165 protein-coding genes, 1 tRNA gene and 2 pseudogenes (2 of these 168 cut by a window edge) are annotated in these 230,686 nt (G+C 69.2%); 102 read left to right on the top strand and 66 right to left on the bottom strand.

Annotation, left to right across the window (positions count from 1 at the left end; translation table 11 throughout):
• Nucleotides 1–534 (bottom strand): annotated as a pseudogene (locus NV348_RS11850) (2Fe-2S iron-sulfur cluster-binding protein) (it extends 523 nt beyond the left edge of the window).
• A 37-nt stretch (nt 535–571) separates the two neighbouring features.
• Nucleotides 572–1,210, bottom strand: coding sequence for a mycofactocin system transcriptional regulator MftR2 (gene mftR2 / locus NV348_RS11845; protein WP_447146968.1), 639 nt, complete (start codon nt 1,208–1,210; stop codon nt 572–574).
• A gap of 175 nt (nt 1,211–1,385) precedes the next feature.
• Here mftR2 and mftA point away from each other — a divergent pair, with 175 nt between their 5' ends.
• The 9 genes from mftA (at nt 1,386) to NV348_RS11800 (ending at nt 30,111) form a co-directional block, all read left to right on the top strand.
• The gene (mftA, locus tag NV348_RS11840; protein ID WP_218719663.1) at nt 1,386–1,490 is read left to right on the top strand and encodes a mycofactocin precursor MftA; all 105 of its coding nucleotides are present in this window, start codon (nt 1,386–1,388) and stop codon (nt 1,488–1,490) included.
• Between the two features lie 2 nt (nt 1,491–1,492).
• The gene (gene mftC, locus NV348_RS11835; RefSeq protein ID WP_447151005.1) at nt 1,493–2,986 is read left to right on the top strand and encodes a mycofactocin radical SAM maturase; all 1,494 of its coding nucleotides are present in this window, start codon (nt 1,493–1,495) and stop codon (nt 2,984–2,986) included.
• Between the two features lie 139 nt (nt 2,987–3,125).
• Entirely contained in the window at nt 3,126–4,523 is a 1,398-nt protein-coding gene (gene mftF / locus NV348_RS11830) for a mycofactocin biosynthesis glycosyltransferase MftF (RefSeq protein WP_447146967.1), read from the top strand.
• Nucleotides 4,524–4,533: 10 nt separating this feature from the next.
• The gene (gene mftG, locus NV348_RS11825) at nt 4,534–5,973 is read left to right on the top strand and encodes a mycofactocin dehydrogenase MftG (protein ID WP_447146966.1); all 1,440 of its coding nucleotides are present in this window, start codon (nt 4,534–4,536) and stop codon (nt 5,971–5,973) included.
• A gap of 105 nt (nt 5,974–6,078) precedes the next feature.
• Nucleotides 6,079–7,455, top strand: coding sequence for a GAF domain-containing protein (locus NV348_RS11820; RefSeq protein WP_447146965.1), 1,377 nt, complete (start codon nt 6,079–6,081; stop codon nt 7,453–7,455).
• Nucleotides 7,456–7,924: 469 nt separating this feature from the next.
• Nucleotides 7,925–25,885: a non-ribosomal peptide synthase/polyketide synthase gene (locus tag NV348_RS11815; protein ID WP_447146964.1), complete on the top strand. Its 17,961-nt coding sequence runs from the start codon at nt 7,925–7,927 to the stop codon at nt 25,883–25,885.
• Nucleotides 25,885–28,983 carry an AMP-binding protein gene (locus NV348_RS11810; RefSeq protein ID WP_447146963.1) on the top strand — a complete coding sequence of 1,033 codons (3,099 nt, stop codon included), beginning with the start codon at nt 25,885–25,887 and terminating at the stop codon, nt 28,981–28,983. Before NV348_RS11815 ends, NV348_RS11810 begins: the two co-directional genes overlap by 1 nt.
• Before the next feature lie 27 nt (nt 28,984–29,010).
• Entirely contained in the window at nt 29,011–29,226 is a 216-nt protein-coding gene (locus NV348_RS11805; RefSeq protein ID WP_218719668.1) for an MbtH family protein, read from the top strand.
• A gap of 24 nt (nt 29,227–29,250) precedes the next feature.
• Nucleotides 29,251–30,111, top strand: coding sequence for a hypothetical protein (locus NV348_RS11800; RefSeq protein WP_447146962.1), 861 nt, complete (start codon nt 29,251–29,253; stop codon nt 30,109–30,111).
• A gap of 9 nt (nt 30,112–30,120) precedes the next feature.
• Here NV348_RS11800 and NV348_RS11795 read toward each other — a convergent pair whose 3' ends face one another.
• From NV348_RS11795 to NV348_RS11755, 9 genes are all read right to left on the bottom strand, one after another.
• A complete protein-coding gene (locus tag NV348_RS11795; protein WP_447146961.1) occupies nt 30,121–31,548 on the bottom strand; it encodes a DUF1254 domain-containing protein in 1,428 nt (475 codons plus the stop codon).
• Nucleotides 31,549–31,708: 160 nt separating this feature from the next.
• Entirely contained in the window at nt 31,709–31,948 is a 240-nt protein-coding gene (locus NV348_RS11790; RefSeq protein WP_447146960.1) for a helix-turn-helix domain-containing protein, read from the bottom strand.
• 15 nt (nt 31,949–31,963) lie between these two features.
• Nucleotides 31,964–33,190, bottom strand: a complete 1,227-nt coding sequence (locus NV348_RS11785; protein WP_447146959.1) for a TetR/AcrR family transcriptional regulator — start codon at nt 33,188–33,190, stop codon at nt 31,964–31,966.
• A 12-nt stretch (nt 33,191–33,202) separates the two neighbouring features.
• Nucleotides 33,203–35,146, bottom strand: a complete 1,944-nt coding sequence (locus NV348_RS11780; protein ID WP_447146958.1) for an acetoacetate--CoA ligase — start codon at nt 35,144–35,146, stop codon at nt 33,203–33,205.
• 99 nt (nt 35,147–35,245) lie between these two features.
• On the bottom strand, nt 35,246–36,085 hold the full coding sequence (locus NV348_RS11775) for an HpcH/HpaI aldolase/citrate lyase family protein (protein ID WP_447146957.1): 840 nt from the start codon (nt 36,083–36,085) through the stop codon (nt 35,246–35,248).
• Between the two features lie 71 nt (nt 36,086–36,156).
• Nucleotides 36,157–36,639, bottom strand: coding sequence for a MaoC family dehydratase (locus NV348_RS11770; protein ID WP_447146956.1), 483 nt, complete (start codon nt 36,637–36,639; stop codon nt 36,157–36,159).
• Nucleotides 36,636–37,796, bottom strand: a complete 1,161-nt coding sequence (locus NV348_RS11765; RefSeq protein WP_447146955.1) for an acyl-CoA dehydrogenase family protein — start codon at nt 37,794–37,796, stop codon at nt 36,636–36,638. The genes NV348_RS11770 and NV348_RS11765 overlap by 4 nt, the downstream gene beginning before the upstream one ends.
• Entirely contained in the window at nt 37,793–39,832 is a 2,040-nt protein-coding gene (locus NV348_RS11760; protein ID WP_447146954.1) for an acetyl/propionyl/methylcrotonyl-CoA carboxylase subunit alpha, read from the bottom strand. The genes NV348_RS11765 and NV348_RS11760 overlap by 4 nt, the downstream gene beginning before the upstream one ends.
• A 5-nt stretch (nt 39,833–39,837) precedes the next feature.
• Entirely contained in the window at nt 39,838–41,445 is a 1,608-nt protein-coding gene (locus NV348_RS11755) for a carboxyl transferase domain-containing protein (RefSeq protein ID WP_447146953.1), read from the bottom strand.
• A 137-nt stretch (nt 41,446–41,582) separates the two neighbouring features.
• Between NV348_RS11755 and NV348_RS11750 the strand changes: the two genes are divergently transcribed.
• On the top strand, nt 41,583–42,146 hold the full coding sequence (locus NV348_RS11750; RefSeq protein ID WP_447151004.1) for an SACE_7040 family transcriptional regulator: 564 nt from the start codon (nt 41,583–41,585) through the stop codon (nt 42,144–42,146).
• A gap of 54 nt (nt 42,147–42,200) precedes the next feature.
• Here the strand turns inward: NV348_RS11750 and NV348_RS11745 are convergent, their stop codons facing one another.
• From NV348_RS11745 to NV348_RS11735, 3 genes are read right to left on the bottom strand one after another with little or no spacing between them, the layout of a single operon-like run.
• Complete coding sequence (locus tag NV348_RS11745) at nt 42,201–42,593, bottom strand: NYN domain-containing protein (protein ID WP_447146952.1); 393 nt, start codon at nt 42,591–42,593, stop codon at nt 42,201–42,203.
• Nucleotides 42,594–42,643: 50 nt separating this feature from the next.
• Nucleotides 42,644–43,360, bottom strand: a complete 717-nt coding sequence (locus NV348_RS11740; RefSeq protein WP_447146951.1) for an ABC transporter ATP-binding protein — start codon at nt 43,358–43,360, stop codon at nt 42,644–42,646.
• A gap of 10 nt (nt 43,361–43,370) precedes the next feature.
• Nucleotides 43,371–44,423, bottom strand: a complete 1,053-nt coding sequence (locus tag NV348_RS11735; protein WP_447146950.1) for an ABC transporter permease — start codon at nt 44,421–44,423, stop codon at nt 43,371–43,373.
• Nucleotides 44,424–44,552: 129 nt separating this feature from the next.
• Between NV348_RS11735 and NV348_RS11730 the strand changes: the two genes are divergently transcribed.
• Both NV348_RS11730 and NV348_RS11725 read left to right on the top strand, forming a co-directional pair.
• Nucleotides 44,553–45,770, top strand: coding sequence for a sensor histidine kinase (locus NV348_RS11730; protein ID WP_447146949.1), 1,218 nt, complete (start codon nt 44,553–44,555; stop codon nt 45,768–45,770).
• Entirely contained in the window at nt 45,767–46,384 is a 618-nt protein-coding gene (locus tag NV348_RS11725) for a LuxR C-terminal-related transcriptional regulator (RefSeq protein WP_447146948.1), read from the top strand. The genes NV348_RS11730 and NV348_RS11725 overlap by 4 nt, the downstream gene beginning before the upstream one ends.
• A gap of 29 nt (nt 46,385–46,413) precedes the next feature.
• On the opposite strand, the gene NV348_RS11720 is transcribed toward NV348_RS11725, so the two are convergent.
• Both NV348_RS11720 and NV348_RS11715 read right to left on the bottom strand, forming a co-directional pair.
• Nucleotides 46,414–46,845: a type II toxin-antitoxin system VapC family toxin gene (locus NV348_RS11720; protein WP_447146947.1), complete on the bottom strand. Its 432-nt coding sequence runs from the start codon at nt 46,843–46,845 to the stop codon at nt 46,414–46,416.
• The gene (locus tag NV348_RS11715) at nt 46,842–47,087 is read right to left on the bottom strand and encodes a type II toxin-antitoxin system prevent-host-death family antitoxin (protein ID WP_447146946.1); all 246 of its coding nucleotides are present in this window, start codon (nt 47,085–47,087) and stop codon (nt 46,842–46,844) included. The genes NV348_RS11720 and NV348_RS11715 overlap by 4 nt, the downstream gene beginning before the upstream one ends.
• A gap of 113 nt (nt 47,088–47,200) precedes the next feature.
• Between NV348_RS11715 and NV348_RS11710 the strand changes: the two genes are divergently transcribed.
• Nucleotides 47,201–47,626, top strand: coding sequence for a PPOX class F420-dependent oxidoreductase (locus NV348_RS11710; RefSeq protein WP_447146945.1), 426 nt, complete (start codon nt 47,201–47,203; stop codon nt 47,624–47,626).
• Here the strand turns inward: NV348_RS11710 and NV348_RS11705 are convergent.
• Nucleotides 47,598–48,335 (bottom strand): thioredoxin-like domain-containing protein, encoded by a 738-nt coding sequence (locus NV348_RS11705; protein WP_447146944.1) that lies wholly within the window; start codon nt 48,333–48,335, stop codon nt 47,598–47,600. The genes NV348_RS11710 and NV348_RS11705 overlap by 29 nt on opposite strands.
• 208 nt (nt 48,336–48,543) lie before the next feature.
• Here NV348_RS11705 and NV348_RS11700 point away from each other — a divergent pair, with 208 nt between their 5' ends.
• The 8 genes from NV348_RS11700 (at nt 48,544) to NV348_RS11665 (ending at nt 100,963) form a co-directional block, all read left to right on the top strand.
• A complete protein-coding gene (locus NV348_RS11700) occupies nt 48,544–52,011 on the top strand; it encodes an Ig-like domain-containing protein (RefSeq protein ID WP_447146943.1) in 3,468 nt (1,155 codons plus the stop codon).
• A gap of 140 nt (nt 52,012–52,151) precedes the next feature.
• Entirely contained in the window at nt 52,152–52,922 is a 771-nt protein-coding gene (gene cobM, locus NV348_RS11695; protein WP_447146942.1) for a precorrin-4 C(11)-methyltransferase, read from the top strand.
• A 389-nt stretch (nt 52,923–53,311) separates the two neighbouring features.
• Entirely contained in the window at nt 53,312–97,129 is a 43,818-nt protein-coding gene (locus NV348_RS11690) for a non-ribosomal peptide synthase/polyketide synthase (protein WP_447146941.1), read from the top strand.
• 196 nt (nt 97,130–97,325) lie between these two features.
• Nucleotides 97,326–98,207, top strand: a complete 882-nt coding sequence (locus tag NV348_RS11685; protein ID WP_447146940.1) for a hypothetical protein — start codon at nt 97,326–97,328, stop codon at nt 98,205–98,207.
• A gap of 45 nt (nt 98,208–98,252) precedes the next feature.
• Nucleotides 98,253–98,564 carry a hypothetical protein gene (locus tag NV348_RS11680; RefSeq protein WP_447146939.1) on the top strand — a complete coding sequence of 104 codons (312 nt, stop codon included), beginning with the start codon at nt 98,253–98,255 and terminating at the stop codon, nt 98,562–98,564.
• A gap of 15 nt (nt 98,565–98,579) precedes the next feature.
• Nucleotides 98,580–99,359, top strand: coding sequence for a hypothetical protein (locus tag NV348_RS11675; RefSeq protein WP_447146938.1), 780 nt, complete (start codon nt 98,580–98,582; stop codon nt 99,357–99,359).
• Between the two features lie 53 nt (nt 99,360–99,412).
• The gene (locus NV348_RS11670) at nt 99,413–99,787 is read left to right on the top strand and encodes a hypothetical protein (protein WP_447146937.1); all 375 of its coding nucleotides are present in this window, start codon (nt 99,413–99,415) and stop codon (nt 99,785–99,787) included.
• A 138-nt stretch (nt 99,788–99,925) separates the two neighbouring features.
• Nucleotides 99,926–100,963, top strand: coding sequence for an ATP-grasp domain-containing protein (locus tag NV348_RS11665; protein ID WP_447146936.1), 1,038 nt, complete (start codon nt 99,926–99,928; stop codon nt 100,961–100,963).
• Nucleotides 100,964–100,967: 4 nt separating this feature from the next.
• On the opposite strand, the gene NV348_RS11660 is transcribed toward NV348_RS11665, so the two are convergent.
• Nucleotides 100,968–101,858 (bottom strand): LysR family transcriptional regulator, encoded by an 891-nt coding sequence (locus tag NV348_RS11660; protein WP_447146935.1) that lies wholly within the window; start codon nt 101,856–101,858, stop codon nt 100,968–100,970.
• A gap of 153 nt (nt 101,859–102,011) precedes the next feature.
• On the opposite strand from NV348_RS11660, the gene NV348_RS11655 reads away from it, so the two are divergent.
• Both NV348_RS11655 and NV348_RS11650 read left to right on the top strand, forming a co-directional pair.
• Complete coding sequence (locus NV348_RS11655) at nt 102,012–103,439, top strand: MFS transporter (protein WP_447146934.1); 1,428 nt, start codon at nt 102,012–102,014, stop codon at nt 103,437–103,439.
• Nucleotides 103,436–103,930: a pyridoxamine 5'-phosphate oxidase family protein gene (locus tag NV348_RS11650; RefSeq protein ID WP_447146933.1), complete on the top strand. Its 495-nt coding sequence runs from the start codon at nt 103,436–103,438 to the stop codon at nt 103,928–103,930. Before NV348_RS11655 ends, NV348_RS11650 begins: the two co-directional genes overlap by 4 nt.
• A gap of 54 nt (nt 103,931–103,984) precedes the next feature.
• Here NV348_RS11650 and NV348_RS11645 read toward each other — a convergent pair whose 3' ends face one another.
• On the bottom strand, nt 103,985–104,620 hold the full coding sequence (locus NV348_RS11645) for a TetR/AcrR family transcriptional regulator C-terminal domain-containing protein (RefSeq protein WP_447146932.1): 636 nt from the start codon (nt 104,618–104,620) through the stop codon (nt 103,985–103,987).
• A 222-nt stretch (nt 104,621–104,842) separates the two neighbouring features.
• Here NV348_RS11645 and NV348_RS11640 point away from each other — a divergent pair, with 222 nt between their 5' ends.
• Nucleotides 104,843–105,424: an NAD(P)-dependent alcohol dehydrogenase gene (locus NV348_RS11640; RefSeq protein WP_447146931.1), complete on the top strand. Its 582-nt coding sequence runs from the start codon at nt 104,843–104,845 to the stop codon at nt 105,422–105,424.
• A 120-nt stretch (nt 105,425–105,544) separates the two neighbouring features.
• Here the strand turns inward: NV348_RS11640 and NV348_RS11635 are convergent, their stop codons facing one another.
• Nucleotides 105,545–106,678 (bottom strand): GDSL-type esterase/lipase family protein, encoded by a 1,134-nt coding sequence (locus NV348_RS11635; protein ID WP_447146930.1) that lies wholly within the window; start codon nt 106,676–106,678, stop codon nt 105,545–105,547.
• A gap of 107 nt (nt 106,679–106,785) precedes the next feature.
• Between NV348_RS11635 and NV348_RS11630 the strand changes: the two genes are divergently transcribed.
• Nucleotides 106,786–107,268: a MarR family winged helix-turn-helix transcriptional regulator gene (locus tag NV348_RS11630; protein ID WP_447146929.1), complete on the top strand. Its 483-nt coding sequence runs from the start codon at nt 106,786–106,788 to the stop codon at nt 107,266–107,268.
• 79 nt (nt 107,269–107,347) lie between these two features.
• Here the strand turns inward: NV348_RS11630 and NV348_RS11625 are convergent, their stop codons facing one another.
• From NV348_RS11625 to NV348_RS11610, 4 genes are all read right to left on the bottom strand, one after another.
• Nucleotides 107,348–109,549: a 5-oxoprolinase/urea amidolyase family protein gene (locus NV348_RS11625; protein ID WP_447146928.1), complete on the bottom strand. Its 2,202-nt coding sequence runs from the start codon at nt 109,547–109,549 to the stop codon at nt 107,348–107,350.
• Entirely contained in the window at nt 109,546–110,166 is a 621-nt protein-coding gene (locus tag NV348_RS11620; RefSeq protein WP_447146927.1) for an urea amidolyase associated protein UAAP2, read from the bottom strand. The genes NV348_RS11625 and NV348_RS11620 overlap by 4 nt, the downstream gene beginning before the upstream one ends.
• Entirely contained in the window at nt 110,163–110,915 is a 753-nt protein-coding gene (locus NV348_RS11615; RefSeq protein WP_447146926.1) for a DUF1989 domain-containing protein, read from the bottom strand. Before NV348_RS11615 ends, NV348_RS11620 begins: the two co-directional genes overlap by 4 nt.
• A gap of 223 nt (nt 110,916–111,138) precedes the next feature.
• The gene (locus NV348_RS11610; protein ID WP_447146925.1) at nt 111,139–112,674 is read right to left on the bottom strand and encodes an amino acid permease; all 1,536 of its coding nucleotides are present in this window, start codon (nt 112,672–112,674) and stop codon (nt 111,139–111,141) included.
• Between the two features lie 218 nt (nt 112,675–112,892).
• Here NV348_RS11610 and NV348_RS11605 point away from each other — a divergent pair, with 218 nt between their 5' ends.
• On the top strand, nt 112,893–113,570 hold the full coding sequence (locus NV348_RS11605; protein ID WP_447146924.1) for a TetR/AcrR family transcriptional regulator: 678 nt from the start codon (nt 112,893–112,895) through the stop codon (nt 113,568–113,570).
• Between the two features lie 6 nt (nt 113,571–113,576).
• Here NV348_RS11605 and NV348_RS11600 read toward each other — a convergent pair whose 3' ends face one another.
• A complete protein-coding gene (locus NV348_RS11600) occupies nt 113,577–114,398 on the bottom strand; it encodes an alpha/beta fold hydrolase (protein ID WP_447146923.1) in 822 nt (273 codons plus the stop codon).
• A 120-nt stretch (nt 114,399–114,518) separates the two neighbouring features.
• Here NV348_RS11600 and NV348_RS11595 point away from each other — a divergent pair, with 120 nt between their 5' ends.
• Entirely contained in the window at nt 114,519–115,514 is a 996-nt protein-coding gene (locus NV348_RS11595) for a GlxA family transcriptional regulator (protein ID WP_447146922.1), read from the top strand.
• Between the two features lie 4 nt (nt 115,515–115,518).
• Here the strand turns inward: NV348_RS11595 and NV348_RS11590 are convergent, their stop codons facing one another.
• The 6 genes from NV348_RS11590 to NV348_RS11565 form a co-directional block, all read right to left on the bottom strand.
• A complete protein-coding gene (locus NV348_RS11590) occupies nt 115,519–116,046 on the bottom strand; it encodes a hypothetical protein (RefSeq protein WP_447146921.1) in 528 nt (175 codons plus the stop codon).
• 57 nt (nt 116,047–116,103) lie between these two features.
• The gene (locus NV348_RS11585) at nt 116,104–116,901 is read right to left on the bottom strand and encodes a family 1 encapsulin nanocompartment shell protein (RefSeq protein ID WP_447146920.1); all 798 of its coding nucleotides are present in this window, start codon (nt 116,899–116,901) and stop codon (nt 116,104–116,106) included.
• The gene (locus tag NV348_RS11580; protein ID WP_447146919.1) at nt 116,898–117,953 is read right to left on the bottom strand and encodes a Dyp-type peroxidase; all 1,056 of its coding nucleotides are present in this window, start codon (nt 117,951–117,953) and stop codon (nt 116,898–116,900) included. The genes NV348_RS11585 and NV348_RS11580 overlap by 4 nt, the downstream gene beginning before the upstream one ends.
• Before the next feature lie 72 nt (nt 117,954–118,025).
• A complete protein-coding gene (locus NV348_RS11575; protein ID WP_355273587.1) occupies nt 118,026–118,352 on the bottom strand; it encodes a cupin domain-containing protein in 327 nt (108 codons plus the stop codon).
• A gap of 103 nt (nt 118,353–118,455) precedes the next feature.
• A complete protein-coding gene (locus NV348_RS11570; protein ID WP_447146918.1) occupies nt 118,456–118,944 on the bottom strand; it encodes a dihydrofolate reductase in 489 nt (162 codons plus the stop codon).
• Nucleotides 118,941–119,744 carry a thymidylate synthase gene (locus NV348_RS11565; protein ID WP_447146917.1) on the bottom strand — a complete coding sequence of 268 codons (804 nt, stop codon included), beginning with the start codon at nt 119,742–119,744 and terminating at the stop codon, nt 118,941–118,943. Before NV348_RS11565 ends, NV348_RS11570 begins: the two co-directional genes overlap by 4 nt.
• A gap of 45 nt (nt 119,745–119,789) precedes the next feature.
• On the opposite strand from NV348_RS11565, the gene cobF reads away from it, so the two are divergent.
• Entirely contained in the window at nt 119,790–120,530 is a 741-nt protein-coding gene (cobF, locus tag NV348_RS11560; RefSeq protein WP_447146916.1) for a precorrin-6A synthase (deacetylating), read from the top strand.
• 232 nt (nt 120,531–120,762) lie between these two features.
• Complete coding sequence (locus NV348_RS11555; protein WP_447146915.1) at nt 120,763–121,632, top strand: Fpg/Nei family DNA glycosylase; 870 nt, start codon at nt 120,763–120,765, stop codon at nt 121,630–121,632.
• A 3-nt stretch (nt 121,633–121,635) separates the two neighbouring features.
• Here the strand turns inward: NV348_RS11555 and NV348_RS11550 are convergent, their stop codons facing one another.
• From NV348_RS11550 to pdxR, 3 genes are all read right to left on the bottom strand, one after another.
• Nucleotides 121,636–123,075 carry a dihydrolipoyl dehydrogenase family protein gene (locus NV348_RS11550; RefSeq protein WP_447146914.1) on the bottom strand — a complete coding sequence of 480 codons (1,440 nt, stop codon included), beginning with the start codon at nt 123,073–123,075 and terminating at the stop codon, nt 121,636–121,638.
• Nucleotides 123,072–123,317, bottom strand: a complete 246-nt coding sequence (locus tag NV348_RS11545; RefSeq protein WP_355273570.1) for a DUF2630 family protein — start codon at nt 123,315–123,317, stop codon at nt 123,072–123,074. Before NV348_RS11545 ends, NV348_RS11550 begins: the two co-directional genes overlap by 4 nt.
• Nucleotides 123,318–123,424: 107 nt before the next feature.
• Nucleotides 123,425–124,810 carry a MocR-like pyridoxine biosynthesis transcription factor PdxR gene (pdxR, locus tag NV348_RS11540; RefSeq protein WP_447146913.1) on the bottom strand — a complete coding sequence of 462 codons (1,386 nt, stop codon included), beginning with the start codon at nt 124,808–124,810 and terminating at the stop codon, nt 123,425–123,427.
• A gap of 79 nt (nt 124,811–124,889) precedes the next feature.
• On the opposite strand from pdxR, the gene NV348_RS11535 reads away from it, so the two are divergent.
• A complete protein-coding gene (locus NV348_RS11535; protein ID WP_447146912.1) occupies nt 124,890–125,582 on the top strand; it encodes a pyridoxamine 5'-phosphate oxidase family protein in 693 nt (230 codons plus the stop codon).
• Nucleotides 125,583–125,664: 82 nt separating this feature from the next.
• On the opposite strand, the gene NV348_RS11530 is transcribed toward NV348_RS11535, so the two are convergent.
• On the bottom strand, nt 125,665–126,996 hold the full coding sequence (locus tag NV348_RS11530) for a hypothetical protein (RefSeq protein ID WP_447146911.1): 1,332 nt from the start codon (nt 126,994–126,996) through the stop codon (nt 125,665–125,667).
• Nucleotides 126,996–127,763 (bottom strand): crotonase/enoyl-CoA hydratase family protein, encoded by a 768-nt coding sequence (locus NV348_RS11525; RefSeq protein WP_447146910.1) that lies wholly within the window; start codon nt 127,761–127,763, stop codon nt 126,996–126,998. The genes NV348_RS11530 and NV348_RS11525 overlap by 1 nt, the downstream gene beginning before the upstream one ends.
• Before the next feature lie 63 nt (nt 127,764–127,826).
• Between NV348_RS11525 and NV348_RS11520 the strand changes: the two genes are divergently transcribed.
• The 4 genes from NV348_RS11520 to NV348_RS11505 all read left to right on the top strand — a co-directional run bounded on the left by NV348_RS11520 (nt 127,827) and on the right by NV348_RS11505 (nt 131,501).
• A complete protein-coding gene (locus NV348_RS11520; RefSeq protein ID WP_447146909.1) occupies nt 127,827–128,432 on the top strand; it encodes a TetR/AcrR family transcriptional regulator in 606 nt (201 codons plus the stop codon).
• 17 nt (nt 128,433–128,449) lie between these two features.
• Entirely contained in the window at nt 128,450–130,078 is a 1,629-nt protein-coding gene (locus NV348_RS11515) for an acyl-CoA dehydrogenase family protein (protein ID WP_447146908.1), read from the top strand.
• Nucleotides 130,079–130,166: 88 nt separating this feature from the next.
• Nucleotides 130,167–130,835: a nucleoside/nucleotide kinase family protein gene (locus NV348_RS11510; protein ID WP_447146907.1), complete on the top strand. Its 669-nt coding sequence runs from the start codon at nt 130,167–130,169 to the stop codon at nt 130,833–130,835.
• Between the two features lie 84 nt (nt 130,836–130,919).
• Nucleotides 130,920–131,501 (top strand): potassium channel family protein, encoded by a 582-nt coding sequence (locus tag NV348_RS11505; RefSeq protein WP_447146906.1) that lies wholly within the window; start codon nt 130,920–130,922, stop codon nt 131,499–131,501.
• On the opposite strand, the gene pgi is transcribed toward NV348_RS11505, so the two are convergent.
• A complete protein-coding gene (pgi, locus tag NV348_RS11500; RefSeq protein ID WP_447146905.1) occupies nt 131,470–133,110 on the bottom strand; it encodes a glucose-6-phosphate isomerase in 1,641 nt (546 codons plus the stop codon). The genes NV348_RS11505 and pgi overlap by 32 nt on opposite strands.
• A gap of 82 nt (nt 133,111–133,192) precedes the next feature.
• Between pgi and NV348_RS11495 the strand changes: the two genes are divergently transcribed.
• Nucleotides 133,193–134,650 (top strand): NAD-dependent succinate-semialdehyde dehydrogenase, encoded by a 1,458-nt coding sequence (locus tag NV348_RS11495; protein ID WP_447146904.1) that lies wholly within the window; start codon nt 133,193–133,195, stop codon nt 134,648–134,650.
• Between the two features lie 89 nt (nt 134,651–134,739).
• Here the strand turns inward: NV348_RS11495 and NV348_RS11490 are convergent, their stop codons facing one another.
• Nucleotides 134,740–135,033, bottom strand: coding sequence for a chorismate mutase (locus NV348_RS11490; protein ID WP_022566231.1), 294 nt, complete (start codon nt 135,031–135,033; stop codon nt 134,740–134,742).
• A 299-nt stretch (nt 135,034–135,332) separates the two neighbouring features.
• Here NV348_RS11490 and pcrA point away from each other — a divergent pair, with 299 nt between their 5' ends.
• Nucleotides 135,333–137,921: a DNA helicase PcrA gene (gene pcrA / locus NV348_RS11485; RefSeq protein WP_447146903.1), complete on the top strand. Its 2,589-nt coding sequence runs from the start codon at nt 135,333–135,335 to the stop codon at nt 137,919–137,921.
• Between the two features lie 11 nt (nt 137,922–137,932).
• On the opposite strand, the gene NV348_RS11480 is transcribed toward pcrA, so the two are convergent.
• Together NV348_RS11480 and NV348_RS11475 are read right to left on the bottom strand one after the other, a co-directional pair.
• A complete protein-coding gene (locus tag NV348_RS11480; RefSeq protein WP_447146902.1) occupies nt 137,933–139,312 on the bottom strand; it encodes a DUF1731 domain-containing protein in 1,380 nt (459 codons plus the stop codon).
• A 58-nt stretch (nt 139,313–139,370) separates the two neighbouring features.
• The gene (locus NV348_RS11475; RefSeq protein WP_447146901.1) at nt 139,371–140,414 is read right to left on the bottom strand and encodes a M23 family metallopeptidase; all 1,044 of its coding nucleotides are present in this window, start codon (nt 140,412–140,414) and stop codon (nt 139,371–139,373) included.
• A 521-nt stretch (nt 140,415–140,935) separates the two neighbouring features.
• Here NV348_RS11475 and sucC point away from each other — a divergent pair.
• From sucC to purH, 6 genes are all read left to right on the top strand, one after another.
• Nucleotides 140,936–142,102: an ADP-forming succinate--CoA ligase subunit beta gene (gene sucC, locus NV348_RS11470; protein ID WP_447146900.1), complete on the top strand. Its 1,167-nt coding sequence runs from the start codon at nt 140,936–140,938 to the stop codon at nt 142,100–142,102.
• An 11-nt stretch (nt 142,103–142,113) separates the two neighbouring features.
• Nucleotides 142,114–143,031, top strand: coding sequence for a succinate--CoA ligase subunit alpha (gene sucD, locus NV348_RS11465; RefSeq protein WP_364411645.1), 918 nt, complete (start codon nt 142,114–142,116; stop codon nt 143,029–143,031).
• Nucleotides 143,032–143,228: 197 nt separating this feature from the next.
• Nucleotides 143,229–144,293 carry a DUF5336 domain-containing protein gene (locus NV348_RS11460; RefSeq protein ID WP_447146899.1) on the top strand — a complete coding sequence of 355 codons (1,065 nt, stop codon included), beginning with the start codon at nt 143,229–143,231 and terminating at the stop codon, nt 144,291–144,293.
• A gap of 113 nt (nt 144,294–144,406) precedes the next feature.
• A complete protein-coding gene (locus NV348_RS11455) occupies nt 144,407–145,909 on the top strand; it encodes a cell division protein PerM (RefSeq protein ID WP_447146898.1) in 1,503 nt (500 codons plus the stop codon).
• A gap of 56 nt (nt 145,910–145,965) precedes the next feature.
• Nucleotides 145,966–146,622, top strand: coding sequence for a phosphoribosylglycinamide formyltransferase (gene purN / locus NV348_RS11450; protein ID WP_447151003.1), 657 nt, complete (start codon nt 145,966–145,968; stop codon nt 146,620–146,622).
• Nucleotides 146,619–148,184, top strand: coding sequence for a bifunctional phosphoribosylaminoimidazolecarboxamide formyltransferase/IMP cyclohydrolase (gene purH / locus NV348_RS11445; protein ID WP_447146897.1), 1,566 nt, complete (start codon nt 146,619–146,621; stop codon nt 148,182–148,184). Before purN ends, purH begins: the two co-directional genes overlap by 4 nt.
• A 66-nt stretch (nt 148,185–148,250) precedes the next feature.
• On the opposite strand, the gene NV348_RS11440 is transcribed toward purH, so the two are convergent.
• From NV348_RS11440 to NV348_RS11430, 3 genes are all read right to left on the bottom strand, one after another.
• Nucleotides 148,251–148,499, bottom strand: coding sequence for a hypothetical protein (locus NV348_RS11440; protein ID WP_447146896.1), 249 nt, complete (start codon nt 148,497–148,499; stop codon nt 148,251–148,253).
• A gap of 11 nt (nt 148,500–148,510) precedes the next feature.
• Complete coding sequence (locus NV348_RS11435) at nt 148,511–148,867, bottom strand: TNT domain-containing protein (RefSeq protein WP_447146895.1); 357 nt, start codon at nt 148,865–148,867, stop codon at nt 148,511–148,513.
• Nucleotides 148,868–149,058: 191 nt separating this feature from the next.
• The gene (locus NV348_RS11430; RefSeq protein ID WP_447146894.1) at nt 149,059–149,502 is read right to left on the bottom strand and encodes a hypothetical protein; all 444 of its coding nucleotides are present in this window, start codon (nt 149,500–149,502) and stop codon (nt 149,059–149,061) included.
• A gap of 214 nt (nt 149,503–149,716) precedes the next feature.
• Between NV348_RS11430 and NV348_RS11425 the strand changes: the two genes are divergently transcribed.
• Nucleotides 149,717–150,280, top strand: a complete 564-nt coding sequence (locus NV348_RS11425; protein ID WP_447146893.1) for a LysM peptidoglycan-binding domain-containing protein — start codon at nt 149,717–149,719, stop codon at nt 150,278–150,280.
• 80 nt (nt 150,281–150,360) lie between these two features.
• Here the strand turns inward: NV348_RS11425 and rpsR are convergent, their stop codons facing one another.
• Genes rpsR through rpmB form a run of 4 tightly spaced genes read right to left on the bottom strand, consistent with a single transcriptional unit; the run spans nt 150,361 to nt 151,371 of the window.
• The gene (rpsR, locus tag NV348_RS11420; RefSeq protein ID WP_447146892.1) at nt 150,361–150,618 is read right to left on the bottom strand and encodes a 30S ribosomal protein S18; all 258 of its coding nucleotides are present in this window, start codon (nt 150,616–150,618) and stop codon (nt 150,361–150,363) included.
• Nucleotides 150,619–150,650: 32 nt separating this feature from the next.
• On the bottom strand, nt 150,651–150,956 hold the full coding sequence (gene rpsN, locus NV348_RS11415) for a 30S ribosomal protein S14 (RefSeq protein WP_447146891.1): 306 nt from the start codon (nt 150,954–150,956) through the stop codon (nt 150,651–150,653).
• A complete protein-coding gene (gene rpmG / locus NV348_RS11410) occupies nt 150,956–151,126 on the bottom strand; it encodes a 50S ribosomal protein L33 (RefSeq protein WP_019049259.1) in 171 nt (56 codons plus the stop codon). The genes rpsN and rpmG overlap by 1 nt, the downstream gene beginning before the upstream one ends.
• A gap of 8 nt (nt 151,127–151,134) precedes the next feature.
• Nucleotides 151,135–151,371: a 50S ribosomal protein L28 gene (gene rpmB / locus NV348_RS11405; protein ID WP_019049258.1), complete on the bottom strand. Its 237-nt coding sequence runs from the start codon at nt 151,369–151,371 to the stop codon at nt 151,135–151,137.
• A gap of 103 nt (nt 151,372–151,474) precedes the next feature.
• Here rpmB and mrf point away from each other — a divergent pair, with 103 nt between their 5' ends.
• Genes mrf through rpmF form a run of 3 tightly spaced genes read left to right on the top strand, consistent with a single transcriptional unit; the run spans nt 151,475 to nt 153,216 of the window.
• Nucleotides 151,475–152,776: a ribosome hibernation factor-recruiting GTPase MRF gene (gene mrf / locus NV348_RS11400; protein ID WP_447146890.1), complete on the top strand. Its 1,302-nt coding sequence runs from the start codon at nt 151,475–151,477 to the stop codon at nt 152,774–152,776.
• Nucleotides 152,773–153,039, top strand: a complete 267-nt coding sequence (locus NV348_RS11395) for a type B 50S ribosomal protein L31 (RefSeq protein ID WP_447146889.1) — start codon at nt 152,773–152,775, stop codon at nt 153,037–153,039. The genes mrf and NV348_RS11395 overlap by 4 nt, the downstream gene beginning before the upstream one ends.
• A 3-nt stretch (nt 153,040–153,042) precedes the next feature.
• Nucleotides 153,043–153,216, top strand: a complete 174-nt coding sequence (gene rpmF, locus NV348_RS11390) for a 50S ribosomal protein L32 (RefSeq protein WP_447146888.1) — start codon at nt 153,043–153,045, stop codon at nt 153,214–153,216.
• 190 nt (nt 153,217–153,406) lie between these two features.
• Here the strand turns inward: rpmF and NV348_RS11385 are convergent, their stop codons facing one another.
• The 6 genes from NV348_RS11385 to NV348_RS11360 form a co-directional block, all read right to left on the bottom strand.
• Nucleotides 153,407–153,631, bottom strand: a complete 225-nt coding sequence (locus tag NV348_RS11385; protein WP_355273495.1) for a hypothetical protein — start codon at nt 153,629–153,631, stop codon at nt 153,407–153,409.
• Between the two features lie 495 nt (nt 153,632–154,126).
• The gene (locus NV348_RS11380; RefSeq protein WP_447146887.1) at nt 154,127–154,909 is read right to left on the bottom strand and encodes an MHYT domain-containing protein; all 783 of its coding nucleotides are present in this window, start codon (nt 154,907–154,909) and stop codon (nt 154,127–154,129) included.
• Nucleotides 154,902–155,501, bottom strand: a complete 600-nt coding sequence (locus NV348_RS11375) for a GTP-binding protein (RefSeq protein WP_447151002.1) — start codon at nt 155,499–155,501, stop codon at nt 154,902–154,904. Before NV348_RS11375 ends, NV348_RS11380 begins: the two co-directional genes overlap by 8 nt.
• 4 nt (nt 155,502–155,505) lie before the next feature.
• Nucleotides 155,506–155,877 carry a DUF742 domain-containing protein gene (locus NV348_RS11370; RefSeq protein ID WP_447146886.1) on the bottom strand — a complete coding sequence of 124 codons (372 nt, stop codon included), beginning with the start codon at nt 155,875–155,877 and terminating at the stop codon, nt 155,506–155,508.
• 6 nt (nt 155,878–155,883) lie between these two features.
• Nucleotides 155,884–156,288, bottom strand: a complete 405-nt coding sequence (locus NV348_RS11365; RefSeq protein ID WP_019049250.1) for a roadblock/LC7 domain-containing protein — start codon at nt 156,286–156,288, stop codon at nt 155,884–155,886.
• Nucleotides 156,285–159,080 carry a sensor histidine kinase gene (locus NV348_RS11360; protein ID WP_447146885.1) on the bottom strand — a complete coding sequence of 932 codons (2,796 nt, stop codon included), beginning with the start codon at nt 159,078–159,080 and terminating at the stop codon, nt 156,285–156,287. The genes NV348_RS11365 and NV348_RS11360 overlap by 4 nt, the downstream gene beginning before the upstream one ends.
• A gap of 243 nt (nt 159,081–159,323) precedes the next feature.
• Here NV348_RS11360 and NV348_RS11355 point away from each other — a divergent pair, with 243 nt between their 5' ends.
• The 9 genes and pseudogenes from NV348_RS11355 (at nt 159,324) to NV348_RS11315 (ending at nt 167,553) form a co-directional block, all read left to right on the top strand.
• Nucleotides 159,324–160,010, top strand: a complete 687-nt coding sequence (locus NV348_RS11355; protein ID WP_189025881.1) for a response regulator transcription factor — start codon at nt 159,324–159,326, stop codon at nt 160,008–160,010.
• 9 nt (nt 160,011–160,019) lie between these two features.
• Entirely contained in the window at nt 160,020–161,480 is a 1,461-nt protein-coding gene (locus NV348_RS11350) for an ATP-binding protein (RefSeq protein ID WP_447146884.1), read from the top strand.
• Between the two features lie 95 nt (nt 161,481–161,575).
• A complete protein-coding gene (locus NV348_RS11345) occupies nt 161,576–163,213 on the top strand; it encodes a S1C family serine protease (RefSeq protein WP_447146883.1) in 1,638 nt (545 codons plus the stop codon).
• Nucleotides 163,213–163,755, top strand: a complete 543-nt coding sequence (locus NV348_RS11340; RefSeq protein ID WP_447151001.1) for a MogA/MoaB family molybdenum cofactor biosynthesis protein — start codon at nt 163,213–163,215, stop codon at nt 163,753–163,755. The genes NV348_RS11345 and NV348_RS11340 overlap by 1 nt, the downstream gene beginning before the upstream one ends.
• Before the next feature lie 5 nt (nt 163,756–163,760).
• Nucleotides 163,761–163,943: a hypothetical protein gene (locus NV348_RS11335; RefSeq protein ID WP_447146882.1), complete on the top strand. Its 183-nt coding sequence runs from the start codon at nt 163,761–163,763 to the stop codon at nt 163,941–163,943.
• Between the two features lie 520 nt (nt 163,944–164,463).
• A pseudogene (locus NV348_RS11330) lies at nt 164,464–165,145 on the top strand (MspA family porin).
• Between the two features lie 65 nt (nt 165,146–165,210).
• Nucleotides 165,211–165,870 (top strand): MspA family porin, encoded by a 660-nt coding sequence (locus NV348_RS11325; RefSeq protein ID WP_447146881.1) that lies wholly within the window; start codon nt 165,211–165,213, stop codon nt 165,868–165,870.
• 305 nt (nt 165,871–166,175) lie between these two features.
• Nucleotides 166,176–166,844 (top strand): MspA family porin, encoded by a 669-nt coding sequence (locus NV348_RS11320; protein WP_447146880.1) that lies wholly within the window; start codon nt 166,176–166,178, stop codon nt 166,842–166,844.
• Between the two features lie 64 nt (nt 166,845–166,908).
• Nucleotides 166,909–167,553 (top strand): MspA family porin, encoded by a 645-nt coding sequence (locus tag NV348_RS11315; RefSeq protein ID WP_447146879.1) that lies wholly within the window; start codon nt 166,909–166,911, stop codon nt 167,551–167,553.
• Between the two features lie 76 nt (nt 167,554–167,629).
• Here NV348_RS11315 and mscL read toward each other — a convergent pair whose 3' ends face one another.
• The 4 genes from mscL to NV348_RS11295 form a co-directional block, all read right to left on the bottom strand.
• On the bottom strand, nt 167,630–168,073 hold the full coding sequence (gene mscL / locus NV348_RS11310) for a large conductance mechanosensitive channel protein MscL (RefSeq protein ID WP_447146878.1): 444 nt from the start codon (nt 168,071–168,073) through the stop codon (nt 167,630–167,632).
• 159 nt (nt 168,074–168,232) lie between these two features.
• Nucleotides 168,233–168,904 carry an SAF domain-containing protein gene (locus NV348_RS11305; RefSeq protein ID WP_447146877.1) on the bottom strand — a complete coding sequence of 224 codons (672 nt, stop codon included), beginning with the start codon at nt 168,902–168,904 and terminating at the stop codon, nt 168,233–168,235.
• A gap of 89 nt (nt 168,905–168,993) precedes the next feature.
• The gene (locus NV348_RS11300; protein WP_447146876.1) at nt 168,994–169,278 is read right to left on the bottom strand and encodes an FmdB family zinc ribbon protein; all 285 of its coding nucleotides are present in this window, start codon (nt 169,276–169,278) and stop codon (nt 168,994–168,996) included.
• Between the two features lie 69 nt (nt 169,279–169,347).
• Nucleotides 169,348–169,947 (bottom strand): 5-formyltetrahydrofolate cyclo-ligase, encoded by a 600-nt coding sequence (locus tag NV348_RS11295; protein ID WP_447151000.1) that lies wholly within the window; start codon nt 169,945–169,947, stop codon nt 169,348–169,350.
• A gap of 87 nt (nt 169,948–170,034) precedes the next feature.
• Here NV348_RS11295 and NV348_RS11290 point away from each other — a divergent pair, with 87 nt between their 5' ends.
• The 5 genes from NV348_RS11290 to NV348_RS11270 all read left to right on the top strand — a co-directional run bounded on the left by NV348_RS11290 (nt 170,035) and on the right by NV348_RS11270 (nt 174,272).
• Entirely contained in the window at nt 170,035–170,961 is a 927-nt protein-coding gene (locus NV348_RS11290) for a UTP--glucose-1-phosphate uridylyltransferase (protein ID WP_447146875.1), read from the top strand.
• A 37-nt stretch (nt 170,962–170,998) separates the two neighbouring features.
• Nucleotides 170,999–172,258 (top strand): molybdotransferase-like divisome protein Glp, encoded by a 1,260-nt coding sequence (glp, locus tag NV348_RS11285; protein WP_447146874.1) that lies wholly within the window; start codon nt 170,999–171,001, stop codon nt 172,256–172,258.
• 12 nt (nt 172,259–172,270) lie between these two features.
• On the top strand, nt 172,271–172,921 hold the full coding sequence (locus NV348_RS11280; RefSeq protein WP_218721735.1) for a GNAT family N-acetyltransferase: 651 nt from the start codon (nt 172,271–172,273) through the stop codon (nt 172,919–172,921).
• A 137-nt stretch (nt 172,922–173,058) separates the two neighbouring features.
• Nucleotides 173,059–174,102, top strand: coding sequence for a divisome protein SepX/GlpR (gene sepX, locus NV348_RS11275; RefSeq protein WP_447146873.1), 1,044 nt, complete (start codon nt 173,059–173,061; stop codon nt 174,100–174,102).
• A 97-nt stretch (nt 174,103–174,199) separates the two neighbouring features.
• Nucleotides 174,200–174,272, top strand: a tRNA-Ala gene (locus NV348_RS11270).
• A 308-nt stretch (nt 174,273–174,580) separates the two neighbouring features.
• Here the strand turns inward: NV348_RS11270 and NV348_RS11265 are convergent.
• The gene (locus NV348_RS11265) at nt 174,581–176,086 is read right to left on the bottom strand and encodes a peptide deformylase (RefSeq protein WP_062986969.1); all 1,506 of its coding nucleotides are present in this window, start codon (nt 176,084–176,086) and stop codon (nt 174,581–174,583) included.
• Between the two features lie 276 nt (nt 176,087–176,362).
• On the opposite strand from NV348_RS11265, the gene NV348_RS11260 reads away from it, so the two are divergent.
• The 8 genes from NV348_RS11260 to NV348_RS11225 all read left to right on the top strand — a co-directional run bounded on the left by NV348_RS11260 (nt 176,363) and on the right by NV348_RS11225 (nt 183,924).
• Nucleotides 176,363–177,490 carry a radical SAM/SPASM domain-containing protein gene (locus NV348_RS11260; RefSeq protein WP_218721739.1) on the top strand — a complete coding sequence of 376 codons (1,128 nt, stop codon included), beginning with the start codon at nt 176,363–176,365 and terminating at the stop codon, nt 177,488–177,490.
• Nucleotides 177,491–177,501: 11 nt separating this feature from the next.
• Nucleotides 177,502–178,476 (top strand): hypothetical protein, encoded by a 975-nt coding sequence (locus NV348_RS11255; protein WP_084504819.1) that lies wholly within the window; start codon nt 177,502–177,504, stop codon nt 178,474–178,476.
• Between the two features lie 47 nt (nt 178,477–178,523).
• Complete coding sequence (locus NV348_RS11250) at nt 178,524–179,291, top strand: creatininase family protein (RefSeq protein WP_101465714.1); 768 nt, start codon at nt 178,524–178,526, stop codon at nt 179,289–179,291.
• A 5-nt stretch (nt 179,292–179,296) separates the two neighbouring features.
• Nucleotides 179,297–180,496, top strand: a complete 1,200-nt coding sequence (locus NV348_RS11245; protein WP_101468438.1) for an arylsulfotransferase family protein — start codon at nt 179,297–179,299, stop codon at nt 180,494–180,496.
• A complete protein-coding gene (locus NV348_RS11240; RefSeq protein ID WP_062992658.1) occupies nt 180,493–181,422 on the top strand; it encodes a glycosyltransferase family 2 protein in 930 nt (309 codons plus the stop codon). Before NV348_RS11245 ends, NV348_RS11240 begins: the two co-directional genes overlap by 4 nt.
• A 3-nt stretch (nt 181,423–181,425) precedes the next feature.
• Complete coding sequence (locus tag NV348_RS11235; protein ID WP_101465715.1) at nt 181,426–182,151, top strand: class I SAM-dependent methyltransferase; 726 nt, start codon at nt 181,426–181,428, stop codon at nt 182,149–182,151.
• On the top strand, nt 182,144–182,743 hold the full coding sequence (locus tag NV348_RS11230) for a P-loop nucleotide/nucleoside kinase family protein (protein WP_245914555.1): 600 nt from the start codon (nt 182,144–182,146) through the stop codon (nt 182,741–182,743). The genes NV348_RS11235 and NV348_RS11230 overlap by 8 nt, the downstream gene beginning before the upstream one ends.
• Before the next feature lie 971 nt (nt 182,744–183,714).
• The gene (locus NV348_RS11225) at nt 183,715–183,924 is read left to right on the top strand and encodes a hypothetical protein (RefSeq protein ID WP_062992643.1); all 210 of its coding nucleotides are present in this window, start codon (nt 183,715–183,717) and stop codon (nt 183,922–183,924) included.
• Nucleotides 183,925–184,759: 835 nt separating this feature from the next.
• On the opposite strand, the gene NV348_RS11220 is transcribed toward NV348_RS11225, so the two are convergent.
• Both NV348_RS11220 and NV348_RS11215 read right to left on the bottom strand, forming a co-directional pair.
• The gene (locus NV348_RS11220) at nt 184,760–185,731 is read right to left on the bottom strand and encodes a tyrosine-type recombinase/integrase (RefSeq protein WP_447146872.1); all 972 of its coding nucleotides are present in this window, start codon (nt 185,729–185,731) and stop codon (nt 184,760–184,762) included.
• A gap of 1,092 nt (nt 185,732–186,823) precedes the next feature.
• Complete coding sequence (locus NV348_RS11215) at nt 186,824–187,651, bottom strand: helix-turn-helix domain-containing protein (protein WP_084504684.1); 828 nt, start codon at nt 187,649–187,651, stop codon at nt 186,824–186,826.
• Between the two features lie 937 nt (nt 187,652–188,588).
• Between NV348_RS11215 and NV348_RS11210 the strand changes: the two genes are divergently transcribed.
• The 31 genes from NV348_RS11210 to NV348_RS11060 all read left to right on the top strand — a co-directional run bounded on the left by NV348_RS11210 (nt 188,589) and on the right by NV348_RS11060 (nt 220,996).
• Nucleotides 188,589–189,188 carry a hypothetical protein gene (locus NV348_RS11210; RefSeq protein ID WP_157125497.1) on the top strand — a complete coding sequence of 200 codons (600 nt, stop codon included), beginning with the start codon at nt 188,589–188,591 and terminating at the stop codon, nt 189,186–189,188.
• Nucleotides 189,185–190,417: a cutinase family protein gene (locus NV348_RS11205; protein ID WP_245914560.1), complete on the top strand. Its 1,233-nt coding sequence runs from the start codon at nt 189,185–189,187 to the stop codon at nt 190,415–190,417. The genes NV348_RS11210 and NV348_RS11205 overlap by 4 nt, the downstream gene beginning before the upstream one ends.
• The gene (locus tag NV348_RS11200) at nt 190,414–191,535 is read left to right on the top strand and encodes a lipase family protein (protein WP_062990429.1); all 1,122 of its coding nucleotides are present in this window, start codon (nt 190,414–190,416) and stop codon (nt 191,533–191,535) included. Before NV348_RS11205 ends, NV348_RS11200 begins: the two co-directional genes overlap by 4 nt.
• 77 nt (nt 191,536–191,612) lie before the next feature.
• Nucleotides 191,613–193,166 carry a cutinase family protein gene (locus NV348_RS11195; protein ID WP_062990427.1) on the top strand — a complete coding sequence of 518 codons (1,554 nt, stop codon included), beginning with the start codon at nt 191,613–191,615 and terminating at the stop codon, nt 193,164–193,166.
• 116 nt (nt 193,167–193,282) lie between these two features.
• Nucleotides 193,283–193,963, top strand: a complete 681-nt coding sequence (locus NV348_RS11190) for a DUF8176 domain-containing protein (RefSeq protein WP_157125496.1) — start codon at nt 193,283–193,285, stop codon at nt 193,961–193,963.
• Between the two features lie 419 nt (nt 193,964–194,382).
• Nucleotides 194,383–194,613: a hypothetical protein gene (locus NV348_RS11185; RefSeq protein WP_143876007.1), complete on the top strand. Its 231-nt coding sequence runs from the start codon at nt 194,383–194,385 to the stop codon at nt 194,611–194,613.
• A 32-nt stretch (nt 194,614–194,645) separates the two neighbouring features.
• Nucleotides 194,646–194,912 (top strand): hypothetical protein, encoded by a 267-nt coding sequence (locus tag NV348_RS11180; RefSeq protein WP_378839878.1) that lies wholly within the window; start codon nt 194,646–194,648, stop codon nt 194,910–194,912.
• Between the two features lie 58 nt (nt 194,913–194,970).
• Nucleotides 194,971–195,780 carry an alpha/beta fold hydrolase gene (locus tag NV348_RS11175; protein WP_447146871.1) on the top strand — a complete coding sequence of 270 codons (810 nt, stop codon included), beginning with the start codon at nt 194,971–194,973 and terminating at the stop codon, nt 195,778–195,780.
• Entirely contained in the window at nt 195,777–196,007 is a 231-nt protein-coding gene (locus NV348_RS11170) for a hypothetical protein (RefSeq protein ID WP_062990417.1), read from the top strand. Before NV348_RS11175 ends, NV348_RS11170 begins: the two co-directional genes overlap by 4 nt.
• Nucleotides 195,976–196,668, top strand: a complete 693-nt coding sequence (locus NV348_RS11165; RefSeq protein ID WP_447146870.1) for a DUF8175 domain-containg protein — start codon at nt 195,976–195,978, stop codon at nt 196,666–196,668. Before NV348_RS11170 ends, NV348_RS11165 begins: the two co-directional genes overlap by 32 nt.
• Nucleotides 196,669–196,680: 12 nt before the next feature.
• On the top strand, nt 196,681–197,478 hold the full coding sequence (locus NV348_RS11160) for a DUF8175 domain-containg protein (protein WP_062990413.1): 798 nt from the start codon (nt 196,681–196,683) through the stop codon (nt 197,476–197,478).
• Complete coding sequence (locus NV348_RS11155) at nt 197,475–198,905, top strand: hypothetical protein (RefSeq protein ID WP_062990411.1); 1,431 nt, start codon at nt 197,475–197,477, stop codon at nt 198,903–198,905. The genes NV348_RS11160 and NV348_RS11155 overlap by 4 nt, the downstream gene beginning before the upstream one ends.
• Complete coding sequence (locus NV348_RS11150; protein WP_063816326.1) at nt 198,902–200,374, top strand: SCO6880 family protein; 1,473 nt, start codon at nt 198,902–198,904, stop codon at nt 200,372–200,374. Before NV348_RS11155 ends, NV348_RS11150 begins: the two co-directional genes overlap by 4 nt.
• 95 nt (nt 200,375–200,469) lie before the next feature.
• Nucleotides 200,470–202,095, top strand: a complete 1,626-nt coding sequence (locus NV348_RS11145; RefSeq protein ID WP_143876008.1) for a putative type IV secretion/conjugal transfer ATPase — start codon at nt 200,470–200,472, stop codon at nt 202,093–202,095.
• Between the two features lie 82 nt (nt 202,096–202,177).
• A complete protein-coding gene (locus NV348_RS11140) occupies nt 202,178–203,830 on the top strand; it encodes a M23 family metallopeptidase (protein WP_063816325.1) in 1,653 nt (550 codons plus the stop codon).
• 10 nt (nt 203,831–203,840) lie between these two features.
• A complete protein-coding gene (locus tag NV348_RS11135; protein WP_143876009.1) occupies nt 203,841–204,401 on the top strand; it encodes a hypothetical protein in 561 nt (186 codons plus the stop codon).
• Nucleotides 204,394–205,281 (top strand): hypothetical protein, encoded by an 888-nt coding sequence (locus tag NV348_RS11130; protein WP_062990401.1) that lies wholly within the window; start codon nt 204,394–204,396, stop codon nt 205,279–205,281. The genes NV348_RS11135 and NV348_RS11130 overlap by 8 nt, the downstream gene beginning before the upstream one ends.
• 26 nt (nt 205,282–205,307) lie before the next feature.
• A complete protein-coding gene (locus NV348_RS11125; RefSeq protein ID WP_062990399.1) occupies nt 205,308–205,964 on the top strand; it encodes a hypothetical protein in 657 nt (218 codons plus the stop codon).
• A gap of 80 nt (nt 205,965–206,044) precedes the next feature.
• Nucleotides 206,045–206,494, top strand: a complete 450-nt coding sequence (locus NV348_RS11120) for a hypothetical protein (protein ID WP_218721744.1) — start codon at nt 206,045–206,047, stop codon at nt 206,492–206,494.
• A 227-nt stretch (nt 206,495–206,721) separates the two neighbouring features.
• The gene (locus tag NV348_RS11115) at nt 206,722–207,516 is read left to right on the top strand and encodes a hypothetical protein (protein ID WP_447146869.1); all 795 of its coding nucleotides are present in this window, start codon (nt 206,722–206,724) and stop codon (nt 207,514–207,516) included.
• Nucleotide 207,517: 1 nt separating this feature from the next.
• Nucleotides 207,518–208,387 (top strand): hypothetical protein, encoded by an 870-nt coding sequence (locus NV348_RS11110; protein WP_143876010.1) that lies wholly within the window; start codon nt 207,518–207,520, stop codon nt 208,385–208,387.
• Between the two features lie 82 nt (nt 208,388–208,469).
• The gene (locus NV348_RS11105) at nt 208,470–209,411 is read left to right on the top strand and encodes a hypothetical protein (protein ID WP_143876011.1); all 942 of its coding nucleotides are present in this window, start codon (nt 208,470–208,472) and stop codon (nt 209,409–209,411) included.
• Nucleotides 209,412–209,518: 107 nt separating this feature from the next.
• Complete coding sequence (locus tag NV348_RS11100) at nt 209,519–210,229, top strand: hypothetical protein (RefSeq protein WP_062990387.1); 711 nt, start codon at nt 209,519–209,521, stop codon at nt 210,227–210,229.
• Nucleotides 210,229–211,185, top strand: a complete 957-nt coding sequence (locus tag NV348_RS11095) for a hypothetical protein (protein ID WP_062990385.1) — start codon at nt 210,229–210,231, stop codon at nt 211,183–211,185. The genes NV348_RS11100 and NV348_RS11095 overlap by 1 nt, the downstream gene beginning before the upstream one ends.
• A 215-nt stretch (nt 211,186–211,400) precedes the next feature.
• Nucleotides 211,401–212,657, top strand: coding sequence for a hypothetical protein (locus NV348_RS11090; RefSeq protein WP_062990383.1), 1,257 nt, complete (start codon nt 211,401–211,403; stop codon nt 212,655–212,657).
• Nucleotides 212,658–212,733: 76 nt separating this feature from the next.
• Nucleotides 212,734–214,569 carry a type IV secretory system conjugative DNA transfer family protein gene (locus tag NV348_RS11085; protein WP_169812860.1) on the top strand — a complete coding sequence of 612 codons (1,836 nt, stop codon included), beginning with the start codon at nt 212,734–212,736 and terminating at the stop codon, nt 214,567–214,569.
• A 41-nt stretch (nt 214,570–214,610) separates the two neighbouring features.
• Nucleotides 214,611–215,417 carry a DUF4913 domain-containing protein gene (locus tag NV348_RS11080; RefSeq protein ID WP_062990379.1) on the top strand — a complete coding sequence of 269 codons (807 nt, stop codon included), beginning with the start codon at nt 214,611–214,613 and terminating at the stop codon, nt 215,415–215,417.
• Nucleotides 215,414–216,274: a hypothetical protein gene (locus NV348_RS11075; RefSeq protein ID WP_143876013.1), complete on the top strand. Its 861-nt coding sequence runs from the start codon at nt 215,414–215,416 to the stop codon at nt 216,272–216,274. Before NV348_RS11080 ends, NV348_RS11075 begins: the two co-directional genes overlap by 4 nt.
• On the top strand, nt 216,271–217,182 hold the full coding sequence (locus NV348_RS11070) for a hypothetical protein (protein WP_062990375.1): 912 nt from the start codon (nt 216,271–216,273) through the stop codon (nt 217,180–217,182). Before NV348_RS11075 ends, NV348_RS11070 begins: the two co-directional genes overlap by 4 nt.
• Before the next feature lie 1,028 nt (nt 217,183–218,210).
• Nucleotides 218,211–219,497, top strand: a complete 1,287-nt coding sequence (locus tag NV348_RS11065) for an acyl-CoA dehydrogenase family protein (RefSeq protein WP_447146868.1) — start codon at nt 218,211–218,213, stop codon at nt 219,495–219,497.
• Nucleotides 219,494–220,996 carry a flavin-containing monooxygenase gene (locus NV348_RS11060; RefSeq protein WP_062990443.1) on the top strand — a complete coding sequence of 501 codons (1,503 nt, stop codon included), beginning with the start codon at nt 219,494–219,496 and terminating at the stop codon, nt 220,994–220,996. The genes NV348_RS11065 and NV348_RS11060 overlap by 4 nt, the downstream gene beginning before the upstream one ends.
• Nucleotides 220,997–221,849: 853 nt before the next feature.
• Here the strand turns inward: NV348_RS11060 and NV348_RS11055 are convergent.
• The 6 genes from NV348_RS11055 to NV348_RS11030 all read right to left on the bottom strand — a co-directional run bounded on the left by NV348_RS11055 (nt 221,850) and on the right by NV348_RS11030 (nt 228,022).
• Nucleotides 221,850–223,250: a cytochrome P450 gene (locus tag NV348_RS11055; RefSeq protein WP_084504682.1), complete on the bottom strand. Its 1,401-nt coding sequence runs from the start codon at nt 223,248–223,250 to the stop codon at nt 221,850–221,852.
• Nucleotides 223,251–223,259: 9 nt separating this feature from the next.
• A complete protein-coding gene (locus NV348_RS11050) occupies nt 223,260–224,480 on the bottom strand; it encodes an MAB_1171c family putative transporter (protein WP_062990371.1) in 1,221 nt (406 codons plus the stop codon).
• Entirely contained in the window at nt 224,477–224,983 is a 507-nt protein-coding gene (locus tag NV348_RS11045; protein ID WP_062990369.1) for a hypothetical protein, read from the bottom strand. The genes NV348_RS11050 and NV348_RS11045 overlap by 4 nt, the downstream gene beginning before the upstream one ends.
• Nucleotides 224,984–225,018: 35 nt before the next feature.
• On the bottom strand, nt 225,019–225,393 hold the full coding sequence (locus NV348_RS11040) for a helix-turn-helix domain-containing protein (protein ID WP_245915102.1): 375 nt from the start codon (nt 225,391–225,393) through the stop codon (nt 225,019–225,021).
• A 944-nt stretch (nt 225,394–226,337) separates the two neighbouring features.
• Complete coding sequence (locus NV348_RS11035; RefSeq protein WP_062990365.1) at nt 226,338–226,874, bottom strand: NUDIX domain-containing protein; 537 nt, start codon at nt 226,872–226,874, stop codon at nt 226,338–226,340.
• Entirely contained in the window at nt 226,871–228,022 is a 1,152-nt protein-coding gene (locus tag NV348_RS11030; protein WP_447146867.1) for an NsdA family TPR-like regulatory protein, read from the bottom strand. The genes NV348_RS11035 and NV348_RS11030 overlap by 4 nt, the downstream gene beginning before the upstream one ends.
• Nucleotides 228,023–228,424: 402 nt before the next feature.
• Here NV348_RS11030 and NV348_RS11025 point away from each other — a divergent pair, with 402 nt between their 5' ends.
• The 3 genes in view from NV348_RS11025 to NV348_RS11015 are tightly spaced (at most 49 nt apart) and all read left to right on the top strand, a layout consistent with a single transcriptional unit that may run on beyond the window.
• Nucleotides 228,425–229,189, top strand: coding sequence for a PIG-L deacetylase family protein (locus tag NV348_RS11025; RefSeq protein WP_062990361.1), 765 nt, complete (start codon nt 228,425–228,427; stop codon nt 229,187–229,189).
• A 1-nt stretch (nt 229,190) separates the two neighbouring features.
• Nucleotides 229,191–230,450 carry a nucleotide sugar dehydrogenase gene (locus NV348_RS11020; RefSeq protein WP_062990359.1) on the top strand — a complete coding sequence of 420 codons (1,260 nt, stop codon included), beginning with the start codon at nt 229,191–229,193 and terminating at the stop codon, nt 230,448–230,450.
• A gap of 49 nt (nt 230,451–230,499) precedes the next feature.
• Nucleotides 230,500–230,686, top strand: the start of a protein-coding gene (locus NV348_RS11015; RefSeq protein WP_218019991.1) for an NAD-dependent epimerase/dehydratase family protein. Its footprint extends 767 nt past the window's final position; only the first 187 of its 954 coding nucleotides appear in the window; it begins with the start codon at nt 230,500–230,502; its stop codon lies beyond the right edge, outside the window.

Genomic DNA, 230,686 nt, shown 5'->3' with positions numbered 1-230,686 from the left:
CAGGCGCTGGGGATGCTTGCCGACCAGCTCGCGCAGTTCGTCGGCGAAGATCACCGAGTCCGCGTCGCGGTTGGCGTAGACGAGCACGATCTTGCCGCTGCCCTGCGACAACGCCGACTTCAGGATCGACATCACCGGGGTGATGCCGCTGCCGGCGCCGAACAGCAGCAGGTCCTCGTCGAGGTTCTTGGGGGTGAACACGCCGGAGGGCGGCAGCACCTCGAGCTCGTCACCGGCGGAGATGTTGTCGCACAGCCAGTTCGAGCCGTAGCCGCCCTCGGTGCGCTTGACCGTCACCTTGGGCAGGTCGTCGGTGAACGGCGAGCTGGCCAGCGAGTAGCAGCGCGCGACCGAACCGGTCTGGTCACTGGGGATGCGCAGGGTCAGGAACTGGCCCGGGGTGTAGGCCATACGTTCGCGGAGGTCGGCGGGCACCTCGAAGACCACGGAGTGGGTATCGGCCGTTTCGGCGATCACCGCGGCGACCCGCAGCACCACCGAGCGCGAACCGTGCGGAACCTCGACTGTGGTCATGTCGTCCTCTCGAACAAAACTAGAACGTGTTTCAGTTTCATGCTAGGTCGGGACGCGCCTGCAGGGCAAGCTGTGCCTCGAGACCAGCGACCAGTACCTCCATCCCGAAGTCGTAGGAGTACTTGCCGCGCAGGTCCGCCATGTACTTCGTGGCCCGCCGCACCGCCTCGGGCAACAGCACGTCCGCGGGGGCGGAGCGGTCACGCGGATTCACCCGGCTGCGGCCGAACAGGTAGGTGTGGATGGTCGCATACGCGGCCAGCACGTTGCGGTCGCTGAAGCCCGCGTCGAACAGGATCTCCATCACCGCGTCGATCAGGTCGAGCTGCTTGCCGAGCATCTGCTCGAGCAGGATGTCGCCCAGGCCGGGATGCCTGCGCAGTTTATCGTCTATCTGATCGATCAGGTCGCGCAGGCGCTCCTGCCACGGACCCGAATCCCGCGTGGGCTTGCGCACCCCGAGCAGGGCCGCGCTGGCCACCAGATCGAGCAGTTCCCGTTTGTCGGCGACGTAGTAGTACGGCGCCATCGGCGAGACGCCGAGCTCGCGGGAGAGCCTGCGCATCGACAGTTTCTCCACGCCGTCCTCGCGCACGACCCGCAGCGCCGCCTCGACGATCTCCGACTCCGAGAGTGTGGAATGCGCGCCGCTCCCTGCCCCTCCGTGGTTACGCAAGCTTCCGCCTCACCTCTACTGCCACCGGACCCACCGGCGGCGTTCCCGTCCTGCTCCCGGAAGTCTAGAGGGGTGCGCCGAGGTGCTCGCGGCCATCGAGATTTTCGAATCCCTCGCTTTATGGCAGTGACTGACGTTATGGTCGGAGGTGACCGGCAACACAATGGAGGTAGTCATGCCCGAGAACGCAACGCCTGCGACCGTCGAATCCGACGAAGACCTGGTCACGGAGACGCTGATCGAAGAGGTCAGCATCGACGGCATGTGCGGCGTGTACTGACCATGGAGGCAGGCGTGCTCGATCTCGACACCCGCTGGGCGCTGCATCCGCGCGTCTCGCTGCGCCCGGAGTCCTTCGGTGCGCTGCTGTACCACTTCGGCACCCGCAAGCTCTCGTTCCTCAAGAGCCGCGATCTGGTCGACGTGGTGCAGTCGCTGCCGGCCCACGCCTCGGTGCGGGACGCGCTGCGAGCCAAGGGCGTCGGCGCGTCCGACGTGCATATCAAGGCGCTGGCGCAGCTGGCCGACACCGACATGATCGTGCCCGCGCCGGGTCCGGTCACGCCGGTGACACCGGTGAGCCTGCCTGCCTCCACGGACACCACCCAGGGCGGCAAGCTGATCGACCGGTTCGAATCCGGGCTGGCGGCACCGATCTGTCTCACCTGGGAACTCACCTACGCGTGCAACCTGTCCTGCGTGCACTGCCTGTCCTCGTCGGGTCGCCGTGACCCGAACGAGCTGACGACCGAGCAGTGCAAGGCGCTCATCGACGAGTTCGAGCGCATGCAGATCTTCTACGTCAACATCGGCGGCGGTGAGCCGACGGTGCGTCCCGACTTCTGGGAGCTGGTCGACTACGCGACCGCCCACCACGTCGGGGTCAAGTTCTCCACCAACGGCGTTCGCATCAACGAGGAGGTCGCCGCGCGGCTGGCCGCCAGCGACTACGTCGACGTGCAGATCTCCCTCGACGGCGCCGACGCCGCGGTCAACGACGCCGTGCGCGGCCCCGGCTCCTACGACACCGCGATCCGCGCCCTGGAGAATCTGCACAACGCGGGTTTCCGGGACGCCAAGCTCTCGGTCGTCGCGACCCGGCACAACATCGCCCAGCTCGACGAATTCAAGGCCATCGCCGACCGTTACGGCGCGACCCTGCGGCTGACCCGCCTGCGCCCCTCGGGCCGCGGCGCCGACGTCTGGGACGAACTGCACCCGCTGCCCGAACAGCAGCGCGAGCTCTACGACTGGCTCGTCGCCAACGGCGAGGGCGTGCTCACCGGCGACTCGTTCTTCCACCTGTCCGCGTTCGGTTCCGCGCTGCCGGGCCTGAACATGTGCGGTGCGGGCCGGGTGGTGTGCCTGGTCGATCCGGTGGGCGACGTCTACGCCTGCCCGTTCGCCATCCACGACCGGTTCAAGGCCGGAAACATCGTCGCCGACGGCGGTTTCGACGCGGTGTGGACCACCTCGGAGCTGTTCGCCGAACTGCGCGAACCGGTCGACGGTGGCGCGTGCACCAAGTGCTCGCACTACGACGCGTGCCGCGGCGGCTGCATGGCGGCGAAGTTCTTCACCGGCCTGCCCGCCAACGGTCCCGATCCGGAATGCGTGCAGGGCTACGGCGAAGCGGCGCTGTCGATGCCGGGACGCACGATTCCGCGACCCGCGGTCGATCATTCGCGCCCGGTTCGTACCCGTGGTCGGGTCTCGCTGCCGTTGACGGTCAAGCGTGCTCCTGCCAAGGCGTGCAACGAGAGTCCACTCGGATAGACCGGTCGGTTGCCGAAAGTGCGCTGCCGATCTTGTTGACGCGCCCGAATTTCGGTCACGGCGGCATTTCTGGCGGACTTTCCTCCTTTTTTGTGGGGTGATGATGTCTGCGAGCTCGAGTGCGCATAGCATGCGAGGAATGCGCCATGATCGTCTGCCCGACGGCTTCGGGGTACGGATCGATCCACGGGTACGCGCATTTTCCGGGGGTCGGATCCTGATCGGTGGATCGCCCGCGCGGATGCTGCGCCTGGCCCCGGAGGCCGCCGAGCTGATCGGCGACGGGTACCTGGAGGTGACCGATACCAAGTCCGCGATCGTCGCCCGCCGGCTGCTCGATTCCGGTGTGGCGAACCCGCGGCCGCGGCTGCTGCCCTCGCTCGACGACATCACCGTCGTCATCCCGCTCTACAACAACGCAGACGGGCTGATGCGGCTGCTGGCCACCCTGCGTGGGCACAACGTGATCGTCGTCGACGACGGTTCCGACGAGCCGGTGCGGATACCGCCCCGGCAAGGCCGCGGACAGGTGACGGTGCTGCGGCACGAGACCCCGCTCGGCCCGGCCGCCGCGCGCAATGCCGGATTGCGGGCGGCGACAACGGGCTTCGTCGCGTTCCTGGACTCCGACGTGGTGCCGCGCAGCGGCTGGCTCGAGGTGATGCTCGGGCACTTCAGCGATCCGCAGGTGGCCCTGGTCGCGCCGCGGATCGTCGCGCTGGACAAGGCGTCCAACGCGCTGGCTCGCTACGAGCACACCCGATCCTCGCTGGATCTGGGCAGGCGCGAGTCCGCGGTGCACGCGCGCGGTGTCGTGTCGTACGTGCCGAGCGCGGCCCTGCTGACCCGGCGCGCGGCGCTGCTCGGTGAGGGCGGCTTCGACGAGTCGATGCAGGTGGCCGAGGACGTCGATCTGTGCTGGCGGCTGGAACGGGCGGGCTGGCGGCTGCGCTACGAGCCCGCCGCGCACGTCGCCCACGATCACCGGGTGGCCTTCCGCGCCTGGTTCGGCCGAAAGCTGTTCTACGGCACCGGCGCCGCACCACTGGGCAAGCGGCACGCGGGCATGGTCTCGCCGCTGTCGGTGCCGACCTGGACCGTGCTGGCGAGCATTCTGTTCGCGACGCTGTCCAAGTGGGGCCTGCTCGGCGGGCTGGTCACGCTGGCCACCGCGCTGGTGCGGATGCGGCGGGTGTTCACCGAACTGGACAATCCGACCCGCATCGCGGCGGTGTATCTGGCGCGCGGTTATTTCGCCGGAATGTGGCGGCTGGCTTCGGCGATGTGCCGGGACTACTGGCCGGTGACGTTGATCGCGGTGCTCGCCTCGCGGCGGATCCGCAAGATCGCCATCACCATGGCGCTGGCCGACGGTCTGGCCGACTGGTTCACCCACCGTGACGCAGGCGGCCTCGACCCGGTGCGCTATGTCGCCTACAAGCGTCTCGACGATGTGGCCTACGGCAGCGGCCTGTGGCTCGGCGTGATCCGGGCGCGCAGCTTCGAGGCGCTCAAGCCGAGCGTGCCGCCGCGCTGAGTTCGCCCGCGTGACGGACACTCTCGTCGTCGGTGCCGGGTCGGCAGGCTGCGTGGTCGCGGCCGGGCTCAGCGCCGACCCGGCGCACACGGTACGGGTGTTCGAGGCCGGACCGGTCTGGCCGTCGGCCGCCGCGGTGCCCGCCGACCTGCTCGATCCCGGTCTGCTGCCGGTCGGCCCGGAATCCGCCGTGGTGTGGCGGTATCCGGGAAACATCGTGCGGGGCAGGCTGATCGGCGGGTCGGGCGCGATCAACGGCAGCTACTTCATCCGCCCGACCGCCGCCGACTTCGCGGCCTGGAGCGCGGCGGCCGGTAGTGCGCGGTGGTCGTTCGACGCCGTGCTGCCCTTTCTGCGCGACGTGGAGACCGACCACGATTTCGGCACCGAGCCCGGTCATGGCGCCACCGGCCCGATCCCGATCCGCCGCACGACCGACCCGGCCACGGTCAGCGTGGACTTCGCCGGCCGGTGCGACGCTGGGGGCTTCGCCGAGATCGCCGATCTGAACGCACCCACCGAAGCACGCCCGCCGGGCCGGGAACATCGCACGCCCGGCCACCCTCAGGGGAAGGTGGGCTTCGGGCGCGTGCCGCTGGCGATCGCGGACGGTCGGCGGGCGGGCCCCGCGTTCACTCATCTCTATCCCGCACTCGCCCGCCCGAACCTCACGATCGCCGGCGCGACGATGGTGACCCGCCTGGTGTCGCGCGGCGCCAGGGTGGTGGGCGTCGAGTGGGCGCGCGGTCGCGAACGCGGCACGGCCTACGCCGATCGGGTGATCCTGTGCGCGGGCGCGGTGGAATCGGCCGCGCTGCTGATCCGTTCGGGCATCGGCCCGGAACCGCTACTGCGTTCGCTCGGCATCCCGGTGGTGCGGCCCGCGCCGGTGGGACAGTGGTGCACCGACCATCCCGAGATCGGCGTCGAATACCCGGGGCCCGCGCCGGCGACGAGCACGGTCGCCCTCGAGTACGTCCTGGAACTCGGCGACCTCGAACTGCGTCCGTATACCCCGATGTTCACGCCCGGCCTGCGCAGGCTCGGCGTCGCGCTGATGTCTCCGGAGTCGACCGGCACGCTCACTCTCGTCTCCGCCGATCCGGCCGTCCCCGCCCGGATCGACCAGGGCTCTCTGCGCGCGGCCGCCGACCGGGACCGGCTGCGCGCGGGGGTCGAGGTCGCCGCGCGGATCCTCGAGCGGCCGCTCGGCACCGTCGACGACGCCTGGCTACGCTCGCATCTGGGGACGTCCCAGCACCTTTCGGGCACCTGCCGGATGGGTACCGCCGACGACCAGCGCGCCGTGGTCGACGACCAGGGCCGGGTGCACGGCATCGAGGGTCTGACGGTGGCCGATCTGTCGGTCGTGCCGGTCCCGTTGGGCCGTGGTCCGCAGGCCGCGACGGTGCTGCTCGCCACAGTGATAGCCCATCGACACCGGGTGTGACGAAGTGACATCTGGTACCACAATGTGACCTGCGGGACAAACCCACACTTCTGGCGAGGCTGCCGTTAACTCACCGGTACAGTTTGTAGCGGGAAAGAAAGGCAAATGGTCAGCAATCTCGCAGGTGGGCGGCCCCCACGGCAGGCGGCGGAGTCGGGCGCACAGCTCGGAGCTCTGGAAGCCTATGCCGCACAGGCCCATGGTTTTCTCAGTGCCGGTGGTGACCAGCTGACCCAGCTGGCCGGCCTGTTGCGTCCGCTCGTTCTCGAGTCCTGGTTGCGCAGTACGCGTGGTGGAATCGATCCGGCGGACATACTCGACGGTCGCGGTCTTCGTGGTGCCGATCTGGTGCGTTACCGGGATGCCCATCCCATCGCCGCACTGATGCCACTCATCGACAAACTGCTGGTCCAGGACGCGGCGCGGGCTGGACTGATCGTGACGGTCGCCGACCAGTTCGGTCGTGTGCTGTCGGTGCACGGCCATCCGGAACAGGTCGCCGCCGCCGCCGAGATCGGCGTGCGCGAAGGCGACGATCTGAGCGAGCGCCGGATCGGCACGAACGCGGTCGGTCTCGTCGTGCGCACCGGACGGGCGACCTGGATCCACGGACCCGAACATTTCCTCCATCGCATGCACCAGATCACCGGCGCGGCGGCCCCCGTGCACGAGCCGGACGGCCGGTTGATCGGCGTGCTGATGATTGCCGGCGGGATGCGGGTGGCCAAGCCTGAGATCCTCGCTCTGGTCAAGGCCGCGGCGACAGCCGCCGAGATGGATCTGGTGCTGCGGGCGATGCGCGCGGGCCGCGGGGTGTCCGCGGCCGCGCCGGACCGCGCGGGCGAGCAGGCCGCCGACGCGGAACCGGCCCGGCTCGGACTCGAGGTCCTCGGGCTCGGTCAGCCGCAATTGAGTGTGGCGGGGGAGCGGGTGTCGCTCTCACAACGTCATGCCGAGATCCTGCTGTTGCTCACCGAACATCCCGAAGGGCTCGGCGCCGATCATCTGGCGCTGCTGCTCGACGACACCGATCTGGACAACGGCACCATCCGCGCGGCGATGTCGCGCCTGCGGTCGGTGATCGGCGCGACGGTCGTCGGATCGCGCCCATACCGTCTGCGCGTCCATGTCGCAACCGATGTGGAGGCCCTGCGGGCCGCGCTCGACTCCGGTGATATCGAATCCGCATTGCGCTTGTACGCCGGTCCGGTGCTCCCCAGATCGTCCGCTCCCGGCATCTGCGACATCCGTGACGAGCTCCGGGTGCGGTTGCGCACCGCGGTGCTCGCTTCCGCCGATCCCGGCGTGCTGCGCCGGTGGACCGCGGGCCCGGAAGGCCGTGACGACGCCGCCGCGTGGGCCGCGTACCGCTCCACCGTCGACCGCGATTCGCCACTGTATGCGCAGATCGAGGCCAAGATCCGGGTGCTCGATCGGCGCCTCGGTGCCGATGCAACGCAGATGCAACGTTTCGGCTCATAGTCTCCCGTTCTGAAAGTGTGGTAGCTCACACATCTGCCGAGGATGTGGTGTGGCACACACTGATGCCCAGGTCGTGGCAACCTCCCCGAAGAGACTGGACGTTCGTCCGACTTTTTTAGCGGAAAAAGTTTCTTTTTATTAACTGACCGCCTAGTGTCTGCAATGCATGGACAGGCAGCCATGTGATGTAAGTGACACTGCCGGGGCGCCGGGTTCGGGCCACGGCCGCGATGTTGGAGGAACGATCAACAGCTAGGCACCTCGCGACGGACAGAGCGGTTCGTCGCGCCGGCGGTCCACCGGACCGTCGATCTCGTCCACATGATCTGTCGGGGATCCTGCGCGAGTGTGGCGGTTGCGCCCACTGCGCTCACAGGCGAATTTCTCGCTCCACGGAGTACCTCAGGTGTCTTCGTGCTGCCCGAAAACGGTTCGCCTCTGCTTTTTTTCGCGATTCGAGGAGGCTCTGGTGCACGGTACGGAGTTGGGTGGGTTCAGCGCGCGACCGCAGGAAGCGGAGGTCGCCGCCACGGCGTCGGTACCGTTCCCGCTGACACCGGCCCAGCTGGGAGTCTGGTACGCGCAGCTGCTCGACCCCGACGTCCCGATCACCATCGCCCAGTACGTCGACATCACCGGTGAGCTGGATGCGGCTGTGCTGCAACAGGTCACGGCCGAGGCCGCGCACACCTACGGTTCCCCGCTGGTGCGCATCGGCGAATCCGACGGTGTTCCCTACCAGGTCGTCGACCACTCGATCCCGATCGAGACCGAGCTGCCGCTGATCGACCTGCGCCACCACGACGATCCCGTCGCCGCCGCCCACGAGTGGATGCGCGCGGAGTTCGGCGCGCCGCTGGACCTGCTCACCGACCGCCTGGTGGCGGGCGCGGTGCTGCGCGTCGGCGAGGCCCGCTGGTTCTGGTACCTGCGCGGACACCACATCGTGCTCGACGGCTACGGCGCCTTCACCAACTCCCAGCGCATCGCCGAGCTCTACACCGCCCGCATGCTCGGCACCGAGGCCAAGGCGGCGGCCCCCGGTGACCTGGCCGAGCTCGTCGAGGGCGAGCAGCGCTACCGCGAGAGCACCCGCTTCGCCAACGACCGCGAGCACTGGGCCGAGCGCATCGCCGGCCTGGACAGCCCGACCAGCCTCGACAGCCGCACCGCGCCGCGCGCCGCCATCAACCTGGTGACCGGCGGACGGCTCTCGGAGAAGCTGGTCGATCGGCTGGAAACCATTGCCGCCAGCGATGATTCGACAATCTCCGCGGTGCTGCTCGCGGCCTTCGCCGCCTACCTCGGCCGACTCACCGACCGACCGGACGCGGTGCTCAGCCTGCCCGTCACCGCGCGCACCACCGCGGTGATGCGCCGCTCGGCGGGCATGCTGTCCAATATCGTGCCGCTGCGCCTGCCCACCGGCGCGGCCGGCGCCGCCACCACCTGGGGCGAGCTGCTGCGCGCTGCCCGCGTCGAGGTGGCCGGTGCGCTGCGGCATCAGCGCTACCGCGCCGAGGACATTCGCCGCGACGCCGAGGACGACGGCCGCCCCGCCCGGCGGGCGCTGTTCGGCCCGCTCGCCAACTTCATGCTCTTCCGCAGCGACCTCACCCTCGGCACCACCACCGGTCGCTACCGGGTGCTGTCCACCGGCCCGATCGAGGACCTGAGCCTCAACGTCTACTACGGCGATCGCGATCGCGTGCACGTCGACTTCGAGGCCAACCCGCACCTCTACGACGCCGACACCCTGGCCCGGCACCACTCGCGCTTCCTCGGTTTCCTCGAGCGCCTCGCCGCCGCCGACCTGGAGACGGCGATCGGTGCGATCGAGGTCGCGACTGAGCTGGAATTGCAGGTCAGCACCAAGATCTGGAACGCCACCGGCTTCGATGTCGCGGCCGCGCTGACCGAGCGCGCCGTACCGTCCGCGACGCTGCCCGCGCTGTTCGAGGCCCAGGTCGCCCGCACTCCCGACGATGTCGCCGTGCGGATGGCGGGTGACGCTGCCGCGACCCTGACCTACCGCGAGCTGGCGCAGCGGGTGAACCGGCTGGCCCGGCGGCTGCGCGACGACGGCATCGGCCCGGAATCGCTGGTGGCGCTGAGCATTCGGCGCTCACCCGAGCTGGTCGTCGCCATGTACGCGGTGCTCGCCGCCGGTGCGGCGTACGTGCCGATCGACCCCGATCACCCGGCCGAGCGGATCGCGCACATCCTGGCCACCGCCGCCCCGGCCGCCGTCCTCACCACCACCCGCGATGGCGCGCCCGGCGCCGGTGCGCTGCCGGTGTTGGCCGTGGACGCGCTCGACCTCACCGGCTACGCCGACGCTGCGCTGACCGACGCCGAGCGCACCGCGCCGCTGCGCCCCGGGCATCCCGCGTATGTCATCTTCACCTCCGGCTCCACCGGCCTGCCCAAGGGTGTCGCGGTCGAGCACGCCGCGATCGTCAACCGGCTGGTGTGGATGCAGCACGCCTACCGGCTGCACGGTGTCGACGTGGTGCTGCAGAAGACCCCGATGACCTTCGACGTCTCGGTGTGGGAGTTCTTCTGGCCCTTGCAGATCGGCGCGACACTGCTGCTCGCCGAGCCGGACGGCCATCGCGATCCCGGCTATCTGCGCAGTGTGATCGCCGAATACGGCGTCACCGTAGCCCATTTCGTGCCGTCGATGCTGGAAGCCTTTCTCGCCCAGCAGGAGATCGCCGAGCACACGTCGCTGCGGCTGGTCTTCGCCTCGGGCGAGGCGCTGCCCGCCGCGCTGGCGCAGCGGCTGCGGCTGCTCACCGGCGCGCGGCTGCACAATCTCTACGGCCCGACCGAGGCCGCGGTCGACGTCACCTTCCACGAGGTGAACGACGCGGACCTGATCACGGTGCCGATCGGCGCGCCGGTGTTCAACACCAGGCTCCATGTTCTCGACTCGCGGCTGCGGCCGGTACCGGTCGGGGCTCCGGGTGAGCTGTATCTGTCGGGGGTACAGCTCGCCCGGGGTTATGTCGGCAGGCCCGAGCTCACCTCCGGGCGTTTCGTCGCCGATCTCGACGCGCCGGGCGAGCGGATGTACCGCACCGGCGACCTGGTCCGCTGGACCACCAACGGTGAACTGGAATACCTGGGCCGCACCGACTTCCAGGTGAAGCTGCGCGGTCTGCGGATCGAGCTCGGCGAGATCGAGGCCGTGCTCGAAGGTGTCGCGGGCGCGGTGCGCGCGGTCGTCGTCGTGCGCGGTGACGCGGGTGTCGGCGAACAGCTGGTCGCCTATGTGGTGGAGGCCGAGCCGGGCGCGGTCGCGGTGGAGCTGTTGCGCGAGGCCGCGCTGCGCGCACTGCCCGCGTACATGGTGCCCGCCGCGTACGTGCTGCTCGACGCCTTGCCGGTGAACGCCTCCGGCAAGCTCGATCGCAAGGCGCTGCCCGCGCCCGCCCGCACCGTCGTCGCCTACGCCGAGCCCGCCGGGCCGGTGGAACAGACCGTGGCCAGGGTGTTCGGTGAGGTGCTCGGGATCGAGCGGATCGGCCGGGACGACGACTTCTTCGCCCTGGGCGGCAACAGCCTGGTCGCCACCCAGGTGGCGGCCCGCCTCGGCGCCGACCTCGGGATCCGGCTCGGGGTGCGCGACCTGTTCGGCGCGACCACCCCGGCCCGGCTGGCCGCCGCGGTCGCCGAGCGCGGCGACGCCGGCGTCACCGCGCAGCTGCCGGTGCTCGCGGCCGGTCCGCGCCCCGCGCTGATCCCGCTCTCGCCCGCGCAGCAGCGGATCTGGTTCCTCAATCGGTTCGATCCGTCCGCGCCGGGTTACAACATGCCGTTCGTGGTGCGGATGCGCGGCACCGCGAATCTGTCCGCGCTGGTCACGGCGCTGACCGCCGTCGTCGAACGGCACGAGGCACTGCGCACCGTGTTCCCCGCGGTCGATGTGCCCGGCGGAGAGGTGGCCGAGCAGGTCGTGCGGGACGCCGGGATCGTCCGCATCGACGAGCCGACCACGGTCGATGCGGCCGGGCTCGACGCCGAACTCGCCCGATTCGCCGCCGCCGGTTTCGATCTCGAACACGAGGCGCCGTTCCGGGCCCGGATCTTCGTCGTCGCGGGCGATCCGGCGGGCGAGTGCGCGCTGGCTGTCGTGCTGCATCACATCGCGGCGGACGGTGTGTCGCTGCAGGTACTGGTGCGCGATGTGCTCGTCGCCTACCAGGCCGCGGCCGCGAAGGCCGAGCCCGCCTGGGCGCCGCTGAGTGTGCAGTACGCCGACTACGCCCTGTGGCAGCGCGAACTGCTCGGCGCGGAGACCGATCCGCGGTCGCTGGCCTCGCGTGAAATCGCCTTCTGGGAAGGGACACTGGCCGGGCTGCCGGACCAGCTGGAACTGCCCTCGGCCCGGCCGCGCCCGGTCGAGCCGAGCATGCGCGGCGCCCGGACCGGCTTCACCATCGGCGCCGGCCTGCACCGGCAGCTGACCGAGCTGGCCACCGAGGCGGGCGCGTCGCTGTTCATGGTGCTGCACACGGCGCTGGCCGTGCTGCTGGCCCGGCTCGGCGGCACCACCGACATCGCCATCGGTACCGGCGTCGCCGGCCGTGGTGACCGGGCGATCGACGATCTGATCGGCATGTTCGTCAACACCCTCGTGCTGCGCACCGAGATCGATCCGGCCGCGAGTTTCACCGCCGCGCTCGAGCACACCCGCGAGACCGACCTGGCCGCCTTCGCGCACGCCACCGTCCCGTTCGACCGGTTGGTCGACGTGGTCAACCCGGCGCGCTCGCAGGCCAGACATCCGCTGTTCCAGGTGGCGCTGAACTTCCAGGCCGGGCTGGACACCAGCTTCGTGCTGGGCGGCACGCCGGTGTCGGTGCACGAGATCGAACTCGACATCACCAAGTTCGACCTGCAGCTCACCCTCGACGAACGACGCGGTGCCGCGGGCGAACCCGCGGGTATCGACGCCGTCGCCCTCTACGCCACCGACCTGTTCGACGACGCCGAGATCGTCGAGCTGGGCGCGCGTTTCGTCCGGCTACTCGCCGCCGCCGTCGCCGCGCCCGCCACCGCGGTCGGCGAACTACCGCTGCTCTCGCAGGCCGAGCACGCCCGCTTGACCGGTATGCGCGGCGCACCCGTCACCGCCACCGGTCTGCTTCCCGACCTGCTCGCGGCCGCCGTCGCGGCCGATCAGGACCGGATCGCGGTCACCGACGGCGACCGTGCCCTCACCTACCGTGAGCTCGACCGCGCGTCCTCGCGCCTGGCCAGGGTGCTGGTGGACGGTGGGGTCGGCCCCGACGACATCGTCGCGGTCGGGATCCCGCGCTCCGTCGAATCGGTGCTCGCCGTGTGGGCGATCGCCAAGGCCGGCGCGGCCTGGCTGCCCGTCGATCCGAGCTACCCGCTCGATCGGATCACCCATATGGTGACCGATTCGGGTGCGCGAGTGGGTCTTACGGTGTCCGAGGCGCAGTCCGCGCTGCCCGGCCCGACCGACTGGCTGGTGCTCGACGAGCTGAAGCTGATGGCCGAGTGCGCCGCCCGGTCCAGCGATCCGATCACCGACGCCGATCGGGTGCGGCCACTGCGCGCCGAGCACCTGGCCTATGTCATCTACACCTCCGGCTCCACCGGTCTGCCCAAGGGCGTGCTGGTGACCCAGGCGGGGATCGTCGGCTTCGCCGCCGAGGAGTCCGAGCGCATGTTCGGCACCGCCGACGCGCGGGTGCTGCAGGTCGGTTCGCCGTCGTTCGACATCTCGGTGATGGAGCTGCTGCTCGCGGTGAACTCGGCCGCCACCCTGGTGATCGCGCCGGTGGGCCGCCATGTCGGCGCCGAACTGGCGCAACTGCTGGCCGCGGAGAAGGTCACCCACGCGCTGATGACCCCCTCGGGTCTCGCGGTGCTCGATCCCGAACAGCTCGACGACCTGCGCATGGTGATGGTCGGCGGCGAGGCCTGCCCGCCCGACCTGGTCGCCCGCTGGACCGAGGGCTCCGTGCCGCGCGCGTTCGTCAACGCCTACGGCCCGTCCGAGACGACGATCGCCACGAACATCAGCGCCCCGCTCACCGGCGATTCGCCGCTGACCCTGGGCACCCCGCTGCGCGGCATCACCCAGTGGGTGCTCGACGGCAGGCTGCAGCCGGTGCCCGCCGGTGTCGCCGGTGAGCTGTACGTCGCCGGTGCCCAGGTGGCGCGCGGTTACCGCAGCCGGGCCGCGCTCACCGCGGGCCGCTTCGTCGCCTGCCCGTGGGAGCCGGGCGCGCGCATGTACCGCACCGGTGACCTGGTCCGCTGGACCGCCGACGGCACGCTGGAGTACCTGGGCCGCAACGACGATCAGGTGAAGCTGCGCGGATTCCGGATCGAGCTCGGTGAGATCGAGGCCGCGCTGCTCGCCCAGCCGTCGGTGCGCCAGGCCGTCGCCCTGGTGCGGGCCGACGCGCACCGCGGCGATCAGCTGGTGGCCTATCTGGTGCCGCACGCCGAACCGGCCGTGCCCGGCCTCGGTGCCGATCGGGTCGCCGATGCCACCGCCGCCCACGGTGGAGCCGTCGCTGCGCTGACCCCCGAACAGGGCGCTCGGACCGCCGTACTCGACGTCGACGCGCTCGCCGCGACACTGCGCGGCACCCTCGCCCCGCACATGGTGCCGTCCGCCTTCGTCGTGCTCGACGCGCTGCCGCTGACCCCGAACGGCAAGCTCGACCGGCGCGCGCTGCCCGAGCCCGTCTTCGCCGCCCGCGCCTTCCGCGCGCCCGCCGCGGGCACCGAGACCGTGGTGGCCCAGGTGTTCGGTGAGGTGCTCGGTCTCGAGCAGGTCGGCGCCGACGACGACTTCTTCGCCCTCGGCGGCAATTCGCTGGTCGCCACCCAGGTGGCCTCCCGGCTCGGCGTCGCGCTCGGCGTCCCGGTGTCGCTGAAGACGCTGTTCGAGGCACCGACCGTCACCGCGCTCGCGGCCGCGCTCGGTACGATCGAGGCCACCGCGACCCGCCTGCCGCTGGTGGCCGGCGAACGGCCGCAGCGCATTCCGCTGTCCTACGCGCAGCAGCGCATGTGGTTCCTCAACCAGTTCGACGCCGACTCGGTCGCCGACAATATCGCCGCCGCGATCCGGCTGACCGGCACCATCGACCACGCCGCCATGACCGCCGCGGTCGCCGCGGTCTTCGCCCGCCACGAGGCGCTGCGCACCCGCTACCCGTCCGTCGACGGCATCCCCTTCCAGCAGGTACTCGATGCCGGACAGTTGGCGATCACGCTCGAGCCCGAGGCTGTCGATCCGGCCGCGCTCGACGACCGCGTGCGCGCCCTCGCCGCGGTGCCGTTCGCGGTGGATCAGGAACCGCCGGTGCGCCTGCACCTGCTGCGCATCGGTGCCGAGCAGCACGTTCTCGTGCTGGTGCTGCACCATATCGCCGCCGACGGCTGGTCGGTCGCGCCGCTGACCCGCGACGTGATGGTGGCCTACGCCGCCCACCTGGCCGGCGACGAGCCGCAGTGGACGCCGCTGCCCGTGCAGTACGCCGACTTCACGCTGTGGCAGCGCGCCGCCCTCGGCGCCGAGGACGACCCGGACTCGCCGATGGCGCGCCAGATCGATTTCTGGACAACGGAACTCGCCGAGCTGCCCGATCTGCTGGCCCTGCCCGCCGATCGCCCGCGCCCCGCCGTCGCCTCGGGGCGCGGCGCCCGGTACACCTTCGCGGTGCCCGCCGCGCTCACCGAGCGGCTGCGCGCCCTCGCCACCGACGCGCAGGCCTCGCTGTTCATGGTGCTGCACGCCGCCTTCGCCGCCACCCTGGCGAAACTGTCCGGGCAGCAGGACATCGCGATCGGCACCCCGGTCGCCGGTCGTGGTGACCAGGCGCTCGACGAGCTGGTCGGCATGTTCGTCAACACCCTGGTGCTGCGCAGCCAGGTCGACCCCGCCGCCACCTTCGCCGACCTCGTCGGCACGGTCCGCGACGGTGATCTGCGCGCGCTGGCCAACACCGACGTCACCTTCGACCGGCTGGTCGAGGCGCTCAACCCCGAGCGCTCCACCGCCCGGCACCCGCTGTTCCAGGTGATGCTCGACTTCCAGAACAACTCCAGGACCGAACTCGAACTCGCCGGCCTGACCGCCTCGGAAATCGAGATCGACACCTACACCGCGAAATTCGACCTGCAGCTGACGCTGCGCGAGACCGCCGACGGCCTGCTCGCCCGCTTCGAGTACGCGACCGACCTGTTCGACGCGCAGACCATCACAGATTTCGGCACCCGCCTGCTGCGGATGCTGGAAACGGTGACCGCCGATCCCAGCGTCGTGATCGGCGACATCGACCTGCTCGGCGCCGCGGAGCGCACCCGGATCCTCGAGACCTGGAACGCCACGGCGTACCCGGTCGACGAGACGATGACGCTGGTCTCGCTGTTCGCGGCGCAGGCGGCGCGCACCCCGGGTGCCACCGCGGTGACCTTCGAGGACGAATCGCTCACCTACGGCGAATTCACCGAACGGGTGAACCGCCTTGCCCGCCTGCTGATCTCGATCGGCGTGCGGCCCGACCGCACGGTGGCACTCGGTATGCGCCGCTCGACCGATCTGGTCGTGGCCATGTACGCGGTGCTCGCGGCGGGCGGCGCCTACGTGCCGCTGGATCCCGATCACCCGGCCGAGCGCCTCGCGCATGTCATCGACGCGGCCGCGCCGGTGTGCGTGCTGACGCGTGCCGTCGACGAACTCGAACTCCCCGCGACGACTTCCGTCGCGGTGCTCGAGCTCGAGCAGCTCGACACCAGCGACTACCCGCCCGCGCCGATCACCGACGCCGACCGGCTCGCCACCCTCACCCCGGCCCATGCCGCCTACCTGATCTTCACCTCCGGCTCGACCGGCAAGCCCAAGGGTGTCGTCGTCTCGCACGCCGCGATCGTCAACCGCCTGGTGTGGATGCAGGATGCCTACCGGCTCACCGCGGCCGACACGGTGCTGCAGAAGACCCCGGCCACCTTCGACGTGTCGGTGTGGGAGTTCTTCTGGCCCTTGCAGATCGGTGCCCGCCTCGTGCTGGCTCGACCCGACGGCCACCGTGACCCGGCTTACCTCGCCGACCTGATCGACGCCGAGTCGATCACCGTCGCGCACTTCGTCCCCTCGATGCTGTCGGTGTTCGTCGCGGCCCTCGATTCGGCCTCGGCGAGTGACCACGAGGCGACCGCCCGGTGCGCCTCGCTGCGGATGGTGTTCGCCTCCGGCGAGGCCCTGCCGCCCGCGCCCGCGCACCGGCTGCGCGCCCTGACCGGCGCCGGGGTGCACAACCTCTACGGCCCGACCGAGGCCGCCGTCGATGTGACCTTTCACGAGGTGACCGAGGCCGACGTCGCCTCGGTGCCGATCGGCGAGCCCGTGCACAACACACGGGTCTACGTCCTCGACAGCAGGCTGCGCCCGGTGCCGGTCGGGGTTCCCGGCGAGCTGTATCTGGCCGGCGCTCAGCTGGCGCGTGGGTACGCGGGCCGGGTCGACCTGACCGCCGAACGCTTCGTCGCCGACCCGTTCGCCGCGGGCGAGCGCATGTACCGCACCGGCGACCTGGTCACCTGGACCGATGATGGCGAGCTGGAGTATCTGGGCCGCACCGACTTCCAGGTGAAGCTGCGTGGTCTGCGGATCGAGCTCGGCGAGATCGAGGCCGCGCTGGGTGGTCTGACCGAGGTCGGGCAGGCGGCGGTCGTCGTCCGCGACGACCTGCTGGTGGCCTACCTCGTCCCCGCCGCCGAACTCGACGTCGACGGGGTGCGCGCGTCGCTCACCCGCACGCTCCCGGCCTATATGGTTCCGGCGGCCTTCGTCGAGCTCGACGAGTTCCCGCTCAACGCCTCCGGCAAGCTCGACCGCAAGGCGCTGCCCGCGCCGGTCTTCGAGGTCGCGGTCTTCCGTGCCCCGGTCACCGAGGTGGAGCAGATCGTGGCGGGCACCTTCGCCGCGGTTCTCGGCTTCCCCGCCGACCGGGAGGTCGGCCTCGACGACGACTTCTTCGCGCTCGGCGGCAACTCGCTCAACGCCACCCAGGTGGCGGCCCGGCTCGGCGCCGCGCTCGACACCCAGGTGCCGGTGCGACTGCTCTTCGACGCGCCGACCGTGACCGAGCTGGCCGACCGGTGCACCGCGCTGCGCGGCTCCGGCGGGCGGGTCGAACTCACCACTCGCGAACGGCCGCGGCGGATTCCGCTCTCGGCGGCGCAGCGCCGGATGTGGTTCCTCAACCGCTACCTGGCCGACGCCGACGGCTCGGGCGACGCCGTGAACAACATCCCGGTGGCCCTGCGGCTGACCGGCGAGCTCGACATCACCGCGCTCGAGGCGGCGCTCGCCGATCTGATCGGCAGGCACGAAGCCCTGCGCACCAGCTACCCCGACGGCCCCGACGGCGCCGAACAGCTGGTCGCCGACACCGCGCGCCTCGCGCTGCGCGCCGAGCCGATCGGCGAGGCCGAGCTGCCGGCCCGGCTGCTGTCCTGCGCGGCGGTGCGTTTCGATCTCACCGCCGAGATCCCGCTGCGCGCGACGCTGTTCGCGGTCGCCGACGAGCACGTGCTCGTGCTGGTGGTGCACCACATCGCCGCCGACGGCTTCTCCCTCGGCCCGCTGGCCGCCGACCTGATGACCGCCTACGCCGCCCGCCGCGACGGCAGCGCCCCCGCGTGGGCGCCGCTGCCGATCCAGTACGCCGACTACGCCCTCTGGCAGGACGAGAACCTCGGCGACGCGAGCGATTCCGGCTCTCTCGCGCACACGCAGCTGGCGTTCTGGCGGCGCGGCCTGGCCGGTCTGCCCGAGCAGCTGGAGCTGCCGACCGACCGGAACCGCCCGGCCGAGTCCAGCTTCCGCGGTGGGGTGCACCGCTTCCAGATCGACTCCGATCTGCACAGCGAGCTGCGCGAGCTGGCCCGCAAGCACGAGGCCACGCTGTTCAGCACCGTGCACGCCGCGCTGGCCGTGCTGCTGGCCCGGCTCTCCGGCGGCGGCGACATCGCCATCGGCACCCCGGTCGCCGGTCGCGGCGAGGCCGCGCTCGACGGACTGATCGGCATGTTCGTCAACACCCTGGTGCTGCGCAGCCAGATCGACCCGCGCGCGGAGTTCGAGACCACCCTCGACGCCGTCCGCGCCGGCGACCTCGACGCGCTGTCCCACGCGGACATCCCGTTCGAGCAGGTCGTGGACGCCGTCGACCCGGCGCGGTCCCGCAACCGCCACCCGCTGTTCCAGGTGGCGCTGGTCCTGCAGAACTTCACCGTGCCCGCGCTGACGGCCGCCGGGCTGCGGGTCGCCCCGATCGACTTCGACGCCGCGGTCGCCAAGTTCGACCTGCAGTTCACCGTCACCGAATCCGGTGACGTCGACGGCCGCGCCGACGGCATGGCCATCGAGATCGCCTACGCCACCGACCTGTTCGACGCGAGCAGCATCGCCGTGCTGGCCCGCCGCTTCACCCAGGTGCTGGCCGCCGTGGTCGCCGATCCGACCGTCGTCGTCGGTGACATCCAGCTGCTCAGCGCCGAGGAACAGCAGCGCATGCTGCACGACTGGGCCACCACCGGCGACGCGGTCGCCACCGGTACGGAGACCATGCTGGACCGGTTCGCCTCGATCGCCGCGCGGCACCCGCACGCCGTCGCGGTGAAGGCCGAGGGCGCCACGCTCACCTACGGGGAGCTCGACGCCTGGTCCAACCGGCTCGCCCGGCGGCTCGTCGGCGCGGGCGTCGGCCCGGAAACCCTGGTGGCCGTGGCTCTTCCGCGTACGGTCGAACTGGCCATCGCGCTGCTGGCGGTGCTCAAGGCGGGCGGCGGCTACCTGCCGATCGACCCGAACTACCCGGCCGACCGCATCGAGTACGTCCTCGACGACGCCCGCCCGCTGTGCGCGATCGCGAACGCGGGCACCGGGCTGGCTCGGGACTGGTTCGGCGGCCCGGTGATCGACCCCGCTGCCGAGAACCTCACCGGCTTCGCGGCGGCGCCGCTGTCCGCGGATGATCGGCGCGCGCCGCTGGTCCCCGCGAACACCGCGTATGTCATCTACACCTCCGGCTCCACCGGGCGCCCCAAGGGCGTGGTGATTCCGCACGCGAATGTGCTCGCGCTGCTGGACAACAGCGAGCGTCACTTCGGCTTCGGCCCGTCGGATGTGTGGACGATGTTCCACTCCTACGCCTTCGACTTCTCGGTCTGGGAACTGTGGGGCGCGCTGCTGACCGGCGGTTCGATCGTGCTGGTCGACTACTTCACCTCGCGCTCGCCCGAGCAGTTCCGTGAGCTGCTGCTGGCCGAGCGGGTGACCGTGCTGAACCAGACGCCGTCGGCGTTCTACCAGCTCGTCGCCGCCGACCTGGCCGTCGCGTCGGACACAGCGCGCGGTGACTACGCCTTGCGCACGGTGATCTTCGGTGGTGAGGCGCTGGAACCGCAGCGGCTGGCCGGCTGGTTCGCCCGCTACCCGCGCGCGCCGCGACTGGTGAACATGTACGGCATCACCGAGACCACGGTGCACGCCTCCTACCGGGAGATCACCCCGGAGACCGGTGCGGCCAGCGTCATCGGCGGTGCCCTCGCGGGACTGACCGTGCGCGTGCTGGATTCGCGCCTGCGGCCGGTGCCGGTCGGTGTGCCCGGCGAGATCTACGTCTCCGGCGCGCAATTGGCGCGCGGTTACCTGGCCCGGCCCGACCTGACCGCGAGCCGGTTCGTCGCCGACGCCTACGGCGCTCCCGGCAGCCTCGCCTACCGCTCGGGTGACCTGGCCCGCTGGACCGCCGACGGCGAGCTGGAGTACCTGGGCCGGGCCGATCAGCAGGTCAACCTGCGTGGCTTCCGCGTCGAGCTCGGCGAGATCGAGGCCGCGCTGCTGAGCAGCTCGGTGGCGCCGCGCGAGGTCGCGGTGCTGGTGCGCACCGACCTGGTCGACGAGCCGCGGATCGTGGCGTACCTGGTCGCCGGTCCCGATACCGGGCGGGTCGACGCGGCGGCCATCCGGCAGGAACTGGGCCGCACGCTGCCCGAGCACATGCTCCCGGCGGCGGTCGTCGCGGTCGAGCGGATTCCGCTGACCGTCAACGGCAAGCTGGACCGGGCCGCGCTGCCCGCGCCGGTCTTCGAGACCACCGTCTACCGCAAGCCGGCGACGGTCACCGAGGAGATCATCGCGGCGGTCTACGCCGAGGTGCTCGGCCGTACCGCCGCCGACGCCCGGCCGGTCGGCGCGGACGACGACTTCTTCGCCCTCGGCGGCAGCTCGCTGCTCGCCGCCAAGGCGGTCGCCCGGATCGGCTCCGCGCTGGATCGCCGGGTCGGCGTGCGCGCGCTGTTCGAGGCACCGCGTGTCGGCGAGCTGGCCGCCGCGGTGGACGCGCAGGCGAAGGTCGACCGGCCCGCGCTGGTCGGGCGGGCCCGCCCCGAGCAGCTGCCGCTCTCGCCCGCGCAGCAGCGGATGTGGTTCCTCAATCGCTTCGACCGCGCCTCGGTCGCGTACAACATCCCGTTCGCGCTGCGCCTGTCCGGTGACCTGGATGTCGCCGCGCTGCGCACGGCGGTGGCCGACCTGGTCGCCCGCCACGAATCGCTGCGTACCGTGTACCCGGAGGTCGACGGCGGGCCCGTGCAGTCGATCACCTCGGCCGCACAGGCGGTTCCGGCGCTCGATCCGATCGTGGTGACCGAGGCCGAGCTGCCCGGCGCGATCGCCGAGCTGGCCGCCACCACCTTCGACGTCACCGCCGAGATTCCGGTGCGGCTGCGCCTGTTCCAGGTGAGCGCCGCATCCGAGACCCCTGCGGAGTCGGACTCCATGACCGGTGCCGGAACCGTCGCGGGCGAATACGTGCTCGCCGCGGTCCTGCACCACATCGCGGCCGACGGCTCGTCGATCGCACCCTTCGTCGCCGACCTGATGCGCGCCTACTCCGCGCGCTTGACCGACACCGCCCCCTGCTGGGCGCCGCCGGCGGTGCAGTTCGCCGACTACGCGCTGTGGCAGCGGGAACTGCTCGGCGACGAGGCCGATCCGGAATCCCTCGCGGCCCAGCAGGTCGGCTACTGGCGGACCCAGCTGGCCGGACTGCCCGACCAGCTGACCCTGCCGACCGATCGTCCCCGCCCGGCCCGCCAGAGCCTGCGCGGCGACAAGGTGAGCTTCACCGTCGACGCCGACCTGCACGCCGCCCTGGTCGCCCTCGGCCGTGGCAACGGCGCCACGCTGTTCATGGTGGTGCACGCGGCCTTCGCCGCCCTGTTGGCCCGGCTCTCGGGGACCGCCGACATCGCCGTCGGCACCCCGAACGCGGGCCGTGGCGAAGCCGAACTCGACGAGGTCATCGGCATGTTCGTCAATACGCTGGTGCTGCGCACCCCGGTCGCGGGCGATGCCCCGTTCACCGAGCTGCTCGGTGCCGCCCGTGCCGCCGATATCGCCGCGTTCTCGCACGCCGACGTCCCGTTCGAGCGGCTGGTGGAGGTCCTCAACCCCGCCCGCTCCACCGCCCGGCACCCGTTGTTCCAGGTCGGCTACTCGTTCCAGAATCACGAGCGCGGACAGCTCGAGCTGCCGGGGCTGACCGTGTCGGACATCGAATTCGACTCCGGCGTAGCCCAGTTCGACCTGCACCTGTTCGCCCTCGACCACTACACGGCCGACGGCGCCCCGGCCGGCATCGAGATGGCGCTCGGCTACGCGAGCGACCTGTTCGACGCGGGCACCGCCGAGCGGTTCGCCACCCAGCTGCGCCGCATCCTCGAATCCGTCACCGTCGCACCGGAAACCGTGGTCGGCGACCTCGATCTGCTCGGCACCGACGGTGCCCTGCTGCTCGACACCTGGAACGCCACCGCGCATCCGGTGGAGCCGGTCACGCTGGCCGAGCTCGGCGCGCGCCAGGCGGCCGCCACCCCCGGCGCGCTCGCCCTGGTCGACGCCGAAACCGGGACCTCGCTGGACTACGCCGCTTTCGACGCCAGGGTGAACCGGATCGCCCGGCTGCTGATCGCCGAGGGCGTCGGTCCGGAACGCACGGTCGTACTGGCCATGCGGCGCGGGCTCGACCTCGTGATCGCCATGCACGCCGTGGTGCGGGCCGGTGGCGCGTACGTGCCGATCGACCCGGATCACCCGGTCGACCGGATCGCCTACATCGTGGCCACCGCCGGGCCGCTGTGTGTGCTCACCACCGCCGCCGACGGGCTGCCGATCCCCGTGGACGTGCCGGTGTTCGAGCTGGATCACCTTGCGCTGAGCGGGCATTCGGACGAACCGGTGACCGATGCCGGGCGCATCGCGCCGCTGCTGCCCGCCCATCCCGCGTACGTGATCTTCACCTCCGGCTCGACCGGTCTGCCCAAGGGCGTCGCCGTGCCGCACGCGGCGATCGTCAACCAGCTGGCCTGGCTGCACGACCGCTTCGCCATGACCGGCGCCGACCGGGTGCTGCTGAAGACCCCGGCCACCTTCGACCTGTCGGTCTGGGAGTTCTGGTCGCCGCTGACCTCCGGTGGCGCGCTGATCGTGACCCCGCCCGGTGCCGAACGCGATCCGGATCGACTGCGCGACATCATGACCCGGCACGGCGTCACCGTGCTGCACGCGGTGCCGTCGCTGGTCGGCATGCTGCTGGCCGCCGAAGCCACACCGGCACTGCCGGATTCGCTGCGTGCGGTGCTGGCCATCGGCGAGGCGCTGCCCGCGGCTACCGCCACTCAGTTCCGGGCCAGTGGTACCGGTGCTCGCCTGCACAACCTGTACGGTCCGACCGAGGCCGCGGTCTCGATCACCGAATACGAAGTCGCGCACGACCCCGCGCATGTGGTGCCGATCGGCGCCCCGGCCTGGAACAGCGCGCTCCACGTCCTCGACGCCCGGCTGCGGCCGGTCCCCGTCGGTGTCGCCGGTGAGCTGTACCTCGTGGGTGACCAGCTCGCCCGCGGCTACTACGGTCGCCAGGCGCTGACCGCCGACCGTTTCGTCGCCAACCCCTTCAGCACATCCGCGCGCGTCGCCGCAATGCCCGAACATGTCGGCTCCACCGGGTCCCGGATGTACCGCACCGGCGATATCGTCCGCTGGCGTTCCGACGGCACTCTGGAGTACCTCGAGCGCGCCGACTTCCAGGTGAAGATCGGTGGCTTCCGGATCGAGCTCGGTGAGGTCGAGACCGCGCTGCTGCGGTGCGTGGGTGTGCGCGCGGCGGTCGCCGTCGCCAAGACCGACGAGCGGGCCGGGGCGCGGCTGATCGCCTACGCCGCGGTCGCCGACCTCACCCCCGGCGAGGAGCAGGCGATCGCGGCCGAGCTGCGCGGCGAACTCGCCGTGGAACTGCCCGCGTACATGGTGCCCGCTGCCCTGGTCGTGCTGGATTCGTTGCCGCTCAACGCCAATGGCAAGGTCGACCGGGCCCGGCTGCCCGAACCGGAGTTCGGCGAGGCGGTCTTCCGCGCGCCGGTCACCGCGACCGAACAGCTGGTCGCGCGAACCTTCGCCGAGGTGATCGGCTGCGCGAGCGCCGGCCTGGACGACGACTTCTTCGCCCTCGGCGGCAACTCGCTGATGGCGACCAGGCTCGCCGCCCGGCTCGGCGCCGCGCTCGGCGCGCAGGTGCCGGTGGCCGAGGTGTTCGACGCCCCGACCGTGGCCGCGCTGGCCGAGCGGCTCGGCGGTCTCGACCGCTCGATCGCCCGCCCGCCGCTGACCCGGCGCACCGGCGACGGACCCGCGGTGCTCTCGCCCGCGCAGCAGCGCATGTGGGTCCTGCACCAGCTCGCGCCGCAGTCCGCGGCCTACCACATCCCGGCCGCCATCCGGCTCACCGGCGAACTCGACCTGCCCGCGCTGCAATCGGCGGTCGGCGACCTGCTGTCGCGCCACGACACCCTGCGCACCCGCTACCCCGACACCGCGGCGGGGCCGGTCCAGCAGGTGCTGCCCGCCTGGTCCGCCGCGGTCGAACTGACCCCGATCCCGGTCGCCGCCGCGGATGTCGAGGCCAGGATCACCGCCCTGGTGGCCCAGCCGTTCGACATCACCGCCGCGCCGCCGGTGCGGGTGGCGCTCTACGGTCTGGGCCCGAACGATCACGTGCTCGTCGTCGTGGTGCACCACATCAGCGCCGACGGGTACTCGATCGCACCGCTCACCCGGGACCTGGTGCGCGCCTACGTCGATCGCAGCGAGGGCCGCGAACCCGGCTGGGCGCCACTGGACATCCAGTACGGCGACTTCAGTGCCTGGCAGCACGAACTGCTCGGCGCCGACGGCGACCCGGACAGCGTGCTCACCCAGCAGCTGACCTACTGGACCAGGGAGCTGTCCGGCGCGCCGGAACTGCTCGCGCTGCCCACCGACCGCCCCCGTGCCACCCGGCGCGAGATGCGCGGCGCGGCGGAGCGGTTCGAGATCGACGCGGTACTGACCCGGCGCCTCGACGAGATCGCCCGCGAGCACGGCACCACGCTGTTCACCCTGGTGCACAGCGCGCTGGCGGTGCTGCTGGCCAAGCAGTCCGGCAGCGCCGACATCACCATCGGCGCGCCGGTGGCCGGACGTGGTGCCCGTGAACTCGACGACCTGGTCGGCATGTTCGTCAACACCGTTGTGCTGCGCACCGAGGTCGACTCGCGGGCGCCGTTCACCGAGCTGCTGGCCCAGGCCCGGCGGCGCGATCTGGCCGCCCTCGCCCACGCGGACGTGCCGTTCGAGCAGGTCGTCGATGCCATGGGCCGGCCCCGCTCGGGTGCCTACACCCCGCTGTTCCAGGTGATGCTCACCTTCCAGAACATGCCGCCCGGCGGCATCGAGCTGCCCGGCCTGCACGTGCGGACCCTGGACCCCGGACTCGGCGAGGCCAAGTTCGACCTGCACCTGACCGCACTGCAGCGCTACGACGCGGCGGGCGCGCTCGACGGACTCGACGTGCACTTCGGCTACGCCACCGACCTTTTCGACGCCTCGACCGTCCGGATACTGGCCGAGCGGTTCCGCAAGGTCCTCGCGGCCGTCGCGGCCGACCCGGCCGTACCCGTGCGGTCGATCGACGTGCGCACCGACGCGGAGAAGATCCCGCGTCCGCGCACCTACACCATTGCCGATCTGCCGGGCCTCGTCGGCTCGGCGGCCCGGCTCGCGCCGGCGACCGTGGCATTCGCCCACGGCGAGCACGCCATCTCGTTCGAAGCGCTCGACGCCAAGCTCACCGCGGTGCGCAAGGCGATGGGCGCCGCGATGAAACCCGAAGCGCTGGTGAACGTCGCGCTGGCCGGGCTGGTGCCCGGCGTGCTCGCCGCACTCGGCGCGTCCGGACTCACCACCACTTTGCAAACACTGGTGACCGATGCCGCCGCGGTGATCGCCGGGTCGGGGTCGGCTGACGACTCGGAAGGACAACTCTGATGTCGCACACGGATTCGGTCACGGCGGCTGTCTCGCTCGACGCGCTGCTGCGTGACCCGGCGGACGAGCGCAGGCGTGATCCCGCCACGTTGCTCGCCGCCTTCACCACCCAGATCCGGCAGGATCCCGATGCCATCGCGGTGCGCGACGGCGCCACCGAGCTCAGCTACGGCGAGCTGGGCGAACGGGTCGACGCGCTGGCGGTCGGCCTGGCCGCCCGCGGTGTCGGGCCGGAGACCACGGTCGCGGTGTCGCTGCCGCGATCGGTCGACCTGGTCGTCGCGGTGCACGCGGTGATCGCCGCGGGCGGCGCGTTCGTCCTGCTCGACCCGGACGCCCCCGCCGACATGCGTCAGCGCACGGTCGCCCTCGCCGCGCCCGTCCTGGTGATCACCGCGCCGGATGTGCCCCATCCGACCGGTGTCCCCGTGCTGGGGATCGACGCCGAGCCCGCTGTCGACCTCGCCGCCGACGAACTTCCGGGGCCGGGCGCGGACAACCCGGCCTACCTGGTCGTCGATGTCGCGGGCGCGACCGCCGTCGTCGTCGGACACCGCGCCGCGCAGGCGAATTCGGTGTGGCGGCAACGGCTCTGCGGTCTCGGCCCCGGCGACGCGGTGCTCTGGCACGCGCCACTGGACACGCAGGCCACGGTGGGGGAGATGCTGCTCGCCCTCCAGACCGGCGCCACCCTGGTGCTCCCGACGAGCGACATGCTGGCTCGCTCGATCGCCGAGACCGGCGCCACCGCGGCCTGTTTCGACCCCGGCCAGCTCGCCGCACTGACCGCGCTGCCCGACGCCGAGGAGCGCCTCGACTCGCTGCGGATCGTCTTGAGCTGTGGCGCACCGCTGCCCGCGAAGACCGCGGCCGCCCTGCGCGCGGTGAGCGGCGCGACGCTGTGGCACGTCTACGGCAGGCCCGAGACGGCGGGCGAGGTCGTCGCGCACGAGGTGACCGGCGCCGACCTCGAGTCGGTCCCGCTCGGCTCGGCCGCCGACGACGTCGAGCTGCTGATCCTCGACGAGCACCTGCGCCCGGTGCCCGACGGCGAGATCGGCGAACTCTACGTCTCCGGTGTGCAATTGGCGCGCGGCTACCTCGGCAGGCAGGCCACCGCGGCCACCTTCCTGGCCAACCCGATCGGCCCGGTCGACGATCGCATGTTCGCCACCGGCGACCTCGTGCGCCGCAGGCCGCCGGGCGACGGCTGGACGGCGGAACTCGAGTTCGTCGGCCGTGTCGACGCCGACGCGGTGACCGCCGCGCCACAGGGCGGGCTGCCCGGTGAACTGCTGCTCGACGAGTTCGAAGCGCAGGCCGCCGCGACCCCTTTCGACCCCGCGGTCGTGTACGCCCCGAGCACGGGCGGCGCGGCCTCGATCATCACCTACGGTGACCTGGACCGGCGCACCAACCAGCTGGCCAGACACCTGACCGCGCTCGGCGTCGGCCCGGAATCGGCTGTGCTGGTAGATGTTCCGCGCTCGGTCGAGCTGGTGGTGGCGATCTACGCCGTGCTCAAGTCCGGTGGCGCCGTGGTGCCCGTCGATACCGCGACCAGTCCCGCAGTGCTACCCCCGGTCGCGAATCCCGCGCTGGTGCTGACCGTGCGCTCGCGCGATCACGGTGCGGTGTACGACATTCCGTCCGTCGTGCTCGACGACGTGCCGCTCGCCGACTACTCCGACGAGCCGATCACCCGCGCCGAACGCCGTACCCCCGTGCTGCCGCAACACCCGGCCTTCGTGCTCTACCCGCACGGCGCGACCCAGGGCATCACCATCAGCCATATCGCCGCCGTGCACCGGCTGACCGGCATGCAGGGCAGGCACGGCTTCACCGGGCGCGACGTCTATCTGCACCAAGCCGCCATCGGTGAGGTCACCGAATGGCACGGCTATGTGCTGCCGTTGCGGGTCGGTGCCACCGTCGTGCTGACCGAACCGCCCGATCCCGTGCGGTTGGCGAATCTGGTCGCCGACTACGGCGTCACCGCCGCCGATTTCACGCCGCCACGACTGGCCGCGTTCACCGACCACGTCCACCGCGCGGGTCTGCGCGCCGAGATCGGGTCGCTGCGCAGCGTCGTCGTCCTCGGCGCGCCGCTCAGCGCGGCCCAGGTGCGTGCCTTCGGCGCGGTGACCGGCGCTCGGCTGCACCACGATTACGGCCGGGCCGAGGCCACGGTCACCCTCACCTATCCCGCCGCGCCCGGCGCGGACACGCCGGAACCGCCGCCCGTGCGGGTCCGGGAGTGGAACCGCCGGGTCTATGTGCTCGACGCGCGGCTGCGCCCGACCAGCCCCGGCGTGGCCGGCGAGCTGTACCTGTCCGGCGCGCAACTGGCCCGTGGCTATCGCGACGATCCGCGGGCCACCTCGGACCGGTTCGTCGCCAATCCGTTCGGCATCCCGGGGGAGCGGATGTTCCGCACCGGGGAGCTGGCGCGCTGGGAGATCGACGGCACCACCGCCGCGCTCGTCCGCCTGGGTGCGGTCGGCGCGGTCACCGTGGGCGCGCTGGAGTCGCTGCTCGGGCGCGGCGCGAGCATGCGGGCCAGGATCGGCGCCGGGATCGGCGCGCGGATCACCGAACTGTCGCGCCGGCACGCGGTTTCGCCGTTCGCGGTCGTCCGGGCCGCGATGACGGTCCTGCTGGCCTGGCAGGCGGGCACCGCCGTGGCGGGCGCGACCACGCTGTCGGAGATCCTGTGCGCGGAACCGGATCCCGTGGTGTCCTCGACCACCGCGGCGACCAGCGAGTCGTGCGCGCTGGCCGGTCCGCTCGGCGCGGTGACGCTGAGCTACCTCGACACCGGCGCCGAGGCGTTCGGCGTTCCCGGTCTCGAACTCACCGCCCTGCGCTTCGACGGACCGACGGTGGCCGACGGCGTGCACTTCATCGTCTCCACGCACGCCGACCCCGACGGCAATCTGGGCCTAGAACTCGAATACAGCACAGACCGTTTCGACGATCACACCGCGGCGACCCTGCTGCGCCGCTTCTCCCGGGCCCTGGGTCTGCTCACCGGCGACCCCGACGCCCCGAGCGACTCGTTCGACCTCAGCACCCCCGCCGAGCGCGCCGCGAGCTGACCCCCACCCCCTCAGGAAGGCAATCCGATGAGCAATCCGTTCGACGACGAGAACGCCCAGTTCTACGTATTGGTCAACGCCGAGGGGGAACACTCCCTCTGGCCCACCTTCGCCGCCGTCCCCGGCGGCTGGACCGTCGCCTTCGGCGCCGCGACCCGCACTTCCTGTCTCCAGTACGTCGAATCCCATTGGCTCGACATGCGTCCCAACTCGCTCATCGCCGCGATGGCCAACGAAGGCTGAGCTCCGCCCTACGTACAGTGGGGTATGCGGAGTACTCGGGCCGGAATCGTGGTGGCGCTGCTGGTGGGACTGCTGGCGGGCGCGTATCTGGGGGCGCTGTTCGCGTCCTCGACCGACCCCGATCCGCCGCGCCGAAAGACCACCGCACGCGATGTCGAGCACGCCGAGCTGGTGCTGTTCGAGTCCGCTCGGGGATTACCCGACGTCAGCACCATCCTGCGGTCGCCCGCGGACATCGCCCAGTTCACCGGGCGATTCTCCGGTGACGAGTTCAGGGCCGGTCAGCTCACGGACACGCTGTCGCGCCGCGACCTCGAGACCGAGGCGCTGATCGCCATTTCCTGGGGCGCGGGGTGTTCGCCCGGTAACGGTGCGAAGCTGACCAGCAGCGGCAATGCCGACTACTCCGTCCGGCTGACCGGCGCGGACAATCCGCCGCCGGAATGCTACGCGCCGTGGGACATCCTGACGGTGTTCGCGCTGCCTCGGGCCGAGGTGCCGGCACAGACCCGGCTCCGCGGGGACCGCCCCGACCCGCCGGGCCCCGCGATCCTCGCCCATTTCGGGCGCCTCACGTTCGGCACGGCGCCGCGCGGTGCGGAAGTCTCCCAGCCGGATCAGCTCGCCGCGTTCGTCACCGGGCTCGATACCGCGACGGCCGTTCGGGTGCGCTCGGCGGTGTCGCCGCGCGCCGCCGGTGATCGAGCGTTCGCCTTCGTCGTCACCGGCTGCCACAACGACAGTGCCTACCTTGCTATTTCGTCGGAGCGGCTGCGTCCGGTGCCGACCGCGACCGAGCCGGTCGTCTGCGTCGTCGCCGACCATTACGTCGCGGTGTTCACCGCCCCGGCCACGTCCGTCCCGATCGAGGCCACCATCGGCTGAGACCGGGAGTCATTGCACCGGGGTCATCGGTGGCGGCTCCCAGTCGCCTTCGATCGCGGCCTCGCGTGGCGCGTACAGGCGCAGCGTCAGGGAGAACTCGCCGGAGTCCGGGATCGGGAGCCAGTTGCCGGTGGGGGTGCCGGGGCGGGGATCGTCGTGCTGGACGGCGATTTCCACCGCGCCGTCCGGGCCGGTTACCACCGGCGGGGCGTGGCCGACCGTGTAGATCTCGGCCGGGTTGGGGACGAGGAAGCCCTGCGGGTCGTAGGCGGTGATCGAGGCGAAGGCTTCCACCGGTGGCCACCGCCCTGGTTCGAAGCGGATGCGGTAGCGCCGGGGCTGTCCCGATTCGTCGGTCGTGGGAGCCCAGAGTTCGGCGTAGAGCACGTCGCGGATCGGGGCCTTGCCCGGTGCGCGCATGGTCATCGCCGCGCGTCGCAGGTAGTCGGTGCCGAAGGTGCCCAGCTCGACGGGGATCTCCCACCCGTTGACGCGGCGCGCCGTCGGGTCGGTCCATTCCGAGATCCGGCGCTGGGCCTGGCGAACGGCTTCGTCGAGCAGTTCGACGGGCTCGTTGTCGACGGTGCCGCCGGGGACCACGCCGATGGTGGCCAGCTGCTCCACCAGCGGTGCGTCGGCGGCCGCGGGCGGAGCGGCGACCATCAGCCGGCACAGCCGGTTGAGATAGGTGCGCCCGTCCAGCGCGGCGATCCGCTTGACCGGCGGCTCGGGCCCGCGGTCGATCGGGTGCACCCTGCTGACCGTCACGTCGTATTCGCGGCGCTGCCAGGCGCTCGCGGGCACCAGCCGGATCTTCTCCTGCCAGCGATTGACCTGCGCCGCGTCCGCGACACCATTGATCTGGATCCGGCCGACGATCGTCGCCATCGCCGACGGCATGTGCAGCAGGGTGGTGTGCGGCGGCAGCGACCCGGTCCACTGCGGGCCCGTGATGACATAGGTGAACGGCGGTCCGTCGGCATCGACCGTGGTCCGCGGCTGCTTGCTGCTCAGATCGTGCACGGTGTTGCCCCACCCGTCGAGCAGCTGGAACAGCCAGTACCGGTCCGGTTCCATCCCCGGGATCTGCAGCACCAGCGGCTCGTCAGCCAGATTCAGCCACGCCTGCGAATACACCACGTCGTGGCTGAGCCGGGCCACCCCGCGATCCAGCGGATCGGGCAGCACGCTGTGATCGAAGGTATTGGCCGGCCCACTCGCCGCCCGCATCATGTCCAGCATGATCATCGGATAACCGAACACATACGCCTCGATCGCCAGCCCCAGCACATCCGGCGCCCCCGTCGACGTCACCACCGACGGCACCGGCTCCCCACCCCCACACCCGGGTACCACCGCCACCACCCCCACCGCCGCACCCCACCCCAGCAAGCGCCGCCGACTCAGCCCACCCTCGTCACCCGCCCGACCACCCATGCACTCTCCGTCCGACACCTCGAACGCCCACCGTAAACATCCCGCCACCACCCGCCCTCACACACAACGGGTGAAATCCGCAGGTCAGCCGTTATCCGCGGCACGGCCGGCGCTGCCGATCAGCGTGCCGACCCGGGTGTCGTAGAGCTCGACGACGAGGTCAGTCATCGGCGTCCGCCGGGTCGATCGTGGCGGTGAGGTGCATGCCGGTCTCACGCATCATGGCGAACAGCCGGTCGGTGTAGCTCGACGGTTTGCCGGCCTCCATCTCCCAGATGTAGCGCTGGCTGGTCCCGAGCCGTTCGGCGAGTTCGCGCTGGCTCAGACCGCTGAGCAGCCGCGCCTGTTGCAGGATGCGGCCAAGGGACTCCGGGCCGGTGACTTTGCCGGTGTAAGCCATAGTGCATCGGGTGGATCAGCCGAGGAGGGTTTGGTGCATGAGGTGGGCGACGCGGGCTCGGCAGGCGATGGGGTCGGGGCCGTAGATCTGGCTGAGGTCGATGACCAGGGCGAAGGCGGCGTGGACCAGGAAGCGGGCTTCGGCGGCGGAGAGTTCGGGGCGTTCCTCGCGGACCAGGCGGGCCCATTCCTGGACGCTGAGGCGCTGGATATTGCGCAGGACCGCGCGTTCCTCGGCGGGGACATGGCCGAACTCGGCGTAGTAGACGACGGCCAGCGCGCGTTCGTCGAAGGTGTCGGTGACGAACTGGGCGATCAGCACGTCCAGGGCGGCGCCGCTGTCGGGAGTGCCGGCGACGGCGGGGCCGATCGCACCCGAGACCCGGTCGGCCGCCCGGCGGAACGCGGCGGCGAGGATGTCGCTCTTGCCGCGATAGAACCGGTACACCGCCGAGGCGGCGGACAGGCCGGCGGCCGAGGCGATGTCCTCGACGCTCACATTCGGGTACCCACGCTCGTGGAACAGCTCGACCGCTTTGCGCAGCAGCAGTTCGTGTTTGAACGACTCCGGGATCTCGACCTGGGTGGCCTGCTCGGAAACCGTTGCCGCGGGCGGCAATCCGTTCCCGGTCAGCGCCAAGCAGGCCGTGCTCAGCAGCCGGTTCAGCGTGCGGGCCGGCAGCGCGGCGTGATGGTCGGCGATGCTGGTGATCACCCCGAACATCGCGGTGGACAGCATCCGCAGATCCGCCGCGGTCAGTTCCGGCCGCAGCACGGTCAGCTGTTCGTCGAGGGCGGCCAGCACCGAGGCCCGCTGCTCGTCGAGCACCAGCCGGTCGGCGGGTTCGAGGTAGCGGCCCTCCCAGCGCACCAGCGTGACCGTCGCCCGGTTCTCCATCGTCGCGCCGATGAGCCCGGTCAACATGTGCCGCAACCGTTCCGCCGCGCCGAGCGCGCCGTCGCCGGTCACCGCGATCGAGGCGGCGAACCCCTGGCCGACCCGCAGCAGCTCCTCCCGGAACAGCGCGTACTTGCTCGGATAGTGCCGGTACAGCGCCGCCGAGCTGATCCCCAGTCCGGCGGCGATGTCCTCCATGCTCACTCCGTGATACCCGGCCGCGCCGAACGCCACCGCCGAGGTCGCCGCGATCTGCGCACGCCGATTCTTCGGACGCCGCCGCACACCGTCCTTCGTTCCGCCGACCACCGATCCACGCGCACCACGAGACTCGCCGACATTCATGCGAGAAGTGTATTAGGGCTTGTGGGGCGGGGTGATCCGGGCATACCAGTCGAGCAGGGACGGGTCGTCGACGGCGCTGCGTTCGACCACACGGCTCGCGTCCGCGCCCTGGAAGAGCTTCTTGATCGGGACTTCCAGCTTCTTGCCGGTTCTGGTGTGCGGGATGCCGGGGGCCTCGCGGACCTCGTCGGGGACGTGGCGGGGCGAGACCTCGGTGCGAATCGCGGTGCCGATCCGGGTCTTCAGATCGTCGGTGAGGGCGGCGCCGGGAGCGAGGACGACGAACAGCGGCATCCAGTAGCCGCCGTCGGGCTGTTCGGCGCCGATCACCAGGGCCTCGGCGATCTCCGGGAACTGCTCGACGACCTGGTAGATGTCGGCGCTGCCCATCCGGATGCCGTGCCGGTTGAGGGTGGAATCGGAGCGGCCGTGCACGACGACGCTGCCGTGCTCGGTCAGGGTGATCCAGTCGCCGTGCCGCCACACGCCGGGATAGGTGTCGAAATAGGCTTCGTGGTAGCGCTTTCCGTCCTCGTCGCGCCAGAAGCGCACCGGCATCGACGGCATCGGCTGGGTCACCACCAGCTCGCCGACCTCGCCGCGCACCGGCGCGCCCAGCTCGTCGAACGCGTCGAGCGCGACCCCGAGATACGGCGCCGACAGCTCGCCCGGCCACACCGGCACGGTGGGCACGCCGCCGATGAACGCCGACACCACGTCGGTGCCGCCGCTGATCGAGTTCACCTGCACGTGCTCGCCCGCGTTCTCGTTCAGCCACAGCGCGCTCGACACCGGCAGCGCCGAGCCGGTGATCCCGACGCTGCGCAGCGCCGACAGATCGTGATCGGTCCGCGGCACCGAACCCGCCTTGATACAGCCGAGCACATACCCGGGGCTGGTCCCGAGCACGGTGGCGCGGACCTGGGCGGCGAGGCGCCACAGCGCGTCCGGGCCGCCCGCCGTCGGGCTGCCGTCGTAGGTGACCACGGTCGCGCCGGTCAGCAGGCCGGCGATCTGGAAGTTCCACATCATCCAGCTGGGGCTGGTGTACCAGAAGAAGGTGTCGTCGGGCCCGATATCGGACTGCAGGGCAACGGCTTTCAGGTGCTCGAGCAGCACGCCGCCGTGCCCGTGCACGATGCCCTTCGGCAGACCGGTGGTGCCGGAGGAGAACACGATCCAGAGCGGATGATCGAAGGCGACGGCGGCGGTCTCGATGACCCCGAGCCCGGGATCGGCGACCGCGTCCGACCACGCCACCGCGCCCGGAACCTCGAGCCCGAGCTGCGACACCACGACCGTCGCGCGCAACCCGGGCAGGCCCTCCCGCAGCGCGGCGATATCGGCGCGCTTGTCGTGCTGCTTACCGCCGAACCGGTAGCCGTCGGCCGTCACCAGCACGGTCGGCTCCAGCTGCCCGAGCCGGTCCAGCGCCGCCTTGGCCGAGTAGTCCTGTCCGCACGCGCTCCACACCGCGCCGATGCTCGCGGTGGCGAGGAAGGCAACGATGGCCTCCGGGATATTCGGCAGATAGCCGATCACCCGGTCGCCCGCGCCGACGCCCTGCGCCCGCAGGCTGCCCGCGAACGCGGTGACCTGCTCGATCAGCTCGGCCCACGAGATCTCGCGCGGCTCGGCGTCCTCGTGCAGGGCGAGCACGGCGGGCCGATCGGGCCGCGCCTGCCGGACGATCTGGTCGACGTAGTTCAGCCGCGTGCCAGGGAACCACTGCGCGCCGGGCATCTCCCGCGCGCCGAGCACGCCGTCGGCGATCGGGCCGAGCTCGAAGTAGTCCCACAGCGCCTGCCAGAAGCCGGCGATGTCGCCGACCGACCATTGCCACAGGGCTTGGTAGTCGGGGTACTGCTCGCCGGTCCGGCCGCTGACGAAGGCGGCGAAGTCGGTGATCCGTGCCGACGCGATGTCCTGGGCGGTCGGTTCCCATTGCGGTTGCACCGGATGTCCTCCTCGTACTGGGTTACGCGGGGCCGGAACTGCCCGGCCGATGATTACCCCGGCGCGCGGGCGGTACTCGCGCCGCGCGCCGGGTGGTGCTCAGCTGGGCAGCTCGGCCCGGCGGACGATCCGCTCCGCGTGCCGCAGCACCGGCGCGTCGACCATGCGTCCCTCGAAGGCGAAGACGCCGCGATGGTTCGGCACCTCGGCGAGGACCCGCCGCGCCCAGTCGATCTCGTCGGGGTCGGGCGCGTAGCCCTCGCGGATCACCGCCACCTGGCTGGGATGGATGGCGACCTTGGCGTCGAAGCCGACGGCCACCGCGTCCAGCGTCTCCACCGCCAGCCCTTCCAGATTCCTGATGTCGAGGAACACCGAATCCAGGGCGAACCGGCCGAAGGCCTTGGCCGCCAGCAGGCTGGTCGAGCGCACGTGCCGGGCGACATCGCGATAGCTGCCGTCGGCATGCCTGCTCGAATTGCCGCCGAGACCGGCGACGAGGTCCTCGGCGCCCCACATCACGCCGATGGCGTTCTCGGCGGCGACCGATTCGGTCACCCGCACCGCGCCCAGCGGCGACTCGATCAGCACGATCACCTCGTAGCCCGCCAGGCTGCGGACCTGTTCGGCCGATTCGCATTTGGGCAGCATGATGCGGCGGTAGGCGGTCTGCGCGAGGGCGGCCAGGTCGGCCGCGTACTCCTCGGTGTCGACCGCGTTCACGCGAATCACGGTGTGCTGCGGGTCGAGTGGCGTGTCGATCAGCGCCTGCCTGGCCGCGACCTTGTCACCCGCGGCGACGCCGTCCTCGAGGTCGAGGATCACCACGTCGGCCACCGCGGCGGCCTTGGCGAAACGTTCGGGGCGGTCGGCCGGACAGAACAGCCAGGCAGGTCCGGTCGGCTCCCAGGCACTCACGCTGTCTCCCGTCATTGTCATGCTGTGTCCTTTCGGCGGGCCGGGTCGCCCGGGGATGGTGCGGCACGGCAACTCCTCCGGGCGTCGGCCGTTCATGCCGCGGGTGCCTTCCTGACCAGGGTCTGCCGGACCGCCTTCGCCACGACGACACCGTCTTGGTTGCGCGCGGTGTGGGTGAGGCTGACGATGCCCTCACCCGGGCGGCTCTTGGATTCCCGCTTGTCGGTGACGAGCGTTTCGGCGTACATCGTGTCGCCGTGGAACAGCGGCGCGGGCAGCGACATCTCGGAGAAGCCGAGGTTGGCCACCAGCGTGCCCTGGGTGAGCTGGGCGACCGAGAGACCGACCAGCGTCGACAGCGTGAACATCGAGTTCACCAGCCGCTGGTTGAACGGCGGCTGCGCGTCGGCGAAGTTCGCATCCAGGTGCAGCGCCTGGGTGTTCATCGTCAGCGTGGTGAACAGGACGTTGTCGGCCTCGGTGATGGTGCGGCCGGGCCGGTGCTCGTAGATCGTCCCGATCTCGAACTCCTCGAACCACAGTCCCCGCTGGACGACCCGCCGTGTCTCGGTCACAGACCCAGCTCCCGAGCGATCAGCATCAGCTGCACCTCCGTCGTGCCCTCACCGATTTCCAGGATCTTGCTGTCACGGTAGTGCCTGGACACGGGGTATTCGTTCATGAAGCCGTTGCCGCCGAAGATCTGGGTGGCGTCGCGCGCGTTGTCCATCGCGGCCTCGCTGGCGACCATCTTGGCGATCGAGGCGGCCTTCTTGAACGGCTTGCCCGCCAGCATCAGCGCGGCCGCGTCGTAGTAGGCGGTGCGGGCGACGTGGGCGCGCGCCTCCATCCGGGCGATCTTGAACGCGATGGCCTGATTGCGGCCGATGGCCTGGCCGAACGCCTGCCGTTCCCCGGCGTAGCGCACGCTCTCGTCCACACAGCCCTGCGCGGCGCCGACCGCGAGCGCGGCGATGGCGATGCGGCCCTCGTCGAGGATGCGCAGGAAGTTGGCGTAGCCGCGGCCGCGCTCGCCGAGCAGGTTCTCCTTCGGCACCCGCACGTCGGTGAAGCTGAGCGGGTGGGTGTCGGAGGCGTTCCAGCCGACCTTGTTGTAGGCCGGTTCGGCGACGAAACCGGGGGTGGAGGTCGGCACCAGGATGGTGGAGATCTCCTTCTTGCCGCCGGTCTGCCCGGTCACCGCGGTGACGGTGACCAGCCGGGTGATGTCGGTGCCGGAGTTGGTGATGAACTGCTTGGCGCCGTTGATCACCCAGCTCTCGCCGTCTTCGACCGCGGTGGTGCGGGTGCCGCCCGCGTCGCTGCCCGCATCGGGTTCGGTGAGGCCGAAACCGGCCAGCGCCCGCCCGCTGGTGAGCTGGGGCAGCCACTCGTTCTTCTGCTTGTCGTCGCCGAAGCGGTAGATCGGCATCGCGCCCAGCGAGACGCCGGCCTCGAGGGTGATGGCCACGCTCTGGTCGACCTTGCCGAGTTCCTCGAGCGCCAGGCACAGCGCGAAGTAGTCGCCGCCCATGCCGCCGAACTCCTCGGGGAACGGCAGGCCGAACAGGCCCATGTCGGCCATCCCAGCGACGACCTCGTACGGGAAGCTGTGCTCGGCATCGTGTTTCGCCGAGACGGGCGCCACGACCTGCTGGGCGAAGTCGCGCACGGTCAGGGCGAGCTGGCGGTATTCGTCCGGCAGCGAGCCGGTGGACAGGTAGTCGGTCATGCGTTGGTTCCTTCGCGCTCGGGCTCTACGACAGCGGTTTCGACGGGATGGGCGACGACGCGGACCAGCACCTGGTCCAGTTTCACCTGGGCGCCCGGCTGCACCAGCACCTCGACGGTGCCCGCGACGGGGGCGGTGAGCGCGTGCTCCATCTTCATGGCCTCGATGACGATCACCGGGTCGCCGACCTCGACGGTCGCGCCGTCGGCGACCGGGGCCGCGATCACCGAACCCGGCATGGGACTGCGGATCTCGGCGTCGCCGACGTGGGCGGCGTCGCCGCGCACGCACGCCTCGGCGACCTCCCGCAGCACGGCGACGCCGCCGGCGTGGCCGACCCACAGCTGGTCCTCGGCCTCGGCGACGCGGAACTCGCGGCGCAGCCCGTCCAGGGTGAGGACGAGGCCGTCGCGGCTCGAAGCGGCCGAGAGCGACTGCTGCTCACCGTCATCGATCCGCACGGTCGCCGATTCCGGTGTGCCGGTGAGGAAGACGTGGCGCACCTGGTCACCGGCCGCGAGCCGGATCGAGGTCGGGGCCTGGGCGCCGAGCCGCCAGCCCGACGGGGTCGACCACGGGTCGCCGCCGGGGGTGGGCCAGCGGCGCAACCAGTGATGGGCCGCGGCGGCGATGAACTCGTCGTCGGTGACCTCGGCGGGGCGGAAGTCGCCCACCCGGCGGTCCAGCAGCGCGGTGTCGAGGCGGCCTGCCTGCACGTCCTCGTCGGCGAGCAGGAAACGCAGGAACTCGATATTGCTCGTCACGCCGAGCAGCACGGTCTGTTCCAGCGCGCGGTCCAGCGCGGCGAGGGCGTCGGCGCGGGTGGTGCCCCGGGCGATCACCTTCGACAGCATCGGGTCGTAGTCGCTGCCGACCACGGTGCCCTCGGACAGCCCCGAATCCACCCGCACGCCCGGGCCGCTCGGTTCGGTGAGCCCGAGCACGGTGCCACCGGTGGGCAGGAAGCCGCGACCCGGATCCTCGGCGTAGACGCGCGCCTCGATCGCGTGCCCGACCAGGTGGATCTCGTCCTGGCTCTTGCCCAGCCGCTGGCCCGCGGCCACGCGGACCTGGCATTCCACCAGATCGACGCCGGTGACCAGCTCGGTCACCGGGTGCTCCACCTGCAGGCGCGTGTTCATCTCCATGAAGAAGAACTCGTCGGGGCGATCGGCGGAGACGATGAACTCCACGGTGCCCGCGCCGACATAGTCGACACTGCGCGCGGTGTTGCAGGCCGCGGTGCCGATCCGGGCCCTGGTCGCGGCGTCGAGCAGCGGCGACGGGGCCTCCTCGATCACCTTCTGATGCCTGCGCTGCAAACTGCACTCGCGTTCGCCCAGGTGCACCACATTGCCGAACTTGTCGGCCAGGATCTGCACCTCGATGTGGCGGGGCCGGGTGACGAACCGCTCCAGGAACAGGGTGTCGTCACCGAAGGCCGCGCCCGCCTCACGCCGCGCGCTGACCAGCGCGGCGGGCAGATCCTCGGGCCGCTCGACCCGGCGCATGCCCTTGCCGCCGCCACCGGCGGACGGCTTGACCAGCACCGGATAGCCGACTTCGGCCGCGGCGGTGACCAATTGCTCGTCGGTGAGGCCGGGCTCGGCGATGCCGGGAACCACCGGGACACCGAACGCGGTGACGGTGTTCTTGGCGGTGATCTTGTCGCCCATCACCTCGATCGCCTTGGCGGGCGGGCCCAGGAACACGATGCCCGCGTCGGCCAGCGCCGCGGCGAACGCCGAATTCTCCGACAGGAAGCCGTATCCGGGGTGCACGGCCTGGGCGCCGGAGCGGATCGCGGCGTCGACGACCTTCTCGATCGACAGATAGCTCTCGCGCGCGGGCGCGGGACCGAGGCGGACCGCCACATCGGCCTCGCGCACGTGGCGGGCGCCCGCGTCGGCGTCGCTGTACACCGCGACCGAGCGAATGCCCATGGCGCGCAAGGTCTTGATGACGCGCACCGCGATCTCGCCGCGGTTGGCGACCAGGACGGTGTCGAATTCGACGGGGTGGGATTTGTTCAGCATGTCTCTCACATCCGGAAGACGCCGTAGGAAACGGGTTCGAGCGGCGCTTGCGCGCACACCGAGAGGGCAAGTCCGAGCACAGTTCTGGTGTCGGTGGGCGCGATCACGCCGTCGTCCCAGATCCGCGCGGTCGCGTAGTAGGGGTTGCCCTGGGTCTCGTACTGCTCCCGGATCGGCGCCTTGAAGGCCTCCTGATCCTCCGCCGACCACGGCTTGCCCGCGCTGTCGAGCTGGTCACCGCGCACGGTCGACAGCACCGAGGCGGCCTGCTCACCGCCCATCACCGAGATCCGCGAGTTCGGCCACATCCACAGGAAGCGCGGCGAATACGCGCGCCCGCACATGGAGTAGTTGCCCGCGCCGTAGGAGCCGCCGATCACCACGGTCAGCTTCGGCACCCGCGCGCACGCCACCGCGGTGACCATTTTGGCGCCGTGCTTGGCGATGCCGCCCGCCTCGTAGTCGCGTCCGACCATGAAGCCGGTGATGTTCTGCAGGAACACCAGCGGGATCTTGCGCTTGTCGCACAGTTCGATGAAGTGCGCGCCCTTCATCGCGGATTCGGCGAACAGCACGCCGTTGTTGGCGACGATGCCGACCGGATGACCGTGGATGCGGGCGAACCCGGTGACCAGGGTCTTGCCGTATTCGGCCTTGAACTCGTGGAACCCGGCCTCGCCGTCGACGATTCGGTCGATCACCTCGCGCACGTCGTAGGGGGTGCGCGGGTCGACCGGGACCACGTCGTAGAGCTCGTCTTCGGCCTTGACGGGCGGGGTGGTAGGCAGCACCTCCCACGGCGCCTCGGGCTTCGGGCCCAGGGTGCCGACGATCTTGCGGACGATGCGCAGCGCGTCGCGGTCGTCGTCGGCGAGGTGGTCGGTGACGCCGGAGGTGCGCGAGTGCAGCAGGCCGCCGCCGAGCTCCTCGGCCGTGACGACCTCACCGGTCGCCGCCTTCACCAGCGGCGGACCGCCCAGGAAGATGGTGCCCTGGTCGCGCACGATGACGGCCTCGTCGGCCATCGCGGGCACGTAGGCGCCGCCCGCGGTGCACGAACCCATCACCGCCGCGATCTGGGCGATGCCCTTGGCGCTCATGTTCGCCTGGTTGTAGAAGATGCGGCCGAAGTGCTCGCGGTCGGGGAACACCTCGTCCTGATGCGGCAGGAAGGCGCCGCCGGAGTCCACCAGGTACACGCACGGCAGGTTGTTCTGGGCGGCCACCTCCTGCGCGCGCAGGTGCTTCTTCACCGAGATCGGGTAGTAGGTGCCGCCCTTGACCGTCGCGTCGTTGGCCAGGACCAGGCACTCGCGGCCCGCGATACGGCCGATACCGGCGATCACGCCCGCGCCCGGGCACTCGTCGCCGTACATGCCGTTGCTCGCCAGCGGGGACAGTTCCAGGAACGGGCTGCCGGGGTCGAGTAGCTGGTCGACCCGCTCGCGGGGGAGCAGCTTGCCCCTGGCCGTGTGCCGCTCGCGCGCCTTCTGCGGGCCGCCCAGCGCCGTCGTCGCCAGCCGCTGCCGCAGCTCGTCGACCAGGGCGCGGTGCGCGTCCCGGTTGCTCGTCGCGGCCGTGGTGCCGTTGTCGAGGTCGTGCGTAACCGTCATCACGCCATCCTGCCATCCGGTTAATCGCCAATAACTGAAATTCAGGTTAATCTTGACTAACCAAGTTGTCCAGGCCCGGCGGAAGGGAGTCGAGATTGGCCACGGTCGAACCCGCTCCGGTGACCCGGCGCGAACTGATGAAAGCCCAGCGTCGCGAGCAGTTGCTCGACGCGGGCGCCCGGTTGATCGCCGATCGCGGGTTCTTCGGCGTGCGCCTCGACGACCTCGGCGCGGCTGTCGGGATCAGCGGACCCGCCGTCTACCGGCACTTCGCGAACAAGGAAGCGCTGCTGGTCGAGCTGCTGGTCGGCGTCAGTGAGCGATTGCTCGCCGGTGGGCGCGCGGTCGTCGCGGCGGCGGACTCGCCCGCCGAGGCACTGGTCGGCCTGGTCGACTTCCACCTCGACTTCGCCTTCGACGACCCCGAGCTCATCCGGATCCAGGACCGCGATCTCGACAACGTGCCTGCCGCCGATCGCCGCACTCTGCGTCGCACCCAGCGGCAGTACGTCGAGGTCTGGGTCCAGGTGCTGCGCGAGGTGCATCCCGGTCTGGCCGAGGACACCGCCCGCGTCCAGGCCCACGCGGCCTTCGGGCTGATCAACTCGACTCCGCACAGCGCCGCCCCGGCGCGGGCGAGCAAGGCCCGGCCGGTGTTGCGGCAGATGGCGCTGGCCGCGTTGTCACCCTCGCCTGCCTGATCGACAGCCGGATGATCACCGCTGGTCTGCTGTGCCGAATCGATCCGACGCCGGTCAATCGAATTGGCGGAGTAGCCAATGGGGGCCGACCACCTCGGCGCCGAGGGCGTCGACCCGGCGACGCAGTTCCCGGTCGGCGGTGACGACGGTGAGCTGGTCGTAGCCGGTGGCTTCGGCGACCACGTCGACGATCTTGTCGTCACCGGAACGGTCGGCCAGGACGACGGTCATCCGCGGGGCGGTCGGTTCGGCGCCGTCGGCGGCGGCCTTGGCGGCGCCCTCGAGGACGACGGTCACCGCCGTCGACGTCGGCAGGCGGGTCGTCAGGTCCGCGATGCTCGACAGCAGTCGCCGGGCGGCGCCCGCGCGATCGCGCCACCAGCCGTCGGCCTTGGCGCCGATGACATTGGCCGCGTCGACCACGATCAGCTGGGTCGGATCGCTCATCGGTCCAGTTTGCCCCCGGCGCGCGATCGGCGCGCGGCGGGCGCGCCGGATCAGGCCCGGGCGGGGGCGGGTACCTCGACCGTGGTGAGGCGACCGTCGGTCATCCGGTAGACCGCGTCCATCCGGTGCAGGTGGGTGGGGTCGTGGGTGACCAGGATCGTCGCCGCGCGGTGCTCGCGGGCGATGGTGGTGATCAGGTCCAGGACGGCCGCGCCGCGTTCGGTGTCCAGGGCGCTGGTCGGTTCGTCGACCACGAGCAGGGCCGGATCGTTCATCAGGGCGCGGGCGATATTGACGCGCTGGCGCTGGCCGCCGGAGAGCTGGGCGGGCCGCTTGTCCGCATGCTCGGCGAGCCCGACCGCGGCCAGCAGTTCCCGGGCGCGGGCCGAGGTGTCGGCGCGGTTGGTCCGCCGCTTGCCGCCCAGATGCGCGGTGACCTCCAGCTGTTCCCTCGCGGTCAGCGCGGGAATGAGGTTCGGCTGCTGGAAGACGATGCCCATCGCGGTGCGGCGGACGGTGGCCGCGGCGCGCCTGCTCAGTGTCGCGAGATCGGTACTGCCCGTGTCGGTGTCGAGGACGACGGTGCCCGCGTCGGGCCGGATCAGCGTCGCCGCCACGGCGAGCAGGCTCGACTTGCCCGAGCCGGACGGGCCGGTGACGGCGGCGATGGTGCCGCCGGGGACGTGCAGGCGCACCCGGTCGAGCGCGGTGAGCCTGCCCGCGCCGTCGGGGTAGGTGAGGGTGACGTCGGTGAGGGTGAGTGCCATGGGAGGTCCTTCAGCGGGTCGCGCCGAGCGCGGTCAGCGGATCGGTGGTGAACAGGAAGCGCAGCGCGACCGCCGCGCCGACGAGGCCGAGCGCGATCAGGGCCAGCGCGGGCACCAGGGTCGTCGACAGCGACAGCACGAACGGCATGGCGTCACCGAGGAACAGCGAGGCCAGCGCGGTGATGCCGAGCCCGATCGCGACACCGGTGACCAGCACGATCGCCGCCTGCGCCAGCGCGTCCAGCGCCAGCGAACCGGTGGTCGCGCCGAGCGCCTTCAAGGTGGCGATGTCGGGTTGGCGCTGCACCGTCCACACGGTGAAGAAGGCGCCGATCACCAGGGCGGAGATGGCGAACAGCAGCACGGTCATCAGGGTCAGCGAGCTGTTCTCGGCCTGGTAGGAGCCGATCGCCTGGACGGCGTCGCGCGCGGGGACCGTGCGCGTCCCGGCTTCGGCGTCGAGATCGCCGCGCGGGGCGTTACCGGACACGGCGAGCACGGTCGCCGCGCCGGCACGCGGGCTGGCCGCTTGCCAATCCGCCATGCTCGTCCAGATCACCGGGGTGTGGCTGTACCACTCGTCACCGGCCACGTCGGCGACGGTGAACTCGTGTCCGGCCAGCACCACGGTGTCGCCGGTGCCCGCGGCCAGTGCGCGAGCGGCGCCGGAACTCAGCACCACCGCACCCGGTGCGGTAGCAGGGTGATTGCTGAAGGCCGACGGGTCGCCGCCGAACAGCGCGACCTGTTCCGGGCTCGCGCCCGCGTGTTCGGCGCGGGCACGCGAGATGCCGACCGGGGTGACCTCGATCCCGCCCGTCGCCTGCCACCGCGCGATCGACTCGTCGGTGAGCACCGACGAGTCGAAGGACGGATCGGTGCCGGTCTCGGCGAATACCACCTGGTCGGCGCGCAGGCTCTGGATCGCGGAGATGTTCTGATGCGCCAGCCCGGCGGTGAGACCGCTCAGGAAACTGACCAGCACCGCCACGAGCAAAACGACGGTGGTGATCAGCAGGAAGCGGCCACGGGCGGCCCGCAGGTCTCGGAGTGCTACGAACATGCCTCCACTCTCGTCGGGGACAGCCGTCGCGCCATCACACCGGCGCACGAAACGCGCTCCACCCAAGGTCTGCCCGCGTTTACACCTTTCGATGGATGCCGGTCCGGTTGCCGCACATAAGCTGGTCGGGTGCACTCGTCCCCCCTGACCCCTGTGGTCACCACGCTGCGGCTCGGCCTGCATGTGCTGGTGACGGTGCTGGGCGTGGTGGTCGCGGTGCGGGCGCTGTTGCCCGGCGGCGGTGGGCACGGCGCGGGCGTGGTCGTCCTGACGGTGGTCTGGCTGGCCGTCTACTTCGCGGGCACCGAGCTGCCGCGCCGGGTCGCCTCGCGTGTCCCGCCGACGCCGGACCGCCGGGGCGGGGCCGGGTGGGATTCGCGAATGGTGGGGGTGTGGCTGGCCACGCTGACCGTACTGTGGCTGGCGCTGCTCGGGCTCACGCCGGACGCGGTGTATCTCGCCTTCGGCTTGTTCTTCCTCTACCTGCATCTGCTGCCGCGACCGTGGAATCTGATCGCGGTGGTGCTGGCGACGGCCGTCGGCGTCGTCGGATTCGCGGCGCACCGCGGCTGGTCGGTGGGGGCGGTGGTCGGGCCGGTGCTCGGCGCGCTGGTCGCCATCGGCATCGGGCTCGGCTATCAGGCGCTGTATCGCGAGGCGGTGGAGCGGGAGCGGCTGATCGACGAATTGCTCGGCACCAGAGCGATTCTCGCCGAACGGGAACGCACCGCGGGCAAGCTGGCCGAGCGGGAACGGCTGGCCAAGGAGATCCACGACACCGTCGCGCAGGGGCTCAGCAGTATCCAGTTGCTGCTGCACGCGGCCGAGCAGGCGGCACCGGATCATCCCGCGCTGGACCGGATCCGGCTCGCCCGCGAGACCGCCGCCGAGGACCTGGCCGAAACCCGCAGGCTCATCGACGAATTGTCACCCGCCGCGCTGGACGGGCAGTCGCTCGCCGAAGCACTGGAACGGATCTGCGATCGCGCGCGGTCGGCCGCGCTGTCGACCCAGCTGCTGGTGGAGGGTGCGCCGGAGCGGTTGCCGATGCCGGTGGAGGCCGCGCTGGTGCGGATCGCGCAGAGCGCGGTCGCCAATGTCGTCCAGCACGCCGGGGCCGCGCGCATGCGGGTCACCCTCACCTACGACGACACCGACGTGCACCTCGACATCGTCGACGACGGCGTCGGCATCGACCCCGCCGTGCTGCGCGAGCCCCGCGCGGGCGCGTTCGGCCTGGTGGCCATGCGCAGCCGCGTCGAGCAGCAGGGCGGCCGGATGACGATCGAATCCGAACCCGGCCACACCGCCGTCACCGTGTCCTTCCCGCTGGGAGCGGTCGCGTGATCCGGCTGCTGCTCGCCGACGACCACGCGATCGTGCGGGCCGGGCTGCGCGCCCTGCTCGAGGCGTCCGCGGACATCACCGTGGTCGGCGATGTCGCCGATGCCGAGGCGGCCGTGGCCTTCTGCGCCGCCGATCCGGTCGACCTGGTCCTGATGGATCTGCGCTTCGGCGACGGCCGCTCCGGCGCCGCCGCCACCGCCGACCTGCGCGCCCTGCCCACCCCGCCGAACGTCCTGGTGGTCACCAACTACGACACCGACGCCGACATCCTCGGCGCCATCGAAGCGGGTGCCGTCGGCTACCTCCTCAAGGACACCCCACCCACCGAACTCCTCGCCGCCGTCCGCGCCGCCGCCGCGGGCGAAAGCGTCCTCTCCCCAACGGTCGCCTCCCGCCTGATGACCCGCGTCCGCCGCGCCGACACCACCCTGAGCCCCCGCGAAGTCGAAGTCCTCCGCCTGGTCGCCGCCGGCCTGTCCAACCGCGACATCGCCAAACAACTCTTCCTCAGCGAGACCACCGTCAAGTCCCACCTCGTCCACATCTACGCCAAACTCGGCGTCAAATCCCGCACCTCAGCGGTCGCCACCGCGCGCGAGCAGGGCGCGATCTGAGCAGGTGGACAAGAGGGTTCGGTGTCTGCCTAACTCGATTGCCCGGCATCCCACGGATCGATCACCGGGATACCCGTCGGGGCGAAGTCCTGCACGTTGCGGGTGACGACGGTCATCCCGTGCTCACCGGCGGTCGCCGCGATTATCGTGTCTCGCTCGGGACGAGGATCGGGCACATGCATGCGGGCGGCACGTCGAGCGACAGCGAGATCGATCGCGAGAATCCGCCCGGCGAACGCGTCGAGCACGGTGTCGTCCAGCCAAGCTCTGAGCCGTTTGCCCTGGGCGGAGTCGCGGCGCTCGACGCGGCCGATGCCGATGTCGATCTCCATGATCGTGACCACGCTCACATAGAGTTCCGACGGCCTCCGGGCTCCGATCCAGGCCCGCACCGACGGATCCGCCGACCGCGCCGATTTCCGCAATTCGCTCAGCACATTCGTGTCGAGGAGGTAGGTCACAGCTCCGGGACCTTCAGATCCACACGCGCTGGAGTCGGTTCGAATTCGATGTCATCATCGTCCTCCATGCTCAGCCGGGCGACAAGATCTCGACTGTCGGCACGTAGCCGACGGTATTCCTCGATGGACAGCAACACGAATGCTTCTTCGCCACGGTCGGTGATCACCACAGGACCTTGGAGCGCAGCGCGTTTGGCCGCGCTGACATCGCGGTTGAGCTCACGAGCGCTCATGGTGGACATGACACCTCCGGTAGGTAGGTACGTACCTACAATAGCGAGGAGATCGGCCTCTCGCCAGCGACATGCCTGTGTGATCGCGGGTCGCTGTGTTCGGTGGCGGCTAGCCTGATCGCATGGCTTCCCTGTCTGATCCCCAGGTGCGCGAATTCCTTTCCCATGGAACACGAACCGGGAAGGTGGCGTTCACCGGTGCCGATGGGCGGCCGTTGGTGACGCCGGTGTGGTTCATCGTCGAGGGGGACGAACTGGTCTTCAATACCGGGAAGAACACGGCCAAGGGGCGGGCGTTCGCGCGGGATCCGCGGGTCGCGCTGTGTGTGGACCTGGAGGAGCCGCCGTACGCGCTGGTCGAGGTGCAGGGGACGGTGACGTTGTCCGAGGATCTCGGCGAGCTGATTCGGACCGCTACCGAGATCGCGGCGCGCTATATGGGGGCGGACAAGGCCGAGGAGTTCGGGAAGCGGAACGGCGTCGCGGGCGAGCTGGTCGTACGGGTGCGGCCGACCAAGATCATCGCCCACTTCCAGGTGACGGCGTAGGCAGTCCGGGAACCGCGCTGCCGTCGCTGTTCGGGTCGACGGCGTCGGGGCCCGGTGCGGTGGGGTCGAACGGCGGCGGGTTGGTGCGGTCGAACAGCGGCGAGGAGCAGGTCGCGCCCGGTTCCGGTGTGGTGTAAGGGTTCTCGCGCAGGGCGAGGATGAACTGGTCGATCCGGGGATCGACGGCGCTGTCGGGTTTCAGCTGATGGCCCCACGATTGCAGCGAGATCGGGTGGGCCATGCCGGGGATCGGGGACATCAGGGTGTACGGCTTGTTCGTCACCCGTGCCGCGAGGGCGGCCTGGTCCGCGGCGCTCACCTTGTCGGGGTTGTAGGCGATCCACACCGCGCCGTGTTCCATGGAGTGCACCACGTTCTCGGTGCGGACGCCCGTGCCGTACACGACGCCGTCGCAGGCCGCCCACCGGCTGTCGTGTGGTCCGCCCAGCGGCGGAATCACGGGATAGGCGACCCGCTGCGTGCTGGTCACGTGCAGGCCGGGCGGGAACTCGGTGATCTCGACGCCGGGGATCGCGCGGGACGGGTCCTGGTTGTCCGGGGTCGGCACGAACGAATCCGTCGATGCGATGGCGGTGCCGTCGACTGTGTCGCCCGTCGCGCACCCCGCGGTGAGGAGCGCGGCGACCGCGATTCCCGCCATGGCGGCGCGGGCGCGTCGAGCGCCGCTGGTCGTGTCCGAATTCCGCACCGCGGTCCCCTGTCGTCGTGTCGGCTGCCGCCGTCGGGTCCGAACTTACTTGCCCGGCGCCCGCCGCACTCGTCCCACGCCGGATCGCGGCGTCGGCAACCCCGATGACCAGCGGGAAAGCGCGCGTCGCTGCCGGGTCGAGGCGTCAACCACCGCTACCGTTTCGTCAAGTTTCCTCGGCAACGGCGCTGGTGAACGGAGTTCTGGCATGGCCGGACGAACTGCGACGCGGGCGTGGCTCGCGGCGTCCCTTGGCGCGGTGCTGGTCGTCGGCACCGCGGCACTCGCGCAGTCACAGCCGCCGGGTCCACCCGCCGAGGGCGCGTCCGAGCACTTCGAGGATCCGGCGTCGGGGCTCGCGATCGACGTGTTCTATTGCAGCTCACGGACACAGACCTACAAGGTGCCCGCCGGGACGACGAGCCTCTATATCGAGGCGGTCGGTGGTCAGGGGCAGACGCCGAATCCGAACTTCACCGGGATCGGTGGGCTCGGCGGTCAGGTCAGCGGCGGCTTGCGGGTGACGCCGGAGCAGGAGTTCCAGGTCCAGGTCGGGTGCGCGGGCGGGGCGAACGGCGGGTTCTCGCCGTACGCCTCCGGCGGGGCCAGGGGCGAAGCGGTCGACCAGGTCACGAATTTCGGGACCGTGTATTCGAGCGGCTGGGACGGCGGCGGTGGCGGCGGTGCCTCGGCCGTGCTCGGCGCCGACAACGCGCCGGTACTGGTCGCGGGTGGTGGCGGGGGCGCGGGCGGTAACGCACCCGACTGCTATTCGGTGTCGCCGGTGCAGGATTCGACCTTCTTCTACTGCGGCGGTGGGTCCCGGCGCGACGGCGGGAACGGCGGTGACGGCAGCGCGGCGGTCGGCTGGCAGGAAGGTCCGCCGTGGACCGGCGGTGCGGGCGAGAACAATCCGGCAGGCACCACCCCGAGCGGCCTCACCTGCGGTGGTCCCCGCGCGGGCGGCGCCTACCACACCTTCGACAAGACCGGCGGCGGCGGTGGGGGCGGCGGTGGGGGTGGCGGCTATCAGGGCGGCGACGGCCACGGCGGCGGCTGCGGTGGTGCGGCGGCGCCCGAGACACCGATCTCGCACGGCCCGCACGCGTCGCCGGGCGCGGGCGGCGCGGGCGGCGGTGGCGGGACCTCCTACGCGTCACCGAGTCTGTCGAAGGCGAGCGTGACCACCGCCTCGGTCTCCGGCGACGGCTACATCCTGTTCCTCACCTCCGCCGACGGCGTCCGGACGACGACCTTCGGCGTGCACGGCGACGCCGCGCAGTACTACTGCGTCGGCGACGGCGTCGACGAGATCTTCGCCGATGTGCTCGGCGCGGCGGGCGCGGGCGGCGGCCACGACTTCGGCGACGTCGGCACCGGCGGCGCGGGTAGCGGCGTGCAGGCGGTCATCGCCGTGCAGGAGCGCAAGCAGTTGAAGATCGACGTCGGTCGCTACGGCGGCGCGGGTGGCGGGTGGGGCTACGGCAAGGGCGGCGCGCGCGGCACCGCCGATTCCAGCGCCTCCTACAGCGGCGCGGGTGGCGGCGGCGCGTCGGCGGTGAGCCAGGACGCGGCCGAGTGCGGGACCCGGCCGTCCCGCGACAGCGAGCCCATCGTCGTCGCCGGTGGCGGTGGCGGCGGCGGTGGCAACGGATTCAGCGCCGGCGGCGGTGACGGCGGCAGCGGCGGTCCGCGACCCGGCGACGGCACCAGCGGCGGCTTCGGTGGTGGCTTCGGCGGCGAGGGCGGCAGCGAGCGCGGCGTCGACGGCGGCCACGCGACCGGCAGTTCCACCGGTGGCGGTGGTGGCGGTGGCGGTGGCGGCAGCCACGGCGGCGGCAAAGGCCACGGCGCGCAGGACGGCAACGACGGCGGTGGCGGTGGCGGTGGTGGCGGCCAGTCGATGGTCGTCCCGGTCGCCGGGCAGCGGCCGCACTTCTATAACGGCCCCGACGGCAGCTACGGCAATCGTGATCGGCTCAACGACGGCAAGGTGCAGCTGATCGTTCCGATTCCCTCGAAACGCAGCCGGGTGGAGCTGATCTCGGGCAACAGTCAGAGCGCCTACTCGGGGCAGCCGTTCGCGCAGCCGCTGCGGGTGCGTTTCGTCGACGCGATCCACGGACCGCAGGCGGGCAAGTCGATCACCTTCTCGATGCCCGCCGGCCAACCGCGCGCGGCGGTGTTCGCCGACGGGAGCGACAGCACCCGGGTGACCACCGACGCCGACGGCTTCGCCCAGGTACATCTGACCGCGCTCCCCGCCGCGCAACAGGGCGAGCTGCCCGGCGGATTCCTGGTCCGGGCCGCGGCCACCGACGACCCCGCGCACCTGATCGGCGGGGCCGTGTTCCGGCTGCACGACGACCAGGTGCCGACCGAGATCGAGGTGACCACCAGCGCGCCCGGCCAGATCTCGCAGGTCGGTCAGCCGGTCAGCTTCAGCGCGAAGGTCAGCCAGAAGCCGGGCACCACGCCCGCCTTCGGCACCCCGGCCGGGCATGTGCGCTTCGAGATCGACGGTGTCGCGACGCCGGGGCCGATCGAATTGGTCGACGGGGTGGCGACGCTGCCCGCGATCGACGGATTGCGGCCGGGCACCCACCACGTGCTGGCGACCTATCTCGCCGACGACCCGACCCGGGTCTTCGCGCCGGTCTTCGGCAGCGTCGGCCTGCTGGTGCGGTCGGCGCAGGTGCCCACCGAGGTCCATCTGACGCTGCCGCCGCCGCCCGTGCTCGCGGGCGCGGTCGTCGGGGCCACGGTCACCGTGCCTACGCCGAAGCCGGACGCGCCGAAACCCACGGGGGCGATCCAGTTCGCCCAGAACGGTTCCCCGCTCGGTGCTCCGGTAACCATCGCCGCCGACGGCACAGCGAGTTCGCCGCCGCTGCGAGCCGGTGCGGGAACGGTCGAGGCGCACTATCTCGGCGACGAGATCTACGAGCAGTCGCGGGCCGAGGCCGATCTCACCGTCTACACCGCGACCTCGACCACCACGGTGACCGCGAACCACAACCCGGTCACGTACTTCGAACAACTCGACCTCACCGCGACGATCGCCCGTGCTCCCGCGGGCGAGATCGACACCGGCACCGTCCGGTTCGCCGCCGACGGAAAACCGCTCGGCGCACCGGTTCCCGTCGACAACGGCGTCGCGATCGCGCGCGATGTCGACGTCTCCCATCTCGGCTTCGGCACGCACCTGGTCACCGCCGACTACTCCGGCGACGCGGACACCGGCGTCGCGCCGAGCCGCGGCACGATGACGCTGTGGGTGCTGAAGGCCGGCCAGACTCCCGGCGATCATCCCGCCGATGTCGGCGTGCACCTCGACGTGCCGCGCACCGCGGAGCGGGGCGAACGGGTGACGGCGACGGTCACCGTCACCAATGTCGGCGGCAGGCAGGCGACCGGGGTCGAGGCCAGGTTGTCGACACAGGGCTGGAGCCGACTGGTCGATCCCGGCGGCGGCGAGGTGCGCCCGACCCACGTGCGGTTCCGGCTCCCCACGCTCGAGGCGGGCGAGACCAGGACCTACACCGTCGTCCTCGAAGCGCCGCGGCGCCTGGCGCTGATCACCTCGTTCCTGCACGCGTCGAGCACCGGCACCGACGCGAACCCGGCCAACAATCTGCATCTCGCGTCGACCTTCGTGCGGGCCCGGGTGAGCTGAGGTCGATCCCGCCCGCGGGGTCGCGTGGCCGGGGATGCGTCGTGCTGCCCGCGTCGGCTGGACCGTCCGCCCGCCACGCGAGCCGGACCAGGACCGGTAGCGGTCGGGAACCGGCGGCGTGGGCGATCTACGCTGCTGGCATGACGGTGCACTTCATCGGGGCGGGCCCCGGCGCGGCCGACCTGCTCACGGTGCGCGCGGTGACGCTGCTGCGCGAGAGCCCGGTCTGCCTGTACGCGGGCACCTACCTCGACCCCGAGGTACTGGCCCACTGCGCACCCGGCACCGAACTGATCGACACCCAGCGCCTGGACCTGGACCAGATCACCGACCATCTCGTCCGCGCCCACACGGCCGGCCACGACGTCGCCCGGCTCTGCTCGGGCGACCCGTCGATCTACTCGGCGTTGACCGAGCAGACCCGCCGCCTCGACGCCATCGGCGTCCCCTGGGACATCACCCCCGGAGTCCCCGCCTACGCCGCCGCAGCGGCCGCTCTCGGCACCGAACTGACGGTCCCCGAGGTCGTCCAGTCGGTCGTCCTCACCCGCACCCAGGCCCGCTCGACAGCGATGCCGGACGGCGAGGCCCTGACCAACTTCGCCGCCACCGGCGCCACCCTGATCCTGCACCTCGCGATCACCCGCATCCGGGTCCTCGCCCGGGAATTGATCGACGAGTACGGCCCCGACTGCCCGGTCGCCGTGGTCTACCGCGCCAGCCAGCCCGAACAGCTGATCCTGCGCGGCACCCTCACCGACATCGCCGACCAGGTCGAAGCCGCCGACCTCCGCCAAGCCGCCGTCATCCTGGTCGGCCGCGCCCTGACCCCAGCCATCGACTGCGCCCAGTCCCACCTCTACGACCCGGCCCGCCTGCGCGCGCCCGCCGAGACGGACCGGCTGGTGTGATCCACGCCTCATTCGCTGCGGCGTGACGGGGCTCCCGCAACGATGTGAGAACGCAGACAAGCGTCAGCAAACTGTCGTCGACGGCCTCACCTGGCCCGATGTACGGCAGCTATGGACGTGGTTGGTTGCCGGGGGAGCGCACCGGTAGATTGGTGCGATGGTTTGCGACGAGCACACCGGCGCTGCCGGTCAAACGGACGTGGGCATGGTCTCGGCCATGTAACAAGACCGGATGGCCTGACAGATAGTGCCAATGGACATTTTTTGCCTGATTGATTTCGAGAACTGAACCCGAGACGCAGGCGCCACGCTAGTTCTACAGCTGAGGCGCCTGCGTTCCGGTGTCGTCGGGGAGCGCCTGCGCAGGTGTTCCGGAAGCGAGGTTTGGGTTGGACCGGCTGGATTTCGGCGGAAACGGCGAAACTGGTGACGGACGTGGAGACTCTGCGGAGTACTTCCCGCTCTCGCCCGCACAGCTGGGTATCTGGTACGCGCAGCACGTCGACCCACAGGTGCCGATCAATATCGCCCAGTTCGTCGACCTGCGTGGCCGGCTCGATGTCGCGGCGCTGGAGCGCGCCAGCTCCGAGGCCGCCGCGGAGCAGCAGTCGGGCTTCCTGCGCATCGTCGAGATCGACGGCGAGCCGATGCAGACCGTCGACCTCACCCTCGACGACACGCTGATCTATGTCGACCTGCGGGGCGAAGCCGATCCCGAGGCCGCCGCCGCGGCGTGGATGCGCGCCGAGTACAGCCGCCCGCTCGACATCGTCGCCGATCGCCTGGTTCAGGCCGCCGCGCTGCAGCTCGAGGACGAGCGCTGGTACTGGTACGCCCGCGTCCACCACATCGTGCTCGACGGTTTCGGCGCCAACAACTTCGTCACCCGCACGGCACAGCTCTACACCGCGGCCGTCACCGGCGCCGAGGCGCCGGCCAACAAGGCCACCGACCTGCGCGCGCTCTACGAGTCGGAGATCGCCTACCGCGACAGCTCGCGCTTCGAGTCCGACAAGGCGCACTGGGCCCAGCGCGTCGCTGGGCTGGAAGAGGGCAGCAGCCTCACCGGTCGCTCGGCGCCGCCGTCGCCGGTCAACGACATCTCCAGCGCGGCGCTGAGCCCGGCGCAGGACGCTCTGTTCGGCGCGGCCATCACCCGCCACGACACCACTTCGGCACCGCTGCTGATCGCCGGTTTCGCGGCGTATCTGGCGCAGATCACCGGCACCTCCGACGTCATCCTCAGCCTCCCGGTGACCGGCCGTACCACCGCTGTGATGCGCCGTTCGGGCGGTGTGACCTCCAATATCGTGCCGCTGCGCCTGCGCGTCGGCCACGACACCACCGTGGCCGAGCTGCTGCGTTCGGTGACCACCGAGGTCTCCGGCGCGCTGCGCCACCAGCGCTACCGGCACGAGGACATCCGCCGCGATGCGGCGGGCGATGGCATGGTCGCCACGGAGTTCTTCGGCCCGTGGGTCAACATCATGCTGTTCGACAACGAACTGCGCTTCGGCGACATGGACGGCACCCTCAATGTGCTCTCCACCGGCTCGATCGAAGACCTGGGCGTCAACTTCTACCAGTCGCACGGCGGCACTCGCTCGCACATCGACTTCGAGACCAACCCGAACCTGTACTCGGCGGCCGACGCGGCCACCCATCACGCCCGGTTCCTGGAGTTCTTCGACCGCTTCCTGGCCGCCGACGCGGACAAGACCGTGTGGTCGCTGCCGGTCACCGGCGCCGTGGAGCTGGAGCGTTCGCTGACCGAGTGGAACGACTCGGCGCACGAGGTCCCCGCGACCACGCTGCCCGCGCTGCTGGACGCGCAGATCCCGCTGACCCCGGACAACATCGCCCTGGATTTCGAGGGCGAGACCCTGACCTACGCCGAGTTCGGCGCGCAGGTCAACCGCCTGGCCCGCTTCCTGATCGCCGACGGCGTCGGCCCGGAGTCGCTGGTCGCGCTGGGCATGCGCCGTTCGCTGGACCTGGTGATCGGCATGCACGCCGTGCTGCGCGCCGGTGGCGCGTACGTGCCGATCGACCCGGATCACCCGGCCGACCGCACCGCCTACATCCTCGAGTCCGCGGCACCGGTCTGCGTGCTGACCACCACCGGTGACGACCTGGACCTACCGGACACGGTGGCCAGGGTGGAGATCGACACCCTCGACACCGCCGCGTTCGCCGACACTCCGATCACCGACGCCGAGCGCCTGTCGCCGCTGCGCCCGGACAACACGGCCTACGTCATCTACACCTCGGGTTCGACCGGCCGCCCCAAGGGCGTCGCGGTCACCCACCACGCGATCGTCAACCAAGAGCTGTGGATGCTCGACGAGTACCGGTTGACCGCCGATGACGTCTACCTGCAGAAGACCGCGACCACCTTCGACGTGTCGCTGTGGGGCTACTTCCTGCCGCTGATGGTCGGCGCCAAGCTGGTCATCGCCTCGCCCGACGGCCACCGTGACCCGCTGTATGTCGCGGACATGATCTCCCGGCACGGCGTCACCGTGACCGACTTCGTCCCGTCGATGCTGACGGTGTTCGTCTCGCACGCCACCCAGGCTCAATGTGAAACGCTGCGTGCGGTTTTCGTCATCGGCGAGGCGCTGCCGCCGGAGACCGCCGCAGGGCTGCGCGCGATCTCCACCGCCGGGCTGCACAACCTGTACGGCCCGACCGAGGCCGCGGTCTCGGTCACCTACTGGGAGGCCACCGAAGCCGACACCGCCACGGTGCCGATCGGTATCCCCGAGTGGAATGTCGAAGTGTACGTGCTGGATTCGCGGCTGCGCCCGGCCGCGATCGGCGCCCCGGGTGAGCTGTATCTGGCGGGCCGTCAGCTGGCCCGCTGCTACCGTGGCCGCCCCGATCTGACCTCGGATCGCTTCGTCGCCAACCCGGTCGGCGCGCCCGGTGAGCGCATGTACCGCACCGGTGACCTGGTGCGCTGGACCGCCGACGGCGTGCTGGAGTACATCGGCCGCACCGACTTCCAGGTGAAGTTCCGTGGTCAGCGCATCGAGCTCGGTGAGATCGAGACCGATCTGCTCGCCCATCCCAGCGTCAGCCAGGCCGCGGTGCTGGTGGTCGATACCGCCACCGGTCAGCAGCTGGTCGCCTATGTGGTGCCCGCGCCGGGTCAGTCCGCCGATCCGGCGACGCTGACCCGTTTCGTGTCCGAGAAGCTGCCCAGCTACATGGTGCCCGCGTCGATCATGGTGCTCGACGCGTTCCCGCTCAACACCTCCGGCAAGCTGGACCGCAAGGCGCTGCCCGAGCCGGTCTTCACCGCTGCCGCGGGCGATTTCCGCGTCCCGCGTACCCCGGCCGAGGAGATCGTGGCCGGCATCTTCGCCGATGTGCTCTCCCAGGAGCGGGTCGGCGCGGACGACAATTTCTTCGAACTCGGCGGTAACTCGCTGGTCGCGACGCAGGTCGTGGCCCGCATCGGCGCCGCGTTCGGCATCCAGCTGGGTGTGCGCGCGCTGTTCGAGACCCCGACCGTGGCCGGGCTGGCCGCGCGGGCCGAATCCGCCACGCCCGCCGATATTTCCGCCGCTCGTCCGCCGCTGGTCGCCCTGCCGCATCCCGAGCAGGTGCCGCTGTCGCTGGCCCAGCAGCGGATGTGGTTCATCAACCAGTTCGACCCCGCCGCGCCGACCTACAACCTGCCCTTCGTGGTGCGGATGAAGGGTCGCGTCGACGTCGACGCGCTGATCGCCGCGCTCAACGACGTTGTGGTGCGCCAGGAATCGCTGCGCACCATCTTCCCGGACGCCGACGGCGGCTACCAGCGGGTGCTGCCCGCCGACGAGTTCGATCTGGGCATCACGGTGAGCCCGATCGATCAGTCGCTGCTGCACGACGAGCTGATCCGGTTCGCCTCCACCGGCTTCGACGTCACCCTGGAACTGCCGATCCGCGTGCGGGTCTACCAGGTGACCGGCGGAACGACCAATGGCACACCGGAATTCGCGGTCGCCTTCGTCGTCCACCACATCGCCGCCGACGGTTTCTCCTTCGGCCCGCTGGCCCGCGACGTCGCCACCGCCTACCTGGCCCGCTCGGCGGGCGAGGCTCCCGGCTGGGCGCCGCTGCCGGTACAGTACCGCGACTACACCCTGTGGCAGCGCGAACTGCTCGGCGCCGAGAGCGATCCGGACTCGATGGCCGCGCGCCAGCTCGGCTACTGGCAGCGGGCGCTGGACGGCCTGCCCGACCAGCTCGACCTGCCCAGCGACCGCCCGCGCCCGCAGCAGCAGAGCTTCCGCGGCGCCCGGGTCGGTTTCGAGATCGACGCCGAGATCCACGAGCAGCTGGCCGCGCTGGCCCGCGCCAACGGTGTCACCCTGTTCATGGTCGTGCACGCTTCGCTGGCCGTGCTGCTGGCGCGGCTGTCGGGCACCACCGACATCGCGGTCGGCACGCCGATCGCCGGGCGTGGTGAGCAGGCCCTCGACGACCTGATCGGCATGTTCGTCAACACCCTGGTGTTGCGCTCGGACGTCGACCCGACCCAGCCGTTCAGCGACTTCCTGGCCCGCACCCGCGAGACCGACCTGAGCGCGTTCGCCAACGCCGACGTGCCGTTCGAACGGCTCGTCGACGTCATCAACCCCACCCGTTCGCAGGCGCGGCACCCGCTGTTCCAGGTGGTGCTGTCGTTCCAGGAGATGTCGCACGGCACCCTGGAACTGCCCGGCCTGTCGGTCGACGCCGACGAGGTCGAGGTCGACATGGCCAAGTTCGACCTGCAGTGGACGCTGACCGAGGAGCACACCGGCACCGGCTCGCTGTCGGGCATGACCGGCGTGCTCACCTACGCCGTCGACCTGTTCGACCAGGCGACCGTGGAAGAGCTGCTGCTGCGCTGGCGGCGCGTGCTCGACGCGATCCTGGCCGACCCGGCGGTCACCGTCGGCGCGATCGACGTGCTCGACGACGCCGAGCGCACCGACCTGGTCACCCGCTACGGCGCACCGGCCGCGGTCGCGCGCACCCTGCCGCAGCTGATGGCGCAGGCCGCCCGCGACACCGAGGCGACCGCCGTGGTGTTCGACGGGACAACTGTGTCCTACGGCGAGCTGGACCGCCGCTCGAACCAGCTGGCGCGCTTGCTGATCCAGCAGGGTCTGGGCGCCGAGGACTTCGTCGCCGTCGCGGTGCCGCGCTCGCTGGAGTCGGTGCTCGCGGTGTGGTCGGTCGCCAAGACCGGTGCCGCGTTCGTGCCCGTCGACCCGAACTATCCGGCCGACCGCATCGCGCACATGATCACCGATGCCGGTGTCTGCGTGGGCATCACGGTCACTTCCGAGGCCGACGAGCTGCCCACCTCGGTGACCTGGATCGAGATCGACGACATCGATCTCGACGACATCTCCGACGCGCCGCTGGCCCCGCGTGAGCTGGTCCGCCCGACCGATCCGGCCCAGCCCGCGTACCTGATCTACACCTCCGGTTCCACCGGTGTGCCCAAGGGCGTCGTGGTCACCCACGCCAGCGTCGCCAACTTCTGCGCCGAGCAGATCGACCTGTACTCGCTCGACTCCGACACCCGCGCACTGCATTTCGCCTCGCCCTCGTTCGACGCGTCGGTGCTGGAACTGCTGCTGGCGCTGGGTCGCGGCGGCACGCTCGTCGTGGTCCCGCCGGGCGTCTACGGCGGTGAGGAACTGCGCGACATCCTCATCACCGAGGAAGTCACCCATGCGTTCGTCACCCCGGCCGCGCTGGCCACCTTCGACGCGCGCGGTCTGGACCACCTGCGGGTCCTGGCCGCCGGTGGCGAGGCGGTCCCGCCGGAACTGGTCACCAAGTGGGCGGTGCGCCTGCCCGACGGCTCGCGCCGCATGCTGGGCAACGTCTACGGCCCCACCGAGACCACCATCGCCTCCAACCTGTCCGAGGGCCTGATCCCGGGGGAGCGGGTCGTCATCGGTGGACCCATCCGTGGCGTCCACACCCTGATCCTGGACGACCGCCTGCGCCCGGTCCCGGTGGGCGTGGCCGGTGAGCTCTACATCGGCGGCATCGGCATGGCGCGTGGTTACCACGCGCGCGCCGCACTGACCGCCGACCGTTTCGTCGCCAACCCCTACGCGCCCGGTCTGCGGATGTACCGCACCGGTGACGTGGTGCGCTGGACCGCCGACCGCAATGTCGAGTACGTCGGCCGCTCCGACTTCCAGGTCAAGGTCCGCGGTTTCCGGATCGAACTGGGTGAGATCGACTCCGCGCTGGCCTCGCACGAGACCGTCGACTTCGCGGTCAGCATCGGCCACAAGAACAAGGGCGGCAGCACCTCGCTGGTGTCCTATGTCGTCGCGGTGCCGGGCCGTTCGATCGATGTGCCCGCGCTGACCGAGCACGTCGCGCAGCGCCTGCCCGCCTACATGGTGCCGTCGTCGATCATGGTGCTCGCCGCGATCCCGCTGACGGTCAACGGCAAGCTCGACCGCCGCGCGCTGCCCGCGCCGGTGTTCGAGGTGCGCGAGTTCCGCGCCCCGACCACCCCGATCGAGCAGATCGTCGCGCAGGTCTTCGCCGACGTGCTCGAACTGTCCCGGGTCGGTGTCGAGGACGACTTCTTCGAGCTGGGCGGCAACTCGCTGATCGCCACCCAGGTCGCCTCCCGCATCGGCATCGCCCTGGACACCCGGGTCCCCGTGCGCATGCTGTTCGAAGCGCCCACCGTCGCGGCGCTGGCCGCACGGGTGGAGTCGCAAGCCGGTGACGGCGCCCGCAAGGCGCTGGTCGCGCGCGAGCGGCCCGACCTGGTGCCGCTGTCGCTGGCCCAGCAGCGCATGTGGTTCCTCAACCGCTTCGATACCGCCTCGGCGGTCAACAACATCCCGGTGGCGATCCGGCTCTCCGGTGAGCTGGATGTGGCCGCGCTGCAGGTCGCCGTCATCGACGTGATCGACCGGCACGAGTCGCTGCGCACCGTGTTCCCCGAGTCGGGCAACGGCCCGGTGCAGGTGGTGCTCGACGCCGCGCAGATCGTCCCCGACCTGACCCCGTACCGGGTCACCGAGGACAACCTCATCGATCACCTGATCGACCTGGCCTCGATGGCCTTCGACGTGACCAGCGAAGTACCGCTGCACGCACGGCTTTTCGAGATCAGCGAGACCGAGTACGTGCTCGGCATGGTGGTGCACCACATCTCCGCCGACGGCTGGTCGATGGCGCCGCTGTCGCGCGATGTCATCGTCGCGTACGCGGCGCGCACCTCGTGGGAGGCGCCGACCTGGGCCGAATTGCCGGTCCAGTACGCCGATTACGCGCTCTGGCAGCGTGAGGTGCTCGGCTCCGAGGACGACCCGCAGTCGCTGATCTCCTCCGAGATCGACTACTGGGCCCGCGAACTCGCCGATCTGCCCGACGAGCTGGTGCTCCCGGCCGATCACCCGCGTCCGCCGCTCGCCAGCTATCGCGGTGGCACCTACAGCTTCGTCATCTCCGGCGAGACCCAGCGCGCCCTGGTCGAACTGGGCCGCCGCTACAACGCCTCGCTGTTCATGGTCATGCACAGCGCGCTGGCCGTGCTGCTGGCCCGCGCCAGTGGCACCAGCGACATCGCCATCGGCACTCCGGTGGCCGGCCGTGGTGACCAGGCCCTCGACGACCTGGTCGGCATGTTCGTCAACACCCTGGTGCTGCGCAGCCAGGTCGAGGGCGCGACCCCGTTCGCGGCCCTGCTCGATCAGGCCCGCGAGACCGACCTGCAGGCGTTCGCGCACGCCGACGTGCCGTTCGAGCGGCTCGTCGAGGTGCTCAACCCGCCGCGTTCCCAGGCGCGCCATCCCCTGTTCCAGGTGATGCTGTCGTTCCAGAACAACAAGCAGGCCTCGCTGCAGCTGCCCGGCCTGTCGGTCAGCGGCATCGACTACGACTCCCAGCTGGCCAAGTTCGACCTTCAGCTGTCCCTGACCGAGGTGCAGGACACCGACGGTGAAGCCGGCGGCATGTCGGCCGAGTTCTCCTACGCCCTCGATCTTTTCGAGGAGTCGACGGTCGCCGCGTTCGCGCGCAGGCTCGACAACATCTTCGCCGCGATCGTGGCCGATCCCGAGGTCGCCGTCGGCGACATCGACCTGCTCGCGCCCGAGGAGCACGCGCAGGTCCTCGTCGACTGGAACGACACCGCGCGCCCGGTGCCCGCGGGCACCCTGGTCTCGCTGTTCGACGCACAGGTCGAGCGGACCCCCGACGCGGTCGCGCTGGTCTTCGAGAACGAGCAGCTGACCTACCGCGAGCTGCAGGAGCGCGCCAACCGGATCGCCCGCAGGCTGATCGCGGACGGCATCGGCCCCGGTTCACATGTGGCACTGGCCATCCGGCGTTCCACCGAACTCGTCGTCGCCATGTACGCGGTGCTGCAGGCGGGCGCGGCGTACGTGCCGCTGGACCCGGACCAGCCCGCCGACCGCATCGGCCACATCATCGAGACCGCGCGGCCGGAGCTGGTGCTCACCAGCCGCCGCGACGCGTTCGAGGCCGACGGCGTCACCGTGCTGGCCGTCGAGAACATCGAATCGCCCGCTGATTTCGGTTCGGCGCCGATCACCGATGCCGAGCGCACCCAGCCGCTGCGGGCCACCAACACCGCCTACGTGATCTTCACGTCGGGTTCGACCGGTCGCCCCAAGGGTGTCGCGGTCGACCACGCCGCGATCGTCAACCGGCTGCTGTGGATGCAGCACGAGTACCCGATCGACGGCGCCGACGCGGTGTTGCAGAAGACGCCCGCCACCTTCGACGTGTCGGTGTGGGAGTTCTTCTGGCCCTTGCAGACCGGCGCGCGTCTGGTCGTCGCCAAGCCCGACGGTCACCGCGACCCGGTGTACCTGGCTCAGATCATCGCCGAACAGGGCATCACCACAGCGCATTTCGTGCCGTCGATGCTGTCGGTGTTCGTGTCCACGCTGGGCAGCAACGGCAACGGCGACGCGGTCCGGCTGCGTCAGGTGTTCGCCTCCGGTGAGGCGCTGCCCGCGCCCACCGCGCAGCGCCTGCGCGAGCTGACCGGCGCCCGCCTGCACAACCTGTACGGCCCCACCGAGGCCGCGGTCGACGTCACCTATCACGAGGTCGTCGACGCCGACGTGGAGTCGGTGCCGATCGGCCGCCCGGTGTGGAACACCAAGGTGTTCGTGCTGGACGCGCGACTGCACCCGGTGGCCCCCGGTGTCGCGGGTGAGCTGTATCTGGCGGGCGACCAGCTCGCCGTCGGCTACCTCAACCGCGCCGACCTCACCGCCGATCGCTTCGTGGCCAACCCGTACGGCGCGGCCGGTTCGCGCATGTACCGCACCGGTGACCTCGTCACCTGGACCCGCGACGGGGAACTGAACTACCTGGGCCGCACCGACTTCCAGGTGAAGCTGCGCGGCCTGCGGATCGAGCTCGGCGAGATCGAGGCGACGTTGCTCGCCCAGCCGGGTGTCGCGCAGTCGGTCGTGGTCGTGCGCGCCGACGCGCACGCGGGCGATCAGCTCGTGGGTTATGTGGTGTCCGAAGCGGATTCGGCCATCGACGTGGCGGCGGTGAAGGCGGGTATCACCGCCGAGCTGCCCGCGTACATGGTCCCCGCCGCGCTCGTCGTGCTCGACGAGTTCCCGCTCAACGCCTCCGGCAAGCTCGACCGTAAGGCGCTGCCCGCGCCGGTGTTCGAGGCCAAGGTGTTCCGCGCGCCCTCGACCCCGATCGAGGAGATCGTCGCGGAGATCTTCGCCGACCTGCTCGGCGCCGACCGCGTCGGCGTGGACGACGATTTCTTCGCCCTCGGCGGCAACTCGCTGGTGGCGACCCAGGTCGCGGCCCGCCTGAGCAAGGCCCTCGACGCCGAGGTCGGCGTCCGCACCCTGTTCGAGGCGCCGACCGTCGGTGCGCTCGCGGCCAGGGTGGAATCGCACGCGGGCACCGGTGTGCGTACCGCGCTCACCGCGCGTCAGCGGCCCGAGTACCCGCCGCTGTCGCTGGCACAGCAGCGGATGTGGTTCCTCAACCGCTTCGATCTCGGCGACACCGGCGACGCGGGCACCTACAACATCCCGGTCGCGGTCCGCCTGCAGGGCCTGCTCGACCTGCCCGCGCTGCGCGGCGCGGTCGCCGACGTGATCGCGCGGCACGAGTCGCTGCGCACCGTCTACCCCTCGCACGACGGCACCGCCTTCCAGAAGGTGCTCGCCGCCGCCGTTTCCATCCCCGAGCTGGAAGTGGTCGAGGCGGTATCCGACTTCGGGGCTCCCGAGGGCTCTGCGTGGTCACGCTCCGCTACCGCCTCCGCGCCCGCCGGTCGCCCCGGCGAGACCGACATGGCGATCTCGCTCTACGAGTTCGCCCGCCGCGGTTTCGATGTCACCGCGCACGCCCCGGTCCGCCTGCGGGTCTACGAGCTGGGCGAGCGCGAGCACGTGCTGGTGATGGTGGTCCACCACATCGCCGCCGACGGCTTCTCGCTGCGCCCGCTGGTGCGCGACCTGATGACCGCCTACGTGGCGCGCACCGCCAACGCCGAGCCGGGCTGGCCGCCGCTGGCGGTGCAGTACGTCGACTACGCGCTGTGGCAGCGCGAAACCCTCGGCGAGGAGACCGATCCCACCTCGCTGATCTCCGAGCAGCTCGAGCACTGGCGCGGCGCGCTCGCCGACCTGCCCGACGAGCTGCGCCTCGGCCACAAGTCGCGGCCCGCGCAGGCCACCTACCAGGCGGGCACGCACCGCTTCGAGGTGCCGGGCGAGCTCGTCGACGCGCTGACCCGGGTCGCCCACGAGCACGGCACCACGCTGTTCATGGTGGTGCACAGCGCCTTCGCGGTGCTGCTGTCGCGCCTGTCGGGCACCGAGGACATCGCCGTCGGCATCCCCGTCGCAGGTCGTGGCGAGCAGGCGCTCGACGACCTGGTCGGCATGTTCGTCAACACCCTGGTGCTGCGCGCCCAGGTCGATCCGGCGGCCTCGTTCACCGAGCTGCTGGCCCGGGTCCGCGAGAACGACCTGGCCGCGTTCGCGCACGCCGACGTGCCGTTCGAGCGCCTGGTCGAGGTGCTCAACCCGGCCCGCTCGCAGGCACGTCACCCGCTGTTCCAGGTGATGCTCTCGTTCCAGAACCTGGGCCGCACCACCCTGGAACTGCCCGGCCTCACCGTCTCCGAGCTGGGCATCGACCAGCACGTGGCCAAGTTCGATCTGCAGCTGGCGCTCAGCGAGGTGCCCGCCGACGACGACAGCCACATGGACGCCGAACTCGTCTACGCCACCGACCTTTTCGACGCCGGCTTCGCCGCCACCTTCGGCGCGCGCCTGCTGCGCGTGCTCACCGGCATCGTGGCCGACCCGTCGGTCGCCGTCGGTGACATCGACCTGCTCGACGACGCCGAGCGCACCCTGGTGCTGGACCGCTGGAACGACACCGAATTCGCCGTCGACGCCGCGCTGAGCACCCCCAGCGACGACGACCCGGCCACCCTCAACGCCCTGTTCGAGGCGCAGGTCGCGCGCACGCCCGACGCGACCGCGCTCACGTTCGAGGGGACGAGTCTGTCCTACGCCGAGTTCGCGGTCCGCGTGCGCAAGCTGGCGCGCTGGCTCAAGGACGCCGGTGTCGGCCCGGAATCCTATGTGGCCCTGGGCATGCGGCGCTCGATCGATCTGCTGGTCGGCATGTACGCCGTGTCCGCCGCCGGTGGCGCCTACGTGCCGCTCGACCCCGATCACCCGGCCGAGCGCATCGAGCACATCCTCGACACCGCGCAGCCGGTCTGCGTGCTGACCTCCGGCGAGAGCCTGCCCGGCGTGGCCGGGCGCGAGGTGCGCATCGACCAGCTCGACCTGTCCGGCCAGTCGGCCGAGCCGGTCACCGACGCCGACCGGCATCGTCCGCTGCGCTCGGACAACACCGCCTACGTCATCTTCACCTCCGGCTCGACCGGTCGCCCCAAGGGTGTGGCGGTCAGCCACGCCGCGATCGTCAACCGCCTGGTGTGGATGCACGCCGCCTACGGCCTGGCCGCCGACGACGTGGTGCTGCAGAAGACGCCCGCCACCTTCGACGTGTCGGTGTGGGAGTTCTTCTGGCCCTTGCAGGTCGGCGCGCGCCTGGTGGTGGCCAAGCCGGACGGGCATCGCGACCCGGCCTACCTGGCCCGCCTGATCGCCGCCGAGCAGGTCACCACGGTGCACTTCGTGCCGTCGATGATGGCCGTGTTCGTCACCGAACCGCTGGCCGCGGAATGTGTCTCGCTGCGCAACGTGTTCGCCTCCGGTGAGGCGCTGCCGTCACCGACCGCGCAGCGCCTGCGCGAGCTGACCGGTGCCGCGCTGCACAACCTGTACGGCCCCACCGAGGCCGCGGTCGACGTGACCTACCACGAGGTCACCGACGCCGACACCGACACCGTGCCGATCGGCGCCCCGGTGTTCAACACCCGTCTGTATGTGCTGGATTCGCGCCTGCGGCCCGTTCCGGTGGGTGTCGCGGGTGAGCTCTATCTCGCGGGCGTGCAGCTGGCGCACGGCTATGTGGGTCGCCCCGACCTCACCATGGACCGCTTCGTCGCCGATCCGTTCGCGCCCGGCGAGCGCATGTACCGCACCGGTGACCTCGTCACCTGGACCCCCAACGGCGAGCTGGAATACCTGGGCCGCACCGACTTCCAGGTGAAGCTGCGTGGTCTGCGCATCGAGCTCGGCGAGATCGAGTCGGCGCTCACCGCGCTGCCGCAGATCGCCCAGTCGGTGGTCGTGGTCCGCGCCGACGAGCGCACCGGCGATCAGCTGGTCGCCTACGTCATCCCGCAGCAGGGCTCGATCGTCGACACCGACGCGGTCAAGGACGCCCTCGGCGCCGAGCTGCCGGTGTACATGGTCCCGGCCGCCTACGTGGTGCTGAACGCCTTCCCGCTCAACGCCTCCGGCAAGCTGGACCGCAAGGCGCTGCCCGCGCCGGTGTTCGCCGCGCGCACCTTCCAGGCGCCGGTCACCCCGGTGCAGCAGATCGTCGCCGCCACCTTCGCCGAGGTCCTCGGCGCCGGTCAGGTCGGCCTCGACGACGACTTCTTCGAGCTCGGCGGCAACTCGCTGGTCGCCACCCGGGTCGCCGCGCGCCTGTCCGAGGCGCTCGACACCCAGGTGCCGCTGCGCGCGCTGTTCGAGGCCTCGACCGTGGCCGCGCTGGCCGCGCGGGTGGAGACCGCCACCGGTCGTGGCGGGCGCATCCCGCTGGTGCCGCAGCCGCGGCCCGAGCTGGTCCCGCTCTCGCAGGCCCAGCAGCGGATGTGGTTCCTCAACCGCTTCGACAACCGCACCGCTGTCAACAACATCCCGGTGGCCATCCGGCTCACCGGTGACCTCGACGTCGCCGCGTTGGAAGCGGCCATCGCCGATGTGACCGCGCGGCACGAGTCGCTGCGCACCTTCTACCCGGAGGTGGAGGGCGCCGGCTACCAGCAGGTCCTGCCCGCCGACGAGGTCCGCTTCGCGCTGCCCACCCAGCCGGTGACCGCGAACGAGGTCGTCGCCCGCGTCGTCGAGCTGGCGAGCGTGCACTTCGACGTCACCCGCGAGGTGCCGTTCCGCGCGAGCCTGCTGCGCGTCGACGAGCGGAACCACGTCGCCGTGCTGGTCATGCACCACATCAGCGGTGACGGCTTCTCGCTGCGTCCGTTGCTGCGCGATGTCGTCGTCGCCTACACCGAGCGGGTCCGGGGCGAGGTCCCCGCGTGGGCCCCGCTCGAGGTGCAGTACGCCGACTACACGCTGTGGCAGCGCGAGGTGCTCGGCGAGGAGTCCGATCCCGAGTCGGTCGCCGCGAGCCAGATCGCCTACTGGACCGCGCAACTGCGCGACCTGCCCGACCAGATCGAGCTGCCCGCCGACCGCCCGCGTCCCGAGATCGCCACCAATGCCGGTGACCTGTACCGCTTCTCGGTCGACGCCAACCTGCACCGCGCGCTGACCGACATCGCCCGCGCGCACGGCGTCACCCTGTTCATGGTGATGCACGCGGCGCTGGCCACCTGGGCCGCGCGCCTGTCCAACAGCACCGATATCGCCATCGGCACCCCGATCGCGGGCCGTGGTGAGCGCACCCTCGACGACCTCGTCGGCATGTTCGTCAATACCCTGGTGCTGCGCAGCGAGGTCGACCTCGGCGGCAGCTTCGGCGACCTGCTCGACCAGGTCCGCAAGGTCGACCTGTCGGCCTTCGCCAATGCCGACGTGCCGTTCGAGCGGCTCGTCGACGTGCTCAGCCCCACCCGCTCGCAGGCGCACCACCCGCTGTTCCAGGTGGCGCTGACCTTCGAGGCGGCCACCGCCGCCGACACCGGCACCGTCGCCCTGCCGGGCCTTGACCTCGACGTCGTCGACTTCGACCCGGGCACCGCGAAGTTCGATGTGCAGCTGACCGTCGGCGAGGCCGCCGACGGCTCGCTGGCCATGTCCTGGAACTACGCCACCGATCTGTTCGACGCCGAGACCGTCGCCGCCTTCGGTGACCGGCTGGTGCGCATCCTGCGCACCGTCGCGGACAACCCCGACGTGATCGTCGGCGACATCGACCTGCTCGGCGAGGCCGAACAGCGTGACGTCGCGCAGCGCTGGGTGTCCTCCGGCGCCGACGCCATCGCCCTGCCGGTGATCCACGACGCCAGCACCCCGGCGGGTCACCGTCGCGGGCTGTTCGGTAACAAGCACACGACGCTGGTCGACCTGTTCGACGCGGCCGCAGCGGCCTACCCGGACCGCATCGCCGCCAAGTTCGGCGTCGAGTCGCTGACCTACGCCGAGCTCGACCGGCGCGCGAATGTGCTGGCGCGCAGGCTGATCGACGACGGCGCGGGCCCGGAGTCGCTGGTCGCGGTGATCCTGCCGCGCTCGCTCGATCTCGTCGTCGCGCTGCTGGCCGTCGTCAAGACCGGCGCGGGCTACGTGCCGGTCGACCCGACCTACCCGGCCGAGCGCATCGCCTACGTGCTCGAGGATTCCCGGCCCACCAGCGTGGTCCTCGATTCCACCGTTCAGGTGACGGTGCCCGCGCACCTGCCCTCGGTGGTGCTCGACGGCTTCGCCGTGGAGACCGGCAATATCGAGGACGCCGACGATCTGCCGATCACCGACGCCGACCGGATCGCACCGCTCTCGCCGGACAACGTCGCCTACGTCATCTACACCTCCGGCTCGACCGGCCGCCCCAAGGGCGTCGCGGTCGCGCACCGGAACGTGGTGCGCCTGTTCGCCAACACCGATCGCGACTTCGGCTTCGGCCCGCGCGATGTGTGGACGCTGTTCCACTCCTACGCCTTCGACTTCTCGGTGTGGGAACTGTGGGGTCCGCTGCTGTTCGGCGGCTCGCTGATCGTCGTCGACTACTACACCTCGCGTTCGCCCGAGCAGTTCCTGGAACTGCTGCGCGTCGAGCAGGTGACGGTGCTCAACCAGACGCCGTCGGCGTTCTACCAGCTCGCCGAGGCCGACCGGATCGCCGGACCCGGCCTGGCGCCGCTGGCCCTGCGCTACGTCGTCTTCGGTGGCGAGGCGCTGGAATTGCGCCGCCTCTCGGACTGGGTCGCCCGCCACGGCGACAGCTCGCCGACGCTGGTCAACATGTACGGCATCACCGAGACCACGGTGCACGTGTCGTTCCGCGCGCTGGACGCGAAAACCATTGCCGCCGCGGCCGGTTCGGTCGTCGGCCGGGCCATCGCCGGCCTGGGCGTGTACGTGCTCGACAACCGGCTGCGCCCGGTGCCGGTGGGCGTCGCGGGTGAGATGTACGTCGCCGGACCGCAGCTGGCGCGTGGCTACCTCGGCCGCCCCGACCTCACCGCGACCCGCTTCGTCGCCAACCCGCTGGCAGGCCCGAACCAGGCCGGCTCGCGCCTGTACCGCTCCGGCGACCTCGCGCGCTGGAACCGCTTCGGCGAGCTCGAATACCTCGGCCGCGCCGACGATCAGGTGAAGGTCCGCGGCTTCCGCATCGAACTCGGTGAGATCGAAGCCGCCGTGCTGGCCCAGCCGGGCATCGCCCAGGCGGCCGTCATCGTGCGCGAGGACCAGCCGGGCGACCAGCGCATCGTCGCGTACGTGGTCGCCGACGGCGACGCCCAGCCCGACCTCGATGTCGTGCGCAGCGGTGCCGCCGAACAGCTGCCCGCCTACATGGTTCCGGCCGCACTGGTGCGCCTGGAATGGATCCCGCTGACCGTCAACGGCAAGCTGGACCGCCGCGCCCTGCCCGCTCCGGCGGTGCAGGCGCGGGCCTTCCGCGCCCCGGTCACCCCGGTGCAGGAGACCGTCGCGGCGGTCTTCGCCGACGTGCTCGGCCTGGACCGGGTCGGCGTCGACGACGACTTCTTCGACCTCGGCGGCAACTCGCTCATCGCCACCCGCGTGGTCGCCCGCATCGGCGCCGCGCTCGGCGCCACCGTGCCGGTGCGCGCGCTGTTCGAGGCCTCCACCGTGGAAGCCCTCGCGGCGCGGGTGGAATCGCACACCGGCGGCACCGCCCGCGCGGCGCTGGTCGCCCGCGAGCGCACCGAGGGTGAACTGGTGCCGCTGTCGTTCGCGCAGCAGCGCATGTGGTTCCTCAACAAGTACGACACCACCTCGGCGGCCTACAACCTGCCCGTCGCCATCCGCCTCACCGGCGCGCTCGACACCGAGGCGCTGGCGCTGGCGCTGGCCGATCTGGTGCGCAGGCACGAATCGCTGCGCACCCGTTACCCCGAGCACGGCGGCACCCCGGTCCAGCAGATCGTCGCCGCCGAACGCATCTCGCTGGATCTGCGGCCGGTCACGGTCGCCCAGGAGCAGCTGTTCGGCACCGTCACCGAGTTCGTATCCACCGGTTTCGATGTGGCCGAACAGGTTCCGCTGCGCGCCCGGCTGTTCAAGGTGACCGACACCGAGCATGTGCTGGTCGTGGTGGTCCACCACATCGCCGCCGACGGTTTCTCCATCGCGCCGCTGACCCGCGACGTGATGCTGGCCTACACCGCTCGCGCCCAGGGCACCGCGCCCGGCTGGGCGCCGCTGCCGGTGCAGTACGCCGACTTCGCGATCTGGCAGCGCGCGGTCCTCGGCACCGAGGACGACGCCGACTCGCTGATGTCGCGCCAGGTCGGGTACTGGCAGCGCCAGCTCGCGGGTGTGCCCGACGAGCTGACCCTGCCGTTCGACCGGGCCCGCCCGGCCATCGCCTCGCATCGCGGCGCCACCGTGCATCGCGAGCTCGCGCCGGAACTGATCACCAAGCTCGACGAGGTGGCCCGCAGCCAGGGCGCGTCGCTGTTCATGGTCATGCACACCGCGCTCGCGGTACTGCTGTCGCGCCTGTCCGGTTCCGACGACATCGCCATCGGCACGCCGATCGCGGGCCGTGGTGAGCAGGCCCTCGACGACCTCGTCGGCATGTTCGTCAACACCCTGGTGCTGCGCACCGGTGTGCGCCCGGCCGAGTCGTTCACCGACCTGCTCGAGCAGGCCCGCAAGGCCGACCTCGACGCCTACGGCAATGCCGACGTGCCGTTCGAGCGGCTCGTGGAACTGCTGGCGCCGGAGCGCTCGCAGTCGCGCAACCCGCTGTTCCAGGTGATGCTGGCCTTCCAGAACCTGGACCGCACCACCCTGGAACTGCCCGGCCTGGCCGTCTCGGCGCTCGATCTCGACGAGAGCGTCGCCCGCTTCGACCTGCAGTTCACCCTGTCCGAGCTCGGTGAACCGGGCAGCGGCGGGATGGCGCTGGCGCTGAACTACGCCACCGAACTGTTCGACGAAGCCACCGTCGACACCATCGCGACCCGCTGGGAGCGCGTGCTCGAGGCCGTCGCGGCCGATGCCGCGGTGACCATCGGCGCCATCGATGTCCTCGATGCCGCCGAGCGGGCCGACCTGGTGTTCCGCGTCGGCGAGCCGCCGGTGCCCGCGCGCACCCTGCGCAGCCTGCTGGCCGAGGCCGTCTCCCAGAACCCGACCGGCGACGCCGTCGTGTTCCAGGGGACAGCTCTGTCCTACGCCGAGCTGGATGAGCGCTCGAACCGCTTGGCGCGCTTGCTGATCGCCGAGGGCATCGGCGCCGAGGACCTCGTCGCCGTCGGCGTGCCGCGCTCGGCCGACTCGGTCTTCGCCGCCTGGGCCGTCGCCAAGACCGGCGCCGCCTTCGTGCCGGTCGACCCGACCTACCCGGCCGACCGCATCGCCCACATGGTCACCGACTCCGGTTCACCGCTGGGCCTGACCGTCGCCTCCGTGCGTGCGGGTCTGCCCGAATCCGCGCGCTGGCTGGTGCTCGACGAGCTGGATCTGGACGCCTTCGACGGCGGCCCGATCGACGACGCCGAGCTGGTCCGGGTGACCACGCCCGAGCAGCCCGCCTACGTCATCTACACCTCCGGCTCGACCGGCGTCCCCAAGGGCGTCGTCGTCACCCACGCCGGTCTGGCGAACTTCGGCGAGGAGCAGGCCAAGCGCTACGCCCTCGACTCCGATACCCGCGCACTGCATTTCGCCTCGCCCTCGTTCGACGCCTCGATCCTGGAACTGCTGCTGGCGCTGGCCCGCGGCGGCGCGCTCGTCGTCGTCCCGCCGGGCGTCTACGGCGGTGACGAACTGTCCGAGCTGATCCGCGCCGAGCGGGTCACCCACGCCTTCATCACCCCCGCCGCGCTGGCCACCTTCGACCCGAGCGGGCTGGACTCGCTGCGGGTGCTCGTCGCCGGTGGTGAAGCGGTGCCCGCCGATCTGGTGAGCAAGTGGGCGGTTCCGTTGGCGGACGGCACGACTCGTGCCTTCCACAACGGTTACGGCCCCACCGAGACCACGATCATGACCAACATCAGCGCCGCGCTGACGCCGGGCGAGCTGGTCACCATCGGTGGCCCCACCCGTGGCATGCGCTCGCTGATCCTGGACGCCCAGCTCCAGCCCGTTCCGGTGGGTGTCGCGGGTGAGCTGTATCTGTCGGGCATCCAGCTGGCGCGGGGCTACCACGCCCGCGCCGGCCTGACCGCCGACCGGTTCGTCGCCGATCCGTTCGTGCCGGGGGAGCGGATGTACCGCACCGGTGACGTCGTGCGCTGGACCGCCGACGGCACCGTCGAATACGTCGGCCGCTCGGACTTCCAGGTCAAGATCCGCGGTTTCCGGATCGAACTGGGCGAGATCGACTCCGCGCTCGCCTCGCACGAGACCGTCGACTTCGCGACCACCGTCGGCCACAAGAGCACCGCGGGCGCCGTCTCGCTGGTCGCCTATGTGGTTGCCGCGCCGGGCCATTCGATCGACGTCGCGGCGCTGACCGCGCACGTCGAGGACCGTCTGCCCGCCTACATGGTGCCCTCGTCGATCATGGTGATCGACCACGTGCCGCTGACCCCGGTCGGCAAGCTCGACCGCAAGGCGCTGCCGGAGCCGGTGTTCGCCACCGAGGTCACCTTCCGCGCCGCGCGCACCCCGATCGAGCAGACCATCGCCGAGGTCTTCGCCGAGGTGCTCGGCGTGGAGCGGGTCGGCGTGGACGACTCGTTCTTCGCCCTGGGCGGCGACTCGATCGTCTCCATCCAGCTCGTCTCCCGGGCCAAGGCCCGCGGCGTGCTGTTCACCCCGCGCCACGTCTTCGAACAGCGCACCGTCGCCGGTCTGGCCTCGGTCGCCGAGACCGCCGATGTCGCGGCGGCGTCGGCGATCACGCTGGCCGAGCTGCCCGGTGGCGGTGTCGGCGAGATGCCGTTGACCCCGGTCGTCCGGTTCATGGCTGAGCGGTCCGGCTCGTTCGACCGGTTCAACCAGACCATGGCGCTGGAACTGCCGGTCGGCATCGACCGGGCCGGTATCGCCGCCACCGTCGGCGCGGTCATCGACCGCCACGACATGCTGCGCTCGCGCCTGCACCAGGTCGACGGCCGCTGGGTCGTCGACACCGCGCCCGCCGGTGCCGTCGACGCCGACGCGCTGATCGACCACAGCACCTTCCCGGCCGAGGCCACCGACGACCAGCTGGTCGAGATCGCTTCCGCCGCACTGGATGCCAGCCTCGACCGACTCGATCCGGCCGCCGGTGTGGTCGTCCGCTTCGTGTGGCTGGAGCCGACCGCGGCTCCGGCGAAGGCCACCCGCGCCGGTCGCCTGATCGTCGTCGCCCACCACCTGGTGGTCGACGGTGTCTCCTGGCGCATCCTGGTGCCCGACTTCGTCGCCGCCTGGGGCCAGCTCTCGGCGGGCCAGCAGCCGGAACTGGTCGCCCCCGCCACTTCCATGCGGGCCTGGGCGCACGCGCTCGCCGACGAGGCGCGCAGCCCCGAACGCGCCGCCGAGCTCGACTTCTGGCGTGAGGTCGTCGCGACCCCGGATCCGCTGCTCACCGAGCGGCCGATGAACCCGGCCGTCGACGTCTCCGGTGTCATCGAGAAGCTGCCGGTGGAGGTGTCCGCCGAGGTCACCAAGGCCCTGCTGACCACCGTGCCCGCCCTGTTCCACGGCGGCGTCAACGACGGCCTGCTCACCGCGCTGGCCCTGGCCGCCGCCAAGTGGCGCGGCACCCGGGTCGCCGCGGGCAACGGCACCGCGCACGACGACGCGCTGCTGGTCCGCCTCGAAGGCCACGGCCGTGAGGAAGAGGTCGCGCCCGGCGCCGATCTGTCCCGCACCGTCGGCTGGTTCACCGCGATCTTCCCGGTCCGCCTTGACCTGGCCGGCATCGACATCGACGCCGCGCTCGCCGGTGGCCCCGCGCTGGGTCATGCCGTCAAGGCGGTCAAGGAACAGCTGCTCGCCGTGCCGGACAAGGGCATCGGCTACGGCCTGCTGCGGTACATGAACGCCGAAACCGCCGCGGAGCTGCCCACCCAGCTGCCCGGCCAGATCAGCTTCAACTACCTGGGCCGCGTCGCCGACAGCGACGTGCCCGACGCGCTGCGCGGCTTCGGCTGGATCCCCGCGCCGGAGCTGGCCGCCCTCGGCGGCGCCTACGACGCCGACATGCCCGCGATGGCGCCGCTGGACGTCAACGCGATCGTCGTCGGTGACAAGCTCAGCGCCAATATCGGCTACCCGAGCACCCTGCTCGCCGCCGCCGAGGTCCGCGAGTTCGCCGACCTGTGGGTCACCGCGCTGGAAGCTGTTGCCCGGCACGCCAACTCGGCCGACGCGGGCGGCCACACGCCGTCCGACTTCGCGCTGGTGCGCTCCACCCAGGGCGACATCGAGGTCTGGGAGAAGCGCTACCCCGAGCTGACCCAGGTGTGGCCGCTGGCCGCGCTGCAGGCCGGTCTGTTCTTCCATGCCCGCCTGGCTGCCAGCTCGGTCGACGTCTACACCGCGCAGGCGGTCCTGACGCTCACCGGCCGCGTCGACGCCACCCGTCTGCGTGCCGCCGCCCAGGCCCTGCTGGACCGGCACGAGACCCTGCGCACCGCGTTCGTCACCGACCGCGACGGCAATGCCGTGCAGATCGTCGTCGAACACGCCAAGGTGGCCTGGACCGAGCATGACCGCACCGAAACGGGCGAGTTCGCCGACCTCGTCGAGGCCGACCGCACTGCCCGCTTCGACCTGGCCGCGCCGCCGCTGATCCGCTTCACCCTGATCCGCATCGCCGACAACGAGTGGCGCTTCGTGGTGTCCAACCACCACATCCTGCTCGACGGCTGGTCCACGCCGCTGGTCATGCGCGACCTGCTCGCGCTCTACGCCCTGCACGGCGACACGAGCGCGCTGCCCGCCGTCCGCTCCTACCGCCACTTCCTGGAATGGGTTGCCCAGCAGGATCACTCGGTGTCGGTCGCGGCCTGGTCCGACGCGCTGCGCGGCGTGACCGAGCCGACCATGCTGGCCCGCCCCGACGCGAGCCGCGAGATCGCGGCCCTGTCGGAGGAGTATCTGTTCGACCTGGACGAGCCGACCACGGCCCGCCTGGTCGCGCTGGCCGCCGATCTCGGCGTCACCCCGAACACCGTGCTGCAGGTGGCCTGGTCGATCGTGCTCGGCCGGATGACCGGCCGCGACGACGTGCTGTTCGGCACGACCGTCTCGGGTCGCCCGGCCCAGCTGTCCGGCGTGGAATCCATGGTCGGCCTGTTCATCAACACCGTCCCGGTCCGGGTGCGTTTCGACGCCGCCGAATCGGTGCGCGAGGTGCTGACCCGCACCCAGGGCGAGCAGGCCGACCTGCTCGACCACCACTACGTCGGCCTGGCCGAGATCCAGTCGGCGGCGGGCATCGGCGCCCTGTTCGACTCGCTGGTGGTCTTCGAGTCCTACCCGGTCGACGCCGAGGGCATCAAGGCCCAGGCCGCCGACATCGACGGCATGGCCGTCACCGGCCTGGACGCCGCCGACGCCACCCACTACCCGCTGTCGCTGATCGCGCAGCTGGACACGCGGCTCCGTATCCGGGCCGGCTACCTGAGCGACCTGTTCGACGCCGCCACCGTGCACCGCATCGCCGAGCGCCTGATCCGGGTGCTCACCGCGATCACCACGGAACCGGCTGTCGCCGTGGGCGATATCGAGCTGCTCGACGCCGCCGAACGCGAACTGGTCGTGCGCGAGTGGAATGCCACCGCGCACGAGGTGGACCAGCGGGCCACCCTCGTCTCGATGTTCGAGGCGCAGCTGGCGCGCACCCCGCAGGCCACCGCCCTCGCCTTCGAGGGTGAGACCCTCTCCTACGCCGAGTTCGCCCAGCGGGTCTACCGCTTGGCGCGCTGGCTGATCGATCGCGGCGTCGGCCCGGAAACCTATGTGGCCCTGGGCATGCGCCGCTCGATCGACCTGGTGGTCGGCATGTACGCGGTGAGTGTGGCCGGTGGCGCGTACGTGCCGCTGGATCCCGATCACCCGGCCGAGCGCACGGAATACATTCTGGCGACGGCGGATCCGGTGTGTGTGCTCACCTCGGGCACCGACTTGGAGATCGATACCGCGCAGGTCCGCATCGACCTGCTCGACCTGGTCGGCTACGCCGACACCGGCATCACCGATGCCGAGCGCACGACGCCGCTGCGGCCGTCGAACACCGCGTATGTGATCTTCACGTCGGGTTCGACCGGTCGTCCGAAGGGTGTGGCGGTCAGCCATGGCGCGATCGTGAATCGTCTGGTGTGGATGCAGTCGGCGTACGGTCTGACCGAGGCCGATGTGGTGTTGCAGAAGACTCCGGCGACGTTCGACGTGTCGGTGTGGGAGTTCTTCTGGCCCTTGCAGATCGGTGCGCGTCTGGTTGTCGCGAAGCCGGACGGTCATCGCGATCCGGCGTACCTGGCCGAGATCATCCGCGTCGAGGGCGTGACCGTCACGCACTTCGTGCCGTCGATGCTCGCGGTCTTCGTCGCCGACGCCGCGGCCGCCCGCTGCGAGTCGCTGCGGATGGTGTTCGCCTCCGGTGAGGCGCTGCCGCCCAAGCCCGCGCACCGCCTGCGCGAGCTCACCGGCGCGGCCCTGCACAACCTGTACGGCCCCACCGAGGCCGCGGTCGACGTCACCTTCCACGAGGTGGTCGACGCCGATACCGACACCGTGCCGATCGGTGCCCCGGTGTTCAACACCGAGGTGTACGTGCTGGACGCGCGGCTGCGGCCGGTTCCGGTGGGTGTCGCGGGTGAGCTGTACCTGGCGGGCACCCAGCTGGCGCGCGGCTATGTCGCGCGGCCGGACCTGACCGCCGACCGCTTCGTCGCGAACCCCTTCTCCGATGACGGCGCCCGCATGTACCGCACCGGTGACCTCGTCGCCTGGACCGAGCACGGCGAGCTGGAATACCTGGGCCGCACCGACTTCCAGGTGAAGCTGCGCGGTCTGCGCATCGAGCTGGGCGAGATCGAGTCGGCGCTGACCGCGCTCGACGAGGTCGCCCAGTCGGTGGTCGTGGTCCGCGGCGACCAGCACACCGGCGATCAGCTGGTGGCCTACGTCATCGCCGCGCCGGGCCGCACCGTCGACATCGAGGACGCCCGCGAGGAACTGGGCAACAACCTGCCCGCCTACATGGTGCCCGCGGTGCTCATCGTGCTCGACGAGTTCCCGCTCAACGCCTCCGGCAAGCTCGACCGCAAGGCGCTGCCCGCGCCGGTGTTCGAGGCCGCGGTGTTCCGCGCCCCGACCACCCCGGTCGAGGAGATCGTCGCCGCCACCTTCGCCGACGTGCTCGGCCTGGAGCGGGTCGGCCTCGACGACGACTTCTTCGCCCTCGGCGGCAACTCGCTGACCGCGACCCAGGTCGCCGCCCGCCTGTCGGCCTCGCTGGAGACCGATATCGGCGTGCGTGAGCTGTTCGAGGCCTCCACCGTCGTCGCGCTGGCCGCGCGCGCCGAGACGCACTCCGGCACGGACCGCCGCGCCGCCCTGGTCCCGCAGCAGCGTCCCGAGCGGGTGCCGCTGTCGCTGGCCCAGCAGCGCATGTGGTTCCTCAACCGCTTCGACCCCGAGTCCGCGGTGGACAACATCCCGGCGGCCGTGCGGCTGTCGGGTCTGCTCGACCGGCAGGCGCTGCAGGTGGCCGTGGCCGACGTGCTGGCACGCCACGAGTCGCTGCGCACCTACTACCCGGAAGTCGCCGGCGCGGCCCACCAGGTGATCGTGCCGACCGGCAAGGTCATCCCCGACCTGGCGCCGATCGAGACCACAAGTGCCCAACTGCCGCAGCGCCTCTCGGAGCTGGTGCTGACCGCGTTCGACGTCACCGCCGAGGTGCCGTTCCGGGCCGCCCTGTTCGAGATCAGCCCGACCGAACACGTACTCGCCCTGGTCGTGCATCACATCTCGGCCGACGGCTTCTCCATGGGCCCGCTGACCCGCGACGTGATGACCGCCTACAGCGCCCGCGTCGAAGGCGCGGAGCCGGCCTGGCGCCCGCTCGAGGTCCAGTACGCCGACTTCGCGCTGTGGCAGCGTGCCGTGCTCGGTGACGAGGACGACGCCGAGTCCGTGATCTCCCAGCAGATCTCGTTCTGGGGTCAGCAGCTGCGCGGGCTGCCCGAGCAGCTCGACCTGCCCGCCGACCGGCCGCGCCCCGCGGTCGCCAGCGGTCGCGGCGCCACCCACACCTTCGAGATCGACGCCGACACCCATGCGGCACTGGCCGATCTGGCCCGCAGCCGGGGCGCGACGCTGTTCATGGTCGCCCACGCGGCGCTGGCGCTGCTGCTCTCGCGCCTGTCCGGCGAGCACGACATCGCCATCGGCACCCCGATCGCCGGCCGTGGCGAGCGCGCCCTCGACGACCTGATCGGCATGTTCGTCAACACCCTGGTGCTGCGCACCGAGGTCGACGGCGACGCGAGCTTCGCCGAGCTGCTCGGCGAGGTCCGCGCGGGCGACATCGCCGCCTTCGGCCACGCCGATCTGCCGTTCGAGCGCCTGGTCGAGATCATCAACCCGGCCCGATCGCAGGCGCGACACCCGCTGTTCCAGGTCATGCTGGCCTTCCAGAACACCGGCCAGACCAGCCTGGAACTGCCCGGCCTCACGGTCAGCGGCGTCGAGCTGCCGATCGATGTCGCGAAGTTCGACCTGAACGTGGTGCTCACCGAGAAGCCCGCCGATGCGCCCGCGGGCATCGTCGCCGAGCTGATCTACGCCACCGACCTGTTCGACGCGGCCACCATGGAACGCTTCGGCACCCGCTTCGCCCGCCTGCTGGCCGGGATCGCGGCGGCGCCGGACCGGGCCGTCGGTGACCTCGATCTGCTCGACGGCCGCGAACGCGAGCTCGTGTTGTCGGAGTGGAACTCCAACGAGCTCATCGGCATGGGCGGCGTGGGGCACGGCACCTTCGTGGTTCCGGCCGATACCGGGGAGACGCTGCTCGACCTGTTCGGGCTCGCCGAGCACGACGACGACGCGACCGCGCTGACCTTCGAGGGGACAGCTCTGTCCTACGGCGAGTTCGCCGGGCGGGTGCATCAGCTGGCGCGCAAGCTCATCGACTCCGGCGTCGGTCCCGACACCCTGGTCGCCCTCGGCCTCCGCCGCTCGGCCGACCTCGTTGTCGCCATGTACGCGGTGCTCGCCGCGGGTGGCGCGTACGTGCCGCTCGACCTGGATCAGCCCGCCGATCGCATCGCCTATGTGCTGGAGACGGCGCAGCCGGTGGCGGTGCTCACCACCGCGTCCGACGCCTTCGCCCCGGCCGGGATCCCGACCCTGGTGGTCGACGAACTCGACGTGTCCGGCTACCCGGCCACCCCGGTTGCCGACAGCGAACGCCGTGCGCCGCTGCGGAATTCGAACCTGGCCTACGTGATCTTCACCTCCGGCTCCACCGGCCGCCCCAAGGGTGTCGCGGTGTCGCACGCGGCGGCGGTGAACCAGATCCGCTGGATCACCGACGAATACGCGCTGACCGCCGACGATGTGGTGCTGTTCAAGACGCCGCAGACCTTCGACGTGTCGGTCTGGGAACTCTTCGGCACCATCGTCCGCGGCGCCCGCATGGTGATCGCGACGCCGGACGGGCATCGCGACCCGCAGTACCTGGCCGAGTTGATCGCCGCGGAAGGCGTCACGCTCACCTCGTTCGTGCCGTCCATGCTCGCCGTGTTCGCCGGTGTCGCGGCACCGGCGCAGCTGGCCTCGGTGCGCGCGCTGCTCGTCGCCGGTGAGGCGTTCACCTCCGATGTCGTCGAGGCGATCCGCCGGGTCAGCGCTGCCGAGCTGCACAACCTGTACGGTCCGACCGAATTCACGGTGCACGCCACCTACGCACCGGTCGCCGACGACGTGCAGGGGGCGGTGCCCATCGGCCGCCCCGTGCTCAATGCCAAGTCCTACGTGCTGGATTCACGTCTGCACCCGGTCGCCCCCGGTGTCGCGGGTGAGCTGTATCTGGCAGGCATCCAGCTGGCGCGCGGCTATGTCGGCCGCGCCGACCTGTCCGCCGACCGTTTCGTGGCGAACCCGTTCGGTACGGGCGAGCGGATGTACCGCACCGGTGACCTCGTCCGCTGGAACGCCGACGGCACCATCACCTACCTCGGCCGCACCGACTTCCAGGTCAAGCTGCGCGGTCTGCGTATCGAGCTCGGCGAGATCGAGGCCGCGCTCACCGGGCACGAGACTGTCTCGCAGGCCGTCGTGGTCGTGCGCTCGGATGCCCGCACCGGCGACCAGCTCGTCGGCTATGTGGTGCCCGCCGCGGGCGCGACCGTCGAGATCGACGCGCTGCGTACGCAGCTGGCCGCGCAGCTGCCGTCGTACATGGTTCCGGCCGCGTTCGTCGTGCTCGACGAGATGCCGCTGAGCGCCAACGGCAAGCTGGATCGCCGCGCCCTGCCCGACCCGGTGTTCGAGGCGCGCGAGTTCCGTGCGCCGAGCACGCCGATCGAGGAGATCGTCGCCGCCACCTTCGCCGAGGTGCTGGGCCTGTCCGGGGACCGCGCCGTCGGCCTGGACGACGACTTCTTCGACCTGGGCGGCAACTCGCTGATCGCCACCCAGGTGGTCGCCCGCCTCGGCGCCGCGCTCGACACCCGCGTCCCCGTGCGCGTGCTGTTCGAGGCGCCGTCGGTCGCCGCGCTGGCCGCCAAGGTGGAATCGCACGCGGGCAGCGGCAGCCGCCGCGAGCTCGTCGCCGGGGCGCGGCCGGAGCAGATCCCGCTCTCGCTGGCCCAGCAGCGCATGTGGTTCCTCAACCGCTTCGACAGCGCGACCGGGGTCAACAACATCCCGCTCGCCGTCCGCCTGACCGGCGACCTCGACATCGACGCCCTGCGTCAGGCCGTCGCCGACGTGGTCGACCGGCACGAGGTGCTGCGCACCGTCTACCCCGAGACCGCCGAGGGCCAGGGCGTGCAGGTCGTGCTGCCCGCGGGTCAGGTGCCGATCTCGCTCAGCCCGATCACGGTCGGCGAGGACGAGATCCGCGACCGGATCAGTGAACTGGTGCTCGCCGGGTTCGACGTGACCGCCGAGGTGCCGGTGCGTGCCGCGCTGCTGCGCGTCGCCGGTTCCCTGGACGGCTCGCACCCCGACACCCACGTGCTCGTCTTCGTCGTGCACCACATCTCCGGTGACGGCTGGTCGGTGCGCCCGCTGGCCCGCGACGTGATGATCGCCTACGCCGCGCGCTCGCGCGGTGAGGCGCCGGGCTGGGCGCCGCTGCCGGTGCAGTACGCCGACTTCGCGCTGTGGCAGCGCGAGACCCTCGGCGCCGAGGACGACGCGTCCTCGATGATCGCCCAGCAGGTCGCGTACTGGTCGCGGCACCTGGCCGGCCTGCCCGATCAGCTCGACCTGCCCGCCGACCGGCCGCGCCCGGCCGTGACCTCCAACCGCGGTGGCGTGCACGAGTTCTCGATCGACCCGACACTGGCGGCGAGCCTGAACGCGCTGGCCCGCGAACACGGCGCCAGCCTCTTCATGGTCGTGCACGCCGCGTTCGCGGCGCTGCTGGCCCGCCTGTCCGGCAACGACGACATCGCCATCGGCACCGCCGTCGCGGGCCGTGGTGAAGCGGTCCTCGACGACGCGATCGGCATGTTCGTCAACACGCTGGTGCTGCGCAGCGCGGTCGACTCGGCCCAGCCGTTCACCGCCCTGCTCGCGCAGACCAGGGAGAGCGACCTGGCCGCCTTCGGCCACGCCGACCTGCCGTTCGAGCGCCTGGTGGAGATCCTCAACCCGGCCCGCTCGCAGGCGCGTCACCCGCTGTTCCAGGTGATGCTGTCGTTCCAGAACACCGGTGAGGCGGCCTTCGAGCTGCCCGGCCTCGAGGTCGCCGGCGTACCGCTGGACGTGGTCACCGCCAAGTTCGATCTGCACCTGAACCTGGCCGACCGGCATCGCGAAGACGGTTCCGCCGACGGCATGACCGCCGAATTCGCCTACGCCACCGACATGTTCGACGCCGACACCATCGCCGCGCTCGCGCAGCGCCTGGTGCGGATGCTGACCGCTGTCGTCGCGACGCCCGACCGCGCCATCGGCGAGGTCGAGCTGCTGGCCCCGGCCGAGTACCGCCAGGTCGTCACCGAGTGGAACGCCACCGCGCACCCGGTCGACCAGGTCGCGACGCTGGTGTCGATGTTCGAGGCACAGGCGCTGACCAGTCCGAACAACATCGCCCTCACCTTCGAGGGGACGAGTCTGTCCTACGGCGAGTTCGCCGCGAGGGTGAACCGCCTGGCCCGTCACCTCATCGCCCAGGGCGTCGGCCCGGACACCATGGTCGCGCTCGGCATGCGCCGCTCACTCGACCTGGTGATCGGCATGTACGCGGTGAGCGTGGCCGGTGGCGCGTATGTGCCGCTGGACCCCGACCACCCGGCCGAGCGCACCCACTACGTGCTCGAGACCGCCGCGCCGATTTGCGTATTGACCACGGCCGGTGACGAATTCGACGCGGGCGCGACCACCGCGCTGCCCATCGAGAGCCTGGACCTGACCGGTTACTCCGCCGCGCCGGTCACCGATGCCGAGCGCCTCGCGCCGCTGCGGCCGTCGAACACCGCGTATGTGATCTTCACGTCGGGTTCGACCGGTCGTCCGAAGGGTGTCGCGGTCAGTCATGGCGCGATCGTGAACCGTCTGGTGTGGATGCAGTCGGCGTACGGTCTGACCGAGGCCGATGTGGTGTTGCAGAAGACTCCGGCGACGTTCGACGTGTCGGTGTGGGAGTTCTTCTGGCCCTTGCAGATCGGTGCGCGTCTGGTTGTGGCGAAGCCGGACGGTCATCGTGATCCGGCGTACCTGGCCCAGATCATCGATGCCGAGGGCGTCACCACCGCGCACTTCGTGCCGTCGATGATGTCGGTGTTCGTGGCCGAGCTGGCCGAGGCCGCCGCCGTGGCACTCGCCGACGGCACCGCCACCGCGAGCAGCCTGCGCCTGGTCTTCGCCTCCGGTGAGGCGCTGCCCGCGCCGACCGCCCAGCGCCTGCGCGCGCTCACCGGTGCGGCCCTGCACAACCTGTACGGCCCCACCGAGGCCGCGGTCGACGTCACCTTCCACGAGGTCACCGACGCCGACACCAGCTCGGTGCCGATCGGCGCCCCGGTGTTCAACACCCAGGTGTACGTGCTGGATTCGCGTCTGCACCCGGTGCCCGTCGGTGTGCCCGGCGAGCTGTACCTGGCCGGTGTCCAGCTGGCGCGGGGCTATGTCGCGCGGCCGGATCTGACCGCCGACCGTTTCGTCGCCGATCCGTTCGGCACCGACGGCGCCCGCATGTACCGCACCGGTGACCTCGTCACCTGGACCGCCGACGGCGAGCTGGAGTACCTGGGCCGCACCGACTTCCAGGTGAAGCTGCGTGGTCTGCGGATCGAGCTCGGCGAGATCGAGTCCGCGCTCACCGCGCTGCCGTCGATCGCCCAGTCGGTGGTCGTGGTCCGCTCCGACGATCGTCTGGGCGACCAGCTGGTCGGCTATCTGATCCCGGCGGCCGGTGCGAGCATCGATCTCGATGCCGTGCGCACCGAACTCGGCGGCGCGCTGCCGACGTACATGGTGCCCACCGCGTTCGTGATCCTGGAGGCCTTCCCGCTCAACGCCTCCGGCAAGCTCGACCGCAAGGCGCTGCCCGCGCCGGTGTTCGAGGCCAAGGTGTTCCGCGCGCCCTCGACCCCGATCGAGGAGATCGTGGCGGGCACCTTCGGCGACGTGCTCGGGGTGACCCGGGTCGGCGCCGACGACGACTTCTTCGAACTCGGCGGCAACTCGCTGCTGGCCACCCAGGTCACCGCCCGCATCGGCGCGGCCCTGGACACCCAGCTCTCGGTGCGCGACCTGTTCGAGGCGTCCACCGTGTCCGCGCTCGCCGCCCGCGCCGAGCACAACGCCGGCTCCGGCCGAACCCGCCCGCGCCTGACGGCGGGGGAGCGGCCCGCGATAATCCCGCTCTCGCCCGCTCAGCAGCGCTACTGGTTCCTCAACCAGTTCGACACCTCGACCTCGGCCGTGGACAACATCCCGCTGGCCGTGCGCCTCACCGGCGAGCTCGACGTGCCCGCGCTCGAGCAGGCCATCGGCGACGTGTTCGCCCGGCACGAGATGCTGCGCACCACCTACCCGCGCTCGGCCGACGGCCCGCACCAGGTGATCCTGCCGATCGCGCAGAGCCGCGCCGTCGTGCACCACATCGCCGTCGACGAGGCCGACCTGCTCGGCACCGTCATCGAATTCGCGATGACCACCTTCGACGTCACCGAAGAGGTGCCGCTCAAGGTCGCGCTGTTCGAGCTGAACGAGACCGACCACGTGCTCGCGTTCACCGTGCACCACGTCTCCGCCGACGGCTCGTCGATGGGCCCGCTGGCCCGCGACATCATGGCCGCCTATGTCGCCCGCGTGCAGGGCGAGGCTCCGCAATGGGCCCCGCTGCCGGTGCAGTACGCCGACTACGCGCTGTGGCAGCGTGAGGTCCTCGGCGACGAGACCGACCCGGAATCGCTGGCCGCCAAGCAGGTCGCGTACTGGAGCAAGGCCCTCGCGGGCCTGCCCGATCAGCTCGAACTGCCCGCCGACCGGCCGCGCCCGCCCGCGCAGTCGTTCCAGGGCAAGGCGATCCGCTTCGAGATCGACCCCGTGCGCCACGCCGCCCTGCACGAGCTGGCCAGGGCCAACAACGCCTCGCTGTTCATGGTCGTGCACGCCGCCCTGGCGGTGCTGCTGTCGCGCCTGTCCGGCACCGACGACATCGCGGTCGGTACCCCGATCGCGGGCCGTGGTGAGCGTGAACTCGACGACCTGATCGGCATGTTCGTCAACACCCTGGTGTTCCGTACCGCCGTCGACTCCGGCGCCACCTTCGCCGAACTCCTCGCCGACGTGCGCGAACGCGACCTGGAAGCCTTCGCCAACGCCGACGTGCCGTTCGAGCGCCTGGTCGAGGTGCTCAACCCGGTGCGCTCGACCGCGCGCAACCCGCTGTTCCAGGTGGGCCTGTCGTTCCAGAACCTGGCCGACACCACCTTCGAACTGCCCGGCCTGACCGTCAGCGCCGTCGACTACGACTCGCAGCTGGCCAAGACCGACCTGCACGTCACCCTCTACGACCGCTACACCGACGACGGCGCACCGGCCCAGCTGGTCACCGAATTCGGTTATGCCATCGACTTGTTCGACGAGGCCACGGTCCAGAGCTTCGCCGACCGCTTCGTGCTGGTGCTCGACGCCGTCGCCGCCGACGCGTCCGTGCCGGTCGGCGACATCGACCTGCTCACCGCGCCGGAAGCCGCGCAGATCGTCACCGCGTGGAACGACACCTCGCACGCGATCGATACCGACGCCACCCTGGTGTCGCTGCTCGACGCGACCGTGGCCGCCACTCCGGAGGCTGTCGCGCTGGTCGTCGACGAGGCCGACGGTCGCCGTGAGCTCACCTACGCCGATCTCGACGCCGAGGTGAACCGCCTCGCGCGGCACCTGATCTCGCTGGGCATCGGCACCGAGGACCGGGTGGCGCTGGCCATCCGCCGCTCCGCCGAGCTGATCATCGCCATGTACGCGGTGGCCCGCACCGGCGCGGCCTACGTGCCGATCGACCCCGATCAGCCCGCCGAGCGCACCGACTACATCCTCGAGACGGCCGCGCCCGCGGTCGTGCTGACCACGGCGAACGCCGAATTCAGCACGGCGGCGGCCGACGTGGTCGTCCTCGACGAGCTCGACCTGAGCATCGTCAGCCCGGCCGCGATCACCGAGCGCCGTGGCGCCCTGGTGCCCGCGAACACCGCGTACGTGATCTTCACGTCCGGCTCGACCGGCAAGCCCAAGGGCGTGGCGGTCTCGCACGGCGCGATCGTCAACCAGCTGCTCTGGGAGACGGCCGAATTCGGCATCGGTGCCGACGACGCGATCCTGCTGAAGACGGCCGCCACCTTCGACCTCTCGGTCTGGGAGTTCTGGACCGCCGCCGTCGCCGGTGGCCGCCTGGTGGTCGCCACCGCCGACGGTCACCGCGACCCGGCCTACCTGAACGACCTGATGCGGGCCACCGCCGTCACCACGCTGCATGTGGTGCCGTCGATGCTCGACGCGCTGCTCACCGAATCCGGTGCGGCGCTGCCGCGCACGCTGCGCCGGGTGCTCGCCATCGGTGAGGCGCTGCCCGCGTCCACCGCGCAGCGCTTCCGCACCGCCAACACCGCCGAACTGTTCAACCTGTACGGCCCGACCGAGGCCGCGGTCTCGATCACCAGCCACGCGGTGACCGACGCCGACCAGGTGTCGGTGTCCATCGGCGCGCCGGAGTGGAACAGCCGGGTCTACGTGCTGGATTCGCGCCTGCGACCGGTGCCGGTGGGTGTCTCCGGTGAGCTCTACCTCGCCGGTGCCCAGCTGGCGCGCGGCTACTACGGCCGCGCGGATCTGACCGCCGACCGCTTCGTCGCCGATCCGTTCTCCGCGCTCGGCGAGCGCATGTACCGCACCGGTGACCTGGTGGCCTGGAACGCCGACGGCGAACTGGACTACCGCGGCCGTACCGACTTCCAGGTGAAGATCCGCGGCTTCCGCATCGAGCTCGGCGAGATCGAGGCCGCGCTGTTGCGCCAGGCCGGCATCACCTCGGCCGCGGTACTCGCGCACACCGATCCCGTCGTCGGTGACCGCCTGGTCGCCTACGTCGTGGCCGGTGGGGAGTTCGACAAGCTGGCGCTGCGCACCGCGCTGGCCGCCGAGCTGCCCTCGTACATGGTCCCGACCGTGTTCCTGCGGCTCGACGCGCTGCCGCTGAATGCCAACGGCAAGCTGGACCGCAAGGCCCTGCCGGAGCCCGAGGTCGAGAAGGCCGTGTTCCGCGCGCCGGTCAGCCCGAGCGAGCAGCTCGTGGCCGCGACCTTCGCCGAGGTCCTGCGCCTGGGCGGCGACAAGCGCTTCGGTCTCGACGACGACTTCTTCGCCTGGGGCGGCAACTCGCTGCTGGCGACGCAGGTCGCCGCGCGCCTGGGCGAGGCGCTGGACACCCGCATCCCCGTGCGCCTGCTGTTCGAGGCGTCCACGGTGTCGGCGCTGGCCCAGCGGGTCGAGCAGCACGCCGAGACCGGTGATCGCAAGGCGCTCACCGCCGGTCCGCGCCCCGCGCACATCCCGCTCTCGCTCGCGCAGCAGCGCATGTGGTTCCTCAACCGCTTCGACACCCAGTCGGCGGCCTACAACGTGCCGGTCGCGGTCCGCCTCACCGGCGACCTCGACGTGGCCGCGCTGCGGGCCGCGATCACCGACCTGGTGTCGCGCCACGAGATCCTGCGCACCGTCTACCCGCAGACCGAAGCCGGTGCGGCACAGGTGATCCTGTCGCCCGCGCAGGCCGCGCCGGAACTGATCGAGCGCACCGTCGCCGCCGACGAGATGGAATCGGCTGTCGCGGAACTGATGTCGACGATGTTCGACGTCACCGTCGAGGTGCCGCTGAAGGTCGCGCTGTTCCGCACCGAGAACACCGAGGCCGAACCCGCCGCGCCGAGCTCGGTATTCGGGCCCGCCCGCACCGTTTCCGGCGACTTCGTGCTCGCCATGGTCGTGCACCACATCTCCGGTGACGGCTCGTCGGTCGCCCCGCTGACCCGCGACCTGATGACCGCCTACGCGGCCCGCTCGACCGGTCAGGAGCCCGGCTGGGCGCCGCTGGCCGTGCAGTACGCGGACTACAGCATCTGGCAGCGCGAACTGCTCGGCAGCGAGGACGATCCGGACTCGATGGCGGCCAAGCAGGTCGCGCACTGGAAGCAGGCCCTGGCCGAGCTGCCCGATCAGCTCGATCTGCCCGCCGACCGTCCGCGTCCGGCCGTGCAGACCTTCGCAGGCAGCAAGGTCGACGTCCAGATCGACGCCGACACCCATCGCGCGCTGGTCGAGCTGGCCCGCGCCGAGGGCGCGACGCTGTTCATGGTCGTGCACACCGCCCTCGCGGTACTGCTGGCCCGGCTCTCGGGCACCGACGACATCGCCATCGGCACGCCGATGGCCGGTCGTGGCGAGGCCGCCCTCGACGACATGATCGGCATGTTCGTCAACACCCTGGTGTTCCGCACCAAGGTCGACGGCGGCGAGGCGTTCACCGAGCTGCTGGCCCGCCAGCGTGAGGACGACATCGCGGCGTTCGCCAACGCCGACGTGCCGTTCGAGCGCCTGGTCGAGGTGCTCAACCCGGTCCGCTCCACCGCGCGCCACCCGCTGTTCCAGGTCGGTCTGTCGTTCCAGAACCTGACCCGCGCCACCCTGGAGCTGCCGGGCCTGACGGTGTCCGGCCTCGACATCGACTCCCAGCTGTCGCAGTTCGACCTGCACCTGATCGCCACCGACCGCTACGGCGACGCCGGTGAGCCCGAAGGCATTTCGGGCATCTTCACCTACGCCACCGACCTGTTCGACCACGCCACGGTCGAGGGTTTCGTGGCGCGGTTCGTCCGCCTGCTCGGCGCCATCGTCGCCACCCCGCGCACCGCGGTCGGCGACATCGAACTGCTGGCCCCGGCCGAGCGGACCCAGATCCTGGACACCCGCAACGCGACCGGCTACCGGGTCGACACCGAGGCCACCCTGGTCTCGCTGCTCGACGCGACCGTGGCGGCCGACCCGAAGGCGACCGCCCTGGTCACCGACGACGGTACGCAGATCAGCTACGCCGAACTCGACGCGAAGGTGAATCGTCTCGCGCGGCACCTGATCTCGCTCGGCGTCGGCCCGGAGGCCCGCGTCGCGCTGGCGCTGCGCCGCTCGGTGGACCTGATCGTCGCGATGTACGCCGTCGCCAAGTCCGGTGGCGCGTACGTGCCGGTCGACCCCGATCAGGCGGCCGAGCGCACGAACTACATCCTCGAGACGGCGGCACCGGTCTGCGTGCTGACCAACGCCGAGGCCGAGTTCGACACCGAGGTCGCGCCGCTGGTGCGGATCGACGAACTCGACCTCGACGACGTCAGCGCCGCACCGGTCGCCGACGCGGAGCGCACCGAGCCGCTGCGTCCGGAGCACACCGCGTACGTGATCTTCACGTCCGGTTCGACCGGTCGCCCGAAGGGTGTCGCGGTGCCGCACGGCGCCATCGCCAACCAGCTGCAGTGGAAGCTGATCGAGTTCGGCATGGACGCCGCCGACGCGGTGCTGCTCAAGACCGCCGCGACCTTCGACCTCTCGGTCTGGGAGTTCTGGTCGGCCGCCGTCTGCGGTGGTCGCCTGGTGATCGCCTCGGCCGACGGCCACCGCGATCCGGCGTACCTGAACGAACTGATGTCGCGCGAGTGGGTCACCACCCTGCACGTGGTGCCGTCCATGCTCGACGCGCTGCTGGCCTCGGGCATGCCCGATTCGCTGTGGCGGGTGCTGGCCATCGGTGAGGCACTGCCCGGTTCGCTGGCGCAGCGGGTCCGCACCGCGTTCCCGCGCACCGAGCTGTTCAACCTGTACGGCCCCACCGAGGCCGCGGTCTCGATCACCTCGCATCGGGTGAACGCCGCCGACCAGGGCTCGGTCTCCATCGGTGGGCCCGAGTGGAACAGCCAGGTGTACGTGCTCGACGCGCGGCTGCGCCCGGTGCCGGACGGCGTCGCGGGCGAGCTGTACCTCGCGGGCGCGCAGCTGGCCCGCGGCTACTTCGGCCGCCCCGACCTGACCGCCGACCGTTTCGTGGCCAACCCGTTCACCCCCGGTACCCGCATGTACCGCACCGGTGACCTGGTGGCCTGGCACAACGGCGAGCTCGACTACCGCGGCCGTACCGACTTCCAGGTGAAGATCCGCGGCTTCCGCATCGAGCTCGGCGAGATCGAGGCCGCGCTGCTGGCGCTGCCCGAGATCGCCCAGGCCGCGGTCATCGCCAAGTCCGACCCGCGCACCGGCGATCGCCTGGTGGCGTACCTGGTCGGTGCCGCATCGAACGGCGATACTTCCGAGGGCGCTGCACGCTCCGCGCCCGCCGGTCGGATCGCGGAAATCGATGTGGCGCAGGTGAAGTCGACGCTGGCCGCCGGGCTGCCGTCGTACATGGTGCCCGCCGCGTTCGTCGTCATGGACGCGCTGCCGCTCAATGTCAACGGCAAGCTCGACCGCAAGGCGCTGCCGGAGCCGGAGTTCGAGGCCCAGGCGTTCCGCGCGCCGTCCACCCCGATCGAGGAGATCGTGGCGGGCGTGTTCGCCGACGTGCTCGGCGCCGAGCGCGTCGGCGCCGACGACGACTTCTTCGCCCTCGGCGGCAACTCGCTGCTGGCCACCCAGGTCGCGGCCCGCCTCGGCGCCGCACTGGACAGCCGGGTGCCCGTGCGCCTGCTGTTCGAGGCGTCGACCGTGGCCGGTCTCGCGGTGAAGGTCGAGCAGGGCGCGGGCGCCGGTGGGCGGCGCGCGCTGGTCGCCGGACCGCGCCCGGACCGGGTGCCACTGTCGCTCGCACAGCAGCGCATGTGGTTCCTGAACCAGTTCGACACCAGCTCCGCGGTGAACAACATCCCGGTCGCCGTCCGCCTGACGGGCGCGCTGGATGTCGAGGCGCTGCAGCTCGCGGTCGCCGATGTGCTGGCCAGGCACGAGACCCTGCGCACGGTGTACCCGTCGACCGACGGCACCCCGCACCAGGTGATCCTGCCGGTCGAGGGCAATGTCCCGGATCTGACGCCGGAAATCGTCGCGCCCGAACAGGTCCGCGACAAGATCGCCGCGCTGATCTCCACCGGGTTCGACGTGCTCGACGAAGTGCCGTTGCGCGCGAAGCTGATGCGCGTCGCGGACGAGGAATACGTGCTCGTCTTCGTCGCCCATCACATCAGCGCCGACGGCTGGTCCATGGCGCCGCTGACCCGCGACGTCATGGTGGCCTACGCCGCTCGCGCCACGGGCGAGCGCCCGGGCTGGGCGCCGCTGCCGGTGCAGTACGCCGACTTCAGCGTCTGGCAGCGCGAGGTGCTCGGCTCCGAAACCGACGAGACCAGCCTGATCTCCCAGCAGGCCGACTACTGGAAGCGCGCCCTCGCCGGCGTCCCCGACGAGCTGAACCTGCCGCTGGACCGGCCGCGTCCGAGCACGCAGTCCTTCGCCGGTGGCCGGGTGCTGTTCCCGATCGACACCGAGATCCACGCCGGACTCTCGGCCATCGCTCGCGAGCAGAACGCGACGCTGTTCATGGTCGTGCACACCGCGCTGGCGGTATTCCTGGCACGCATGTCCGGCACCGAGGACATCGTCATCGGCACCCCGATCGCCGGTCGTGGTGAGGCCGAACTCGACGACGTCATCGGCATGTTCGTCAACACCCTGGCGCTGCGCACGCAGGTCGGCGGCCAGCTCGGTTTCGCCGAGCTGCTGACCCAGGCCAAGGAAGCCGACCTGGCCGCGTTCGCGCACGCCGACATCCCGTTCGAGCGGCTGGTGGAACTGCTCAACCCCGAGCGCTCCACCGCGCGGCACCCGCTGTTCCAGGTGGCGCTGTCGTTCGAGAACCTGCCCGACGCCGGCTTCGAGCTGCCCGGGCTGTCGGTCGCGGCCGTCGACTTCGACGTCGACACCGCCAAGTTCGACCTGCTGCTCACCGTGCGTGAGGCGCAGGCCGGGGACACCGCGGGCGCCTACGCCGAGTTCTCCTACGCCAGTGACCTGTTCGACCAGTCGACGGTCGAGAAGTTCGCGCAGCGCTTCCAGCGGCTGCTCGCCGAGGTCGTCGCCGACACCACCACCCCGGTCGGCGATCTCGAACTCCTCGACGGCACCGAGCGCACCGAACTGCTCACCCGCACCGGCGGTCCCGCCGCGTCGACGAGCACGCTGCCCGAGCTGCTGGCCCAGGCCGTCGCGACCAACGCGGCCGGTCCGGCCATCGTCGCCCCGGGCGACTCGGTCGACACCGGACTGATCGCCGCGCTCGCCGCGACCGGCACGCCGAACGCGGGCGAGTCCGGTGGGCTCGCGGACGCGCAGTCGGGCGAGGTCCGCTCGCTGACCTACGCCGAGCTGGACGCGGCTTCCTCGCGTCTGGCACGGGTGCTGATCGCGCGTGGCGCCGCGCCGGAGACGGTCGTCGCCATCGCCATGCAGCGTTCGCTCGAGACGACCCTCGCCATCTGGGCCGTGATCAAGTCGGGCGCGGCGTTCCTGCCGGTCGACCCGAAGTACCCGGCCGAGCGCATCGCGCACATGATGTCGGACTCCGGTGCGGCACTGGGCATCACGGTGTCGTCCGAGGTCGATCACCTGCCCGCGCCCGCACTGGGCGACTGGCTGGCCCTCGACGACGCGGCGCTGCACACCGAGATCGCCGCACAGTCCGCCGCGCCGGTCACCGACGCGGACCGGCACGGCGCCGTCCGGTCCGGCAGCACGGCCTACATGATCTACACCTCGGGTTCGACCGGCCTGCCCAAGGGCGTCGTGGTCAGCCACACCGGTGTGGCCAACTTCGCCGCTGCCCAGGTGGCGCAGTTCGGGCTCGGCTCCGACGCGCGCACCCTGGCGTTCGCGTCCCCGTCGTTCGACGCGTCGATCCTCGAGTTCCTGCTCGCGGTCGGTTCAGCGGGCACCCTGGTGATCACGCCGGTCGGCGTGGTCGGTGGCGAGGAGCTGGCCGAGATCATCGTCGGCCAGCAGCTGACCCACGTGTTCCTCACCCCGCTGGTCGCGGCGTCGATGGAACCCGCGGCACTGGCCGGGCTGGAAGCGCTGATCGTCGGTGGCGACAAGGCCCCCGTCGACCTGGTGGCGAACTGGCACAGCGCGGGCACCGACCCGGCGCACCACCGGTTCTACAACGCCTACGGCCCGACCGAGGCGACCATCGCGACCAACCTGTCGGACCCGCTGCTGCCCGGCGACACCATGAACATCGGTGGCCCGATCGCGGGCGCGACGGTGTTCGTGCTCGACAGCCGCCTGCGCCCGGTCCCCGAGGGCGTGGCCGGTGAGCTCTACCTGGGCGGCGCACCGCTGGCCCGCGGCTACCACGCGCGTCCCGGCCTCACCGCCGAGCGCTTCGTGGCCAGCCCGTACGCCGACGGCGAGCGCCTGTACCGCACCGGTGACGTCGTCGCCTGGCGCACCGTCAACGGCAAGTCCGTCGTGGAGTACGTGGGCCGCAACGACTTCCAGGTGAAGATCCGCGGCTTCCGCATCGAACTGGGCGAGATCGACGCGGTCCTCACCTCGCACGACGACGTCGAGTTCGCCGCCACCATCGGCCGCACCACCGACGCGGGCGCCACCATCCTGGTGTCCTACGTGCGGGCCACCCCCGGCGCGGCCGCCGACCCGGCCGAGCTGGTCGAGTACGCGGCACAGCAGCTGCCCGCGCACATGGTGCCCGCCGCCGTCATGGTGCTCGACGAGATCCCGCTGACCCCCGCGGGCAAACTGGATCGTCGCGCCCTGCCCGAGCCGGTCCTCGCTCCGCGCGAGTTCCGCACGCCCACCAGCGAAGTCGAGGCGATCATCGCCACCGTCTTCGCCGAGGTGCTCGGTGTCGACGCCGTCGGCCTGGACGATTCGTTCTTCGCCCTCGGCGGTGACTCGATCCTGTCCATCCAGCTGGTCTCCCGCGCCAAGGACCGCGGCGTGCTGTTCAAGCCGCGCGATGTGTTCGAGAAGCGCAGTGTGGCCGGCCTGGCCGAGATCGCCGTGCTCGCCGGTGATTCCGAGCAGATCGTGCTCGAGGAACTGCCGGGCGGCGGTGTCGGTGACATCCCGATGCTGCCGATCATGCGCCAGATCCTCAGCAGCGGGTCCACCTACGACCGGTTCTCCCAGTCGATGGTGTTGCGCTTGCCGGAGCACATCACCGACGAGGTCCTGCACGCCACCATCGGCGCGGTCTTCGACCACCACGACGTGCTGCGTTCGCGGGTCGCCAAGGATGCCGAGAAGGGCTGGGTCTTCGAGGCGTTGGCGCCGGGTGAGGTCGATGTGACCGCGCTCGTGCGCCGCGTCGAGGTGGCCGGTGAGGTCACCGACGAGCAGCTGTCCAAGCTGGCGTCGGTCGAATACGACGAGGCCATGGGCCGACTCGATCCGGCGAACGCGGCCATGGTGCAGTTCGTCTGGTTCGCCTTCGGCGAGAACGCCGACGGCCCGCGCCGTCGCGACGCCCTGCTCATCGTCGGCCACCACTTCGTGATCGACGGCGTGTCCTGGCGCATCCTGATCCCGGACCTCGGCATGGCCTGGGGCCAGATCGCCGCCGGTCAGCCGGTCGCGCTGCCCGTCAACGGCACCTCGATGCGGCGCTGGGCGCACAGCCTGGTCGAGCAGTCGACCGATCGTCGCGCGGAACTGCCGTTCTGGCGCGAGGTCTCGGCGACCGCCGATCCGCGCCTGGGCGCGCGGGCGTTCGACCCGCGGGTCGACACCTTCGCCACCGTCGACCGGGTGCAGGTCACCCTGTCGCCGGAGGTCACCGACGCGGTGCTCACGGCCATCCCCGGCCTGTACCACGGCGGCGTGAACGACGGTCTGCTCACCGCGCTGGCGCTGGCCGTATCGCGCTGGCGCGGTGACGAATCCGGCACCGCGGCGCTGATCAAGCTGGAGGGCCACGGTCGCCAGGAGGAGATCGTCGCCGGTGCCGACCTCTCGCGCACCGTCGGCTGGTTCACCACCGCGTTCCCGGTCCGCCTCGATCTGGCCGGTGCCGATCTCGACGACGCATTCGCCGGCGGCGCCGTGCTCGGCGAGGTGATCAAGTCGGTCAAGGAGCAGATGCTGGCCGTGCCCGACAAGGGCATCGGCTACGGCATGCTCAAGTACCTGACCACCGAGGGTGCCGATCTGCCGTCCGTCGGCCAGATCAGCTTCAACTACCTCGGGCGCGCGACGGCGGGCGAGATCCCCGCCGAACTCGCCGAACTCGGCTGGGTGCCGGTGGCCGACCTGGGCCAGCTCGACGCCGAGATGGACCTGGACATGCCCGCCAACGCGACGCTGGACATCAACGCCATCGTCAACGACGGCGACGAGGGCCCGCAGCTGGGCGCGAACATCGCGTTCCCGACCGGCCTGCTCACCGCCGACCAGGCCCAGCAGTTCGCCGACCTGTTCGTGGCCGCGCTCACCGCGCTGGCCACCCACGCGCGGCGCGCCGACGCGGGCGGTTTCACCCCGTCCGACATGCCGCTGGTGCGGGTGGAGCAGTCCGATATCGCGCTGTGGGAAGGCAACTACCCGGCGCTGTCGGAGATCTGGCCGCTCTCGCCGCTGCAGGCGGGCCTGATGTTCCACGCCATGCTCAGCTCGGCGACCGTCGACGTGTACACCGTGCAGGCCGTCCTCGACCTGACCGGCACCCTGGACACCGAGCGGCTGCGCCGCGCGGCCCAGGCCGTGCTCGACCGGTACCCGAACCTGCGGACCGCGTTCGTCACCGATTCGGCCGGTCAGCCGGTGCAGGTCGTGATGTCGGAACTCGAGGTCCCGTGGCGCGAGGTCGACCTGACCGACCTGCCCGCCGACGAGCGCCTGCCGCGCATGCAGCAGCTGCTGGTCGCCGACCGCGCCAACCAGTTCGACATGGCCACGGCCCCGCTGATCCGCTTCGGTCTCTACCAGACCGACGAGGGGCAGTCCCACCTGGCGATCACGGTGCACCACATCCTGATCGACGGCTGGTCCATGCCGCTGCTCATGCGTGACCTGCTGGTCCTCTACGCGGTGCACGGTGACCTCACCGCGCTCCCGCGGGTGGCCTCCTACCGCAACTTCCTGTCCTTCCTCTCGGGCTGGGATCGCGAAGTGTCGCTGCGGGTCTGGGCCGAGGCGCTGGCCGGGGTCGAAGGCCCCACCCAGCTGGCGCCCGCGCCGCGCACCGAGGAGCGCTACGAGCTCGGCAAGGTCATCGTCGAGATCGACACCGATCGCACCAGGGCGCTCGGCAAGTTCGCCGGTGACCTCGGTGTCACCGTGAACACGCTGCTGCAGACCGCGTGGGGCATCGTCGTCGGCCGCCTCACCGGCCGCGACGACGTGGTGTTCGGCGCGACCGTGTCCGGCCGCCCGGCCGAACTCCCCGGCGTCGAGTCGATGGTCGGCCTGTTCATCAACACCCTGCCGGTGCGGATCCAGATCGACGACCGGATCAGCGCCGAGGAGCTGACCAAGCGGGTGCAGGCCGAGCAGGCCGACCTGCTCAGCCACCACTTCGTCGGCCTGTCCGACATCCAGCGGGTGGCGGGCGCTGGCGCGGCCTTCGACACGCTGCTGGTGTTCGAGTCCTACCCGATGGACAAGGACGCCGTCACCGCGGCGAGCTCGATCGACGGCATGCAGGTCACCGGTGTCGGCCTCGACGACGCCACCCACTACCCGCTCACGCTGGTGGTGATGGCCGAGGCCACCATCGAGATCACCATGCGCTACCTGCGCAGCACCTACACCGAGGACGAGGTCCGCACCCTGTCCGCGCGACTGCTGCGGGTGCTCGACGAGCTGCTCGACAACCCGACCGGCCTGGTCGGCGACATCGACATCCTCGACGCGGGCGAACGTGCGCAGCTGCTCGCCGAATCCGGTGTGACGGCGGCGGTGTCGGCCCCGGTCGGCACGGCGGGCGTCGGCGCGCAGACGGTGGCCAAGGTGCTCGCCGAGGTCGTCGAAGCGGACCCGCAGGCACCCGCCCTGCTCCGCGGCGACAGCGAAATCGCCTACAGCGCACTGGATCGCAAGTCCTCGCAGCTGGCCCGCGTGCTCATCGCGCGCGGTGCGGGCCCCGGCGACATCGTCGCGATCTCGCTGCCGCGCAGCGTGGACTCCGTCCTCGCCGCCTGGGCGATCCAGAAGGCGGGCGCCGCGGTCCTGTTCGCCGGCGAGCTGTCCGGCGTCGAGATCGCGGCGACCGGTGCGGCCTACGGCATCAGCGATGCCCCCGTCGCCGGTGTCGCGGGCGACTGGCTGATCCTGCCCGACATGGAAGCCGAGATCGACGCCGCCGCAGCGCATCCCGTCTCCTACGCCGACCGGGTCCGCCCGCTGTCCGAAGACCACCCCGCCTTCGTGCTGGCCGCGGCGGAGGCGAACTCGACGCTCACCCAGAGCGCCGCGCTCGCCCTCGCCAAGACCCTGCGCGACACCCACGGCATCGACTACGAATGCACCACCTTCACCACCCACGCCTCGGGCCCGGCGGCCATCCAGGAATTCCTGGCCTCCGCCACCGCGGGCGCCCTGTCGGTCCTCCCCGACGGCCCGGTCGAAGACGACCTGGCCGACGGCGAGGTCACCCACTGGTTCGTCGCCCCCGGCGACCCGACCGACGCGGCCGACGGTGAAATCACAGTGATCGTCGCCGAGTAGTCAGCAGCACCGAGCGCCGCGGAGACCACCTCCGCGGCGCTCAGCGCTGCCGGTCGGCCCCGCAGGTAGCGTGCTCGATAGTGCTGCGCGAGATCCGAGGGAACCAACCACGCTGCCGCCGCGTCCAAGTAGGCATGCACCACAACAACCCGCTGCTTCGTCCGCAGAGCTCCGGACACCGACCCGAGGTCTTGTGATGGCCGGCGGATACTTCAATCACTACGACGATCCGGAAGAGTTTTGGGACGAGGAACCTCTTGCCCGGAAGTCGGCGTCGCCGCCGTGGGAGACCTCACCCGCTCCCGCTCCGCCGTCGAATTACTCCGAGCCGGCCCCCGCCGCGCCTCGTGCTACGAATCCATTCGACATCGACGATCTCATGCAAGAGTTCGCGAAATTCCATGCGTACACCCAGGCGATCTCCGGCTTGATGCAGGAGGTGATGTCCGCCGGGCCGGATCGAGCTATGGCTCGCGACAGCACAGGAGCCATCGAAGTCGGTATCAACACGGCCGGCGAGCTGACTGAGATAGCGGTATCGGACGACTGGCGGAGGGTGCTCGATCAGAGCACTCTCGGGCAGGCGGTGACCGACGCGGTCAGGAATGCCGAGCGGAAGCTCCTCGAAGCGAGGAGTATCACCGCGGTCGACAACGGCACGATCGACCAGCTCGAGGCGCTGAGCATGGAAGACGTTGTACCGACGAAGTTCACCGCGCCCGAGCCCCTTTCGGCTCCGGCCGGCGATGCCGGCCGACTGCTGGAGGATGCGCTGCAGATCCTGTCCGGCCGTCCTCGGGCCGCGAAGGTCGACACCTTCGTGGGCGAGGCCGGCACGGAGTCGGAGGTTTCCGTGTCGACCACGCTGGGCCGAAAGGGAATCTCTGAGTGCGTTGTTCGCATTCCTTGGGGCATGGATGTCGGGGGAAGCTCGATTTCCTGGGCGGTCAAGGAATCCTACGATCAGGCATACCGCCGTCGGCTAGATGCCGGGTCCGGTGGATTCGGATCCGCCGGTGGCGCGATCAACGAGGCGATCCAGGCACTCGTCGACATGCAGATTCGACCACCGCGGTGATACCGGCGGAGCATTCGACTCATCACATCGAGGAAGGGGACGGTCATGGGTGCTGATCCGGAAAAGCTCGCGGTCGCTACGGGGTCGTTGCGGAACGATGCCACCGTGTGGGACGGCAAATCCACCACCATGTCGGAGATTCAGGCAAAGATACAGGGCCTGACCTTCACCCACATCGAAGCGGGATTGTTCTTCACGATCACGAGCGCGAACGACAAACTCGTGACAGATCTGACCGGCCGATCGGGTGAGGCTGCGCAGCGCTTCACGGAGGTGGCCAACGTACTGCGTGTCTGTGCGGATACCTACGAGGCCGAAGACAACGCGGGCAAGCACAACCTCGATAGCATCTGGTAGACCGGGAAGCTGATCATGACTTTCGATATCTCTCAATACAATTCCGTGCTCGATGGACTGGACAAGTTCTTCGGCAAGGTCGACAGCGCGATTACGACGGATGTCCCGAACGCACAGGCCGACGCTCTCGACCTTCCGTATGTGCGGTTGCTGCCGTCGCTGCAAAAGGTCATCAACGCTTGTGCGGACAAGATCGTCGAGATCTGCAATTGGATCTGGACAAAGATCAAAGAAATATATACCGGAATACGTGCGCCGTACGAGATGTATCTCCGCAGCCAGGACTGGGCCGATGTCCGCGACGATGTGAACGGGGTCAAGCAGGGGGTCGACCCCAATAATGTGGAAGCTCTCCGGTATTGGGAAGGCACTGCGCGCATCGCGTACATGCAGACGTGCACCAGTCAGAGCGCGGCCGCGGGAACGTTCTCCGACATCGCCGAGAAGGCCCGGAGCGCGATGATGGATGCCGCGGTGGGCGGCCTCGCCTTCTACGTCGGGATCCTGGTCATCTGCGCCGAGTTCTTGCTCGGTCTCGCCAGGGCGATCGGCGAGCTGCTCTCCGGCGTCGGAGCGCCCATCAGCATCGTCGACATCGCCGCCACCTCCGGTATCTCCACCGCCGCCATCTGGGCGGCACTCGCCGCGCTCTCGACGTTCCTCGGCGCCCAGGCGAAGGCATTCGGGGACCTGGACAGGTCCTTCCCCGAAGGGAAGTGGCCGGATTCGCAGTCCGCGAGTTTCGGTGACGCATCGGTCGAAGGAGACAGTGAATCCAATTGGAAGATCGCGTGAGTATGTCTCCGGATCGGGTCCGGGACGTAGCTCGCTGGGAGCAGCGTGTCCGCTTGTTCGGACTCGCTGTACTGGCGGTGCCGCCCACGCTGATCGGGTGTGGGCTGATGTTCACCTTTGTCGGTGAGTGGGCGGGTGTCGGTCCGGTTCAGCGAGTTGTCATCGGCTGCGCTTTGCTGATGCAGGTGCCGGCGATCGGGCTCAGCCTGCGGGTGCCGCCGACCGGAGGGCGCCTGATCGCGGTGCGCAGCGCATTCTTCGCTGCCTACGCCGCGGTAGCGGTAGCGGCGGCTCTCCAGGCTCGCGAGGAGGACTGGGAGATCCTGTCCGTCCCCGTCTTCCTGATGCTGATCTTCTCCCTCCACGCCCTATACGAACGCTGCGTCCGCCGCTTCGAGACGTTCGGCGGGGTGGACGGCGGGGTGTGACGTGCAGTCTTTCGTTCCGAAATGTGCGCGACGCGGAACCGGGATATGGTCCGGGTTCGCGACGGGAACAGGAAGGGAGCGGTTGCCATAACGCTTCGGATTTGGCTGAGTAGTGCAGGTGCGGCGACCGTTCAGGTCATGCGGTTGCTACGGGAGAACCCGGACGGCGTGGACGTCACCATCTACGCCAGCAATGTGGATCCGGGTGCGGCCGCTCTCTCGGTGTGCGATGTCTCGGCGATCGAACCTCGGTATGTCGGCAACGAGGAGTACGCGCAGTTCGCGCTCGACTTCTGTCGGACGCATCGCATCGATGTCCTCATCCCACCCCGGCGTCTCGATGCGCTGGCGGGGCGGGTCGCGGACTTCGCGGCGGTCGGCACCAGTCTGATGTGTTCGCCGTTGTCAGCGGTGCGGGCGCTGACCAGTAAGGTCCGCACCTACGAGATCGCCGGTGCGGCAGGCATTCCCGTGCCACCGTGGCGGGAGGCCACCGACGTCGACGAGTTCTACGCCGCCGTCGACGAACTGTCCCGGGGTGGGGAGACGCTCTGCATCAAACCCAGCGGTGAGTACTCGGCGTTCGGCTTCCGCATCCTGGACGACCGTCCGCTGACCATGGCGAGCTTGCGCGTCGCGCCCCGGCCGGTCGCCTCGGTCGAGGCGGTCGCGGGTGCCCTGCGCCGGGCGGCGGAGGAGGGGGAGTCCGTGCCCCCGCTGCTCGTCATGCCGTTTCTCGACGATCCGGAGATCAGCATCGACTGCCTCTCGGCCCCGGGAGGTGAACTCCTGGTGGGCATTCCGCGCGCCAAGCAGGGCCGCTTCCGCATGCTGCTGGACGACCCCGCGGTCGTCGATATCGCCCGACAGCTGGTCCACCACTTCGAACTGGCCTACCTGACCAACGTCCAATTGCGTTATCGCGGCGGGGAACCGGTGCTACTCGAGGCCAACCCGCGGCCGTCGGCGGGTCTGTTCCACACCGCCTTCGCCGATGTGAATCTGCCATGGGCCGCGGTTCGGCTACTGCTGGAACGGGATTCAGGGCTGCGGCTCCCGCCGCGACTCGGGGCCTGTCTGGCCGTGGCCGAAGCGGTCATGGAGGTCACGACCGGGCTGGACGGCCAGATGCCGGCCCCGGGGCACCGGAACGCGGCGGATCTCGTCCCGGGCTGACGATTCACGAGGGTGTGGCGATGTCCGCGGACGTCTCGATCGCTGCCTGTACGAACGCCCTGACCATCGCCGTCGCCCCGGTCGACCGCCAGATGAGGCCGTAGGTGACCGGCGGCGCGTCCGTGAACGGCAGATACGCGAGCGTGGGTCGCGGATAGTAGCGCGCACCCTGCGCCGCGCACACGGTAACCCCCTTGCCCGCAGCGGCCAGGGTGAGCAGTTCCTGCCAGTACGTGGTCGTCTGGACAGGTCTGCTGTTCGGGGTGTGCGGCGGAACGAGGTCGTCGAGGAAGTACCCTGGCAGCCCGGCGATCGCGAGAATGGTCTCCCCACCGAGGTCCTCGGCGCGGACTTCCGCGCGCTGCGCCAGCGGGTGCAGGCTGGACACCGCGAGCACCCGCGAGTCGGAGAAGATCGGGGGCCCGGTGACGAGATCGGGCTCGTCCACCGGGAATTCGACCAGCGCGAGATCCAGCTCACCGTCGCGCAACGGCCCGTACCGATCCGACAGCTGGACCTCGCGGATCGCGACCTCGCAGTCGGGATGACGGGCGCGAAAGACATCCGCGATCGTCATCACCCTCTCGCCCGCCAGCGGACTGGAGAATCCAACGGTCAAGGTGCCCACGATGCCGCGCGCCGCGTCGGCGGCCCGAGCGACCGCCTGCACGATGCCCAGCTGATGCGGCGCCAGATCCGCGAGCAACTGTTTGCCGATCGGGCTCAACGCGACTCGCCTGCTGGTGCGATCGAACAGAGGTGCGCCGACGCGCCGCTCCAGCGCCCGCACCAGCTGGCTCACCCGTGCCCGCGACAGGTGCAGCCGCTCGGCGGTGCGGCCGAAATGCAATTCGTGCCCGAGGGTTCGGAAAACCTCCAGTTCCTGCCAGTCCATCGTCACCCTCTCGATCGGTAAGCGTGCCTTACCGACAGGTGAGCACTTTACCGTTGTTCCGGGCATCGCCCCTGGTCGAAGCTGATTCCGGCCACCTGATCCAGCGTGGCCATCTCGCTCACCACCGGGTGACGTGTCGAAGAATGGAAAGAAATGGTGCTGCAAGTAGCCGACAGCGACCGGATGAGCGGTCGCGTGTGGGGGATGCTGCTCGTCTTATGTGCGGCGATTTTCCTCGAAGGCGTGGATGTGTCGATGATGGGCGTCGCGTTGCCCGCCATTCAAGCCGATCTGGGGATGACCACCGGCGAACTGCAATGGGTGGTCAGCGCCTATGTGCTCGGGTACGGCGGCTTCATGCTGATGGGCGGCCGGGCCGCCGATCTGCTCGGCCGGCGGCGGATGTTTCTGTTCTGGCTGGCGATGTTCATGATCTTCTCCGGTCTGGGCGCCTTCGCCGGCGAAGGCTGGGTGCTGATCCTGTCCCGGCTGGTCAAGGGCATTGCGGCGGCGTTCCTCACGCCCGCGGGCTTGTCCATCATCACCACCAGTTTCCCGGAGGGCAGGCTGCGCAACAAGGCGCTGCTCGTGTATGCGGGCACTGCGGCCGCCGGGTTCTCGCTCGGACTGGTCGTCGGCGGTCTGTTGACCACGATCGACTGGCGGTGGGTCTTCATCGCACCAGTCGTCCTGACCGCGGCTATCCTGGCCGCCGCCATCGTGCTGGTGCCGAAAGATGAACAGCTCGAACGTTCTTCCAGCGGATTCGACCTGACGGGCGCGGTCAGCGTGACCGCCGCCGTGCTGCTGCTGGTCCTCTCGGTGGAGCGCTCGACGCACGTCAGCGCGGCTCAGACCATCCTGATGCTGGCCATCAGCGCGGCACTGCTGGCGGTGTTCGTGTTCGCCGAGCAGCGCTCGCGCTCGCCGCTGGTCCGGCTGGGCATCTTCGCCTCGGGACCGCTGGTGCGCGCCAACCTCGTCGCCATGCTGTTCTCCGGTTCGTTCTTCGCCTTCCAGTTCATCGCGGTGCTGTATCTGCAGCAATTGCGCGGCTGGTCGCCGTTGCAGACCGGACTGGCGCTGCTGGCCATCGGCATCGACGCCGTCCTGGCCCCCACGCTCACGCCGTGGCTGGTCAACCGGTTCGGCAATGCCCGCGTGATCTTCGGCGGGCTGCTCACCGCCCTGCTTGCCTACGCGCTGTTCCAGCCGATCGGTCTGGACTGGACCTATGTCGCGATGTTTCCCAGCATGATCCTGCTCGGCCTGGCCTTCGCGCTGGTGTACGGGCCGCTCACGATCGCCGCCACCGACGGTGTCGTCGAAGAGGAACAGGGCCTCGCCGGTGGCCTGCTCAATACTTCGTTCCAGTTCGGCGCCGGAGTGGGTTTGGCGATCGTCACCGCGGTGAGTACGGCCGCTATCGGTGGTGCCACCACTTCGGCCGCGATCCTGGACGGCTATCGCACCGCGCTGTTCGTGCCGATCGTCGCGGCCGGGCTCGGTGCGCTGGTGATCTCCTTCGGTCTGCGTCGCTCGATCCCGCGGGCCTCCGTGCATAGTCCGGAGACGGTATGACGCTGAAAGTGGCATCGTTCCACGCGATCGAGGACGAATTCAACGCCTACGTGGGCACCATCGTGTCCGCCACCATGGTGACCGTCGACGCGAAGGGGCGACCAAGAACACGCGTTCTCATCCCGGTATGGGAACAGGTCGACGGCAGTCCGCTGGGCTGGTTGGCAACCTATCGGACCCGCGTCAAAGCGGCCCACCTCGCGGGCAACCCGTACACGAGCTTCTCGTACTGGGCCCGCGGGAACAACTCCGCCGCCGTCGACGCGCACGCGGAATGGGTCGACGACCTGAGTGTCAAAGCCCATGTCTGGCGCCTGTACCGGCAGACCAGCCCGCGCGGCGCCGGCTACAACCTCGGCGCGTTCTGGCATTCGCCGAACGACCCTCGACTACACGTCCTGAAGCTGACACCGTGGCGAATCCAGGTGATCCGGGGTAACGACCTGCGCAGCAGAATCTGGCAGCCGCCCGAAGCGTCCTCGGCATCCTGAGTCCATGGCTGCACCCCGGCTGTCGGCCGACCGCTGGGGTGCAGCCGTATCGGACTACGGGAGCACGCGACTCAAGCCATCGAGGAGCAGCTCGAGGCCGAAGGTGAAATCTGCTGTACCAGAATGTTTTCCGGCGATCACGAGCGCGGACAAGGCATGCAAATGGGGGTGGGTGTCGGTGGGAATGAGGGGGAGGAATTGTGCTGCCGCCGCGGCGTACTCGGAGGGGTCGAGGGGGAAGTTGATGGCCTGCAGGGTGAAGCCGTAGATGTGGCTATCGAGGGCGTTCCAGGCGCGGTCGGCTTGTTGGTAGGTGAAGCCCGCGGTGATCAGGCAGGCGAGGGTGGCCTCGACGTAGCGGAGCATGGCGGGGCCGACATTGACGCGGGAGCCGAGCAGGCCGGTGGCCCAGCGGTGGCGGAGCAGGACCTCGTGGGCCGAGGTGGCGCGGTGGCGTAGTTCGGCCCGCCAGTCGCCGTCCGCGCGGGGGACGTAGATCTCGGCGACGACCAGGTCGACGATGCCGTCGAGGAGGTCGTCCTTGTTGGCGACGTGGTTGTACAGCGACATCGCCTCCACACCGACCGCCTTGGCGAGTTTGCGCATCGACAGTGCGTCCAGGCCGTCGGTGTCGGCGAGGTCGATCGCCGCGCGCAGGATCCGTTCCCTGGTCAGCGGGGTGCGTGGCATGCGGCTCCTGACAATCCTTGACCTACTTACGGCGTAAGCGTAGCGTCTGACCCAGCAGACTTACACTGTAAGTGCGAGATGCGGAATGTCATGACCGGTGTGGACACGGCTGCGATGACAGCGTCGGTGGCTCCTCGCTATGGCGGGAGCGAGGTGTTGCGGACCGAGATCGTGCCGCGCCCGGCCCCGGGGCCGCACGAGGTGGTGGGTCCGGATTCGGGGATGACGGCTTTGCAGGGCCTGCGTGATATCGGCAAAGTCGCACCGGGCCAGCGTGTTCTGATCAACGGTGCGTCCGGCGGCGTCGGCGGCTTCGCGGTGCAGATCGCGAAGGTGCTCGGGGCGCACGTGACCGCGGTGTGTAGCACCCGCCACGTCGAGATGGTGCGCGGAATCGGCGCCGATGTCGTGATCGACTACACCGCAGTGGACTTCACGAAGTCCGGCGCCCGTTACGACGTGCTCTTCGATCTGGCGGGCAACCACCGGCTCCGTGATTGCCGCCGGGTACTGACGGCGAACGGAGTGTTCATCTCCTCCGCCGCCGCACCCGGCGACAACTGGTTCGGCCCGGTCCGCTGGCTCGGCGAGGTCGCGCTCACCGATCTGTTCGTCCGCCAGACGCTGAAGGCGCTGCTCATGCGTCCGGCGGCCGTCGACCTCGCCTACCTGGGCGGACTGGTCGCCGACGGTGCGGTGCGCCCGGTGATCGAGCATCGCTTCCCGCTGTCCGACGCGGCGGCGGCCATCGAGGTCTTCGCGCGCGGACACGCCTCGGGGAAGACCGTTCTCACCGCGCCGTGAAGGCTCGCTGTCAGTGACCACGAGGATCCGGCTGTGGTCCGCGTGCCTGCTTGCCCACCCGTATCCGGCGCGGTCTGCGGGCGCGAAGAGACCGCGTTCGAGAAGCGTTCCTCTGGTGCGTCACCTCGCGGTGAACAGGGCGGTCAGGTCGAGGGTGTGGGCCATGGCGGCGGCACCCGCGTCGTTGAGGTGCATGCCGTCGCCGCTGTCGAACTCGGGACGAATGAAATCCGGGCGCTCCACGTCGGCCACCGCGCGGTCGACGTCGAAGATCGAGTCGAAAATGTCCGTGTCGCGGATCCATTCGTTGACGGCGTGGCGGGTCGGCTGGGTTTCCAGCAGTGGCATGCCGGGGTAGACGCAGCCGGCGTAAGGGCCGATGGTCGCCACATGGATGCGCAGACCGGCCGCGTGCGCGCGCTCGGCGAGCTGGGTGAAACCGGCGATCAGTTCCGCGGTGGTGGCGGCGGGCTGGCCGCCCATCGCGCCGAGGATCAGGTCGTTGATGCCGAAGTTCACCAGGATATCGGTGACGCCGGGGACCTGGAGCGCGTCGGAATCCAGACGCGCCAAGCCGGATTCGCCGATCTCGTGGGCGGTGAGGCGGTTTCCGGCGATGCCGTTGTTGACCACCCAGCCTCGGGTGAGACGCGAGTTGATCACGTCGACGGAGCGACGGTTGGCGCTGAGGGTGGTGCCGACACCTTCGAACCAGGAGTCGCCGAACGCCACCGCGATCGGCGGCTGTGCCGAGGTGAGTACGTCGAGGCCGGTGACGAAGAACCGGAATGGAACTTCCTGTGCGCCGGGCAGTTCCACGTCGGCGGTGCGATCGCCCGCCGCGAGGTAGGCGATCTCGCCGGGCTGGTGGGAGAACGTCGCCGGACCGGTCGGTCCCGGGAGGTACAGGCTGAGCAGCAGGTCCTCGCCCGCGGCGACGGCCAGGTCCAGCGGATCGCTCACCAGCTCCGCGCCGGGCTCGATGACCGCGATCGGCGCGCCGTCGAAGCGGACCTCGGCATCGGCGGCGATCGCCGAACCCTCCTTGCGCACGGCCAGTCGCGCGGCGCCGATCATCAGCGGCGTCGACCCGTACCTGTTGGTGAGCCGGACCCGCACCGCGTCGCCGCCGCCCGCCAGGTGCAGCACCTGGCGCACCGTCTCGTCACTGAACGACCGCGATTCGGCGAGCTTGATCTGCTCGTCCGGGCTGATGACACCCGACCGGAATCCGGCGACCCAGGTCTTCTGCATGTCCACTCCATTAGTTGCCGTGAGGAATATTGCGTAGGCATATATCTACCCCGAAGTATTCCTCGTGTCAACTATCCGCATGGCAAGCATCGGTCTAGGGTGGTCTCATGCACGAACTGTTCGACGACCCCCGGCTGACCATCTCCGGCCTGCTCTTCGAGGCCCACAGCGGGCTGATCGCCAAGGTCGAGCCGACGTGGAACGCGCACGGTCTCTCCGGCCTCGACCTCAATGCCCTCATGCGCCTGAGCCGCTCGCCGAACCGCCGCCTGCGCATGTCCGACCTGGCCACCCAGACGGAGCTGTCCACCAGCGGCGTCACCCGGCTGGTCGACCGCCTCGCCACAGCGGGTCTGGTCGAACGCCGGCTCGACCCCACCGACCGCCGCAGTGCCTACGCGGTCCTGACCCCCGCGGGCATCAGCCGCCTCGAGGAAGTCCTGCCGGACTATCTCGACGCGCTGGAAACTTGGCTCACCGGCCGGCTCACTCCGGCCCAGCTCGACGGCCTGGTCACCGGCCTGCGCATCATCCGGGACGCCACCAACCCCTCGGCCACCGCCATCGCCGACGCGCCACGTCGGTCGTGAGTCCGGTGTCGCAGTGACACGCCGAGCCGATGTGCGCTAGCGGCGGACGGCACGGTGTGCGAGCGGGTTCCAGCCGGGATCAGTCGGTGAGTTCTCCGGCGGAACGCCAGGAGTGGCGTTCGGCGGCGAAGGCCTCGGCCTGGACGGCGCGGAAATCGGTGATGGCGGCCGCGTTGTCGGCGAGGAAGGCGCGGTAGTCGGCGAGGCGGAATTCGCCTTCTTCGGTGGGGATGTCCACCTTGCCCGCGGCGAAATCCGCACGCAGGTCGAGGAGTTCATCGGGCTCGACGGGATGCCAGCGGATGCGGTCGAAATAGCGCAGGAGCCAGGGGGTTTCGGGGTCGGTGGGAAACCGGTCGACGCCGGGGCCCGCGATGCCGGCCGGACGGGCACGGTGGTTCCAGACCTGGGTGGTGCGGCCGACGAACTGGTAGCCGCCGGGACCCTCCATGCCGTAGATGCACAGGTAGGCGCCGCCGATGCCGACGGCGTTCTCGGGGGTCCAGGTGCGGGCGGGGTTGTACTTGGTGGTGACGAGGCGGTGGCGGGGGTCGGTGGGCGTGGCGACGGGGGCGCCCAGGTAGACGTCGCCAAGGCCGAGGACCAGGTATTCGGCGTCGAAGACGGTGCGGTAGACGTCGTCGACCGAGGCCAGGCCGTTCATCCGGCGGATGAACTCGATGTTCCACGGGCACCACGGAGCGTCGGCGCGGACGCCGTGCATGTAGCGGGTGATCGCCTCCCGGGTGGCGGGGTCGTCCCAGGACAGCGGCAGGTGCACGGTGCGGCTCGGGACGACGAGCTGATCGGAATTCGGCAGGTGCGCTTCGGCTTCGGCGAGCAGATCGAGCAGCTGGGTGATCGGGAGAACGGCCGGGTCGACCCGGATCTGCAGGGAGCGGATGCCGGGGGTGAGTTCGACGACGCCGCGCAGACCCGCCGCGATCAAATGCTGGTGCAGCGCGTGGACACGGGCCCGCAGGCCGAGAGCCAAAGTGAGCGTGCCGTATTCGACGAGGACGCCGTCGTCGCCTTGGCGGCGGTAGGTCACGCCGGTCTCGTCGTCGACCTCGGTGCGGCGCAGGATGCCGTCGTCGCCGTCGCGGCCTGCGGAGAGCACGGTGCCGAACGACGCCCGTCGACGCGCGCCGAGTTCGCCTGCGGGCGCGGCGTGTTCGGCGCGAACCGGGACGAATCGCACCTTGTCACCCGGGGTGAGCTGGCCGAGCTTCCAGCGATCGGCCGCGACCACCGTCACCGGGCAGACGAAGCCGCCCAGGCTCGGGCCGTCGGGGCCGAGCAGGATGGGGGTGTCGCCGGTGAAGTCGAGGGCGCCGATCGAGTAGGCGTTGTCGTGGATGTTCGACGGGTGCAGACCCGCCTCGCCGCCGTCGGTGCGGGCCCACTCCGGCTTCGGGCCGATCAGGCGCACACCGGTGCGGTCGGAGTTGAAGTGCACCTCGTAGTCGGTGCCGATGATGGTGTCGAAATCGGTGCGGGTGAAGAACTCCGGTGCACCGTGTGGCCCTTCGGTGACGGCCAGTTCCCAGCGGTGACCGAAGGCGGGGATGTCGGCCATGGGGACGGCGGGGGCGAGACGGGTGGCCGGTGCGCCGAGCATCAGCGACTCGTCGGCGCGCAGGGCCGCGCCGGTACCGCCACCGAATTTGCCCAGCGTGAAGGTCGCCGCGCTACCGAGGAATTGCTCGACGTCGATCCCGCCGGAGACCAGGAGGTAGGTGCGCATGCCGGGGCCCCGGATCGCGCCGATGTCGAGGACCCCGCCGGCCGGGACCTCGACGGTGCGCCACTGCTCGACCGGCCGGCCGTCGACGCGCACGTCGGCGACCGCGCCGGTCACGCAGACCCAGGTCGTTTCGGTGAACCGCAGCGCCGGTCCGCCCAGCGTGCACTCCAGCCCGGCCGCCCCCTCGGGATTACCGAGCACCCGGTTGCCGAGCCGGAACGACAGGTCGTCCATCGGGCCGGACGGCGGAACACCGATGTGCCAGTAGCCGATTCGGCCCGGCCAGTCCTGCACGGTGGTCTGCATGCCGGGGCGGAGGACTTGCACGGACCTGGTACCGACGGGCAGCGTGGCCGCGCTGCCCGGCGCGGCCGCCACCGCGTCGGGCCCGCGTGTGCCGGCGGCGGTTTCGGGTAGACCCGTGCCGGTAGGGGCATCCGGGATCGGCGCTACGGGAGTGTGACGACCACGCTGCGGGGTGACCGAGAGGCGGGAGGTGTCGACGTCGGCGGATCGGGTATCGGTGAGGCTCATCGGGTCACCACCATGCGAACCGGCGTCGGGTCGAAACCGTTGCAGGGGTTGTTGATCTGCGGGCAGTTGGAGACCAGCACCAGGGTGTCGACCTCGGCCCGCAAGGTGACCTTCTTGCCCGGCGCCGACAGCCCGTCGACGATGCCGAGCGTGCCGTCGGCCTCGACCGGGACATTCATGAACCAGTTGATGTTGGACACCAGATCCCGCTTGCCCAAGCCCCATTCGAGTGCCGCGGTGAGGAAGTTCTCCACGCAGGCGTGCTGGTGGCGGGTGTGGTGGCCGTAGCGCAGGGTGTTGGATTCCTGGGAGCACGCGCCGGCGATGGTGTCGTGGTTGCCGACCTCGTCGGCGACGACCGTCATCAGCGGGGTGCCCGCCTCGGTCAGCAGGACGCTGCCGGTGGTGAGGAAGATGTTGCGCTGTGCGGCGATGGTGGCCTGGGCGCTGTAGCGGTCGGTGCGGTCGGCGGCCGAGTAGAGCAGGCAGTCGACGGCCTGGTTGCCGTGCAGGTCGATGATCTCGAGCTGATCGCCCGCGCGGACGATCGCCGACCACGGCGCCTGGGCGGGGACGGTCTCGTCGAGGACGACGGTGCGGATGGTCGCCGTGGTCATGCCAGAACCTCCGAGTTCAGTGCGGCCGCCCAGGCGGCTTCGGTGTTGTCCACGGCCCGCCGGTATTCGGGGTCGTCGTTGGCGGTGGCGGCGAGCTCGGCCGGTGCCGACCAGGCCAGCAGATCGAGGTCGCCGGTGGGCCGATCGTCGAGAGGATGGGCGGCATTGGCGATCAGCAGCGTCACCGGGAGATGCATGAGCAGGTCGACCGCGGCCCCGGCGGGCGCATTGCCGGTCGGGACGAGACCGCCGTCGGCCTCGACCCGGACGCCACGGAACAGCGCGACCGACGGGCCGATATCGCGGGGTTCCAGGCCCTGCTTGGCGCCGGCCAGGTGCAGCTGGTGGCGGCCTGCCGCGCTCGGTCCGCACAGGGTGTCGTGGTGTCCGGAGGTATCGGTGCGGACGGTGGCGAGTACCCGGCCCTGGTCGGACAGCAGCGGGTGGCCCGCGCTCAGGTAGGCCTGCCACGGCACCTTCACGGTGTCGGCGACATTGAGCCGCTCCCAGGGCGATCCAGCGCGCAGCAGGAACAGGTGCGCGCAGGCGGTGCCGGACGGGTCCGCCAGCCGGACCCGAGTACCACGGCCCAGCACCACGTTCGCGTAGCCGCCGGTGGGGATGCGCTGCGCGAGAACAACTGCCGCTGGATCGACCCCGGCAGGGGTATCGGGCCGGTCGATCGTGGCCGCCGCGGCCTGGGCGCGCGCGTGGGCGCGAGCCCCGTCGGTGGATCGAGTACTCGTCATGGTGATCTCCTGTGTTTATTGGAGCGCTGGCGCGCTCGAGGTCGCGGCCCCTTGGGTCCCGCCGATCAGGCGCCGTTGCTTGCTCCTTCGTCGCTTGCGCAACGGCGCCTGATCGGCGGGACGGCCGCGACGGCCGACTTCGTCGGCCTGCCCCTCCTCGAGGTCGGGGCGTGCGGGGCCGGGTGGGTGGGTATCGGCCTGTCCGGGGAGAGTTGGCGGTGGATCAAGCTGTGGCGGGGGCGGTTTCGGACAGCGGGAGGTCGTCCTTGGTGGCCACTACCCAGCGGTAGACGATGGTGCCTGCGGTCAGGATCACCGCTACCGACAGCGGGCCTGCCCACAGTTGCCACCAGCTGCCGCCCGCGGGGGTGTAGACCTCCGGGCGTGGCCAGGCGAGGTTGATCACCATCGCGATGCCCCAGACCACCGCGAGCGCGTTGATCGGGACGCCCCAGCGGCCGAGGGTGAACAGGGTCGGGTCGTCCACGGCGGGCAGGCCCTTGATCCTGCGCACCAGCAGCGGCACGGTGACCAGCAGGTACGCCAGGTACAGGCTGACGATGCAGACGCTGGCCAGGGTGGCGAAGATGGCCGGGTTGCCCAGGTTGAGCATCAGCAGGCCGATGCCGAGCGCGCCGATCACCACGGCGGGCCACACGGGGGTGCCGAAGCGCGGGTGCACGGTCGACAGGGCCTTCGAGAACGGGAGCTTGCCGTCGCGTGCCATCGAGAACATCAGGCGCGAGCCCGCCGTCTGGATCGCCAGGGTGCACACGATCACCGCGACGGCGACGCAGCCGAGCAGGACCGAACCGGCGGGGCTGTTCAGCTTCGAGGTGATGACGTAAGCCAGTCCGCCCGAAGCCAATTCGCCGTCGGACAGGCTGGGTGCGGCCATCAGCGCGCCGAGCAGCATGAGCCCGCCGCCGAGCGCCGACACCGACAGGGCCAGCAGAATCGTGCGCGGGGCGACCCGGCGCGGGTTCTTGGTCTCCTCGGAGAGCTCACCGGCGGAGTCGAAGCCGACCATCACGTACGCGGCCATCAGGCCGGAGACCAGGAACGCCGCCCAGTACGGGCCGGGGGTGGCCTGATCGGTCTGCAGGACCACGCCGGGACCGCGCTCGGTGCCGGTGAAGAACAGTGCGATGATCGCCAGCACGCCGACGATCTCCACGGTGACGCCGATCGAGTTGATCTTCGCCATCAGGTCGATGCCGATGACATTGATCGTGGTGGTGACCACCAGCAGCACGCTGCCCAGCAGCACCGCGTTCATCGCGCCGTCGCGGGAGGTCAGCGCGGTATCGGTGCCGATGAACTGGAATCCGCTCCAGATCGTCGGCAGCACCACCTGCAGGGCGATGGCGGCCGCGGCGGCCGTGACGACCTGCGCGATCACCATCATCCAGCCGGCGAACCAGCCGATCAGCCCGCCCGCCAGCCGGCGCGACCACTGATAGATACAGCCGGAGATCGGATACCGGGCGGCCAGTTCGGCGAAGTTCAGCGCCACCAGGAACTGGCCGGCGAAGACCAGCGGCCAGGTCCAGAAGAACGCGGCGCCGCCGAACGAATAGCCGAAGCCGAAGAACTGGAAGATCGTGGTGAGGATGGAGACGAACGAGAACCCTGCCGCGAAGGACGCGTAGCGTCCGAGCTTGCGGTGCAGGACCGGTTGGTAGCCGAATGCGGCGAGATCGGCGCTGTCGCGGCCGGTGTCGGGCCGAACAGCAGCGGTATCGAGAGTCGTGGCCATGTCGGTGTCCTTCGGCGGTGCGGCCAAATATCTATCAGTCGATAGTTTTGCGCGCGCGATCGCTCGAACGGTGTCGTGCGTGTATCGGCTGTGCGGCCCGCGGTAACTTCTGCGTTGCCCACGTTTCTATCGAGTGACAGGAATTCGACCGACCGGCATCCTCGCTGGTGAGGTGCCCGCTGCGGCCCAGGTCGGGGCCCGGTGACAGAATCTTGGACGTGGCAAACCTCGGTCCCGGGCGTCCCCGGCTGGAACAGCGGCGTAGGCAGGGGACGACGCCGCGCGCGGAGATCCTCGACGCGGCGGCGGAACTGTTCACCACCAAGGGCTATGCCAATACCTCCACCAGGGCGGTGGCCGACGCGGTCGGGATCAGGCAGGCCTCGCTGTATCACCACTTCGCCGCCAAGGACGACATCCTCGACGCGCTACTGGCCGAAACCGTCGCGGGCCCGGTCGAGCTGGCGCAGCGGATGGGCGCCGAACCCGCCGACGCCGCGACGCGGCTCTACGCGCTCGCGCTGTTCGACGTGCGCCAGTTGCGCGCCGCGCGCTGGAATCTCGGCGCGCTGTATCTGCTGCCGGAGTTGCGCACCGAACGGTTCGCCACCTTCCGGCGCCGCCGTGACGAACTGCGCGAGCACTACGAACGGCTCGCGGCCGAATCCGCCGCGGCCACCGGGCAATCCGGCGACGCGCGGATCCTGCCGTTCCGGCTGGTCGAGACGGTGATCGGGATCCGGTCCGATGCCGGGACGGCGGGCGAGGACACCGAGCGCGTGATCCCGGACGCGATCCTGCGCATCGTCGGGTTCACCGGTGACACCTCGGCGGTCCGCACGGCCGCCGAGGTGCTGCTCACCCGGCTGGCCGCGCAGCCCACCGACCCGGACTGAACGCGATCAGTCGGCGATGAACGCGAGAATATCGGCGATGAGCTCCTGCTGGTAGGCGCCGAAGATGCCGTGCGGCGCACCGGGATACACCTTGAGCGTGCCGTCCTTCACGAGCTCGATCGACTTCAGCGCGGCACCGGCGATCGGCACGATCTGGTCGTCGTCGCCGTGGGCGATGAAGATCGGCACCTCGAGCGCCCGCAGATCCTCGGTGAAATCGGTCGCCGAGAACGCCGCGACACACTCGTAGGCGGCCTGGATGCCGGCCAGCATGCCCTGGCGCCAGAAGTCGTCCTGCGCGCCCTTCGACCCGGCCACGCCCGCGCGGTTGAAGCCGAAGAACGAGGGTGCGAGCTCCTGATAGAAGGTGGACCGGTCGGCGAGCACACCGGCGCGGATGCCGTCGAACACCTCCATCGGCAGACCGTCGGGATTGGACTCGGTCGCGACCATGATCGGCGGTACCGCGCCGATGGTGACGACCTTGGCGACACGGTCCCTGCCGTGCTGGGCCGCGTAGCGGACGACCTCACCACCGCCGGTCGAGTGTCCGATCACGACGACATCGCGCAGGTCGAGGGATTCGATGAGCTCGGCGAGGTCGCGCGCGTAGGTGTCCATGTCGTTGCCCTGCCACGGCTGCGACGAGCGGCCGTGTCCCCGGCGGTCGTGGGCGATGACGCGGTATCCGGCGTCGGCCAGGGTCTTGCGTTCCAGCGCCCACGCGTCGGAGCTCAGCGGCCAGCCGTGGCTGAAGACGACGGGTCGTCCGGTGCCCCAGTCGGAGAAGTAGATCTCGGTGCCGTCGGACGTGGTGAAGTAGGGCATTTCGCTCCCGTCGCAGAGATGGATGGCTAGGTTGCCCATCGTTGTCGCGCGGGCGGCGGCTGTCGCCTGCCGGAACGGCCGTGGATCCCGCTCTTTCGGACACGCACTAGATTCATCGGCATGTCTGTGTCCCCGGAACGTGCTCGGCCCACCGTCTCCACGGGGCGACGGCGTATCGGGTTTCTCCTGTTCGACGGGGTGAAATCGCTCGACTATGTCGGTCCCGCCGAGGTTTTCATCGAGGCGAACCAATTCGCCGATGCCTACGAGGTGATGTTGTTCTCGCCCACCGGCGAGCCGGTGCGCAGCTCGGTCGGCGGGGTTGCGGTGACGGCGGCGGCGGCCGACGCCCCCGACCTCGACACGCTCGTGATCCCGGGGAGCGAGGTTCGTCCCGTCGAGTTCGTCGGACCCGAACTCGTCGAGGCGGCGCGTGTTCTCGCCGCCCGCAGCCGCCGGGTCGTCTCGATCTGCAGCGGCGCCTTCGTGCTCGCCGAGCTGGGGATGCTGGACGGCCGCGGCGCGACCACACACTGGAAGTTCGCCGCCGAGCTCGCGCGCCGGTACCCGGCTATCGATGTGCGGGCGGATCGAATCTTCGTGTACGAGGCCGACATCGCGACCTCGGCCGGTGTCGCCGCGGGAATCGACCTCGCGCTGGCGCTGGTGGGGGAGGATCTCGGCAGCTCGATCGCGCGCCAGGTCGCCCAAGGGCTACTCGTGTACCTGCAGCGTTCCGGCGGGCAGACCCAGTTCTCGACGCCGCTGCGCGCTGTCGCGCTGCCGCCGGGTCCGGTGCGGATGGTGACCGATCTTATCGCCCAGGATCCGGCCAAGCGCCATAGCGTGCGGGATCTCGCCCGGCACGTGAATGTGAGTCCGCGCCACCTCACCCGGCTCTTCACCGAGGAGACCGGGCTCGGTCCGGCCGAGTACGCGGCGAGCGTGCGGTTCGATCTGGCCCGCGCCCGGATCGAGGAGGGCAGCTCGGTGAGCCGGGCCGCGGCCGACGCGGGATTCTCCAGTGCCGAGGCGCTGCGCCGTACCTTCGTCGCGCGGCTCGGAGTGTCGCCCTCGGACTACCGGCGGGGATTCAAGGCCGGGATGAGCGCGTAGCGCGTCAGCGCGAGGTGGGTGGGGCGATCTGCCAGTGCTGGTTGAGTGCGCCCGCGATCTCGGGCAGCACCGTGACCGGGATCCGCTTGGCGCGCAACATCTCCCGGATCTCGGTGACCTGCTCGCGTTTGCGCATGTCGTAGGCGCCCGCGACCGGGCGCACCACCGGCGGGATGGACAACAGGACCAGCTCGTCGGCGGACCCGCCGTTCAGGTCGAGCGCCAGCGCCCAGCGGGAGCGCTCGTCGAGGGTGAAGCGGCCGGCGACGACGCGGTCCCACGGCACGGTCGACGAGCGGAACGGCGTCCTGGCGTAGATGGCGTGCTCGGTGAGCTCGACGACATCGCGCACGAACAGCGCCACCCCCGCCGCCACCCCGGCGATCGCGCCGACGAGCAGGCCGGTGATCACCCGGTTCACCCCGAACATCGCCACGAACAGCCCGATGACGCCGGTGGTGACCAGCATCCCGATCAGGCAGTAGAACAGGCTCCGACCAGCGGGCACGACACCGGCACGCACGACCGCCATGCGAAACCTCCCTCTCACGAACTCGCGGCCCACCCTAGCGGGTGGGCCGCGCCGGGCTCACGACCCGAGCGATACCGCCGCTTCGGAGGTCTCGACCAGGAACGTGAACGTCTCCTGGAAGTACAGCCGCACGGTCTCGGCGTCGTGGCTGAGGTAGCCGATCGACAGATCCTGGCCCAGGGCCAGCTCGAAGTCGCCGCCCCGGGTGGTGAGCGCGAAACCACCGGTGATCGCGGGCGCCCAGATGATCTCGCCGTCGATCAGCCGCTCGATGTGGGTGCGGATCGGGTGACCGTGATCGGAGGTCTCGCTGACCTGCGTGTACAGCTCGGCGCTGAGCACCACCGAGTACGGGCCCTGCACACCGGCCAGGCGCAGCCCGGTGAGCGCGTGCGAGATCGCGTCGGGGATGTCGACGACATTGCCCGGCAGCGCGACCGGGGTATTGGAGGCGGCGTCGCGGATGCCGGTGATGCCGGCGGCGGCGTAGCTCTCGAAGATCGCGCGGTCCTCGGCGAAGGCGATCTTCTGGGCGGCGGCCTTGAGGTTGTCGAAGTCGGCGTCGCCCGCGCCGCGCTCGATGTCGTCGAGTTCGCTGCGTTTCAGGGTGAACGGCACCCGAAGTTCGACCAGCGGCTGTACCACGCGCTGATGGGCGACGACGCCGTCATCAGGCGAGGAGATCGCGGTCAACCTGCCGCGGTTGCGCGCCGAGTAGGCGACGCCGTGCGGACCCGAGACGTCGACGACCCGGCGCCCGGCGATATTGCGCTTGAACGTGCGGGTGGCTTCCTCTTCGATCTGCGCCCAGGCCTCGTCGGTGATCGGCGCGAGTTCGCGATGCAGGTTGTTCATTCAGATCTCCTTTTCATCGAGCCGATGGCGAGCGAGCCGTCCGAGCCGGTAGCGGCGGCGTCGGCCCGTTCCACCGGGGGGAACACGGGCAGCGAATCGGAAATTTCCTCGGTGGCAACGGACTCGGGGGCGTCCGGCAGATCGTCGAGGAATTCGACGGTGGGCGTGAAGAACAGCGTGCCGGTGACCGCGAACGAGAAGTCGAGGATGCGGTCGTAGGCCGCCTCGCCGGTGCCGAGGAACATCCGTTCCAGCATGCGCTCGGTGACGCTCGGGGTGGCGGCGTAGGCGATGTAGTAGGTGCCGAACTCGCCCTGGCCGACCGTGCCGAACGGCATGTTGGCGCGCACGATCTGGCGTTCGGTGCCGTCGGCGTCGACCAGAGTGTTCACCGCGACATGGGAGTCGGCGGGCTTGATGTCGTCGGGCAGTTCGTAGTCGCCGAGCTTGGTCCGCCCGATCACCCGCTCCTGCTCCTCGATCGAGAGCGCGTTCCACTGGTCGAGCGGGTGGGTGTACTTCTGCACGATGACGTAGCTACCGCCGGTGAAATCCGGGTCCTCGTCGCCGATCAGCGCCGCCGAGTACGCGGCGCTGCCCTCGGGGTTCTCGGTGCCGTCGACGAAGCCGAGCAGATCGCGCTGCTCGAAGTAGCGGAAGCCGACGGTCTCGTCGACGATGGTCGCCGCGCCGCGCAGGCGCTCGCCGATCGCCATGGCGAGTTCGAAGCAGGCGCCCTGGGTCTCGCCCTTGATGTGGAACAGCAGGTCGCCCGGGGTGGTCGGCGCGCTGTGGATCGGGCCGTTGTAGCCGGGGAATTCGTGCAGCTCAACGGGTTTGGGGCCGGTGAACAGGCGGTCCCAGGCCGTCGAGCCGATCGAGGTGACACAGGTCAGGCCCTCGCCGGGCACCCGGAAACCCACCGAACGGCGCACACCGGAGATGTTCGACAGGAGGTCGCGGACCGCCGACTCGCCGCCCTCGTCGATGGTGGCGACGAGGAAGATAGCGGCCGGCGTGAGCGGTTCGAGGATCGGCTGTGGCTCACCCATGCCGTCCAGAGTAGAGCGCGGCGCCGACAGGTCCGCGGCACGCCTGGCGTGTCAGCGACCTTCAGGCAACCCCTATTTGGCGACGGTCAGCAGAAAGGCCACGTCATCGATGGCTTTGACGCTGTGCCGGGCACGCGGGACGACGATCAGATCACCCGCCGAACCCTTCCACTCGTCGGTGCCCGCGATCAGCACCAGCGTGCCGCTGAGAACCTGGATGGTGGCGTCGCCCGCGTTGTCGTGCTCGGCCAGGCTCTGGCCCTCGGTCAGGGCGACGACGGTCTGGCGCAGCGCATGGGTGTGGCCGCCGATGACGGTCTGCGAACTCCGGCCACTCGTCGAGGTGGCCGCCAGCTTGAGCTGTTGGCGGGCCACCGCGGTCAGCGATTTCTTGTCCATGGCATAGCGCCTTTCGCAGGCTCTCGCGGGGCTTGGTATCTGGGAGTATGCCCGAGACCGCGCCCGCGGTCGGGCGTTTTGCCAGACCGTTAGCCAGGCGTTGTCAGCGCCGGGTGTAGCGGCGAATGCGATAGCGGAGACCGGTTTTCGACTCCTGCCACGGAGTGTCCGGCGCCTGCCACTCCGGGCCGATGACCGGGGCGAACGCGTCGCCTGTTACCCGCGTGTCGACCTCGGTGACCAGCAGCGTTGTCGCCAGGGGGAGCGCGGCGCGGTAGATCTCGCCGCCGCCGGCCACCCAGAGCTCACCCGGTCCGGCCAGCGCCAGCGCGTCGGGGAGCGAGGCGGCGCGTTCGGCGCCCTCGGCAGCCCAATCAGTCTGGCGGGTGACCACGATGTTGCGGCGGCCCGCCAGCGGGCGGTAGGCCGCAGGCAGCGAGTCCCAGGTGCGCCTGCCCATGATCACCGGATGGCCCATCGTGGTGTCCCGGAAATTGGCCATGTCCTCGGGGAGACGCCACGGGATGGTGTTGTCGACGCCGATGACGCCGTCGGCGGCCTGCGCCCAGATGAGGCCGATCTGCCCGCTCACACCGCCACCGGCGCCTTGATGGCCGGGTGATGCTGGTAGCCGGTGAGCTCGATGTCGTCGTAGGTGTAGTCGAACAGGCTGGTCGCCGGGCGCAGGTGCAGTGTCGGGAAGGGGTACGGCTCGCGGCCGAGCTGTTCGCGCGCCTGGTCGACGTGGTTGTCGTAGATGTGCACGTCGCCGCCGGTCCAGATGAACTCACCCGGCTCGAGCTCGGTCTGCTGGGCCACCATCAGGGTGAGCAGCGCGTAGCTGGCGATATTGAACGGCACGCCCAGGAACAGGTCGGCGCTGCGCTGGTACAGCTGGCACGACAGCTTGCCGTCGGCGACGTAGAACTGGAAGAAGGCGTGGCACGGCGCCAGGGCCATCTTGTCCAGGTCGGCCACATTCCAGGCCGAGACGATCATCCGGCGCGAGTCCGGGTCGGTGCGCAGGGTGTGCAGCACCTGGGCGATCTGGTCGATGTGGGTGCCGTCGGGCGTCGGCCAGGAGCGCCACTGCACGCCGTAGACCGGGCCGAGCTCGCCCTTGTCGTCGGCCCACTCGTCCCAGATGGTCACGCCGTGCTCCCGCAGCCAGGACACGTTGGAATCGCCGCGCAGGAACCACAGCAGCTCGTAGGCGATCGACTTGAGGTGGACCCGCTTGGTGGTGATCAGCGGGAAGCTCTCGGCCAGGTCGTAGCGCAGCTGATGACCGAAGATGCTGCGGGTGCCGGTGCCGGTGCGATCGGCTTTGGGGGTGCCGTCCGCCAGCACGTGCCGGAGCAGATCCTCGTACTGCGTATCAGGAGTGGCCACGCCTGGCGATTCTACGGTGCACGGCACCTGGCAAGCTCTCCGCGTATGCGCAAGCTCTACGTGATCGGCATCGGTGCCGGTGACCCCGACCAGGTGACGATGCAGGCAGTCAAGGCCATGCGACACGCCGACGCCTTCTTCGTCATCGGCAAGGGCGCCGAGAAGCAGGAGCTCGTCGACGTGCGCACCGCGATCCTGGCCGAGCACGTCGAGGGCCCGCACCGGATCATCGAGATCACCGACCCGCCCCGGGACCGCACCCCCGACGACTACGCCGGCGTCGTGCGGGACTGGCACGAACGCCGCGCCGAACTGCTCGAGGCCGCCTTCGACGCGGTGGCCGGGGTCGGCGCGATCCTGGTGTGGGGCGACCCGGCGCTCTACGACAGCACCCTGCGCATGGTCGAGCACGTGCTGGACCGGGGCCGCACCGCGTTCGATTACGAGGTGATCCCCGGCGTCACCAGCGTGGCCGCGCTGGCCGCCCGCCACCGCATGGTGCTGCATCGCATCGGCGAACCGGTCCACGTCACCACCGGCCGCCGGCTGCGCGAGGAGGGCCTCGGCGCCGGCTCGACCGTGGTGATGCTCGACGGCGACTGCTCGTTCACCGAGATCCCCGGCGACGACGTGCACATCTGGTGGGGCGCCTACCTGGGCATGCCCGACGAAACCCTGATCGAGGGACCGCTGCGCGAGGTCGAGCAGCGGATCGTCGCCCGCCGCGCTGAACTGCGCGCCGCGAAGGGCTGGATCATGGACGTGTACCTCCTGCGGGGACGTTGACACCCGACCCGGCCACGCCCCGACCCAGCCACGCACCCCCGACCCAGCCACGCACCCCCCCACCCAGCCACGCACCCCCGACCCCGAGGAGGGGCGGCCGCGCAGCGGCCGGTTCGCGGCCGTCCCGCCGCTCAGGTGCCGCGGCGCAGGCGACGAAGGAGCAAGCCGCGGCACCTGAGCGGCGGGACACAAGGGGCCGCGAACCCGCGGCGCCAGCCGCTAAACTAACGCTGTGCCCGAGCTACCCGAGGTAGAGGCGCTGGCGCAGTTCCTACGGGATCACGCGGTCGGCGCGGTGGTGGGGCGAGTCGACGTGGCCGCGCTGAGCGCGGTGAAGACATTCGACCCGCCGGTCACGGCGCTGTCCGGACGGGATGTCACCGGGGCGGGGCGCTGGGGCAAGTTCCTCGGGATGAACTGCGGCGGGCTGTGGTTGATCACCCATCTGTCGCGTGGTGGCTGGCTGCGGTGGGTGGACGAACCGAATCCGTTGCCGCCCAAGCCGGGTGGGAAGTCGCCGCTGGCCTTGCGGGTGCATTTCTTCACCCCGGAGGGCGCGACGCCGTCGATCGATCTGACCGAGGCGGGGACGAAGAAGCGGCTGGCGGTCTATGTCGTCGACGATCCGAAGGCGGTGCCCGGCATCGCCCGGCTCGGGCCGGACGCGCTGGCGGTCACCGAGGACGAGTTCGCCGCCTTGCTGAAGGGCACCTCGCAGCGGATCAAGACCGCGCTGGTCGATCAGACGCTGATCGCGGGCATCGGCAACGCCTACTCCGACGAGATCCTGCACACCGCCCAGATCTCTCCGTTCGCGAATACGAAAACGCTCGCGGCGGACAAGGTTTCGCAGCTCTACACCGCACTGCGCGCAGTCCTGCTCGACGCGGTGCAGCGCTCGGTCGGGCAGGACGCGGCCAGGCTGAAGGGCGAGAAGCGGTCGGGCATGCGGGTGCACGCGCGCACCGGGCTGAAGTGCCCGGTGTGCGGTGACACCGTGCGCGAGGTGTCCTACGCCGAGCGCTCGTTCCAGTACTGCGCCACCTGCCAGACCGGCGGCAAGGTGCTCGCCGACCGGCGGATGTCGCGGCTGCTCAAGTAGGACTCAGCGGTCTCGCCACGCCTCCAGCAGCCGCAACCAGAACTCGCTGACGGCGGGAAACGCCGGCACGGCATGCCACAGCGTCTCCAGCGGAACCCGGCCGACCACCGCGATGGTCGCCGCGTGCAACTGCTCGCCCATGTCGGGGCCGACGAAGGTCGCGCCGAGCAGTCGGTCGGACGCGGTGTCGACGACGAGCTTCGCGCGGCCACGGAAATCGTCGCGGGACAGCGACGAACCGGCGACCGCGATATCGATATCGACGGTGTCGACGGCGTGCCCGGCGGTGCGCGCCTCGTGTTCGGTGATGCCGACGGAGGCGAGTTCCGGTGCGGTGTAGACGACCTGGGGCACCTGCTGGCGGTCGGCGCTCGCGGTGAACCGGGGCCGGTCCAGCGGCCTGCCCTCGGCGCGGGCGGCGATGACGTCACCGCATACCCTGGCCTGGTACTTGCCCATATGGGTCAGCGCCGCACGGTGATTCACGTCGCCGACGGCGTAGAGCCAGTGGCCGGGCACACCGCGGACGGTCAGCTGGTCGTCGACCTCGACATAGCCCGGGGGCAGGCCGACGGCGTCGAGCCCGAGCCCGTCGGTGGCGGGGGTGCGGCCGGTGGCGACGACGAGTTCGTCGACCTCGAGTTCGCCGTCGTCGAGGACCAGGGTGACCGGCCCGCCGTGGATGCGGCCGACGCCGGTGTCGGCGGGGTCGCGCCGGGAGATCAGCGACGGTTCGGTGTGCAGCCGCACCGTGACGACGCCGGTGTCGCGCAGGCCGCGCAGCACCAGCTCGGCGGCGAAGGGTTCCGCGCGTGGCAGCAGGCGGTCACCGCGGACCAGCATCGTCACCTCCTCGGCGCCGAGTTCGGCCAGCCAGGTGGCGGCCTCGCAGGCGACCACGCCGCCGCCGATGATGGCGACCCGGCGCGGGACGACCGTCAGATTGGTGACGTCACGGGAGATCCACGGCAGGGCCGCATCGATGCCGGGAACGCGCGGCATGGCGGCGGTGGTGCCGGTGGCGAGCACGACCGCGTGCCGGGCGCGCAGGACGCGGACGCCGTCGTCGGTGGCGACCTCGACGAGCCGTTCGCCCAGCAGCCTGCCTGCGCCGCGAACCGGGTCGATGCGGGCCGACTTCGCCCAGTCGACCTGCGAGGTGTCGTCGCGATCGTGGGTGAAGGCGTCGCGGCGGGCGAGTACGTCGGCCACCTGCGGGCCGCTCGCGGTCACGCCCGGCATCGCCCGGCCCAGGCCCAGGACGGCGCCGGAACGCAGCAGCGCCTTGCTGGGGATGCACGCCCAGTAACTGCACTCGCCGCCGAACAGTTCCCGTTCGACGAGCGCGGCGGTGCGGTCACTGCCCGCGATGGCGTAGGCGGCGGCGTTCTCGCCTGCCGGGCCCGCGCCGAGGACGATGACGTCGTATTCGGCGTCGGTCACTGCAGATAACCCTCGACTTCACGCGGGGAACGCATCTCGGTGTCGTTGGGGGATTCGTCGGCGCCGGAGCGGGCGCGGCGCTGCCGCAACAGGTCCCACGCCTGATCGAGCATCACCTCCAGCTGGGCCAGCTGCTGGCGTTCGGCGACCGGGTCGATCTCGCCCGCGGTGGCCTTGGCGCGCAGGGCGTGCTCGTCGTCGACCAGTTGTTTGATCCGCGCCAGAATGTCCTGATCGTTCATGTGCTCACCGCTTCGATGGTCGGAGGGGTAGTGCCCGAACAGCGACCCGCACGGGGTCGGGGTCCATGCTACGACCGTGCCGGGTGCCTGCGCGGTGATCATGAGCGCTATCGGGACAGATCGCCCCGCGCGGCGGCGAGGCAGTCGGCCGCGATCGGCACCGTGGCGGCCAGCTCGGCCGGGCTCGGAGCGGTGTAGCCGATGGCGACGCCGAACCGGTATTCCTCGGCCAGGTGATGCCGGGCGAGACCGTCGAGCAGGACGCCACGGGCGCGGGCGGCGGCGATCGCGCGCTGTTCGGCGGCCGCGTCGGGGAGTTCGACGACCACGTGCGAGCCCGCGTCGTCACCGAGCACCGGCAGGCCGCGGCGGGCGAGCGTGTCGACTACCAGGGCGCGCCGTGGCGGCACCACCCGGCGCAGGCGGCGCAGGTGGCGGGCCAGGTCGCCGTGCCGGGCGAACTCGCTGAGCACCCGCTGGCCTGCCGGGCTGGGGGCGGTGCCGGTGTCGGCGCGGTAGGCGAGCACCGCCTCGGCGATATCGGGCCTGGCCACCAGCCAGCCGACGCCGAGGGTGGTGGCGATGATCTTGCTGGTGGTGCCGAGATGCACGACCACGTCGGGCGCCATCGCGGCCAGCAGTGGCAACGGCGCTGTGTCGTAGCGCAATTCGCCGTCGTAGTCGTCCTCGATGACGAAGCTGCCGGTCGCCCTGGCGAATTCGATCAGCTCGACCCGGCGGGCCGCCGGCATCCGCGCGCCGAGCGGGAACTGGTGCGCCGGTGTGCAATAGACCGCCCGCACGCCGGCCGGAATCAGGTCGACCCGCAGTCCGTCGGCGTCGACCGGGACGGGCAGGACGCGGATGCCCGCGGCTCGCAACGCGCCGACGGCCCGCTGATAGCCGGGGTCCTCGATGGCGACGGTGTCGCCCGGCCGTAGCAGCGCCGACGCCAGTTCGCCGACGCCTGCGCTCGTGCCCGCCGTGGCGAGCACCACCGACGCGGCCCCCGCGGCCAGGCCGCGATGCCGCAGCAGGTGGTCGGCGACGGCGACCCGGAAGGCGGGTTCGCCCGCCCGGTCCTTGCGGGCGTCGGCGGGCTGGTCACCCGCCGCGCGCCAGGCCCGGCGCCAGGCGGCCGGGTCGACGGCCTCCGCGCACGGCGCGCCGGGGCTCAGATCGAGCAGGCCCGCGCCGGGATCGGCATCGACACCGGGGTCGGTGCGCGGTGGCGCGGCGGCGGGAGCGGTGCGCAGGTAGGTGCCCGACCCACGCCGACCGGCGATCCAGCCTTCCGCGTGCAGCTGGTCGTAGGCGGTCGACACCACGGCCCGGCTCACCCCGAGTCGCTGGGCGAGGGTGCGCGAGGAGGGCAGCCGCTCGCCGACGCGCAGGACCCCGCCGGTCGCCGCGGCGCGCAAGGCCTCGGCTACCTGCACCGACAGCGGTTCGGGCGCGGTGCGGTCGAGCGGAATCGGCAGATCGTCGAGCATCGCCCACCTCGAATTGGCCTGTTGATCTTCTGTCGAAGTGGACCTGTCTGCGGTCCACTTCATCGGCGAAGCTCATCTTATGACCACGCACGACACCACCCGCACCCCCTTGTCGCCGACCCCGCGTACCACCCTGACGCGGTCCAAGGAACGTGGCCGCGCCGATCGCGCCGACCTCGACGCGGTGCTCGACGCGGGCCTGGTCTGCCACCTCGGTGTGCTGCTCGGCGGCGCGCCGGTGGTGCTGCCGACCGTCTACGGCCGCGCGGGCGACACGCTCTACCTGCACGGTTCTACCGGCGCGGGCAACCTGCGCGCCGCCGTCGGCACCGAGATATCGCTCGCCGTGACCCACGTCGACGGGCTGGTGTACTCGCGCTCCGCCATGCACTTCTCGATGAACTACCGGTCCGCGGTGATCCGTGGCCGCGCGGTGCTGGTCACCGACGAGGCCGAGCGAGACAACGCGCTACGGGTGATCGTCGAGCACGCCGCGCCGGGCGCCTGGGACCGGGTGCGGCCGCCCAACCGCAAGGAGATGGCGGCCACCATGGTGCTCGCGCTCGATCTCACCGAAGCCTCGGTGAAGGTCCGCACCGGCGGCCCGAACGACGACGCGGCCGATATCGAGACCGGTGGCGTCTGGGCGGGTGTGCTGCCGTTGCGGCAGGTCTGGGGCGAGCCGATCGACGCCGCCGATCTGGAGCCCGGCGTCGAGGTGCCCGCCGATGTCGCTGCGCGGGTGACGCCGAGCCCGGTGACCGTCGGCTGACCGGTGAAGGTCAGGTTCATGAGGATCGGGGGCCGTGATCAGTGGCGTGATGGCGGCTGAGTGCCCGGCGCGGGCACGCGGATCACCACGGCGCGGCGCTGAGTCCGGCCGTGGCGCAGGCGCTATCTATTGCGGCGTCGAGTGTTTCGCGGTCGCAGGCCAGGCTGACCAGCGCCAACGTGTAGGTGTCGCCGAGCTGCGAGAAGTAGCCGGAGAGCCGCGTGCGGGGGAACTCGCTCAGGCCGGGGTGGATCGCGCGGGCCGCGACTCGATCACAGTGGTGCGCGCCGACGGTGCGCAGGGCATCGGGCAGTGTTCCGATGTTGGAGCACAGGATGTCTCGTTCGCCTGCGCCCTTGCTGAGCGCGTAGGCCCAGCGGTCGGGGAGGACCTGGAGGATCTCTTCGGGCAGGCCCGCGGGGCTGGACATGCGGCGCAGGTAGGCGGTGCGGGCCTTGTCGCGGATCGTCGCGGGGGTGTCGGTGCGCTCGATCGCGATCTCGGTCATGGCGAGATCGTTGTCGACGCGGGGTTCGTCGCGGGTGTCGACGGGCAGGCTGGCGGTGATCTCCGGGCGCTGGAATCCGGTCTCCCACAGGATGTTCGCCATCAGGTGGAGGAACAGGCTGTTGGGGGTGCCGCCGGTCGCGGCGGCGGTGGAGTCCCACTCGGCGGTGTCGAAGACCAGCAGGCTGCTGTGGACGGATCTGTCCGGCGACGGCTCGTGCGTGCCGGTGGCGGGAGGCCGGGGAATCCCACGGCGCAGGGCGCGTGCGGTGCCGCTGATGATGGTGGACCACTGTGCGCGAGCATCGGCCCAATCCGACGTGGTTGTACTTCGCGACGCGGACCCGGTGCCCGGCGGGGTCGGTCGCGGCTGCGGCACCGGCGTGGAATCGATGGTTGGCGCGGGTGATGGCGATGTGTCCGCCGAGCCGTTGGCGAGTGCGTCGGGCGGGTCGGCAGCGATGGCGCCGAGTTCATCGAGCGCGGTGGCGACCGCGTGGATGAGCCCGCGGGCATCGGCCAGCGCGTGCGAACAGGTCAGGGCGACAACGGTTCCACCGTCGTACAGTGGCGCGCTGGACAGGCGCCAGCCGGGTCCGAACTCCGGGTCGAGGTCGGCGCCGAGGGAGTCGGCCCACGGAAGGATCGCGTTCTCCGGCAGCGGGGTGCCGGTGTGGTCGAGGGGATGGGCCAGGATGTTCGGCCGCCAGGCGCGCCGTGCTCCGGGGACCCGGGCACGGATCACCCGGCGGCCGAGATCGCCGACTCGCAGCCGATCGTGGATCGCTTGCAGCAGTGCGGGTTCCATCGTGTCCGGGATGCGCCACAGGCCCTGCAACGCGATGGGCGTGCCCATCCCGCGATGGGTGCGCAGGAAGATCTCGTCGACGACGGTGAGCCGGTCCATCACCGATGGTCGGCGCTACCGTGCCTGCCCGCGCCCGCGGCGAAGCGGGCGGCGCCGTCGAGCGCGCCGCCGGTGAGCGCGGTCAGGCCGTGCTGGAACTCGATGCGCATCGCCTCGTCCTCGGGGTGGCCGTGCTGCTCGTAGAGCGCGGCGCGGTCCGAGCGCAGACAGGTCTGCGGGAGTGCGGCCAGCTGGGCGGCCAGTTCCTCGGCGACCCGGCGGGCGTCACCGGTCGGGACGACGCGGGTGACCAGGCCCATCTGCAACGCCTCGGGCGCGCTCACCGGGCGGCCGGTGAGGATCAGATCCAGGGCCCGGCCCTCGCCGATGATCCGCGGCAGTCGCACGGTGCCGCCGTCGATGAGCGGTACGCCCCAGCGTCGGCAGAAGACGCCGAAGGTGGCGTCCTGCTCGGCGATCCGCAGATCGCACCACAGCGCCAGTTCCAGTCCGCCGGCCACGGCGTAGCCGGAGACCGCGGCGATCACCGGCTTGGACAGGCGCAGCCGGGTGGGGCCCATCGGGCCGTCGCCCGCCACCGTGGCCTGGTTGCTGTTCTCGGTGCCCAGCGACTTGAGGTCGGCGCCGGCGCAGAAGGTGCCGTGCTCACCCCACAGCACCGCCACCGAGGCGTTCGGGTCGGCGTCGAACGCCCGGAAGGCATCGGCCAGGGCGCGGGCGGTGGGGCCGTCGACGGCGTTGCGGGCTTCCGGTCGGTCCAGGATCACGGTGGTGACCGGGCCCGCGTGTTCGACACGTACTGACATCGTTCGACCATACGGCGGATCGCCCCTTGTGTGAAGGGGTGAATCGGTGGTTCACTTCTTCGTATGGTGTACCGCAGGACCCCGGCCGTGCAGGCCCGGCTCGACGCGCAACGGACGCTGATCGTGCAGGGCGCGACCCGCGTGCTCTCGCGCGACGGGTTCGCCGGGCTGTCGATGGCCGCGGTCGCCGCGGAGGCGGGCATCGCCACCGGCACGGTCTACAAACAGTTCGAGAACAAGGCCGAATTGGTCGCCGCGGTCTTCGAGACCGTGGTCGCCCGCGAGGTCGAGGCCGTGCGCGCCGCGGTGGCCGAGGGCGACGTCCTGCAACGGGTGAGCGCGGCAGTGGAGACCTTCGCCGGCCGCGCGCTGAAGAACCCGAAGCTGGCGTACGTGCTGCTGGCCGAGCCGGTCGACGCGGCCGTCGACGCGCAACGACTGGAGTTCCGGCGCGCGTTCGCCGCCTCGTTCGAAGCCGCGATCACGCACGGCATCGCCGAGGGACGCCTGCCCGCGCAGGACACCGCCATCAGCGCCGCCGCGCTCGTCGGCGCGATCGGCGAGGTGCTGGTCGGCCCGCTGGCCGCCGCGCCGCACGCCGAGACCGTCATCCCCGAATTGGTTGCTTTCGCCGTGCGCGCCCTGGGTGCGCGCGCGGAAACGTCGTAGTCGAAGGAGTTCCGGCCATGCCGACCCATGAAGTGTTCAACCAGGTACCCCCGCTCGTCCCCTTCGACGCCGCGCGCAACCCCGCGCTGATCGAGGGCCTGCATCGCGAGGGCGCGGGCTGGGCCGAGGCCGAGGTGCGCGAACTCGGCAGGCTCGCCGGCGATGTCGCCGCGCAGGACTGGGGCAGGCTCGCCAACGAATACCCGCCGGTGCTGCACACCCACGATCGCTGGGGGCATCGCGTCGACGAGGTGGAATTCCACCCGCATTGGCACGACCTGATGAATGTCGCCGTCTCCCATGGCCTGCACGGCTCGCCGTGGCTCGACGAGCGGCCCGGCGCGCACACCGCCCGCGCCGCCAAGTTCTACACCTGGGGCAGCGCCGACGCCGGGCACATGTGCCCGATCTCGATGACCTACGCGGTAGTGCCCGCGCTGCGCCACAACCCCGAGCTCGCCGCGAAGTACGAGCCGCTGCTCGGTTCGCGCACCTACGATTTCGGCCTGCGTGAGCCGTCGACCAAGGCCGGTCTCATCGCGGGCATGTCGATGACGGAGAAGCAGGGCGGCTCGGATGTGCGGGCCAACACCACCACCGCCACGCCGCAGCCGGACGGCGCGTACCGGATCGTCGGGCACAAGTGGTTCACTTCCGCGCCCATGTCGGACATGTTCCTGACCCTGGCCCAGGCGCCGGGCGGCCTGTCGTGCTTCCTGCTGCCGCGCGTGCTGCCCGACGGCACCCGCAACCCGATCCGCATCCAGCGGCTCAAGGACAAGCTGGGCAACAAGTCCAACGCGTCCTCGGAGATCGAGTACGAGAACGCCACCGGCTGGCTCGTCGGCGCCGAGGGCGCCGGCGTGAAGACGATCATCGAGATGGTCAACATGACCCGCCTCGACTGCGTGATCGGTTCGGCCACCGGCATGCGGCTCGGCGCGGTCACCGCGGTGCATCACGCCAGGCACCGGGAAGCGTTCGGCGCCAAGCTGATCGACCAGCCCGCCATGCGCAACGTCCTGGCCGATCTGGTGATCGAATCCGATGCCGCGACCACGGTGATGATGCGCCTGGCCGGTGCCACCGACCGCGCGGGCAGCGACCCGGCCGAGGCCGCGCTGCGCCGGATCGCGCTGGCCATCACCAAGTACTGGGTGTGTAAGCGCGCACCGTCGCACGCGGCCGAGGCGCTGGAATGCCTGGGCGGCAACGGGTATGCCGAGGAATCCGGCATGCCGCGGCTGTACCGGGAGGCGCCGCTCATGTCGATCTGGGAGGGGTCGGGCAATGTGGCCGCGCTGGACGCGTTGCGCGCCATGGGCCGTCAGCCCGAGACCGTCGAGGCGTACTTCGCCGAGGTCGGCCTCGCTCGCGGCGCCGACCCGCGCCTGGACGACGCGATCGACCGCGTCGGCAAGGAACTCAGCGATCTGTCCGACATCGAGTACCGGGCGCGGCGGGTCGTCGAGCTGATGGCGCTGGTCTTGCAGGGAGCGCAGCTGGTGCGCCATGGTCACCCGGCGGTGGCCGACGCCTTCTGCGCGACCCGGCTCGGCGCGGACTGGGGTATCGCGTTCGGCACGTTGCCCGTCGGGGCGGACACCGGGGCGATCATCGAACGGGCCTTCGTCGACGTGCGGTGATCCCGGTACGGACGACCCGGCCGGTGGACCGCGCTGTCCGCGTGGGCGACCCGGCCCGGCGGGTCCGGCGATCTCGTAGGGTGAGGCGGTGAGCCGGGCGAGCGATGTGCAAACGGTGACCGACCTCGCCGGGCGGGTGCCGCGCTCGCCGGGGCGGCGCTGGGTGCTCGGCATCGCGGGACCACCGGGCGCGGGCAAATCGACACTGGCCGAGCGGTTGAGCGCCGAACTCACCCGCGCGGGCAGGCCCGCTGTCGTCGCGCCGATGGACGGCTATCACCTGCGCAACGAGGTGCTGCGGGCGCGCGGCGCGCTGGCCCGCAAGGGCGAGCCCGACACCTTCGACGCGGCGGGGTTCGTCAGCGACCTGCGATCGCTGCGGGAGACGCCGATCGGCGCACCGGTGCCGTGGCCACTGTTCGACCGGGCGCTCGACGAGCCGACCCACGGCGGTGTGATCGTGTGTGCCGAGGACATCGTGGTCGTCGAGGGCAACTACCTGCTGCTGACCGACGCCGAGGCGCCCGGCTGGGCGCAGGTCGTCGAGCTGCTCGACGCGTGCTGGTACCTCGACGCGCCGCGCGAACTGCTCACCGAGCGACTGCTGCACCGGCACACCCTCGGCGGACGGACACCCGCCGAGGCGAGCGTGAAGGTCACCGACAGCGATCTGCGCAACGCCGACCTGGTCGCCGCGAGCCGGGACCGAGCGGATCTGGTGTTGTCCGCGGTGGGCCCGGGGTACCGAATCCACTGAGCAGCACTCGGCAGTGTCGGTCGGATCGGCGTGTTGTCGGCGCGTGCGCCGTCGAAATCCCCGGCGCCGGACAATCATGGAGCGATGACGCGACCTCAGCGGGTATCGGTGCCGGGGCATGTGCTGCGCAATCTCGCGGCCGCCGTATTCGCGCTGTTGCTCTTCTACAGCGTGCCGGTGAGCTGGCCGTTCGAACTCGACGCCTGGCCGGGGCGGGTGGTCGGGGTGATCGGTTTCCTCGCCGGGGTCGGTGGACTGGTCTGGCTGGTCTGGCGGCGGATCGAGCACTTCATGAAGCAGCCCGCCTCGGCAGGCGGACGGGTCGACGGGGTGCTGCTCGTCGTGTTCATCGTGTGCGTGGTCTTCTCACTGTTCTATTTCCGGCTGCAGCAACTGAATCCGGACGAGTTCGAGGGGCTCGTGACGCGGACCGACGCGTTGTACTACACCATGTCCACGCTGGGCACCCTCGGCTACGGCGATGTACACGCCGTCGGTCAGGTGGCGCGCGTGGCGACGATGGTGCAGATCGTGTTCGACCTGGTGGTCATCGGCGCCCTGGCCACCATCGTGTCGTCCAGCGTCAACCGCAGGTTCGCCGCGGCCCGGGCGGAACCGGCGCCGGGTGACGACCTCAGCGGCGGTGACTCCGATACCACTCGATGAGCTCATCGGTGGAGGAATCGCCTTGGCTCGCCGGCGGCCCTGGCTCGCTCAGCAACGGCATCAGCTCCAGCGCCTGCTGCTTGCCGAGCTCGACGCCCCACTGGTCGAAACTGTCGATGCCCCAGATGGTGCCCTCGACGAACACCTGGTGCTCGTAGAGCGCGATCAGCTGACCCACCGTCGACGGCGTGAGCTCCGGCGCCAGGATGGTGGTGCTCGGCCGGTTGCCCGGCATCACCTTGTGCGGCACCAGCTTCGGATCGGTGCCCTCGGCGGCGATCTCCTCGGCGGTCTTGCCGAAGGCGAGCACCTTGCTCTGCGCGAACAGGTTGCTCATCAGGATGTCGTGCATGCTGCCGGTGCCGTCGCGGGTCGGCAGGTCGTCGGTGGAGCGGGCGAAGCCGAGGAAATCGGCCGGGATCAGCCGGGTGCCCTGGTGCAGCAGCTGGTAGAAGGCGTGCTGGCCGTTGGTTCCCGGTTCGCCCCAGAAGATCTCGCCGGTCGAGGTGGTCACCGGGGTGCCGTCGGCGCGCACCGACTTGCCGTTGGATTCCATCGTCAGCTGTTGCAGATAGGCGGGGAAGCGGGCCAGGTCGTTCGAATACGGCAGGACCGCCCGCGATTCCGCGCCGAAGAAGTTCGTGTACCAGACGCCGAGCATGGCCAGCAGGACCGGGCCGTTCCGCTCCAGCGGTGCCGTCGCGAAATGCCGGTCCACGGCGTGCATTCCGCTCAGGAATTCGGCGAACTGCTCCTTGCCGATGGTCACCATCACCGACAGGCCGATGGCGGAGTCGACCGAGTAGCGCCCGCCCACCCAGTCCCAGAAGCCGAACATGTGCGCCGGGTCGATGCCGAACTCCGCCACCCGTTCCGCGTTGGTCGACACCGCGACGAAGTGCTTGGCGACGGCGTTCTCGCCGAGCGCGCCGACCAGCCAGCGCCGGGCCGCGGTCGCGTTGGTCAGGGTCTCCAGGGTGGAGAAGGTCTTGGAAGCGACGATGAACAGGGTGGTCGCCGGGTCGAGTCCGGTGAGCTTGGCGACCAGATCGCACGGGTCGACATTCGAGACGAACCTGGCCTCGATGCCGGGGTCGGTGTAATGGCGCAGCGCGCGATACACCATGTCGGGCCCGAGATCCGATCCGCCGATGCCGATGTTGACCACCGCGGTGATCCGCTCGCCGGTCGCGCCACGCCAATCGCCCGAACGCACCGAATCGGCGAATTCGCCCATCCGGCGCAGCACGTCGTGCACCTCGGCGTCGGCGTCGGCGCCGTCGATACTGAGCTGATCGCCGACCGGCAGGCGCAGGGCGATGTGCCCGACCGCGCGGTCCTCCGAGGTGTTGATGTGGGCGCCCGCGTACATCGCGTCGCGCCGCTCCGGCACGCCCGCGGTGCGGGCGAGATCGACCAGGAGCGCGAGGGTTTCGCGCGTCACGCGATGCTTGCTGTAGTCGATGTGCAGATCGGCGACCTGCACGGTCAGGTCGGTGCCGCGCGCCGGATCATCGGCGAACAGTTTGCGCAGGTGTAGGGGTGCGACGCTGCGGTGGTTGTCCGACAGTGCCTGCCAAGCCGCCGACGCGGTGATGTCGCTGCTCACGTGAGCCGACATTACAGCGTCCGATGAAGTCCGGCGCCGCAGTTCGATGTGGGCTCACGGCCCGCCGCCTACGCTGACTCCCATGGTGTCCGAACGTGACGTACTCGAATTCGTACCGAAGGGTTTGTGGATCGGCTCCGGGCCGGTCGAGGCGACGGGCGGGGGCACCTTCGCGGTGCGCAACCCCGCCGACGGCTCGGTGATCGCGCAGGTCGCCGATGCCACGCCGGACGACGCGATGCGCGCGCTGGACGCCGCCGTCGCGGCGGGCGAGGCGTGGGCCGCGACCCCGTCGCGCGAGCGGGGCGAGATCCTGCGCGCAGTGTTCGAGCAGTTGACCGCGCGGGCCGAGGAGTTCGCGCTGCTGATGACGCTCGAGATGGGCAAGGCCCTGGCCGAGAGCCGCAACGAGGTGCGCTACGGCGCCGAGTTCTTCCGCTGGTTCAGCGAGGAGGCGGTGCGGGTGCACGGCCGCTACCTGCACGCGCCGTCGGGGACGGGGCGGATCATGGTGGCCAAGCAGCCGGTCGGGCCGTGTCTGGCGATCACGCCGTGGAACTTCCCGCTCGCCATGGGCACCCGCAAGATCGGGCCCGCCCTCGCGGCCGGCTGCACGATGATCGTCAAGCCCGCCTCGGCGACGCCGCTGACCATGCTGGCGCTGGCCAAGCTGTGCAGCGAGGCCGGGCTGCCCGACGGCGTGCTGTCGGTGGTCACGACCCAGCGCTCCGGTGCCGTCACCGGCCCGCTGATCGACGATCCGCGGCTGCGCAAGCTCACCTTCACCGGGTCGACCGAGGTCGGTAAGAAGCTCGTCTCGGCATCGGCGAACCGCCTGCTGCGCACCTCGATGGAGCTGGGCGGCAACGCGCCGTTCGTCGTGTTCGACGACGCCGACATCGATGCCGCGGTGGCGGGCGCGATGCAGGCGAAACTGCGCAACGGCGGCGAGGCGTGCACCGCGGCCAACCGCTTCCACGTGCAGCGCGGCGTGGTCGCCGAGTTCACCACCAAGCTGGTCGCCGCGATGACCGAGACCGTGGTGCTCGGGCCCGGCACCGATCCGGCCAGCACCCTCGGACCGCTGGTCAGCGAGGATCAGCGCGAGATCGTCAGCGAGCTGGTCGACGACGCCGTCGAGCAGGGGGCGCAGCTGCTGCTCGGCGGCAAGGCACCCGGTGGCGCCGGCTGGTTCTACCCGGCCACCGTCCTCGGCGACGTGCCCGCGACGGCGCGCATCCTGCGCGAGGAGGTCTTCGGCCCGGTCGCCCCGATCGTCGCCTTCGATACCGAGGACGAGGGCATCGCCGCCGCGAACGACACCGAATACGGCCTGGTCAGCTACGTGTACACGCGGGATCTGGACCGGGCGCTGCGCGTGTCGGAGGCACTGGAGACGGGCATGGTCGGCGTCAATCGCGGCGTCATCTCCGACCCGGCCGCGCCGTTCGGCGGCGTCAAGGAATCGGGTTTCGGGCGCGAGGGCGGCATCGAGGGCATCGAGGAATACCTGAACACGAAGTACATCGCCCTGACCTGAGACGCGAAACCGCCCCGGGGATGGTGTAGCACCCGGGGCGGCTTTGTGGAAGCGGCGAACTGGGGGTCCGCCGCGTGGCTGTGTGGGGCCTAGCGGCCGAGGCGACCTCGGCCGAGTCGGAGCAGGAGCATGGCGAGGGTGTGCCCCTCCTGGCCGAGCTCGCTGAAGCGCTCGAGCACCTTCATCTCGCGGCTGTGGACCAGGCGCGGACCACCGGAGGCCATCCGGGTGCGGCCGATGATCCGGGAGATCTCACTCCGGCGTTTGATCGCGGCGAGGATCGTGGCGTCGAGCTGGTCGATCTCGAGGCGGAGCTTCTCGATCTCCGCCTCGGATTGCGGCAGAGCCGAATCGGACCCGGTGGTCGTAGCAGGGGTGCTCATCATTCATCTCCTCGTGTCAGAACTTGGATCGGTCAGGCCGCACGGCCTGTTACCCGATCTGTTCCTTCACCCTGAAACTTTCCCGATGGGCGGTACGTGATCCCCCCGGGAGTGCGCAAATAGCCGCGCTCACCGCCACGATATCGGATCGTTTGCCGATCCGGGCATGCGGAGAAGCACTGGCCATGAGGCCCAGTGTGCCACGGGCCCCCAGTCATGCAAAACAGTTGTGTTTGTGAATCTGCTGAGAAGCCTGCGGTTCGCCGCCTGTCGGTGCCCGCCGGTAGCGTGGACAGACGATGGATATCACGGTCGCTCCCCACGCCTCAGCCGCCGATCCCAGTGAACCCGCTTCCGCGCCCGCGGAGCTAGCGCGCCGGGACGGTGGTGGCTCCGGCGCGTCCGGTGGTGGGCTGGCCGAGGCGGCGGCGCGGCACAGCGCCGAGCAGGAACAGCGCCGCAAGGAACGCGAGCAGCGCCGCGTCGAGGAGACCGAACGCCTGCTCGACGGACTGAATCCGCAGCAGCGCGCGGCCGTCGTGCACGCGGGCTCGCCACTGCTGATCGTCGCGGGCGCCGGCTCGGGCAAGACGGCGGTGCTCACCCGGCGCATCGCCTACCTGCTGGCCGCGCGTGGCGTGCACACCGGGCAGATCCTGGCGATCACCTTCACCAACAAGGCCGCCGCCGAGATGCGTGAGCGGGTCGCCGGGCTGGTCGGCCCGCGCGCGGCCAGCATGTGGGTCTCGACGTTCCATTCCAGCTGCGTGCGGATTCTGCGGATGCAGGCCGCCCTGCTGCCGGGGCTGAATTCGAATTTCTCCATCTACGACGCCGACGATTCGCGCCGTTTGCTGACGATGATCAGCCGCGATTTCGACATCGACACCAAGAAGTATTCGGCGCGGTTGCTGGCGACCGCGATTTCCAACTTGAAGAACGAACTGATCGGCCCCGAGCAGGCCGCTGCCGACGCCGAGGCCGACGAGACCGAACTGCCCGCGCTGGTCGCCCGGATCTACGCCGAGTACCAGAAGCGGCTGCGCGCAGCCAACGCCATGGACTTCGACGACCTGATCGGCGAGACGGTCGCGCTGCTGCAGCACCATCCGCAGGTGGCCGAGTACTACCGGCGCCGGTTCCGGCACGTCCTCGTCGACGAGTACCAGGACACCAACCACGCGCAGTACGTGCTGGTGCGTGAACTCGTCGGCCACCACACTGCGCCGACCGACGAGGAGTCCGGCGTCGAGCCGAGCGAGTTGTGCGTGGTCGGCGACGCCGACCAGTCCATCTACGCCTTCCGCGGCGCGACGATCCGCAACATCGAGGAATTCGAGCGCGATTTCCCCGACGCGGAAACCATTCTGCTGGAACAGAACTACCGCTCCACCCAGCACATTCTCTCCGCCGCCAACGCGGTGATCTCGCGCAACGAGGGCAGGCGCGAGAAGAAGCTGTGGACCGACTCCGGCGAGGGCGAGCTGATCACCGGCTACGTCGCCGACAACGAGCACGACGAGGCGGCGTTCGTCGCCAAGGAGATCGACAAGCTGGTCGACGCGGGCGACGCGAACTACGGCGATGTCGCGGTCTTCTACCGCACCAACAACAATTCGCGGGCGCTGGAGGAGATCTTCATCCGGATGGGCCTGCCGTACAAGGTGGTCGGCGGCGTCCGGTTCTACGAGCGCAAGGAAGTCCGCGATGTGGTGGCCTACCTGCGCGTGCTGGAGAACCCCGACGACGCGGTGAGCCTGCGCCGCATTCTCAACACCCCGCGGCGCGGAATCGGCGATCGCGCCGAGGCGTGCGTGGCGGTGCACGCCGAACAGCGCGACATCGGCTTCGCCGCCGCGCTGCGTGACGCCGCCGACGGCAAGGTCGCGTTGCTGAACACCAGGGCCGTGCGGGCCATCGCGGGCTTCCTCGACCTGCTCGACGAGATCCGCGCGGCCGGAAAGCGCGCCGACAGCGAATATCCCGACGTGGGCAATGTCGTCGACGCGGTGCTCGACCGCACCGGGTACCGGGCCGAGCTGGAAGCCTCCGACGATCCGCAGGACGGCGCGCGCCTGGACAACCTCAACGAACTGGTCAGCGTGGCCCGCGAATTCAGTTCCGAGGCGTTCAACAACGCCGAGGCCGCGCGCGAGGAAGGGCTGCTGCCGGAGGCCGGCGACGGTGAGCCCGAACCCGGCTCGCTGGCGGCGTTCCTCGAGCGGGTGTCGCTGGTGGCCGACACCGACCAGATCCCCGACGAGGGGTCGGGTGTGGTCACCATGATGACGCTGCACACCGCGAAGGGCCTGGAGTTCCCTGTCGTCTTCGTGACCGGCTGGGAAGACGGGCAGTTCCCGCACATGCGCGCGCTGGGCGACCCGACCGAGCTGGCCGAGGAACGCAGGCTCGCCTACGTCGGCATCACCAGGGCCCGGCAGCGGCTCTACCTGTCCCGCGCCGTGGTCCGCTCGGGTTGGGGGCAGCCGGTGTCGAACCCGGAATCGCGATTCCTGCAGGAGATTCCGCAGCACCTGCTGGACTGGCGCCGGCTGGAGCCGGTGGTCTCGCCGGTGCAGCGCGGCCGCAGGCGCGAGGAGAGTGGCTTCGAACGCGACTGGACCAGGGGCGACGGCTGGGATCAGCGTCCAGGTGTGCGCGGCGGAACGGGTCAGCGCAGGCCGGCCCCGGGTGGCGGTGCGGTCAAGCGGAACAACACCGATCTCGTCCTCGCCGTGGGTGATCGGGTCAGCGACGACAAGTACGGCCTGGGCCGGGTGGTCGCCGCCGACGGTGTCGGCCCGCTGGCGACCGTCACCATCGACTTCGGCACGGCCGGAAAGATCCGGCTGATTCCTCAGTTCAGCCGGACCATCGTGAAGCTCTAGAGGTGTGCGGCTCAGTGCGGGAGTAGATCCGTCAGGGCTTCGTCCAGGGTGGGGTAGCGGAACTGGAAGCCTGCCCTGTGCAGGACTTCCGAGGTGGCGTGGCGGCCGGTGAGGCCGAGAGCCGGGTCGGTGCGCAGGACGAGCGCGCCGATTTTCAGGATCGCCGCCGGGGTGGGGGGTGCGGGTGGGCGGTGCAGCAGGCGGCGCAGGGTCGCCATGAGTTCGGTGTTGCGGACCGGGAATTCGGTGGCGGCGACGAGGACGCCATCGGGGAGAGCCAGATCGGGGTCGAGGCCGAGGGTGGCGCGGACGATGGCCAGCCAGTCCTCGATGTGGATCCAGCTGAACCACTGGTCACCGGGGCCGACGCGGCCACCGAGGCCCGCCTTGGTGAGCTGGGCGAGGCGTTCGAGCGCGGGGGCGTCGGGGTCGAGGACGATGGAGGTGCGCAGGATCGTCCAGTGCTCGGCGCGGGCCGGGTCGAACGCTTCCTCCCACGGCTGGGCGACGCCGGTCATCTGTGGCAGGCCGACGGGCAGGGGAGTGGTTTCGGTGCAGCGGGTTTCGCCCGCGTCCGACCAGATCGCGGTGGTGCTGGCCTGCACCCAGTAGTCCACCGGGGTATCCCGCAGACCGGCGGCGGCGACCAGCGCCGCGGTGGAATCGACTCGGCTGGTGCGCAGTTCGGCGATATTGCGTTCGGTGGGCCGGCAGTCGACCAGCTTGCCCGCGAGGTTGACCACCGCGAGCTTGCCGGGCTCCCGCAATTCCACAGCCCAGGCGCCGACCGAACGGCCGTCCCATTCGGTCTGCCGGAACGGCAGGGCGGGGTTGCGCTTGCGGGTGAGCAGGGTGACGCGCTGACCACGACAGGTGAGGTCGGCGGCGATCTGGGTGCCGAGCGCACCGGTGCCGCCCGCGATGACCACGGTGAGCGCGTCGTCGGCGGGCACCAGCCCGGCCAAGCGCGCCAGCCGCGAGAAGTTCACCCGCGCATCGGTTTCGATGAACGGCCGGACCACCGTGCGCGCCGCCGCGGCGGACGGCCCGGTGAACCGCAGCTCCTGGGTGATCTCGGTACCACCGTCACGCGGGGTCAACCGCCAGGTGAGATGCATGGTTCCGGCGGGTTCGGGCTGCTCGATGCTCAGTTCCCGATCCGGGACGACGGCGGTGACGGTGAACGATCCACCGAATCGCCCGTGCACGCGCGCCGCGACCTGGCCGTTGGGCAGATAGTCACCGGTGGCACCGACGGCGACCGGCCCGTGCATCCGCACCGACCGCACGCCCGGATTCCACTCCGGCCACTGCGCGAGATCCCCCAGTACGCTCCACACGGATGCCGGTGGGAGCGCGATGAACTGCGTGTACTTCGTCGTACCAGCCATGACCGGAACGCTAATCGGGTGCAGCGGCACTGTGAAGGGTGCCGCTGATCACCTCACCTCAGTCGCGCTGGGAGCCCAGGCTGATGCCGCGGGTGGCCAGCCACGGGACCGGATCGATCTTGTCGGTGCCGTTGAGCCACACCTCGAAATGGCAGTGTGGGCCGGTGGAGAAGCCACGGTTGCCCATGGTGGCGATCTGATCGCCGGCCAGCACCCGCTGACCCTGCGAGACGGTCGCGGTGTCGATGTGGCCGTAGATGGTGACGGTGCCGTCGTCGTGCAGGACACGCACCCACATGCCGAAGCCCGAGGCCGGACCCGCTTCGATGACGGTGCCGTCGGCGACCGAGTAGATCGGGGTGCCGATCGGACCGGCGACATCGATGCCGAGGTGCTGCACACCCCAGCGGGCACCGAAACCGGAGGTGTAGTTGCCGGAGGTGAACTTCGCGAACAGCGGGCGCAGCTTGGCCGATTCCTGCGCGGCGAGGTCTTCGGCGAACTTCTGGCCCTTGGCGAGGATGTCGTCGAAGTGGCTCTTGTCGGCGATGGCGGAGGCTTCGAGTACCGAAGCGCCGGTGCCGTTCTCGCCGAGGTCGGCGGTGCTCATCGACTGGGCGGCGATCTCGTGGATCTGGCCCGCGGCCTCGTAGTCGACACCGTGCGCGGGCTGGCCCGGGTCGGCCATCGCGGCCTGACCGGCGGCGACGACAGCGCCCGCGGCGACGGCGATGACCGCGGCACGGCCCTTCAGCGCGGCGGGGGGAGCGGGCACGCGGTGCGCGCCACCACGACGTTCGGCGCGACGCGGGGTGGGTTCTTCGGACTCGGCGGCGCGGGTGGGCTCCCACGACGTGGGGTAGGCGCCGGAGTCATAGGTGTCGGACTCGTCCGGGGTCCACTCGTCCGCGGCGGGAGTCCAGGCGCTGTCGGCGTTCCAGTTGTTCTGGTCCTGCCAGGTGTTCTGCTGCGGCCACGCCGTCTCGGGCGCCGCAGCGGGCGCACGACGGCCTTGCGGGTGCGAGGTGTACTCGTCGGTGTACCGGTAACGGTGGCCGGAATTGGTGCGATCTTCGACTGTGAAGGTGGAGCGGTGGTTCATCGGCTGCGCCGAATCGCCGACGGCTGTTCCAAGCGAGTGCTGACGTGCCTCAAGCTTGTCGTCCTCCTCAGTCCTGACTTGCCCAGTCGTGACCTGGTTGTCGTGACCTGGTTGTGACTTCGACCGCATTGACGGTAACGAAGCGATTGCAGAGTGGCAAGCGCTGGTCGGAAACCTAGCGTACTGTGTGAGATTCGTCACCGTAACGCGTCGGAATATCTCACCATTTTCAGGTGTCCCGGGTGAGCTCCGTCGACGACATAACGTAGTAGATCGTGAGGGGTCGCGGCTTTACGTGTCCCGACCTGCCACGGTGCCGGAAATCGCCGAAAAACTACTCGCCAGTAGCCTTGGCCAGCGGTTTTCCCGACCTCCCGTAACACGTCGTGACCTGCGCCACTTAGGATGAATGTGGCCGATTGGCCCTCCATGTGACTGGTTAGAGTCCGACCCGACCCGCTACCGACGTCGGGCCGCCAACAAAGACGTTGTCATAGCAACGCAGACGAGACGGTGAGTACATGGATCTCTTCGAATATCAGGCGAAGGAGCTCTTCGTTAAGCACGGAGTGCCTTCGTCCGAGGGTCGTGTTTGCGACACGGCCGAAGAAGCTCGCGCGATTGCCGAGGAAATCGGCAAGCCGGTGATGGTCAAGGCGCAGGTCAAGGTGGGCGGCCGTGGTAAGGCGGGTGGCGTCAAGTACGCCGCCACCCCGGAGGACGCGTTCACGCACGCGCAGAACATTCTCGGTCTGGACATCAAGGGCCACATCGTCAAGAAGCTCCTTGTCGCCGAGGCCAAGGACATCGCGGAGGAGTACTACATCTCCTTCCTGCTCGATCGTTCGAACCGCACCTACCTGGCCATGTGCTCGGTCGAGGGTGGCATGGAGATCGAAGAGGTCGCCGCCACCAAGCCGGACCGCCTGGCCAAGATCGCCGTGGACGCCGTCAAGGGTGTCGACCTGGCCTTCGCCCGTGAGATCGCGGAGAAGGGCCACCTGCCCGCCGACGTGCTCGACGCCGCGGCCGTGACCATCCAGAAGCTGTGGGAGGTCTTCATCTCCGAAGACACCACCCTGGTCGAGGTCAACCCGCTGGTGCGTACGCCGCAGGACGAGATCCTCGCCCTCGACGGCAAGGTCACCCTGGACGAGAACGCCGAGTACCGGCACCCCGACCACCTGAACTTCGCCGACGTCGAAGCGACCGACCCGCTCGAGCTGAAGGCCAAGGAGAACGACCTCAACTACGTCAAGCTCGACGGCGAGGTCGGCATCATCGGCAACGGCGCGGGCCTGGTCATGTCGACCCTGGACGTCGTCGCGTACGCCGGTGAGAACCACGGCGGCGTGAAGCCGGCCAACTTCCTCGACATCGGCGGCGGTGCTTCGGCTTCCGTGATGGCCGCGGGTCTGGACGTCATCCTGGGCGACGCGCAGGTCAAGAGCGTGTTCGTCAACGTCTTCGGTGGCATCACCGCGTGCGACGCGGTCGCCAACGGCATCGTGAAGGCGCTGGAGATCCTCGGCGACGCGGCCACCAAGCCGCTGGTCGTCCGTCTCGACGGCAACAACGTCGACGAGGGCCGCAAGATCCTCGCCGAGGCCAACCACCCGCTGGTGACGCTGGCCCAGACCATGGACGAAGGCGCCGACAAGGCTGCCGAACTGGCCGCAGCCAAGTAAGGAACACGAACATGTCCATCTTCCTGAACAAGGACAACAAGGTCATCGTCCAGGGCATCACCGGCGGCGAGGGCACCAAGCACACCGCGCTGATGCTGAAGGCGGGCACCAATGTCGTCGGCGGCGTGAACGCGCGCAAGGCCGGCACCACCGTCACCCACACCGACAAAGACGGCAACGAGATCGAGCTGCCCGTGTTCGCCTCCGTCGCCGAGGCGATCGAGAAGACCGGCGCCGACACCTCCATCGCGTTCGTGCCGCCCGCCTTCTCCAAGGACGCCATCATCGAGGCCATCGACGCGGAGATCCCGCTGCTCGTGGTCATCACCGAGGGCATCCCGGTGCAGGACTCCGCCTACGCGTGGGCCTACAACGTGGAGAAGGGCGAGAAGACCCGCATCATCGGCCCGAACTGCCCCGGCATCATCACCCCCGGCGAGGCGCTGGTCGGTATCACCCCGAACAACATCACCGGCAAGGGCCCGATCGGCCTGGTGTCGAAGTCGGGCACCCTGACCTACCAGATGATGTACGAGCTGCGCGATTTCGGTTTCTCGACCGCGATCGGCATCGGCGGCGACCCGGTCATCGGCACCACCCACATCGACGCCATCGAGGCGTTCGAGAAGGACCCCGAGACCAAGATCATCGTCATGATCGGCGAGATCGGTGGCGACGCCGAAGAGCGCGCCGCGGCCTACATCAAGGCCAACGTGACCAAGCCGGTCGTCGGCTACGTCGCCGGCTTCACCGCGCCCGAGGGCAAGACCATGGGCCACGCCGGCGCCATCGTCTCCAGCGGCGGCGGTACCGCGCAGGCCAAGCAGGAGGCGCTCGAGGCCGCCGGCGTGAAGGTCGGCAAGACGCCGTCCGCCACCGCCGCGCTGGCGCGCGAGATCCTGGAGAAGGCGTCCATCGCTTCTGCGTGATCCATCGCAACACCTACGAAGGCCGCCTCCAGGTTCGACGGAGGCGGCCTTCGTCGATTCTCCACAGGGCCGTGGTTGTCCACAGCCCGATCGGTAGGTGATGACCGGGGACGGGACGTGCAGTAGCGTCAGTAACCGGATCAGCACCAGTCAGTTCGACGCGACCGATGCGCACGACTCGACAAGGAGACGACGACATGTCATACCCGACCGGGGGCTCCGGGTACAACGCACCCGCGACACCCGCCGCGCCCAGCCAGGGCCCGAGCACCGGAGCCGCCGCGGCTGCGCCATCGACCGCGGACGGTTCGGAAGGCAAAGGGCTGCCGTTCATTCTGACCGCCGCGACCGCCGGTCTCGGCGTGCTGACCTTCCTGCTCGGCTTCCTGCCGTTCGTCGGCGCCAAGCCGGTGACCATCGGCGGCACCACCGTGAGCAGCGACGAGACCGACAGCTTCTTCGCCTACTTCGGCGGCTCGGCCACGCTGTCCATCGTGCTGCTGGCCGGTCTGCTGGCCGGTGTGTCGTTGCTGCCCAAGCAGAAGCTGCTCGGCGCCGCGGCCGCGGCCGCGGTGGCGGGCCTGTTCGGCGTGCTCGCGCTGACCTTCTCGGTGCCCGAGGGCGCCGAGCTGGAGTTCGGTGCCTACATCGTGATCGTGTTCGCGCTGCTCACCGCTGCCGCCGCGATCGTCGCGGTGCTGTTCGAGCTGGGCATCATCAAGCCGCCGGCGCCCAAGCCCGCCCAGCCGCAGCAGCAGCCGGGTCAGTTCGGCCAGTACGGCCAGCAGGGCTACGGCCAGCAGCAGGGCTACGGCCAGGGCACCGGCCAGCAGGCCTACGGTCAGGGCGGTTACGGCCAGGGCCAGACCGGCGGCCAGTACCCGACCCAGTCGCCGTACGGCCAGCAGAGCCAGCCGTCGGTGCCGCAGCCGTCCTACGGTCAGCCCGGCCAGCAGGCGCAGCAGCCGTCCTACGGGCAGCCGCCGCAGTCGCCGTACGGCCAGCAGTACGGTGCGCCGCAGCAGCAGTCGCCGTACGGTGGTGCGCCGCAGGCGCAGCCGCGTCCGGACGAGAGCGCGACCCAGCACTTCGGCGCGCAGCAGCCCGGTCAGGGGCAGCCCTTCGGCGCGCCGACCTACGGTGGCGCGCAGCAGCCCGGTGCGGCCGCGCCGCAGCAGGGCCAGCCGTTCGGTGGTGAGCAGACCGCCGATCCGGCGGCCGACGCGACCACGGCGTTCCGCCCGAACGAGGACAACAAGTAAAACCGACGGCCGCCGCGCGTGGCACAGGTTCGATCGCGAGCCCACAGGTGCGCCTGTGGGCTCGCGGCGCGCCTGACCCGCGCCCGCCGGGGAAGCTGCCACGCTGAATTGTCATGAGCTCCCGTAACGCCCTCGTGCGCCGGACCTCCGGGTCACGCGGCGACAGGGAGGCCACCGCACCGCCATCCGGGCACCGTCACGAGCCGCCCTGGTGGTCGCTGTCGCCCGAGCGGGCGCGCACCCTGCTGCTGGTCGCCGCCCGGCCGACGATCTGCGGGCTGGCGGCGACGATCCTGCTCGTCCTGGTGGTCATGCTGACCACCGATACCGATCTGACCAGCACGCCGGGCGCGGTCGCGGCGACCTGGCTCGCCGCTCACCAGATTCCGCTGACCGTCGGCCGGACGACGCTGGGCGTGCTGCCGCTCGTCCCGACCGCGGTCCTGGTCTTGGTGGCCGCCCGTGAATGCGCGCGTGCGGTGCCCCGCCGCCCCACCCCGATCGAACTCGGGTGGCTCACCGGCGCCGTGCTCGCGGGTCCGCTGCTGATGACCGCGGTCTGCCTGGCCGTCACCGGGGACGCCGCGGGGGTCACCCCGCTCGAACCGCCGGGCCCGGTGACCGCGTTCGGCTGGGTGCTCGTGCTCTACCTCGGCGCGGCGGCGGGCGGGGTCGCCAGTCGCGCCTGGCCGTCGGTGTGCGCGCTGCTGCCGGTCGAGATCCCGGAATGGGCCGTGCTCGGCGCTCGCGCCGCGCGGCGCACGGTGCTGCGCATGCTCGGCTGCGCCGCGCTGGCCACCGCGGTGTCGTTCTTCCTGCATCTGTCCCGGCTCGACGGCGCGTACGACCAGGCGCACGACGTCACCGATGTCCTCGGCATGACGCTGTTGTCGCTGCTCTACCTGCCGAATGTGGTGATCGCCGCGGCCGGGATGCTGTGCGGGGCCGCGGTCCAGTTCGGTGCCGGGTCGGTCGGGCTGTTCGGCGTCACCGCCGGGCAGGTCCCCGTGTTGCCCGCGCTGATCCCGCTGCCGGAGGGTCCGTCGGCGGCCTGGTGGCCGGTGCTGTTGCTGGTGCCGATCGCGGTGGGTGTGCTCGGCGGGATCGAGTTGGGCCGCACCAGCGACGACCGGCCGGGCGCGCCGTGGGCGACGCTCACGTCCGCCGCGCTGTCCACACTGACCTTCCTGCTGCTCGCGATCCTCGGCGGCGGACAGCTCGGCGCCGTCGGCCGGGTCGGGGTCGACCTGCTGATGCTGGTCGTACTGATGGTCACCTGGTTCGGCTTCGGCGGTTTCGTCGGCATGTTCTTCGCCCGTCGCTTCCTCGCTCCCGCGGCCCCGGCCGAGGAATACGACGACGACTACGACGACCATGACGACTACGACGAGTACGACGACGAGGACGAGTACTACTACGACGACGAGGACGAAGACGACTACGACGACGACGATTCCGCCGTCGAGGTCGACGCCGAACTGGTCACCGACTTCGACGACGACGTCGAGGTGAGTATCGCCGCGCCGGGCTCCACGGTCGCGCCGACCGGCGACATCGTCGACGCGGAGGTCGTCGAGTCGGACCTGCCGGAAGGGGACAAGAGCACCGGTCGTTAAGCTCGACCCGGCGGTATCGCCGATCGCCGCGACCCGACACACGCAGGAGTAGAGCGCTGACGTCCTCGTTTGCCCAGTGGAAGCCCGCAGGGACACCGGCCACCGTCGTCGTCCTCGCCTCGGGAACCGGCTCGCTGCTCAACGCGCTGCTGGCCGCCGCGCGCGAGCCCGGCTATCCCGCCAAGATCGTCGCGGTCGGCGTCGACCGGGTGTGCCAGGCCACCGAACACGCCGAGACCGCCGGGATCGAGCACTTCCGCGTCGCGGTCAAGGACTTCGCCGACCGGGCCGCTTGGGACCGCGCGCTGACCGAGGCCGTCGACGCCTTCCAGCCCGACCTGGTGGTCTCCGCCGGCTTCATGAAGATCGTCGGTCCCGCGTTCCTCGAGCGTTTCGGTGGCCGGTTCATCAACACCCATCCCGCGCTGCTGCCGTCGTTCCCCGGCGCGCACGGGGTGCGCGACGCGCTCGCCTACGGCGCCAAGGTCACCGGCTGCACGGTGCACCTGGTCGACGGTGGCGTCGACACCGGCCCGATCCTCGCGCAGGAGGCGGTCGACGTGCTGCCCGGCGACGACGAGGCCGCCCTGCACGAGCGCATCAAGGTTGTCGAGCGACGGTTGCTGGCGGAGGTCATCGCCGCTGTCGCGACCCGAGGCATTGTCTCCGACGGACGAAAGGCAGAAATTCCAGATGAGCGAGCACGCCGGTGAGTGAACGTAAGGCGATCCGCAGGGCGCTGGTGAGCGTCTACGACAAGACCGGGCTCATCGAGCTGGCCACCGGACTGCACGCCGCGGGCGTGGAGCTGGTGTCGACCGGTTCGACCGCGGGCAAGATCGCCGAGGCGGGCATTCCGGTCACCAAGGTCGAGGACCTGACCGGTTTCCCGGAGACCCTCGACGGCCGGGTCAAGACCCTGCACCCCCGGGTGCACGCGGGCATCCTGGCCGACACCCGCCGCGCGGAGCACGTCGACCAGCTCGTCGAGCTGGGCGTGGAGGCCTTCCAGCTGGTGGTGGTGAACCTCTACCCGTTCACCCAGACCGTGGCCAGTGGCGCGAGCATCGACGAGTGCGTCGAGCAGATCGACATCGGCGGCCCGTCGATGGTGCGTGCCGCCGCGAAGAACCACCCCTCGGTCGGTGTGGTCGTCGACGTCAACGACTACGACGATGTGCTCGCCGCGGTGAAGTCGGGCGGCTTCACCCTCGCCGAGCGGACCGGGCTGGCCGCCAAGGCCTTCCAGCACACCGCGAGCTACGACGTGGCCGTCGCGAGCTGGATGGGCTCGGTCGCCGTGCCCGCCGTGCAGCCCGAGACCGAGCAGTTCCCGGGCTGGGTCGCCGGTTCGTGGGAGCGCGCCGCGGTGCTGCGCTACGGCGAGAACCCGCACCAGGCCGCCGCGCTGTACACCAGCAACGACGGCACGGTCGGCATCGCGCAGGCCGAGCAGCTGCACGGCAAGGAGATGTCGTACAACAACTACACCGACGGTGACGCCGCCTGGCGTGCCGCCTACGACTTCGACGAGCCCGCCGTCGCGGTGATCAAGCACGCCAACCCGTGTGGCATCGCCGTCGGCGCCGATATCGCCGAGGCGCATCGCAAAGCCCACGCCACCGACCCGGTCAGCGCCTACGGTGGCGTGATCGCGGCCAACCGCGAGGTCAGCGTGGAGATGGCCGAGCAGGTCGCCGAGATCTTCACCGAGGTGATCGTGGCCCCCGGCTACGCGCCCGGTGCGGTCGAGGTGCTGCAGCGCAAGAAGAACGTGCGCGTACTGGTGGCCGAGCCGCCGCAGCGCAAGGGTGTGGAACTGCGCCCGATCAGCGGCGGCGCGCTGCTGCAGGACCGCGACGTCCTCGACGCCGCGGGCGACGATCCGGCCAACTGGACCCTCGCCGCGGGCGACCCGGCCGACGCCACCACCCTGGCCGACCTCGAATTCGCTTGGCGCGCTTGCCGGGCCGTGAAGTCGAACGCGATCCTGCTGGCCGACGACGGCGCCGCCGTCGGCGTCGGCATGGGTCAGGTCAACCGGGTCGACTCCTGCAAGCTCGCGGTCGAGCGCGCGGGGGAGCGGGCCAAGGGCTCGGTCGCCGCGTCCGACGCGTTCTTCCCGTTCTCCGACGGCCCGCAGATCCTGGTGGCCGCGGGCGTGCGCGCTATCGTGCACCCCGGTGGCTCGATCCGCGACAAGGACACCGTCGAGCTCTGCAAGGAAGCCGGCGTCACGCTGTACCTGACCGGAGCGCGTCACTTCGCGCACTGAGTCACGGCGAACCCGACCGGGTGCCGCACCGAATCCTCGGTGCGGCACCCGTTTTCGTTATTGGGGTCAGTTCGATGCGGCACCGGTGAGGGTGGTCAGCATCCAGTCCGCGGCCGCGGACTCGGTGTCGAAGCGCGCCCGCACGTCGAATTGCCCACGCTCGTAGGCGCCGACCTCCCACCCGTTGTCGTGGCCGGGCCGTAGGAACCAGAAGTCGGTGGGTAGCGGATCGGATTCGTGCACACCGTCGATCTGATAGGAGCCGGGGGGCAGGCCCGCATCGGCGAGGGCGTCGCTGAGTTGTTGGCAACTCATGGTTACTCCGCTCAGGAGGGTCGTTCTTCGACGAGGTAGCCGTTCTGCGGCAGCCAGGTGACGCTCGAGGCCGCGCCTGCCTCGGGCAGGTAGCTCGACTCCAATTTGTACTGTGTGCCACCGCCGGGCTGTTCGAACCACGCGGCGATCGGACCCGCGTCGACCTGGAATGGTTTGAGGACGCAGTACAGGTGATAGTTGCTCAACGGCGTGCCGGCCGGAGTGTTCAGGTTCTGTGGCGGCAGGGCACGTGCGGCGAAAGCATCACCCTGTGGTGCGAGGAATTTCCCGCCCGCATAGCCGAAACGGTCGACTCGCTTGCCCGGCGCCAACGCCTGGGGGTGGCGCAGGGGATGGCCGCCACGCACGGCGAATCCGTCCGCCGGCGGGCCTCGACGGGATGAAACCGCGAGGGCTCATTACATCACCTCAGGCAGCCGAATCGGCTCCGGCCGTCATCCGCTTCGCCGGATTCGGCAGTTCATGTCGCTCGGGGCATTCTGGTGGGCGTCCGTACCGCGTGTGCCGTACAGATTCCCTTGTGTGGCACACGAGTTCGCTATCCGGCGTCGACCACCTGGCGGCTGCCCAGCGGCGCCTTCAGGGTGATCTCCACGGTGCCGAAGACGGCGTTCATGGTGCACATCTTGCCGACCGCGTCGGCGCGGGTGCCCGCGCGCAGGGCGACGGCGACCGCGGTGGCCGACTCGGTGACGGTGGCGTCGACGCCGTAGCACTCGGGGTTACCGGTCTGGAAGTTGACGCCGATCATGTTGTCGCTCAGGCGAGTCCACGAGGTAAAGGGCAGCGGGTGCGGGTTGACGATGGTGGGATCGGGGGTGAAGCGGTGGCCGAGGCTCGCGTTGCCGTCTTCCGGCCGGGCGCTCGGGGTCGTCGAATTCGATTGGGGTGCAGCGTCATCGGAGCTCGAGCAGGCGGTGAGCGGGCCGAGCAGCACGGCCAGGGCGGCCGCGGCGGCGGTGAAACGCGACGTCGTTCGCATGACGCGAGCCTAGTCGGCGTGGCGCGCGGCCTCGCGCGGGTGCGTAGGGCATCCTGGATGCGGTACTCCTCACAGTGAACTTTCCGCGAACCCTGCGCGTAACTCACCCATTTCGGCTCGGTGGGGACTACATTCGCTTGCGATGCGACGCCGTGGCATACGGCGAGCATCAATCTGTTGGATGCTCTGCAACTGGATCTTCGAAAGGACGAACGTGGGCGACACGCTGCGCGTAGGCGAAGAACTGGGACTGGGACAGTCCCTGACCGGCGGTGCGTACACCCTGGCCCTGCAGCCGGACGGCAACCTCGTGCTGACCGAGCCCGACGGCAACGTCGTGTGGGCCGCACAAACTCACGGGCAGGACGTGCAGCGCGCGGCTCTGCAGCACGACGGCGATTTCGTCATCTACAAGGGTGACGGCTCGCGCGTCTGGGCGACCGACACCAGCGGCAAGAACGTCGAGCGTCTGGTCGTGCAGCCCGACCGCAACGTCGTGCTCTACGGCACCGACGACTCGGTCGCGTGGGCCACCGCCACCAACACCGACAACCCGCTGCCGGCCCCCGAGCCGGAGCCGGTCGCCGCCGCCCCGATCGCCGAAGAGGTCCCCCCGCCGCCGGCGGCGCAGACCTACACCGTCGAGCCGGGCGACACCCTGTGGGCCATCTCCGAGCGCTTCTACGGCGACGGCAACCGCTACTCCGAGATCGCTGCCGCCTCCGGCATCGACAACCCGGACCTGATCAACGCGGGCCAGGTTCTCACCATCCCGTGATGACGTAGTCGCGGCGCTCATCGCCTGCACAACGAAAGTGGCCCCGAGGCAACAGCTTCGGGGCCACTTTCGCGTTCGGGCTACTTGCTGGTGGTGAAGGGCAGCAGCGCCATTTCGCGGGCGTTCTTCACCGCGACGGCGACCTGACGCTGCTGCTGCGGGGTCAGGCCGGTCACGCGGCGGCTGCGGATCTTGCCGCGATCGGAGATGAAGGTGCGCAGCAAGTTGACGTCTTTGTAGTCGACGACCTCGATGCCCGCGGCGATCAACGGGTTCTTCTTCGGCTTACGGCCCTGCTCGGCGCGTGCCTTCTTGGACGGTGCTCGCTTCACTGCCATGCGATGTTCCTTCTCACGAGATCAGTGGGTGTCTACCAGCTCGATTTGTGGACCCCAGGGAGCTCGCCCCGGTGGGCCATCTCGCGCACACGAACACGGGAGAGGCCGAACTTCCGGAGATGGCCGCGTGGCCGGCCATCGGCTGCATCCCGATTGCGCAATCGTACCGGACTGGCGTCGCGGGGCTGGTTGCGCAGTTCGGCCTGCGCGGCGGCGCGCTCGGCGTCCCCGGTGGACGACTTGCGGATGAGCTCCTTGAGCTCGGCGCGCCGAGCGGCGTAACGCTCGACGATCGCGCGGCGCTGCTCGTTGCGGGCGATCTTGGACTTCTTCGCCATCAGCGCTCCTCGCGGAAGTCGACGTGCTTGCGCACGACGGGGTCGTATTTGCGCAGGACCAGCCGGTCGGGGTCGTTGCGGCGGTTCTTGCGGGTGACGTAGGTGTAGCCGGTCCCCGCGGTGGACTTGAGTTTGACGATCGGCCGGATATCGGTCGACTTCGAGGCCATGGGTGCTCCTAGATCTTGTCGCCCCGAGCGCGGATGCGAGCCACCACGGCCTCGATCCCGTCCCGGTCGATGGTCTTGATGCCCTTGGCGGAGACCGTCAGCGTGATGCGGCGGCCCTCGCTGGGCAGGTAGTAGGTCTTGCGCTGGATGTTGGGGTTCCAGCGCCGGTTGGTGCGCCGGTGTGAATGCGAGACGGCTTTTCCGAAGCCGGGCTTGCGACCGGTGACCTGGCAGTGGGCCGACATGCGACCTCCCTCCATAGAGATGACAACCATTTTCGACAACAGTTATTCCGCACTGTACCGTTGGGGTAACGTAAATGAAAATCGTTATCGAAAGGGGTATCGGGTGCTGGACCAGTCCGACCGGAGAACGCCCGTCGTGCTGTTGGCCGGCTTCTCCGGACCTGCCATGACCGGCGTCGAGCACATCGCGGCGACACTGAGCGCGGACGCGGGCACCGTGGTGGTGCACCACGACCTCGCCGAGCTGCGCGAAGGTGTCGTGCGGCGCACGGTGCGCACCGCGGGCACCGTCACGACCACCGTGCTGGAACTCGCGCACGGCTGCGTGTCGTGCACGCTGCGCGCGGATCTGCTGCCGATGCTGTGCACGCTCGCCGCCCGCGAGCACGTGCGCCGCATCGTGCTCGCGCTCGACCCGGCCATCGAGGCCGAGGCGCTGTGCCACGCGATCGACACGGTCGAGGTGACCGGAGTGGCGGATCGGGTCGACGGGCCCGCGAGCCGGAACGTGCGGATCGAGGCCACGCTGACCTGCCTGGACGGGCAGCAGTGGCTCGCCGACGCCACCGGCGACGAGGTGCTGGCCGACCGCGGGCTCGCCGCGGCCGACGACGAGCGGACTGTCGCGCAGGTGGCCGTGGGCCAGGTCGACTTCGCCGACGCGCTGGTGGTGCTCGCCACCGATGTCGACGCGCTCGAGCGTGAACGGCTCGGCGCCGTCCTCGGGCGGCTGGCCCCGGCCGCGCCGGTCGCCTGGCTCGACGAACTCCCGGCCTTCGACGCGGTCGAGATCGGCGCGCTGCTGACCCGCGTCCCGGCCGACGCGCGCCGCGGCCGGATCTTCGACGCGCACGCGCCGCTGCTGCGCGGTCAGCCGCCGCTGACCACCGACTGTGGCGTCTCGCTCATCGAATTCGCCGCGCGCAGACCGTTCCATCCAGGCCGGCTGCACGACGCGCTGGACGTGCTGTTCGACGGTGTGGTCACCGCGCGCGGCCGGATCTGGCTGGCCACCCAGCCCGACCAGGTGGTGTGGCTGGAATCGGCGGGCGGTGGCCTGCGGGTCGGCGGCGCCGGTCGCTGGCTGGCGGCGATGGACGCCGAGGAGCAGGCCGAGGCCGACCCGGACCGCCGGGCGATGGCCGCGCTGCGCTGGGACGAGCGGTTCGGCGATCGCGATGTGTCGCTGGTGATCCTGGCCCACGACGCCGATCCCGCCGAGATCCGGCACGCACTGCACTGGGCGCTGGTCGAGGACGACGAGCTGCTGCTGGTCGACCGGGCACCGGAACGAGTCGCGTTGTGGGAGGACCCCTTCGGCGACTGGCACGAAGACCCCTGCGCCGATCCGTCCGAGGCCGCGGCCACGGCGGGCGAGCGCACCGAGAGAGGAGAAACATCATGAAAGCGGGCATCCATCCCGACTACCACCCGGTGGTCTTCGAGGATTCGAGCACCGGCAAGCGGTTCCTGACCAGGTCGACCTCGACCAGCGACCGCACCGTCGAGTGGACCGACGGCAAGACCTATCCGCTGCTGATGGTCGATGTCACCTCGGACTCGCATCCGTTCTGGACCGGTACCCATCGCAACCTCGACACCCAGGGCCGGGTGGAGAAATTCGAGCGCAAGTACGGAAAGCGCTCGCGCGCGGGCAAGGAGGGCTGAGCCGTGGCGGTTCCGAAGCGCAGGATGTCGCGGTCGAACACCCGCAGCAGGCGTTCGCAGTGGAAAGCGGAAGTTCCGCAGCTGGTTCCCGTGACCGTCGGCGGTGTGGAATACAAGGTGCCGCGCCGTATCGTCGGCGCCGTCCGAAAAGGCGTGATAGACCCGACGAAATTCTGATCCTGGCGGTCGGCCGTGAGGATCACGTTCGCGGCCGGTCTCGCGTCCGAGGTGCGAGGTCGGTCGTGACAACTGTGTTCGCGGCCCGCCTCGCGTCCGAGGGGCGAGACGTCCCGGCGAAGCCGAAGTATCGCCCCTCGGACGCGAGGCACAAGGGGGCCGCGAACCCGCGGCGCCAGCCGCCTTTAACTCAGCCCTCGCGCTCGGCCAGTTCGGCCAGGGCCGCGGCGAGCTGGAAGAACTTGTTGCTGCCGAGGTCGGCGATGGTCTTGATCTTCAGGGCCTCGAGCAGCTGCTTGTCGTGCGCCTCGGTCAGGCCGGCCAGGGCCGACGGCGGCGCGGCAAGGATTTCCTTCAGCGTCTTGTTCTCGTATTCCTTGTCGAGAACTTTGTCGAGCACCACGTTGACGGCCATGCGAACTCCTTCGGACGAACCTTGGATGTGCTGGGCGAGACGAATGCGCCCTCGGCGACGATAACCCGATGCGGCGCCTGCTGGGGGCCGAACGCGCCGTCAGCGGCCGGTTCTTCCGCACCTGCTGTCCAGGGGGCTTTCATCGAGGTGGTTATGCCTGTTCAGCGCTGTTTTGGTGGGTGCGGGGCAATCGGTCGGTTAACCATGTGACGCATGCCACTTGGCTTGAGCAGGGCTAACGGCTTGCCGGGTGATTGCTGGAAGGCGGATAACCAACTCTTGGTTTGTTTTGTGGCACAAGAAAATTCCCCAGTGGCTGATGCGGAGTCCTTGGCGGGTATGTACTCTCGTGCGGGAGGGCGGGTTCTCCGGTGACGGAGAACCCGCTCATCGCCACTTCAGGGGCGGTTTTCGGGCCGGATGCGGCCCGCCGCGAGGGATTCGGCGAGCGGGGCGCTCGTCCACAATTTTTCCGACAAACCGGACGTTAGCTGGTTACCGGACGGTGACGGCGCGTGCCTCGCGCTGGCGTTCGGCGGCATCGCGTCGATCCGGCGCGATCAGCACCGCGGTGATCGGCACCGTCAGACCCAATGCGCCGAGCACGAACATCGGGAACACCAGGTCGAACGGCGTGAGGCCGCCCGGCGTCCGGCTGCCCGGATCGATCGTGAACTCCAGTGCGGCGACCGCGGTGTAGTACACGGCGGCGACGCCGAGCGCGAACAGTACCGAGGCCGCGACCCGCACCAGGACCAGGCGCACGACCTGGAAGGCCCATAGTGTCGCGGTGCACAGTGCCATCGACGCCAGCACGGAGACGCCGATCAAGCCCAGCGACTCGTCTACGGTGCCCTGCACGGTCAGCGCGTCCAGGGTCAGGTAGGTCGACAGGCCGACGCTGAGCCCCATCGTCAGCCCGCCGACGATCAGCCGTGGCAACTGCGGGGTCCGGCCGGCGATCAGCAGGCCCGCCAGCACACCGACGACCGCGGTGGCGGCCGCCGCGGCGCCGAGCGCGGCGTTGTACCGCAGCGTGGTCTCGGGCACCCGGATGCCGAGCAGTGCCACCGAATTCGCCAGCCACAGCCCGACCCCGCCGAGCGAGACCGCCGCCATGGTCAGCCAGAGCATCCGGAACCGCTGGGAGTACTTGGCGTGCCGCACACAGGCGAACGCCACCAGCGCGCCCAGGATCGACAAACCGAACGCGACCCAGGCGATGCCGGTACCGCGGCCGAACGTTTCCGCGCCGGTCGCGGCGAGCACCTCAACCACGCCGGCCGGCCTCCTCGAACTGCTGCGGCTCGAGCTGCGCGATCGCGTACTCGGTGACTGCTGCCAGCGCCTGCCTGACCTCGACCGCGTTGCGCGCGTCGATGTCGACGATCGGGATGCCCTCGCGCACCGAGAGCGCTTCGCGCAGTTCGGCGATCGGGAAGCGCGGGGCGTTCGGGAAGCGGTTCACCGCGATCAGGAACGGCAGGCCGCGCGCCTCGAAGAAGTCGACCGCGGCGAAACTGTCCTCCAGCCTGCGGGTGTCGATCAGCACCACCGCGCCGATGGCGCCGCGGATCAGGTCGTCCCACATGAACCAGAACCGCTTCTGGCCCGGGGTGCCGAACAGGTACAGCACCAGGTTGCCCGGCAGCACGATCCGGCCGAAGTCCATGGCGACGGTGGTCGTCTCCTTCTCCGGCGTCTCGGCGAGATCGTCGATGCCGTCGGAGAAGTGGGTCACCATCGCCTCGGTGCGCAGCGGAACGATCTCCGATACCGCACCGACGAAAGTCGTCTTACCCGCCCCGAATCCACCGGCCACGACGATCTTGGTCGACGCGACCCGCTGATCGGGGTTCGTGGGGCGCATGCCCTCAGAGGCCACGGAGTCCACGCAAAGTCCTCTCCATCAGTGATCGGCGTTCGTCATAGCTCGCCTGCTCGGTCAGCGTCGAATGCACTCGAAGAATCCCGCCGACTACGAGATCGCCGATCATCACCCGGACCATACCCAGTGGGCGTCCGAGGTATGCAGCTATTTCCGCGACCGAGAGCCGATGTGTGCCCAGTCGCATGATTTCGGCGCGCAGATCCCCTGCGGGCCATTCCATATGCGCGGTGTAGGAGACCGTTTCCACCACTGCCTCCAGTGGCAGCGAGATCGCGGGCTCGGTCCGGCCTGAGGTCAGAGCGTAGGGCCTGACCCGGGTGGTCGGCCGGTTTTCTGATCCGTACGGGCTCGACATCTCACCTCAGCCGGCGGAGCGGGCGGTGGCGGTGACCGCCGAGCCCACCCGGTCGACGAGCAACGCCATCTCGTAGCCGATGCGGCCGATGTCGTGGCTCTTGTTGGCCAGAACCGCCAGGTGCGAGCCGTTTCCGACGCTCATCACCAGCAGGTACCCGCGCTGCATCTCGACGATCGACTGCATCACCTTGCCGCCGTCGAACAGATGCGCCGCACCCATCGAAAGACTCGCCAGCCCCGCCGTCACCGCGGCCAGCTGTTCGGCCCGGTCCGACGGCAGGTGCGGACTGGTCGCCTGCAGCAGGCCGTCCGCCGACACCAGCACCGCGTGCGAGACGCCGGGCACATCCCGGGTGAAGCGGGCGACCAGCCAATTCAGATTCTCGTCCGTGGGGTGCGCGTTGCTCATTCGAGGCCTCCGTCGTTGTACTGGATCTCGGCACGGCCACTGCGGACGCCGCTGAGATGTCTGGTCAAGTTGTTGCGGATCTCCTCGGGATCGCGAGCACCCGCCTCCTCGGCCGGGGTGAGACCGCCGGGGACCAGCTGAGCGCCCGGTTTACGGATCGGCAGGCCACCGCTGGTGCGCGACGATGTCGGTGGATTGCCCGCGCTGGCCGCTGCCGACCAGCCCGCGTCTCCGGGGGAACTCCATGATGCGCCGTTGCCGCCGGATTCGGCAGTGGCGGAAGCGGGTTCGACGAGCCATTCCGAGACCATCCGCTGATAGATGGGGGTCGGGGCCTCGCCGGGCACCGGCTGTAGCCGGGTGCTCGCGGTCGGCATCGGGTCCGCCTGAGCGACCGGCGCGGGTGCCGGTGCAGGCATGGGCTCGGGTTCGGGTCGGCGCGGCACCTGCCGCGTCTCGGTGAGCTCACTGAGCGCGGAAGCGGGAACGCGTTGCGGCAGGCCGATCGTCCTCGGCGCCGGGTCGTTCACCGGGGTGGGCGCCGGGACCGGCAGGTCGTCGGTGTCGTGCTCGTGCTCGGCCCACAGCCCGGTCGGCTCCTGGGGCTCCGGCTCGGGCTCGACGGCTTCGGGCTGCTGGCCGTTGAGCGGGCGACGTTGCGGCAGCCCGCTACCGGTCAGCGGCGCCGACGGCGGCTCGGCGTCCGCGCCGGTGCCGAACCCGGGCGGCACGAGGGGATTCGGGCCGGTCGGCACCAGCGGATTCGGACCGGCGGGCACGGGCACGACGAGCGGCTGTGGACCGGTCGGCGACAGGATCGGGTTGGGGCCGGTGATGTCGGCCGGGGTCAGCGCGTGCGGGCCGATGGCCGGGGGCACCAGTGCGTGCGAGCCGGTCGACACGATCGGGTTGGGGCCGGTCGGCGGTCCCGACACCACGGGCGGCGGCGAGACGAGCGCGCTGGGCAGATGCACGCTGGCGGTGATGCCCGGCTGCGGCGCCTGGGTGGAGGTGCGCCGCAGGCTGACGGTGATGGTGTGCCGCTTGGCCAGCCGGCCGACGACGAAAAGACCCATCCGGCGGGCGGTCTCGATGGTGACCTCACCACCGGAGGCGAGCCGGTCGTTGGTGGTCTGCAGATCGTCGGCGGACATGCCGAGACCGCGGTCGGTGATCTCGATCAGGTAGCCGCCGTCGACCGCGCGGCCGACGAGGACCGCCACCGAGGTGCTCGGCGGGGAGTAGCGCAGCGCGTTGTCGATGAGCTCGGCGAGCAGGTGCTCGATGTCGACCGCCGACTCACCGGCGACGACACCGTCGGGCACGTTGCCGATCTCGACCCGCTGGTAGTCCTCCACCTGCGAGACCGCGCTCCACAGCATGTCCGACAGCGGCACCGGCGGCAGGTGACCGCGGCGCAGCACGGTACCGGCGAGCACGAGCAGGTTGTCGCCGTTGCGGCGCATGCGGGTGGCGAGGTGGTCGAGCCGGAACAGCGTCTGCAGGCGCGAGGGGTTGTCTTCGTCGTGCTCGAGTTCCTCGATGAGCGCGAGCTGCTGCTCGACCAGCGACTGGCTGCGCCGCGACAGCGTCTCGAACATGTTGCCGATCTGCAGGCGCAGGCGCGCCTGGTCGGCGGCCAGATTCAGCGCCTGCTCGTGGATCTCGTCGACGGCGCGGGCGAGCTGACCGATCTCGTCGGTGGAATGCACGCCCACCGGGGCGATCTCGGGGGTCGCGCCGCCGCTGCGGACGACCGCGAGCTCGTCGGGCAGCTTCACGTGCGCGACCTCGAGCGCGTCGCGACGCAGCCTGCGCACCGGGACGACCAGCGTGCGGGCCACCGCGAGGGCCAGCGCCAGACCGGCCAGCAGCATGCCGAGCACCAGCGTGGTCTCGCGCAGCGCGCCGGTCTGGGCGTTGGCGGTGTTCGTCTCGAGCGTGTGGTCGATGCTGTCGAGCAGGGCGGCCAGGCTCGACGCGTAGGTGTCGGCGCTGACCTGCAGCGTGTTGAGCACCGCGGCGTTGCTGGTCGGGTCGCCGCTGTTCTGGCTGAGCACGCTCATCCTGGTCTGGACGGCGTCCATCATCGCGGCCCTGCTGCCCGCCTTCTCCGGCATGATCATGGCGTAGGTCATGATCGTGGTCATCTCGGAGCCGAGCTCGACCAGCATCCGCGCCCGCGCGCTCTGGCTGCGGCCCGCGTCGGGCGACACCACCAGCAGGCGCTGGTGAGTGAGGATCCGGCGCGCCTGGTGCAGCGCGGTCAGCTGCAGGAAGTAGCGCTGGACGACGAAGTCCTCGACGTTCGGGGTCTGCGCGAGCGCGTTGGCGATCCGCTCGGCGATCTCGTCGGACTGCTCACCGACCATCGCCGGGGAGCCGCCGCGCACGGTGTTGCGCAGAGTGGCGCCGGTCGCGGTGGCGGCGGTGAGTTCGGTCTGGATGGTCGGCGAGAGCCGGGCCGAGCGCATGGCGCTCTGTACCTCGGCCAGCGCCTGATCGTAGGTGGTGAGCGCCGCGTCGGTCTGCGGGTCGGCGATCGCACCCCAGTTGGCCGTCGCCGCGACCGCGAGTTGCTCGGTGGCGGTGGCGAATTTGACGACGGGCCGGATGACGGTGGCTTGTTCGGTGGCGGCACTGAGCTGCGTCATCATTTGCAGCTCGTTGTTGATCCGGAGCACGGCGAACGTGGTCGCCAGCATCACCGGCAGCACCAGCACCACACCGACCTTGCGCGTAACCGACCAGTTCGACAGGCTGAATTGCCAGGAGCGCGATGCAGGTTCCATCCGCGTGCGTTGCCTCTGCTTCCACGTGAGACCCCGGCCCGCGCGGGGAGGTCGCGGAGTGATGCGAGCGCAGAACCAACTGGAGGTCTTCTTTTACCGCAGGAAAGATACCCGCCTGGGTGGTCATCGGCAATCCGGACCACGCGGTCTGCAATTCGCCGAATATGCGCTGGCACATCGCGACCGCCACGCGAGGCGTGTCCCTCTCAGTACGTTCTCAGTCGATCACGGCAAACTGGGCACATGCGCATTCTGGTAGTCGACGACGATCGCGCCGTGCGGGAATCACTGCGACGGTCGCTGAGCTTCAACGGCTACACCGTCGACCTGGCGGTGGACGGCATGGACGCGTTGGAGAAAGTCACCGCGGCCAGGCCCGATGCCCTGGTTCTCGATGTGATGATGCCGAGGCTGGACGGCCTCGAAGTGTGCCGCCGCCTGCGCAGTACCGGCGATGATCTGCCGATTCTGGTATTGACCGCCCGGGATTCGGTCTCCGAACGCGTCGCGGGTCTCGACGCGGGCGCCGACGATTATTTGCCGAAGCCTTTCGCGTTGGAGGAATTGCTGGCGCGTTTACGCGCGCTGCTGCGCAGGCGAGCACCCGACCCGGGCGAGGCGTCCGAAGCGATGGTGTTCGCTGATCTGTCGCTGGATCCGGTGACCCGTGAGGTCTCGCGCGGCGAACGCGCCATCAGCCTCACCCGAACCGAGTTCTCGTTGCTCGAGATGTTGATGGCCAATCCGCGTCGCGTGCTCACCCGCGGCCGCATCCTCGAAGAGGTCTGGGGCTACGACTTTCCCACCTCGGGAAATGCGCTGGAGGTCTACATCGGCTATTTGCGGCGCAAGACCGAGGCCGACGGCGAGGAACGCTTGATCCACACGGTGCGCGGCGTCGGGTACGTGCTGCGCGAGACCCCTCCGTAGGCGGCGGCCATGGCACCCAAGGAACCCGCGGTCGCCGTCCTGCGACACCCGCCGGACGCGGGGGAGATGCGCCCACCGATGCCGCTGACACGCTCGGTGTCGCTGCGCTGGCGGGTGACGCTGCTGGCCGCGTCGGTGGTGCTCATCGCCGTCGCGGTCACCTCCATCGCGGCCTACGCGATGGTGGCGCGCGCGCTCTACGCCGACGTCGACGCCCAGCTCGAGGCCCGCGCGGCGACGATGATCAACAACAACTTCGAGACGCTCGGCTTCCAGTCGATCGTGCTGGCCGGGCTGTTCTCCAACGACGTCGGCGTCGCGCTGATCTACGCCGACCACAAGCCGTACATGCCCCCGCAGCAGACGATTCCGCCGGTCGGCGCGCAGGAGCTCGCGGTCGCCGACGGCAAGATCAACTCGTCGCTGCGCACCGTCGGTGACCAGCGGGTGCTCGCCGCGCGCACGCACAGCGGCGCGACGCTGATCATCTCGCAGAAGCTCTACCGCACCCGTGAGGTGCTCGACCGGCTGGCGTGGCTGCTGTTCGTCGTCGGCGGCTGTGGCGTCGTGCTCGCCGCTGCGGCGGGCACCGCGGTGGGTCGCACCGGCCTGCGCCCGATCGCCCGGCTGACCGCCGCGACCGAGCGGGTCGCCCGCACCGACGACCTCACCCCGATCCCGGTCACCGGTGACGACGAACTGGCCAGGCTCACCGAGAGTTTCAACACGATGCTGCGGGCGCTGGCCGAGTCCCGCGATCGCCAGCGCAGGCTCGTCGCCGACGCAGGCCACGAACTACGCACCCCGCTGACCTCGCTGCGCACCAACATGGAGCTGCTCATCGCCTCGGGCCGGCCGGGCGCGCCCCGGCTGCCCGACGAGGACATGGCCGAGCTGCGCGCGGATGTGGTTGCCCAGATCGAGGAGCTCTCGACGCTGGTCGGCGACCTGGTCGACCTGGCTCGCGAGGACGCGCCCGAAACCGTGTACGAGCGAGTGGATCTCGGCGAGGTGGCCGAGCGCGTACTCGAGCGTGCGCGACGCAGGCGCACCGGCATCACCTTCACCGCCGAACTGCGCCCGTGGTTCGTCTACGGGCACGAGGCGGGCCTGGAACGCGCGGTGCTCAACGTGCTCGACAACGCCGCCAAGTGGAGTCCCGGCGACGCCGAGGTCAGGATCACCATGCGCCCGGCCGGGCCGGGCCTGCTCGAGCTGGCGGTCGCCGACGCCGGTCCCGGCATCCCCAGCGCCGAACGTGAGCTGGTGTTCGAGCGCTTCTACCGGACCACGGCCTCGCGCTCGATGCCCGGTTCCGGGCTGGGACTCGCGATCGTCAAGCAGGTGGTCACCAAGCACGGTGGCACGATCGCGATCGACACCTCCGACCGCGGCGGCGCCCTGGTCCGGATCGTGTTGCCCGGTGAGGCGCCCGCGGTACCGGACGACTCCGAGCCCGGCTCGGTGTGATCGGCCGCGGAGTCTCGGCGAACTGACGGGGCGATCTCAGCCGCTTCTCAGTACCCGTCACGAAGCTGGTCAGCAAGCGTGAGGAGACAGACACCATGACCGACGATCCCCAGCAGCGACCTGCTGACCAGCCCGCCGACCCCGGATCGGGCCGCGCGGATCATCCCGCCGAGGCGCGGTTCCCGGGCCAGGTCCCGGCGCCCACCTCGGGCCAAGGGCCCGCTGCCGCACAGCCCTCGGGACCGGGGCCGTACCCGGGTCAGCAGGCGCCGTTGCCCGGCGGCACGGCACCGGCGTCCGGCCCGGTGCCGACCGGCGGCGGCCATCCCCATGGCCAAGTGCCGCCCCACGCTCCCGAGCAGCCGTACGGCGCGGCGTCCTCCCACAGCGCCGAGCAGCCGTACGGCGCAGCACAGCCCTTCGGTGCCGCGGGCGGCCACGCCTCCGAGCAGCCGTACGGCGCGGGTCACTCCCACAACCCGCAGCCGTCCGGCGCGGCGCACGGCACGGCACCGCTGCCGGGCGTGTCTGCTTACGGTGCGCCGCATGGTCACCAGGCGCCGGGGCAGCCGCCGTTCGGGGCGCAGTCCGGTCCGTTCGCGGCCGCGCCCACCCCGGCGCCGCCGCGCAAGCCGCTGCGTCTCGGCCTGGTGGCGGGGGCGACGGCGTTGGCCCTGGTCAGTGGTGGCGTCGGCGGGGTGGTCGGCGTGCTGGCCACCGGCTCGGACTCGGCCCAGGTGACCAACGCGCTCGATGCCCCCAAGCCCGCGGTCAACAATGTCGCCAATGCCCCGGCAGGCTCGACCCAGGCGGTAGCTCAGCGGGTGCTGCCCAGTGTCGTGATGATCAAGGTGGCCGGTGCGCGGGCCTCCGGCGAGGGCTCCGGGGTCGTGCTGTCGACCGACGGCCTGATCCTCACCAACAATCACGTCGCGGCCGGCGCGGGCGCCTCGGCGAAGATGGAAGTGGTGTTCAGCGACGGCAGCACCGCGCCCGCCACCATGATCGGCGCCGACCCGGTCTCGGATCTGGCCGTCATCAAGGTCAGCGGCAAGAGCGGGCTCACCCCGATCGAACTGGGCACCTCCGATGGCCTCGCGGTGGGTCAGCCGGTGATCGCGATCGGCTCGCCGCTCGGCCTGGCGGGCACCGTCACCACCGGCATCGTCTCCGCGCTCAACCGCCCGGTCTCGACCAGCGGTGAGGGCACCCCCAGCCAGGTCAACCCGGTGATCGACGCGATCCAGACCGACGCGGCGATCAACCCGGGCAACTCCGGCGGCGCGCTGGTCGACGGCCAGGGCAAGCTGATCGGCATCAACACCGCCATCGCCAGCCTCGGCGGCGAGGCCGCCGGCGGCGCGCAGAGCGGATCGATCGGCCTGGGCTTCGCGATCCCGGTGGATCAGGCCCGCCGGGTCGCCGACGAACTGATCAAGACCGGCCACGCCACCTACGCCCAGATCGGCATCAAGCTGCGGCCGCAGGACACCGCGGCCCGGGTACTCGAGGTCACCCCGGACGGGCCCGCGGCCAAGGCGGGCGTGCCCGCGGGCGCGGTCGTCACCCGGCTCGACGACCGGCCGATCGACTCCGGCGACGCGCTGATCGCGGCGGTCCGCTCGCATCAGCCGGGCGACAAGGTGAAGCTCACCTACACCGACGAGCAGGGCGGCAACGCCAAGACGGTCGAGGTCACCCTCACCGGTGCGGCGGCGGAGGGTGGCCGATGATGCGTTCGAGCGCGGCGCTGTCGTGCGTAGGCGCTACGGTGATGAGCATGGACATCGATGCTCCCGTGGCAGGGCGTGCACTGGTTGTTGTCGTCGACGATCGGACGGCGCATGGCGGCGTGGATTCGTTCGGCCCACTCGTCACCGAACTGCTCAGCGAGGCGGGATTCCTCGTCGACGCTTCGGTGACGGTGCAGGCCGAAGAGGTCGAGATCCGCAATGCGCTCAACACCGCGGTGATCGGCGGCGTCGATCTGGTGATCTCGGTCGGCGGTACCGGTATGTCGCCGCGCGATGTCACCCCGGAGGCCACCGCGCAGGTGCTCGACCGGGAACTGCCCGGCATCACCGAGGCGCTGCGGGCCTCGGGCCGGGTGGCCGGTTCGCTGGACGCGGGTCTGTCGCGCGGTGTCGCCGGCATCTCCGGCAGCACCCTGGTGGTGAACCTGCCGGGTACCCGTTCGGCCATCCGCGACGGCATGGCGACGCTGGGCCCGCTCGCGAGCCGGGTGATCGGCGAGCTCTCCGGATTGGACGAGTGAGGACGATGACGTCGTCGGACAGCACGTCGCCGCAGGGCCAGGAGGCCGCCCGGCGCAAAGCCGCCGAGGCCGCGCGCCTGGCTCGCATCTTCGGCGACGTGCTGCCCGAAACCACCGGCGACGAGCGCGGCGGGCGCTCGGATAACGACGAATGGTTACGTTCGCAGGTGCCACCGCACCACGGGTGACCGCACCGTTATCTACGTAGCCGCTACGTAATAGGCACTCACCGAAATGCCGTTTTCGATGTGATTGCGAACGGGTGACAATTCCTCGGGACCACGCGAAAGCGTGGTCCTTTGTCGTATAAGTGTTCGAAACCCGCCGGTAACCACTTCCGGTCCACCCCCGTTGACACGGCGGAGGGGGATGCATTTATGCACGTCAAAGCATGTGACCATGTGCGCATCTGTGCTGGGAGTCACAATGAAATTTACGAACTCTTTCGTTGCCGGAACGACGGCGCAGCGTTTAATGTTCGCCATCGAGCCATCAACTATTGGTCCCCGCAGTACCCCACTTCTATGCGTTGAACCACCCGGTGGAACCCTGGCTCGGGTTCGCCACACCGGCCCCGGCCGTATCGTCGAAATAACAGTTGGTTACGTAACGGCAACAAAGGGGCGACACACTGAGCTGGGCCTGTGAGGTCCACCCGTCCGGTCTCGAAAGTCGAGACCGGCTGTTAGACACCTGATGAGGGGAAGTATGAGCGAGAACCGCACCACCGGTGTGCGCCGCGGCGCCCGTGCCGCGGGCGTCGGCGCTGCCGCGGCCGCCGTGGCTTTCGGCCTGCTGTCGACCGGTGCCGCCAACGCCGACACCTTCGTGCCGTTGCCGGACGGCCAGAAGGTCAGCCCTGCCGGCGTGACCATCACCCGTACGGGTGAGCACGCTTTGATCTCGCCGTCGCTGGCCGCCAACGGCGCGGGTCGCGTCGTCTGGGTCTCCGGCACCGCGCTGGCCGAGGTCGCCGACACTCCCGAGGGCGAGGTCGGCCCCTGGAACGGTCCGTCCGGCCGCCCCGGTTCCAACAACTCCTCCACCCACGGCACCTCCCAGCTGAACACCGGCTACATCGTCGGTTGCCAGGTGAGCATCGCCGACGACGCGATCGGCGCCGGCGTGTCCGGTGGCCTGAGCACCGGTGGCGTGAGCGCCGGGCGGTTCGATCGGCGTCAACCTGGGCCCGGGCGAGGTCAAGTTCGTGCAGATCAGCTCGAAGGACATCCAGAAGGCCGGCACCTACGCGATCGATTACCAGGACGCCGAGATCGAGATCCAGGGCTGCGCCGGCTACGCGCAGGCCCGGGCGTACACCGTGGTCGAGATCATCGGTGACAACTACTCGAAGACCACCCTGTACGGCATGCCGTTCAGCATCGGCTGACGTCTTTCGAACCGGCACGAATCTTCTTCTCGCTGCGGCGAACTCAATCCTCGAGGGACAATCCTATGATCAACCGTAAGTTCATGGCGCGGATGGCGGGCGTCAGCGCCGCGGCCACCGTGGCCGTCGGCCTGTTCTCCACGGGCGCGGCCAACGCCGACACCTTCGTTCCCCTGCCGGGCGGCCACATCACCAAGACCCTGTCCGACGGCACCGTCGTCGAGATCAGCCTGGTGGGCGAGTCGGCCAACATCAGCCCGTCGATGGGCTCCACCCCGGTGCACCGCAACGCGTGGGTCTCCGGTAGCGCGCAGGTCACCGTCTCCGACGGCGGCTCCGGCAAGATCTTCCCGGGCTACACCGTCGGCTGCCAGGTCAACATCGCCGGCGGCGGTGTCTCCGGCGACGCGACGGTCGAAAGCGACTGGGAGGGCAACGCTTCCGGTGGCGTCGGCACCGGCGGCGAGCTCTCGCTCGGCCCCGGCCAGTCGAAGTCGTTCTACATCCTCGACATCGAGAAGGCCGACGACTTCGGTAGCGAGTCGCACGGCAAGTCGAACAAGTTCAAGAACGGCAGCGGCTCGGTGACCTGGTCGGATTCGACCATCGGTCTGTCCGGCTGCGGCGGCTACGCGCAGGCTCGTGCCTTCGTGAGCGTCGAGGTCGAGACCGACAACGTCATCAGCTGGGTGACCCTGTGGGGTCAGCCGTTCAGCCTGGGCTGATCTGTCGATCACGAACGCACAACGGGCCGGTCGCCATCGCGACCGGCCCGTTTGTTGTGCCGTCAATGTTTGTGGCGCTGGACATTGAGGTGTCCCCTCATTATGTTTGTGGCGAAATGACTGCAGTGCGGTCGTTATCACCACGAGTTTCGTGCTTTTCAGCTTCTCGATACACCTCCCGGCTGGGCGAATCTGCCCTGTTGCCAGCGACGCGGTCCGCGGACCCGTCTGGGCTGGGTCCGGGCGCAGCACAGATATCGACCTCGACGGTCGAGGTCGATTTTGCGTACACCTCGAGGGGAAGTATGAGCGAGAACCGCACCAACCGCGTGCGTCGCGTCGCCTTCGGCGCCGGCGCCGCAGTGGCCGTGACGATCGGCCTGCTGTCGGCCGGTGCTGCCAACGCGGATACCTTCGTGCCGTTGCCGGACGGCCAGAAGAACGGTCCCGGCGTCACTGTCAGCCGTACCGGCGAGAGCGCTGTCGTCTCGCCGTCGCTGGCCGCCAATGGTGCGGGGCGCGTCGTCTGGGTATCGGGCAACGCTCGCGCCGATGTGCAGGTCACGCCGGAGGGCGAGGTGGGTCCGTGGAACGGCCCGTCCAACCGCCCCGGTTCCAACAATTCGTCGACGCACGGCGCGTCGCAGCTGAGTACCGGCTACGTCGTCGGCTGCCAGGTGAGTATCGGTGACGACGCGATCGGGGGCCAGATCGGAGTCGGTCTGGACACTGGCGGCGCGATCGGTGAGGGCTCCATCGGCCTGGATCTCGGTCCCGGTGAGGTGGCCTTCGCCCAGATCAGCTCCAAGGACATTCTGAAGCCGGGCGTCTACTCGGTGGAGTACCAGGACGCCGAGATCCAGATCCAGGGGTGCGCGGGCTATGCCCAGGCACGGTCGTACACGGTCGTCGAGATCATCGGTGACCACTACTCGAAGACCACCCTGTACGGCATGCCCTTCAGCATCGGCTGATCACGGCCGATTCGACGAAATTCTCGCTAGCTCAAACGAATTCACCCTCGAGGGGTCAACAGTGATGATCAACGTTGGAAGCATGGCGCGCGCGGCCGGTCTCACCGCCGCGGCGACTGTGGCATTGGGCTTGTTCTCCCCGGGTGCGGCGCATGCCGACACCTTCGTTCCGCTGCCGGGCGGGCATATCAGCAAGACCCTGTCCGACGGCACCGTCGTCGATATCAGCATGGTCGGGGAGTCCGCGAACATCAATCCGTCGATGGGATCCACTCCCGCGCACCGGAATGCGTGGGTGTCGGGCAGTGCGCAGGTGTCGGTGTCGGGCGGTGGCGGCGGAAAGATCTTCCCCGGCTACACCGTCGGCTGCCAGGTCAACATCGAGGGCGGCGGTCCGCAGGCTGAGGGCGGGTTCGACTCCGAGGGCGCGGTGGGCCTCGGTGGCGGAGCGCTCTCGCTCGGCCCCGGCCAGTCCAAGTCCTTCTACGTCCTCGACCTGGAAATGCCCGACGACTACGGCGACGAATCCCACAAGACCCGCAACGCCTTCAAGGGCGGCAGCGGCTCGGTCACCTGGGCCGACGAGACCATCGGCCTGTCCGGCTGCGGTGGCTACGCCCAGGCGCGCTCGTTCGTGAGCGTCGAGGTGGAGACCGACAATGTGATCAGCTGGGTCACCCTGTGGGGCCAGCCGTTCAGCCTCGGCTGACGTCGGCCACCATCGCATCCGACCAGGTCGGGGCCGCGTTCTCTGGAACCGGTCCCGACCTGGTCGTCTGGGCAGCTCAGCGCGTGTGTTCGCCGTTGCCCGTGGCCGTCTCGGTCGCGATGCCGTGCTTGCCGTTCGAGGAGTTGCCCTGCTCGGCCAGCAGGTCCCGGATCTGGATGAGCAGCTCGGTCTCGGAGAGCTTCTCGTCGGCCTTGGAGAACCGCTTCTTCGCCATGGACGCGGGCAGCACCAGCACGAAGTACAGGATCATGGCGATCAACAGGAAGTTGATGCCTGCGGTGATGATGGGCCCGATCGCGATGAAGGTGGCCGGTTTGTCGGCCACCAGCTGGATGCCCAGACCCATCTCGTTGGACTCGCCGAAGACCGCGAGCAGCGGGTTGACGATCCCGGTGGTGAACGCGGTGACGATGGCTACGAACGCGGTACCCATCACGACGGCGACGGCCAGGTCGATCACATTGCCGCGGAGCAGGAAATCCTTGAAACCTTTGAGCATTGCCGATGCCTCCTTCGTCGAGGAGCCGGCCGGGGGCGCTGTGCTCCTGGTTCGAATGCGCTGAAACGGTCGAGCTGGTTCCTGTGTGATGCTAATCAGCAGTGCGGCAAATTTCTCGCGAACAGTGCCCTGGTGGCGTTTGCGACACCGTGCGCGATGTCAATGGAAGACGACGGTGAGTGCCGTTCGCAGCGAGGCACCGGCCACCGCCGTGGCGTATTCCGCGTCCAGCGCGACCAGGACCACCCGTTCCGCACCCGAGCGTCGCTCGCCTGTCGCGGTGACGAGGACCACGGCGGCGTCGGTGGCCAGGGTGCGCGCGGGCTTGCTCGCGCCGGGGCCACCCGCGTCCTCGACCCCGACGACGTCGACCCGATCGCCCGCGCGCAACACATCGGCCACCGCGGAGTCGGCCAGCCGGATCGGCACGATCCGGGCGTCGGGACTGCCCGCGGCGGCCGCGGCCAGTCGTGGGCCGACCACACGCAGATCGGTGAAGGTCTCCCCGGTGCGCATCGCGCCGGTGAGCGTCGCGCCGAGCAGCACGGCGGTGTCGGTGACCGAACCCGAAGGCAGCGAACGGGATTCGTGCCGGTCGACGCGCAGATCCTCGGCGGTGAGCAGCCTGCCCGGAGCCAGCTCACGGGCGGCGACGACGACGTCGTGCCGGGCGGTGCCGGGATCGCCACGGACGAACAGCGCCAGCGCGAGCAGCGCGAGCACGGCGGCCGCGATGCGCCGCGCGAGCAGCGCGTCGGCCCAGGCCGGGCGATTACCGAGGGCGAACCGCCAGGAACTGCCACGTCCCAGATCGGCGAGACTGCGAGTCATGCCCGAAGCCTAGGAGCGTGGCAGTGCGGATCAGCCGCCGAAAGTCCTGGTTGTGGACAACTACGGGGCTGTGGACAAACCGGCGGAGATCAGCTCGCGGCGGCGGGCGTGGAACTCGTGGTCGACGCGGAGCTGCTGCCGTTGGTGCTGCTGCTGTCCGAGGAGGACTTCGCGGGCTCGCTCGCGGTGGACGCGCCACCACGGCTGTCGGTGCGGTAGAAACCGCTGCCCTTGAACACGATGCCGACCGAGTTGAACAGCTTCCGCAGCTTCCCGGAGCACTGCGGGCATTCCGTCAGTGTGTCGTCGGAGAAGGACTGAACGATGTCGAAGCGGTTGTCACACTCGGTGCACGCGTATGAATAAGTTGGCACAGGATCCTCCGCAAGTCTCGTCGATCTAGCACTCTACCGCCGACACTGCCAACGTCGGAAATCGCCATTTCATTCCGGCGGAACGGACCGGTCACCGCCCAGTTCACGCAGCCCACCGCCGGGCGTCAGTGCCCACCCCATTCGCCGGTCGTGCGGTTCCTCCGGCAGCCGGTCGACGAGTTCATTATCCCGGACGACGGCGATCAGGCGAGTGCTGTCTGCGGCGGCCCCCAGCGTGCGGTCGTAGTACCCGGCCCCGCGCCCCAGCCGGACGCCGCGGCGGTCCACCGCGAGCGCGGGCACCAGGATCGTCGCGGCGGTAGCAACGGTGCCGGGCGGCAGCGTCGCGGTGGTCGGTTCGAGCAGGCCGAAGCGGGCCTTGCGCAGCGAATCGGGGCCCTCGTAGCGCGCCCAGCTCAGCGGTCCCGGCTCCCCGGTCACCGGCAGCAACACCGTGGCGTCGCGCACACGCAGCGCGTCGAGCATGCGCAGATCGCCGGGCTCGCCGCGGATCGGGACATAGGCGCAGACGACATCGTCGGCCCCGGCCAGCGGGCCGATCGCGGCGGCCAGCGCCGCGGCCTCCCTGGCATGGTCGGCGGCCCCGACCTGTGCTCGTTCGGCGAGGATGTGGCTGCGCCACGCATATTTGGTGCGCTCACCGGGCATCTCCACAGCGACCACCCTAAGCTCTTGCCGACGCCGGATCGTCGCGACGGGCGATCGGACGGCACGCTGAATGGATAGGGTATGCGCATGACAGACAAGACATCCGGTTTCCGCACTGCGGTGGTACCCGCGGCCGGTCTCGGGACGCGGTTTCTGCCTGCCACCAAGACGGTGCCCAAGGAATTGCTGCCGGTGGTCGACACCCCCGGCATCGAGCTCGTCGCCGCCGAGGCCGCCGATTCCGGCGCCGAGCGGCTGGTGATCGTGACCTCGCCCGGCAAGGACGGCGTCGTCGCCCATTTCGTCGAGGATCTGGTGCTGGAGAGCACCCTGGCCGAGCGCGGCAAGTTCGCGCTGCTGGAGAAGGTCCGCAAGGCCCCCGGCCTGCTCGATGTGACCTCGGTCGTGCAGGAGGAGCCGCTGGGTCTCGGCCACGCGGTGGCCCAGGCCGAGGCCGTGCTCGACGACGACGAGGACGCCATCGCCGTGCTGCTGCCCGACGATCTGGTGCTGCCGTGCGGCGTGCTCGAGACCATGAGCCGGGTGCGCCGGGAGCGCGGCGGCTCGGTGCTGTGCGCCATCGATGTGCCGAAGTCGCAGGTCAGCGCGTACGGCGTCTTCGATGTCGAGGAGCTGACCGAGGGCGCCGAGGCCGATGTGCTGCGGGTCAAGGGCATGGTCGAGAAGCCCGAACTGGCCGACGCGCCGTCGACCCTGGCCGCGGCGGGCCGCTACCTGCTCGACCGCGTGATCTTCGACGCCCTGCGCCGGATCGAGCCGGGCGCGGGCGGGGAACTGCAGATCACCGATGCCATCGCCCTGCTGATCGCGGAGGGACACCCGGTCCATGTGGTCGTCCACCGTGGGTCGCGCCACGATTTGGGCAACCCGGGCGGCTATCTTCGAGCTGCCGTCGATTTCGCCCTCGAGCGGGAGGAATACGGCCCGCAATTGCGTGAGTGGCTGAAGTTCCGGCTGAGTCCGGAGTGGGACCCCAACTCCCCGAACGCGTAAGCGCGGCAAGCGATGGACACAGAGACACAGGAGCTCGATGCGCTCGGTTGAGGATCAGCTGATCAAGGTCACCGCGGCCGCGGTCGCACCCAGGCCGGTCCGGGTCGCGATATCGGAGGCCCAGGGTCTGCTGTGCGCGGAGGACGTCGTCACCGAACGGCCGCTGCCCGGCTTCGATCAGGCCGCCATCGACGGTTACGCGGTGCGCAGCGTCGACGTCTCCGCCGCGGGCACCGACGTGCGCGACGAAGCGGGCGAACTGATCGACCTCACCCTGCCGGTGGTCGGCGAGGTCGTCGCCGGTTCGCGTCAGCCCATCCGGTTGCAGCCGCGCCAGACGGTGCGTGTCGACACCGGCGCCCCGTTGCCGACCCTGGCCGACGCGGTGCTGCCGGTGGACTTCACCGACGGCGGCCGGGCCAGGATCAAGGTCTTCGAGCCGGTCCGCTCGGGCGACTACGTCCGCCGCATCGGCGACGACGTGCAGCCCGGCGACGTGGCCGTGCGCGCGGGCACCATCATCGGCGCCGCCCAGGTGGGCCTGCTGGCCGCGGTCGGGCAGGACAAGGTGCTGGTGCACCCGCGGCCGCGGCTGTCGGTGATCTCCATCGGCGGCGAGCTGATCGATATCGATCGCACGCCCGGCCCCGGCCAGGTCTACGACGTGAACTCCTACGCGCTGGCCGCGGCCGCGCGCGACGCGGGCGCCGACGTCAACCGGGTCGGTATCGTCAGCGCCGATCCGCGCAGGCTGCGCGATGTGGTCGAGGGTCAGCTGGTGCGCTCGGAGGTCGTGGTGATCGCCGGCGCGGTCGGTGGCTGGGCCTCGGACCAGGTGCGCGAGGCGCTGGACGGGCTCGGTGAGCTCGAGGTGGACCGGGTGGCCATGCATCCGGGCTCGGTGCAGGGCTTCGGCCGGCTCGGCCGCGACGAGGTGCCGACCTTCCTGCTGCCGTCGAATCCGGTGAGCGCGCTGGTGGTCTTCGAAGTGATGGTGCGTCCGCTGATCCGCATCGCGCTCGGCCGTCGTCAGCCGATGCGCCGAATCGTCAACGCCCGCACCATCACTCCGATCACCTCGATGCCGGGCCGCAAGGGCTATCTGCGCGCGCAGCTGCTGCGCGACGAGGCCACCGGCGACTATCTGGTGCAGCCGCTGGGCAACGGCAACGGCGGGTCCTCGCATCTGCTGGCGACGCTGGCCGAGGCGAACAGCCTGATCGTGGTGGAACCCGACGACACCGATTTCCGCACCGGTGACGAGGTGCGGGTCGCGTTCCTGGCGCAGCGCGGCTGATCAGTGGACTCGATGAACGTATTCCGGGCAGGTCAGCATCCCGGATGGCCCGCCCGGCTCGGTCCGGTGATCGTCGCGGGTGGCCAGGTGACATTGCGCCCGGTGCGGTTCCGCGACGCCGCCGCGTGGAGCCGCATCCGCCTGCGCGATCGCGACCACCTGGAACGCTGGGAGCCGACCGGGCGCGGCAGCTGGGAGGCGCGCAATCACGCGTCGAACTGGCCGTCGCTGTGGACGAGCCTGAAGGCCGAGGCCAGGCGGGGCGCGATGATCCCGCTGGTGATCGAGGTGAACGGGCAGTTCAGCGGGCAGCTGACCATCGGCAATATCGTGCGCGGGGCGCTGCGCTCGGCCTGGATCGGCTACTGGGTGGCCAAGGATCTCGGCGGTCAGGGCGTGGCCACCGCCGCGCTCGCGCTGGGACTGGACCACTGCTTCGGGCCGGTCGGCCTGCACCGGGTGGAGGCCACGGTGCGGCCGGAGAACCTGGCCAGCCAGGCGGTGCTGCGCAATGTCGGGTTCCGCGAAGAGGGTTTGCTGCGCCGCTATCTCGATGTGGACGGCGAATGGCGTGATCATCTGCTGGTGGGCTTGACGGTCGAAGAAGTCATGGGGACCGTCGTGGACCGCCTGGTCAGAGAGGGTCGAGCGGCGCTGCCGTGAAATTTCTGTTACTCATGTGGCAGGTGTGCACGGCGCGCCTGCCGCGAGGGCAGGCGTGCCCGAATTAACCTACGGACGTCGGTAGTGCGTCCAACTATGGATAAACGCGCAGGCGGGGACGGGAGGTGATGACCGCGATGCCGAATTCGATCCTGTGGATCGGACTTGTGGTGCTGTGGGTCTTCGTCCTGTTCCCGATCCTGGCGGACCGGCATCCCCGGATCCGCCGCACCACCGATGCCGCACTCGCCACGCGTGTGCTGCACCGTGGCGGGGCCGAACGACGGATTCGCATCCGGGCGGCGGGCGGTCACGAGAGTGACCCCGACTACCGCCCCCGTGTGCTGACCAAGCGCCCGCACCGTACTGATTCGGAGGATCGGATGACGACATCGGCCGACGAGCCCGTCACCGAAGCTGACGACGAGTTGCTCACCCCCACACCGGAACTCGAGGCCGCGTCGAAAGCCGAAGGCGACCTCGACGACGGCGTGATCGAAGACCGCACCGAGGCCGCGGATTCCGCGTCCGCGCAGACCGATGACGCTGCGGCGGAGCCGGATCCGGCGGACGAGGCCACCGCGGACGACGACGAGGCGGACCCGCCCGTCGCCGCGCGCATCCCGCCCGCGCCGCCGGCGCGCCTCGAAGACGCCGCCGCGGACCCCGGCGACGCGGCCGACGACGACGATGAGGACTTCGTGCCGAACCGGCGCGGCCGCGGTGGCTACGACCCCGAGGCCGACGCCATCGCCCGCGCCGCCCGCTACAGCTTCCGGCAGCGCGCCGTGCTCGGCCTCATCATCGCCACCATCCTGTTCGCCGCGTTCGGCCTGCTGCTGAATTCGATGTTCTGGTGGGCGTGCGGGCTGTCCACGGCCGTCCTGGTCGGCTATCTGGCCTACCTGCGCAAGCAGGTCCACGTGGAGGAGGAGATCCGCCGCAGGCGCGCGGCGCGCCTCACCCGGGGCAAGCGCCGCGAGGCCACCGCCACCCCCGAGGCGGCGACGACCCGGCGCACCATGGACCGTGACACCGCGCGTGCCCTGCGCCGCCGTTCCACCCTGCTCGACACCGACGACGAGGACCCGATGTTCGAGCACCTGGAAACCTTCGATCCGGCCACCGCACGCGCGCTCCGCACCCGGGTCGAAGACCTCGGCCGCGCAGTCGGCGAATAACTGGTCGAACCACGCAAAACAGCAGGTCAGAGTACCGATTCGGTATCTGGGCGCAACGCCTGATACAGTGTCACAGCGCGGTTCGCCAGAGCCGCACGGGGCTATAGCGCAGTTGGTAGCGCGTCTCGTTCGCATCGAGAAGGTCAGGGGTTCGATTCCCCTTAGCTCCACAGTATGTGCAGGTCAGGCCGGGTTCCGAGAATTACTTCGGGCTCGGCCTGACCTATTTCTCGTAGTAAGTCCCCACTAATACTCGCGACCGCATCCCCACTTTGCGAACTCTAAAGTCCGGCGTACCGCACCGCACCTGACCAGCACGGCGGTGTCGGTCGGTCGGTCGGTCGTGGCAGCATGCTCGGTGAGGTCGGTGCCGATCCCTCCAGGCATCGGATGGCAAGAACTCAGGTTCCCGGACACTGTCCGGGCACCTGATCCTCAACGACGATGCGTTCCAGTGCCGATTCCTTCGCGCGGCTGGTCAGTAGGCCCAGTTCGCGCCGGTGCCCCGGTACTGCTCAACAGAGATCGGCTCCACACCAGGCTTCAGATGGTCGAGGTAGAGAGTTGCGTGCAGGTGGTCGACTTCGTGTGCGACCAGGCGTGCGACTCCGCGGTCGAACACTGCAATTCGGGTGTTGCCGTCGATGTCGGTGTGCTCGACGTGGATTGTCAACGGGCGCGGCACCCGTCCGCGCAAGTCGAAGAAACTTAGGCATCCCTCGTACTGTTCGTCTTCGCCGCCGCCGGTTTCCACGATGCGTGGATTGAACAGGGTGATGGTGTCCCCGTTGGGAGTTCGGACGATCGCCGCGGCCCTGCTGATGCCGATCTGCGGGGCGGCTATGCCCATCCCCTTGCCGAATACGTGAGCTTGGGCGACACGTTGAGCTGCCGAATTCAATTCAGCGATGACACGGCGTGCGTCTTCGGCCTCGGCGGGCAGATCGAACGGGCGTGCGACCTCACGCAGGATCTCGTCACCTTCCTGCGCGATGCCCAGACCGGCCATCACCCTGCTCGGCGGAGTGCGCTCGTCGTCGCTACGTCCCCGGAAGTCCCACTCGAGGCGGTAGCGGGCATGCAGTGGCGGATGGTCGGTGGACCAGGAGTACATGGCTCGTCCCGGTTCGGCCTGGTGGGTGATGGGTGTGCGGAACGGCTGCCCTTCGGCAGTCATCGAGGTCTCGAGTCCCCAGACCGACGGTTCGAGCTCGGCCGGGAAATCCAGCCGGACCGAGAGGCGATTGGTGGGCAGACGGACCGCGCGCTGGAACCAGTTGCCCCAGTGGGCCGCCGAGACGGTGTATTCGTAGTCGATCCAGCAGGCTTGGCCAGGGTAGAGCGGGAAGTGGCGTCCACTGTCGGGTTCGCTGAACATCAGCCAGACTTCTTTGAACGCGTCGCGGTCGTGGTGGGCAGTCCACGTCATCGGCTCGGTTCTGTTTTCGCCGTACCAGGCGTGCAGGTCGATCTCTTCCCAGGTCAGCGGGTTTTCCTGATAGAGGTGGTTGGACCGTTCAGGGTCGCCCGGGTAACGGTCTACTGAGATCCGGATCAGGTAACGGGTGATGGGTTCGGACCCATCATTGATCAGCCGCCGCCGCTGGCGCAGTCGGTAGTTGAGGCCGTCGAACGACAAACTCGCATCATCGTGATCAACGACGAGCGACCCCGCCGAGTCGCGCGATTCGACAGCTACGGGCGACCGGACAGTGCCGGGTCGAGCGGCGATGAACTCGGCGAACGCAGCCCGCAGCGCACCACCGGCTTGGAGGATCGATTCGGCGCGCGCGGCGAACGCCTCCGAGGGCTTCTCGGTGCCGGACTCGATCTTGGACACATAGGGACGGCTGTAGCCCAATTTGGCCGCCAGCGCACGCAGCGACAGCCCTCGGACATCACGCCACCGGCGCAACTCGAGCGCGAAGACGTTGACCTGCGTGTTCGCGGGTTCATTGGCGGGTGAAGTTCCGGCCGGGGTCACTGTCAGGCGCTCCTGTTCGCGGGGGTGTGCGTGTGCGTGCGTACCCCGTGAGTATGAGCCCACTCTGTCGAAACACCCTGCACCCGTGGCGGAATTGGACGCACTCCGACACTGCGATCACATCCCGCTTCGACGGTCACAGCGGGAGACCGCTGATGCCGGAACGGCCAGCCTCGCGTGGCACGACCAGACAGGTGCGCTCACATGACTCCACTTCCCATCTCGGTACAGACCTCGCCATATCTGACGCGCGTCGATCCCGGTACACCGTCACCGGTGAGGTACTTCTCCGACACGTTCGGCCCTACCACCCCCGTCAACGAGACTCCAACCGAGGGCGCGGTGTTCGGGATCGTCGGCCTGGACCGCCACATCGACTGGCACACCGATCCCCGCATGCTCGAACTGCTGGTCGCCTGCGCGCGCGAACCCCGCGACGCCGCGGAGCTCGTGCAGCGGTTCGGTGCGACCCTGGTGGCCGAAGCCGCAGCGCGCCAATGGCTTCAACCACCAGAGGAGCTGTGCCAGGACTACCGGCTCGTCTCAGGGGAGATCGAAGTCACCGCCCACTGCAACTGGGGGTGCCGCAGCTGCCCGGTAGCGGTCGATCCCAAGCCACGCCGAACGATGCCGATGAAGATGTTCATCGATATCGTGGACAAGCTGGTCGACCACGGCTCGATCGACTACGTGACCTTCCAGTTCTTCAACGAACCCACCCTCGACCGCTACTTCGCTGACCGCATCGACGTGTTGGCCCGACACGGGATGCCGTTGGCGCTCTACACCAATGCCTCCGCGCTAACCCCAGACAAGATCGAGACCCTGCGCCGTTCCGGAGTGCTGCGCACGATGGTGGTCAACCTGCCCAGCGACGATCCGGCCGAGTTCGCCGACCTGACCGGCTCGGCCAGCTACACCCACAGCACACGAAACGTCGAAGCCGCACTGGCGGCCGATCTTCCAGTGCAGATCGGCGTCAACGGCGTCGGCGAGCGGGGCACCCGCAATTTCGACGAGGTGCGCCGCCGCTTCGGGCCGCTCGGCGCGGAGGTGACCGCGAACCTGATGTGCGACCGGGCCGGTGACGTCGGCGGGGAGTTCGCGCAGAACCTGCGCATCGAGGGCCCACTGACCGGCTGCGGCTACCCGATTCATCACGCCAGCTTCAGCGTCGGCGGCGACCTGTTCCTGTGCTGCAACGACTACTACCAGCGCGAACGGTTCGCCAACATCCGCGAGGGTTCGATCCACGAGTTGATGACTAGCGAGGCTGCGGTCACCGCGCGCCGCAAGGTGTTCGGCGTCGCCGTCGCTGAGGACGACTTCGTGTGCAGGCGCTGCCACAACCAGACCCTGGACTTCGCCTGCCGTGACTTCCGACCGATCGCGACATTCGGATGATGGGGCACGCGATGAATTCCCAACGACCGGTGCGGATCTGGTACGTCGCCGCACAACGACTGTGCAACTTCGGCTGCACCTATTGCGTGTCGACCGGCGACTGGGCCAAGAGCAGCCGTGAGGACTGGCGGGCTCCACAAGACCGCAACAACTTCGCCGCCGTCGTCGACTGGATCGGTACCCGCCCCTTTCCGGTCGATGTCCGCCTCGGCACCCTCGGCGAACCCTTCGCCTCCCCGGCATTCCTCGACCGCGCCGCCTGGCTCACCCACCAACCCGGCGTGCGGTTCGTCGAACTGCTGTCCAACGCCTCACTGATCGAACGCCGTCTGCCGAAACTGGAACCCCACGCCAACCTCGGCAAGCTCTCACTCTGGTTGACCTGGCACAGCGGGCAAATGCCGTTGGAGAAGTTCATCGCCGCCGCCGCGTTTGCCCAAGACACCTACGGCTGCTTCGTCGTCGTGAACGCCCTGCTATTCGCCAACCACGACACCACCACCATCGGCCGCGTCAAAGCCGCCGCCGAAGCGGCCGGGCTCCGGTTCAACCTCGACCTCGGCTACGACCCGTCGGTGCCCTCGAACAACTCCACCAGCGCCGATGCCACAGCCGCGGTGCCGGTGCTGCGCGACGGCAGCAACGTCCTTGACGTGGTCGCTGCCTGTGGCGGCGACACCGAACTCACCCGTGTCGCCCTGACCGGGCTGACCTCGCCCCAGCACCGGGCGTGCCGGGCGGGCTCGGACTACGTGTTCCTCGACATCCACGGCGATGTCTACCGGTGCTCGCGCTACGCCACCCTAGGCAAGCACCGCTACGGCAACGTCCTCGACCCCGACTTCGAGCTACACCTGCGCGAGAACACCTGGGCCCCATGCGAAGCCGCCACCGGGTGCGCTAACAAAGAGGACTTCCTCAACCTGCGCCTGGCCGAGCACCTCCGTCCGTCGGTCGTGCCCAGCCTCGGCTGGACCGACGCCTAGCACCCACCGATCACCCGTTATTCGCTCTTACACAAGGAGATTCACCGATGCTGCTCGCCGAGATGACCTGGCCCGACTTCGATGACCGCGCACATCAGGGTCGCGCGATCCTGCCGATCGGGGCAGTCGAACCCCACGGTCCGCACCTGCCGCTGGGCGCGGACACGATGATCAGCGACTACTTCGCCCGCCGCTTGGCCGCCGACATCGACGCACTGATCGTCCCGTCGATCGGCTACGGCGTCGCCACCCCGTCTCAACGCCTCGGCGGAACCTTCCCCGGTGTCATCGCCGTCAGCGGCTCGACGTTCACCTTGCTCGTCACCGAGATCGCGTCCGCGCTGGCCGAACACGGTGTGCGACAACTCGTCATCGTCAACTCCGCCATCGACAACCTCAGCTTCCTGTGCGAAACGGCCCGCATCGTGACCGCCGCACACCCCGGCACCCAGGTCATGATCGTGCAATGGTGGGACGTCGTCGGTGAAGGATTCCGCAACGCCCTCGCCACGGAAACAGGGGTCGCCCGCGGCGATGACCACCACGCGGGAATGGTCGAATCCAGCCTGGTCATGCACGTCGCACCCGACACGACCCGCCCCGAACTCATCGATACCGACTCGACGGGGCTAGGAGCGCGTCGGTTCAGCTACGACGTGTTCCCGCTGCCCGCCGACGCCGCGACACCGTCGGGCATCGTCTACACCGCCCACACTGCCAGCGCCGAGATCGGCGTCCGGGTCGCCGACCAGGTCGCGCTCGAGATGGCGGCCGCGGTGCGGCTCGAATTCGGCATCGATACGGCGGGAGCGTGATCACGATGCTCGCACCCGACACACACTTCCTGTTCTCCCCGTCGGCGACCTATCCGAACCCGGTGGCGTGCCTGATCAACCGCGACGCCGAGATCGTCCACGCGTGGAGCAGCGATCTCGACCAACCCGACCCCTCGACCGCGCCACCGGGGTACCTGCGTGGATGGAACCACGTCGAACTCGGCGCCGACGGCGCCTTATATGCCACGGTGCCGTTGCACTCGCTGTTGAAGCTGGCGCCGGATTCCTCGCTGATCTGGCGGGCCGAGCTACCCGTCCACCACGACCTCGACATCACCCACACCGGTCAGGTCTTTGTCCTCACCGAGCAACCCCGTCTCCTCGGCGGGCCCGGCGATCCGTTCGTCCTGCTCGACAACTCGATCACCGTCCTCGACGACGTCACCGGCGCGACCACCGCGACCCACTCGCTGTTCGACCTGCTGATGAGCGACGCCAATCTGTCGGTGGTGATCGCCAGCCATATCGACCGCCGTCGCCGATCCCCGCACCACCACGCGGCCCGAGCGATCTATCACGACCTCGCCTGCGCCGGTTCGGTCCAACCGGGGCGTGACGCATCCCGGCTGCTGCGTGACGTACCGGGTTCTCCGGCAGATCTTCTGCACGCCAACACCATCGAGGTATTGCGGGCGCATCCGGCCGGGTTGTGGAGCGTGGGCGATGTGCTGGTCTCGATGCGCGAGCTCGACACCATCGTGGTCGTGGACCTGTCCGGCAACCGGGTGCGGTGGTGGTGGGGTCCCGGCGAGCTGTCGGGCCAACACCAGCCGACGATGCTGGCAGACGGGCACCTACTGGTGTTCGACAACGGCCAACGCCGCGGGTTCTCCCGCGTCGTCGAGGTTGATCCAATACGGCATGCGATCAGCTGGCAGCACCTCGCCGACCCGGCACGGAACCTGTTCTGTGCCGTGGCCGGCGGCGCCGAACCGCTCGCGGGCGGCAGCATCCTGATCAGCGACGCCCAAGCAGGTCAGGCGCTCGAAGTGGCCCGCGACGGTTACACCGCGTGGGCAGTGCGGACTCTGACCGCCGCCGGTGAACGCGCCCAGTTCTACCGAATGGCGGCCGTCGCGCCCACGACCGCCGCGTCGGTGCTCGGCCCGACCGATGGCCCTGCCACCCGATCGGCCCGCGATCTGGTGCGCTGCGAACTGCTCGACCTCGCGAGGACACCATGATCAGCGTCATCATCCCCACCCTCAACCGGCCCGGTCCCTTGAACCGTGCTCTGCGCAGCCTCGCACGCCAGGAATTGACCGACTTCGAAGTCATCGTCGTCGACGACGGAGGCACGTCACCCGTGCGCCCGGTCACCGACAGCTGGCGCACGGCGCTGCCGATCCGCTTGATCGAGACAGACCACTGCGGCGTCTCGGCCGCCCGCAACACCGCGATGGCCGCAGCGAACGGCGAATACGTCGCCTTCCTTGACGATGACGACATCGTGTTCCCCCGACACCTGCGCGCCGCCCACACGGTGCTCGACCGCGGCACCGCTGACGTGGTCTATGGCGGCGCGCTCGTCAGCTCCCGATGGATCGAATCCATTCCCCGCAACGTCCGCTGGCTGCCACGCAAGGACTACGAGTTCGACAGCCGATTCCTGCTGTGCGCCAATTTCATTCACACAGGCTCGCTCGTGTGCCGCAACTTCACCGACACCGCCGCCCAGTTCACCGAGTCGATGACCCACTGCGAGGACTGGGACCTGTGGCTGGCCTTGCACACCAGCCTCGGCTACCGGTTCGCCTACCTCGGCGAAACCACCAGCGTCTATCACCAGGTGCCCCAGTGCGGCGGTGCGGTCTCGGCGGCCTACCTGTCGAGCCCGACGCCGTTCACCCTCGCCCGCCGCAACATGTTTCGCACGTGGCCGAGCACCGACCCGCAGATTGTCGACTACCGTGCCTGGTTCACCGAGTTCGACGCACGCCTGGACCGACTCATCGAAGACGGCCGACCGGCCCCGGCCCATATTTACGAGTCAGCGGTGCGCACGCTGCACCACCGCTTCGTCACCGGTCATCGTGCCGATCACGCCGTGCTGGATTCGCTTCTGCCCGAACACCACTCAGCCCACCGTCAACCAGCAAGGGTCAGGTAGCCGATGCGCACCGATGACACTGTCACCACGTCCTATGACCAGCACGCCGCCGCGTTCGCCCAGGAGGCAGCCCACAGCCCCTACAACGCGCACTACGACCGCCCCGCGGTCTTGGACCTGTTGGGCGAGCTCACCGACCGCGTCGTCCTCGACGCCGGGTGCGGCCCCGGCCTCTACGTCACCGACCTGCTCGCTCGCGGCGCCCACGTCATCGCCGTCGATGCCTCCGCGAACATGATCGACCTCGCCCGCCGACACGTCGCCGGGCAGATCACCCTGCGCCAGCACGACCTCACCGATCCCCTGTATTGGCTGTCCAACAACACTGTCGACATCGTCCTACTCGCCCTGGTCATCCACTACATCGACGACCGGATCGCGCTGCTGCGCGAGCTGCACCGCGTCTTGCGTCCCGGCGGGTACCTGATCGTGTCCACCAGCCACCCGACCGCGGACTGGCTCACCGCCGAGGGCAGCTACTTCGACACCGGATGGGTGCAACAACGGTGGTCGTGCGGCATCACGCACCGCTTCTGGCATCAACCGTTGCAGGCATGGTGCGCGGAGTTCACCGCGGCCGGTTTCACCATCGACGCGATCACCGAGCACCAGCCCGCCGCCGAGATGGCTCGAACCCACCCCGCCGAGTTCGAAACCCTCACCCGCCAGCCTGGTTTCATCGCCTACCGGCTCGCCAAACCGACCAGCGGAACCGACGGCGATGCCTGACGTGCCAAAATTCGTCATGGCCAATTCCCCGCATTCTCCAGTGCTCGTCGTCGTCAGCGGGCCCCCGGGATCGGGCAAATCCACCCTCGCTCACGCCCTCGCCGCCGAAATCGGTGTCCCCGCGATCGTCCGCGATGAGATCAAACAGGGCATGGTCCAGGCCGCCACAGACCGAGTCACCGACTACGACGACCTGAATATCCCCGTACTGCACGCCTTCTTCGGCGTCTTGACCCTGCTGGCGCGCGCCGGGGTCAGCGTAGTGGCCGAGGCTGCGTTCCAGGACAAGTTGTGGCGTCCGGGCCTGACCGCGCTGGCTGAATTCGCCGAGATCCGCGTCATTCACTGCACCGCGCCGCAATCGGTCCTGCACGAACGTATCGCCCACCGCGTGGGGAGTGATCCTCACCGGCAAGCGCACAACGACCAGGGTCTCCTCGCGGCGATCGCCGCTGGTGGCCAACCCGTCGGCGCGTTCGTGCCGGTGAATATGGACGTCGCGGAACTGGCGGTCGACACCACCGACGGGTACCAGCCCGGTCTCAAAGCGATCACCCAATTCGCCACCCAACCGGCCCAGGGCAAGGCCTGATCGCGGCGCTGCTCCGGCACCAGAGATCTGGCCACGCGCCGAATTGTCAGTAGTGACGCGTCGCTACTGACATCTCCACGGGGTTCCCGAAGGATTCCGCGCACGCGCGCACGCGCGCAGAACCGGTCCTTGACCTGCGGTTTACTAACGTTCCGTGACGAACGCTACTGACACGAGTGACGAACCCCCAGGTCGCCAACTGACATCCAAATGACGAATCTCACCGCGCGGGATGCCGAAGACGCGTCGTTGACTCAATATGTGATTCGATTCATATATTCAGGCGCTAAATCCTGTCTGAACTGCGACTATCTCAAGGTTCGAAGGGAACGAGGCTTGCGGCTTGTACCGGATCAGTCCATCGTGAAACCTGCGAGGTATGACCCTGATGGACTTCGCTCACAGTGCTTTCGCGGCCATCGTCGTGCTGAAAGCTCCTTGGGCACTTGCAGTGGCAGTCGCTACACTTCACCCCGATCCTGCTAGGCGCGACGCGGCCCGACAGACCTTGCGGATCATCAGGGGAGGACGGTGATGGCCGACAGCTTGGTTAGCTATCTTCGTCGCCAGCCCCATGCGCGGAAGATGCTCGAGATCCTCGGAACGGTAGGTTCCATGTGGGACTACGAGTTACGCGAACGGACGTATGCGGGCGGCAGTTGTCCGTTCGGCATCGCCTTCGGAGGGTTGCTGAATAGAGACATGGTGTGGGTACAGGGGCATCATCTCTACCGACGTCGCGTGGGTATCACTATGCGCGGACGGCGTGAGCTTGTTCGCTGGCGGACGTCGGAGCGGGCGGCGCATTCAAGGTGTTTGCCCGCCGCCGATGCTAAATCCGCGTCTGGAGGCCCGCCTGTGCGATTCGACCAGTTCGAGACCCACCAGTACCAGCGAACACGGCGACCGAAGACGAATTAGTGGCCCGCGAGATCGGCTATTGCGAAGAACGGCCACCGAGCTGAGACACAATGGCCCGTCAGTGCGAAGGGTCGGGATGCGCCGGACTGCGTCCGCGATGGATTAATGGGATCGACGCGATCACCGAGCACCAGCCCGCCGCCGAGATGGCCCGAACCCACCCCGCCGAATATGAAACCCTCACCCGCCAGCCTGGTTTCATCGCCTACCGACTAGCCAAACCGGCCACCAGCGATGGTGGGATCGACGACGATGCCTGACGTGCTAAATCCGTCGTGGCGAACTCCCCGCATTTTCCAGTGCTCGTCGTCAGCGGGCCCCGGGATCGGGCAAGTCCACCCTCGCTCACACCCTGGCCACGGAAATGGGTGTACTGGCGATCATCCGAGATGAGCTCAAACAGGGCATGGTCCAGGCCACCACAGACCGAGTCACCGACTACGACGTCTGTCCGTTGTACATCCCTTCGGAAGTGCTTGGGCGCCCGCTAACGATCCGTGCGTGTCGGGTCACTTCGGTGCAGACGAGCGCTTGCCGCGTTGCGCGTCGCGTCGATTTGGCGATCGTTGGCGCACGCGCGGTACCACAAATCGTGCGCCACCAGATAGGTCGGATCGGCGGTGACCGGGTTCTCGGAAGCCGCACCTGTCGTGCTACCGCACCGAGTGCATGGGAACGCAGACGACGAATCCAGGAATCGAGCCAGTTTCTCCTGGAAATTCGCCGGATGACCCATGCTGTCTACTCCGACATCGAGTGCGTGCCCGCAGGCGAACCGCATGGGTACCCAGAACAGCTCCGTGGGGTCGGTCGTTGGTAGTTGTGCGTCGGACCGAAGTCCTTGCTGCTGACCCCATCGCGCGCGCTGCCGTGCCTGCTCGTCCGGTACTGATCCCGTCACCACTACCTCCCGATATGTCGTATTCGGTCCACCCGCATCATCGACCCATACAGATACGCAGCTGCGACGATAGGCGTTGCGTCTCCCTACAGCGCGCACGAATCCGTTTGCAGCCGAGGGTACGCACTGCCAACTAGCCGCCTACGGTGCGGTGAAGTTGGCCACCGATATGCGATCCCGATACCGGAAGGGCATCAGTCCGGCTGGCCGGTCAGCGCGTTATCGACGATATCGGCGGCCACCTTGTGCGGACGACCTCGCTCCAAGTAGTACTTCTGGGCCGTGGACACATCGGCCTGGCGCAGGACGTCGGCGGTGATGCGGGCCGACAAGCCGGCGTCATCGAGGATGGTGGCCATGGCGTGACGGAAGCTGTGCGCGGTGATGTCCTCGGCAATGCCGAGTGCCTCGCGAACGCGCTGCCATGCGTGTCCAACGTTCTGTGGGTCGCGCAAGGTCCACACCGCGGACGGGAACACCAGATCCAGGTCGTCGGTTCCTGGTCGTGGAGGTGATGTGAGGCGTCGTTCCGCCAGGGCGGCCTTGCGCAGCCTGAGTACTTCCACGGCGAACTCGGGCAGTGCCGTGGTGCCGGGGCGGTTTTTCGGGTCTTCCTCTCTCGTATCGCGGACAAGCCCTTTGCCCGGAACTCGGACGACCTTGCCTGTGAGGCACAGCGTTTGCGCCTCCAGATCGATATCGGACCACAGCATCCCCAACATCTGGGATCGACGTAGTCCGGTGGCGGCGTAGACGGTGATGATGTCGACGAGGTCAGCGCCTTCGCAGTATTCGGCGACAGTGGGCGGGGTGTATGCCTTGACCGGTGTGCCACGCTGACGCTCGGCTTTCGAGAGTTTGCGTGGGCACGGGACCTGAGAGGTTCGCACGGCGCTGAGGATGAAGCGGAGTTGGTCGATGGTCAGGCCACCCGCGCCGCCGGTGCGGCCTTTGGGCGCGATGTTTCGGGCCAACTTGGTCTCGCGGACCGGGTTGGTCTGCATCGGTGTCCGGCGGACGGCGAACCCGAACATTCCGGAGAGCACGATGCGGCCCATCCTCATGGTCGAGGGCCCTTTGGCGTGGCCGACCTTGGTGAGGAAGGCCTCCACGACCGAGGTGGAGACTTCGAACAGTCGCCGCCCACCGAACGCGGTGTCGAACATGTCGGCGACCTCCTTGTAGCGAAGGAGCGTGCCCTCGGTTCTGCCCAGCGAGATGAGGTGTTCGCGATAGTGCTCCCACAGCTCTCGGACGGTCATCGAATCGGACAGTGCCTCGTCGAGTTCAGCACGGATGTCGACCGCGGCGCGCAGTACGGCTTCGAGTGCGCGTTGTCCGGTGCGGTCCGGGACCGCGCGGCCCTGAGCGCTGAGTTTGAGGGGAGACACGCGGGTGACCTCGCGTCGTCTGCCTGAAGTGTCGCGGACGTACACCCGTGCACTCCAGCGACCGGGAGAAATCTCGGTGAGCATGGGCTTGCCGGGGACGCCAAGAGGCCGTGGCGGTCTACCGCGCCTCATCGTTGTCCTCCTGTGGTCGGTCGTTCAGGTCCGCCAGGGCGGTTTCGAGTGCGTCGATGTCCCAACGGAATTCCTTTCCGACTCGGATGGGTTTGGGTAGCCAGGTGTGCTTGCCTGGTTGGCGGGACCACCGGCGCAGCACTTCGGGATGGATGCCGATGTGGGCGGCTGCGGATCGGGTGTTGACCCACCGGCGAAGCGGCGGAGGATGTGGGGTTGGGGGTTCATCGCTCACCGGCGTGCCTCCGGTCGTGGTCGGCACGGATTTCCGTATGCGCTCTGTCGGGCGCCGCGCACTAGAGGCGGGCGGAAATCGCCAAGAAGCGGTCCTGCCTTCGCGCGAGGTCGGCGACGAAGGTGGCGTGAGAAATGGTGTGAATATGGCCCGGCCGAGGTCGAGTCATAGCAAGGGTCAGACTGACTTCGGGCATTGCGAGGCCACCGGCGATCGGCGATGGTGGCGTGCGATGACGCCGCCGGAGAATGGTCGCGCCCACAGGGCGGGACGGGTGTCGAGTGAAATTTCATCGGGCATCATTTCTGCCCGATCAATGGCTCTTCCAACTACAAGGAAACACGACTTTCGCGGAGTTCGCCACCAAGTTCTTGCCGACACCTCGAAATTGCTGAACATTAGCCGTTGATTGTTGGGCGAGGCCGACCTGTGAAGGCTCACAAAGACCCGACCGGCGCGACAGGTCTGTCATCGCTGCGCCGGCCGGGAGTTGTTGGTGATCAGTCGAGTTCGGGTCCGGAGTAGGACTCTGGCGTGGCGGTGATCAGCCGGATGTGCTTGGCGACGATGCTGTCGGTGAGCGACAACTGGTAGGAGATTCCGCTGTGGTTGGTGCCGTGTGCGTGCAACAGGCACCGGGAGTCGCGGCCGCGGGAGACGTTCACGCTCGCTGCCCACAGTCGTTGAGCTTCACTGCTCGGGGCCAGCGCGGCTACGAGTTCTTTTGCCTGCACCGAAGTCCGGTGCCTGCCGAGCGCGGATTTCATCATCGCGACCGCCCAGGACCGTTCGCCGTCGGGATCGACGAGGACGGTCTCGGCGTGCTCGCTGAACATCCACACCGGTGCCGATCCAACGTCATCGATGCCGGTCAGTGCATCGGCGAACAAGTCGTTGCGCGACAACACATTCCACATCGGGTCGATATAGGCGGCCAAGACTCCTCGGGCCTGGAAGCGTTCGAGGTTGACTGCCAACGCGGTCTCGGCTTGGACGTAGGTGCGAAGGTAGTGGGTCGGGGCCAGCGGGATATCGGGGAGGGCGAGATCATGCAGGTGCGCGGCCATCGCCTGGTCAGATCGGTAGCCGAGAATGACCCCTTCGAGGGTACTCAGCGACGGCTCGCGCTCGCCGCGTTCGATGCGCCCGAGGTGGACCGCGCTGAACCCGACCACATCTGCCGCCTCGTCACGAGTAAGGCCCAGATCTTCGCGGATCCACCGGCACGTCGTGCCGAGGTCTGGAATGGACACATCGGGTCGGGTCGGATCGCGTCGACGCCGTCGCCGCGTCCGATCCGAACGCCGAGAAATATCGTCCTTTTTCATAATCTCCCCCCCGGGAGCTAGTGGTGTAAGTCACAGGCTGAGATGTTTGAGGTGCGGTTTGCCTGTTGGTGATGGGTCCCTGTCTACCAGAAGGGTTTTCATGCGGCAAGTTTGCCGACTGCTTCGTGATTGCGGACGGCGGCGTTCGCCAAATATGCGGCGTCAGTAGAAGTTTCAATGTCGCCGGGACGCTTTCGGGCAGGCAAGTAAACACGGTGTTAATGAACCCGTTTCGGTCCTGTAGATGCGCCGCCAGCGTTGGTTCCTCTTAACTGATCATTTTAGATATATCCAAACTGGATCAGTTAACGACCTAGCGGCCCAGTCGGTTTCATGGCTTGAATGGAAAGCGAAAGAAATTCCCTCCAAGAAAGGAAATCCTGTGGATCCGATCGTGATCGCGAGCTACATCAACGCCGGGCTGTCGCTGCTGGCCAACGGGGCTGCCCTGGCCAACCAGGTCCTCTACCTGGCGCTGACCTTCCTCTGACGTTCTCGCTGTACGACACCGCCGCGCCAGGTCGAACACCGGCCGGCGGTGCCAGGCAGACACCGATTTGAATTCACGCCGCGCGCCATCAAATCCCGCTGCGGCACAAACCCTCTGCTTCACCCTTCGACTAGAAAGGGTCGACCGGTCATGCCCAAAAACACTCCGACCGCACGCACAACAGTCGCTCGCGGGCGAGATCGAATCCCCGGTATTCGTCGAGCCAGCACCCTGCTGTTGGTGGCCGCGGTTCCGGTAGCTGTAGCGGTAGGGAACGCCGCCGCGGCCAGCGCCAACGGACCACTATCCACTGTCGCAGACCAGGGTGGCGTCACCAGCCCAACCCAACCCGGTACCGAAACGCCCACGCCGCCACCAGCTCCCGAACCTGAACCTGAACCTGAGCCCGAACCGGCGCCGGTGGTGTACTACGAACAACCCCAGCAAGTGCGCACCGCACCGACCCGCCCTGCCCCCGAGGTGGACGAGCCGGTGGAGCCGGTGCGGATCGAAGAACTCCACCTGCCCGTTCCGGTGGAGCCGGTCGCGCCGATTACCCCGCCGGAGAACACGATCCGGATAGGGGAGTGGCAGACACCGAGCCCCGACTGGGTTCCGGTGGAAGTGCGCGACACCATCAACAACACCGCAGCAGGCGCCGAAGCGCAGATTGCAACCGCCCTTGACTCCGTCGGTATCCCGGCGGGGCGCTCCGATCGCGTCAGCGGCGCGGTGCTGGGAGGCGCGGGACTGGGCGGTGCGGCTGGTGCGACCGTGCTCGGCGCACCCGCGGCGGCGGTCGGCGCGACGGTGGGCGGGCTGATCGGCGGCACCGTCGGCGGGATCGCCGGTGCCGCACTAGGAATCGTGATCCCTGTCCCCATCATCGGACAAGCCACCAGCGGAGTCGCGGGTACCGCCCTCGGTGCTGCGGCCGGAGCCGCGGCAGGTGCGGCGATCCTCGGCGTACCCGCCGGTGCTGTCGGCGCGGCGGTCGGCGGGACGATCGGTGCCGGGTTCGGCGCGGGCGTCGGAGTCGGTCAATGACCACGAGCGCCGCAGGTCATGTCGCCGCTGTCGTCGCCGCGATGGTGGGGGCGGCGGTACTCACCGCCTCCTCACCTGCGGCCCCTGCGGTCGCGGTGCCGATCAATGGGTGCCCGGCCTTGTTCATCCTCGGTGTCCAGGGCACCGGCCAGTCGTCGCCGACCGCGGATCCGCTCGCTGACACCGGTGTCGTCGGATCGCTGATCGGGCCCGTCGCCAATGCGGTGCCAGCCCTCGTACAGCGGGCCTATATCGGCTACGACGCCGGATTCGGCGGCATCGTCCCCGGTGGCGGCTCTGACCCGTATGTGTCCTCGGTGTCGGGCGCGCGGGCCAATCTCGACTCCGCTGCACGCCACGTCGCGCAGGTGTGCCCGGACACGATGCTCGCCGGGATCGGCTACAGCCAGGGCGCCCAAGCGATGGCGAGCTTCGCACGTGATGTCGGCGCCGGAAACGGGCCCGTTGCGGCGGAGCGCGTCGCGGGGATCGCGTTGTATGCCAACCCCGATCGCGGCGAGCTCGAACCGGTCTTTCCTGGGAGGCCGGGCCAGATCGTGCCCGACCCCGCACCCGGCACGTCGGGAGCTGCGGTTTCGACCGTGCAGGTCCTCGCGGCCCCCGCGGGGGGTGCGGGCATCGCCACCACCGACCAGGGATACGGAGCACTGGTCGGGCGGGTCGCCGATATTTGTAGCGACGGCGACCTCGCCTGCTCCGCTCCAGGTCAGGCCGCGGTCCTGCGGTTGGGGGCGCAGGTCTTCGCCCAAGCGGACCTGACCAACCCCCTCGCAGCTTTGTCCACTCTGGGTGCGTCGCTCTCGGAGGCGCTCGGTGAGGCATGGAACACCGTGATTCTTAACGACTTTCAGGTGGGCGCGGGAGGGGTCGACTATGCGCCGCAAGTTGATCTGGGGCAGCGGCTGGTCGATGCCGGTGACCCCCGCACATCCGTCACGGATCCGGGTGCGGCAGCTGCGCGATGGAATGAGATCAGCGCGACGGTCATGGCGAATCCGCTGGTGCTGTTGCCGAGGTTGCTCGCCCAGCTCGGTGGCGCGTGGGGCCAGCTCGCGGCCGAGAACGCCGAGCTGGTCAACCCCGCGACGTGGTTGCGGTTCGCCGACACGGTCGGGCGCCACAACGGCTATGCCTTGACCGGCCAGTTGAACTCGGGCATCGCCTGGATGATCGCCCTCGCCCACGACATCGCGGGATCGCGCTCATGACCAGCACCGGGGCGGACGAGTTCCGCGCGAACACCACGATCGGGCCCGGCACCCCAGGCAAGATCCTGCGCACCCGCGAGGTCATCGTGCCGCACATCGCCGGTCTGCGGCGGGCATGGCAGGTGATCTACACAACCAAAACCAGTTCTGGCATCCCGGTCCCCGCCTCAGGCATCGTGCTCGAGCCGGCACCGCCGACCGGTGGTGCGGTGATCAAACCCCCCTTGGTGGTGTACTGCCCAACCTTTCACGGCCTCGGTGGTCGGTGCGCTCCCTCTCAGCTGCTGGTCGAGGGCAACGAACCCGACACGAGCAGCATCGCCGCCGCGCTCGTGCAGGGATGGACGGTCGCGGTGCCCGACGGGATCGGCCTGGGCATCCACGGCGCCGGACCCCACCATTTCCTGGCAAAGCAGGCGGGCGCACATGCGGTGCTGGACCTGGCTCGCGCTGTCGGGTCCCAGCCTGCCGACGGCACTATCGAGGGTCCGGTAGCGGTCTGGGGCTACGCCGACGGAGGCCGGGTTGCCGCCGCAGCCGCAGAGTTTCAGCCCGCCTACGCTCCCGAGCTCGATCTTCGCGCAGTCGCGGCCGGTGCGGTAATCCGCGATCCCGGTGCGCTGATAAACAGCCTCGACGGCGGACCATGGTCGGGCCTGGCATTCGCCGGCATGGTCGGACTGGGCCGGGCTTACGCGCACCTTCCGGTCGATCACCTACTCACCGACCTCGGCGTGCGCGCGGTCCGCGCGGCTTCCGAGCTCGACCTGGCGACGTTGCTGGTGGAGTTTCTGCATCCCCTCGCTACATGGTGTGAGCGCCCCGACCCCTGGAACGACCCGGTCTGGAACTACGTCCTCACCCACGAAACCCTGGGCACCTTTACACCCTTGGTGCCGATCCACCTGTACCACGGGCTGCTCGACGGGCTGGTGCCGATCGAGTCCGGACGCGAACTGTTCGCCGAGTACAGCTCCCGCGACGTCGCGGTGTCCTGGTCGGAATTCGACGTCACCCACCTCGGCGCAGCTGACCTCGGAGTCCCTGACGTCCTGACCACCTTCCGGGCGGGATTCGCCAGACCACCACGCCATCAAGGCCCCAACCCGACCAACTGACGCGCCTGCCCGCGCCACCCCCTCCGGCGCGGGCAGGCCGAGCCCACTCGCTCGACACCGAAAGGAAGCCGAATCCGATGAACCACAACACCACTCAGCGCAGAGCCTGCGCGATCGCGGCCGCATGGCTGACAGTGACGGTCATCGGCGCGGCACCAGCCCTGGCCGAGCCCACCACCAGCCCACCTCGCCCGTCGACGACATCGGGCGAACCTGCAACCTCGGCCTGTCCTGCCTTGTACGTGCTGGGCGTGCAGAACGGTGAGGAAGGCGCCGCCACCACCGTCGACACCGGCGATACCGGGGTGCTGGGCCAGGCCTTCGGGCGGATGGCCACCACAGTCGGCGCGGCGATCGCGCGGTCCTACATCGTCTTCGGCGCCGAGGTGAACACGGCGAACTACCCCGCAGCGGTGACCGCAGCGGCCGATCAGATCGAACAACGCGCCAGTGAGGTGATCGACCGGTGCCCATCGACACAGATCGCGGTCGCCGGCTATGCCCAAGGCGCTGCTGCGGCAGCAGTTTTCGCCGAAAAATCCGGGGCGGGTCGATCACGAGTGCCCGCAGAGAAGATCGCAGGGATCGCGTTGCTGGCCAACCCTTCACGACGAGCAGCGACCGGCGCCCTGCCGGGCACCGACAACAGGGAAGCCCCTTCCGCTGCATCCGGCACGGACGGAACCGCGGTGTCGAAGATCAAGCTGACCAACATCGGATTGTCCGGGGCAGGGATCGCCGCCAGCGCTACACCGACCAGCTACGGCTCGCTGGTCGGCCGGGTAGCCGATCTGTGCGTGGCCGGTGATGCCACCTGCGATGTCCAGTCCGCGAGCCCGTTGCTGACCGCGGTCAGCAACATCGCCGGACAAACAGAGGGCAAGGACCCGGTCGCCGCGATCGCCACCGTCGCCCAAGCCCTGGCCTCCACCGCCTTCACCACCGCGGTCGGCGTCGTCAACGACGACATCACCGGCACCAGCTTGGACCAGCTCTCCTACACACCGAACCAAACTCTGGGCCAGCGCGTCGCGGCGGCGTCCTCACCGGCTGCCACCGCAACCACCGAGTCCGATGCTCTGTCAGCGCTGTTCAAGGTCGGCACGATCGGCTTCAACGCCGTGGTGTCGGTGGCGCAGAAGGTTTTCACCGCCACGACCATCGCTGAACTCGCCGCTGTCGGTCTGTCCAACCCCGCCGCCGCCGTCGCGGTGCTCGGCACGAAGGTCGCTGAGGCGGTGGTGGATCTGGTGCCGCCCCAGTCGATCAGTACATGGGTCAACGACGCGTTCGAGGCGATCACGTCCACGATCACCGACCCCCAAGACCTGTACACGACCTCGGCGACTGCCCAATACAGCAACGCCACCGGGCGACGCAGCAGCTACAGCACCGTCTCGGTGACTGCCAGCGGCGATACCCCGCTGGCCGCGACCACTTCGTGGTTCACCGCGATCGCCCACGACCTGGCCGCCCAGGCGACGTCATCGACGAAGCAACCGACGCCCTCGAGCGGCGTGACGTCTTCGACTCATCCACACCCGGCACCCTCGCCCACCGCAGCGAAAACCTCTGCCAAACAGACCAATTCGGAATCGGTCGCCACCAGCCCGCCGGTGGCGCACCCCTAGACCCCTTCGGAGCACGACCAGAGTTACTGGGCTTTCCCCCGCCGGATCAGTGGCTCTTCCAGCGGCGTGCTCCGAAGGGCCCGACCACAACCCAGCTGATCGAGGAGGTGAACAACATGCCCACCGACGACCTGAGCCGCAACCATGGTGCCGCCTGGCTACACAGCCCCGACAGCCCAGAACCACATTCAGACGAACCCCAGCGGGTCGACCAGCACATCGACAGCCAAGCGGGACAGCACGGGCAGTACCGGGGGCGGGCGCACCGCTTCCGGATTGTCGGGATCAGTGCCGCCTTCTTGAGCGTTGTCGCCGGATCGGCTGCGGCCCTCGCGGTGAGCATGTCGGGCGGGAGCGAGGACCGTGCCGACGCCTCCTCGACAACCTCGGCCCCGCAGACGGGCACCACCTCCGTCGTGGTTGCCACAGAGCGGGCCTGTGCAGGGGTGACCGCTCAGATCGTGACGGCCGGTGCCGGTGACACCGCGACTGTCGCGGGCGTGATCGCGGCGTTCGAACACGCCTACTACGTGACCCGCAGTGCTGAACAAGTCCTGCGGTTGACGAGTCCGCAGGCCGGGCTCGCACACGAACCGCTGGCCGCCGCTATCACCGCGCTGCCGATCGGCACCACCCACTGTGTCGGCGTCACCTCGATCGCGGAGAACACCGCCGAGGTCCATCTGGTGGAGCTGCATCCGGATGGCCGCCGCTTCGACTACCTGCAGGTGATCAACGTATCCGCCGTCGGCCCCGCCGGGTTGGTCATCACCAACATTCAGAAGCGAGGCAGCTGATGCATGCCTTGACCTTGCGCGCGCACCCCCTCGCTGGGATCGGCAGCCGCCGTCTGGACCCGGCCACTGTGAGCCCTCCAGATCGCGTCGCCAGTATCCGCACCGAGCCCCTGCCGACGACCCGAGCGCATCCACCGGTGGTCGCGATCGTCGGCGCTCACGGCGGAGCCGGCACCTCGACGCTCGCTCGGTGGTGGGCGCCAGCGGCGGACTGTGGGCAGTCCTGGCCTGGGTCGGTGCAGACGACGCAGCGGGTCGTCGTGGCGGCGCGGCTGTGTCTGCCGGGGTTGGTCGCGTGTGCAGATCGACTACGCGAATGGCATGTCGGTACCGCTCCTGGCGGTGTCGAGGTCGTCGGTGTCGTGCTCAGTGCTGCCCGGCCTGGGCGAGTACCGGCGCCGGTACGCCGTTATCGCGCCGTGGTCGAGGACCTGGCCGAACAGGTGTGGGACATCGGCTGGCATGACGAGCTCATCGAACGCGAACTGGCCGAGCTCGCCGAGTTCAGCCCGTTCGACCCAGTCCCGCAACGGCGCGCCCGCCTGACTCAAGCGGTGCCCCTCGATGTTCATCACGTCGGCAGCGAGCTCATCGACGCTCTCGCGCGCGCCACGAAAAAGCTTATCGAACAACAGGATTCGGAGAGATAACCATGTCCGTTCTATCCGTGGTGGGTGACAGCGTGTCTGTGCTGGCCCAAGAGATCAAGGTCAACCCGACCATCCCGCCGGGCGGAGACAAACTGACCAACCTCGTGGGGTACTTGTCGTGGCTGGTCATCTTGGCCGGGGTCGCAGCCCTGATCTATGCCGGTGGCAAGTTCGGGTGGGAGCGCTGGCACGGCGGCGCGGTCGAATCACCCAAGATCGTGTTCGCGGCCATGGTCGGCGGGATCATCGCCACCTCTGCTGGCGCCATCATGAACGCCGCCGTCACCGGAGGTTCCTGACATGCAGGCACCTCAGTTCAGCCACGAATCCCCCAGCAGCGCACCAGATCCGCGCACCGTGACTATCACCGCGGCCGACGGCACAGCGCTGCCGGCGACCCGCTTCGGGAAACCGGACGCCACCCTGACTGTCGTCTATCTGCCCGGACCGCTGGCCAGCGCAGCGCATTTCTCGCCCATGATCACTGTGGTCGACAGACATTTCAGCGCAGACACCGCGCAATTGGTCTACGACCAGCGCGGTCACGGCAACGACCTTCCGCTGGCGTCGGGCCGGGCGGGGATGGCTCAACTGGTCGAGGACCTGAACACGGTGATTTCCCACGCGGGAGGTCGCGTCGTGTTGGTGGTGCATTCGCTGGCAGCGATCGTGGCGCAGGAATGGCTTTACCATCATCGACGCGACCAGACCCGCCGCGTCGCTGCGATCGTCGCGATCGGACCGGTCACCGAACTACCCGATCACGATGGGGTACTGACCGCGCACCCGACCGGGGTGGCCCGCCAAGCAGGTGCCCGTCTCATCCACGACCTTTCCACGGCATTGGGTGAGCGGGGCCTTCACACCGAGGCCGAGATCGAGTCCGCCCGCCGAACACTGCGTGCGTATAGGCGATGCGGTGCCGATCTGGCAGTGGTCGAGGATCTGTTGCGCGCAACACCGACCTGGATCGTGGCTGGACGAGCGGACCCGGTGGCGGACTACGAGCGCGTCAAGGAACTCGCCGAGACGGTGTGGGCCGAAATGAGCAGCTTGCGCGCCGGAGGCCATGACCTTGCCCGCACCTTTCCCTGGCTGCCCGCCGCCGCGGTGTCCTCCGCGATCCGCGCGGCTCACGACGCCGACAGGTTCGGGGGTGGCTGGTGATTGCCGAACCGCTGCCCGCGCAGGTGCTGGCGCCGCTGACACAGCTGGTGAACTGGCTGGCTTGGTTCGTGCTGCTGCTGTGTGTGGCTCGCGCGACCTTCGTCGGCGGCCAACTCGCCCTCCGGATCTACCGCGAAGAAGCGATCGAAGGCTTCATCGGATCCCTCGCTGCCGCCGCACTTCTCGGCTCGGCCAGTGCCCTGGCCATCGCCATCCTCCCTACCTGAAACGCAGGACACCCCTATGCCACAGAAACTTTCGGTACGCGGTCATCGGACGATCGCCGTCTGGATCGTGCTTGCCGTGGCGGTAATCGCCGCCACCAGTTGTGCGGACATCGACGCGGGCGGAGACCTGCGCACGCCAGCCACCACGGACGTTACGCAGCTGATTCCCCGTGAGTTGAGTTGGCGGGCCTACCGAGGCATCGACCTGCCGGTCGCAGTGCAAGGCCCCCGCGTAGTCGATGGTGCGATCGCCTCGGACTTCGACCGGTCTCCGGTCGGTGCCGCACTGGCAGCGATCCACGCGACCGTGCGCGTGTCGGTCGCAGCGGACGGTCAGTGGGCCTCGGTCGGGCAACGCATGATCGCCCCCGGGCGAGGACGCGACACATGGGCGACAGCTCGCGCCCAGATCTCGATCACTACCCCCGCCACTGACATGGTGCCTCGCATCCTCGGCTACCTCGTCACGGCCTACGCCGACACCGAAGCGCAGGTTCAGACCTACTCCACGTATCCGGACCGCTCGATCACCCGCAACACCGCCACCGTCATCTGGGCCACCGACGGGTGGCGACTGCGACTGCCCGACACGGTGACCGAAAGCCCTGTCGCCGCAGTGGATTCCGTGCCCAACGACATGGTCGCCCTGCCGAAACCGTGAGGACTAGTTCTGATGCGTTCGAATCGAACCCTGCTCATTTTGCTCAGCATCATCGCCGCCGTGGTGATCGCCGTGTTCGTCCTGACCGTCACTGGCGGCGACCAGCCTGACACCGCCCGACCCCCTGCGCAGGGCGGACAGCCCACGACGACCGCCACGCCGCCGCCGACACCTTCATCAGCGCGTCCGCCAACAGTCGACATGTTCGGCAACCGTCTCGAAGTCCCGGTTGAGGAAGCCGGTGCGGTGTTGCCGCAAATTGCCGAGGATCGGATCGAACCGACGCGATCTGATTTCCTGACCGCGGCACCTGCTCGACTGCAGTGGCAGCGGATCTGGAACGGCGCGGCCGTGCCGGTCTCAGGCAGCGACGGCCCTGCCCGCATCGACGCCGGTGTGGCGGCGGGATTCGCCCACACACCACAAGGTGCGGCGCTGGCGGCGATGGACGCGATCGGGAGGGTCTACGGCGCACCGGAACCGATCTGGCGAAACGTAGTGCGCGACCGTTTTTACGGTGGCGGCGACACGTTGATCGACCAGTTCGACCGTTCCCGGGCCAGCGCCCCGGATATGGCCCGCTACGTCACTGTCCCCGAAGGAGTGCGGGTCCAACCCGACTACCGCGAAGACTTAGCCGTGGTTCAGCTCGCGGTCCGTTCTACGACTGGGTACGCGATCGCGACCTGGCCGATGGTCTGGGTCGACGGGGATTGGCGAATCCGCACGCCCGACGACATCGAAACGCTTTGGCGCCCAGCCACACCCACTGCCTCAACGGCTGGATTCGGTCGCTGGAGGCAGTCGTGACCAGCATCCTCGCCGCACCGGTCGCACCGGGAGATGGTGTCCACGCCCAACTGCCCGATATCGCCTGTGTCGCGGTGCCCGGGATAAAGGAGGCGTGCCAACTCGCAGATGCGGCTGGGGGCGTGGCTGAGGCGGCGAGCGACTCGGTGATCGGTGGCATCGCAGACGATCTCATAGAGAGCCTCGTGACGGCGCTGCGGTTGGTGATGGCATGGTGGACGACCTTTCCGTCGCCGGAACTCACGACCTCCCAGGGCCAGCCCGCCCCGGTACTCGCCCAGATCCGCGAATACACCAGCGGTCTACAGGTGGTGCTGTTGACGGCCGGGATCATATTCGCGGCCGCGCGACTGGCATTGGCCAAGCGTGGTGCCGCAGCGGGGGAAGCTCAGGAGAGCTTTCTGATGTTGGCGCGAGCAACGTTCGGCGCGATGACCTTCGGTGTGTTGATCACTGTCGCGACTACGGCTGGCGACGAATTCGCAGACTGGGTCGTCTTCGACGCCGCTCGCGGTGACCTCGATACCGCCGTCGGTCGCATCGCCGATCCGCGGATCACGGGCAACCTCGGCCACGGGATCCTGCTCGTTCTCAGCGTGCTCGGGTTGATCAGTATGTTGGTTCAGCTCGTCATGCTGGTCGTTCGACAGGCCCTGCTGGTTGTGGTTGTCGCGGTGATTCCGATGGCGGCAGCGGCGTCGGGGACCGGGCCGGGTTCGCAAGCCTACAAGCGGTTGGTGGCGTGGTCGCTGGCGTTCGTGCTGTGGAAGCCGGTCGGAGCGTTGGTCTATGCGATCGCGTTCACCGTCACCGGCAGTGGCGACGAGCCAGATCCCCAGATGATCTTGCTGGGAGTGATCTTGATGGTGATGAGCGTGATCGTGCTACCAGCGCTGATCCGCTTGATCGCACCAGCAGTGGCCACGCTCGGCGGCGGAGGCGGAGCGGCATCAGCGTTGGCCGGCGCTGGCGCGGGTATCGCGATGTCGGCGGTCGGCAGCGGCGGATCGCAGGCCAGAAAGATGTCCGAGGCTCAAAACTCTGGTCCATCGGCCGGATCAACGAGCCGGACAGGCTCACCGCCTTCTGGGCCGAATGGTGCTGGCGGGGCGCGGCCGATGGCAGCGAGTTCGGGAACGCCGTCTAGCGGGACAGGCTCCGCGCCGGGTGGCGGCGGGTCTATGTCAGCAGGTCCGGTTGGGGGTGGTTCGCGTGCTGGCGGGGCTTCTGCAGCGGGTGCCGGTGGTTCGGGCAATGCGGCCGCTGCCGGTGCGATGGGCGCGGGTCCTGCGGGTGGGGCGATGTTAGGCGCCCAACTCGCAGGCGGCGCGCTGCGAGGCACTGCTTCGGCCGCTCAAAGCTCTATTCCGGAGTCGTCGCCACAGATGGATCCCGATGCCCTCGGTCCCGGGGAGGTTCGGCGATGAGCACACGGATGTATGGGCGCTGGGAGCAGCCGCGTTCGGCCGGGTTCTTCGGTCTGACTTGGGGGGTTTCGCTTCTCGGGCTCGGCTTGATCATCACGGTGATGGTGTCGTTCATGATCACCCGCTCGCTGGAATTCGCAGGCGCTGTCCTGCTCGGTGCGGCGGTGGTGTTCGTCCCGCTGGCGGTGACGCGCAATGGGCGTACCGGTTGGGAACTGTTGCTGCTGAGGGTTCAGTTCGCCCGCGCTCGTTCTCGCGGCGAGCTGACCTACCGGTCCGGGCGGTTCTCCCGGCTTCCGGGTTTGGCGAAACTTCCTGGGTTGATGGCTGATTCGCGCCTGACCGAGTACGAGACCCCAGGTGGGAAGCGGTTCGCGATGCTGCATATCCGGCGCAGCGATCACTACACGGTGATCGTGCGGGTGATCCCGCGCGGCAAGGAACTCGTCGACCAAGCCCAAATCGATTCCTGGGTCGATGGATTCGGCCAATTCCTGGCCGCGCAAAGCCGTGGCGGAGAAGTCGTCGCGGTGACCGCGGTGCTGGACAACACCGTCGAAACCCGATTGAAGCAAACCCAGGAAGTCACCCGCCTGATCCGCCCGAACGCCCCTGACTTCGCCAAGGCTGTGATGAAGGAAGCCGCCGCTGACAGCGGCGGGGTCGGGGTGCGGATCGAAGCTCGTATCGCGATCACCTACCGGGCGATCGGCAAAGGCCGTATTCGCCGTGACCAGGCCGAGCAGGCCCGCGAGATCGGGCAACGACTGCAATCGGTGCTGTCGCAGCTCGCCCGTGCCGGCCTGCCCGCCACACCCCTGCACGCGTGGGAAGTGCTCGGCTTGGTGCGCAGTCGATTCGACCTCGCTTCGCAGCGCGATGTCGAGGCGGCCGGGGCGCAGATCGTGGAGTCGCAGTCGTGGGATTCGGTCGGCCCGCTCGCCCATCATGATCGGTGGGATCACTACATCCACGACGGCGCCCGCTCGATCACCTGGGAGATGGACGGTGCACCCCGCGGGGCGGTGATGGAAACCGTCCTCGAAGAGCTCCTGCGCCCGCGCCCGGACATGCCTCGCAAACGGGTCGCGATCGTCTACCGCCTGCATTCGGCGGCTGAAGCGACGTCGTTGGTGGACTCGGACTTCCGCGACGCGGTCGCCGCCGAGCAAACCGAACGGGGGATCTCGTCGGCGGCGGCGCGGATTCGGGTCGGTAACACCTCGGCCGCGCGGGAGGAGCAAGCGCGCGGGGCGGGGTTGACCCGGTTCGGGGTGTTGGTGACGGTGACCGATCACCTCGACGCCGACCTGCCCGGAATCGAGGCCTCGGTCAAAGGAATGGCGGCGGCGTCGCGGTTAACGGTGCGCCGCTGCTACGGCTACCAGGCCGCGGGGTTCGCCGCCTCGCTCGGGATCGGGTTGATCTTGCCCGAACACGCTTCTATCTCCAAGCGGGTGTCGGGATGAACGCGCGCGCAGGGAGTTCCCGAACCAGGTCCGCGAAAACCGAGCTGGTCGAGGGTATCAGGATCCTAAGCCGTGCCCGCCGTGGTGAAGTCGAGATGACGGCCTTGACCAGCGGGGGACTGCGGGGCTGGCGGGCACGAATGCTGCTTTCGAGCGATGACCATCGCCGAGCGACTGCCGCGCGCCGCCGCGACGGCACCGCCGGGGACGGGTTCGACCTGAACGCCCCGGCGTTCACTGACCGTGGTTACACCGGTGCAGGCGGTGGCCGCGCGTCGGTGGTGCCGCGCACACCGGAGTGGCGTGCGACGACCGTCCAGGTCGCTGGGTTGTGGCCGTTCTGCGTTGGCGCGAGCGCACCCACTGCGGGGGTGCCGGTCGGCAGCCACTACATCACCGGCGCCCCGGTGCATTTCGACCCGATGTCGTGGTTCCTGCGGGGGTTCATCACCGCACCGATCGCGTTCGTGTTGGCGCTCAACGGATTCGGCAAGTCCTCACTGATCCGACGCATCGTCACGGGTGCGGTCGCGGCGGGGGAGACCGTGCTGTGCATGGGCGACACCAAAGGCGAATACCGCGACCTGGTCGAACGCCTCGGCGGTCAGGTCGTCGACATCGGCTACGGCCACGGAACCATCAACCCCCTCGATGTCGGCGCCCTGGGCGCCACCATCGACCAGCTCCCCGATGCCGACCAACGCCGCCAGGTCGTGGCGCGGGTCGAAGCGGGCCAGATCAACATCGTCGCCGGGCTGATCGAACTCGTGCGCGGCGCCCGGGTCGAAGACTACGAGGAAGTCCTACTCGCGGCCGGTCTGCGCGAACTCTACAGCCCGGCAGGTGGTTTCACCCACCAGAACCCGCCACTGCTGGAGAACCTGCTCGCGGTGATCTCCGCCGGAGGTGAGCGGCTGCGCGCGTTCGCCGAAGAAGACGACGCCATCTCCTACCGCGCCGCGACGAAAACTTTGCGTCGGTCGATGCGTGCCCTGGTCGAAGGACCGTTCGGGGCGATCTTCAACGGGGCGACCACTACCCGGATCGACCTTGCCAGCCCGGCGATCTGCGTTGATATCTCCCATATCCCCGAGGGCGACACCAAACTGCTGGCGGCTGTGCTGATGACGTGCTGGTCCGATGGCTTCGGCGCGGTCGCAGCCGCCCACGCTCTCGCTGACGCCGGCCTTGCTCCGGCGCGGACGTTCGAAGTCGTGATGGACGAGATCTGGCGCGTGCTGGGTGTCGGTGAATTCATGGTCGACCGCGTCGACGCGCTGACCCGACTCAACCGGCCCTTGGCCACCGGGCTGATCATGTGTTCCCACACCATCAAAGACCTCGCCGCGTTCGATTCCCCTGCCGCACAAGCGAAAGCGCTCGGATTCTTCGAACGCTCGAGGGCCAAGATCATTGGCCCCGTCGGTCCAGAAGAAGCCAACCGCATCGCCGCGGTCGCCGGGATGACCGACACCGAGAAATTGTTGGTCACCTCCTGGGCGGCGCCGCGCCCACCCAGCGACGACGACCTCGATACCTCGCGGCGCGAGATCCCGCCGGGCACAGGGTGTTACCTGCTCAAGACCGGTGAAGCCGAAGAGCCCGGCATTCCGTTCCGGATGGTGTTCACCCCCACCGAACGCGACTCCGATATCCACAACACCAACCGCCGCTTCGACAACCTCGGCCAAACCTCCGGTGGGTCGGTGAATCCGCGATGAGCACCGTCGAACCCAGTCGTCAGCGAAACCACAACCCGAGCTCTCACACCCGCGAGACCCGCCCGCACCCGGTGGTGCCGCGATGAGTGCTGCCGCTCGGGTAACGGTCGCGGTCGTGGGCGCGACCCTGATGCTGCTTGGACTGCTGCTCTTCGCGGGCGTTGCCGACAAGGGGGGCTGCGCGCCGTCGGCGGTGCCGAGCGGGGCGGCCTCGGCGACCGGTGACGCGAGGACGATGCCGATGGCCGAGGGCAGCTACACCCTGACCTCGGGTTTCGGGATGCGTTGGGGCACACAGCATCAGGGCCAGGATTTCGCCGCCGCGTCCAAGACTCCCATCTACGCGGTCGCCGACGGACTCGTCGTGCGGGTGGGAGCTGCCAGCGGGTTCGGGATCTGGGTGGTCATCGACCACAACATCGACGGCGAAACCGTGTCCTCGGTCTACGGGCACATGTTCGCCGACGACGTCCGTGTCGAACAAGGCCAGAACGTGCGTATCGGTCAACTGATCGCCGGCGTCGGCTACAACGGTCAAACCGTCCCTGCAGGCCCCGACGGGGCGCACCTGCATCTCGAGATCTGGACCGAAGGAGGGCGATTCGGCGGCGGCACGGCCATCGACCCGATGCCGTGGCTGCTCCAAGGAAATGCGGACCAGTCCACCAGTGTCGCGACATCGAGCGCGGTGTCGCCGCCGACGACATCAGTCAGCGATGCTCCCGTAGCTGGCGCTGGTACGGCGGCAGGCTCCGAGCTGCCCGAAATGCCTGCGTCGATCGGCTTGGAGCGTGGGTTGCAGGTCGACTCGATCCGTCTGGCACGCACGATCGTTCAACGGTTCCCTCAGGTGCAGAAGATCTATGGGCAGCGTGAGGATGATCTGCCCGATCACCCCAGTGGCCGGGCGATCGACATCATGATCCCTGACCCGACATCCGGGGACGGCAAAGCCCTCGGTGACCAGATCGCCGGCTTCGTTCTCACCAACTCCGTTGCACTGCGGATCGACTATTTGATCTGGCGCCAGACCTACCGTGCGGCCAGCGGCGAGTCCAACCTGATGGAAGACCGGGGCGGGGCCACCGCCAATCACATGGACCATGTCCACGTGACCACCCTGGGCGGGGGATACCCAGACGGCTCACCGATCGGCTCCGTCGCGACCAACCCACCCGGCACCAGCACAGCATCGACGTGCGGATCCAGTGGCGGAGAGGCCGATCTCGCGCCAAACACTGTCCCCGCCGACTTGGAACCGTGGTATCGGCTGGGTGGCACCGTATGCCCGCAAATCAGCGCGTCGCTGCTCGCTGCCCAGGGCAAACAAGAATCCGGGTACCGGCGCGGGCTGACATCGTCGGCTGGTGCGCAAGGTCTGGCGCAGTTTCTGCCCGGCACCGCGACCGCTCTCGCCTCCGACGGGCAGCCGTATGTGATCGACGCCGACAGCAGCGGCGTCGCCAGCGTGTGGGACGACGGCGACGCGATCATCGGCCAAGCCCGCTACCTGTGCGACATCGCCGACCACGTCGATGCCTGGATCGAGCAGGGCAAAGTCGTCGCCCCCAACGGTGCCGTCGAGCTCTACCTCGCCGGCTACAACGCGGGCGAATACGCCGTGCTGCGCTCGGGTGGATTCCCCACGGGTTCACCGGATTACGAAGTTCAGACCCGCCCGTATGTGGCCAGCATTCTCGCGATGGCCACCCAGATGTCGACGACGATGAGCTGAGGACACCATGGTGAACCGTCTACCTCTGTGGGCTGTGACCCTCGGTGTCGCGGCCGTCCTGATTGTGCTCGCCACGGTGCTGGTGGTCGGCGCGCAGAACAGTGAGCCCGTGCCCGGTACGCGCACACCGGGTACCGCCCACGTGGAGGGGCCGGATCCCGTGGCTGCCGACGCCCGGACCGTCACCCACATGGGTTTGGCGGCCATGTTCTCCTGGCAACCACGCACCGACCCCGGCCCCGGCACCGGGTTGACCCGCGCCGCACCGTGGCTGACCGGCGAACTGGCTGCCGCAGCGAACAGTGGTCCGGGCAACGGATTGGCACCGTTGCCGGAATGGGCGCGATGGCGCGACAGCAACGACATCGTCACCGCCCTGGTCGACGCCGAGCAGACGAAAACCGACATCGCCGGGGCGACGGTCGCGGCGTCGGTGACCCAGCAGGTACTCCACCGGGACGGCTCCACCACCCTCTACCGGCGGATGCACGTCACCGCCACGGTGACAGAAACGTCGCAGGGGTGGCGGATGTCGAGCTACCGCATCAACTCGGTGACCGGCCATGGCTGACCGGATGCTGGCCGCCTCGCCAGACAACAACCTCCTCGGTACACCTCCGATGCTCGTGCATCGACGGATGGCGGCGGCGATCCAGAACGTCACCGTCGATCTGATGCTGCTGGCGCGGGAACCACACAGCCGCATCCAGACTTTCCGGGATCTCTCGATCGCTGGGCGGGTCCTCCACGAACAGGCTGCGGCGATCGGGGTGCCCGCCAACTGGATCGACTATGCACGCCAAGCTGGTCAGGAAGGTCGAAAAGCGACCGGGACCTCCTCGTTGCCTCCTCGCCGTCCGGTCTCGCGGTCGTTGTTGATCGCTCAGCTACACCACCAGGCCGACACCCTGTGGACCATGGCCGCAGTGGGCCCGGTCCGCCGCGACCGCGGCCAGGTGACCGCACCGGCAGCGCAGAAGCTGGGTGAGCATCTGCGGTTGCAGTGGTTGCGGGTGGCGATGGTCGCCACCGCCATCAATCTCACCGAAGCCGAAACCCGTGGCTGGTGGGCCACCGATCCGACCCACTGGCACTCACGCCAGGCCCAGATTCAGCAACAGTCGGTACCCGATCAGGGGCGTCAATGGCGTGAGCTCACCCATTTTGCGAGCGTGCGTGAAGCACGGGTCCGGGTCGCGGCGATGCGCATGGTCGGCATCGACCTCACAGCCAGTGCCCCACATCAACTACCGCCTGCCCCGCACCTGCTCGCGGTAACCGCCGAGAACGCTTGGCACACAGCATCTCTGGAATCCGAAGGCGGGGCACGCATCGACGCCGCGATCGCCGCGACCGGTATCGACGACGCCCACGGCATCGCCGATAGCGACACCCACGACCTGCCACCCCCGACCGGGTCAGCGCAACTGCACGCCGAACCAGATTTCTGACCCCCAAGTATCTCGAGGAGAATCCCATGACAACCCACCCCGCCACCTCGAAAGACCCGTCGCCCCCGACCACACCCGAAGACTTGGTCCGCGACCGGTTGACCGACTTGTGGACCTTTGCGACTACGGAGGAGTTCGACAGCCTCGCCACCGAATACGGCTTCACGACCGAAGAAATGTCGCTGCGCTACGTCGCGGCGTTGTTGGATGTCGCAGGTATCGACTACCAGGGTCTGCGACAGACCGAAATCCTGTGGGCAAACTCAGGTGCCAACCTCGTGCGCAAGGCCGCGACGGGCCCGGCACTGACAGTGTGGTCGGCGGCGACGCTGCAGGCGTTCACCGTCTGCGCCGCCTCCGGTCGCATGATCTGGCACGAACCTTTCGGTGCCGCCATGGTCGATGGTGTCGACGCGGCGACTGTGTCGGCAGAGAAGGCGATCGAGCTGTCCGCTCACGCTTTGCGTGAGTGGGGCGCCGAAGCCGGTGTCTTGCGGTTGAACCTGGCCCGCAGTCGCGGCCTGGATTTCGAACGGCTGCGCCGCATCGCCGCCACCGAGGGCCTGGTCCTCGATATTGCGACCGTCGCGGTCCGCAACCCGGCCGCCGAACAATGCATCGCGCCCGAACGGGTCGTCTGGCGGACGGTCGACCTGCAAGAGCTCTGGCAGAGCGCGTCATGAAACCCGCTCTGTTGGCGACTATCGCCGCAGTGGTCTTGGCGGCCACGGCAGCGAGTGGGTGCTCGACCGCGGATGCGCCGGTGGTCGAACCGGTCTGCAGCGCGCAGGCTTTCCCGCCACCACACACCGAGGTCTGGCCCTGCTCGGCATCGGATGTTCTGCGGGCCGCAGTGACCACCTTGTATGAACTGGACCCGGTGGTCGGGCTGGATGCGCGGTCGATGTTCGAGGCCGCGCGACCGCTGATGCGGGCCGCGTACTCGACCGACACTCGCGTGGGGGCATCACTCTGGTCGCCGATCACCGTCGACTTGTGGCAGGACTGGGTCGAGTACCAGGTGCCGTTGCGGACCGAGGTTCGTCTTACCGGTGACGAGCATCCGCCTGATACCGCGACCTCGTCGAGCCGGGTCCTGTCGGTCACCCTGACCCCGGCCGAACGGACACCGATTGTCTTTGCGGTGTACGCGAGATCGACGCGCCAAGGCTCGGAACGGGCGTGGCTTCTCGCCGAAATGCAGGTGCTGTGATGAGCGGGGATCCGGTCGAAGAAGGTGGCCAAGCGGTCCGCCAAGGATTCCTGCAGGCGCTGCAGACCGCCCACACCACCAACGCACTGTTCCGCAGCAGGGGCGGGGAATCGCGCTCACGCGCCGAATCCGAGCAGCGATCCGCGATCGAAGCGGCCAAGAACCAACGGTCGTGGATCGAGCACCAGACCAGGCTCGGCAACCTGGGGACAGAGCAAGCGCTGAGCATGGCCAAGATCGACGAGGTCCGCGCACGCATCGCCAACGCAGCACAGATCACCGAGGTCGACCTCCGCCACAAAGAAGGCCAAATCACCCGCGCCGAAACAGATCTCGCACGACGCGAACACGATGGTGCGCTCTCCCGAAGGCAGAGCAAGGAGCTCCATACCGAACGCATCGCCGGCTACACCAACCGCGAAGCCCGCGACGTCGAGCTGCACAAACTCGATGTCGAGCTCAAAGAACTGATGATCGAGATTCGCCGCCGTGCCGCGGGATTCACCGACACCTTGCACCACTCCGATGCACGGACCGGCGCGGGCCAGGCGGCGGCAGCTCAGTTCGCCGCCGCAGATGCCACCCGCGACCTCTCCGCGGACGCCGACGCCGCGGCCCGAGCCTACGAAGAACGGTTCGTCGACGACACCGGGATCGAACCGGACGACTTCTTCTCCGAGAACGGGGCCGATCTATCCGATAGCGGGTCTCGAGGTTTCGGTGACATGGACGGGCTAGCCGCGGATCTCACAATCAACGCGCACCTGAACGACGAATTCAACCACCTTGCTGACCATCTCGATGACAACGCTGACCCGACCGCGCAAACCATTCTCGACGCGGAGGTCGTCGAGGCCGGTGAATGGATCGAGGCCGCCGTATCGGCCGCAGCGGTCCACAACATCGACCCCACCGCCCCCGACCCTGACCTGACCAGCGGGGGAGCTGAACCCTCGCCTACTCGCGCGACAGGCAAGGAAATCGAAGTATGGGGCGATCCCGGTGTGGGACGGGGCCGGTGAGATGTTCGACCCGAACCCGATCCAGGCCAAGCTGCTCAAGGCCGTGCAGAACCTGGCCAGCGACAACGCGCGCCTGATCGACCAATCCCGCACCGGGGACAACCAGCAACTGTCGCCGATGGCGCTGGCTCATCTCGATATCGGGCGCCGTACCCGGGAGAACCTGGAAGCGATCGCGACCGCGGTCGGGGTACCGAAATCGGTGATCGACTACACCCGCGCCTCCGGTGAACGCGGACACCGCTGGCAACCCGGCCAGCCCCTGCTGAGCACCGAATCCATCGACCGCGACACCCTGCTTCGCGGACACCTGCGAGCTGTCGCGCAACTACAGACGATGGCCGGGGTTGGGGCGGCGTTCTCCCAGCAGGGAACCCTGCCGCGCGACGGATTCGCCGCGTTCCGGCGTGTGATGGGTGTGACCTGGCAACGCGTCGGAGCCGTCGGCCACGCCCTGGGCCTGACCACAGTCGAACAACAACACGCGTGGCAACCCACCGACAGCCCGTGGACCGACCACGTCGCCCGAACGATGGCAACGCTGGACCGGACAGCGCTGATGACGCGGTGGCGGGCCGTCGTGGAGACCAACTTCGCCACGGTGTCGATGCCGGTGATGGTGCTCCAAGCCGCCGGAATCACCCCCGACGACATCAACCGCCAACTCCCCGTCCTGCCCGACCGGATGGTCGAGCTCGCCGCAGCCGCCCTCGAACCCGACCCCGTCATGCGTGAGAAGGGTGGCGCTGGCATCGACGCCGCGATCGAGGCCACCGGCGCCGATTCCCAGACCGAATTCGAGCCCACCGATCACCGGCCTGCGTCGCACCCGGATCGATACCGCGGGCCCGACATGGGCCCAGGGCCGTGACAGATCGGATGCCACTGCTATCGCCCCCCCCGCAACCCGCCATCACAGAAAGTCCAGTGATTCAACAGGATTGGAGAAACCGGTGAGTCATCCGCTCTCAGGTGCCGAGGATCTGCCGTCGTGGCAGCTTCGGCTGCTCGAACGAATCCAGAACTCGAGCTATGAGCACTACCGCACGCTGTTTCACGGTTACCCGCAATACTCGACCGCCGCCAGTGGCCCGAGCATCCAACTCGAAAACTGGCGGACCAACCTGCGAGCACTCGAAGCCGAGCGCTCCGAGATCGAACTCCACGCCCACGGACTCGACATCCCCCAACGGATGATCGACTACGCCACCGAGACCGGAGCTAGGGGAGCACGCTGGGGTGATACCCGCGAAACTGCGCTCCTGCCGATGTCCCCGCCTGGGGCGAACCCAACGCGGGTGCACCTGCTCGACCAGATCGCCGATGATGTGTGGCGCCTGGAACACTCGGCCCTGGTCCGCGCGGAGTATCTGCATCGCGTCCACACCGGTGGGTTGGCCGACAACGAACCCGGAGAACGCCAACTCCACGACAACATGGCCGCGCTGTGGCGCCGTGCCGCCGGCACCGCGGCGCTGATCGACCTCGAGCCGGGCGAAGCCCACCAGCTGTGGGGCCGTGGACCCGACTCCTGGCAGCAGTTGGCGGAGCTGACCGCAGCCTCCTACACCGACACCGAGCTGCAGCAACGGTTCGCGGAAATGTCGTGGAAAGGTGTCGAAGCCGAGGTCTCGCGCGGCTTCGACAACCTGGCGACCAGTGCCTCTACCAATCTCGGACCGCCGACCCCGTGGGAGGTCGCCGAGCGCGCCGAACAGGCGCTCGCCGCAGCCAGTTTCGCTGACGAGTTGGCCCCACGCCTGGGTCATGGCATCGGCACGGCGGTAGAAGCTACCAGCACCGGGCTCGGCACCGACTGGGAGCCCGACCCCGATCCACAACACCCGCCCGGACGCGGACCTGGTGTGGGCGTCGATCAAGGGGTGGGGTCATGACCAGCGGGCGCGATCTACACCAAACGCCTCTGCGGTGGAGCTCCTGGATGCACAGGATCCAGAACCTCGCCGCTGATGTGAGCCGATTTCACGGATCGCCAACATTGGTGATCGCCGAGACCGATGTCATTGATCCCCCACGACAGAGGTGGCAGGAGCAGGCCGATCGGCTCCACGGCGCCCTCACCGCGGCCGAGGAACAGGCACGGGCTGCAGGAGTGGATCCGACGTGGATCGACGACGCGCGCACGGTGGGCTCGCACCAAGGCACGAACCCGCAAACAGGCGCGGTGCGGCAGCTTCCCCAGCGCAAGTCGGGTATCGAGCAGTTCTTCCTGGATCTACTCGACGTGGATCTGTGGCAGCTCGAGCGGATGGCAGCCCTCGACATGGCGCTCCCGGTCCGAGCTGCGGCAGGCCACGGAGTTATCACGGGCGACTCGGCGCGCGACTTAGCCTTGTTCGAGCGCATGCACGTGCGTTGTTCGCGGGCCTCGTCCCTCGTGGCCGCCGTGCAGCTCACCCCGGAGGAAGGCGATCGGATGTGGGGCGCGGGCGCCGAACCGATGCGCCGAATGCACGCCGCAGCGATCGACCAGATGAGCGACGTGCAACTGCTCGGGCAGTGGCACGAGTATGCCGACGCCGACGCGAGACTGCGGATGCCCCCCAATTGCAGCCAGGACCCCGACACCGGAAAGGTGTCCTTGGCAGACAGCCTCACCGACCCACCGTCGCCACGGCAGATGATCGCGCGCGCCGCCCTGACGCTCTTTTCCCGTGATCCCGAGGGCGCCGACAACCCCGGGGTGTCGTGATGACCAGCGCACACGAACCCTCCATGAGTCAGCGCCACGGCGAGCTCCTGCGTCGGGTCCAGAACATGGCTGCCCAGCTCCGCGAGGTGACCGACGCCGGACCAGCCATGTTCGACGACGGCGTCTCCGCAGACAGCCAACTGGTGTGGACCGAGCGACTCGAAACTCTCCGCATCGAAAGCGAGCATGCCGAGTTCGAGGCGATGCTGGAAGGTGTCGATCCGGGCTGGGTCCTCGATGCCCGCGAACTCGGCAAGCGCGGCGCGAGCTCACCCTCGCCTCACGTGGTGCGCTCCCACCCCGCGCGTGCCAACGAAGCGCAGGAGTTCTACCTCGACATGCTCGAGGTCGACCTGTGGAATCTGGAACGGATGGCTGGCCTGGAGGCCGCGCGGGTGGACCGGGTCGTGACTGGGCGATGGGGTTTCGACCACGACCCGATCGCGGTGGCCCAGTTCTCCGACAACATGGCTGCCCTGCACAACCGGGTGGCGGTGCTCGCGGCCGCGGCGCAACTGACACCGGCCGAAGGCGACAGTCTGTGGGGTTCGAGCGTGGAAGGGATCCGCCGCGTGCACGCGGTCACCTTCGCCGCCTACGACGAGCAAGCCCTGGCACAGGAGTGGAACGGCTATGCCCGCGCGGATCCGGCGTTGGCGGTGCCACCGTATGTTCCGCGAGATCCCGAGACCGGCACGCCCACCGAGACCGCCACGGTGGGCCCGCCGACGCCGCGCCAGATGCTCGCCGACGCGACGAGTGCGTTGCGGGTCCAGTTCGTCGACACCGCCATCCGTAACTCCGAATCAACCGATCTCGCCGCCGAGAGCACCGCGATCACCGCCGTGGTCGACGCGGCCCTGGGCGAGGACCGGGAGTGGACCTGGGAGCCCGACCACGACCCGGCCGCCGGGCGCGGTCGAGAGATCAGCACCGACCGCGGACCAGAACTGTAGGGCCGCAACCGCAAATCTGTGCCTTGTCGGCGCATCGGCTAGGGGGAACTGGACCGAGGCGACCGAACCTGAACCGCTGGGACCTCACACACCCGACAAGGGTGTGACGTTTTCTCGATCCGAGGAAGCACGATGCCCATCCATACCCGTGAAAGACCACCTTCTGCCTCGAACCCCGCACCGCTGCACCGCGATCGCTCCTCCGGGAGCATGCGATGAGCTGGGAGACCCGAGGAACGAGCTTCACCAGCCCTGACTACTACCGCGAAGCCGCTGACCGCGTCGAAGCTGAATTGCGCGCTGACTTTGCCACCTACCACCAAACACGCGAGATCGCCGCTTACGGCGAAACCCCGGCCCAGGTCGTCGAACTGAATGCTCGCGCGCACGCCATAGCACGCCAGTGGCAACAGGGTGGCACACCCGAGCATCAGCAGTTGTGGCAGCAATTGACCACCGCGGTCGAGTCCTGGACTGCCAACCCCGAAACCGCACGGGTTGAGTTCGGTCGCCTCCAGCAGGCGTTCATCGAGGGCGGTTCCGGTATCGACCCGAGCACCGTCCGTACCCAGCGACAAGCCGCGGAACTGACCGGGCACCTCGAGCCGGTCAACGATCACTCAGCTCAAGACGGTGCCCGGTGGCGGCCTCGCCACCTGAGCGTGGTCCCCGACCCCGGCGCCGAGGCGACGCGTTCAGGTAATGCCGCTGATCGTGCGCTGGGCGGGCGATCCGGTGAACAGCTAAGTCTGGCCGAGATCGACGCGATCATCAACAGCTCCGACGAGCTGCTCTCCGCCGAGGAAGCTTTCGGTGATCTGGACACCGGCGCGGAGGAAATCACCGCGTTGTTGCCCGCCGAGCAACGCATCGCGCCTCTCGACCGCGCCGTCACTGCCACTTTCGACCAGCTCCCGGCACAGATCGCTGCTGTGCGCCGACTGCAAGACCTGACCGCTCAACACATCCGGCTGGCCTCCGAGTTCGACGGAACACCCGAGGGTGGGCAAGTCCTGATCGGGCAGATGGAGCGGTTGATGGATGGTGCGCGCGAGGCCAACCGCGCTGCTCTATCCGCAGGCGCTGATCCCGACGAGATCACCGGTGCCTACCAAGCGGGGCTGTCGGGGCAGTTCTGGTCACAACAGCCCGGGGCGCCTCGGCTGGCTCAGCTCGACCACGTTCTGTCCGAACGCGACAGCGCGCTGGCCGAACTCGATGGGTTGCGTGCCCAGCTCGGCCTTGCACCCGACCAGCCTCCGGCGCTCGCGCTGGCCGTAGGTGCAGAGACCACTTACCGCCTGAGCTCGACGGCCAGCTCCGCCGCGCTGGAGCCAGGTGGGGCGGTGATCTCCGGCGCGGTCGAGGCTGCCCTGCCCCATGCCGACTTCGCCGCCGAGTGGACGACCCCCGAACTCACCGGCGTCATCGACGCGCCCCCGCGCGAACACGTCGTCGACCCCCAATTCTGAAAGGTCTAGGTGAATCATGTTCTCTCCCCGTGAAACCCGCCGGCGCGCCAAATCCGGGATGGGTGAGGAAGCCGGCATGCTCCTCATTCTGTTGGCACTGCTCGCTGTCGTGTTCGTGCTGTGGGCGGCGTTGAAACTCGGCAGCTGGTCGGCCGGGCAGCCGATGTCATGGAACCCGTTCATCGCCTTGCTGTCGGTCCTCGCCGCAGACAAACGATGGCCCTGGCAAGCGACGCCGATCGCCGTGGTGCTGCTGTGCGCGATCGGCGCGCTGGCGGTGCGCGGGGTTCAGATGTTCAACACCGGCCGCGAGGTCGATGTGGCCGCGCGAACGATGCAACGGCCAGGCAAGATCCGCATCGCTCGCGTCGCCGACAACCTCGCCGACAACCAACGATTGCTCGCCGACGCGCCACCCGAAGTGCGAGCGAATCCGGGACCGCTGTTGGGGCGCACGGTCATCGGCGACATCGCCCTGCACGTACCCGCCGAACTCGGTGTCACAGTGACGGCCGGTCAGCGCACCGGCAAGACCGTCGCATGGGCGATCCCGGCGGTGCTCTCGGCATGGGGGCCGTGCCTTGCCACGTCGAACAAACCGGACCTGTACCGGCACACCGTGTATGGGCGCGAGCAAGTCGGCCGGGTATGGGTGTGTGACCTGCAAGCGGTGACCGGGCACGTTGTCTGCGGGTTCTGGGTGAATCTGTTCAACCAAGTCACCGGGTTACCCGCGGCGCGAAAGCTGGCGGGTTTCTTCGTGTCCGGGTCGGCCGGTTCGGCCAATGAGATCGCCAATGCGAAGACCGATGCCTACTTCGACGGCGGCGCGCAAGAGCTGTTCGCGCTGTGTGTCTTCGCCGCCGCGTGCGCGGGCGGGGACCTGCACCATGTCGCGGAATGGCTCGGCCGCGACCAAGATCCGACCCCGGCATTGGTTTTGCGCCACTACGGCCACGACCGACCCGCGGCCAGGATCGTCGAATGCCAAGGCCTCTACGCCAGGCAACGCGATGGCCTCTACGACATGGCGCGAAGGTTCCTCAACGTGCTCTCCGATTCCGGGTACGCGCAAATGGTCACGCCCCCGGTTCGGAAACTGTTCCAGGTCAGCGAAACCGCTGCCAAGCCGACGACCGCGGCACCGAGTCGGGGCGGGAAAGTGTCCTCGATTCGCAACGGCGTGGTGATCGAGTCCACCGAACAGGCGCGGACCCACCTGTTGCCGGAATTCGATCCCGTCGCGTTCGTCACCTCCAACGACACCCTGTATCCGCTGTCGATGACCGGGCCTGATGGTGCCACGCCCTTGACCGCCGCGCTGGTCGGCCAAGTCCTCGAAGCCGCCTTAACCCAAGCGCGAGCCCGCCCGGATGGGCGGCTGGCGACACCGTTGTTGTGTGTGCTCGACGAGGCCGCCAACTGCGCCCGAATCAGTGAACTGCCGTCCTACTACACGTATTCGGCGGGTTGCGGGATCATCTTGATGACGATCCTCCAGGTCCTCGAGCAAGGTGAAAACCTGTGGGGTGCCAATGGTTTGAAGACCATGATGGCCCAGTCGATCGAGGTCTACGGCGGCTCCATTGCCTCCCGGGACTACTTGGAGCATTGGTCAGCGATGGCCGGGCAACACGACGTCTCCGACCGCTCCCGCACCCACACACCCGGCGGTATCCAACGCAGCCTGTCCTGGCGCGCAGAACCCATCCTCGATGTCGCGATGCTCGCCGCCCTGCCGAAAGACCGCGCCCTGGTCCGACTTCCCGGCCACGGGCCAGTCGTGGTCCGCAAAATTCCCTGGTTCGACAGCGAGTACGCGCCGCTGGTGCGCAAGTCGATGCAACGGTTCGAAGGTGGGCGGGTCTCACTGGTCAAGTCGAGCCCATCGGTAGCAGGCGGCCAGTCGTGACGAGCCCGAACGCTGCATCGACAGCCACTGCGCAGACACCGATGCCGCCGCAGTTCGGTCATTTCACCGATTTCGCGCAGGCGTGGATGTTGCCCACGATCAGCGTCCGGTTGGCGCAAGCGAACCGGGAGAACACCTTCACCTGGTGCTCGCGGTGGTGGTCTCATCGCCCGGTCGCGGTGCGGGTCGCCCATTTGCATACCGCGTTCGAGGCGATGCGCCGCTCCAAGGCAGGATCGAGCCTGAGCACCTTCCTGCTGAGTCACTTCGACCCGCACGTCAACCTCATCCTCGACGCGGCGAACGGCCCCCTGCACCGATGCACCCGCACCCATCACCAGACCACCCCGTCGTTGCCGTTCGACCCCGTCCCACCTGGTTGGTTCGGCACCAAGCCCCCCGTCGACGACGGTAAACCGCCGAAGAAGTTCGACCACTACAGCGAATTCGCCGAACAGTGGTTGCTGCCGGTGACGTCAGTAAAGATCGCCGCCAACAATCGTGAGGGCCAGTACACGTGGTGTCGGCAGTGGTGGCGCCACCAAAGCGTCGCCATCCGCTTCGCCGGGCTGCACGCCTGCTTCGAGGCCGCGGTCAATGCCGAGGACAAGATGGCGATGTCAGCCTTGTTCGTCCGTCACGTCGACCCGCAGCTCCGCTACGTCCTCGACGCCGCCAACGGGCCCCTGCACAGGTGCACACCCGACCAGCACGTCGATAGCCCTGGGCTCACGAGCGAGCGGGTTCCGGCGAATTGGTTCGGCGCCCCCGGATCGGCGATCCCGATCGAAGCCCTCGGCTTCGCTCCGGACTTCCGGGCCTTGGCGCAGGGCGGTGAGCCGCAGTGAGTATGGCGAACGCGACCGCAGTCCAGAAACGGGTCCTCAAAGCACTGCAGAATCAAGCCGCTGACTCACAGAAGCTGCTGACCATCCAGCGCGCCAGCGGTATTGAGCCGACCCAAGACGGGACGCGGAATTTCCACGCGCGGGCGACGGTGCACACCGAACTCGCCGCAGCGGCCCTCGCGGGTGGGGTGCCGGCCGAGTGGGTCGATCAGGCACGCGAACGCGGCACCAAAGCAATCCGCTGGAACACCAACCTGTTCCTGCGCCGTGCAGCCCCGATCGACCGCGACGCGTTGGTCGATAACCTCCGCGCCGATATCGACCGACTAGCCCGGTTCACCGGCATCCACGCGGCCTACACCCACGGCACCGGGCGACACGACGACACCACCGCGACCGTGGACCAGACCCTCACCACGCTCTGGCGCCGATCCGCTCAGATCGGTGTCCTGCTCGGTATCGACACCGACCAAGCCCGACAGCACTGGCCCCACCAGCAATGGATGAAGCAAGCCTCGGCATCGGCGGCCGGGCAGACCCAAGCCCAACTCACCCAACACTGGCACGCGATCGCGAACACCGACATGACCAGCTACACCGCACAATCCATCGCCTTGGCCGCAGCAGGGATCACACCGAACCCGACGATCGCCCCACCCGAGCCGATCGCCGTACTCCACGCTCTCAGCGAACGCGATGTCGGTGTGGGTGGCCTGTTCTCCGACGCGCCAGGCGCACACATCGGTGCCGCTGTCGAGGCCACACGATCGCAGTCGGCCCACACCGACTATGACGCCGACATCACCGCACCGGTGTTCAGCGACCCGGAAATCAACTATCCCGGGATCGATCCATGAGCAGCCCCTCGGCTGGCCCGCGTCTGGTCTCCGACCTGCCCGCCCCACAGGCTGAGTCGCTCACGCTGATCCATGACCTGGCTCGCCGCGCCGGTGTCGTCCGTGGACGCCAGCAGCATGCCCCCGAACTCGTTCGGCTCGACCTTGACCGCAGTATCGCTGAGATCACCGCCGCGAGCAGGGGAGTGCCTGCGGTGTGGATCAACCAGGCTCGCGAATACGGCACCGCGAACCGGGTGTGGCGACCGACGACGGTGTTGCGCGATCCACCCAAAAATAACGTGATCCGTCGTGGGTTCGGCCGAGTCGTCGCCGACACGAACCGGTTCGTCGACATGGCCACGGTCTCGGTGATGCGCCACCAACATCTGCAACGAGCCGGGATCGAGTCAGAACCAGAACCTGCGGTGGCGCACCAGCTTCGGCGGAATATGGACGCGATCCGCACGCGCATCATTCACACCGCCGCCGCGATCGGGATGAGTCCCGCCCAACGCGTCCGCGCGGTGACAGTGACCGATGCCCACCTCGCTGATCGTCTCGCCGCCCACAGACCGCTCGCCGTCGATGATCTGACCGCGCTCTGGCGTGACCTCGCCACTCCGGCGGTCGCGGCGAGTGTTCGTTCGTCGCTGGCTAGCCTGCGCCGCAGCACCAGACCACCAGCCGGTGACGAGGCGGGCCTGCTGATGCCGCCGACGACACAAGAACTGCTCACCCGCGCTCACCAGCAACTCATCGACGCCACCACAGCAGATGGTCCCTCGACCATCGGGCACCGGATCGAAAACGCCGTCCACCTCGCGCTACCGACCACGGCAACAGAACCCGACAACGAAGCAGCCGAGCACCACCGACCGACCAGCCAACCAACAGATCGCTCCCTCATGCCGGGCACTGAACTATGACGACACCCCGGCTCGGTCCCCGCACCCGAATTCAGCCATCACTCATCGCCACGTGGTCGGCAAGGACATACCGCGTGCGCACCGATCTGAGTCACCTCCCGACTGCGGTGGCAGGTGATCACCGTTCGGCTGCTTCCGAAAGCCACGAACGAGACCACCGCACGAACTGGCCCAATCCACCGTGGCTGCCCTCGATACCGCGACCGCCGACACCGCGCCCCACGCCTGGCCGCCGGACCCCGTCGACGGCACCGCGTGGACCGCCGGCCAGGGGACACAGAGCAATGCGGTCGATGAGGACCACTCTGCTCCCGAACAACAGCTGGGTCGCGCCCTTTTCCACAGGGCGCACTTCCCCGGATACCGGATCGGGTGTCTCCGCACGAGCACAGGGAGCCACACAAACCAGACCTCAGTGCCGCGGTCGCCACCGCCCACAGAGCAGATACAGACATTTGGAGAACCTTGCGATGACCACTGTAGATGGACTGCCAATTCTCGCCCACCCCCACGGGAGCCGCCTGCCGATGCCCTCCGACCCGACCGTCGACTCGTTGCGCACCGCGATTCTCGGTACCGAAACCTTCCTGCATCACCGAGTGCGTGCCGTGATCGCCGGACTCGGTGACCGACCCAGCACAGGTCTGACCTACCCGACCGAAGCGAGCATGGCACCAGACCTGCTCCGCGCAACGATCGCAGCACTAGGTGGGTCGGCCGTCGCGATCGCCAACGATCCCCGGCTGCACGGGATCGTGTGTGAATGGGCGGCGGTCTTCGCCCCACATTTGCTGCCGGTCCTGACCGGCCACCTCGACTTGTCGATAGGGGCGGTCACCGCGTTAGGCAACAGCTCTGCCTACCAGCGTGAACTGCTCACCGAACTCGATACCGGCGCCGCGGTCGGAGTGCTGCTGTTGACCGAACTCGGTGGCACCAACGGTGCCGACCAGCAGACCATCGCCACCTGGGACAGCACCCGAGGTGGGTTCTGGCTCGACTCGCCCGACCCGGCGAGCTGGAAGTTCATGCCCAACATCGCCGACACCACCACCCCCAAAATCGGAGTGATCACCGCCCGCGTCATCGTCGACGGTCGAGACGAAGGTGTCCTGCCGCTCCTGACCAGGGTGCGCACACAGCAAGGCCTCCAACCTGGGCTGAGTGTGCTTGCACTGCCTGACAAAGGTTGGGCGCCAATGGATCACGCGCTCATCCTGTTTGACCAGCTGTTCGTACCCGCTGATGGGTTGCTCGGTGGGACATGGGCTCAGATAGGCGCTGACGGGTTCGAGTCGACGGTGCCGGTGCGCGCACGGTTCCACCGGGCGATCGCGACATTAGGGCAGGGGCGACTGGATCTGGCAGGCGCGGCCGCAGCCGGTGCGCGAGCAGGGTTGGCCGTGACGGTCAACTACGCACTGCAACGCCGCCCTGGTAGACGGACATTGATGGCTGATCGGGGCATGGTCCGCCGCGACCTGGTCTCCGCGCTCGCGGCGACCTACGCCACCAGCGTGCTCGGGCGCCGCGTGCAGGACATCGCAGCGACCGCACCGACCGGAGATCCGGTCGTGGGCGTGTGGTCGATGCTGGTCAAACCGCTGCTGGCCTACACCGCGCACGAGGTGCTACTGACCTGTCGGCAACGCAGCGGCGCGCAGGGATCACTGCGTACCAACTGGATTCAGGACTGGATCGGCAACACCGAAGGAACTATCACCGCCGAGGGTGAGTCGCAGCTGCTGTGGAAACAAGCCGGACAACTCACCTTCCGTGATTTTGCTGCCTTGGCGCTGCCGCGCACGCCCCGGATTTTGCCTTGGTACGTGCGGATGCTGGGCGATCGGGAAAAGGGCATAGCAGCCGGGTGGCGCCGCGATGACATCGCCGTCGCGGGGATCACGATCGATCGCGACACCGCCGCCATCGAACTCGCCGCGGCGACCAGTGAACGACTCGCGGCGACCGCGTTGTGGCAGGCATCGACGACGGCCGAAGACGATATAGCCCGTGGCCTGCTCGAATCCGCTACCGCTGTTTACGCGCTGGAACGAATCCTGTGCCGTGGTACCTGGTTCGCCGCGAATGGTCGGATGCCACCCCGAGTAGCACAACGCGTTCACCGCGATCTGCACCACCATCGTGAGCACCTGGGAGCACACCTGGGGGAGTTGGCCGCCGGGTTCGACATCGCCCTGGACGTTTTCGACGCGCCGATGGCCGCCCCGGACTACTTGCGGTGGTGGCAAGAATGGGCAGGTTGGCCGAGCACCCCAACCATCACCTCGGCCAGCGACGAGGCGAAGCCATGACCGAACCCATGATCAAGCACAGTGTGGTCGTGGTCGGCGCGGGATTCGGTGGGCTCACCATGGCCGCAGAACTGAAACAAGCTGGCGTGGAGAATTTTCTGGTCCTCGAGGAAGGACCAGAGGTCGGCGGGGTATGGCGGGAGAACACCTACCCGGGCTGTTCCTGCGATGTGCCCGCCCACCTGTACAGTTTCGCGTTCGACCCCTACCGAGACGCCCATGTGCGTTACCCGGGCCAGCAGGCGATCTTGACCTACATGCGAGAGGTCGCCGACCGCAACGGGTTGCGCTCGCACCTACGGTGCAACGTCTCCGTGGTGAGCGCGGATTACTCCGACACTGACCGCACTTGGGCGTTGAGCACCGCCACCGGCGAGATCATTTACACGGACGCGGTCGTGTGGGCGCTCGGCCAACTGCATCGACCCGCGATTCCTCGGGTGCGTGGAACGCAGACCTTCGGCGGCCCTGCGTTCCACTCCGCACGGTGGGATCACACCGCCGACCTGAGCGGGCAGATCGCCGTCGTCGGGACCGGTTCCTCGTCGGCACAGATGATTCCCGAGCTGGCCCGCGTTGCGGCCGGTGTCACCGTGTATCAGCGTTCCCCGTCCTGGGTACTGCCCAAGCCTGGCGCGTCGTTCGGACCGCTGTCACGAAGAGCACTCACACATGTGCCCGGTCTGCACGACCTTTACCGGGCGGGGCTCTACCACGCCGCTGATCTGGTTCTCGCGCCGATCATGCGCGCGGGGTGGTCGGCGGGACCTGCCGAACTCGTTGCGCGGGCCCACCTTCGGTGGCAGGTGCGAGATCGTGAGCTGCGCGCGAAGCTCACACCGAACTACCGGATCGGGGAGAAACGGATCCTGCTCGACAGCGGATATTATCCGGCGCTGTCCCAGCCACACGTCGAGCTGGTGACCGACCGCATCGACCGGCTCGGCCCGGACGGGATCCGCACTGTCGACGGCACCGAGCGCCGCGCGGATGTCATCGTGTGGGCCACCGGGTTCCGCGCGCCGGAATTTCTTGCCGGGATGCGGATCCGTGGCCGCGGCGGGGTGGACCTGCACGACCGGTGGCGGCGAGATGGGCGACCGACCGCCTTCTACGGACTTGCGGTGCCCAGCTTTCCGAATCTCTACATGATCGCTGGGCCGCACTCGTTCACTCCGTCGAACAGCAATCCCTCGGTCAAGCAACACCAGGCCCGGTACATCATGCGCTGTCTGGCCCTCAGTGCAGACTGGGGTGCGCCGGTGGAGGTGATCGAGCGGGCGATGGCGAGCTACATCGATCGGTTGGATCGTGCTCTCGCCCGAACTGTCTGGTGCGATGGTGCGGCGAGGACGTGGTGGAAGCGCGCTGACGGCACGATCACCAATGCCTGGCCTGGAACCGTCAGCGAGTTCGAACAAGCGATCGCAGACAGCGATCCAGCCGAATCGTTCGTGCGGGTGGCCGCGAATGCTAGAGCTCTGGTGGAGCGCCGATGAACGTGTCACGCATGTCTGCCGGCCGAGCTCGTGGCGAGATCGGAGAATCGCCTAAGTGGTCATATGCAGGGGTCAGCTTGACATAGTTCCGATGAGCAACCGGTTGCGACGCAATAGCTATAGGTACCGGGAGAGCACGATTGTTAGCGTCTTCTCAAGATTCTCTCGCGGGTGCTGAGTGGGCACAGGCTTGCTGAACATTCCTTCCGGCTGAGCTGTCAGCTGATAGAGCAATCCGTCAGTGCCGACCACAACGCCGCACCCTCGCCCGTACGATGACAGCGCGGGACTACGGTCACCAGTACACCCTTGGCAGCTCGACAGGCTCCACCCGGTGATACGTTTCCGTTTGACCACTATCGAACTAGTGCCGCCGTAGTCGGGGTAGTGCGTATCTCTGTGACTGGCTGGAGCAATTCTCAATCGTGTCATTTCAGCGACGAACTCTTGCAGAAGAGCATGTTCGGCCGCCATGAGTGAAGCCCGCTCTTCCCCGGACTTCTTGGCAGCGGAAGCTTCCTGTTGTTGTTTTGCGTCTCGGTCAGCCTTTGCGCGCTGCGCGCCGTCGAACAGACCCACGATGCTCCTCTTATAGGTTGGTCGACGAGGTGATGTACCCCGGGTTCTGCGGGTATGCGCTGCCGACAGACATCGGGCCAGGGTTGGTTGACTGTTGCAGTATCTCGCACTCGGTTGGGTCCGGCCCGGGAATCCTGAAGCTGTGGCCCGTCGATCCTTGACGGAGTAGTCGTGCCCGGATCATCTCGCTGTGGGTCCGTCGATTGTTGTCAAGACAATGCGGGACTTGGATGAGCGGTCGCGTCTAGGCGGGCCGCTGCTGCTCAGGCGATGCCTAGCGGCGGCTATGTGCGCGCAGCCGGAGCCCTGCAGGCTTGAGGGTGAGAGTTTCGCGGACATCGAGGTCATAGCCGGGGTCGGATTCCAGGTCGAACTGGTGCAGAAGCACCGCGAGGGTGACCGCTATTTCGTGGTACGCGAACTGGCGCCCGATGCAGGCACGGGGGCCAGTACCGAAAGGCTTGTAGACGCGGGGCGGTAGGCCGCGAAGGTTGTCCGGCAGGAACCGGTCGGGATTGAACTGATCGGCATCGGGGCCCCAGGCGGGGTCTCGATGGGCGGCGAGGAGTAGCACCAGTACCCAGTCCTTCTTAGCGAATCGATAGCGGCCGCCTAGCGTGGTGTCTTGCTTGGCCCGGCGGAAGTATCCGGGCCCGGTTGGCCACAGCCGCAGAGTTTCGTCGATGACGCGGCGCAGACTACGCAGCTTGGCCACGTCGTCGTAGCGGATGTCCGGGAATTCCGCTGTGGGCCAACGCTCATCGAGTTCGACGCGGACGGTCGCGGCGATGTCGGGGCGGGTCGAGAGGTAGTGCAGAGCGAAAGCGATGGTGTTGGCGGAGGTCTCACTGCCCGCGATGAGGAAGGTGAGGATCTGGTTTCGGATGTTGACCGTGTCGAGACGTTCCCCGGTTTCTGGGTCGACGCTGTCGAGCATGAGATCGAGGATGTCGCGATACTCACGATGGGGATGGCCTTTGCGGGCCTCGATGATGTCGTCGACGACAGCGTGCGCATGCGTCAGGTCGGCCAGGTGTCGCTCGCGGTCGTCGCGTCGGAAGACTTTGTCGAACAAGGGAAGGACGTCGGTGCGACGGTTGGCGTAGGCGAGCTCACGCACCATCGCTTCGACGAAGGAACCGCTGTTCGAATCGGCCAGCGAACCGAAGGAATGCGAGAACCCTGCGCGCGCAATGATTTCGAACGTCAGCTTGTTCGTCGTCGCCGGCACGTCGATCCACTGCGGTGTCGCGGACCAGACATCGGTCAACTCCCGAACGGTCTCGATGATCGAGCCGTGGTAGTTGGCCATCGCCGACTTGGTGAAGGCTGGGGCGAGAATGGTGTGTGCCTTGGCCCAATTCGGCTCGGAGTTGTAGGCGGTGAACAATCCGTCGCCCGCCAGTGGTCGCAGTTTGATCAGCGCGTGCCCGACGTGCTTTTCCCACCGCGACTCGTCGTTGACTTCCTCGACGGCCTCGACTCCGGTGACGATGATCGCGGGGTAACCGAACAGCTTCTGTTCGAAGACCGGCCCCAACTCCCGCGCTTGCTCGGCCAGCCGTTGGCACGGCTTTGCGAAATCGGTGGTCAGGATGTCGCCGAGCAGCGGTAGCCGAAATCGGGGATGCGGCAGCTTCGCCGATAGCCCCGTAGCGGTGGTCGTCTCGATCATGTTGTGTCCCTACGTCTTCTGGGTTGGTGATTCGGCTGGTCGGTGCGAAGCGGACCGGTCGGCGGCGACGAACCGATGGGCAGGCGACCACCACTTGGCCAGTCGCAACAACTCTGATACCTCGTCTGCGAGGTTCGCTGAGGTCGAGGTAGGTAGCGGCGTTGCGGTCTCGGCACGCGGTGCGATCCCCTCGAGGCGATCGTGGGCGGCCCTCGCCAACTGCAGTGCGAGGGTGGCTGTGTCCCATTCGGATCTGGGAATGTGCTCTCGCGCAGTGAAAGTCGCGAACATGTCGGGTTCTACGTCGTGAGCGAAGGAACGCAGCCCGAGCATGGCGTCTCGTATTTCGACTGTCGCACGGTGTAGCTGCAAGGTAGTGATCCGTCGCTGCGACGGGCGCGGGCCAAGTGGAAGTCGACTGTCGGGGAACAGTGACACCATCGCTTGCCATAGTGATCGTAGCTGGCGCCACTGCCTGCTTGTCGTGTCGTAGCCGAGCCATCGCGTCGCTGACCGTAGTGGCGGAGCGGCTGACACGGCCACTATGGCGGCGGCGATCCAGAAGAAGTTCCGCGGATGGGTTTGCATCCGGTACTCGACGGAATCGAGAAGGTGTAGTTCCTGAAGGACCGCGAGCACCAGCGCGATAGCGGTGGTGACTCCGATGGTTGCTCCGGCTGCCGCGATGCCCGCGAGAACAAGTTTCTCGCTGCGGATCACGCCGGGCTGCCGGTATTCGGTGTGGCACCGGCTGACCATCACATAGGCCAGGTAGGTCGGCAGCACCGAGAAACCCACCCACACCAGTACCCCGTCCCAACCGCCGGTTATTTCGATGGGCATGTGGGCGCGTCGTGCTCGTGTACCGGCGATGAGCATGAGGGCCGACAACGCGACAGCGACGAACGCATACCGAAGACATTGTTGTCGTGCATGTTTGGTATTCCAGCCCGACAACATGCCGACCACGCAGAGGAACGGTGCGATGGAGCAGACGATTGTGCACAGCGTCAGTTGCTGAATCGCGGTCACACTCAGCGGCGTGTGCTCGGCGATCGCGTGCTGTACTGCGCGTTCACGCAGCAGTTGGGTCGCGAGAATGATGGTGAGGGTCGTGTTCAGGTACCGTTCGGCCGTGCTGCTGGCGAACCAGTTCCAACGCGCACCCACCACCAGCGTCATCGCGACGATGATCGGCCATGCGATCGTTGCCGATACTGCCGAGGTCATTGCTGCCTGAAAAGAACATTGCGTAGACCCTGGCTGGGGTGGTCGGCTGTTGCCGCGACCATGACCAGGGTGGCGAAGGTCTCCGCTTCGCGCTCGAGGCGGTCACCGTAGTCCGAGCGCCCCAGTACCGCTCGCACCGTCGCCGGGTCGAGGTCTGGAAAAGCTGAGCGGAGCAACGGATCAGGGGCTCGGGCGTTCTCGGCAGTGCCTGCTGCGCGGTCGTGATCGAGCAGCATGTGACCGAGCTCGTGGCAGACGATCTGATCGATGTGATATTCCGAGGTCGCGGCCTCGTAGATGATCACGTCCTCGCTGTCGCGCATCAGCCAGATGCCGCACGCGCTGTCGGGCGTCACCGGCAGTTCGAGGTCGGCAGTCGAGATCAGGGTGATGGGCCGCCCGCGCAGCGTGGCGACGTTGTCGACGAACGTCGTTCGGTTCCACGGCCGGGGAATCGGGAGCTGGGTAACCAGCTTGTCGATCCGCTTCGTCGAATTCTTCATGACCCCGTAGTCCCCACCGATACGTCCACCCCAGATCAGCGATCCTGCGACTCGATCGGAGGCAGATTCTCGATCTCGCGCGCACGATCAACGATAGCGGCGATGCTGTCCAACGTGCGAGGCGTGAGACCCGATGCCCGCAACGCCAGGCCGCGTACACCGGAATCTTTCATCGCTTGCAGCAAATTCAGCTGAGCCTCGGTCGACTCGTCGGACTCGGCATCGAGCAGATACGACGCGGACACTCCGAAGAACTGCGCGATCGCGCGCAGATGCTGCACCGTCGGATTGGACTTCATCCCCGACCGAAGTTGCCACAGATACGCGGGGCTGATCGACACCCCGGTCGCCTCCGTGATCGCAGCCGCGGCAGCGGCATTGGACAGCGGCGGCACCGAGGGCTTGCGCATCACCTCGAACAACCGATTGATCTTCGCGGCCAAATCGGTTGGGCTCTCGGGGTTTTCGTGCTGTCGCCCGTCCACTGTTCCCCCTCCTGCGAAATACGGCCGTTTACACCACAGTACAATAGACGGCCATTGACATGTACCAGCGTGCATGACACAGTCGCTTCGTGTACATCAGTACACGCCACTCGGTCCGTATGTGTACTGGCGTGGAGGGGGGTCAGTACATGCTGGACTAGGTCGGCGAACGCCGACGGCAGCACTCCGGTCGATGAAGCCCGGAGTGTTGCGGTCTAGCAGGCTCGGCCGCGGCTAGGCGGGCGTCGCATGTCGGCGCCGATGCGATGATCGCAGTCGGCGGGCGCGAGGGCATTGACAGCACCCGCAGTCGAGCTCGTCGCCTTCTGCGGATCGGCTTCGGAGGGGAGTGCACCCATCGGCGATGCCATCGGACGCCGAAGTGACCGATGCCGCCGGGCGAAGGGGGGAGTGAGCCCGACGGCATCGATATCAACGGCGCCGACCGACCCGCGAGGGCGCGGCATGCCGCTGATTCGGGTGACAATCCTTGGGGGGGAATAAGGTTGCCGACCCGCACTTCATCCTAACCAGCAAGTTCTCGCACTGCCCATCTTGGTGATTCCGCGATGCTGTTGAAAATGCCGCTAAAAGACAGTGCAGCGCAACGGGCCTGTCCGCGATGGCGAACCGGCATAGACCGCCCGTGAGTGTGAGACCCCAGTGCTCGTGTGGAATCGCTGATGGGCCGCACTGTGGAGGGGCTGGCCGTACACCGGATTGGCTAGTCCCCGCGCCGTGCAGACAGCGGCGTGGCGCGCAGATCAGGGATGGCTGAGCCCGTAGTTTCCAGGTCGCGAGCGCACAACTGTATCGCGCGGACCCGGCAGCGCGGTCACCCCGGCCACAAGCCTTCTACGGTGCCCTGTTCACCGACCAGATGTGGAATTGCCGTCGTGAAGGTAGGCGGTGTGTCCGGTGGTGCGGGCGTGCAGTGCAGCCTGGAGCCGCTGCCAAATGTAGGGGCGAAGACGTTGGCGGGCTTGGTCTGGTGTGAAGAAGCCGAAGTCCTCGAGTTCGCCGTCGGCGATGTGAAGCGTCGAAATTGTTGCGGGACTGAGAGTTCCAGCGTCGAAGATGAGCATGAGGGAGTCGTCCCATGGGCCGTGGGGTGCTACCCAGTCGATGCAAAGCAACGACAGTGGTGTGGCGGAACGATCCAGGCCGAGTTCTTCGGCGAGCTCGCGCCGCACGGTGGCATCGGGTGGTTCGTTGGCGTCCGACATCCCGCCAGGAAGGTCCCAGTCCGGCTTGTAGTTGGGGTTGACCAGCAGGATTCGACCGTCGGAGTCGTGGATGAGGGCATCGGCACCGACTCGCTTGCGTGGTTGTTTGGCATTGCCTTCGGCGAGGTGAGCGCGCCAGGCATCGGGATCGCGCTGGTAGAGCGGGTCGGCGCGGTTCATGTGATCGCCGCCGTTCGATGCATCGAGGCCCTTTCGTGGATCACCGCGGTGAGTCGGTCTACGAATTGTCCCACCATGCGGTTGGTGAGGTAGGGCCGCAGTTGGTGGTCAAGGCCGTGGAGTTGGAGTGTGAGCTGGTGGGAGTTCATGGTGGAGATGCTGTCGAGGACTTTCGTCGCGACGACGCACGCGTGATCAGGGTGGCCTTGAGCGGTGAGGATCGCTGCAAGACTCAGCTGCGCGAAGGCGTGTGAGCGGGTACCAACAGGGCGTAGGCCGATGATGCGGTGGGCATTTCGGGCCGCGGCGGGCAGGTCGCCGACGGTGCGCAGACATCGGGCGGCGTCGCTGGCCAGTGAAGCTTGGTCGAAGTGACTTGCCCACGGTGAGGCGACCGGTTCGGCGGGGGCCTCGAGAGTGCGAGCGGCCTGATCGAGTAGACGGTGGGCGTGTCCGGGTTGGTGTTGAGCGGCGTGTGCACGGGCTTGCAGGGCATAGATGCGGGCGGTGAGTTCGGGATTGCGGCCAGCCCGCGACAGTGCCATCTCGGCGTCGTGGGCATAGCCCAGGGCTGCGTCGGGTTTGCGTCGATGCAGGGACAGGTGGCTGAGGCTGGCCAGGACGTGGACGTGGAGATGGTGGTCTCGGCCGACGACTGCGAGGTCCAGGGCGCGGCGGAAGTGCTGGTCGGCTTGGCGGTCGTGTCCGGCATCATGAGCCATCCACCCGGCCATTTCGGTGAGGCCGGCGGCGGCGGTGAACAACGAGCGGGCGTCGCCTCGCTGGTCTCCCCCGAACAGTCGGGGCGCGATATCGGTGTGCAGGTAGTCGATGACCGCGGTGTAGAGGTGTCCACCGCCCAATGACTGGTCGGCGGAGCGGAACGCGCGCACGGCGGCGAGGTCGGGATCCTCGTCACCGGACGCGTCGGTGATACGTACCAGCCGGAACGGCCCTGCCGCAGGTGCCGTCGCCGGGATAGCCGCTGGTACTGCGCGAGGGGCCTGACCAGGCAACTGGAACCAGAGCAGATCCGCCGGGATTGTGAGCAGGGTTGCCCACTGGACAAGCCTGTCCAGATACTTGATCGGTGGGCCGTTCTCGATGCGGCTGAGCTGACCTTGGGTGATCCCGACCCAACGTCCCATCTGAGCCTGCGATATCGGGCGAGGGTGGGCCGGATGAGCGCGATAGGCGGCGATCACCTTCCCCATGTGCCGGTTGCTCAGCGCGGCCCGGATGGGTACGGCATCCCAGAATCCAGGTGCCACCAAGGGGCACTGGTCAGAATCCGGAGCGCCACGTCCCGCACCGATACGGTGCTGCCCGGTCGACGCGGTGTCCATGCGGTCCTACCTGATGGTTGTCGATGAGCCCGATCAGGGGAAGTTTATCGGCGCTCGCCCACTGGCGCTGGCGGTATGCGGACGATGCATACCGTATGCGCGATCGGTCATTCCCACGGGTTCCGCGCGCAGTCACGGTTGAGGAAGTCGCCACGTTCACACGGCGACCAGCCATCGATCCCAGGAGCCGATTATGACCTCGCTGTGTGTGGTGCCGATGAAGCCGTCCTCGCGGTGAACGCTGTGCGGATCGATTGGGGAGCCCAGCGAGCATTGGTGATCGCACCCCATCCCGACGACGAGGTCATCGGCTGCGGTGGGCTGATCAGCCGGATCAAACGTGAGGGCGGACAGGTTCATGTGCTGTATGCGGTGGTCGACGATCTGATCGAATACTCGAAAGCGGGACATTCGAGTACCGCGCAACGGTTGGCCGAGATCACGCGGGTCGCGGAGTTCTTCCCCCTCGACGCCTGGCAACCAGGTCTGGTCGGCCAAGGCGCGACGCTGCGACTGGACACCATGGCACAAACGGAGATAGTCGACCTGCTCGAAGGGCGACCCACCCACCAAATGGCGTTGTCGGTGCTGCGCCCAACAGTGGTCCTCTCACCCGAGATCACCAGCTACAACCAGGATCACGCCGCGATCGCGCGGGCGACGCTGACCGCGCTACGCCCAGGCCCGGACGCGAGTCGCTGGCAGCCACCGCTGGTGCTGGCCTACGAAGAGCCCGCCGATGGTTGGAGCGGCGCCACGGTGGCTGCGGCCTCGCGCAACTTCTTCGTCGAACTGACCGCCGATGATCTCGATCGCAAGATCGCCGCGTTGAAGTTGCACGGCAGCCAGTGGCGTGAGCATCCCCATACCCGCTCCGAAGACGCGTTGCGGGGGCTGGCCGCCGTGCGAGGTGCGCAGAGCGGGTTCTCCTATGCCGAGGCGTTTGCCTGCTTGCGGTGGAGGTCGTGACATGAAACCACTCGTACCAAGGCGGGTCGCTGTGCTGGGCTGCGGGTATGTCGGTGTGCCGGTGGCACTACTCGCCGTCGCCGCCGGACATGACGTCGTTGCCATCGACACCGACCCGGACCGCATCATGCAACTCCAGGCCGGGAAGTCCTACATCGTCGATGTCACCGACTCTGACCTGGCCGACGCGCTCGGGTCGGGTCGGCTGCTTCCCACCGCGGACCCGAACGCGTTGGCCGGATTCGACATCGTGCTGATCACCGTGCCGACCCCCCTCGATCGCGATGGCGACCCGGACTTGACGCTGGTCGAGGCGGCAGCCAAACATGTTGCGGCCCATCTTGAACCGGGATGCACGGTGGTGCTCGAGTCATCCACCTACCCAGGCACCACACAAGACATCGTGCAGCCGATCCTGGAGTGCTCAGGGCTGCGAGCAGGGGTCGATTTCCACCTGGGGTACTCACCCGAGCGGATCGACCCCGGCATGGGCTTGGCAGGACTGCGCGCCGTCCCGAAGATCGTCGCCGGCATCGACGACGCCTCCACAACCGTGATCGCCGAGTTCTGGCGCGCACTGGTTGCCGAAGTCGTTGTAGCACCAGATATCCGGACTGCGGAGCTGGCCAAGCTCTTCGAGAACGTCTTCCGGTTGGTCAACGTGTCGCTGGTCAACGAGCTCGCCCAGCATGCGCGGGCGTTGGGTGCCGATGTACGCCAGGCATTGGCCTTGGCCGAGACCAAACCCTTTGGGTTCATGCGCTTTCATCCCGGTGTCGGCGCCGGTGGGCACTGCCTGCCGGTGGACACCCGATATCTGAGCTGGCAGATCCGCACCCTTTCCGGGACTCCAGCGGTGCTGATCGAAACTGCCTCCCGGATCAACGACTCGATGCCGACCTACGTCGCGGATCGCATCGTGAGTGGCCTGGATCGCCGTGGTGTCGCGATCGAGTCCGCCCGGATCGTCGCCGTCGGGGTCACCTACAAGCGTGATGTCGCGGATCTGCGCGAATCGTGCGCCCTCGAAGTGATCCGGGCGCTGCGCCGCTACGGCGCCGAGGTCGTGATCGTGGACCCGACCATCCCCGAGGGACTCCAGGTGCTGCCCCGTGTCACCGCCGACATCGTGAACACCGCGTCCGGGGTCGCGGTCCTGGTCGGGCATACCGGCCTGGACCTGAAGCTGATCAGTACCGCCAACTACGTGTTCGACGCGTGCGGGGCGCTCCCGACCGCACCGAACATCGAACACCTCTGAACCACACCGATTCCGACATCCGCAGTTCCACCCGATTCAGGAGGATTCATTGTCCACCAACGCATCTCACGTCATCGTCACCGGCGGCGCCGGGTTCATCGGTTCTCATCTGTGCCGCGCCCTGCTCGACCGTGGTGACCAGGTCACCGCGATCGACAACCTTTCGACCGGCCGCAGGGACAACGTCACCGACCTGCTGGAAAACCCCCGATTCAGCCTGCGCGTCAGTGATGTCA

The sequence above is a fragment of the Nocardia fodinahabitans genome, assembly GCF_052983615.1.
This window is presented reverse-complemented; position numbering and strand designations above follow the sequence as displayed.

Coding starts and splice junctions, on each gene's coding strand:
- mftA (WP_218719663.1), top strand. CDS start 1,386: ATGCCCGAGAACGCAACGCCTGCGACCGTCGAATCCGACGAAGACCTG.
- mftC (WP_447151005.1), top strand. CDS start 1,493: ATGGAGGCAGGCGTGCTCGATCTCGACACCCGCTGGGCGCTGCATCCG.
- mftF (WP_447146967.1), top strand. CDS start 3,126: ATGCGCCATGATCGTCTGCCCGACGGCTTCGGGGTACGGATCGATCCA.
- NV348_RS11820 (WP_447146965.1), top strand. CDS start 6,079: ATGGTCAGCAATCTCGCAGGTGGGCGGCCCCCACGGCAGGCGGCGGAG.
- NV348_RS11810 (WP_447146963.1), top strand. CDS start 25,885: ATGTCGCACACGGATTCGGTCACGGCGGCTGTCTCGCTCGACGCGCTG.
- NV348_RS11805 (WP_218719668.1), top strand. CDS start 29,011: ATGAGCAATCCGTTCGACGACGAGAACGCCCAGTTCTACGTATTGGTC.
- NV348_RS11800 (WP_447146962.1), top strand. CDS start 29,251: ATGCGGAGTACTCGGGCCGGAATCGTGGTGGCGCTGCTGGTGGGACTG.
- NV348_RS11795 (WP_447146961.1), bottom strand. CDS start 31,548: ATGGGTGGTCGGGCGGGTGACGAGGGTGGGCTGAGTCGGCGGCGCTTG.
- NV348_RS11790 (WP_447146960.1), bottom strand. CDS start 31,948: ATGGCTTACACCGGCAAAGTCACCGGCCCGGAGTCCCTTGGCCGCATC.
- NV348_RS11785 (WP_447146959.1), bottom strand. CDS start 33,190: ATGAATGTCGGCGAGTCTCGTGGTGCGCGTGGATCGGTGGTCGGCGGA.
- NV348_RS11775 (WP_447146957.1), bottom strand. CDS start 36,085: ATGACAATGACGGGAGACAGCGTGAGTGCCTGGGAGCCGACCGGACCT.
- NV348_RS11765 (WP_447146955.1), bottom strand. CDS start 37,796: ATGACCGACTACCTGTCCACCGGCTCGCTGCCGGACGAATACCGCCAG.
- NV348_RS11760 (WP_447146954.1), bottom strand. CDS start 39,832: ATGCTGAACAAATCCCACCCCGTCGAATTCGACACCGTCCTGGTCGCC.
- NV348_RS11755 (WP_447146953.1), bottom strand. CDS start 41,445: ATGACGGTTACGCACGACCTCGACAACGGCACCACGGCCGCGACGAGC.
- NV348_RS11750 (WP_447151004.1), top strand. CDS start 41,583: ATGAAAGCCCAGCGTCGCGAGCAGTTGCTCGACGCGGGCGCCCGGTTG.
- NV348_RS11745 (WP_447146952.1), bottom strand. CDS start 42,593: ATGAGCGATCCGACCCAGCTGATCGTGGTCGACGCGGCCAATGTCATC.
- NV348_RS11740 (WP_447146951.1), bottom strand. CDS start 43,360: ATGGCACTCACCCTCACCGACGTCACCCTCACCTACCCCGACGGCGCG.
- NV348_RS11735 (WP_447146950.1), bottom strand. CDS start 44,423: ATGTTCGTAGCACTCCGAGACCTGCGGGCCGCCCGTGGCCGCTTCCTG.
- NV348_RS11715 (WP_447146946.1), bottom strand. CDS start 47,087: ATGTCCACCATGAGCGCTCGTGAGCTCAACCGCGATGTCAGCGCGGCC.
- NV348_RS11710 (WP_447146945.1), top strand. CDS start 47,201: ATGGCTTCCCTGTCTGATCCCCAGGTGCGCGAATTCCTTTCCCATGGA.
- NV348_RS11700 (WP_447146943.1), top strand. CDS start 48,544: ATGGCCGGACGAACTGCGACGCGGGCGTGGCTCGCGGCGTCCCTTGGC.
- cobM (WP_447146942.1), top strand. CDS start 52,152: ATGACGGTGCACTTCATCGGGGCGGGCCCCGGCGCGGCCGACCTGCTC.
- NV348_RS11685 (WP_447146940.1), top strand. CDS start 97,326: ATGGCCGGCGGATACTTCAATCACTACGACGATCCGGAAGAGTTTTGG.
- NV348_RS11680 (WP_447146939.1), top strand. CDS start 98,253: ATGGGTGCTGATCCGGAAAAGCTCGCGGTCGCTACGGGGTCGTTGCGG.
- NV348_RS11675 (WP_447146938.1), top strand. CDS start 98,580: ATGACTTTCGATATCTCTCAATACAATTCCGTGCTCGATGGACTGGAC.
- NV348_RS11665 (WP_447146936.1), top strand. CDS start 99,926: ATGCGGTTGCTACGGGAGAACCCGGACGGCGTGGACGTCACCATCTAC.
- NV348_RS11660 (WP_447146935.1), bottom strand. CDS start 101,858: ATGGACTGGCAGGAACTGGAGGTTTTCCGAACCCTCGGGCACGAATTG.
- NV348_RS11655 (WP_447146934.1), top strand. CDS start 102,012: ATGGTGCTGCAAGTAGCCGACAGCGACCGGATGAGCGGTCGCGTGTGG.
- NV348_RS11650 (WP_447146933.1), top strand. CDS start 103,436: ATGACGCTGAAAGTGGCATCGTTCCACGCGATCGAGGACGAATTCAAC.
- NV348_RS11645 (WP_447146932.1), bottom strand. CDS start 104,620: ATGCCACGCACCCCGCTGACCAGGGAACGGATCCTGCGCGCGGCGATC.
- NV348_RS11640 (WP_447146931.1), top strand. CDS start 104,843: ATGACGGCTTTGCAGGGCCTGCGTGATATCGGCAAAGTCGCACCGGGC.
- NV348_RS11635 (WP_447146930.1), bottom strand. CDS start 106,678: ATGCAGAAGACCTGGGTCGCCGGATTCCGGTCGGGTGTCATCAGCCCG.
- NV348_RS11630 (WP_447146929.1), top strand. CDS start 106,786: ATGCACGAACTGTTCGACGACCCCCGGCTGACCATCTCCGGCCTGCTC.
- NV348_RS11625 (WP_447146928.1), bottom strand. CDS start 109,549: ATGAGCCTCACCGATACCCGATCCGCCGACGTCGACACCTCCCGCCTC.
- NV348_RS11620 (WP_447146927.1), bottom strand. CDS start 110,166: ATGACCACGGCGACCATCCGCACCGTCGTCCTCGACGAGACCGTCCCC.
- NV348_RS11615 (WP_447146926.1), bottom strand. CDS start 110,915: ATGACGAGTACTCGATCCACCGACGGGGCTCGCGCCCACGCGCGCGCC.
- NV348_RS11610 (WP_447146925.1), bottom strand. CDS start 112,674: ATGGCCACGACTCTCGATACCGCTGCTGTTCGGCCCGACACCGGCCGC.
- NV348_RS11600 (WP_447146923.1), bottom strand. CDS start 114,398: ATGCCCTACTTCACCACGTCCGACGGCACCGAGATCTACTTCTCCGAC.
- NV348_RS11595 (WP_447146922.1), top strand. CDS start 114,519: ATGTCTGTGTCCCCGGAACGTGCTCGGCCCACCGTCTCCACGGGGCGA.
- NV348_RS11590 (WP_447146921.1), bottom strand. CDS start 116,046: ATGGCGGTCGTGCGTGCCGGTGTCGTGCCCGCTGGTCGGAGCCTGTTC.
- NV348_RS11585 (WP_447146920.1), bottom strand. CDS start 116,901: ATGAACAACCTGCATCGCGAACTCGCGCCGATCACCGACGAGGCCTGG.
- NV348_RS11580 (WP_447146919.1), bottom strand. CDS start 117,953: ATGGGTGAGCCACAGCCGATCCTCGAACCGCTCACGCCGGCCGCTATC.
- NV348_RS11575 (WP_355273587.1), bottom strand. CDS start 118,352: ATGGACAAGAAATCGCTGACCGCGGTGGCCCGCCAACAGCTCAAGCTG.
- cobF (WP_447146916.1), top strand. CDS start 119,790: ATGCGCAAGCTCTACGTGATCGGCATCGGTGCCGGTGACCCCGACCAG.
- NV348_RS11545 (WP_355273570.1), bottom strand. CDS start 123,317: ATGAACGATCAGGACATTCTGGCGCGGATCAAACAACTGGTCGACGAC.
- pdxR (WP_447146913.1), bottom strand. CDS start 124,810: ATGCTCGACGATCTGCCGATTCCGCTCGACCGCACCGCGCCCGAACCG.
- NV348_RS11535 (WP_447146912.1), top strand. CDS start 124,890: ATGACCACGCACGACACCACCCGCACCCCCTTGTCGCCGACCCCGCGT.
- NV348_RS11530 (WP_447146911.1), bottom strand. CDS start 126,996: ATGGACCGGCTCACCGTCGTCGACGAGATCTTCCTGCGCACCCATCGC.
- NV348_RS11525 (WP_447146910.1), bottom strand. CDS start 127,763: ATGTCAGTACGTGTCGAACACGCGGGCCCGGTCACCACCGTGATCCTG.
- NV348_RS11520 (WP_447146909.1), top strand. CDS start 127,827: ATGGTGTACCGCAGGACCCCGGCCGTGCAGGCCCGGCTCGACGCGCAA.
- NV348_RS11515 (WP_447146908.1), top strand. CDS start 128,450: ATGCCGACCCATGAAGTGTTCAACCAGGTACCCCCGCTCGTCCCCTTC.
- NV348_RS11505 (WP_447146906.1), top strand. CDS start 130,920: ATGACGCGACCTCAGCGGGTATCGGTGCCGGGGCATGTGCTGCGCAAT.
- NV348_RS11495 (WP_447146904.1), top strand. CDS start 133,193: ATGGTGTCCGAACGTGACGTACTCGAATTCGTACCGAAGGGTTTGTGG.
- NV348_RS11490 (WP_022566231.1), bottom strand. CDS start 135,033: ATGAGCACCCCTGCTACGACCACCGGGTCCGATTCGGCTCTGCCGCAA.
- pcrA (WP_447146903.1), top strand. CDS start 135,333: ATGGATATCACGGTCGCTCCCCACGCCTCAGCCGCCGATCCCAGTGAA.
- NV348_RS11480 (WP_447146902.1), bottom strand. CDS start 139,312: ATGGCTGGTACGACGAAGTACACGCAGTTCATCGCGCTCCCACCGGCA.
- NV348_RS11475 (WP_447146901.1), bottom strand. CDS start 140,414: ATGAACCACCGCTCCACCTTCACAGTCGAAGATCGCACCAATTCCGGC.
- sucC (WP_447146900.1), top strand. CDS start 140,936: ATGGATCTCTTCGAATATCAGGCGAAGGAGCTCTTCGTTAAGCACGGA.
- sucD (WP_364411645.1), top strand. CDS start 142,114: ATGTCCATCTTCCTGAACAAGGACAACAAGGTCATCGTCCAGGGCATC.
- NV348_RS11460 (WP_447146899.1), top strand. CDS start 143,229: ATGTCATACCCGACCGGGGGCTCCGGGTACAACGCACCCGCGACACCC.
- NV348_RS11455 (WP_447146898.1), top strand. CDS start 144,407: ATGAGCTCCCGTAACGCCCTCGTGCGCCGGACCTCCGGGTCACGCGGC.
- NV348_RS11440 (WP_447146896.1), bottom strand. CDS start 148,499: ATGAGTTGCCAACAACTCAGCGACGCCCTCGCCGATGCGGGCCTGCCC.
- NV348_RS11430 (WP_447146894.1), bottom strand. CDS start 149,502: ATGCGAACGACGTCGCGTTTCACCGCCGCCGCGGCCGCCCTGGCCGTG.
- rpsR (WP_447146892.1), bottom strand. CDS start 150,618: ATGGCAGTGAAGCGAGCACCGTCCAAGAAGGCACGCGCCGAGCAGGGC.
- rpsN (WP_447146891.1), bottom strand. CDS start 150,956: ATGGCGAAGAAGTCCAAGATCGCCCGCAACGAGCAGCGCCGCGCGATC.
- rpmG (WP_019049259.1), bottom strand. CDS start 151,126: ATGGCCTCGAAGTCGACCGATATCCGGCCGATCGTCAAACTCAAGTCC.
- rpmB (WP_019049258.1), bottom strand. CDS start 151,371: ATGTCGGCCCACTGCCAGGTCACCGGTCGCAAGCCCGGCTTCGGAAAA.
- NV348_RS11395 (WP_447146889.1), top strand. CDS start 152,773: ATGAAAGCGGGCATCCATCCCGACTACCACCCGGTGGTCTTCGAGGAT.
- NV348_RS11385 (WP_355273495.1), bottom strand. CDS start 153,631: ATGGCCGTCAACGTGGTGCTCGACAAAGTTCTCGACAAGGAATACGAG.
- NV348_RS11375 (WP_447151002.1), bottom strand. CDS start 155,501: ATGCGCCCCACGAACCCCGATCAGCGGGTCGCGTCGACCAAGATCGTC.
- NV348_RS11370 (WP_447146886.1), bottom strand. CDS start 155,877: ATGTCGAGCCCGTACGGATCAGAAAACCGGCCGACCACCCGGGTCAGG.
- NV348_RS11365 (WP_019049250.1), bottom strand. CDS start 156,288: ATGAGCAACGCGCACCCCACGGACGAGAATCTGAATTGGCTGGTCGCC.
- NV348_RS11360 (WP_447146885.1), bottom strand. CDS start 159,080: ATGGAACCTGCATCGCGCTCCTGGCAATTCAGCCTGTCGAACTGGTCG.
- NV348_RS11355 (WP_189025881.1), top strand. CDS start 159,324: ATGCGCATTCTGGTAGTCGACGACGATCGCGCCGTGCGGGAATCACTG.
- NV348_RS11350 (WP_447146884.1), top strand. CDS start 160,020: ATGGCACCCAAGGAACCCGCGGTCGCCGTCCTGCGACACCCGCCGGAC.
- NV348_RS11345 (WP_447146883.1), top strand. CDS start 161,576: ATGACCGACGATCCCCAGCAGCGACCTGCTGACCAGCCCGCCGACCCC.
- NV348_RS11340 (WP_447151001.1), top strand. CDS start 163,213: ATGCGTTCGAGCGCGGCGCTGTCGTGCGTAGGCGCTACGGTGATGAGC.
- NV348_RS11335 (WP_447146882.1), top strand. CDS start 163,761: ATGACGTCGTCGGACAGCACGTCGCCGCAGGGCCAGGAGGCCGCCCGG.
- NV348_RS11325 (WP_447146881.1), top strand. CDS start 165,211: ATGATCAACCGTAAGTTCATGGCGCGGATGGCGGGCGTCAGCGCCGCG.
- NV348_RS11320 (WP_447146880.1), top strand. CDS start 166,176: ATGAGCGAGAACCGCACCAACCGCGTGCGTCGCGTCGCCTTCGGCGCC.
- NV348_RS11315 (WP_447146879.1), top strand. CDS start 166,909: ATGATCAACGTTGGAAGCATGGCGCGCGCGGCCGGTCTCACCGCCGCG.
- mscL (WP_447146878.1), bottom strand. CDS start 168,073: ATGCTCAAAGGTTTCAAGGATTTCCTGCTCCGCGGCAATGTGATCGAC.
- NV348_RS11305 (WP_447146877.1), bottom strand. CDS start 168,904: ATGACTCGCAGTCTCGCCGATCTGGGACGTGGCAGTTCCTGGCGGTTC.
- NV348_RS11295 (WP_447151000.1), bottom strand. CDS start 169,947: ATGCCCGGTGAGCGCACCAAATATGCGTGGCGCAGCCACATCCTCGCC.
- NV348_RS11290 (WP_447146875.1), top strand. CDS start 170,035: ATGACAGACAAGACATCCGGTTTCCGCACTGCGGTGGTACCCGCGGCC.
- glp (WP_447146874.1), top strand. CDS start 170,999: ATGCGCTCGGTTGAGGATCAGCTGATCAAGGTCACCGCGGCCGCGGTC.
- NV348_RS11280 (WP_218721735.1), top strand. CDS start 172,271: ATGAACGTATTCCGGGCAGGTCAGCATCCCGGATGGCCCGCCCGGCTC.
- sepX (WP_447146873.1), top strand. CDS start 173,059: ATGCCGAATTCGATCCTGTGGATCGGACTTGTGGTGCTGTGGGTCTTC.
- NV348_RS11255 (WP_084504819.1), top strand. CDS start 177,502: ATGAATTCCCAACGACCGGTGCGGATCTGGTACGTCGCCGCACAACGA.
- NV348_RS11250 (WP_101465714.1), top strand. CDS start 178,524: ATGCTGCTCGCCGAGATGACCTGGCCCGACTTCGATGACCGCGCACAT.
- NV348_RS11245 (WP_101468438.1), top strand. CDS start 179,297: ATGCTCGCACCCGACACACACTTCCTGTTCTCCCCGTCGGCGACCTAT.
- NV348_RS11240 (WP_062992658.1), top strand. CDS start 180,493: ATGATCAGCGTCATCATCCCCACCCTCAACCGGCCCGGTCCCTTGAAC.
- NV348_RS11235 (WP_101465715.1), top strand. CDS start 181,426: ATGCGCACCGATGACACTGTCACCACGTCCTATGACCAGCACGCCGCC.
- NV348_RS11230 (WP_245914555.1), top strand. CDS start 182,144: ATGCCTGACGTGCCAAAATTCGTCATGGCCAATTCCCCGCATTCTCCA.
- NV348_RS11225 (WP_062992643.1), top strand. CDS start 183,715: ATGGCCCGTCAGTGCGAAGGGTCGGGATGCGCCGGACTGCGTCCGCGA.
- NV348_RS11220 (WP_447146872.1), bottom strand. CDS start 185,731: ATGTTCGACACCGCGTTCGGTGGGCGGCGACTGTTCGAAGTCTCCACC.
- NV348_RS11215 (WP_084504684.1), bottom strand. CDS start 187,651: ATGAAAAAGGACGATATTTCTCGGCGTTCGGATCGGACGCGGCGACGG.
- NV348_RS11205 (WP_245914560.1), top strand. CDS start 189,185: ATGACCACGAGCGCCGCAGGTCATGTCGCCGCTGTCGTCGCCGCGATG.
- NV348_RS11200 (WP_062990429.1), top strand. CDS start 190,414: ATGACCAGCACCGGGGCGGACGAGTTCCGCGCGAACACCACGATCGGG.
- NV348_RS11195 (WP_062990427.1), top strand. CDS start 191,613: ATGAACCACAACACCACTCAGCGCAGAGCCTGCGCGATCGCGGCCGCA.
- NV348_RS11190 (WP_157125496.1), top strand. CDS start 193,283: ATGCCCACCGACGACCTGAGCCGCAACCATGGTGCCGCCTGGCTACAC.
- NV348_RS11160 (WP_062990413.1), top strand. CDS start 196,681: ATGCGTTCGAATCGAACCCTGCTCATTTTGCTCAGCATCATCGCCGCC.
- NV348_RS11150 (WP_063816326.1), top strand. CDS start 198,902: ATGAGCACACGGATGTATGGGCGCTGGGAGCAGCCGCGTTCGGCCGGG.
- NV348_RS11145 (WP_143876008.1), top strand. CDS start 200,470: ATGACGGCCTTGACCAGCGGGGGACTGCGGGGCTGGCGGGCACGAATG.
- NV348_RS11140 (WP_063816325.1), top strand. CDS start 202,178: ATGAGTGCTGCCGCTCGGGTAACGGTCGCGGTCGTGGGCGCGACCCTG.
- NV348_RS11130 (WP_062990401.1), top strand. CDS start 204,394: ATGGCTGACCGGATGCTGGCCGCCTCGCCAGACAACAACCTCCTCGGT.
- NV348_RS11125 (WP_062990399.1), top strand. CDS start 205,308: ATGACAACCCACCCCGCCACCTCGAAAGACCCGTCGCCCCCGACCACA.
- NV348_RS11115 (WP_447146869.1), top strand. CDS start 206,722: ATGGCCAAGATCGACGAGGTCCGCGCACGCATCGCCAACGCAGCACAG.
- NV348_RS11110 (WP_143876010.1), top strand. CDS start 207,518: ATGTTCGACCCGAACCCGATCCAGGCCAAGCTGCTCAAGGCCGTGCAG.
- NV348_RS11095 (WP_062990385.1), top strand. CDS start 210,229: ATGACCAGCGCACACGAACCCTCCATGAGTCAGCGCCACGGCGAGCTC.
- NV348_RS11090 (WP_062990383.1), top strand. CDS start 211,401: ATGAGCTGGGAGACCCGAGGAACGAGCTTCACCAGCCCTGACTACTAC.
- NV348_RS11085 (WP_169812860.1), top strand. CDS start 212,734: ATGCTCCTCATTCTGTTGGCACTGCTCGCTGTCGTGTTCGTGCTGTGG.
- NV348_RS11080 (WP_062990379.1), top strand. CDS start 214,611: ATGCCGCCGCAGTTCGGTCATTTCACCGATTTCGCGCAGGCGTGGATG.
- NV348_RS11070 (WP_062990375.1), top strand. CDS start 216,271: ATGAGCAGCCCCTCGGCTGGCCCGCGTCTGGTCTCCGACCTGCCCGCC.
- NV348_RS11065 (WP_447146868.1), top strand. CDS start 218,211: ATGCCCAACATCGCCGACACCACCACCCCCAAAATCGGAGTGATCACC.
- NV348_RS11060 (WP_062990443.1), top strand. CDS start 219,494: ATGACCGAACCCATGATCAAGCACAGTGTGGTCGTGGTCGGCGCGGGA.
- NV348_RS11055 (WP_084504682.1), bottom strand. CDS start 223,250: ATGATCGAGACGACCACCGCTACGGGGCTATCGGCGAAGCTGCCGCAT.
- NV348_RS11050 (WP_062990371.1), bottom strand. CDS start 224,480: ATGACCTCGGCAGTATCGGCAACGATCGCATGGCCGATCATCGTCGCG.
- NV348_RS11045 (WP_062990369.1), bottom strand. CDS start 224,983: ATGAAGAATTCGACGAAGCGGATCGACAAGCTGGTTACCCAGCTCCCG.
- NV348_RS11040 (WP_245915102.1), bottom strand. CDS start 225,393: ATGCGCAAGCCCTCGGTGCCGCCGCTGTCCAATGCCGCTGCCGCGGCT.
- NV348_RS11035 (WP_062990365.1), bottom strand. CDS start 226,874: ATGAACCGCGCCGACCCGCTCTACCAGCGCGATCCCGATGCCTGGCGC.
- NV348_RS11030 (WP_447146867.1), bottom strand. CDS start 228,022: ATGGGACGTTGGGTCGGGATCACCCAAGGTCAGCTCAGCCGCATCGAG.
- NV348_RS11020 (WP_062990359.1), top strand. CDS start 229,191: ATGAAACCACTCGTACCAAGGCGGGTCGCTGTGCTGGGCTGCGGGTAT.